This window comes from Paenibacillus sp. 1781tsa1, assembly GCF_024159265.1.
GTDB lineage: Bacteria > Bacillota > Bacilli > Paenibacillales > Paenibacillaceae > Paenibacillus.
In genome coordinates this window covers 6,459,201-6,689,886 of sequence record NZ_JAMYWY010000001.1, presented here as the reverse complement: position 1 = coordinate 6,689,886, position 230,686 = coordinate 6,459,201, and the positions used below count along the sequence as shown (strand labels likewise).

Genomic DNA, 230,686 nt, shown 5'->3' with positions numbered 1-230,686 from the left:
TCGTAACGTGGATAAAAGCGTTACAGTGCTGAATATAAGCTTATTAAATGAGGGACATTGGATATCATCCAGTGTCCTTTTTGTTATGCCCAATTCGAGTCATGGGAAGAAATGCCTTGATTCATTTTTACCGAAATCGTTTTAGAAATAATAAAGACTTATATCATCCATTCAGATTGAAGTTAGTTTGGAAGGATTAACCAAATGGTTATTTCACCATTTGAATGGGTAAATTCTTACGTATATAAAGTGAAACTAAGATATACACGAACACGGAGAGTGCAGAACCAATCTGAAGAAGCGAAGCTAAAAGCTTTCTGAAAGAAAGCTGCTTCGAAAGCATACGCTAAAACCGGATTTTCCCTTTGAGGAAGGGAATCAAAAAAATCTGGGGATAACAACGATCGGAAGATGGTACTGCAATCGGAGTGACACCGTGTAAATCACATTAGTTCAATTTTTAAAGCTGAGGGAGGTACAACATGAGAACAACGCTTACCAAGGCTCTCGGGACAATGTTGCTATGCGGAATGATGGCTGTACTTCTATCTTCCTGTACCAGTGGGGATAGCGCGAATGGCAAAGTGCAGATTGAATTTTTCCAGAACAAGCCTGAAGCCAAAACAACCTTTGACGAATTGATCAAAACGTTTAATGCGGAGCATGACGATATTCAGGTGACACAGGTGAATCCGCCAGATGCGGAGACCGTATTGAAGACCCGTGTCGTCAAAAACGATATTCCGGACATTATGGCCATGGGGGCAACGGATACGTATTCAATCCTGGCCCAGAGTGATATTTTCACCGATCTGACGGACAGCTCCTTACTCCAGACGATTGATCCGAACTACATACAAATGCTTAATGATCTCACAGGTATGGACGAAGTGACGGGTATTCCTTACGCGACGAATGCAAACGGCATCATGTACAACAAAACGTTGTTTAAGGAAATGGGATTGGACGTGCCCAAGACGTGGGATGAACTTATCGCGACCGCCCAAAAGATTAAAGATGCAGGTGAGATTCCATTTTACTTCACATACAAGGATGACTGGCAGACAAGTCTGCCGTTCAATGCACTGGCTTCCAATCTGGTCGGTATTGATTTCTACCAAGAGCGGCGTGATAACAAGGTAACGTTCAAAGAGAAATACGGAGAGGTTGCTGAGAAACAGCTGGAGCTCATGAAGTACGGTCACGGCGATAACTTTGGTAAAGCTTATTCGGACGGTAACCGCGCTTTTGCTAACGGTGAAGCCTTCATGTACATCCAGGGAACCTGGGCCATCTCAGAGATTCGTAAAGCGAACCCAAATGTAGACATCGGTTTCTTCCCATTCCCAACGGGCAACGATGCAAGCGAGATTAAGCTGGTGAACGGGATCGACTCTCTGTTTACCATTGCGGCAGACACGCCTAATCGCGAGCAGGCAGAGACGTTTATTGCATTTTTGTTAAAGCCTGAAAATATCGGAAGATACATTGACGAACAGACGCTGTTCTCTGCGGTCGAAGATGTGAAGCAAGATGATCCTGCCGTGCAGGAACTGATGCCTTATATTGAGCAGGGCAAGGTTGTAGACTTTGCCGATCACTATATTCCGGCTGCGGTGCAGCTGAATTCCATCGTACAGTCCTTTTTGCAGAACCAAAACATCGACAACTATCTAGATACACTCGACAAAGAATGGGACAAGGTTGCCAATCGACGCTAAGCCTTGTCTGAAGGAGGATGGAGTATGAACAAGCGTATCGCACCTTATTACTGGATGACGGTTCCGGCGGTAGTATTGTTCTTTGTATTTATGACACTGCCGGCCCTCCAGGGCATCTATTATTCATTTACGAATTATAACGGATTCGGGAAAGAGTATGATTTTGTTGGCTTCAAAAACTATTTCAACTTGTTCCAGGACGACAATGTAGGTAACGCCTACTGGTTTACGTTCAAATTTGCGATCGTGGTAACGATCCTGACCAATATCCTGAGCCTGCTCATTGCACTTGGGCTGAATGCCAAGATCAAGTTCCGTAACTTTTTCCGCGGCATCTATTTCCTGCCTAATATCCTGAGTGTGCTGATCGTAGGTTACATATTTAACTACCTGTTCTCCAACGTATTCCCGATCTGGGGACAAAATTTGGGCATTAACGCGCTATCTACGAACATACTTGGTAGCGAAAGTCTGGCCTGGATCGGTATCGTCATTGTCGCCGTATGGCAATCCGTGGCTCTGAATACGATTCTATATTTGGCGGGTCTGCAAACGATACCAACGACACTGTACGAGGCATCCAACCTCGACGGTGCAGGCAAATGGCGTGAATTCTGGAGCATAACATTCCCGCTTATTGCCCCGTTCTTCACCATTAATATGGTGCTGGCAATGAAAAACTCACTTATGGTCTTCGACCAAATCGTAGCCTTGACCAACGGTGGTCCCGGACGGGCGACGCAGTCCATCTCCCATCTGATCTACACCGGAGGATTTGAAGGCGGCGAATATGCATATCAATCTGCGAACTCGGTTATTTACTTCATCGTTATTGCGGTGATTTCAATTCTGCAAATCCGGTTCCTGCAAAGAAGGGAGATGGATCTGTAATGAGAAGCCGTACACGAATCAATTGGCTCGTTATGCTGCTCGTTGTACTGGGTACCCTGTTTATCCTGTTCCCCTTGTATATGACCGTTACGATTGCTTTGAAAAATCCGGAGCAGATGGCCCAATCGGTCTTTGCCCTTCCGACAACGCTTCACTGGGAGAATTTCGCAAGAGCCATCGACATGACGAACTTCTTCCAATCGTTCCGTAACAGTGCAATCGTTACCGCCTCAACCGTGCTTTTGACGTTACTTAGTAACTCTATGGTGGCCTATGCGATTGCGAGAAATATGGAGAAGCGCAAGTTTTTCAAAGGACTCTATTATTACTTCGTCAGTGCGATGTTCATTCCGTTCCCGATCATCATGCTGCCGATTGTTAAGCTGACCGCATCGCTGGAGATGACAAACCTGGTAGGTCTGATCCTGCTGCACACGGTCTACGGTCTGGCATTCAACGTCTTTGTGTACGTGGGATATATCCGGTCCATTCCGGTAGCGCTAGAGGAAGCGGCTTTTGTGGATGGGGCAACAACCTGGGGCACGTTCTGGAAAATCATATTCCCGCTCATGGCTCCCATCAGTGCCACGGTTGGTATTCTGACCTGTCTGTCGACGTACAACGACTTCCTGCTGCCACTCATTATTATCAGTGATCCGGGGCAGTACACGTTGCCGCTTGTACAGTATGTATTCCAAGGGCAGTTTAATACCGAGTTTAACCTTGCATTTGCATCCTACCTGCTCGCGTTGCTGCCGATGATTATCATCTACCTGTTCGCACAGAAGTGGATTATCAATGGGGTTACACAAGGGTCTGTAAAATAACTGAAGTTGTGCTAAAGAAAAGAATAGGTGTGAATGGGATATGAACCAAGAGAGGTGGACTCTAAGAGTCCCCTCTCTTTTTTTGATCTTTGTCATTTAACGTTTGGGAACTGTCAGAAGGATTGATTAACCTGTAAAACTATGCTATTTTTTAGTCGTTAGTTTAATCGATAAACAAAGACTAGAAGAGAAGAAGATTGAGATTTATTATGCAAGCGCTTTAACGAGAAAAACTGAATACGTAGATAAATCCGGCATCGTTAGTACCCAGTCTTCAAGAGCACGGGCGTAAAGTGGTGGGTTCTTTTACATGCAGAAAAGAGAGGAGAATGGGGAAGTTGCATAGGAAAAAAGGACATTTCAACTCACTCCGCAATCAGATCTTCATTGGTTTCGTTATGGTGATGCTTGTTGTTCTGCTGCTCGCAGGCATATCGGCTTATGATCGGGTAGCTGCTTTGTTGAAAAGCAATGCGGAGAAACATATTCATCAAACGGCCGTCCAAGCCAGCGGCAGATTGGATGCACTCATTGCACAAGTGAATTCACTGACCGCCCAGGTGGCGGATGATTCCTATGTGCAGCGTCTGCTCAGCGATGAGAAGCAAGGCAACCCGGCCACCTTTAATCAGCGCCAAGCCCTCTTGCAGATTGCAGGCAGCTATCAGTCTTTCATCAATGGAGCGCAAAGTATGGAGATATACACTACGGGTTATAACCGCATCTTTCCGATGGATGACCGATCTCTCGATCTCAGAGTGGAGCGCAACTGGATCAACCTGGCGGATGAAGGCAAAGGCAGACTGGTATGGGCAGGCGCTGACCCTGAAGATCCGGGTGTGCTTCTGGCTATCCGGCGGATTAACCTGCTGGATCATTCTTTCGAACATGGGGGATATGTGGTGGTGCGGATGCAGCGCAGTTTTTTTCAACTCAATGATTCGAATGGGGCAGATGGTTCGCAGGACTCGATCATGCTCTTGGATGGGGCAGGCGAAGTGGTGACTTCCGATCTGGAGATTAATCTCGATCCAAAATCCATATTGGACAGCGGATCAGTCGTGCAGGACGGAGAGGAATCCTATATCGTCGTCCGGCAAAAGTCTGAATTAACGGGATGGACACTTGCTGTGCTGACTCCGCTGCGGGAGACAACGGAAGGGGTATCCATCTTGAGGACGGCGCTTCTCGTTTCGGGAATCATTGGTGTTGTTCTGTTCCTGATCATGTCCTTCTTTCTCTCCACGATGATTACACGTCCGCTCATACGCCTGATGCGGGCCATGCGTAGTGCACAACCGGGAGCCATGAGGCCCAATCTAATGGTCAGCGCTACGATGGAGATTAATGAACTTAACAACGTGTATAACCAGATGGTCTACAGACAGAATGAATTGACCCGTGTAGTTCATGAGAAGGAAGTCATGCAGTCACGGGCGGAGTTAAAGGCGTTGCAGTCTCAGATTAACCCCCATTTTCTATTTAACACGCTGGAGGCATTCTATTGGTCCCTTGAGGAAAAGGGAGACGAGGAGATGGCACGGATGGTTGTGGCGATGTCCCGATTATTCCGCTACACGATCTCCAGCTCTCAGCAGGATGAGTGGGTCACGATTGCTGACGAGCTGGAACACGCAGAGCGGTATCTTCGCATTATGCAGATGCGGTTGGGGGATCGAATGCAATGGGAGATTCAATTGAGCGATGGGGTTCGTAAGGTCCCCATTCCAAAACTGCTTATACAGCCCTTGGTGGAAAATGCGATCCTCCATGGCATTGAAAGTAAACTGGGACCGGGAAAGATAACCATCCATGTGGATGTTTCGACCGACAAGAATCTGATTCGCATTGAGGTTCGGGATGACGGCCCGGGTATGGATGAATCACGACTTCAATCTGTTATTCATGCTTTACATGGCGGGCCGGCTGTGTCCAAGAAGGGGACAGGTGTAGGTCTAATCAACGTACATCAGCGACTGAAGCTTTACTTTGGCAGCCAACTTGGTGAACGTTGCAAGCTCTCCATAACAAGTCAGGTTGGGGAAGGGGCCGTCATTTGCTTTGAGATTCCCAAGGGAACGGAGGGTGAATATGATTCATGACAAAACAATCCTTATCGTTGATGATGAGCCGCGTACAAGAGAGGGTATTCGCAAGACACTGGAAGGATGGTCGGCAGGACGAAATCACATCCTGACTGCGGAGAGTGGCACCCAGGCCGTGGAGTGTCTCCGAAAACAGCCAACAGATCTGTTAATCACGGACGTTCGCATGCCGGAATTCTCCGGCTTGTCCCTCATTGAAGCCATTCAGCATTTTACAAATAAACCTGTCGTCCTGATTATGTCAGGACATGCCGATTTTCAGTACGCCCAACAGGCCATTAAGCTGGGTGTCGTGGAGTATATGTTGAAACCAATTGATAAGGAACAATTGCTGCAGACCGTCGAAAAGGCCTTGAAGTTTAGCGAACAACAGCGACGTATTCAAACGATGCAAGAAATGGTTGACCCCAAGCTGCTGGATGTTAAGGAGCGCGGGGAACAGAGACTCAATAGCCAGATCAGTGAAGCATTGGCCTATGTGGATACTCATCTGGGTGAACATGTGACCATGCGTGAAATCGCTGATTTACTGCATCTCAACTCCAGTTACTTCAGCGTATTGTTTAAGGAACAGATTGGCATCAATTTTAGTGAATACCTTACTCGCAAACGCATTCAGCGGGCAAAGGAGTTGCTTGTGCAGACGACCCTGCCGATCTCGGAAATTGCCGAACAGGTGGGGTATCAGACGGATAAGTATTTTATTACGGTATTTAAAAGTCTTGAGGGGATTAGTCCAAGCAAATATCGGCATTCCCTATCTGAACGAGATAACAAATAACCTCAAAAAAGTGGAGTTTTTCCAAATTATTCTGGTCTTATAGGGGCGATAGGCCCGTGCTACAATTTGGTTAAAGCGGTTACATTAACCGAAAAAACCAAGGGGGTTGGGATTATGAGCAAAAAGACGATGGCCATACTTCTGTCATGGACGCTGGTTCTCGCCGTAATTTTATCCGGATGTAACAGTTCAAGTTCGGATCAAGAGGGTGAAACGGGCAGCAACGGCACAGATGGGAAAGTAACCCTCAAATTTATGCACCTCTGGCCAGCAGGCAGTTCTGCACAGCAAAATAAATTGGTCAACGATATCATCAAGCAGTATCAGACGGATCATCCGAATGTGACCATTAAGCAGGAAGTGCTGGAGAATGAACAATACAAGAACAAATTGAAAATCCTGTCCGCATCAAATGAACTTCCTGATGTGGGTGTAACTTGGGCTGCCGGATTTCTAGAGCCTTATGTAAAGGGCAATCTGTTCGCACCTCTCGATGATCTGCTCGGCGACTCGCTGGGTGAGAAATTTATCGCTGGAACAACCGAAGCTTATGCGATAGATGGCAAAACATATGCCCTGCCTATCGAGTTAAATATCTCCCCCATTTATTATAACAAAGCCATTTTTGCGAAATATAACTTGCAGCCGCCAGCAACGTACGATGAATTCCTGAGTGTGCTGAAGACACTGACAGAGAACGGTGAGGTGCCGATCGCACTCGGTAATAAAGACCGCTGGACTGGCTCACTCTGGTATATGTATCTGGCGAATCGGTTAGGTGGAGATGCACTGGAAAAAGCGATCAATGGCTCCGGCAAGTTTGACGATCCTGCGCTGACTCAAGCTGCTGCCGAGGTACAAAAGCTGGTGGATATGAATGCCTTCAACAAAGGCTTCAATGGGTTGTCCAACGATGAGGGTAAATCGGAATTCATGAACGAAAAAGCTGCCATGTACCTGATGGGCACCTGGGAACTGCCAAACTTCACGACCAACCCGGATATCCCGCAGGAATTCAAGGACAAGATCGGATTTTTCAAATTCCCAACGATGGAAGATGGCAAGAGCGATATTAACAGCTGGGTAGGTGGTCCAGGCGTAGGGCTGTTCGTGGCCCAGAATTCCAAAGTGAAGGAAGAAGCGCAGAAGTTCGTGCAATACTTTGTGGAAAAATGGGGTGAGAGCTCGGTGACGGAAGCAGGCGTCATCCCGGCAACCAAAGTGGATACGGCGGCAGTACAGCTGCCACAGCTCTACATCGACCTGCTGAACGAATTGAATCAGGCCAGCAGTCTCACACTCTTTGCAGACGTGCAGATGAAACCGGCAGCCGCTCAGGCACATCTGGACATGATTCAGGCATTGTTTGGCAAAGCGGTAACACCGGAGGACTTTGTGAAGAATCATCAGGCAGCGATTGATAAAGGCAATTGACGTACACGTGCTTGAACGCTTGAAGGGAGGATAATGTGATGGACAAAGTCATGTCCAACCGTCTCGTTGCTGCGATGTACGTGCTTCCTGCACTGCTTCTGCTGCTGGTCTTGGTTTACATCCCGATCGTGCTCACCGGGTATTATGGTTTGATGCAATGGGATGGGATCGGTGCAATGACCTTTATAGGATTGGATAATTACGCCAGACTGCTTCAGGACGGAACATTCTGGCAGAGTGCGAATCATACTTTTTTGCTTGCTTTGTTCTCCGCGCTGAGTCTGATCGGTTATCTGATGATTGCTTTGGTGCTGTCAGGCAAGATCAAGGGTGCCAATCTGTTCCGCAAAATATATTTGATCCCGATGCTGCTGTCTTCGGTCGCGATCGCCCAGTTATGGCTGAAGATCTATCATCCCAGCAATGGTGTGCTGAACACCTTTCTGGAAGCGATCGGTTTCAGTAATCCGCCAGCCTGGCTGGCGGAGCCATCCCTGGTACTATATGCACTGTTCGTACCGATTCTGTGGCAGTATGCAGGCTTCTATATTTTGATCTATTATGCGGCCCTCAAAAATATCCCGGAATCCCTAGTGGAAGCAGCCCGGATTGATGGGGCAAGCCCTTGGCAGATCGCTTTTCGAATCAAGCTGCCGCTTATTACTGAGGTTATCAAAGTGACCATTGTACTGGCTGTGGTAGGCTCACTCAAGTATTTCGATCTTATCTACGTGATGACCGATGGCGGACCGAATGGCTCCAGCGAAGTGATGGCCTCCTATATGTATCGTCAGGCGTTCCGTAGCTTCGACTTTGGTTACGGCAGTGCTGTAGGGTTCTTCCTGCTCTTGATCTGTCTGCTCGTTACCTGGCTGCTTCGTAAAGCGACAGCATCCAAAGATACGATCCAGTATTCCTGACGCTAGTTCGTGTCTGAAAACTCGCTGAAGTGCATCTTTTACCGCCTTTTCGCCCCCTGCTGCGTCACTTTCCCTTGACGTGCCCCCGGCACGCCTGCGGAAAATTTCCTTGCTTGGAACGAAAATTCGGCAAAATCTGCCACCTTCGGAGTTTCCAGACACGCCCTAGTGAAATGAAAGGAGGTCCATCCCGGTGAAGACGGATACGGCCGTTAGATTGCCAACTTACCCGGGGACAGACCGAGGTTCGGCATGGTTGAGAAGATTCGGCTATGTTCTACTATATTTCCTCTTGTCCCTGGTCGCTTTGCTGCAAATTTTGCCCTTGGTATGGCTGCTGTTGTTCTCGCTTAAGAATAATCAGGAAGTATTCGACATGGCGCCTTTTTCCCTTCCTGCTACTCCGCGTTGGGAAAACTATGTCAAGGTATGGACAGAGGGAAACATCAGCTTATACTTCTTCAATAGTGTATGGATTACGGTGGTTTCGGTGGTGTTCACAGTGCTGTTTGCCAGTCTGGTGACCTTTGCCATCACACGTATGCGCTGGAAGGGTCGTTCATTGGTATTGGGGCTATTCATGGTGGGTCTCATGATCCCTGTGCACTCCACGTTGATCCCACTGTTCAGCTTGTTCCTGAAGCTTCATCTCACAGATCATCCTTTGTCAGTCATCTTGTCTTACATTGCCTTTAATATGCCAATTACCATTATGATTCTACTGGGATTCTACTACGCGCTTCCCCGTGAAGTGGAAGAGGCCGCCGTGATGGATGGTTGCTCCGTGCATCGGATTTTCTTTCGGATTATCTTGCCGATGACAGCTTCGGTTATCTCCACAACGGCAATCATCAACATGATCTATAACTGGAATGAGTTCATCTTTGTTAACACGTTCATCAGTACGGATTCATACAAGACCCTGACCGTGGGGGTACAGAACTTTATCGGTCAATATACAACGGATTGGGGAGCCATTGGTGCGACGCTGATGATCAGCATTATGCCGATCCTGATTGCTTTTCTCATCCTGAGTAATCGAATCGTGGAGGGAATTGCTGCGGGTTCTGTTAAAGGTTAAAAAGTCGAGGACCCAAGGTCCTTCCATTACTTGCTTAAAAGCGAGTGGGGAGGGGCCTTTTTTGTCTTCTAAAACCTCTGGCAGTTGTATGGAAGCGAGGCTTAATGAAAACGTTGAAAATTCCTATTTATGGTATTACAAAAAACTTTCAACTATTTTCGCAAAACTACTGCATTTTCAAACTACCTGTGCTAACATACCCTAAGAATTAAAGCCCACATGGGAAAGGTGAGAAAATGACAGCAATATCCTCAACCAAAGAGTCCCTTCGTTCTGATGCCAAGGATCTGAATCTGATTCGACTGACATGGCCTATTTTCCTGGAACTCTTCTTATTTATGTTGATGGGGAGCGTGGATACGCTCATGCTCAGCTCGGTATCCGATAATGCGGTCTCCGGCGTTGGAGCAGCCAATCAGATTATTTCTATCGCTATCCTTGTATTGGAAGTCATTGGACATGGTGCTGCGATTGTAGTAGCACAATATATTGGATCGAAAAAGTTAAGTGAAGCAGCACAAGTGACAGGTAATGCGATTACGCTGAATCTTATCGTGGGGCTGGTCCTGAGCGGAATCTTTCTTCTGTTCGGAGGACATTTGCTATCACTCTTGAATATTCAAGGCGAAATTTATGATTTTGCCCGTTCGTATATAAATATTGTCGGTGGCGGGATCTTCCTCCAGGCACTCATTAACGCGCTGGCTGCGACGATTCGTACACATGGTTACACCAAAGAAACGATGTATGTCGCTGTATTCATGAATGTCATTCACGTTGTTGGTAACTATGCATTGATCTTTGGTCACTTCGGCCTGCCGAAGCTTGGGGTGGAAGGGGCAGCCATCTCCACGGTAGGAAGTCGGTTTATCTGCCTGCTGATTTTCTTCTGGTTGTTGTATCGTGTGAGCGAGGTGCGGGTGGATTTCGAATACTACATTAAATTGTCCAAACATTTCATTGGCAAAATTCTGCGGATTGGTATTCCGTCTGCGATGGAGTCCATGGTATATCATTCCTGCCAGCTCGTGTTCACGCTGTATGTGACCTATCTGGGCGCAGAAGCCATGGCAACCAAGCAGTATGCGGGCAATATCTCCAGCTATATCTACTTGTTCAGCATGGCGATTGGTATGGGGACATCGATCATTGTAGGCCGGCTTGTCGGTGCGCGGCGCAAAGACGATGCGTACAAACGTGTTTTTGACAGTGTAAAATGGGCGCTTCTGGCCACAGTCATCATTGATGTAATCATCATTTTTTTCCGTGTGCCGCTGATGAGCATATTTACGGATAATCCGGAAATTATCAAGCTGGGTGCTCAGGTGATTCTGCTTAGTCTGTTGCTCGAAACCGGACGTACCTGCAATATTGTAATCATTGGTTCCCTGCGTGCGGCAGGGGATGCGAAGTTCCCGGTATACATGGGTCTGATCTCCATGGTCTGCATGAGTCTGCCACTGGGGTACCTGCTCATATTCCAGCTTCATCTGGGGCTTGCTGGTGTATGGCTTGCCATTGCGGCGGATGAGTGGACCCGCGCGGTTATTATGTACTTCCGCTGGAAGAGCAGAGCTTGGGAGAAACATGAACTGGTGGAGCATGATGACGAAGAGGTTGGTGCACAGCCGGTACCGGCTGTCTGATTGTTGAGTTTTCGTATAGAGTCGGTCAAGGGCAATGTTGTCCCTGGATCGGCTCTTTTTTTGTTTTTGTGAGGCGTATATATACCCTTGTAACCAACGCTTAGTTACACCAACTCCGATGACAGAAGAAGCTCCGATTACGGTTATCTCGATATGTAGCAGAAATGATCAAAACGCCTTATGCTGAAGCACGTATAGTAAGGATATGGAAGGGGGATTTACCACAGTTGAGCCGATATCGTGCAATGATTCAGCAAAGTTTGTTCTATATTGAAACCCATCTGCATGAGGAGATCGGGCTGGAAGAAGTGGCATCCGAGGCGTTGTTGTCGCCCTATCATTATCATCGGGTTTTCCGTAATGAGGTGGGTATGACTGTGGTGGATTATATCCGTAATCGCCGGATGAGTCTGGCATCCACAGCCCTGCGATCCACAGATGCAGGCATTCTGGACATTTCCCTGGCATGTGGATTTGAAAGTCAGGAAGCCTTCACCCGCGCATTCCGCAAATTATATGGCATGCCACCAGGACGTTTTCGCAAATTGTTCGATCTGAAATTATTCGAAGGAAGAACCAGAGGAGGAGAAGTACCGATGAATCAGACGTCAAGGATTACAGGCTGGATGTTAACCGGAAGTCATCCGCAAAATTATGAGATGGGCATTGACCCTGCCGAAGTGCATCAGGGGAAAGCTTCAGGGTATTTGAAGGCAGTTACGCCGATGGAGCCTAACGAATTCGCAACAATGATGCAACAGTTCAGAGCGGACAAGTATATAGGCAAGCGGATGAAATTATCGGGATTCGTGAAGACCGAGCGTGTGGACGCGTTCTGCGGATTATGGATGCGTGTGGATAATCATGTCCATGATGTACTTCAATTTGATAACATGCATGATCGGCCAATTACGGGTACACAGCCATGGAATCAGTACAGTATTGTGCTTGATGTGCCGGAGGGCAGCGCGGTCATTTCGTTCGGGGTTATTTTGAACGGTAAAGGAAAAGTGTGGGTTGACAGCTTCCGCTTCGAGGAGGTTGATCTGAACACGCCGCTGACACATATGGAGACAGAGTACGAAATGTCGGACGAGCCGCTCAATCTGTCATTTGAGGAGTAAATGCAATATATGTGTAGATCCATTATCAAGCTGAGGTTATATGGGAATTATGATATAATGCTGGTGAGAATGGAGCTGATGCTGAGTGACGGAATTACTCGATCCACGAGTAGATTTTGTGTTCAAGCGCATTTTTGGAAGTGAGCAAAACAAAGATGTTTTGTTAGCTTTTCTGAACAGCACGTTTATAGAGACCGGCGAATCTCCTCTTACGGAGATCACTGTGGTTAACACGTATACAGATAAGGATAGTCCAGAGGATAAACAATCCATTCTGGATATTAAAGCAAAGACGGTAGAAGGCAAACTGATTAACATTGAAATGCAGCTGTTTAACCCGTATAACATGGAGAAAAGGACGTTGTTTTATTGGAGTGAGATGTACTTTCATCAGATAAAAAAGGGTGAAAACTACAGTCTACTAAAAAAATGCGTGACTATTAATATTCTCAATTACTCCTGTCTGGATAATGAGCGGTATCACAATGTTTTTCATTTACGAGAAGATCATACAGGTATTGGTTTGACGGATGATATCGAAATACATGTGATGGAACTAACCAAATTGGATCAGTATTCTGTTCCGATGGAAAAAGGCGGACTCGTGAACTGGTTATTATTCCTGAAAGGAATAGATACATCAAACTGGGAGGTGCTGGCCATGAATGAACCGATGTTGAAAAAGGCGATGGATACGCTGGAATTTCTGAGTCAGGATGCGTCCACCAGAATGGCCTACGATGCTCGAATGAAAGCATTGAGTGACGAAAAATCAATGATTGAAGGCGCACGAGCTGAAGGAGCGGCTGAAGGAAAGCGAGAAATGGCGCGTGAGTTACTTACACTGGGTGTAGACATGTCTGCTATAGTGAAAGCATCAGGGCTCTCCGAAGATGAAATCAACAAGTTGTTGCCTAATCAGTAACATGAATTGGGAATCTATAGATCAAGGGCTGATCCAATCACGGGTTGGCTCTTTTTGTTGCCTTTGGGGTATAAAGAAAGTAAAGCGAAGTCCAAGCTGAGAGGATGCAAGTCTCTCATACAAATTTCAATTCATCCGTAGCTAATTAACATAGACCTTGCTAACATAGACCCATAAACCAACTCATGACATAAATAAGAGGATGAATCCCATGAATAAAAAAGTGCTTGTGGTAGATGACGAATCAAGCATCGTCAGTGCCATTGCTTACGCGCTGCGGCGCGAAGGATATGAAGTTGAGACCGCAAGTGACGGCGAAGAGGCCTTGGTTAAGGTTGCATCGTTTCACCCGCAAGTCATGATTCTGGACGTCATGATGCCAAGGCTTGATGGATACGGTGTGTGCCGCAGGCTGGAGGACCGGGAGGATATCGGCATTATTTTGCTGACCGTCAAAAATGATATCGTAGACAAGATCGTCGGCCTGGAAATGGGTGCCGATGATTACATGACCAAACCATTTGAGATCCGTGAACTGCTCGCAAGGGTGAAAGCGCTCATGCGCCGTGTCGAGAAGAGCACTCCACCACCGGATGATGCGAAGAATCAGCCCATCGTGAATGGCACACTCCGTATTCATGTTGCTCACCGCACGGTGACCATGAATGAGGAGAAGCTGGATCTGACACCGAAAGAGTTCGATCTGCTGACCATTCTCATGTCCAATCCTGAACGTGTGTACACACGAGACGATCTGCTGGATCGGGTCTGGGGCATGGAATATGCGGGTGGGACACGTACCGTGGACATTCACATCCAGCGTTTGCGCAAAAAAATCGGAGATGCGGATCAGCAGAAATTGCAGACCGTATACGGGATTGGCTACAAAGCATCTGCACCTGAACCAGGCGGGGCCATATGAGAGTCAGCATCAAGCTGAAGTTCAGTGTTTTTCTGGCAGCCTTGCTAATCCTGACCGTGGTTGTGCTTAGTTCACTGGTTCTGCGCGGTATTGAACGGAATCAGCAGTCACAGATCGAGGGGATTTTATCGCAACAGATGCGTCTGGTCAATTTGAATGTGCGACAGTCCTACTACACAGAGTCCGTTCATCTGGAGCAGGACGTTTTTTTACAGCGAAATGGGCGCAGGCTGGCACAGGAACTGGCCAACTCTACCGGATTGCCAATTGCACTCTATAACATGACAGGCCAGCAGGTGGGAGCATCCTTCGCCTCTGGCGAGAGTGAACTCGTACAGGAAACGTTGGACTATGCGCTGCAAAATAAAATAGCTTATCATGAGCAGGGCGAGACCCTGCTCTATGCCGCACCACTGGATGGCCCGGATGGACAGATGGGCGCTGTATGGATACAATATCCTGTCCAGAGCTACCATGAGTTCTATACTCGCATCCTTCAACTGTTCATATGGGCAGGAATTACCGTGGTTGCGCTGAGCTTCATATTAGGTTATCTGTTCTACAATCGGTTTGCCGTTGCGATTACCCGGCTGAAGAGGTCCGCAGATTCCATTCGGGAAGGGAACTACATTACGGAGTCTCCTGTAAGGCGTAAGGATGAATTGGGAGAGCTGGGGCAAGGCATCTATTATATGAGTACATCCATTCAGCAAAATATCACAGCCATGCATGCGGAGCAGCAGAAGCTGCAACTGGCGATAGAGAAGCTTCAGGCGCTGGAACAGCAGCAGAAACAATATATCGGTAACATCAGTCATGAGTTCAAGACTCCGCTGACCTCGATCAAAGCTTATGTGGAGCTGCTCGACATGTATAAGGATGATCCGCAACTGCTTGATGATGCGACGAGTAACATTGGCAAAGAAACGGAGCGGCTATACGAGATGGTGGAGAAAGTACTGCATTTATCTGCTCTGGAGAAGTATGACTTCGAGAACCAGGCCGAAGATGTAGAGGTCAGTGCTCTGCTGGAGGATGCCTGTGGCCGGATGCGTGGGAAAGCGGAGAAGTTCGCGCTGAACATGGAACTGGATCTTGAACCGGCGGTGATCCGCAGTGATCGGGAGAGTCTTATGCATATCTTCATCAATATGCTGGATAACGCCATCAAATATAACATTCCGGATGGTGTGATCCGGGTGAAGAGCGAATTACAGATGCAGGAGCGTCAAGCGGTCATTCGCATCTATAACTCGGGTACGCCGATTCCGGCAGAGGCGCGGGAGAAGATTTTTGAACCCTTTTACACCGTGAACAAAGACAGGGCCAGAAAAACCGGCGGAACCGGGCTGGGATTATCTCTCGTAAAGCAATTTGTTGAAAAGCAAGGCGGTACAATCACCTTACTTCCAAGCAGTAAGAGCGATTCTCAGAATGGGGAAGGTGTGACTTTCCAGCTCATTTTCCCTTTGGCTGATTCAAGTTTACAAGTTCGAAACAAGTCTGAATAACTTTGGAAGTATGCCGTGTGTATGCTTGGTCTTATAGCAAGAGAAACCAGGGGGGACCATGATGAATTGGAAACAAGCAGCTTTGGGGACGTTTGGGGCCATTGCCCTGTTAACAACAGCAGCATGCGGGGGAACAACAGAGCCGGGGGGCAACGAACAAGGCGGGAAAACAGGCACTGATATTATAGTGAAAGATAATACCAACACGTCCGTGTATCAGAGCTTCAAGTTGGAGAAAATTGATAAATTGCCGAATATGCGCGGAATCGCATGGCTAAGTGACGACTGGATTGTATCCGACAAGGAGAACAAGTCCTTGAAACCCGTCACCGTTGAAGGCCAGGAAAGATATCCGCATAACTTATATATGTATGATCTAACCAAAGGTACAGACACACCGCTCAAGGAAAGTGAAGTCAGCCTGGGTGCACCGCTGGTATCACCAGATAGTCAGTACTTGTTCTACCGGGAGCCGGAGGAAAATACGGGTAAAGGTTACATTCTGAACCTGCATAACGGGGAGGTAATCCCCGCTGGTAAGGAGGATGGCTTCATCCAAGAGGGCGCATGGCTGGATAATGAACATGTCGTTTTTCCCAATATGAAGGGTGATCTGATCTCGGCAAGTGTGGATGGTACAACGAAAGTGCTGGTTGAGACAGGCAATTTCAATGTGCGGAGTATCAAGGTCTCAGGCAATATGCTCTATTATATTACGGGCGAAGACGGCCAGTTGAATGCATACGACGTGAAGACGGGTGACGTGAAACAGGTGCTGAAAAGTGTGGAATGGGTCATCCCTTCTAATGATGGAACAAGGCTTGCGATTGTGAAAAGAACGGCGGATACCAAACGGGCGCTCGTGCTCACCGATCTGGAAGGTAATGAGAAGGCCACACTCGCCAGAGGCACGCAGATCTTCGGCACCAGCTGGTCGGGTGATGATTCCAAGATTGCATATACGATCAACTCCGAGAATGACAATGAGAAAGGGCTGTTCGTCTCCAACACAGAGTCGGCTGAGCAGTTCCAGATCTCGGCGGATATGGACAACGCCTCTGACCCGCTTGCCTGGAGTCCGGAAGGCAATAAGATCCTGTTATCGCAGGCGGTATTGGAGAACGAGTCGTATCACTTTGTGACCTCGGTCATTACGATCTCGGAATAGGATGATTGTTGATGAAAGATATGTTCCATATCTTTCATCCCTTTCTATACATTTATATTGACTAAGCTATTCCGCTTCCGATAAACTAGAATGCAGGAATAAAAGTCGAATGTCAGACAGCAGTTCGAGACGAAGTTTCGGGCGGCTGTTTCTTTTCTTTTTACAAGTAAGGGTGCAACGTAGTCGTCTTGCCGGATGATCCGGCTCATAACAACATGGAATAGGAACAGGTGATATACATGTGTAACAGCGCGTATCGCGTGCTTTTATATTATAAGTTCGTGAAGATTGAAGACCCCGAAACGTTTACACAAGAGCATCTGCAATACTGCAAAGACCTCGGTGTGAAAGGACGTATCCTGATCGCATCCGAAGGCATTAACGGCACGGTATCCGGAACGCCAGAACAGACGGAACAGTATATGAAAGACATGCATGCGAACCCGCTGTTCAGTGATATGGTGTTCAAGATTGATGATGTGGAAGAGCATGCGTTCAAAAAAATCTTTGTTCGTCACAAAGCAGAGCTGGTTACGTTCCGCGTGGACGAAGATCTGGATCCAAATGTGATTAGTGGCAAACGCCTTTCTCCGAAAGAGTTCCATGAGCATCTGCAACGTGATGATGTCATCGTTATCGATGGTCGCAATGATTACGAATACGAAATTGGCCATTTCCGCGGCGCCATCCGTCCAGATGTTGAGTCGTTCCGTGAGTTTCCGGAGTGGATTCGGGAGAACCTGGGTGACATGAAGGACAAAACGATTATTACGTACTGCACTGGCGGCATTCGCTGCGAGAAGCTGACCGGGTTCATGATCAATGAAGGATTCCAGGACGTGGCTCAACTGGACGGCGGTATTGTCACGTACGGTAAAGACCCTGAAGTACAAGGCCATCTATTCGATGGTAAATGTTATGTATTTGACGAGCGAATCTCTGTACCGATTAACCGGACAGAGGAGGATATTGTCATTGCCAGCTGTTATCACTGTGGAACGACACATGACCGATATATTAATTGTCCAACCTGCAACCTGCAGCACGTAAGCTGCGAGGATTGCGAAGAGACGCATAACCGCTTTTGCTCGGATGCCTGCCGGGAGGCAGCACCGGTACACGCATAAGCAGGAGAGCAGGTGCTGATCGTGAAGCGCGAAGAGGAACGAACGACGCGTGAACGGATTTTGTTCATGCTGAAGCAGCAAGGTACATTGACCGCGAGGGAAATGACAGCTGATCTGGGTCTGACCGGCATGGCCATTCGTCGTCATCTGACGGCACTGGAGCAGGACGGCTGGATCGAGGTTCGGGAGGCCCGGGCAACGGCCGGACGTCCATCCTCGGTGTACCAATTGACGGTACGCGGGGACAGCTTTTTCCCAAAATCATATTCGTCCCTTACGCTGGAACTGCTTGAAGAATTGTCTGACTCAGCCGGGAGCGGTGTGGTGGATGCATTGTTCGAGAGTCGCCGGGACAAGCTGCTTCGCAGCGGATTGCCCCAGATGGAAGGCCAGGATCTGGCCGGACGGGTGGAGGAACTCGCGCGAATCCAGAATGCCAACGGATATATGGCGGATGCGTCCAGAGAAGACGATGGAACTTACGTCATTACGGAAATGAACTGCCCGATTGTGCAAGTTGCGAGTGTCTACAAGCAGGCTTGCCGCTGTGAACTGGAATTGTTCCGCTCGCTGCTTCAAGCTGAGGTAGAGCGTACCGAATGTTACGCCGATGGCGGTAAAAGGTGCAAGTATGAGATTCGCGAAGCGTCGGGAAACTGACTGGGGGGACGTTTGGGGACCAAAGCTGAAGTAAGATAACATAAAGTGAAAGGCAATCGACAGTACCAGCTGTCTGATGAGTCTGCCAGAGGAGCAAGGGATGGTTTCGACGTTTAGTCGAAGCTGTCCCTTTTTTTGTCGATTTTACCTTAACAGTTTGAAATGGTTGAGGACGAATTGCTCTAACGAAACCAGCAGATGCTATTTGGAGCTATATGGTCATTGCTGAAATGTAACGAATCGTAGAGGTGCTAATTCATCTGATTTAGCTCATTTTTGGGGTTAGAAGCTAATTTTAGTAGAGATAACGGCTCTCAGATTCGTTAGAGTTTTTATGTTGCAATTAATTGCATAATAAGGTGTTTCGGGTTCGTTAGCGCTTAATAGAATGGGGAGGCCCTCTCTTAATACAAAATTGCGCATAGTTCACAGTAACTATAAGTTTGAAATCGACATTTCAGGGTTACGTTTGTCAGAACAGTAAGTTATACTTCGACTTTCAGCGGAAATATATCAGTTAAGGTGGAATGTATAGGTTCTGATTCCAAGGCACCTGAGGATACTGTTCGGTTAACGTACTTTGTCCAACTACCTCGTCCGATTTTCAGTTCTTTTTTGATCTTATGTAATGTTTTCTATCACAACCAACCGATGAGAGTAAATTGGAAGCGGTTCAACCATTGACGTATATCGGGACGCCCCTTAATATTAGGGGAACAATATAACACCAACACGGTTCATGGACTTCAGTCGCATGACAAAAGTCTATATTTGTCTGCTTTTGTCGATCAAAGCAACAATGCGTTGAAGCGTTCGTTTTGTCCCACCCTATCGTGTCAATAGAAATCGATAAGGGTAACCACATTTTATAAGATGGAGAGGGGTTCTCACACATGAAAAAGAAATTTTGGATGTCACTGATGATGGTTGCTTCAATGATCGTTGCGGCAGGTTGCGGAAATAACAGCGGTACAAGCTCTGAATCCGAAGGATCGGGCAGTACAACAGGTGGAGGCAGCGAGGAAAAATCATATCAGATTGCCATCTCCCAGATTGTTGAACATCCATCCCTGGATGCTACACGCGAAGGTTTCATCGCAGCCCTGAAGGATGCGGGTATTGAAGAGAACAAGAACCTCAAAATCGATTACAATAACGCGCAAGGTGATTCGACGAACAACCTGTCCATTGCACAGAAAATCTCGGGTGATTCCAAAAATGATCTCGTTCTAGGAATCGCAACACCATCTGCGTTAGCTCTGGCTCAGCAAGTGAAGGACAAGCCATTGCTGTTCGCGGCGGTAACAGACCCACTGGGTGCCAAACTGGTAACCGATATGGACAAGCCGGGCGGAAATGTTACAGGTGCATCTGACACGAACCCGGAGGCCATCGTACAACTGGCTGACTTTATCGCCAAAAATCTGCCGGATGTAAAAACGGTAGGATTGGTCATTAACGAAGGTGAACCAAATGCGGTGGTTATGGCAGATAACGCAGAAAAAGCGCTCGCAACACATAATATCAAGCTGGTGAAAGCACCGGTTACGAATACATCTGAAGTAAAACAGGCAACGGATTCTCTTGTTGGCAAAGTAGACGCCTTCTACATCACACTCGATAATTCTGTCGTGAGTGCGGTTGATACGATCATTCAAACGGCGAACAGTAATAAAATTCCGTTCTTCTCCAGTGATCGGGATACCGTTGAAAAAGGAGCTTTCGCAACGGTAGGCTTCAAATATTATGACCATGGATATCAGGTGGGTGAGATAGCTGCGGACATTCTGAAGAATGGTACAAAACCTGGTGATATGAAAGTCACGGTTCCAGACAAACTGGATCTGATCCTGAACCTGAAAGCAGCGGAAGCCCAAGGCATCACGGTTACGGATGAGATGAAGGCGGAAGTAAAAGACCAGGAAAACAACATTATTCAATAGAATCAATTCATAAGTTATGAAATTGATTCAATAAACTGACCGGAGTGTAATCCGGCAGTATGGATGCGAGGCGAACGTGCAACGGGTTCGCCTCATTCTTTTCGATAGACAGGGAGGAAGTAGCGTGAGTATAAGCTGGAATTCAATTGAAGGAGCAATCGAGCTGGGGCTTTTATATGCACTGATGGCACTTGGTGTATATATTACGTTCCGCATACTCGATTTTCCTGACCTTACCGTAGACGGAAGTTTTACAACAGGGGGCGCAATCGCGGCGGTGATGATCTCCAATGACTTCTCTCCTTGGCTCGCCTGTCTGGCGGCAATGGCTGGCGGTATGGTAGCCGGGGCTTGTACGGGCCTGCTTCATACCAAAGGCAAGATTAATGGATTGTTATCCGGGATCTTGATGATGATCGCGCTCTACTCCATTAATATGCGTATTCTTGGCGCACCGAATAAATCCATTATGGGTATGGATAATCCATTCTCAGGTGAGCATGTCATGGTACTGATTATTATCGTGGTACTCGTGTTCAAAATAATGCTCGATCTGTTCATGAAAACAGATGTTGGACTGGCGCTCCGCGCCACAGGGGATAACAAACGCATGATTCGCAGTTTTGGTGCAAATACGGATGTGACTACGATTGTAGGTGTCAGCCTGTCCAATGGACTGGTAGCCCTGTCTGGCGCATTTATTGCCCAGCAATCCGGCTTTGCGGACATCACGATGGGGATCGGCATGATCGTCATTGGACTGGCTTCCGTCATCATTGGTGAAGCCATCCTTGGTGCAAGAACAGTGTTCTGGGCTACACTTGCAGCGATCGTTGGTTCGATCATATACCGAATCGTGGTGGCCTTGGCCCTTCAGGTGGAGTGGTTTGACACATCCGATCTGAAGTTGATTACAGCAGTGATTGTCATCATTGCCCTTGTATTCCCAACGATGCAGCGCTCCATGAAGCAGCGAAGTCTGGCTCGCAAACGAACAGAAGAGTTGATGCGATCCGGAGGTCATCAGGCGAAGGGAGGTATGTGATCATGCTGGAAATTACACAAGTGACCAAGCTGTTTAACCCAGGCACAACGGATGAGAAAACTGCGCTCGTTGGTGTGAATCTGACGATGAATCCGGGAGATTTTGTGACGGTGATTGGTAGTAACGGGGCCGGTAAATCCACGTTGATGAACATCATCTCGGGTGTGATGAAGCCGGATATGGGTGATGTGCTGATCAATGATCGTTCCATCAAAAACCTGCCGGAGCATAAGCGCAGCAGCTGGATTGGCCGGGTGTTTCAGGACCCGATGGCAGGAACAGCACCACATATGTCCATTGAAGAAAATATGGCGATGGCATACAAACGGGGCAAAGGACGTGGACTGGGCTTCGGCGTTACCCGTACCAGACGTGAGATTTTTAACACGCAACTGGAGAAGTTGGGAATCGGACTGGAGAAGCGGCCTAACGCGAAGGTGGGTCTCTTATCAGGCGGGGAGCGGCAGGCACTCAGCCTGTTGATGGCTACGTTTACCCAGCCGCAGATTTTGCTACTGGATGAACATACGGCCGCCCTTGACCCTTCACGTGCCGAACTGATCACGGAACTGACGGAGACCCTTGTGCGTGAGATGAGACTGACCACCCTGATGGTGACGCACAATATGGAGCAGGCCATTCGTCTGGGCAATCGTTTAATCATGATGGATAAAGGCCGCATTATTCTGGATGTCAGCGAAGAGCGCAAGCGTACGTTGACCGTGCCGGAGTTGCTCGGTGAATTCGAGCGCATTAGCGGCAAAAAAATGGCAGATGACCGGGTTGTACTCGGTTAAAACAAAGGAATAACTTTGTTCCAAGAATAAGCGTTTCGTACTATAACAAGCTCTTTATTACAGAAACCTTTTGCGTTCTCGCAAAGGTTTTTTGTGGTATGTTGAAAACACGATGAGAAGAATACATGGGAGGAACCAGGCATGTCTTTACAATTGGATGAAGGGACATACACCGTAACCCGGCGTACGGATTCCATTCGCCTGCTGGCAAAGGAATTTGCACTTTTTCATTTTTTATATGAGAACAAGGATAAAGTCTTCACGCGCAGCCAACTGTTGGACCGGGTATGGCCGCTGGAGTATCCCGTTGAACGCACGGTGGACGATCATATCTATCGGCTGCGCAAGAAATTAAAACGTTGGGATGAGATTAGTCTGGATACGGTACGGGGATACGGATATCGGCTTACGGTGCAAGAGAACAAGTCCGCTCTACCCGCCAGCCCTTCTGTTCAGGACCCAGAAATGCAGGAAGTCATTCACGGATTACTTCGTAAATATCACTTGTTTGGGCAGGGAAATGCCATACAGACCTTGGTTCAACAGCAAGAAGCGCTTGGCATTCAGATTGTCCCGTATTATCAGTTGTATATCCGTTTTATACAGGGGAATCTGGAGTGGCTGATTACAACGAAAGAAATTGCTTTTGAAGAACGCTTATACTGGTTATTAATTTTTGTCCACTCGCTAATTGAACCATCAGAAAGCTTACCCTTGTATGAGCAGGCATTGAGTTCATCTGCTTTATCTGCCGATCAGCTTCGGGAACTTCGCATTCTGAACATCGTTGAAGTCTATGTAGAGGCGGGCCAGTATCAACGTGCCAAAACGCAGCTTGAAGAAACGTATCGTGTAATAGAGACTGACGAGCTGAAGAACTTCAGACTTCCTGTAGCACTTGCAGCGTTGTATGTGGAACTTTGGGGTGGCAGTGGTGAAGCGATTGAAGCTCAGATGTCAGTCCTGCGGTCAGGATTGAAGGATGCCCCCTATCTGCGGGAGATCGGACGTTTTCAGGTGATGGAGGGGTTGTGGTTGCTTCGGCAAGGGCGAGTGCGTGAAGCGGAACTTAGAATGGATGACGGTCTGGACGTATTGAAAATGTCGCTGAATGCACCGCTATATCTGAATGCTGCATATCAGATTCTCCTGTTCATGGATCAACATCGAATTGAAGGCAGACTGCGCAGTAAATATCGTCAAGTGTATGCAGAGATCGGTAAAAATTATGGTGTTCCCACATATAAACAACGAATTGTAGATGAAATACGTAAATTTTTATCCCCTATCTCCCCGTCCTCTGATCTTCCTCTGATATAACCCTCTTATGATTACAGCCAAGGAACATACAGACCGCACACGGCTGTAATCAAGGGAGGAAGTACACGTATGACCGTCATTTCAAATGAACCCACATCCAATGAATCCACCGAACCCTCCGCTTCATCTGCGGAATCCTCCGGAAGTTTATGGACCAATCTCCGGTTTGTCCGCATGTTTATCGCATATTCGCTGGCTACGTTTGGAGACTGGTTCGATGCACTCGCCATCCAGGTAATGGTGGCCTACCGATGGGGTGCCGATCCGCTGATCATTGCCCTTATTCCTGTATGTATGGCTGTTCCAGGTATACTGTTGGGCTCCTTTGCAGGTGCCCTGGCAGATCGACTGCACAAAGTGAAAATCATGATCCTGTGTGATGTAATCACCGTGGGATTAACCGTTGCTATTTTATTCGCACCAAGTCCGGTATGGCTGCTTCCACTTCTCGCCCTGCGAGCGATGATGGGAGTGTTCCATGTCCCCGCCCAGCAGGCGCTAACCCGCCAGGTAGTGGCAGAAGAGCATCTGTTTCAGGCATCGTCTCTAAACGGTTTTGTGAGCCAGTGTTCTAAAGTGGCGGGACCACTTCTAGGTGCAGTCATTTTGGCCTTCTTTTCACCACAAATCTGTATTGTCATTAATGCCTGTACCCGCCTGTTATCAGGTGCGGTATTGTGGCCCTTGCGGCATTTGGTGGAGAAGTCGGAGTCTGCTGAATCAGACGGAAGTGCTTATAGTGAAAAGGATGGATCGGAATCTTTGTTCTCCCAGTGGAAGCAAGGCTGGCGTTTTATACAGAGCAGTCGTACCGTGCTGAGTACGATTCTGTTCGGCTGTTTTGGACTCATGGCTATCCTGATGATCGATTATCAATTTACGACCCTGTTTCGGGAGATCAAGCCGGGGAATGAATCGCTGCTAGGTTGGCTGGGTTCATCGGCAGGTGCCGGAGCCGTAGTCATCATTTTGTTGTTAAATCGTCTGCCGAGAATAGGGTATGGGTGGGGGCTTGGTGGAGGATATCTGTTCGTCGGGGCCGGAATTGCTGCATTAGGGTGGATTGGCCCAGAAACACCTGAAATATGGATCATTATCTGGGGGCTATGCATTGGAGTTGGCAATGGGCTCTTTATGGTGACGCTGAATTATTTGTTGCAAAAGGAAACCCCTCCTGCCTATGTAGGACGCGTCTTTGGCATTCAAAATTCACTATCCAGTGTTGTACTTGTCGTAGCTCCACTTGCAGGTGGAGCGCTCATTCGAGTTGCAGGGCCGAGCCCCACCTTCCAATATATCGGTCTCGCTACGCTGGTGATTGGTCTTGCCGGCATACTGCTACAGCGCATCCTATGGGAAGGGAAGCAGCCTCTCCTATCGGAAGCAAAAGAGACCATTCCGCAGGAATCGGTCTGACAGCCTCGTTCGGTCAACATTGTATATCCACGTTCCATCTGCAATAAAACGAACAGCCGCTTCCGTATTCATCCGAAGGCGGTTGTTTGCACGTTGTAATTGTTGTGCATCGCATAACAAATTAGACCTCCCACCAAGCGAAATAAGCAGTAGAGGCCAACAGTCCACCAACCGAAAGTGATCCGCTGACAGAGAGGTTAATGGCTTGACCTGGAGGAACCACATAACGGCCAAATTCATTGGATAGAAAAGGCCCCGCTTGAAGGGGCATTGCCATCAATGAGGTCGCTCCTGAAGGCGCAGCAGAAGAGAATCGTACGATGGCTGCACTGGTATTGCTGCTGGAAAGGTTGCTGTTGACCGCCGTGAGTGTACTGGGAGAGCTTAGCGTTCCATTTGCGGTCAGACTCATGGAACCGCTGAAGGATGACAACAGATTCAGTGCAACGGTGATTCCACCAGAGAGCCGTGATACGTATAGTGTTCTCCCACTCCCTGCGGGATTGGCCAATTGTACGGTGGCGATAACCGTTCCTCCCAGCAATCCCAGTGTTGTGGAGTTGGTGGAACCTGCATTGTACAGATTGCCTGTGCTGCCAGCATTATTCTCCGGAGGAGCAACAATGCCGGGAGAAATATATGTGTTCGTGTTGGACGTATAGACGGGCAGATTTAATGGATTAAATACATTGTGGTTCGGCACAGTGTGCACCTCCTTTTATCAGGATCATGTTCAGAATTCCCACCAGAAGAGATTAATGGCTGCAGTCTGACTGCCAGTTCCTAAACTAATGGATAGTGATTGTCCCGGTGGAACAAGAATGGAACCGTTTAAATCCAAAGAGTACATTCCCGCAGTGAGAGGTATGCTGAGCAAACTAGTGAAAGTACCCCCAAGCGTGCCCGTATTTTGCCTTGTGGTAACGATGCTGGTATTGGCGTTGCCGAGCAACGTATTGACGGGTGTAGGTGTGCTTCCTGCCGTCACCGTGCCTCCGGAATAAACGACCAGTGTAGCTGCAGAAGTTGTACCTCCCGAAAGGCTGGCAATACGTAATGTTCTGCCACTTCCACTCGCATTCAGGATTTGAAGAAGAAGGTTTTGGCTGGAAGGGATCGCTGTAGTATTGGTCGTCAGGGCAAAAAAACTGCCTGCCGCAGCCGCACCGGTATCTACTGAAGCTTCAATACCCGGGGCTGCATAAGTGTTGGTCAGTTGAGTGAACAGGGGCCCATTAGACTGGTTGAATACATTAGAGTTTGTCATCTTGTCCCCCCTCTGAATAGATGGAAATGGTCTCGCGATACTATTTGTTTCGCATGTCCTCATTACTTGCATTGTATGTAAGAACAAGAGAAAGCGTTTGGGAACGGACTGCAAATTCCAAAATAACGGCAGATGCCGTGCCCGTATATCCGATCCGGGCATACGATGCGTAAGCACATTTTTTAAGGGGAAATCGAGATGAGTCGAACAGCGAAGCGAAGCAAGAAGAGAACGAAGCAACCAACCAAATATGTAAGCCGTCGTCGCTCACGTCATTCCTGCCGCGCTAAATTGCTGAAACCCCCTTGTTCCCGGATTACTCGTCCCCGGTTCAAGCAGGGTACTTCCTCACGTACGAAACTCCCTGGTGCTATTCATTGTTTTACAGAGCATACGTATGTCGGGGCCGAAACCAGCAGCAGCATGAATTCCCTCCCGGCACAAGACACCTCATCACTCAGCATGTACACCTATGGCGTTGTGAATCGCGGGAAACATCCGGCTCTTGTACAGATCCAGATCAGTCCCAATGCCTCAGACTATGCCGTGGACAGCCAGGAGGTGGTCGCGGGAGGACAGACCAAAGCGCTGGTACCTTTGCGATTTTTGCATTATACCCGGCTTGCAATTCGATCCGTTGAACCGGATCAACCGACCCGGCTTGATGTTTACTTTCAGGCGCAGCGTATGCCGTAGGGAGTAGGAATATACAGATTTGACCAGGGAGGAGGACGAGGCACATGCCTAACTTTACGACGTTTAATACGAATCCGGATAATCTGAGAACGTTGATTTTCGGCCAGGATAGTACAGGGACAGCCCAGCCTATCAGAACCGATACAAGCGGGAATGTGGTTGGCATTATTTTGGACGGGACCATTAGTAATATCTCAGGTCTGACTACCGTTACAATTAACGCAGGAACCATTACCAACATTCTGAACGGAACCATTACGAGTGTACTTGGAGCGACCATCACGGCAGGTACGATTAATAGTGTGCTGGGAGCCACCGTAACCGCAGGTACATTAACGAATTTGCTAAATGGTACAATCACAAGTGTATTGGGAGCGACGATTACTGCCGGAACGATTACGAGTGTGCTGGGAGCCACTGTAACTGCCGGAACATTGACAAACCTTCTGAATGGTACGATCACGAGTGTGCTGGGAGCCACCGTAACAGCAGGAACATTGACGAATCTGTTGAATGGTACGATCACAAGTGTATTGGGAGCGACAATTACCGCCGGAACGATCACGAGTGTGCTTGGAGCCACCGTAACCGCAGGAACATTGACGAATCTGCTAAATGGTACGATCACAAGTGTATTGGGAGCAACGATTACTGCTGGAACAATCACGAGTGTGCTTGGAGCGACGATTACAGCGGGGACCATTACAGGTATACTCGGAGCAACCATCACCGCAGGAACACTAACGAACTTATTGAACGGAACGATCACGAGTGTACTCGGAGCAACGGTAACAGCGGGTACGTTGACGAACTTGCTGAATGGTACGATTACAAGCGTATTGGGAGCAACGATTACTGCCGGAACGATTACAAGTGTGCTTGGAGCCACCGTAACCGCAGGAACATTAACGAATCTGCTAAATGGTACGATCACAAGTGTATTGGGAGCGACGATTACTGCCGGAACGATCACGAGTGTGCTCGGAGCCACCGTAACTGCAGGAACATTGACGAACCTGTTGAATGGTACAATCACGAGTGTACTCGGAGCAACGATCACGGCTGGGACCTTGACGAATTTGTTAAACGGAACGATCACGAGTGTGCTTGGTGCTACAATTACAGCGGGAACACTTAGCAGCGTGACGTCCATTTCACAGAAGAGTTTTCAGGAATCACAGCTCATAAGCACCCCGACCGCAAACACCTTCACTGCGCTTCCAGCGGTTACGACCAGTGTGTTTGGCACGTATTCTTTCTTTGTATATAACCGGGGCCCAGGTATAAACCGGGTAGATGCTCAGGTTGAGATCAGTGCCAACGGAACGAACTGGTACACGGATGTGGCCACTGTGACTGGTATTTTGTCCGGATCAGTGGATGTACTCGTGCCGCAGCGTTTCCTCAAATATACACGTCTTTCCTACCGCTCCAGCCTAATTGGTGCACCAAGCACGATTGATGTGTTCTTCAATGGACAAGGCACATAACCCATTTATTTTTCATATAGGTACATGGAGTTCCTTTGATGGACTTCATGTATTTTTTTTGTATTGGAGGTGTTTGCATTTGAAGAACCGTTTACTTGGAATCCATATGATTGTTCAAAATGAAGAACATCACCTGCCCCGCTGTCTCGACAGCTTGAAGCCTATCGGCATGGAATGTTTTATCACGGATACGGGTTCCTCTGACCACACACCCGAGATCGCCAAAACGTACGGAGCAACGGTGTTGCATGCCCGTTGGCAAGATGATTTTGCCCATGCACGAAATATCAGTCTGCCTCTGGCAGGTACAGAATGGGTCCTGTGTCTGGACGCCGATGAGTACGTCGCGCAGGGATTGGAAGAACTGCTGAAATATTTACCTAAAGTCCATAAAAGCATTTCAAGGTTACGAATTACCATAGAGAATCGATACGGTGAAGGGTCTGAAGAGCGGGTGATATCCCAGCCTGTCAGACTATTCCGTGCTCATCAGGGATATCGATATGCGGGACGCGTCCATGAGCAGTTGGTTCGTAGTAGCCCATGCAAGCTTGCCCAGGGTGAGGTTGCTGATATGAATAACAGCGACACCGATATAGATGAAGAAGATTTATTGATCGAGACTGAACCGCTTGCGCCATTATGTCTGATTCATGATGGATATCTGGCCTCCACGATTGCGAAGGAACATAAACCAAGACGTAACCTGAAGCTGATTGAGCGGGAACTCGCAGATGAGCCTGCACAGCCTTTTCACCTGTACAATCTGGGAGTAACGTATTGCCAGCTTGGTCAGATCGAACAGGCAATTGAAGCGTTCCGGGAATCATTACGTCTCATAGAGCTGCTTGCGCCATATCGTCCAACACTGGTTAGAGATTATGCAAAGACCCTTGTAGGATCGGAACGCTATGACGAGGCGCATGCAATTCTGGCTGTGGAACGACAACGGTATCCATCCTATGCTGATCTGCACTTGTTGTACGGGGAGGCGCTGGAACAGCAGGGTTTGGAGGAGCGTGCATACCAATCCTATGCCCGAGCGGCCGATTGCCGGGAGGTATCAGATCGTGATGTGCAGAGTGATGGCGGCAGCACGTTAGGCGTGTCATATGTAACCGAAACAGGTTCTAACAGTTACAGAGCTTATACCGCGATGGCAAGAATTGCACAGAAACGGGGATTTCTAAAGGAGTCCGTACATCTGTATGAATTGGCATTGGACAGCATGTTCACATATGCTCCGGCATGGGCAGGGTTGGCAGATGTGCTGCAACAATCCGGTGAAACCGATAAGAACATAGCAGAAACATTACTCGCCAGATGCCAAGGAATCAAGGAATCGGGCCGCGGTGATTCGATTCGTGGTGAAATGCCACATTCATATGCAGTGAAGAATGAGGATCATCTGGTGTATGTGATCTATGTTCTAGCAGGCTGTGGAGCATATGAACAGGCATTGAAAATGCTGGATACAGATGCGTGTACTGCTCGTATCCATGTAGCGGATCGAATACATTGGATGTTATGTGCGAATAGGGTTTCCGAAGCACTACAACTGGCAGAAGAACACTGGAGCGTGGGTTGTGTAAATGAAGTTAATCTGCCGGCTGAGCACAGAATAGATTGGGCACTGGCTTGTTGGACCAACGGATTACGATTATCCGAGGCGTTCCTCGCAACTACGCTTCCACAAGAAAAGAACGTATGGAAGGTCATGGATCGACTGCTGAATCAGTTAACCAAAGAGCCGCGAAGCATAAAACCTGCTTCACAAGAACAAAAGCTTATGCAATGGGGTCCGCAGGCAGAGATGGTAGCAGAAAAGGTTGTGCAGCAAGCCGTAAAGACAGGACAGCTTACACTTGCTGAGCAACTGCATGAGCTGCGGGCCATGATGATGTGTGACCATTGGGGAACAACTGTAACTTTACGAAGGGAGTTTGCGAGCCTGTTATATCGTCAGGGGTATACCATAATAGCCGCGAACCTCCTGATACAGTGTATGACCGAGAGTGAACTCGATGCCGAAGGGTTATTTTGGCTAGGTGAAACGCTGTATGCCAAAGGATACGACGAACAGGCGTTGTCTCTGTTCGAACAGGCACTGGAGCAGGAACCTGCTCACCGACAGGCCCGGGCTGGAGCAGCTGTATGTTACATGCGATTGGCCTTGAAGGCAATTCAGCAGGAATGGGTTCGTTCCCCATCTGCCGAGTGGCTCATTGCACAGCATACTGCGTTGGAACAAAGATTACGTACGGCCGAGGGCATTCCCTGGCGTACGATTTTCCATGCGAGGGAAAGGAGGAATCAGCTTGCGAGCGGAACGAATTTCCCTATGCATGATCGTGAAGGATGAGGAAGAGTTACTGCCCCGTTGTCTTGCCAGTGTCCAGGGAGCGGTGGACGAAATGATTGTCGTGGACACCGGTTCGTCGGATCGTAGCGCAGAGATTGCTCGTCAGCATGGCGCGATGGTGGTGCCATTTGAGTGGTGCGATGATTTTGCCGCAGCACGGAATGCTGGCCTGGAGCAGGCTTCCGGCGACTGGATTCTTTTTCTTGATGCGGACGAGGCGCTCGATAGGGCTGCGCGGGAGCAGATCAGAAGCTGGACGGCGGTCAGCGGATGTGACGGATTGTTTTTAAACATTCATAACTATACAGGTACGGGTCAGCAGGGGGCTACGGTGAATCCGGTGTTACGTCTCTTCCGCAATGCTCCGGGTCATCGGTTTGAAGGTCGAATTCATGAGCAGATTGCAGCGGCGATCTGTCGGAATAACCCAGAAGCTGCATTTCATGTAACGGACATGATCATCCATCATTATGGGTATCAGACGGCAATTGTGGAGCGCAAAGATAAGGTGAACCGCAATGTTCGCCTGCTGGAACAGGCAGTGGAGGAAGAACCGGATCAGCCGTTCCATCACTATAATCTGGGGGTCGAGTATCTGCGTGTAGGGGAAGCGGAGCGGGCATTGGAGACGTTTGGTGTGGCTCGGTTGGGGATTGATCCTGCGGTGACCAGTTACGCGCATCTGCTGTTCAAATATGAAGTTCGTTGTCTCCAGCATCTGAATCGCTGGCAGGAGGCATTGGAGCGCATTGATGCTGCGCTTGAACTCTTTCCAGAGTACACGGATCTGATGCACCATCGCGGGGTATGTGCAGACGCATTGGGTGATGCAGATCGGGCCGAACTGTCGCTACGTGAAGCTGTTCGCATGGGGCCACCTCCGCCCATATACCATACGGAAGAAGGTATCGGAACCTATCAGACGTGGTATACGTTAGGGCGATTACTGGAAGGAAGGGCTGATCTGGAGGGTGCAGTGGATGCTTACGTGGAAGCGGTTCGCGCCAAATCCAGTCTGCTGCCGCCACTTTATCGGATATTCCGTATTATGCGAGTTTCTGGTCAGGAACATCAGATTCCAGAGCTGGTGAGGGAGCGTTTTGCACTCAGTTCGGAAGAGGCTACACACAAAGTATTGGGCATTCTGGAGCAATCCCGTTGTTATGATGCGGCTCTGCGATTGTTACCGGGTGTATCGTCACAACCCAACGGAGAGATGAGGGAGCGTTTATCCGTGGCGGAGGCGATGCTCCATATCCAGCAAGGCAGATGGAACAAGGCTCGCCTGAAACTGGAACCTGTACAACGCAAAAAAGGGTTGCTCGCAACCTCATCTGCCCGATGGCTCGAACGTTTGGAGTGGATCGAGGGGAAGGAAGTTAGCGGAGATGACCCATTGACGTTATGGTTGAAGCGTAGTTCGCAGGTGGGTGAAGCAGTAACTAAGAATGAAGAAATTGCTGCACAGACAGGGCGAACGTTGGGTCTGAGAGCGACAACAAAGAAGGACATGGACTCCAGCATGGACGGAACGGTTGCAGGAGCAGAGTATGATGGCTGGCAGGCCCTGGGTCTGATGATGGAAGGGTGTGTACAGTCAGGGAGATGGAAAGAGCTGCATAGCCTGATTCAGATGTGTCGACAGCAATTGTCTGGAGAAGGGTTATCGCCAGAAGAGAGCGCTTGTGTAGGAGAGAAAGAGGAAGGGAAGAGGAGCGAGAAGGATAAGGATATGGATAGGGAAAAAGGAGAAGATATAGGGTCATTCCCTGGATCTTTGGATACGCTGGTGGGAACCAGCTGGTTGGTAAAAGGATTGGTCAGTGCTGCGGATCATCATCTGGAGTTTTTCGCTCAGCATACAGATGGACAGCGGCATCGTTGTTGGCCTGTCGTTCAGCATATTCGTCTGGAGTTACCGGGAGCGGACGGGTTTGAGAGCTGAGAGGGATCAGGTAGGTGAGGGAGTTAAAGTGAACACAGTTCTGGGTACTGAATGGGGGCGAACTCCGTTGGTGAGGGATGGTGGTGAATGTGGAGCCAGAGATTAGCTTGTGCATGATCGTGAAGGATGAATCAGGGTCACTCCAGCGGTGCTTGAATGCAGTCAGAGATGTTGTGGATGAGATCATCGTTGTGGACACAGGTTCGGTAGACGATACACCTGAAATTGCGCGTCTTCATGGTGCCGTTGTCATCCGCGCGGAATGGAACGGAGATTTCAGTAAAGCCCGTAATCTGTCGCTGGCCGTTGCTACGAAACCGTGGATTCTGGTGCTTGATGCGGATGAAGTATGGGTACAGACCCCACCGATGAAGGCAGAACTCGTGCAGTTGTTAGCGGCAAGCAGAGACGATGTATGGGGATACTGGATACAGGTCACGAGTCTGCTGGGTGTGTCTGGTGAAGAGCGTGTGACGGATGCGGTATGTCGATTGTTCCGCAATGATCCCCGAATTGCCTTTCAGGGCAGAATTCATGAAGAGATTGCTTCTTCCATCATGGCACTGATTCCGCAAGGCGTGCTTCATTCTGAACTTGAGGTCATTCATTACGGATATCTGGAGCAGGTGATTACCGCCAAAAATAAAGGTGCACGCAACATGCAGTTGATCCGTTCCGCGTTGAATCCGGAGGGGAATCAACCGGAGCTGTTATATGCTCTGGCTGCCGAATGGTTTCAGCAAGCGAAGTATGATGAAGCACTCCGGTTGTTGCAGCCATTATTGGCGCAGCTTATGCCGGATTGTGGATATCACTCGGATCTGGTGCTGAAAACGGCTTATGCCTGGCGAGAGATTGGCAGCCCGGAACGGGCGCTTGCTGTGGTGGAAGCGTGGGCGCCGGTGTATGAGGATTTTCCGGATTTGTTGGAGCTTGGTGCTGTACTTGAACTGGATCAAGGGAGAGAGGACATGGCCTTGGACTGGTTAAAACTGGCTAAAACGGCTGCTTCCACAGCCAGCAGGTATACATCAGTCTCTGGCGCTGGAACCTACCGCAGCCTGACGCTGGAAGGCATGGCACATGAGCGGGCTGGTCGCTGGGCAGAGGCAGAAGCGGCATACACGGCGGCGCTGGGGGTGCAACCCGGCAGCTTGCCTGCATGGCAGCGGCTGTTGTTGCTGGCCGCAGCCACAGGGCGGCCGCATGCCATTGCCGGCGCAGCCACCCGCGTATGCTTGCCGCCTGTGGCATGGCAAGTGCTGATCCCGGCCGCGCTGGCTACGCATCGGCCGGAGTGGCTGCTGCGCCACGCCGCGGCGCTCGCTGCCCCGCTGCGGGCACAGCCGCTAGCCGCCGGGCTTGCGCTGGCCCAGCTGGGCGAGGACGCCGCGGCCCGGGCGGCTTTGCAGCCCTGGGCGGTGCATGCGCAGCACGGGCCAGAGGCGGCCCTGGCGCTGTGGGCGCTGGGCCACAAGCAGCCCGGCGGGCGCAACGCCCGAGCGGCGGCTCGCCGGCAGGCAGCGCTGCCCGCAGCGGCCCACGCCGCCGAGGCGCTGCTGCAGCGCGGGGCCAGGGCTCGCAGCAGCGGCAGGGCGCCTGGCCCGCTCGGCGGCGCAACGCCCGGCGTCTCTGCCGCGCCTGCGGCTGGCGACGTGCTCGCAGCTGCGCAAGCGCTCGCCGGCGTGGGCGCCTGGGCCGCTTGGCTGCGCCTGCTGCAAGCCCTGCCGCCCCGCGGCGCGCTGGCGTTGCTCGCAGCGCTTCCGCCTGCGGCACGCTGCGGGCTGCTGCGCGCACCCGCGAGCGTCCGCGAAGGGCTGCTTGCGCTATGCGGCACGCCTGCCGGCTCGCAGCAGCCCCACGCGGACGCGGTGCCCACCCCGGAGCGCGTCACTCACGCGCTCCTGGCGGGCATGCTCGCGCTGCTCGCTGGGCGGCAGAACCTGGCACGTGAATGGGCTGAATCGGCCCAACTCACTGCGCGGCAATCTGCCGCCACAGGTCGCCCGGCGACGACAATTCCGCCGGGCCTGCACATCCTGCTGCGCCTGACAGCACCCGGCGCAGCCTCTGCCAAAGAGTACACCAACCAGTGCAACATGTTACTGGTACACCTATAATTTATCTTATCTCTAATCTTATTCCTAATTCCCCAATCCCTGTAATCCCCAACTGTTTCTCAATTGATCTCCGATTGAAATTGCAAAAGAGCAACGGAGCTACCGGTAATCGGAGCATTGCCCGAACCGTGTATTGTTCCGTTGCTAATGGGTCGAGCCCTTAAGCCCTCAATTTTCCACTCTGCACTTAACTCAACGTAACCCAATTTGTCTCAACCTTTGCATATCACCGCTCGAAAACAGCGAATCGGCGTGCCGTACATGTCAGACCAGATGGCATCGTCCGGTTCTTCCACATTCAGCTTATCCTTAATGGTTAGTCCGGTAACCGCCATGATCGTTTCCAGCAGATCAGGGCGCATCTCGGGTACATCGAAGGTAGCGATCAACTGTCCATTCGGCTTCAGCACCCGGGCGAATTCACGGAAAGCTCGCAGCATTGTGCCCGTATCCAGATGTTCCAGTACAGAGATACAGAACACCCGATCAAACTTACCCGACTCGTACGGAAGCTGGGCCAGATTAGCCTTTGCACGGTGCAATCGGACAAAAGTGGATTCCGGCAGATCCTGAGCGGCAAGCTCGCCAAAATCAGAAGCAATATCCAGTCTTATCGCCTCTTCAGACAAAATGCGTTCATCCCAATCGCAGGCGTGAACCTCGCGGCAGTGTTCGGCAAGCCAGAATTTGAACGGATGGGAGATGCCGCAGGCTGCATCAAGGACCACATCGTCTGAACGTGCAAACCGCCGGGCCCATTCATATTCGTAGGGACGGCTCCACCATGCCGGATGCAGGGGGAAGACCAATGTGTCCGTTTTAGGGTCACTTTGCCTAATGTATCTTGATTCCATGAATTCCGGTGCCTTGGGCGTATCCATCATCCCCGAATTCCCTCCTTTAATCCTGTCTCTGCCAAAAAAGATTCCAACACCGTGCTCCACCGGCTCCGCCACCTGGCAAGATCATAGGACAGTGCAGTCTCGCGCGCATAGATTCCCAGTCGTTCTCGCTCGGACCGATCCTGTACGAGACGAACCAGAGCAGCGGTTAGTTCCTGCTCGCCGGGAGGTACCAAAAGCCCGTTAAAACCATCCTGAATCAGATCATTCAATCCGCCAACATTGGAGGCAATCACCGGAAGTCCACAGCTCATCGCTTCCAGACAGGCATAGGAGGTACCCTCCGAAAATATGGTTGGAATTACGGCGATATCTGCCTGATGGTAGGCCTCCCGAATATCCCGGAAATCATACGTGCGCTGGTTAATTCGCTCCGCATGTGGATGAGTACGATGCCAATAACGAAAGGCTCTCCCGATCGTACTTCCTTCAACCAGTTCCCCGGCAAATTCAATCTCCAGATCCGGAAAAGCCCCCAGCAGTTTATCTGCTGCCAGCATCATTGGAATAATGCCCCGTTCCATGCTGATTCGACGCGGATATATTATGCGAATTGGGCGGGGAGAGGTCAAGCGGACATCCATAGTTTTCTGTTCAACCTGTCCCTGAGACGAACCATTAACCTGATATTCAGCATCTGCTGCTATTACAATATCCGTAGCCCAATCCGTTGAATTCAGGTGGTTACGAGCAACCGTGTACGATTCGCCATGTACCTCGGCTTTTTCCAGTTTTGATAACTCCAAATGGAGATCTACCGCTCCCTTCTCCTCTCGTTTTTGATCGCTATCTGTATCCCCACCACCATCTCCGTTAGCCTTCCCATTGTACGCTCCATCACCACTCGGTCCACCCTTGCTTTCCACAGCTTTCATCCCTGATATAACTGCACCGGCATTCTCCTCATGACTCGCCAGATCGGTCTTCCATGCGGCAAGCCATTCGTCTTCCTGTTCCTGCTCGAAGGTTCGTGTTGGCGGGGCAGGTATGAAATAGGACGTATCCACTGCATTCGGAATCAGGACGACCTGTCTTGGATCGGTATAGGTGCACGCAGCCCGGCAAAAGGTCTGGAAATGGGAATCCACGGATACAATGCGCACGAGTCCATCCAGAGCCAATTGAATATGTTCCGCCACTTGTTGTTTGGTCTCCAGTGGCAGTCCGGGACGATCCCAGTTAATGCCGTGACAGATACCAAGACTGCCTGGTTTGTAGGTGATGGGTTGCCACAGACAGCTTGCATAGATCACTGGGCCGCGCGCCGCTGCTGCCATTCGATCAAAGGCTTCCGGTACATTATCCATGTCGTACGAATAACCGAATACGTCAATCTGCTCCGTCCGAGTCTGGAATGCTTCAAAATAGGACAGTTGATGAACCTCGGGAATATGTCCGAGTCCACGGATGACACTGCACAGATCCAGAATATATCGCTCCAGCCCACCACCAAATACTCGACCAAATTCCCGGTTATACCCGTCGGTGAAGCTATGCGTCAGAATACTCACCACGCCCATCTCACGGTCCCTCCTTCCAGGGAACCAGCCGAGGTTCCGGATCGAGAATCGACTCGTAATGTGCGAGATTGCCCCACTCACCGCTAGGATCAATGCGCTTGTAACGCAAATATTTACGAACCCGGTCCTCCAGACTGCCTGCCCAGCCGAGATGCTGAACCTTCAGTTCCGTGCTGACTCCAGGCAATACGGTGCAGGATAAGGGGAGACGGGGGACATGATGATTCTGTTGTGGATAGAAATAAGGATATCCAGGCATATAACGTACAAGTGAAGCGGTATGCCGCTTGTGCAGGCACCAGAGATCATCTTCCCGGTAATGGGTCCGGCCACCCCACATATCGTAGAAACGGAATGCAAACCAGTCTGCATACTCCTGATTAATCAGCGTACGTATGGCTTTCTTGGCCTCTGTGCTGTACAGCTCATCCGCATCAACCGAGAGCAACCAGTCGGGACTCGTTCCCGCCGCCGCTTGCCATAAGGTGTTGCGAAGTCGCCATTCTTCGGCGAACAACGGTTTCTCCAATACCTCCAGACGCACCACCTTCGGATAGGCTTTGCATAGATCCGGGGTTCCGTCTGTGCTGGCATCGTCCACAATCACGATCTCATCCACGAACTCACTCAGATCATGCAATACTTCTTCAAGGTATCGGCCGCGTTCATTGCGAACCTGGAGCATGGCGGTCAGCTTGTTGCCTTTGCTTTTGCGAACCCGACGAATGGAGAAGGGCTCTTTGAATACACTTGTTTCTTCTTGGGTTACAGTATCCTTTTCTCCGAGACCTTTAGAATCGCCCCAGTGATGCACTTGGCTTCGGATATCCTGCGTTTGTGGTGCATGATCCGGCGCGTGATCGCCATTTCCCAATGCGTCTGTATGTGTCCGATCGACTGTTTCCGTTGGCATGTAAGTGGTTTCGGTTCGAATATCCCTGTGCACCATTGGCCCATTCAACTGTTGTCTGCGCTTCTTCGGGTCCAGCATCATGGCACCTCCCCAAGCAATTGCTGTACAGCATGATCCAACAGCTCCAGCTCGACAATCCGGGCGAGGGCATCTTCATCCTCCAGTGCCGTTTCGAGAAAATGTCTGACTGCCCCGTGTCTGTCCCCTCGCAGAGCCAGGGCAATTCCGGATAATTGCTGATAATCTTGGCGACTGGCATCATCCTGAATATCGACTGCATGCACCAGAGCCAGTGCCTCTTCCACGCGTCCTGTCTCCTGATAAATGCGGAATTTCCAATGTCTCGCGGTTTCTCCGCCAAGTTCGTCCAGGATGCGCAGCGCGGTTCCGTAATCATCGTTCATACGCAATAATTCCGCTCGTACAAGTTGATCTTCTCCTGCCTCCAACCAGCGACATAACTGTTCATAATGATGTCGTTCCTGTTCGTCGGCTGCACTAATTCCGTACACCAGCAAGGCGTCCTCCAACTGCCCGGCCCGGGCATGGATGGCAGACAGGAAGCGATAGTGGGAGAGCACACAATCACTACGACCATTCATGACTGCATGGGTGAATGCTTCTTGTAACGAATGGATGGCCCGAGGATCTTCAAGCAAGTACTCATAAGCTGCCAGCAAAAAGGATATGGTCTCATGTGCACCTGCTTTGGCTCGAAGCTGGCGATAGAAGTCGGCACGTACACTGCATTGAAGCAGGGTGACGCTATCCGGAGTGCCTGACAGGATCTGCCGCAGCGCATGCAGGAAGAACAGTTCGTAGTCCCGGAGAGGGACTTCGAGATCATCCTTTTGCATCGTACCCGCGGGTGAATGATCTTCGCCTCCTAGCCAGATGGCGCGTACGCCTTGGAATAACAGCTTCATATATCGTGTTTCGGAGGATGTACCGACCAGATCGGCGATGCCCACCAGTTTGGAAATACTGCTCTCCCACAGGGGGGAAGATGCTTCGTCTCCGGCAGGCTCAGGGAGCAGGGCAATACATAGCTCTGGTTCCAGCGAAGCTGCAGCCATGAGCCAGTAGGGATGAGTAACCACTGCCACGGTGCGGGGTTCCAGCAATAGCTGCTCGGCTTCAGATAGGGAGATCACGGTGATAACCGCAGGTACATCCACTGTTTGCGTCAGGCTGCTGACATAGTAGACCTCGCCCTCGATCGACAGCAGTGCAGCAATATCGGGATAGGGAAAGGATGACCATCCTCCTTTGCGAGGGAAGAGAACATATCGTACAGGGGGCTGTGCTGCGCTGGCCTTATCCGGGCTGGCTTCGGATTCTTCACCTGGTAACGGCACAGGTTTTTCCATGAATCGCTCACCTCACCTTGACTGTAATATGGAGCGTCTTTCGCTATGCATGTGCTTCATGCTTCCACTTCATATGTAAAGCCATTACGGCACTTCGCATGATATGCCTGAGACTAACATATGGGCATTCCGTCCCAAACATGAGTATCTTCCATGAATAGATGAAGTAGGCAAGCTTTTATAGAGTTTTCCTGCGCTCCGCTACCCCATTTCCAACTGCATTCCACCTTCTCGGATCTCGGTACTAAAAACCTCATTTTTTGAATCTGCACTAAAGCAGCTAAAAGTATTATGAGATTGCTTCAAATAGGCTGAATTTTATCCTTTGTGTGACCGAGGTCACTTTTTTTTGCTCTGGAGACGAAGATTGTGATAATTCTCACATGTATAAAATAGGGAATCTGGCACAATACGTTCATCAACGTATTTGGCGGACAGACAGCGAAGGTGCAGCTTCAATGCCAAATACGCATACTGCGAAGTGAACAGAAAGAAGGGGTAACGGTATGGATCCGATTATGTTATCGCGTATCCAATATGCACTTACAACGATCTTCCATTTCTTCTTTGTCCCGCTATCCATCGGTCTTGTACTGTTGGTTGCGATCATGGAGACGTTGTACGTTGTTAAGGGGAAGGAAATCTACAAAACGATGGCCAAGTTCTGGGGCAAGCTGTTCCTGATTAACTTTGCCGTTGGGGTTGTCACAGGTATTCTGCAAGAATTCCAGTTCGGCATGAACTGGTCCGAGTACTCTCGGTTTGTGGGGGACGTGTTTGGTGCGCCACTGGCGGTTGAAGCGTTACTCGCGTTTTTTATGGAGTCTACATTTATTGGTTTGTGGATATTCGGATGGGATCGTTTGTCCAAAAAAGTGCATCTGGCCTGCATTTGGCTGGTGTTTGTCGGGACATTCCTGTCCGCACTGTGGATTCTGGCAGCCAATTCATTTATGCAGCATCCCGTCGGGTTTGAGATCAACAACGGCCGAGCCGAGATGAATGATTTCCTGGCACTGATCACGAATGGTCAGCTTCTCGTCGAATTCCCACATACAATCTTCGGGGCATTGATGACAGGGGCTTTCGTCGTAACCGGGATAAGTGCTTACAAATTGATGAAGAAACAGGATGTGGAGATTTTCCGTAAATCGTTTAATATTGCGATCATCATTGGACTTGTTTCTTCATTGGGTGTAGCTTTCTCCGGGCATTTCCAGGCGCAATATCTGGTGGAGACACAGCCGATGAAGATGGCAGCCAGTGAAGGCACATGGACGACGACAGAAGATCCGGCACCATGGACGGTGGTTGCTTTTATCGATCCGGATAAACAGGAGAATACCGGTGAGATCAAAATCCCTGGATTGCTCAGTTACCTGTCCTACAGCAAGTTCTCCGGCAGTGTCACAGGCATGAAGGAGCTTCAAGCCGAGTATGAGCAGACGTATGGACCGGGGAATTACATCCCACCGGTACGAACAACGTTCTGGAGTTTCCGCATTATGATCGCAGCAGGTGGCTTAATGATTTTGTTATCCCTGTATGGTACGTTACTGGCCATGCGCAAGAAGCTGGAGGTTGCAGGAAAGTGGTTCATGCGTCTGATGGTATTTGCTATTTCTCTGCCATTTATCGCTAATACATCTGGTTGGATCATGACCGAGGTTGGCAGGCAGCCGTGGACGGTGTTTGGCTATATGACGACCGAAGCCGGTGTCTCACCGAACGTATCCGCAGGAATGATTCTGTTCTCTACCATTGCTTTTACCGCCGCGTATACGGTGCTTGGAATCGTGATGGTATACCTGTTCGTACGTGAGATCAAGGCTGGGCCATTTGCGGTCGATAAGCCGGAAGATCACGATGAATCGGCCGATCCGTTCGGCGTGGATGGAGGTTATTCCGTTGTCACTAAGTGAGTTGTGGTTTTTGCTGATTGCCGTATTGTTTGTCGGTTTCTTCTTTTTGGAAGGTTTTGATTTTGGTGTAGGGATGTCTACAGGCATTATTGCCAAAACGGACCGTGAACGCCGGACCCTGATCAACTCGATTGGTCCCTTCTGGGATGGTAACGAAGTATGGCTGATTACAGCAGGGGGCGCGATGTTTGCCGCCTTCCCGCACTGGTATGCCACGATGTTCAGTGGCTTCTACCTGCCGCTTGTGGTCGTGTTACTCGCCTTGATTGGTCGCGGGGTTGCCTTCGAATTCCGCAGTAAAATGAAACAGCAGCGCTGGCGCAAAACATGGGATATCATCATTGTGGTATCCAGCGCGCTCCTTCCTTTCCTGTTCGGCGTAGTCTTTGCTACGTTCATGAAGGGTCTGCCTATTGATGGAGAGATGCAGTTGCGTGCAGGATTCTTCGATATTGTTAATCCGTACACCGTGATTGGCGGTTTGAGTGTAACCCTGCTGTGTCTGGTTCATGGATTACTGTTTGCCTCACTACGAACAGTCGGGGAACTCAGAGAGCGTGCCTTGAATACAGCGCAAAAATTGATGCTGCCGCTGGCTGCGCTGCTTGCCGTGTATGCGATATTGACGTATTTCATGACCGATGTGTTCGCCGTTCGCGGTTGGGCACTGTGGATCATGGTTGTACTTGGCGCAGTCGCGCTTGCACTTGCGGCATACTTCGTTCGTCAGAAGCATGAAGGCTGGGCTTTTGGTATGACAGGTGCTGTGATTGCAATTGCCTTTGCCTCTGTATTTATCGGTCTGTTCCCAAGAGTCATGGTGAGTTCGTTTGGTTCTGCATTTGACCTGACCGTATACAATGCGGCATCTGGTGCGTATTCATTAAAAGTCATGACGATTGTGGCTTGTACACTGCTGCCATTTGTTCTTGGTTATCAGATCTGGAGTTATTATATCTTCCGCAAACGCCTGAACGAGCAGCACCACCTGGAGTACTGATATGGAACGGGGGCTGCTGAAGCTGCCGGGCATCCGGCCAGTACTCGCGCTGGCATCAGCGCTGGTACTGCTACAGGCGATGACGATCATTATGCAAGCCAAATGGCTGGCACAGGCCATCACGGCATTGTTTGAAGGTTCATCCGTAACGGAGCAGTACCCGGTACTGCTGCTGTTCCTGGCTGCTTTTGCCGCCCGATACGCTCTATCCTTCTGGTTACAACTCGTGACATCACGATATGCGGAGAGGACAGGGACTGATCTGCGCAGACAGATGGTGGAGCAGTGGTTCAGACTTGGGCCGCGTTATGCCAAGACCGAGGGCACAGGCCATCTGGTTACACTGGCACGTGAGGGCACAGCTCAATTTAAGGCGTATCTCGAACTATTCATTCCTCGCATGCTGGGCATAGGATTCACACCCATCGTCATTTTGCTGTATGTGTTCAAGCTGGATATGATGTCCGGGGTTATTCTGATGCTGACACTACCGATCCTGATCGTGTTCATGATTCTGATTGGCCTCGCTGCCCAGCGTAAGATAGACGGACAATTCCGATCCTACAAAGCACTCGCTAACCATTTTGTCGATACCTTGCGTGGGCTGGAGACGCTAAAAACATTGGGACAGAGCAAAACGCACGAAGGTTCCATTCGGCGGGTCAGTCAGCGGTATCGGAAAGCGACGATGTCCACCCTGCGTATGGCCTTTCTTTCTTCATTTGCACTCGATTTCTTCACCATGCTGTCCGTTGCTTCCGTGGCGGTTGGTCTGGGATTACGTCTGACGGAAGGGCATATGCTGCTCGGCCCTGCACTGACGGTACTGATTCTGGCACCCGAATATTTCCTGCCTGTACGTATGCTCGGCGCTGATTATCATGCCACATTGGACGGCAAGGAAGCTGGAGCAGCCATTAATCAGGTGATCGAACGGGGTAGAGCCGCTGAACAGAAACAGCAGGAAGTCTATGCTAATGTTGTTGCACATGCGGTTACGGCAGAGGACGAAGCAGGATCTACACCATCATTATCTTCGGGTAAAAGGAAAGCAAACTCTTCGACCATACGCGTCGTGTTGAGCGATAACATGGCTGCGGTGCATCCTGATCTTGATCCCGATGCTATTCCTGAGTTGGATTCTTCCTTTTCCTCCATGTCCTCTTGGAATGAGAATAGTAGACTCGCACTAACGGATGTACAGGTACGGCATGAGGATGAAGGTCCATATTCGTTAAAGGATGTCACATTTCAGATCACAGGTCTCGGCAAAATCGGTATTATTGGCGCCAGCGGAGCAGGCAAGTCCACGTTAATTGATGTATTGGCTGGATTTCAGCTGCCTACTTCGGGTCAAGTACTGGCTAACGGACAGCCGGTTACACCGGATATGCTCGAATCCTGGCGAAGACAGACGGCAGCGATCCCGCAGCATCCGTATATCTTTAGTGGAAGTCTGGCCGATAACGTTCGTTTCTACATGCCGGAGGCTTCGGATGCGGAAGTGGCCAAGGCCGTTAGTGCAGCTGGATTAACCAAGTTACTGTCCTCATTATCCGGAGGGCTGAATGAGCCCATTGGTGCCGGCGGCAGACAGCTGAGTGGCGGGCAGGAGCAACGGGTGGCGCTGGCAAGGGCCTTGCTTAGTAAACGGAACATCCTGCTGCTTGATGAACCGACAGCACATCTGGATGTGGAAACAGAGTATGAACTGAAACAGACGATGCTACCACTGTTTGAAGGCAAGCTTGTATTTTTGGCTACCCATCGTCTGCACTGGATGCCGCATATGGATCGGATTATTGTCATGGATGGCGGCACAGTGGCAGAGACGGGAACACATCAGGAATTACTGGCACGACAAGGTGTATATTATCAGATGATTCAGGCCCAGATGGAGGCGATATAACATGAAGTCCGGATATGAACATATGGAGACCGTCCGTAACGGCAAAGAAAAAAATAGCTGGATTGCTCCGTATGTGGCACAGTACCGCTGGAGATTCATCGCAGTCATTGCGCTAGGCACTTGTGCTGCACTGTGTGCGGTACTGCTACTGTTTGCCTCCGGATTTCTGATCTCCAAGTCTGCGCTGCGTCCTGAAAACATTCTGATGGTGTATGTACCTATCGTTGGGGTACGTGCATTCGGAATATTTCGCGCCGTCTTTCGATATATCGAGCGCTTGGCAGGACATGATGCCGTACTGCGTGTGTTGGCTGATCAACGGGTGAAGTTATATCGCATTCTGGAGCCACAGGCCCTGTTCCTGCGCTCTCGCATGCAGACCGGAGATGTGCTTGGAGCACTCGCCGATGATGTGGAGCGGTTGCAGGATATTTATCTGCGTACAGTCTTCCCTTCGGTTACAGCGCTCGTGATGTACGGTGCGGCTGTGATTGCTTTTGGCAGTGTGGATCTGGGATTTGCGGTGTGGATGGGCTTGTATATGTTATTCCTTGTTGCCGCGCTACCTGCGATCTCCCTGAAAGTGACGTGGAAATGGCGTGTACGGCTGAAAAAGGAAAACAGCAGGTTGTATACCCGTCTGACTGACGGTGTGCTTGGACTGGGAGATTGGCTTGCAAGTGGACGAGCAACCGAGTTTGTTCAGCAGCAGGAAGAGGCGGAAGAACAGGTCGATGCGATTCGTCGCAAGTTGCGGCGATGGACACGCTGGCGCGATCTGATGGCTCAGTGTGTCATTGGTTTAATGGTCATATCCGTGACGTTATGGGCTGGAAACGCCGCTGCTATCGGACAATTGCCAGCTGTGATGATTGCTGCTTTTGTGCTGGTGTTATTTCCGCTCACGGAAACACTTCTGCCTGTAGGGGATGCGGTGGAGCATCTTCCACAGTACCGGGAATCACTGGATCGCTTGAAGCAGCTCGAAGGGAAAGATTATCTTCCGTTGCAGAATGGAGCCGGTGATGCGGATGGAACGGGCGAATCGACTTCTGTAGTAAAAAACGGCAACGTGATGGCTGGACAGCCATCCGAGTCCTTGCCAGCTGCGAGTGATATCCCGGACAGACGAATTCGTCTTCGCATTCCACCCAAACTCAGAGCAGACATCGAGATTAATCGCTTAAGTTACCGTTATACAGCGGATGATTCCTACGCCCTACAGGATGTATCTCTTCATCTGCCACAAGGTAAACGATTAGCTATCCTTGGACGAAGTGGCGGCGGCAAATCGACCTTGTTGAAGCTCATTCAGGGGGCCTTGCTTCCGTCTGCGGGGAACGTTCTGATCAATGATTTGCCTGTGCAGACGCTGGAAGAGAGTGTGCCTGATGTCATCGCAGTGCTGAATCAGAGCCCACATCTATTTGACACCACGGTAGCGAACAATCTGCGGATCGGACGTCCGCATGCAACGGATGAGGAGATTCGTCAGGTGGCCGCCCAAGTCGGTTTATCCGGTCTGATCGAATCCTTGCCGCAGGGATATGATACACCGATGCTGGAGACAGGGCTGCGTTTCTCTGGCGGGGAAAGGCAACGGATTGCACTGGCCCGAGTACTGCTCCGGGAAACACCTGTTATTATATTCGATGAACCAACGGTAGGGCTTGATCCAGTGACGGAGCGTGAACTGATGCGGACCATTCTGGACAGCTTGCAAGGCAAAACGATGATCTGGGTTACCCATCACCTGATTAGTGCAGAACAGATGGACGAACTTATTTTTATGGAAAATGGACAGATTGCCATGCAGGGTTCTCACGAACAACTGCTGGCCGGGGAAGAGCGATACCGCCGTCTTATTGAACTCGATCGGCCGGGATGGACCAGTCGGCAACAACGGGAACAACCGTTGCCGCCGGTAGCCTCGAAATAAGTGTGAGCCTGTGAGGGCCTGAGGCTCAAGACGTGTGGATGTTGCATACCAGCCCAGATGATTGAGCTGAACTGAACCTATATATGAATTATCAATTTAGCGAATAACACTGAATAAGTGCGGAATGAGCACTTAACCATATAAGCATAAAAAATAGACGAGCCAAGAAATCTTGGACTCGTCTATTTTTACATTCCGATATGACCGCTTTTTGTTGCGGATACTTACATCTCTACCAACATCAATATGATGGAGGAAAGGCACAGACAAGTGCTTACGAGATAGAGCACAGCAACAACCTGTTTATGATTCAATCCGGCACGCAGCAGTCGATAATGAGCTTGACTCGCGTCGGCCTGGTAGATCGCTTTACCTTGAATGAAACGTTTGATCACGACAAAGATGTTGTCGAAGATCGGTACACCGAGCGCCAGAATCGGAATGAAAATGGACAACATGGTTGCTTGTTTGAATGCACCGTCCAGAGCGATAACCGCCAAAATGAAGCCAAGGAACGTAGCACCTGCATCACCCATGAACACTTTGGCAGGAGCTTTGTTGTACTTCAGATAACCAATCGTCACACCGACCAGAATGATCGACATGAGTGCGGAATCCGTTTGACCTTTGGTAATGGCCACGATGAACAGGGTGATCGCCGAGATAGCTGATAAACCGCCAGCCAGTCCGTCCATGCCGTCCGAGAAGTTAATGACAGTTGTCACTCCGAAGATCCAGAGGATCGTGAGAATGAATTGCAGCCAGATCGGAAGCATGACATATTCCGCATTGAAGGGATTCACGAATCCGGTGAACGCAATGCCAGAAGCAAATACGAGTACTGCTGCTGAGACCTGTACGAGCATCTTGGGCAGGGCAGGAAAATCTTTGCCTTTTGTTTTGTACCAGTCATCGACGGTACCAATCGTTAGCAGAAGCATACCACCAGCGACCAGAGCCGCCGTTTCCCATGTAATTTCTTTGGTCAGAGCAATGTATGTCAGGAAAAATCCAGTAAATATCGCGTAACTCGCCGTGAGCGGGATCGGTTGCCTGTGCAGCTTACGCTCCACATCCTCCCGGGGCTTGTCCACAAAATCGAGCCGGTGAGCCAGTCGACCAAGCGGCGGAATAAGCAGAACCACGACAGCAAAAGACACTATAAAAGCCAGTATGTATACCATAAACTCGCTTGTTTCACTCCCATCTACCAATTTCTCCTTATTATACGAGTTAAACAGGAAATCTGTCGATGTCATTATTGTAACCAGACGTACGAAAAAAGGTGAGCCAAAGTTCAGATTTTATCGCATTTGAGGAAGATAGGAGCCGAAATAATGATTTACAGCTTCTGCATGATATCCATCATCACCTTGCCAGGTTGCTGCAAAGATGAAATCACCGGACCCCCCCTTGCCTTTTCTCGGGTTATCTCCAGGAACCAATATTCCGGCTGCCGCCCAGATTTCCAGCAGGGCATCCCGCTCCTGTTTGCTGGAAGGCAAGATGTCTTTCCACTTTTTCTCCAATGAACGTGCACTGTCCTTGGGGTCTTCCGTCTGAGCTGCTTCAAGCAGCTTTACCAGGATAGCTTGGTCTTCAGGAGTTACTTCATAGCTTGTATCGTTGTCCTTACGCAGTAATTCCAAATCCATGAGGCAATAGAGAAGCCAGCCATGACGCACGCCGCCCCACTTGATCCGTTCAAAGTTCAGGACGTTTAAGTCGACGTTGGAATATTCCTTGTCTGACTGCAAACGCAGGTAATTACAATCCCCGCAGGCACTGGTGTTAGGGTGAAGGGCAGGGCGTTCCGCATAGGTATGCAGAGGCATGTTCGATGTTAAAACCCAGCTGGATAATGCGCTGCGCAGGTAGACTTTTTTGGTGGACAGACTATGTAGAAAGGCCGATATTACCCGCTCCTTGAACGAGTCATCCTGATGGATGTCGTAAAGACGCTGGACAATCTCGTCATGCGTAATCGTGAGTGGGTCGAACATGACGCCTTTGCTTTTGGCATACTCAAATTCATCCCCGGAGAACGGGATAGAAGCTGTTTTCCAACCGCCACCTCCCCAGAAGGTACTCAGCAGTATCTTTGCCGCTTTTTTGTCCATATGGTTAGCCTCCTTTATAGATATACCATCATGATAAATGTGGTTCTTCATTCGATCCCTGACTTGCTTACTTTAATGTGCGTATTCCTCGCATGTATTCAGAATCATCTCGACAAGACCTGGAAAACGGACCTCTAATTCTTCCTTTCGTAGGGAATAAAAGTGCTGTTTACCTTCAATGCGTGGCTGGATCACGCCGGCTTCACGTAAAATTTTGATGTGATGGGACAATGTGGATTTGGAAATATGGTCTACTTCGAAGGCGGAACAATTTTTCTCGCCAGAGCTGGCCAAACAGTGTGCAATTTTCATACGGATCGGATCACCCAATGCATTGCAGACCGTGGTCAGTTTCAGTTCCGAAGCCATAGGTATCGTTGGAGTTCTCATATCTATGACGTTAGCATATTCGGCTTCCTCTTTCAATGTTTGAAAAATTTCGAACTATAGAAGTTGAACCGCAACTATTACACTTATTTACTTCGATTGCAGTACCATCTTTCGATCGCTCTTATCCCCAGATTTTCTGTATTCCCTTTGTCCAAGGGAAAAATCCGGTGATAAATGCGCACGCTTCGCTTCTTCAGATTGGTTCTGCACTCTCCGTTTTAGTGTAAAAGTCGGTCTCAACTTATATATTTCTTGCGGGTAGTATAGGAAGTATGATACATTTCTTTTCAGTTAGTTCGAAAATATTCGAACTATAAATTAGAAATCGGATTTTTATTCTAGGAGGAATATAAATGAGTACTACAAGTGCAGTTACCATGTTGAACAACTATTTCCGTTTATTTGATGCTTCACGCACAGACGAGCGCGCCATGCAGGATTTATTGTCCCTGTTTACACCGGACGCAGAAATTGTACTTAACGGTACCAGTCGAACAGGGTTCGATGGTTTTATGAAAGCTTTCTACGAGTACAATAAGGACGTAAAACATATGTGGGACGCGTGGGTGCAACAGCCTGACGGCAGCTACCAAACCAACTGGGCGGTATGCGGACAAGCGGCAGACGGAACAGTATATGCCAAAGCAGGCATTGATATCGCACGTGTAAACGAAGCGGGGCAGATTGTGTATCTGGAGAACGTACAGGCCGACCAGAATGCATTCAGCAAGTATAATCAGTAATAGCGCAATATAATTAAGTAATAATAAAATGCGTTGGAAACGAAGCTCAACAGTCTATCATACTGTGGGGCTTTTTTTGTTGGCCTATATAACTAATTGGAGAGACGCTGATGGGGAAGAGGGTTTCATTGCGCTATTAGCCACAATTTCTACAGGTAAATGGATACAAAAAACTTTACATGAAGATATGTACCTGAAAATTTGTAGATGAAAAAGACCCTCCCGCATGTCTAAACATGGCGGGACGGTCATTATGAACGTGCTTTAGATGTGGTCGCTAGAGCTGCAGGTTATTTTGAGCCAGATGCAGCTGGGGGGGATTCACTGCATGGTAGCGATAGTCTGTAAATTTAACGAATCTGAGACGCGCTATTGGCTGGATATCGGCATAAGTCGGATTCTAACGAATCGCAGAAGCGTTATTTTCCGGGAATTCTCACTTTGGGGCAACTTTACGCTACTAAACTCGGATATAAGATGTCTCAGATTCTTTAGAATCTGAAAACATGCTAAAAATTGCAAATAAGACGTCTACGATTCGTTAGCTGCTACATGTTCAACGTTTTGACTCTCCAACGTGTAACATTGAGGCTTTTAACCCCGCTCCATCCCTCAAACCCTCCAAGCCTCAAACCCTCCAAATCTTCAACTCCCACACCCCAAAACCTCGAAACTTAAACCGCCCAATTCTCCGGTCATCTTCACGCCTTCCCTATCCTTGCATCGTCTTGTTCTGAAAAGCAGCAATATCCGCATACTCTTCTTCAAATTTGCGGGAGATGCGGATGAAGATCGGCAACAGTTCCCGATAGACACGGACACTGTCCGGGTCCGGTTGGTGTCGGTGCGTTGATCCGATCATGCCGGAGACGGCACTCAGGGAATCGATTCGTCCGAGGGCGTACAAGCCCAGTACGGCTGCACCGAGACAGGAGCTTTCAATACTTTCGGGAATGATGACATCCTGATCGAAAATATCCGCCATCATTTGCCGCCACAGCTCGGAGCGGGCGAAGCCGCCTGTCGCCTGAATCTTTTTCGGCCGACCGATCTTTTCTTCAATCGCCAGCATGACTGTGTACAGGTTAAACAATACACCCTCAAGCGCAGCGCGAATCATATGTTCTTTCTTATGATGCAGCGTCAGGCCGAAGAACGAGCCACGTGCATTGGGATTCCAGAGCGGAGCCCGCTCACCCGTCATATACGGATGGAACAAGAGCCCTTCCGAACCCGGAGGTACATTTTCGGCGACACGAGTGAGCACTTCATATGGATCAATGCCAAGTCGTTTCGCGGTCTCTACCTCGGAAGCCGCTAACTCGTCCCGAATCCAGCGAAAAATAACACCGCCGTTGTTCACGGGTCCGCCAATTACCCACGCATCCTCTGTGAGTGCATAACAGAAGAAGCGTCCTTTCGGATCGGTCACCGGTTTGTCCACGACGGTACGAATCGCTCCACTGGTACCAATGGTCACGGCAACAACGCCTGGATCAATGGCGTTAACGCCCAGATTGGAGAGCACACCATCACTGGCCCCGATAACAAACGGTGTGGTGAACGCAATGCCCATCTCCTTGGCGTACTCCGGGTGCAATCCATGTTTCAGCACATGGGTGGTCGGTACCAATCGGGACAGGTGTTCCGGCGTGATGCCCGCCACATGGAGTGCTTCTGCATCCCAGTCGAGTTTCTCCAGATTCATGAGTCCGGTGGCGGAGGCCATGGAGTGGTCAATGACGTATTCAGAAAATAATTTATAGAACACATATTCTTTCATGGATATGAATTTGTGCGTCTGCTGGAACAGTTCAGGTTGATCCCGAGTGAGCCACATAATCTTGGTGAGTGGGGACATCGGATGAATCGGCGTCCCTGTTCTCAGATAGATTTCGTGACCATTCATCTCCGATTTGAGTACTTCAGTCCACTCGGCACTGCGATTATCTGCCCATGTCATGGCCCGCATCAGCGGTGTACCGTGTTTATCGACTGGCAGAATGCTGTGCATGGCTGAACTGAACGAGACAAATAGGATCTCGTCCGGCTTAACTCCTGCTTTGGAGGTAGCCTGTTTGACCGATTGGATGACTGCTTTGAAAATATCTTCCGCATCCTGCTCCGCAATCGCAGGTGTGGGGGTGTGCAGCGGATAATCGGCACTGCCTTGAGCCACAATGGTGCCGTTCTGCTCGAACAAGACGGCCTTGGTGGAGGTTGTGCCGATATCTACGCCGATCATATAGGGTGAAGAAGCCATTTTGTCATCCCTCTTTCTTGAATATATAAGGTGGCGCTGTTCATCCAACTTATATGGCATCTGTTATTTCATCTATAGATAAGAATATCAGACTTGAGGGATGGATCAAAATTGGAACAGATTATGTCGATCTCGATTACACCATCCTTAATCCTTCACCGCTCCTGCGGCAATATCCGAAATAAACTGGCGGCTGATGAACAGGAACATGATGATCAGCGGAATGACGGCAAGCAACGTACCTGCGATCACCATCGCGTAGTCTGTGTTATACAGCCCGTTTAATTGAGACAATGCAATCTGCAAGGTGTACTTACGCTCATCCGTCAGGACGATCAAAGGCCACAGATAATCATTCCATACGCCGATAAAGGTGAACGCGCCGAGGAAAGCAAAGGCAGGTCGCAGAATCGGCAGCGCTACGTTCCAATAGAGCCGGAAGAAATTACAGCCGTCGATGCGTCCTGCATCGAGCAGATCATTCGGAATAGACTCCGTAGCATATTGGCGAATCCAGAAGATCCCGAAGGCGTTCACCATGCCCGGAATAATAAGGGCTTTGAAGGAACCGACCCAGCCGAACGTGGCCATCAGCACGAAAGAGGGCACCAGCGACAGCTGGGAAGGTACCATCATGGTGGCAAGCAGCAGGACGAAGAGCCACTTTTTGCCGGGAAATTCAAACTTCGCAAACGCAAACCCTGCCAGTGAGTCAAAAAACAGTACCAGAATGGTCACGAGGCCCGACACAAACAGCGTATTCAGAAAGGCGCCCCAAAAATCAATCTGCTGCAACACTCGCGTAATATTATTCCACAATTCGCCCCCGAACCAGAGCTGCGGTGGAAACTTGTAGATATCGGACGTTGTCCGGGTGGACATTACAATCAGCCAATAGAACGGGAACATGGATATGAGCATGCCCCCGATAAGACCGGTATACAACACCAGCGATTTGAGGTGTTTGGTCGCCATGTGCGCTCCCCCTTATCACATCAGGATGATTTGCCTTGAACAAGCTTCCAGTTCACAATTGAGAACAGGGCGATAATGAGGAACATACCCCAGCCAACAGCAGCGCCGTATCCGAAGTAATTGTTAATGAAGGATTCACGGTAGAGGTACAGTACAATCGTCATGCCTGCTGCACCCGCGCCGCCATCATTGCCTACCAATACTTGCGGCTCGGTGAACAGCTGCATACCGCCGATGGTTGATGTAATGACCGTGAACAGGATGACAGGACGCAGCATCGGGATTGTGATGCGGAAAAAGGACTGTATCGCAGATGCCCCGTCAATCTTGGCTGCTTCGTATAACGTCTGCGGGATACTCTGTAGCCCGGCCAGATAGATAACGGCGTTATATCCGGTCCAGCGCCAGACCACCATGGAGGAGATCGCAACTTTGATGCCCCATGGTGCATTCATCCATTCCACAACAGGTAGCCCGACCGACTGCAGCAGATAATTGAGAAAGCCATAATTGTTGGCAAATAAGGCACCGAAGATAATGGCTACCGCCACAATGGACGTGACGTTAGGCAGGAAATAACCGACCCGAAATAATGTACGGAACTTCACAAATGGTGCATGTAGCAGAAAGGCAATAATCAATGCGAAGAAGAGCATTGGAATTGTCGAATAGATCCAGATCATGAAGGTGTTGCCCACGGCCTGCCAGAACTCGGCATCGGTCAGCATGTATTTGAAATTGTTAAACCCGTTGTACGTCATGATCCCGATGCCATCCCATTTATGAAAAGCTAGATAGAGCGAGAACCCGATAGGGAATAGGCCAAAAACGGCAAACAGAATATAAAACGGCGATATCGCAACATAGATTGCACGATGCTCCCACATCCTGGACCAGAGTGACTTCTGCCGATCCAGATCAGGTCTGGTATTGCCAGGATCGGGCGTAAGACGAGGTTCAGTTACAGCCATATGAATTCCTCCTTTGCGAATAACGAGACCACATGAAACCAGGACCAGTAATCAGGATAACGCTGTAATCTATACTCACCGCTGCAATTCCCGCTCAACGCGGTGTACCGTATCCGTCCAAACCTGCTGTGGATTGGCATTTTGCTTCGCGATATCATTCAGCCTTCGCGTAATAATGTTGTGTACAGAGGGGTATCTTTCACCAAAAAAAGCATCCGGCACTTGCTGTGCCGATTCGGCAAATACAGGACCGGTCGCCTGCCCGCCGAAGAAGGGTTCCTTCTCTTTCATGGCAGGGTCGTCAAATACACCTGGTGCGGAAGGGAACAGGTTCAATGTCTGATATTGCTCCAACTGATTCTCGGGACTTTGCAGCCAGCGAACCAGTTCAAAAGCTTCCTGAGGATGTTCACTCGACTTCAGGATAGACAGGAATGATCCCCCGTTGTTGCCATCCCCTCCCGGAGCCCGAGCCACCCGCCACTTCCCGGATGTATCCGGGGCAGCTTCCTGAAGGACTTGCTTCATCCAGACAGCACCCACGAACGAGGCGACTTCACCGTTATTCATCGCTGCGTTCCAGCCCGGAGTCCAGCCATCTGCATTGGCAAGCAGGCCTTTCTCTTTAAAGGCAACGGCCGTATCCCAGCTCTTGCGCACAGTAGGGGAATCCATACCGATAAAGGACCCATCCGGGCGGAAATAACGCTCCGCAGACTGCGATAAGACCTGATTGTAAACGGTTGCAATATTGTCGGTCAGAAACACCTTTCCACCGAATTTTTCCTTGATCTTTTCTCCGGCAGCAGCATAGGCATCCCAGCTGTTCATCTGACGTGTAACGTCTTCAGGATCAGATGGCAATCCGGCCTCCTTGAAAAGATCTTCTCGGTAGAAGAGGGCTGTCGGTCCCGTATCCATGGGGAATCCGATCATCTGTCCATTTGGCGTAACGCCTTGCTTCCATTTCCACGGCAGATATTGGTCTTCAATATCTCCTGCGCCGAGATCATACAGATTATAGAAACGGTCCTCACTGGGGAATAGCTCCATGATCCAGTCGTTCAGTGCCACAATGTCTGGCTCACCTGAGCGTGCAGCGAGTGTTGTTTTGAGTTTTGCTTTGAAATCACCGCCGATTTTCTGAGCTGTCAGTTCGATATTGGGGAACTTTTCTTTAGCCCTGGCAATCAACTTATCATCAATGGAACGGTTCCAGTACCATAATGTAAGCGTTACCTTTTTGTTGTTCGCTGAATCGTCCTGTCCGGGCCAGATGGAGCATCCGCTTATGAGCAGGACGCAGACCATCAGTATGGCTGTCCAGCATGTTCTTTTCCGGCGGATCATGTGTATTACCCCCTCATCGTTAAGTTCGAGGCATGAAGTGCTTTGGACTACAACTTTAGTGTATGAGCAGTTTATAAACTCATACCCAATATTCCTGAAATGAAACACATATTTGTGTCCATTGCGTAACATAAATTGGGTAGTTACTTTAAAAATAAAAGTTACTTGACACATTATAATTTTTATTCTAAACTAACTTACATAAAGTAACTAATGATGATGAGAATAATATAGATACGTACTATATAATATCCGAGTGATCCATTTTCGCTCTGGATGCGAATCAATCAACAGACAAGTTGGCCTAAACAGGAGGAACGACAATGATCAATTCACATATTATTCAACTGCTTGCCCCCAAAATTCAGACTTTTCCGAGTGGAAAAGAGTTTATATACCTGGTGGGACCGATCAAGCTTCCGGTTAACCTCGATGGGGAGACCAAGACATTTCAGTGGTATAGCTGGATGAAATCGGACAAAGCGATGGAGAGCGGCGAGTTAATTGAATCCCTAGCTGCTGCTGAACTGGCAGAGCGTCAACAATCCAGTGTTCTGGTCTATGGCGATTTTGCCGACGCACAAGAAGCATTAATTCGGATGCACAGCATCTGTCATACAGGCGACATCTTTGGCAGCAAACGCTGTGATTGCGGTTTCCAGTTGGAGCAATCCATGAAAATGATCGCTGCTCACGGAGCAGGTGCCCTGTTCTATCTTGCGAACCATGAGGGACGTGGCATCGGTCTGTTCAGCAAAGCGATGGCGTACATTTTGCAAGAAGAAGGTCTGGATACGGTAGATGCGAACTTGCAGCTTGGATTTACGGACGATGCTCGTAATTATGACGATGCAATTGCAGTGTTGCGTGCGCTTCGCTCCGCACCGGTAACATTGATTACCAATAATCCGCGGAAGCTGGCTGCCTTGCAGGAAGCGGGATTGAATGTGGGCGGACGTGTCCCGCTGTGGGGAGACCGCTCTGCGTTCAATGAAAAATATCTGCAGACCAAAGTGAACCGTTCCGGTCACTTGGCAGAAAATGATGGCTGGGCCGGGGCAGAGACGCTGCTTCCGCATGCACAGGCTTAATGATGATTCATTAAAGGGCACGATTAACTGGGTAGCCGTTGTTGTACTCTCCATTAAGGAGAAATACAGCAACGGCTTTTTGGTGTGATCTTGATACCCGGCAAGCAACCAGATTTTCCTGATTTACGGAATGGCTTGCCGTTCTCACTGGACGGATTATACAATATAGGCATCTGATGAATGCGGGAGGAACGAAGGTGCCATTTGAGGGACAACGTATATTGCCAGCTGCGAAGAGCATGAAGCAGTTTGAAGCGATGATTGAAGGCCCTTATACCTATGGGGTGATGCTGGAAACCCATATTGCACAGCTTCAGAGTGTGATGGACGAGGCGCGGCGATATGACAAAAAGATACTTTTGCATGCAGATCTGGTACAGGGATTGAAGAATGATGAGTATGCGGCAGAGTATCTGTGTCAGCACATTCGTCCGGCAGGACTAATCTCTACACGTGCAAGTGTCATTCAGAAAGCGAAGCAGAAGGGCATTATGGCTATTCAGCGTATTTTTCTGCTGGACACTCATGCTCTGGAGAAAAGTTATCTGTTGCTGGCCAAAACTCAACCTGATTATATTGAAGTACTACCTGGCGTCATTCCGCATATTATTGCGGAAGTGTCTGTGCGTACCGGTATCCCTATTATTGCAGGGGGATTGATTCGATCACCGGAAGAGGTTGAACTTGCGCTTGGCGTCGGGGCTACGGCAGTGACCACATCCAATGCAGATCTGATCCGACACTTTGAGAAATCGCTTACACCGTAAAAAGAACCCACAACAGGAGGTTATCTGTATGGAAAAGTATATATTGGCTCTGGATCAGGGAACGACAAGCTCCCGAGCTATTCTGTTTAACCGTGATGGAGAGATCGTGCACATTGCACAGCAGGAATTCCCCCAGTATTTCCCCAAGCCGGGCTGGGTAGAGCAGAATGCCAATGAAATCTGGAGTTCCATTCTTGCCGTGATGGCTTCATGTCTGGCAGAGAGCGGCATCAAACCGGTTCAGATTGCGGGAATTGGAATTACCAATCAGCGGGAGACTGTGGTGGTATGGGACTCAGAAACAGGCAGACCGATCTATAATGCAGTGGTATGGCAGTCCAGACAGACTGCAGATATCTGTGATGAATTGAAGATGCAAGGTCTCGGGGACCTTTTCCGCCGCAAAACAGGACTACTGATCGATCCGTACTTCTCGGGAACGAAGGTCAAATGGATTCTGGATCATGTCCCTGGTGCCCGGGAGCGGGCAGAGAAGGGTGAATTACTGTTTGGCACGATTGATAGCTGGCTGATCTGGAAACTAAGCGGGGGGACACATGTCACGGATATATCCAATGCCTCACGCACCCTGATGTATAACATCTATGATCTGCAATGGGATGACGAATTATTGGAGATACTCGACATTCCTAAGGCCATGCTGCCAGAAGTGCGAGGTTCATCCGAGGTGTATGCACACACGACAGACTATCATTTCTTCGGTCATCGGATTCCGATTGCGGGAGCGGCAGGAGATCAGCAGGCAGCGATGTTTGGTCAGGGCTGTTACACCAAGGGCAGTATGAAAAATACATATGGTACCGGATGTTTCATGCTCATGAATACAGGAGAGAACCCGGTGCAATCCGATCACGGACTGATTACGACCATTGCTTGGGGGATGAATGGCAAGGTTGAATATGCGCTTGAAGGCAGTATTTTTGTTGCAGGTTCAGCGGTTCAGTGGCTGCGTGACGGATTAAGGATGCTGCGATCATCCAAAGACAGTGAGGACTACGCCTCACGCGTGCCTTCAACGGACGGCGTATATATGGTACCTGCTTTTGTGGGACTGGGCAGTCCGTATTGGGATAGTGAGGTTAAGGGTGCGGTGTTTGGCCTGACCCGAGGTACGACGAAGGAACACTTTATCCGTGCTACGCTTGAGGCGTTGGCGTATCAGACCAAAGATGTACTGGAGGCCATGGAATCCGACTCGGGTATTCCCGTGCATGCTCTGCGCGTGGATGGAGGAGCGGCGGCCAATGATTTTCTTATGCAATTTCAGAGTGATATTCTGGGCATTCCTGTCGAACGCCCAACGGTGAATGAAACGACGGCATTGGGTGCGGCTTATCTGGCAGGATTGGCGGTTGGATATTGGACGAGTGCGGATGAATTGACCGATCATGAAAATACGGAGCGTGTCTTCCAGCCTGTTATGGCTGAGCAACAACGGACAGAACTGTATGCAGGCTGGAAACGCGCAGTGAACGCAGCGATGGCTTTTAAATAAAAGAAATGAAATGAATATTCCTTGGTGTGGGTATTTGTACTTTTTAACTAAACATATGTTATAAATGATATTTACTGGTGGAAAATGATGCATGATTTACAGGGTTATTCTTCCTGGAGTAGCCAAAACATATACCCACTATAAGGAAAAAAACAAGGTTAGTGGATTAATTTAAAATTCCATCCTTTGGCAGAACGAGTTTTTGAATATTTTTTGAATAATGTGTCATTTCAGGACTTCACGCCGTGAAAAATCTGTGATAGGATAAAGGCACAAGTTAAAAAATGATGTCTGGAGATCGGGAGGGACCACGTGCCGCTCAGCAATTGCTGAGCGAATGACGTGGTCCTTTTTTTTGTTTTTTTACGGAAACACTAAGGAATCAATGGGAGGTTCAAGAATGACAAATACGTTCTCGTCAGCATACCGGACCGAATATTTGCAAAGCATGATGAATGCACATTTTGACATATTGATTATTGGCGGGGGGATTACAGGCGCAGGGATTGCATTGGATGCCGTTTCACGCGGATTGAAGACAGCGCTTGTAGAAATGCAGGATTTTGCAGCAGGTACATCCAGTCGTTCGACCAAACTTGTCCATGGCGGATTACGTTATCTGAAGCAATATGAAGTGAAAATGGTTGCTGAGGTAGGACGGGAGCGGGCTGTCGTTTATGAGAATGGGCCACATGTGACAACACCGGAACCGATGTTGTTACCGATCTATACGGCAGGTACGTTCGGCCGATTCAGCACATCCATTGGACTGATGGTGTATGATCGGCTCGCCGGGGTGAAGCGCAGTGAACGACGCCAAATGTTGAATGCTGGAGCGGTGTCAGATAGTGAACCTTTATTACGCAAACAGGGATTGTTGGGTGGTGGACTCTATGTGGAGTATCGCACTGACGATGCCAGGCTCACCATTGAAGTGTTGAAAGAAGCTGTCAAACGTGGGGCACAGGCAGTGAACTACGTCAAGGCGATAGGTTTCCTGAAGGAGGATGGCCAAATTACAGGTATTCAGGCCATGGATCAGATCGATGGGCAGACCTATACGCTGAAAGCAAGCAAGGTGATCAACGCTTCCGGTCCATGGGTGGACGGTCTGCGGGAATTGGATGGCTCACGCCAGGGTAAAACGCTCCAGATGACCAAAGGCATTCATTTGGTCTTTGATGGTGAACGATTCCCATTGAGGCAGGCCGTCTATTTTGATACACCAGATGGTCGAATGGTGTTTGCAGTCCCACGTGATGGCAAAACCTATGTCGGAACAACCGACACCGTATATCAGGACGATCCTGCACACCCGCAAATTTCCGACTCGGATCGCGATTATGTGATTGATGCAATCAATGGCATGTTTCCAGATGTGCACATTGGTACCGAGGACGTGGAATCAGGATGGGCGGGTGTGCGTCCACTCATTCATGAGGAAGGCAAGAATCCTTCCGAAATTTCACGTAAAGATGAAGTCTGGGTCTCTGATTCCAATCTGATTACGATTGCCGGGGGCAAGTTAACCGGATACCGTAAAATGGCAGAGATGGTCGTTGATCTGGTCGCACGCCAGATGGAGCAGGAGAGTGGACATCCCATAGGCCCTTGTGTAACAAAAAAGATGCCCATCTCTGGCGGTGACGTAGGGGGTTCGGCTGGATTTGTATCGTACGCGGAGCGCAAGATCAAGGATGGTGTTGCCTTGGGACTTGCTCGACCTGCTGCGGAGCGACTGGTCCGCACGTATGGTTCCAATGTGGAGGCACTATATGAGCGAATGCCCGATCCACGCACCAAGTCCGAGCTTCATGGCATGCCACAGGAGCTATTGTTGATGTTAAGTTACGCGATTGATGAAGAGATGGCTGTAACTCCGTCTGATTTTTTGGTACGAAGAACAGGTGATTTATTCTTCCGTATTGATGAAGTTCGTCGCTATAAAACAGCGGTTATCTCGTATATGGCAGGTCGTTTGAACTGGTCTGAAGAGGAAGAGGTTAAACATACACAGGAACTGGATCAGCTGTTGCTGGAAGCATCCGGCAAAATCTGAGGCAGGATTTCAAGATCGAGAGTCGAATGGAACATGTAAGCGTGTAACATAGAGAGGGGATTACATCCATGACATTACAGATCGGAATCATTGGAACAGGCTGGTTCAGTAAGGTGCACGCGGATATTCTCGCACGGATGGAAGGTGTTCGTGTCGCGAGTGTCTGTGGAACAACGTTGGAAAAGGCAGAGGCTATGGCCTCTGTCTATGATGCTGTTGGTTACGGGGAACTTGAACATATGCTGGATGGTGAGAAGCTGGATGCGGTGTATATCTGTGTGCCTCCGATGTCTCACGGATCGATAGAGTCCGAATTAATCCGCCGCGGTATTCCATTCCTGGTGGAGAAACCTTTGAGCACCGGAATGGACGTGCCGCGTCAGGTGTTGGATCAGGTGCAAAAGAGCGGATTGTTAACCTCTGTCGGATACCATTTCCGTTATCAGGAGGCTGCTCAAGTACTGCAACAAGCGATGAAAGAACAGACGGTCGGCATGGCTCTTGGCCGCTGGATGGGCGGAATGCCAGGGGTTGCCTGGTGGCGGCGTCAGGACGGTTCTGGAGGACAATTCGTAGAGCAGACTACACATATTGTAGACTTGCTTCGGTATTGTGCAGGAGAAGTTACGGAGGTATATGCTGTAGCAGCTCAGCGAAGCATGCATGAGAAACATGAGCATGTCAGCGTTGCTGATGTGGCGAATGTGACACTCAAGCTGGAAAGTGGAGCGATTGCAAGCATCGCCAATACCTGTCTGTTGCCAGACGGGGAGGGCGGCGCAGGGCTTCAATTCTACACGGATGCAGGTGTGTGGGACTGGACACCAGAACGTTTGCTTCTGCCAAGTGCCGCAACACATGCGATGGCAGGCCTGGAGATTTCTGCAGGACCTAATCCATACGAGCGTGAGAATGAAGCGTTCATTCATGCCCTGCGTACCGGGGACCGTTCACGAATCCTGTCCGATTATGCGGATGCCTGCCGTACACAGGAGATTACGACAGCGGCGTTGGCATCGGCTGATTCCGGTCTGCCTGTCAAGCTTCAGCCCTCAAAGCATCTCTCTCATTAATCAAAGTTGAACGTAATATAAATACGCCTGAATCGGAAACTGATCGGCAGATCAGCCTGATTCAGGCGTATTTGTGTCGAGTGGAGATGAATGGAACGGCAATTCACATTACTCGGATTTCTGTTGTTTCAACCAGTCGGAAGACCAGCTGTAGATCTGATCAATGACAGGTTCAATCGCTCTACCTTTGGGTGTTAATTCATACTCTACACGAGGAGGAATCTCCGGAAACATATGCCGGGTTACGATACCTTCCGTCTCCATTTCCTTCAATCTCTCCGATAAAAGTCGTCCACTGATCGCCATCTCTGCTTCAAGCTCCGTGAACCGTTTGGGTCCGGACAACAGTTGGTACATGATTAACAGTACCCATTTCTTGCCTATGATGTCTATCGCCTGAGTGATCATACAGGGACTTGGTGCTTTTGCTTTTCTCAGTTTCAACGTATTCACCTCGATTCAAGATCATTTTCTACGCAGTTGTATATGAAAGGACATGGTTTCGGCCACTCTTGGAATGGTAGAACATTCAAGTAAATGAAATGAGGGTTACTACAAAATATACTGTAACATACCTTTTGTATGTATTATACATCATACGGTGAAAAATTACTTGAAGAAATTATATTATTATTATATACTAACTTCATAAAAGTAAGTTGGTGATAAATAATACGTATAATATGAACGCGTACTATTTTGAAAATTGAACTGGGCTGAACGGTTGAAAACAGAGTGACCCTGTGGGAACTTTTACATAGATTCTTTTTTTACAATGTACAGCAAAAATAATCATTACATAGTAGGAACATATAATTTGTCACAGGAGGATCTACATATGAACAAAATTTTGGGTTATATTTTTTTGGTTGTGCTTGCAGGTGTGTTTGTCATCACGGGGGTTAATAAAATTAGTGGAGCAGACATGATGATTCAGACATTCGAGAGTTTCTCTTATCCAACATGGACCATGTATCTGCTCGGCGCTGCCGAATTGCTTAGTGCAGTCGGGCTGCTGATTCCACGGACTCGTATCCTGGCTTCTGGCATACTGACATTCATTCTAATTGGAGCCGTGGGAAGTCATCTAATCTATGCACAATATGCTGCGGTTCCATTCCCGGCTGTGTTGTTGGTAGCTAACATTATTGTCCTGATTGTGGGCATGCGCAGATTGGAAGCGGAAGAAGAAGGCCAGATGGATGCGATTCAGGTATAAGTGAGAGATAAATAGAAGATTTGAAACGATATCATGAGATGGCCGCTGCAGATGAGCATAGGTCATCTTTTTTATGGTTGAATGGATTTTATATAAAAAAAGAAGAACCCACGAAAAACAACGGGTTCTCTTGCAGCGGGACTTCCTAAATTGGAAGGTCTTCTGACTATAAATGATCAAATGCCATTTTGATTATAGTAACTTTTTTAATTGAGAGACGCGTCCTTGGCTAATGCCAAGCTTTTCCGCAATTTGCTGTTGAGCCAAACCAGGATTCTGTTCAACAATTTCTTTCATCTGTTGCAGCATGCGTGCCGTCTTTGGCCGCAGGTCCGGGTATTCTTGGTTGTCAGCTGTGGTCCCTTCTTCCCTAGCGGGAGATGAGACAGGGGCGGATTTGGTAGCAGGACGCTCCACGGGTGCAGGAGCCTGTTTGTTCTGAGGTACGAACCAGTCGGGAGAGTCATCCGGGTGTTTTAATTGAATTGCACAAGTCCGGCAGATGAATTGTTCTTTGAAATACATTTCCGTGTCTACATCACCGCAAAAAATACATAATGTTGATTTGTACTTTCTTAAAATCAACTCTTTCCCTTCAATGAAAAACTCAAGCGGATCGCCGATATGGATTTCCATCGTATCCCGCATTTCTTTGGGAAGGACAATTCGTCCAAGACGGTCCAGAGATCTCTTCATTCCGGTTCTTTTCATCGCATCTCCCCCGCAATATTCACAATTAAAACCTGTCCTTATTGTAAGGAAGAAAGGGCTTTAATACAACAATAATATTTCAAAAAAGTGGGATAATTCCATCTATTATGGGAAAATAAGTTTGGAAAGGATAGGTGCAACGGCTAAAGTGAATAATGCAGCGAGCACCATGGAGATGCTAGAGATGGTACCTGTCAGGGAACTCAGTTCAAACGCCTTGGATGTCCCTGTGCCATGGGCACCGGTTCCAAACAGTGTGCCTCGTGCAATCTCCCCATCGATGCGCAGCATCTTGACGATAGAAGGTCCCATAATCACCCCGAGCAGGCCGGTCATAATAACAAAAACTGCGGTAATTGCCGGAATTCCCCCAATCGTTGCGGATACGTTCATCGCAATTGGAGTTGTAATGGAACGCGGGATCAAGCTATGGATCAGTCCTGAATCCAGTTGCAGCCATTTGGCAAGCAGGGCCGAAGACAGCACCGCAACCACCGAGCCTGTCATGACACTGAAGACAATCTCGGAAATATGTTTTTTGAGTACATGGAAAAAGGTGTAGAGCGGTACGGCAAAAGCCACGGTGGCCGGTTGAAGAAGCAGACTCAGCCATTTGCCACCACTACTATACGTGGTATAATCCGTTCCCGTTGCGAGCAATATGCCAACGACAAGAAGCGGCGTAATGAGCAACGGAGACAGATACACTTTCGGCAGATTACGATACATTCGTTTGGCTACCCCATAGATCCCAACGGTTAACAACAAGCAGAGAAATCCAATCATCCAGTGTGACGCTCCTTTCGTTTGGCAATTCGTGTAGCCACCAGGCCTGTGCAGGACATGACCAGGAAAGTACTAAGTAGTACGATGAATAAAATCTGCAGTCCGTCATGCTCCAGCATGGGCATATAGTTCATGATGCCAACGGCTGACGGGATGAAAAATAATAATAGCTCACCGAGCAGCCATGCAGCTCCAACTTCAATCCAGCGTAGCTTCACGACACGAGTCTGAAGCAGAATGAATAGCACAACCATACCGAGAATCGAACCCGGTACAGGAAGATGGATAGTACGGGCCAGCAGGTCCATAAGCAGTGAAAAAACCATTAAGAGCGCAACCTGTGAAATACCAAGGCCCCATTTTTTCACTTCAATCCCTCCTTATATAATCAACGTAATCATTTGAGTTATTATGAAAATGAATCATTTGATATCATAAATTTTACATGGCATTCTTTCATGAGTAAAATGCATATTAAGAATGTTTATTATTCCATTTGTCTATGAGAGGTGGGGATCAACCGATGGATATCCGCCATTTGCAATATTTTCTGGAAGTTGCCCGGCAGCAGAGCTTCACCAAAGCCGCCGAGGTTCTGTATATCACCCAGCCGACCATCAGCAAGACGGTCAAGAGTCTTGAAGAGGAATTGGGGATCACGCTACTGGACCGTTATGGCAAAAAGGTGGAACTAACTGATGCAGGCCATGTGTTTTTCCGGCAGGCGCTTGAGATCGAAAAATCATTCCGCAGTCTGTCATCCGAATTGGACGATCTGATGAACTTGAAGAAAGGGCATCTGCGGATTGGCTTGCCGCCGATGGTGGGGTCCAGCTTTTTCCCCATGATCATTGGTGAATTTCACAAAGCCTACCCGCAGGTGACCATTCAGCTATTTGAGGATGGTGCCAAAAAAGTGGAGGCGGATGTGATCAGTGGTGCTCTGGATATTGGCGTTGCAGTACTGCCAACCGTGGATGAGCTGTTGGATCATTTTGTGTTTGTCAAAGAGAAGCTAAACCTGCTCGTACATCCCTCACATCCACTTGCGGGGAAAGAAGCGGTTGCGCTGCATGAACTGGAAAACGACGCCTTTGTACTCTTTCGGGAGGATTTTGCGTTGCATGACCGGATTATTGTGGCTTGTCAGCATGCGGGATTCCAGCCCCGTGTGGTATATGAGAGCTCTCAGTGGGATCTGCTCAGCGCGATGGTTGCCGCCAATCTGGGTGTAGCCTTACTACCGGAAACGATCTGTCGTGAGGTGGATCACATGCGCGTGCGCATTATACCCGTGGTGGAACCGGTGATTCCATGGCAGCTCGGCATGATCTGGCGGAAGGACCGTTATCTGTCTTTTGCCACGAGAGAGTGGATTGGATTCACACAGTCGATGTTGGGTGAGTAAGGAAGCGATCGGGAGGTTGTTCTGTCATTGTATTGCCCAGTGTAAATACTCTTTTGTTGACCCCGGATCGTTGTTACAATGGAAGCATAATAATGGTGGAGGTGTACGAATATGAAACTACGGGTATCCGCTGTACAATACCAATTGCACACAATCAGCTCGTTTGAGCAGTTCGCCGCTCAGGCTGAGCATTACATACGGACAGCGAGTGAATACGGAACTGAATTTGTGCTGTTCCCGGAATTTTTCACAACGCAATTAATGTCCATTGGGGACAAACAAGGCAATGCATTGACCATTGAAGATCTGCCGAACTTTACGGAACAATATGAACAACTGTTCATGTCACTTGCTGCCAAGTACGGCATGCACGTCATCGGGGGAACCCACGTCATTCGCCGTGAAGGGAAGCTATATAATACAGCCCACATGTTCTACCCGGATGGTCGCATCGTGCGCCAAGACAAGATTCACATTACGCCAACCGAAGTACAGGAATGGAACATGGCTCCCGGAGATGGACTTGAGGTGTTCGACACCGATAAAGGCCGTATTGCCATGCTGACCTGTTACGACATTGAATTCCCGGAAATTGTGCGCATGGCCAAAGCCAAAGGTGCTGACGTGATCTTCTGTCCTTCCTGCACGGACGATCGTCACGGATTCTATCGTGTGCGTTATACGAGTCATGCCCGCGCGGTGGAGAATCAGGTATATGTGGTGTTAACCGGAACGGTGGGTAACTTGCCGACGGTTGACTTCATGCGTGCCAACTATGGACAAGCTGCAATCATTACGCCGAATGATATCCCATTCCCGCCACGTGGCATTCTGGCCGAGGGTGAGATTAACAACGATATGATTGTGACCGCCGATCTGGATCTGGACTTATTATATGAGGTGCGTGAACGTGGATCGGTAACGACCTGGCGTGACCGCCGAACTGATCTGTATACCGATTGGGAGTAGGCAACGCCATTTATAAACGAACAGGACATCGGAACATTTATCAGAATTCATTTGTCAGTGGAAAGGGGCGATCCGGCAACATGTATACGAAAGAAATGCTGATCACCGACCCGGAGCGGAATGGTAAAAGGGTAAAGGCAGTCGTCCGCAATTATATTGCAGCCGACTTTGAGGAACTCATTCGCATTCAGGCGGAGAGTTTCCCTCCTCCTTATCCGGAAGAGCTGCTCTGGAGTCACGAGCAGCTCAACAGTCATGTGCAGCATTACCCGGAAGGGGCCATCTGCATTGAATTGGATGGAGAATTGGCCGGATCGATGACTTCGCTGCGGATGCAGTGGGACCCTGCACATCCGGCGAGTCATACCTGGGCCGAAGTAACGGATGACGGCTATATTCGTAACCACCAGTCGGATGGCAACACGCTGTATATTGTTGATCTCTGTGTTCGTCCGAAGTACCGCAAGTGGGGACTGGCTCAGCTTATGATGCAGGCGATGTACCACCTGGTGATTGCACAGGGTATGGACCGGTTACTAGGTGCCGGTAGAATGCCGGGTTATCATCTGGTTGCAGACCAACTGTCTGCACAGGAATATCTGGACCAAGTATCCGCGGGAGAGAAGCGTGACCCGGTGATATCGTTCTTGCTTCGTTGTGGCCGCATGCCCGTAGGCGTAACCGCAGATTATCTGGACGATGAAGAGTCGTGTAATTATGCTGCCTTGATGGAGTGGCGGAATCCATTTCGATAAGATTTGCTTCCTTGAGCTTTCAAGCCGCAAAAATTATAGCGATCACCATTACAGATCAAACCCAATTTTGAACGAGTTATATACACGAATGATTAAAATATACATTCATATCAAGGAGGCATTTATCCATGGAATTCACGCGTATTACATCCATTAACGATCCATTGTTTGCCCAGATGCACAAGCTGATGCAGGAGATTTTCCCGAGGGAAGAAGTGCTGGACTTCCCGCTCTGGGCAGAACCATTGGAAGATCCGGGTATTCGGGTATTCGTGGCTGTGCATGAGGGACAAGTCGTTGGCGCGACAGAGTACCGTTATTACGAGGATTGGAATGTAGCCATGACGGACTTTACGATTATTGGGCGTGAAGGTCTGGGCATCGGCAGTTTCCTGGCGAATCACCGCAAGCGTGATCTGCAGAAGCTGGCTGCGGCAAACGGGAAAGAATTGTTCGGCATGTTTGCCGAAATCTATAACCCTTATCTGAGTCAGGATCACGAATTTGGCGGGATCAAGCCGATGGACCCGTATGTGCGTCGCGAAGTATTGTCCCATCTAGGGTACCAGCGTCTGGACTTCCCATATGTTCATCCATCTTGGCAAGGTGACGGTGAAGCAGTTGGCGGATTGGATCTGTGCTTCATGCCAGGTAATGAGTCGCTTGGTGAACTACCAGCAAGCCTGGTGGCTGATTTCCTGAATCGATATTATGCGGTGTTACCGAACAAACCGCAGGAATGGCTTGCCATGGTAGAGCAATTGACTGCTCGCAAGTCGGTTGCGTTACTGCCGTTGTAATCATATGAAAGACCCGAGCCTGGACTAACAGGGTTCGGGTCTTTTTGGTTTATTTTTCAGAACAAACGAGATACTCTTTTTATTTGCATGGGATATGTTACCATTAATATGGAAGATATATGTTTATTTTCATTTTTATTTAAGGAGGGGATTAGATGAGAAAAAGCAGAATCTTGTTCATATCGATGTTCGCTTTATTTTTAACAGCCTGCACTTCAAGTGACGATGCTTCACTACCAGATGTACAGCAGAGGGAACGCAAGGATGCCATAGATACCGAACAAGTTCAGAAGGAAAACGAACTGCTGAAGGAGCAGGTGCGGAACAACCAGAAGGAAAAAGATGAAAAAAACGCAAAAGAGCAGGAAGAAGTAGAAAGTTTAAGAGAAACGCTGAACATTACGTTTAAACTGATGGCGGCGATGCAATCTAAAGACTATGCATATCTTGAATCGGTGTCTTCTCCGAACATAGAAATATCGAAGCAGAACAATATCATTATTTCGAAACTGGATCAGGGGGGTTACGAAGTACCTTTTCTGCAAAACGTTAGCCTGAATAATCTGGAGTATCGGGGATTTAATCCGCTGGATTCAGATCGTGTCATTTTACATATGGCTACAGTATGGTCTGATGGAAACGGTGCATTGGATCTATATTTCATTCGTTCCGAGGAAGGCAACTGGCTCTTTGATGGTCTGCTTACGAATGGATAGGCCACTGTCTGCTTTTGCAAAAAAATAGCGACCGTTTTCTCTGTGATAAAGAGGAAGGTCGCCGCATGGATGAGTTCGAGTGAAAAGATTCAATTATTGTGTAGCCATTCGATCTGGTAGCTGGCTCAAATAACTATTGGACAAGTGTGCAAGGTCCAATGCTCGATCATACTGTTCCTTGGTTATAAACCGTGAAGAAGAAACTTCACTGTTATTGGATGTAACTATTGCTGGAGGTACATTGTCGGCCGAAATCTGAGGGTTCTCTTCTGAAGGAACATCCATCTGCTGTTGCCCGGCATCCTGTCTACCCGCATCAGCTAGGGAATAATGCGTTCCATCCCCGTATCCTTTCGCCGGAATGAAGAGAGAAGCATCGTTAAGCACGGACCCGGAAGGAAGGTAATATCGTTCGGGTAGAAGATTCCCACCTTCACGCAGCAAATCCTGTCCGAAGTGTAATTGGTCCTCCAATGATACGCCGGTGAGTCCTGCAATCGTTGGCAGAATGTCCACCTGACCTCCGATCTGTTCCAGTTGCACACTCGGGGTAACGCCCGGGGCCGAGATTATGAGCGGAATATTAATCATATCTGCTGATGTGTAGTCCCGACCATACAACTCTTTCATGACGACTTTGTCTTCCCGATCCAGTGAATAGATGGGGAGCCCCAGGTGATCCCCATACAGGACGAGCAGGCTATTTCCCCATAATCCCCGTTCCTTCAGTCCTGCAATCAACTGTCCAACCGCCTGATCTGCATAATGCTGCGCTATCAGATAATCACCGGGCAACGTATCTTTGTAACGCTCAGGCAGCGTCAGCTTCACCTTGTTTTCGGGCAAAGTGTACGGGTGGTGGGCTGACATGGAGATGATATGGGCATAGAAGGGATTGCCCGAAGACTGCATGGACTCCAGCTTATCCAGTGTTTTGGAATATAGTACTTCATCCGAGGCCGAGAAGGCGATAGAATCCTGTGTGCCGAAATAATCAATATCATAATACTGGTCGAATCCAAGTGCCTTGTATAACTGATCCCGATTCCAGAATCGAACATCATTTGTATGGAATGTGGCTGTCTGATATCCGTTCGCTGCCATTAACTTGGGTAGACTCGGCAGAGCTTTATCCGCATATACAGTCGTTGCTGCCCCGTTCGGTGGGGTGTAGAACGATGTATTCACAACAAATTCTGCATCTGATGTATTTCCTTGTCCGACTTGCTGATAAAAGTTTGGAAAATACAGGTTCTGTCTAGCCAATTCATTCAGGTTGGGCGTGATCTCCTGTCCATCCACCTCTAATCCAATCAGAAAGTTCTGAAAAGATTCCAACTGGAGCATGATCACGTTGCGTCCGCTGGCTGCACCCTGCTCCACAATCGCAGGAAGTTGAGTCGTTTGCTTCAGTTGGTGGATGGCAGCCTGATCAATGTGAGCAATGGGCACAAGTTCATCAGGTCGATCCAGGATGGTATATGCCTCGTAACCGAGGATGCCCATCTGTTCTGCTTGTGTAAGCTCACTCATGCTGGCCCGATTGGGATAAATGTTAAGCATGCACAGGATCATGGACAAGATCAGAATGACCGAAGCAACCCGTCTTCTGGCACGTCGTTCAAGCGGAATGCGATTCGGGCGTTCCGTACTCCCGAGTTTGATCCGACGACGAACGAGTATCCCCCCAGTGATCAGTACGTCTGCAAAAATAAACAAATAATAGGGATCAAGCAAAGAGAACATGCTGCTCTTGACCGAAGTCACCTGATTCACCTGTGCCAGCGCGTGATAGTTAACGATTACACCGTAATATTTGTAGTACATGATGGCTGCAAAGAAAATCCCTGAGAGCAGCAAATTCATGGCAAGGTATATCCACATTCGCCGCTTGGCAGCAAACCACTCAATTAGACAGAAGCCGATCCAGATGAGCGGCAATTCGGTCAGCAGAGGTTTCCAGATAGGGATGTCATCGAAGATAACGATCCAGGCCAGTGAGCTTTTGATCATCATGATGATGGTAAAGAATATAAAAGGTCCGCTTAGAAATCGGGTGAGTGAACTGCGTGACAAGGTACCGCCTTCCCTTCCGAAGTTTCATTTAACAAGTATTATCCTATCTCAGCATGGCTGTGTCAAAAATGAAAGCCTTCAACAATGGACGGCAAAAAACCTCTTCCACGCAGGAAGAGGTGTGTAAAGACATGGGTTACTGCGATAAAAGCCAGATGCGACCCATTCCGTTATTCTATCGTGTACGTTGTGACGTAAGAAGGTCTGGGGAACATGGTGGGCTTCTGTGCAGTCAGCCCTTCGCTTGTACTGCGGTTTCGGTGAGCGTGGCTATAGGCTTGGGATTCCTGCCATCCTTTGAAATGTTCTTCGGATTGCCAGAGTGTAAGTACAACATACGTATCATCCTTGAGAGGACGAAGCACACGAATACCGACAAAACCAGGCTCATCTTCTACCTTGCGGGCACGGTTCTTAAATCGTTCTTCAAAATCGTGACGACCATCCTCTGTAACAGGGATATTGTTCAGAACAGCGTAACCACCGCCAGTCCAGGAGCCTGCGGCATCGAAAGCTTCATATGCGGCTACTTTATCATCAGACTCGATATTCATCAGGCGTTCTGCGGATTCAATAGCCAGACGCACATGCTCTTCGCTTCGCAAAGTGAGATGCGGGTACGCAGCAAGTGCATCCGGAATCGGTGAAGGAACCAAATAGATATACATAGAAGCTGCCTCCTTATATAAATACATACAATCCATGTAAGTTAAACTATACGTTTACACGAGAACGCAGAGGACAGAAATAACCTGAAGAAGCGAAGCGTGCGCCTGAAGCTTTCTGTAAGAAAGCTACATCGGAAGCATAGGCTATCACTGGATTTTCCCATTAAACTTGGATCAAAAAAAATCTGGGGATAACAGTGCTCGGAAGGTTGTTCTGTCATCGGAGTGGCAAGTGTAACATCAACTAGTTCAACTTATATAACTCAAGATAGCATATGAAAATCAGCGAGTCCAATCAGCGGTTCAACTGGTTTGAGCACGTCTTTTCATGATAAAGTATAATCACTACAAACAGAACGGGTGATCGTATGACAACAACAATTCGGATATCGGTTAGACCTTTGGTGGAGTATGTGTACCGCAGTGGCAGCATACGTCCAGGGTTCCGGACCAATGCCTCGATGCAGGAGGGAACTCGAATTCATCAGAGGGTACAGAAGGAGTATACCGAAGAGGATTTAAAAGAGATTGTGCTCGAAACTGAGATCCAACATGGGGATCTGACCTATGTGGTGGAAGGGCGATGTGATGGCCTTATCCGGTTGGAGGGTCAATTGACGGTGGATGAGATCAAATCGACTGCGGGTAATCTGGATGATCTGGGAGAGGGTCTTCCAGTACACTGGGCGCAGGCCATGATGTATGCCTATATGTACGCCGTTCAGCATGATGAACCACGTATGCAAGTACAGCTGACGTATGTGCATTCGGTAAACCATGAAGAAAGGCGATTTCGCCGAATGGCAGAAAGGCAGGAACTGGAGCAGTTTGCGGCAGAAGTGATTGCCGGTTATGCGCCGTATGCAGAGATGATCGCTGCATATGAAGAAGAGCGTGATATCAGTGTGAAAGAGCTGCCGTTTCCTTTTCGCAAATACAGGGAGGGACAACGAAAGCTGGCAGGTGCCGTATACAAGACGATTCGTGAGGGTCAGGGATTGATGGCCAAAGCACCAACTGGCATCGGTAAAACCATGTCCGTGCTGTTCCCAACGGTCAAAGCAATTGGCGAAGGCGAAGCGAGCCGATTGTTCTATCTGACTGCGAGGACAACGACACGGGTGGCGGCAGAGGAAGCTTTTGCCCGGATGCAATCGGAAGGATTGAAGATGCATGTGATCAGTCTGACCGCGAAGGATAAGATTTGTTTTAAGGAAGAAGAAGCTTGTGATACGGGGCAATGCGGCATGTGTGAAGGATATTATGACCGTATTAACGGGGCCGTGCTGGACATGCTGGAACATGAGACGTTGATGACACGTCCGGTCATCGAGCAGTATGCTCGCAAACATCGGGTGTGTCCGTTTGAGTTTTCCCTGGATGCGGCATATGCAGCCGATGCGGTGATCTGCGATTATAACTATATTTTTGATCCGCGTATTTCTCTGAAAAGAATGTTGGAAGAACAGAAGCGCAAGACGGTGTTACTGGTGGATGAGGCTCATAATCTGGTCGATCGTGGCCGAACGATGTTTTCCGCGGAGCTGGAGAAGGCAGTGTTCCTGGATGTGAAAAGGGAGTTCGAGTCGCTGGGCAGCAGTGTGCCTGTTGCCAAAGCCATTGTTGACTACACCGGGGCCATTGATAAGTATCTGATTACCCTTCGGAAGAACGGTGGAGAAGAAGGAAAGATCATTCAACAGGAGGCACCGGAGGAACTGATTGAACGGTTGGAGCCTTTTGTCATGGTTGCGGAGCAATGTCTCGTTGAAGGTGGTTCGGGCAATGCCGAGACGGATCAGCTGCTGCTGGATGCTTACTTTACGGCACAGAATTTTCTGCGTATTGCCAAGCTGTATGATGAACGTTTCATCACGTATGCAGAGTGCGTTCGAAGTGAAGTGCGAGTGAAGTTATTCTGCCTCGATCCTTCGGTACTGCTTCGTCAGACAGCCAAAGGATTCCGCTCCCTCATTCATTTCTCGGCAACCTTGTCACCTCTTCGCTATTATCGGGATATGCTGGGTGCAGAGGAAGAAGATTATACATTGCAGATTCCCTCACCATTTCAGCGTGAACAGTTGGATGTGAGACTCATGCCCTTATCTGTGCGTTATAAAGACCGGGAGCAATCCCGGCGACCCATTGCGGAGATGCTGCAACAGCTGGTAAGCGAGTGGCCGAACAGCAATCTGATGGTGTTCTTCCCGTCTTACCCTTATATGCGCGAGATCTATGAAACCTATGCACAGCTTCCATGTGAAGCGGATACGGTCATACAGAAGCAGGGCATGAACGAGCTGGAACGGGAGCAGTTTCTGGATGGATTCCAACCCAACCCTGAACGAACACGATTGGTATTTGCCGTCATGGGTGGTGTATTCTCGGAGGGTGTCGATCTGCCGGGAGACCGCTTGAATGGCGTCGTGGTGGTAGGTGCGGGGCTGCCGCAGATTGGTCTGGAGAACAACGTATTACGTGATTATTATGATCGTACAGGACGCAACGGATTTAATTACGCTTATATTTTCCCAGGGATGAATAAGGTGCTGCAGGCGGGTGGACGGCTGATTCGAACGGAAGAAGACAAGGGCGTGTTGGTGCTGGTGGACGATCGTTTTATCCAAGAACCGTACCGTTCCCTGCTGCCCGAGGAGTGGCAGGACTATAAGCGAATCTGATATTGCATCTTCAGAGCAGTTCCAATGGAATCAGGCAAATGCGGAACCAAGGAGTTTAACATTTTTTTCAGATTTCTTTCCTTTACATGATTGAAGGGTAGGGTGAAAGGGTTATAACTTGGTTAGCAACGAACGAACAACGGCGATTACCCTATCCGTTCCGCGGTCCGCTTCGAAAGCAATCAAGGAGGTCGGTTATAATGAAGAGAAATCATACCATGATGCAGTTTTTTGAATGGCACCTGGCTGCAGACGGAGATCATTGGAAGCGACTGGCTGAAATGGCCCCGGAACTGAAAGCCAAAGGCATTGACTCGGTATGGGTACCACCCGTAACCAAGGCAGTGTCAGCAGAAGATACAGGTTATGGTGTATATGATCTGTACGATCTGGGCGAATTTGATCAAAAGGGTACCGTGCGGACCAAATATGGCACCAAGCAGGAACTGGTGGAGGCCATTGCCGAGTGTCAGAAGAACGGAATTGCCGTCTATGTGGATCTGGTCATGAATCACAAGGCCGGAGCAGATGAGACGGAAGTCTTTAAAGTGATCGAGGTTGACCCCAATGATCGGACGAAGGAAATTTCTGAGCCGTTCGAAATTGAGGGCTGGACCAAATTCACATTCCCGGGTCGCGGCGATCAATACTCCTCCTTTAAGTGGAGCTCTGAACATTTCAACGGTACAGACTTTGACGCCAAGGGAGAACGAACAGGTGTATTCCGCATCGCAGGTGAGAACAAGAACTGGAATCAGAATGTCGATGATGAGTTTGGTAACTACGATTATCTGATGTTCGCCAACATAGATTATAACCATCCGGATGTGCGGCGCGAGATGATCGATTGGGGGAAATGGTTGATCGACACCCTCCAGTGCGGCGGGTTCCGGCTGGATGCGATTAAGCATATCAACCACGAATTTATTAAGGAGTTCGCAGCAGAGATGATCCGCAAACGCGGTCAGGATTTCTACATCGTAGGTGAGTTCTGGAACTCGAACCTGGATGCATGTCGTGAATTCCTTGATACGGTAGACTATCAGATCGATCTGTTTGATGTGTCTCTTCACTACAAATTGCATGAGGCTTCTCTTGCAGGCAGAGACTTTGATCTCTCCAAAATTTTTGATGACACCTTGGTTCAGACCCATCCTACCCATGCGGTAACCTTCGTAGATAACCATGACTCCCAACCTCATGAGGCGTTGGAATCCTGGATTGGTGACTGGTTTAAGCCGAGCGCCTATGCATTGACGCTATTACGTCGCGATGGTTATCCGGTTGTATTTTACGGGGATTATTACGGTATTGGTGGACCTGAACCTGTGGATGGCAAAAAAGAAATTCTGGACATTCTGCTGTCTGCCCGCTGCAACAAGGCATATGGAGAACAGGAAGATTACTTCGATCACGCCAATACGATTGGTTGGGTTCGTCGTGGCGTAGAGGAAATCGAAGGTTCCGGATGTGCGGTGGTCATCTCCAATGGTGATGACGGCGAGAAGAGAATGTTCGTCGGAGAGCATCGTGCTGGTGAAGTCTGGGTGGATCTGACGAACAGTTGTGAGGATCAGATTACCATTGAGGAAGACGGCTGGGCCACCTTCCATGTGTGCGGTGGAGGTGTCTCGGTATGGGCCCTTCCAGAGCAGAATGAGGACTGCGCTGACGCTGAGTAACGGCATGTGGCAGACAGAATGGCATATATCAGGCAGAATAAGAAAGATGCACCGATGGATATAAAAATGGTGTATAAATAGATCGTTAACCACCTGAACAGGAGAGATAGACTCCTATGTTCAGGTGGTTTTTTTGCATTTTTCTATGTATGACTAAAACTCCAACTCAGCAGAACTCCTAACGAACTCAGCATGCCCTATTTACACCAAATTAGCCTTATTGAATTCCTAACGAATCTCAGTAACCTTATTACTCCCAAAAGTGATTTTAATAGCGCCAATTGGAGCAATATCAACAGATTAACGCGTCTGAGATTGGTTAGAATACTGAAACCTCGGATTTTGGACGCATTAAGGCTTCTCAGATTCGTTAGCTTAACTATGTTTTGAAGCCAAAAGCGGAGATCGATAGCAATATCATCCAGCGTTATGCAGATATGTATATCAAAATTTCTTATGGCCCAAATAATCAGCGAACGGAAGATTATTTTTATATCCATGCCGAGCCGTCTCCGAGAACGATTGAGTATATGAGGTATTGGGAGAGAGTAGATTAATAGAAAGGCAGCGCTAACTCGTTACGTATGAGGAAACTGAGTAGACGCTGCCGGTTTTAAAATAGTAAGGTTATTGCTTTTCAAAATATTGATTCATCGTATCCCACATTTGATTGAACTCACTTCGTTCCATTGAAAATGCTCCAGGCTTTTCAGGTTTATGATGAGAAGTTGGCTCAAAGTTTAAATATTCATGGTGTGTAGTGCACTCATAGTTTTTGCTGTTAACAAGGAATTCAACTTTATCCTTAAATGGTCTGTCCAGTAATTTAACCACCATGATGTCTCCATTACTGGTGCTTCTTGCAGGAGAATATATCAAAAAGTGATCTTGTTCAAATCGATATTCCATACCACTTACCTCCATTAGAATACAGAACGAATACAGCAAGATTACGGTACGAATCCATCAATTATCTAATTCTCTCCGTTTACCTACTCCAGTTCAAATGATTCCAGCGTACCAACCATCCGCAGATCATGATCCCGGTTGAATTGTTCCCGTTTGTTCGCATCCGCGTACTCGTCATGATAATGCATCAACACGGTTTTCTGTCTCACTTCAACTGGCAGTTGCTCCAGATCCTTCAATGAGGTATGAGATTTGATGACCAGATCATGCATATGACATTCATGGAAAATTAGCTGCACATCAGCGGCAACTTGCTCCACCCGTTCCTGGTCGAGTGTACTGTCTGCACTGTAATAGAAGTAAGGCTTGGCGAGCAGCCCATTGCTGACCATACCGGGAACATGCTGCGTCCGAAATGTCTCAAACGTCACACCGCCCAGTTCGAATGTGCCTCCATCTGGCAGGGGAACGACATCGTAGTAATCGCTTAAGGTACGTTCACCATCCGTTGTGTAGCTCATGCCGGGGGATAGAATGTTCCAGAGCGGATCTACCAATTGTTCATGGATGAACAGACGGGGTTTGCGGTCGCCCACAATCTGTGTGTAATAACCCAGCATCTGTACACCATTAATATGATCTTCGTGTAGATGCGTAATGAAAACATTGTGGATATCGGTCATGGCGAATCCATATTCCTTGAGTGCTTTGGCATTGGATTCCGGAAAATCAATGACCAGATGCGTGTCTTCAAATTCAGCCAACATACTATTGTGGTGCTGCTCCACGCTGAACATATCTCCTGTGCCGAGAAAAGTAATTTTCATTCAAATTCATCTCCTTGTGTGATCTTCAGATCAGCATCCCTGCGTTAAATCCAGTATACCTTGTTCGCGAATATATGCCTAAATCAACCTTTTTTGATAACGCTATCATTTTATATTGAACTTTGATGGCAAACAGTGTAGCGTAAAGATGGGAAGTGAACCCATATGAACGTAAACTCACCTAAAGGGAGCGTGCGAGGCGAATGAAATCTTTTCTGGATGAACAATTTTTGCTGCATAATGAAACGGCGGTCAAGTTATATGAGGATTATGCCAAAGACATGCCGATTATTGACTATCATTGCCACCTCAGTCCTCAGGAGATCTACGAGAACAAAACCTTTGGCAATCTTACGGAGGCCTGGTTATACGGTGATCACTATAAGTGGCGGCTCATGCGCGCAAACGGAATTGAAGAGCAATATGTGACTGGCGGCGAAGGTGTAACCGATTACGATCGTTTCCTGGCTTACGCCAAAACAGTACCCATGATGATTGGTAATCCGCTGTACGCCTGGTCTCACTTGGAATTACAGCGATATTTCGGCGTTTACGAAGTATTGAATGAGACTAGCGCACCAGCTATATGGGATAAAGTAAATGCCAAGCTGAACAGTGACGGATTCGGTGCACGTGATCTGATTACCAAATCCAATGTCACTGTTGTGTGCACAACCGATGATCCAACCGATTCGCTGGAGTATCATCTGAAGATTCAGGAGATCGAGGGCTTTGATACAGCGGTATTGCCTTCTTTCCGCCCGGATAAAGGACTGGAATTAAACCGGGATACATTCACTGAATGGGTGGGCAAGTTGTCACAAGCATCCGGCACTGCAATTTCAGATTATGAATCCTTCCTTGCTGCGCTGGAGTCCCGTGTGGAATTCTTCCATTCCGCAGGCGGCCGAGTCTCTGACCATGCACTGGATTATGTTCCTTACGGTGTGGCTACGCGAGAAGAAGCGGGTGAGATTTTTGCAAAGGCACTTGCAGGTCAGAAGGTAACTCGTGAGGAAGAGGACAAGTATAAGACGGTCACACTGACGTTTCTTGGCAAACTGTATGCAGAGCGGGGTTGGGTGATGCAGTTCCATATTAATGCAGCCCGTAATAATAACACGCGGATGTTTGCCAAACTTGGGCCGGATACCGGTTACGATGCCGTGAATGATACACCGCTATCATCAGCAATGATTGGATTGCTCGATGCGTTAGAGCAGCAGCAGGCGTTACCCAAAACGATTCTGTATTCCTTAAATCCAAGGGATAATGAAGTCCTTGCAGCGATCATTGGCAGCTTCCAAGGCGGGGGCATTCCTGGCAAAATCCAGCTTGGTGCAGCATGGTGGTTCAATGATACGAAGGACGGCATGCTCGCCCAGATGAAGGCGCTGGCGAATGTGGGTCTGCTCAGCCGATTTGTTGGTATGCTGACCGATTCACGCAGCTTCCTTTCCTACACCCGCCATGAGTATTTCCGTCGATTGGTCTGCAACCTTATCGGTGAATGGGCCGAACAAGGGGAGGCACCGCAGGATATGGAGCTGCTTGGTCAGATCGTACAGGGCATTGCCTACAACAATGCAAAAGAGTATTTCCCGTTTGCCTCCGTGCTTAAAACGGTCTCTGCTTCAAAGTCTTGATACGTAGCAAGCGCACTTAACCATGCAAGTTATGAAATCATAAGATTTTCTAGTTTCTTCTTTTCCATTACAATAAAAAATGCTCCCATTGCTTACTCCGGGTCATCATCCACTGGAGTATAGAAGGGAGCTTCTTTTGTATGCTATATTCGAGCCATTACATCCATTGACCCTATCACGATTGGGTTTCCGATAATAATTGTGCATATAGAGCAGCAAGATCCTGAGAAGGAGCAGCACCTATTTCCTGAAGTAAATGTGCTGTATATTGCTCATAATGTTTGATCAGGGCTTCCTTGTTCTTCTGCATGGAAAGTGCTCGGATGAGCAGAATCAGCGATTCTTCGTGTAATTCGTTGCGTTGCAGAAGTTTTTTGAGTAGGCGGATAGCATTACTGGTATCTTTGGCTTCCAGCAGGGCACTGCACAACCGCTGGTTTAGTGCACTATATATAAGTGACAGTCGTTCAATCTCGCTCAAGGACCACGTGTATCCATACTCTCCAAATAAATCACCCACATACATTTGCTCAATCAATAGGGCTTGCTCTATGTCGGCCTCGGATTGAATGACAGATAGCCGCCTACATCCTTCTTCGAAGCGGATAAAATCAACCGTAATATCGGATAAATTCAGAGCGTAATAATGATTGTACGTATGAAGTACTTCTTTCAGCCCGTACTCATTAAGCAACTTGCGTAGCTGATAGACCGTTGTGTTGAGGTAGACTTCGGCATTCTTCTGTGGCATGTTTCCAAAAATATCTTCAATGAGACGGGTACGGGATACAAGCCGTCCTTGCTGGACAAGCAGATATGCAAACAATTCAATACTTTTGCTGGATCTCCATTTGGTCTTGATTCCGTGGTCGCTGTGAATTTCGATTCTGCCCAGAGCATTGAACTCTACCGCTTGCGCTTCAATCGTCCACACAACTTCTTCCTCAGGTAACTTGCTGCGCGACGCTGCCAGCGCTCTATGTAACGTTTGGAGGAGCCGATCCTTTTTCACTGGTTTCACCATATAATCAAAGGCAAAGACATCAAATGCTGATAAGGCATATTCTATATGAGACGTTATAAATACAATTTGGGTCTGTTTGCCCTGCTTTCGCAGTGCTTCTGCAAATTCCAGTCCGCTTTCTCGGGGCATATTAATATCGACAAAAATGAGATCTACCTCGTGCTCGTCAAGATACGATGATGCGGCCTGAGTATCCAGAAATGCACCCATGACCTCCACTTCCTCGATCTTCGCCAGCATCTTTTTCATAATCAAATGCATGGCTTTCTCATCATCTATCAGAATGACCTTCATTTTCATGTATTGTCCTCCACCTGCACGGAATATCGAGAAGTCTCGGTTGCATTAGACTGGGGTGGAAGAGGTACAGAGAAGTAGAAGTTGCTGCCCTGCGAAGGTCTGCTGTCAAACCAGATTTCGCCCCCATTCAGGCGTACGAACTCCCGGCACAGATTCAAGCCAAATCCGATGCCGCGTTCTCCTGCCGTTCCCGTTGCCGATACTGGATACTCATCCTGAACCAGGGACCGGGCCTGCTCATCTGTAATGCCTTCTCCCGTATCGCTTACGGATACCACAATATGCTGATCCTTTCGTTCGGCATTCAACGTGATCTGTCCTCCCGGATTAGTGAATTTAATGCTGTTGGATAAAAGGTTTCGAAGAATCAGATCAAGCATTTCTTTATCCGCATAGACGGACACTCCTGGTGAAATACGCGATACCATTCGAATCTGCTTATTCTCGCTGCGAACACGTAACAAACGTATGCTGTTCTCCACAGAATAATGTAGATCCCGTTCCACCGGATGGAAGACTTGCCCTCCGCTTTGGCTGCGGAACCATTCCAGCAGTCCTTCTACCAGAGCGAACGTATTATGGATCTGGTGCTTCATCTCATGGACAATCTCTTCATGATCAGCATTGGATTCCTGTAGTTCTTCCTCAAGCAAGTCCATCAGATTAACCAGTACGGCTACAGGATCACGAATATCGTGAGCCACAACATTGAACATTCGGTCTTTGAACGTGTTGAGCTCACTTAACTGTTGGGCGTTGTCACGAAGTTTCTTCTCCGCCTGTACGGCTTCAGTCACATCATTAAGCAGTAGCATCTTGCCAATAGGTTTACCGTTTTGATGCTGAACAGGAGAAAGATGAACGTTATAGATTCTCCCACTTGGGTCGTTGGAGAGTTGAATTTTGCGGACATCGTTAAGCGGTTCCTGTTCAAGTAGCTTTGCTAGAAGCTGTGGGTATTGTGCGAGTATCTGACTTGCATGCTTGCCCAAGCTTTTGGGATGAAGAGGTTCAATGATATGTCGGGCAGAACGGTTGTAGCTGGTCAACACATGATCCAGATCGAAGACAATAACAGCATCCTGTATGGATTCGAATACCTTTTGGTACGCCAGCGGAGCCAGACGAAGCATGTTGAACTGGAAGACTCCCCATGTGTAGAAGATGCCCGATATCACAAATCCAAATGGAGAAAAATCAAGAGGCGAATGAAAGATATTACTTAGGTATATTAGTGAGAAAATGAATGGTCCACAGGAGCCAATAATCATAAATATGATTTGTTTTTTCATAGGGGGTGTGGCACGAAGCAACATCTGTACCAGGAAAAAAATAGAAATAAAGAACAGTGCATAGGAAAAGACGACATGAACAGAAAATAAAGGTCCTCTCTCAAGAGACACAAGCGGGAATCCCCAGGATGTATCGAGCGTCATATTGGTATAGAACAAGTGATGCCACTCGTTGGTATTATGTGTGATGAATGTAAAAGAAGGCACAAGGAGCAACAGAACTACACTGCGTGTACGCACCCATGATTCACGGCCTGTGTACTGAAGCACCATAAGAAAGTAGAACACTGGCCCAAGCAGAATGCCAATATATTCAATTCGAAGCCAGAATCGAATATGGTCCAGTTGTTGACTAATAATCTCGAAGCCATAGCCGAATGTATAAAAAGAGCTGACAAGCATCCCCAGTCCGTAACTGACGGCTATGGGTGAGTTTCTTCTTTTGTAAGAGAGGTAAGCGAGCATTAATGTGCAGCAGGTTGCAGCCATCAGCAATACAGATAAATACATATTAGGGTTCATGGATGGGCCGCCTCGATCTAAGTAATATTCATGCAAGATATGCCTCCTATGTTATCAGAATAAGGATTAAAAACATACGTGTTGGAGAGCGGATACTCACATTTATTTTTGAGATCAAAAAGGAAGCTTCCATCGATGGTTGAATCTGTTAAAAAAGCCCACCATAGACCTGGAAACAGGCTTGGCAGGCTTCAATTATTTCATCATATTATAGGGATTGCAGAAGTGCTTCAAATTCAGAATTGGTCTGGAGAACTCGCAAAATAATAGTCAGTGCTTCTGCACGGGAAGCGGAGTTCGCGGGATGGAATTCTCCATTGCGATCTCCTTGAATAATTCCGGCTGCTGCCGCTTGCTGGAGTTGATCTTTATTCCAAGTTTGCTCCAGATCGGAGAAAGCGGGTGCTTCTGCGGATGTTACTTTGCTTAAATCCATAATGCGCGAGATGATGGCGATGATCTCAGAACGTTTGATCTCTTGATTCGGTCTGAATGTGCCGTCCGGGTAACCGGACAACACACCCTTGCTTTGCAGAGATCGAATGGACGATTCTGCCCAGTGACCCGATACGTCGCTTATTGTTTTGCCTTGGTTGCTCGACAGATCAAATACTTTGGCGATCAGGGTTGCGAACTCAGCACGGGTAATACTGGCATTTGGATGGAACGAGCCATCGGTATAACCCGTTACGACACCCAGCTTCACGAATGTAGTTACAGTTGATCCCGCCCAGTGCGTGGTGGTATCCGTTAATTGAACAGTCGCAGGATTGGACTGTGCAGCTTTAACCTTCTGAGTGAAGCTGGATATGAAGCTATCCATATTAAGAATTTGACTGTTGAATGTAGGTCCAGGTACCACAGCTGTTCCGGGTGCTGGCTGAGGACTCGGATCGGATGGAGTCACGGGCGTTGGCGCAGGTGTAGGAACTGGTGTGGGAGCTGCTGGTGAGCCTGAACCACCACTTGAATTACCTCCAGAGTTACCACCTGTATTGCCTCCATTACTTCCGTTGTTAAACGTGGTAATTACAACGGTTTTGGTTCCGAATACGCCTGATAGATCTGCTGCCTCGGCTTTAACCAGAACGGTTCCTACTGTTGTTCCCGTTAGTTTTCCGTTTGCATCAATGGTCGCTTTACCTGTTCCGTCCTGCACTGACCAGACGACAGAAGGATTCTTGGCATCGGCTGGAAGGACATTTGCCGTGAGTGGAATGGACTGACCTTGTTGCACAGAATTGCTTCCGCTGATAGTAATGGAATTCACGAGAACAGAAGTTGGCTTAATGGTGACCTGCACACTGCCGACAACTCCACTACCATCTGTAGCAACCGCCTGAGCCAAAACGGTTCCCGGGTCTCCGGCGGTAAGTACGCCTGTAGTCGGATCGATCGTGGCCGTTCCGGTTTGAGGCGAGACAGACCAAGTCACGGCAGGATTGATCGCGTTAGAAGGTGAGATTGCAGCATTTAGAGCCAACGTTTCACCAGCAAGTACAGAAAAGACATCGTCCGGGGTGGTTATTTTCACATCGGTAACAATGGATAGTAAGTTATCATTAAGTAATTTTGAGCCAGAGTATACGCTGATAGGTTTTGTGATTGGTCCCGATTTGATCGGAAAGGTTACAAGTCCACCCTGTGTATAGTATGAATATCCATTGGCTACGGTTGGGTCACCATATCCATTCAGACTATGAAATTCTAAATTTGGATCGTCTCCATGCAGGAAGATTTCAGTTCGATTGTTAACAGGTTGCCCCTGCTCATCGTAGACAGCCAACGTATAATTTAGATAACCCGGATAGGCGGAAGGCTGAGATGCCGCAATTAACTGCACATGATGTGCGGCAGTTGCTGATTTGTTACTCTGAATATTGTGAATATTAATTAGATTGCCAGACATATCAGGGATATAGTTATCGGGAACCCAAGCTATTCCATCCGCTTCAGCGTATCCCCCGACGATCTTTTTATTAATATCCATGATAGCTTCTACACTGCTGTTACCTCCGATATCTGGAACTTGTACAACTTCTCCACTGGAATACCTGAAAAATATTTGAGTCCCTTCGCTCGGTTTATCATTGGGATATAGTATTATAATGGAACTTTTGTTGGTTACACATCCGCTTAATAAAACTGCAAACAAAGCCAATAACAAGCCTGTTTTTCCTATTTTGAATCTGTTCATCTTCAATCTTCATCTCCTTCAATTCGGGTTACCACACTTTAAATTAATTATATCTGGCTCCAATGACGGCAAAATGATAAACCCCATAATCAAGCGCGTGTAGGCTCTTGGTTATGGGCTAATATTGGTTATTTTTTGATGTTTGACATTGGCTTCTTGCGATAATATACTTAGTACACCTAATTAATTGTGCATCTATTTAATTGTACTGCTATTTAATAGATGTCCTATGATGCTGGATATCTATGGAATGATAAAGAGAAAGAAGGAGGGACCCATTATGACTGATATAGATCCAGTCGCTCAGAAGCTTTTGTACTCCATCATGCAGTTTAATAAAGGCAAATGGAGGCAACATAAACCTCATGGGCGCAATCACAATGAAATTATGGTGCTGGCTTGTTTGCTTCATGGTACGCATCCGGGAGAACGTCTGGATTGGCGGGATAATCCGCCAGATTTTGAGAGAGAGCTAAATGAGAGTCGCCCAGGATTAAAAGTATCGGAAATCAGTGCGTTACTGCGGGTGAAATCACCAACGATAACCCCGGTTATTCGTGGCCTTGAGGACGAAGGGCTGGTGGAACGAACGATGGACCCGAAGGATCGCCGTGCTGTGCGTATCACGATTACTGAAGCAGGTCGTGAAGTTATTCGGGCTGCTCACCAAGAACGAATGGAAATATTCAACAAGTTAGTCGAGCATCTGGGTGAGCAAGACAGTACTCAGCTGGCTGAGTTGTTGACAAAGGTTTACACCTTTTTTGATACATTAACTTCCTTGCAAAAGGATGATTCGACGACAAGAGGAGATGATACGCCATGATGAAACTGTTTCGCATGCTGAAGCCTTACCGAATACCGATTATCTTCATTCTGGTTTTGGTACTGTTTCAGTCGCTTGCTGAATTGTATCTGCCTACACTAATGGCAGATATCGTGAATTTCGGCATCATTAAAGGAGATGTCCCGTATATTTGGCAGATTGGTGGATGGATGTTGGTCATCGCGATTGGCGGAACAGCGTGTTCGGTGATCGCCAGTTACCTCTCCTCTCGAACGGCGGGTGGATTTGCCAAACAATTGCGCAGCAGAGTTTTCCGCCATGTGGAGAACTTCTCGCTCCAAGAGTTCGATAAGATGGGTACTGCTTCCCTGATTACGCGTACGACGAATGATATCACGCAGGTACAGAATGTACTTACGATGATGCTGCGCATGATGATTATGGCTCCGCTCATGTGTATCGGGGGTATCTTCATGGCGGTATCACAGGACGCTAAACTATCTACAATCTTCCTGGTCGTGCTTCCTGTACTGGGCGGAGCCATTGCGCTGATTGGTTCCAAGGGTTTACCTTTGTTCAAAACCATTCAGAAAAAGCTGGACCGACTCAACCTCGTGCTGCGTGAGCAGTTAACAGGGATTCGCGTCGTTCGTTCATTCAACCGTGGGGAGCATGAGCGTGTGCGCTTTAACGGGGCCAACACGGAACTGAGAGATTCTTCGATTAAAGTTAATGTGCTCATGGCGACCATCATGCCTGTGATGATGCTGGTTATGAACTTTTCGATGATTGCCATCCTTTATTTTGGTGGGATGCGGATCGACAGCGGCAATATGAACATCGGTGCATTGATTGCCTTCATTCAATATGCCATGCAAATCATGTTCTCACTGATTATGGTTTCCATGATCTTTGTCATGATTCCAAGAGCTTCAGCATCGGCAGAACGGATCAACGAAGTGCTTGATATGCATCCGGATCTTAGCAATCCCGAGCAGCCTCGTGGTATGCAATCCATGCAGGGTATGATTGAGTTTGACAATGTAACTTTCCGTTATCCGGGCGCAGAGAATCCAGCGTTGTCCGATATATCCTTCACAGCTCGCTCAGGTGAGACAACCGCCATCATTGGTGGTACGGGTTCGGGGAAATCGACATTGCTCAGTCTTATTCCACGATTCTATGATGTGACCGAAGGCAGTGTTCGGGTAAATGGTACGGATGTGCGTGAGCTTCGGCAGGAAGATTTACGTGCCAAAATTGGCTTTGTACCACAAAAGGCAGTTCTCTTCACGGGTACGATTACGGAGAATATTCGTCACGGGAAAGACGATGCCACAATGGATGAAGTTGTGCATGCGGCCCGTACGGCTCAGGCAGAGAACTTCATTACCGAGATGAAAGATGGATATGACAGCCTTATCGCGCAAGGTGGTAACAACGTATCTGGTGGACAAAAGCAACGTCTGTCCATCGCCCGCGCACTTGTTCGCCGTCCGGAAGTCTATATCTTTGATGACAGTTTCTCTGCTCTCGATTTCAAAACGGATGCTAAACTTCGTGCTGCGCTCAAGTCCGAAACGACAGAAGCGGCTGTGCTGATTGTAGCCCAACGCGTAAGTACAGTAATGGATGCCGATCGCATTCTGGTTATGGATGAGGGCCGAATAGTAGGTTCAGGAACACATAAAGAGCTGTTGGAGCACAATGAAGTGTATCGCGAGATTGTATCCTCCCAGCTGACAGAGGAGGAGATCGCATGAGTGAACGTACAGAACGCAAGTCGCCTCGTCCCCACGGTGGACCGGGACCCGGTCCCGGTATGGGCATGCGACCTCCCGCTGAGAAAGCAAAAGATTTCAAAGGCACACTACGGCGTTTGATTCGTTATCTCCAGCCCCACAGTTCACGTCTACTCGGTGTGCTGGTTGCAGCCATTCTGAGTACCGTATTCAGTATCATCAGTCCTAAGATCATGGCCGAAGGTACGGATATTCTCAGCAAAGGCGCCATTGCCATCCTTCAGGGTGTGCAGGGGGCCGGGATTGATTTTCCTGCATTGATGAAAGTATTATACCTGCTTGGCGGGCTCTATCTGTTCAGTGCTGCATTCATGTATGTTCAGCAATACCTGATGGCTGGTGTAGCCCAGCGTGTTGTCTATGACATGCGTGAGCAGATCAGTGCGAAGGTTGGACGCCTTCCTTTGAAATATTTCGACTCCCGCACGACTGGGGAGACACTGAGCCGTGCCACGAATGACGTGGACAATATCAGTAATACCCTTCAGCAAAGTTTGGCACAGTTCATTACGTCCATCGTAACGATTGTCGGAGTAATCATCATGATGCTGACGATTAGTCCATGGATGACGCTGATCACGATTTTGACTCTGCCACTCAGTGTTGTTGTTGTCATGCTGGTCGCTTCCCGTTCTCAAAAACACTTTGCGGGTCAACAGAAATCCCTTGGGGAACTGAACGGTCATGTCGAAGAGATGTACACGGGACACAAGGTTGTCAAAGCATTTGGACGCGAAGAACAATCGGTACAGCAATTCGAGAAGGTCAATGAAGAGTTGTATGAATCCGGTTGGAAAGCCCAGTTTATCTCCGGTATTATTATGCCGCTCATGAGTTTTGTCGGTAACCTGGGTTATGTACTGATCTGTGTGGTTGGTGGGATTTTCGTTACACGTGGATCTATCTCCATCGGGGATATTCTGGCCTTCACGCAGTATTCCCGTCAATTCACACAACCAATTAACCAGATTGCTAATATCTCCAATATCATTCAATCGACGATTGCTTCGGCAGAACGGGTATTTGAGTTGCTGGATGAAGAGGAAGAAGTTCCGGAGTCCAATCAACCTGTGCAATTACAGCAGCCTAGAGGTGCGGTTGCGTTCCAAGGTGTTAATTTTGGATATAAAGAAAATGAACTGCTCATTCATAATATGAACATTAATGTAAAACCGGGACAGACGGTAGCCATTGTTGGACCAACGGGAGCCGGTAAAACGACTCTGATCAACCTGTTAATGCGTTTCTATGAAATTCAGGATGGTCAGATTACGATTGACGGTGCCGACATTAAGGATATGGAGCGTGGCAAGCTGCGCAGTCTGTTCGGCATGGTGCTTCAGGATACCTGGTTGTTCAACGGAACGATTCGGGACAACATCGCCTATGGTCGAGAAGGTTCTACGGAAGAGGATGTAATCAAGGCAGCCGTTGCGGCACATGCGGATCACTTTATTCGTACACTGCCTGATGGATATGATACGGTGCTGAATGAAGAGGCGTCGAACATCTCTCAAGGGCAGAAACAGTTGCTGACCATTGCAAGAGCAATTCTGGCGAACCCGGCCATCCTCATTCTGGATGAAGCGACGAGTAGCGTGGATACACGGACCGAAGTGTTTATCCAGAAAGCAATGAATGATCTGATGAAGGATCGCACGAGCTTTGTCATTGCACACCGTTTGTCCACCATTCGCGGCGCTGATCTGATCCTGGTGATGGATCATGGTAACGTGATTGAACAGGGCAATCATGATGAATTGATGGCAAGTCAGGGCTTCTACGCCGATCTGTACAATAGTCAATTTGCGGAGCAACAACCGCAGGCGATCTGATGAAAATGTAAATAACAAGAATAGCCGGGAGCCCCTATTAGGGGTTCCCGGCTATTTGTTGTGTATCCAGACGAGTGGATTCTAATGTGGGGCTGATTGGATTCGGGATATATAAGATATGAAAGAACGTTGGCATGGTAACTGGGTTGAGGTGCTCGTCAGCCTTTCAATTGTTTGCGTGAGATGCAGACAGGTGGATTCGTTATCCATCGTCCAGGCTAACGAATCGTTGACACCTTATATGGAGGATTATTAAGCACTTCCAATTCTAACGAACTTGAGACATGTTATTTCTCGGATAAGCAGCACAAAACGGTAAAATAAACTGCAGATTGAGGAAATAAAGTGTCTACGGTTCGTTACATTTCCGGAATGGCTGAAAATGACCAAATAGCGTGTGCTCGCTTCGTTAGATATCATGTCATCTGTTAAACCGACAGGTTTCTATTCATTGGCACACATCGGTATATATGTTTACACATTGGTACACATCATCTTGCTCCAGTAATTGGAGCTATGATGTTTAAAAAAGGGACAAAGCAGTGTATACACTGCTTTGTCCCTTTTCATCTTAATATATGGAAGCCGAACGTTGAATGTTGCCCTAATTTGAGTCGCGAGTCATCACCCGATATAGAAATCGGGGCCGAGCCAGTTCATTTAGCGATCGTCAGACAACTCTTTCGCAGGCTCATCTGCATCATCTGGACCGTTACGGGTAGACGATTTTACGTCCAGCTCCTTTTCATCATTCTTAGCTTCCTCCAGTGCAGACGGAGCGGGTTCGCCCGGGATCAATTCGCGCTGCTCAATCATACGTTTGACGACTTCATAACAGTCATCCACATGTTTGTTACCCACATAGCGCATGGCTGTGAAGCTAAGTGCAGCAGCCAATCCCTGTCCAGCAAATGGGACGAATTTGGCGACCGATTTGGTGGCTACGCGTACGCCGACTCTTTTCAAAACCTGTACAACCAGTTCTTTCGTCACCATACGTCCGATGACTTTGCTTCCGATGGACATGACGAATCCATAGATCATGGATTTGGTCTCGGGGTCCATGCCGTCCAGCTGTTTTTGTGATAATCCGAATTTATTGTTAATGGCAGGCAACAGCTGCATCAGCATCCCCACATCAGCCAGTACGTCTGTACCGGGCAGGGGAACGAGTGTTGTACCGGCAGATGCGGTAGCTCTTTTGCGAACCATGGTACGGCATTCCTTGCGAACTTGCTCCAATTGTTCCAACGTTGCTGGAATCATACGGAATCCCTCCATTCGTATATGGTATAGATATAACCGTTTTGAATTGTTTTGAATGGGTTCTCACCAGCAAAATTTGCAGCCTTATGACATAAGGTGTGGAGAAACCCTTTTTCTCATGCATACATCTGGTTAACCAAGGAAATGGTTTGTAAGATCAACGAGTTATATAGCTATTACGAATGAATGAGGATTAGGGTGCATATCTGGTTGGGGAACCTATTCGGAATGATGGTTGCTTAGCGCAGGGCTTGTTTACGGCTTCGACCTATATGGGTAAAGGTTAAGAAGCATTGGAATGGAGGAAGAGAAGGATGGAGTTTAACAAAGCATTGTTAATTCATCATCATCATTCAGGCAAGGCCAATCGTGAGAATACAGTGGGTCTTGTCGCTGGTGTGCTGGCTCCCGCTGTTCATGAACTCGTTATTGTGCGCACGGACGAACCAGGTGAGGGAGAGAAGCTGTGTCGTGAGCGTGGGGAACAATTCGATGTGGTTTTTATCCTGGGTGGGGATGGCACGGTGCATGAATGCGTGAATGGACTGGCTGATCTGCAACATCCTCCGTTGATTGGCATATTGCCTGGAGGCACCTGTAATGACTTTGCGCGTTCACTCGGCATTTCACCCGATGCAGAGACTGCTGCACAAGAAATGCTCGCAGGTCGGGTGGTATCTATTGATGTGGGACGAGCTAACGATCGGGTGTTCACGAACTTTTTTGGCATTGGCTTGATCAGTGATGCATCGCAGAATATTAACGAGAATCTGAAAGGCGCGCTGGGTAAGCTTAGTTATTTCATCAGCACGTTGCAGACGATTAGTCATACGGAGCCGTTTCGTTATCAATTGGAGGCGGATGGGAAAGAGATGGCAGGCGAAGCGGTGATGATCTACGCAGCCAACGGCCGTTTCCTGGGAACGAATGCCCTGCCTTTTGCACCGGATGCATTGCAGGATGGGGAGCTGGACGTACTCATTATTCATGAGACAGGCATCCCGCTGCTGCGAGAGATCCTGTCGCATAAGCCGGAGGGAGATTGGCAACCTCAGAGTGAGAGCATTTCATACTTCAAGGCATCTACGCTAAAAGTGAACACAGATACGCCGATGTCAGCTGACACGGATGGCGAATTGTATATGAAGACACCCGCCGAGCTATCGGTGCTGACGGGTCATCTGAAATTTCTAACCGGGGAGGTGTACTAAATCCCTGGTTTTTTGGTTTGATTTTGGCTGAAAGGAAACTTAATCATTACCTGCCTGATCTTTCATATGACGTTGCCTGAACTCATCCTCCAGCATGCTCATCTGAATGGCATCATGATATTGGTGATTGTAAAACAAGACATCCCGCTTCACACCCTCGCGCTGGAATCCGAGTTTCTCATACGTGCGAATAGCTCGCTCGTTGAAGGCGTACACTTCAAGCTCGATTCGATGCAGGTTACAGATACCGAAGCCGTAGTCCAGCATAAGCAGTAATGCCTCGCTACCGTAGCCTTTGCCTTGATGCTCCGCCTGATCGATGGCAACCCGGATATGTGCACTGCGATTCTTGGCATGCATGTCCATCAGGACGACATCTCCGATGATCTGGTCATTTTCCTGTAAAGCAATAAGTAGCATGAGTCTGGAGTCATCCTGTGCTGCATTTTCAACATAACGTTCAACCTGAGCACGTGTAAAACTGTTCTGTGTTCCCGTCAGCCTACGCATCTTGGCATCAAACAGTCCAGGGAAGTAAACATCCACATCTGTAATCTCAAAGGGACGCAGGTATATGCGCTTTGTTTCCAGCAGACGGGGGATGATTTTGGTGGTGACATGGTTTTTCCTCCTATGGGTTCAAGGCTAGGTTATTCATTTTATGTATCGTATTAATCAACGGGAAATAGATAATTAACAACACTTTACCATATTTTCTCATGCTTGTAGCTATAATGGTCGATATAAGTATTGTCGTGCTTGCTAAGTCGAAGAGAAACTCATTTTTGAAGATTCGTATTACTCTGCTCGAATTACATATTTTGATTTGCTGTACTGTATACAAAGCTGTGTTGTAGTAAACCAGACATTCATAGTTTAAAGAGGCATATCAGTTTAATCTTAGCAGGCCGATAGATTCTATAAAAATAGAAATGGGGATTTACAGAAATGCGAAAGTTAGAGAATTGTTTGAAGTGGTTTACTGTTTTTTTAATTTTGATTACACCGCTGTTTACTTCACCGGGACAGGTCTCAGCAGCGAAAAAAGAGATCTATATTACTCTTTCTGGTGAAAAACACAAATATGTGGGAGAAGTCAAAAATGGCGTACCTAATGGTAAAGGAATATCCTATTTTTCAAATGGGAAGAAGAGCTTTGAAGGTAAGTTTGTAGCGGGAAGGCCTCATGAAGGGAAAAGGTATAACGCAGATGGAAAGCTGTACTCGGATATTTCTAATGGACAGGGAAAGCTTTACTACCCAAATGGAAAGTTTAATTATGTTGGTAAGGTGGATATTGAAACATGGCTTCCTTCAGGTAAGGGCACCGAATATTATCCAGATGGAACAGTTAAATATAAGGGCGATTTTTTGAAGGGTTCGTTTCATGGTCAAGGTAAGTGGTATACAGAATCTGGTGAGATGTTCTATCAGGGCACATTTAAGAATGGATTGCCACAGGGACAAGGTAAAGCATATCAATATGGAGAAATTGCCTATGTTGGTGCATTTGATAAAGGAGTACCCACGTATTCTGGCAAAATTAAATTGTACGAAGATGGTGTAATCATCTATGATGGGCAGGCTAAAAATGGAGCTATTACCGCCAAAGGTAAAGGGTACTTGAACGGTAAGTTAGTCTATGTGGGCATGTTTAAGAACGGAAGACCAACGGGTGAAGGTAAATTCTATACGGAGAATAGTAGTGATGGCCCTAATATATCTATTTATATCACTGTTGACTAAGTAACAGGTAAGTAATTACAGAATCAATTCAACATTGTCGAGAGCAGAGTCCTATAATCATGTTTAGAGTTCAACCAATAAACCATCGGTAGGTGTGTTCATTACATCGCCCGATGGTTTTTTGGCATAACTGCTTAGAGATACAGCTATATATTCTCGCTCCGCTTAACCGCTCCATCCAGAAACAGGGCCACAAGTTCCCGTGCAAGTTCCTCAATACTGCCACCATTCATGTTGCGTACATCTTCGCGGTTCGCGAGCATGAGCAGTGACGTAAATGCATGGGCAAGCAGCATGGGACTGGCAACCCGCAAATAACCATTGTCCATCTCCTGCTGGAAGTGGGCCGCAAGCACTTCGAAGATCTGAACCTCAGCTTCTCGAATCTGGCTGAGTTGCTCCGTATTCAGATGCTTCTCGGCTTCTCGCATCATGCTCTCCGTCTCAATATGGGAGTGCTGCATCTTTGCTTGCGCTACCTTGATCAGCCGCTCTTGTAATGTGCCGGGTTCTTCCAGGCGGAGTGAAGTCTGCTGCATGCTCATCGACATTATGCGGGTAATGGCAACGGTGAACAGATCGGCTTTGCTGGTGAAGTGATAATAGATTGATGCTTTGGTTACATTGCATAATGAAGCAATCTGTTGGAGAGAGACGGGTTCATACCCATATTCCATAAACAGACGTGAAGCTGTCATCAATATGTTGGTTTGGACAGATGCCTGATCGGCACCCGTTTTGGGTCTGCCCGGTGACCGGGGGATGTTTGTTTTTTTGCTCATAATCACTGACCTCTTTACGTATTTAATCGCTGGCTAAGGATGTTCACAAATTAGGCATTGCAAAATTAACCTTCCGGTATATATAATTAACTCAATTATACTATGACCCGTGGTTCATTACTACACCATCACATAAATAGGGCTTCATAGAAACAGAATAGGGAGATGAAGAGACAATGCAGGAAGGTTCGGGTTATGGCCGTTGGGTTGCTGGCAAACGAAGCAAATGGATTACACTTTTGGTATGGATCATAATCGCCGTTGTGCTTGGCATGGTATGGCCTGCTGTAGGTGAACGTGAAACCAATAACGCACAGGATCTGAGTGAATCCAAACCATCGGTTCAGGCAGCTGCACTTGCCGAGAAGGAATTCCCTGGTGGTGAAGGATTGCCCGCGCTGATCGTATGGCGTCAAGCCGGCGGTTTGACGGATGAGCAGATTGAGAACATTCAGGCATTAACGGAGCGACTGGATCAAGATCCGGTAGAACAACAGCAGTCCGTTGCGCCACTCTATCAATTGCCGCCACAGGCGTTGAAAGGCCAGCTTTCGGAAGACGGAAGCACCCTGGTTATGCCGCTTTTCTTCAATGAAGGTGCCGATGCAGAACAATTAGAACAAGGCATTGAAGCACTTGAGCAAAAAACACAAGACATCTTCGGGGCAAACCCGTTCGATGTAGCTATAGATGATGCCAATACACTGATTGCTCGTGTAACAGGGCCAGTAGGGATATCCATTGATGCGAGCGGACTATTCTCTTCCGCCGATGTATCCTTGCTTATCGCTACGGTTGTACTGGTATTGGTGCTGCTGCTATTGATCTATCGTTCGCCAGTGCTAGCGATTATCCCAATTATTGCGGTTGGATTCGCGTATATGGTGACCAGTCCGATTCTCGGGTTCATGGCGGATCAAGGCTGGATTACGGTGGACGCACAGTCAATCTCAATCATGACTGTATTGTTATTTGGAGCAGGAACGGATTACTGCCTGTTCATGATCTCCAGATACCGCCAAATTCTCTACCATGAGCCGGACAAAAAGAAAGCCATCTTCCAGGCCATTACCGGATCTTCCGGCGCCATTGCCATGAGTGGATTCACGGTCGTTGCAGCACTACTGGTGCTGTTGCTGGCTGAATATGGTGCGTATCATCGTTTTGCCGTACCATTCAGTCTATCCATCTTTATTATGTTTATTGCAAGTCTGACGCTGGTTCCGGCACTGCTCGCGATCTTTGGCCGGGGTTCATTCTACCCGTTCGTACCGCGTACCCATGAGATGGAAGTCGAACGTGCCAAGAAAAAAGGCAAACCGGCTCCTGCCCCACGCAAAGTGAAGGAAAGCTGGATTGGCCGTACGGTGGTCACTAAACCTTGGGCCGTGCTTGCAATTACCCTGGTATTGCTGGGAGGACTGGCAGCATTCTCAACTCAGGTTAAATTCACATATGATCTGTTGTCTTCCTTCCCGGAGGATGTGCCTTCCCGCGAAGGTTTCACGGTCATTGGTGAACAGTTCTCCCAAGGCGAGCTGGCTCCAGTGAAAGTGATTGTAGATTCAGGTGGCAAAGAAACTGATCTGAAGCAGCGGCTTGAATCGCTGGATTACATTAGCAAAGTAGGCGATGCCCAACAGGGTGCCGAGAATGCTAACATTACGGCTTATGACGTGGAATTTAATCTGAATCCATATTCCATGGAGGCGATGCAGCATATTCCGGATCTGCGGGCTACTGCGGAACAGGCGCTTCAAGATGCTGGAGTAACCAATGTGGACAGTCAGGTCTGGATCGATGGTCAGACAGCAGAACAGTATGACATTGAAGTGGCTGGAGAACGGGATGCCAAGATCATTATTCCGGTGGTCATCGGCATGATTACACTATTGCTGCTATTATACTTGCGTTCTGTTGTAGCTACGGCGTATCTGATTGCAACGGTTGTTCTGTCGTATTTCTCTGCACTGGGTCTGGGTTGGATCATTATTCACTACGGACTTGGCGCCGATGCCATACAGGGCGCGATTCCGCTGTATTCCTTCGTATTCCTGGTGGCATTGGGTGAAGACTACAACATCTTCATGATCTCAAGCATCTGGCAGAAACGCAAAACGATGCCGCTTCGTCAAGCTATTAAGGAAGGCGTCGGTGAGACGAGCTCGGTTATTACCTCTGCCGGCCTGATTCTGGCAGGAACCTTTGCGGTACTTGCGACGCTGCCGATTCAAGTATTGGTGCAATTCGGAATTATAACGGCTGTTGGTGTGTTGCTGGATACATTCCTGGTACGTCCGTTCATGGTTCCGGCAATCACCACATTGCTGGGCAAGTGGGCCTTCTGGCCAGGCAAGTATATTCCGATTGCTGAGAAGAATGAGAAGAAACAGAAACAGAACCAGAAACAAAACCAGTCCATGTAATGCATGGATGGGGTGAGATGGACAGCGGGGTTTCGAGCCTGCTGTCCATTTCTTTTTGCACAACAATGGCACGGAATTGAGTTGGACGGGTCTGCTCCTGTGATGGAATGGTGGAACTGTAAAATATCCGCAGGATGAGGCGTAATCCTTGTTTTCTTTGCATAGGGAAGGTTTACGTAGCCAAGGGTTATGGGACATAATAGAGAGAGCGTCGGCCTTGAGCAGACGGATGATCAACATCAATGGGACAACCAGGGGAAGGATGAAAGCAAGCATGACGAACCAACTTAATGTGTATTTCAACCATGACGGCGGCGTAGATGACCTCGTATCGCTGTTCATGCTTCTGCAAATGGACAATGTACATGTAACCGGGGTATCGGTTATTCCGGCAGACGGATATCTGGAGCCAGCAACAGATGCCAGCCGTAAAATTATCGATCGTTTCGGTACATATTCCGTAGAGGTATCTAAATCCAACTCCAGAGGGAAAAATCCATTTCCTGCGGCGTGGAGACTGCATTCCTTCTATGTAGATGCACTTCCTGTACTGAACGAGTCCGGCAAAATGGAAGCACCACTCTCTGCCGTTCCGGCACACCAGCATCTGATCGAGAAAGTACGCAATACTGAAGGCAAAACGTTGCTCCTGTTCACAGGCCCACTGACTGACCTTGCGCGTGCACTGGACGAAGCACCAGACATTGAAGAGAAAATCGACAAGCTGGTATGGATGGGCGGTACGTTCGAGCGTGGTAACGTAGAAGAGCCTGAGCATGATGGCACAGCGGAATGGAACGTATTCTGGGACCCGGAAGCGGCTTATCGTGTGTGGCAGAGCGGCATCCAGATCGATCTGGTTGCACTGGAAAGCACAAACAAAGTACCTCTGACTCCAGCCGTTCGTAACCGCTGGGCAGCAGAGCGTCGCTTCGAAGGCGTTGATTTCCTGGGTAACTGTTACGCAGGTTGTCCGCCACTGGTGTACAGTGAGACAAATTCCACATACTATCTGTGGGATGTGCTGACAACGGCTTCCGTTGGACGCGAGGACATCGTGAAGAAGAAAACCGTGAACTGTATTGTCATCCCGGATGGTCCTAGCCAGGGTCGCACGGTGGAGCAAGCAGACGGACGTCCAGTACAACTGGTGTATGATACCGATCCGGAAGCGTTCTTTACGTATATGACGGATTTGGGTAAAAAAGCTGCTCCGCAGCGCTACTAATTCAGGCAGCCTTAGGGCTTGCCATCCTTAAAGGTACAACAAAAATAAAACCGCAGGCAGTGTCGGAAATGGGGTTGAACCCCATGATCCCGTCCCTGCCGTGCGGCTTTTTTGTTTTGGGCTGACTTATATAGATTGATAACAGCGATTGGAAGGTTTTTCTGTCATCGAAGTGGTGTGTGTGAATATTCTTTAGTTCAATCTATCTAACATTCTAAGCTGCCCGCTATATTTTAAATCGACTAATTAATCCGTTCAGCTCACTGGACAATACCCGCAGAGATTCAGCGGATGCACGCATCTCATCCATGGATTGCAGCTGGCTTCCGGTAGCGTGTGACACCTGTTGAATACTTGAAGAGGATTCGCGCGAGATATGCTCCATATCCTCCACGGAAGCCGACACTTCTTCTGCACTGGCAGACAGCTGCTCGGATGCTGCGGATACTTCGTGGAGACGTTCATTCATCGTTTCGATTCCGGTATGAATGGATGTGAATGAACGGCCTGCCTCCTGAACAACAGCGAGACCGGATTGGACTGCGGATGTGCTGGCAGACATATGTTCTGACAACAGGGCAGTCTGGCGTGTCATCTCGGCGATCAGTTCGGTTACATGCTGGGACGATTGCTCTGATTCCCCCGCAAGCTTGCGAACCTCGGAGGCAACTACCGCAAACCCGCTGCCATACTCTCCTGCACGAGCTGCTTCAATACTTGCATTAAGTGCGAGCAGATTGGTCTGTGAAGCGATAACTTTCATCAGGTGTGCCACCGACTCAATTTTACCTGAGTACTGCTCCAGCTGAGAGGTGGAGGCCACCATCTGCACATTTGCTTGATGAATTTTGTCCATGCTATCAATTGCCGTGTTGATGTTGGCTTGACCTTGCACCGCGTTGTTGGTCGTTTCCTGTGATACATCCGCGACCATAGAAGAAGAATTCGCAATGTGCTGCATGCTGCGCGTGATCTCTTCCATGGCTACCGTAACTTCGCCCGCACGAGCCACCTGTTCGGCAGCTCCACTGGCCGTATGATTCGTATGTTCGGCAATACGCTGGCTAGCTTCGGCAGTTGCCTGTGAATGTTTGGATACTCCTTCTGCAGCTTGTAGCAGAGAGTCGGAGCTTTGACGGATGCCTGTCATGACATCACGAGTACCTGTAACCAGATGTTTGAACTCGGAAGCGAGCTGTCCTACCTCGTCCTTGCGACTAAGTTCAACGTTGACGGTCAGGTCGCCTTTTCCAACCTGGGTGATTAACTTCTTCAACTTTACCAATGGACGGGTCAAGTAGTGGGCGAATCCATAAACCAACAAGACACTCAGCAGAACAATAGCCAAGGCTGTCCAGATCATGGTCATACGGTTGCGGGACATCAGTTCATAGACCGCAGTGGAATCCAGATCCGCACCGACCAATCCTAGTACTTTACCGTCAGCCCCATGGATCGGCACATACGCAGTAATGGTGGCGCCATATTCATCCTGTGTGAGTTCGCCCCGAATAGGCTCATTCTGTTCAAAAGCTTGCAGCATTCCTTCATAATGGGTCTCTTCTGCGGAACCGTAAGGGGAGAAGTCATCCTCTGCCACATCGGCAGCAGCCCCATCCACAACGTAGAAATATGTATTTGTTCCATTTTCTTCGCGTGTACCAAGGGTGTACAGATACTTGAGTCCATTGGCCTCACGTAGTTGACTAAGCTGCTCACGCAATGTGCCGTAATACGCTGTCTCGTCCTGTCCGGTACTGAGTGGTGCATACAGAGAGGTGTCAATTAATGCTACTGCCCGTTCAGCCACAGCCTGTGCCTGCATCCCCATGGATTGTTCGACCAGTTGAGCCGATGAACGGTACATGGTAATGCCAAGAACCGCACCCGCGGCCAGCATCAGACAGGAAAAAAATAAAAAGATCCTCATAAACAAACTGTTCATTGGTAAAAGTGTTCCCCCTTGATCTGTTGAATCAATCGTCTCTGTGTCTCTTTACTTGGTGATTGTCGTTCTTCTTTGGTTCGTATGTATTGTATATCAAATATACAGTTTTCTACTTGAAATATCGGCATCTGGTCGATAAAGAATTAGCCCCCGAGTCAATTTGATCCGGGAGCTAGTTTCGTTTCCATCCTATATTGACCATGACCATCATTGGAAGAAACCTCATTGTTACTCCTTAGAGGGACTTCCTATGACTGAGTGATTACGTCATTACATCGTTCCGCCGCCCTGGCGAACAGAGGCAGGAATCTTTTCAGGTCCCTGATTAATATATTTATTGATAAAAGTACCCACCTTGGCATCGTCGAATTGGTCGAGCTTCATCGTTTTGGTCCATGCGGTCACCACGACTTCACTGCCTTCGGGAATATCCTTATTTGGTACTGCTAGTATACCTGCCCCAGCTTCGCGGAATTTGGCAAGGTATTTCAGATGTTCCTTCAAGTCCTCGCTTGCGTTCTCACGATAATAGATGATGATATCCCCATGCTCCAGATTGTGTACCAGGTAATTATAGCCCGGGAAGTCGGTGTAAAATCCAAACTTGATATCATGCGGATTATGCGGTCCGGATGTTGGAATCGTCATCTCATACTGGATAGGGTCCTCCGTATGGTCAGCACCATAATATTTATCGTCCGTCACATCGATTGTTGCGTTGGATTCCAGATCAGCTACATTATATGTTTTACCTGCACCTTGCATGAAAAACAGGCCAAACGTAATAATCGACACAGCCATCATTACATGTGCAGCCAGCCGAAGGAATCGACTTTTTTTGTGGATGTCCGCCCGTTCCTTCTTTTTCATGTGGCCCAGGATTTTGCCCTGTGTGCGTGATGCCCAGATATAGGCGGCGATGGAGAACAGTAACACAATCACACCTACGATGAGCCACAGGTAGGATGTGCCTGCCTCATGCTCCATTTGCATATGATTCATATGAGTCATGTCCATAGAGAGTTCCTCTTCTTCCTTTGTAAAATGAGAATTAATACACTACATAACGTAGTGTTATTGGCAATGGTGAATCCACTCATTACGTAACGAGAGTTGCTGGGTTTGTGGTTGTTACGTAAATAAGAACATACCTGTTGCACTACACATTATAGTGTATTGTACATGCTCGGCGCAATGCTGCCTTGGAAAACCAAAAAAAGGCGTTCCCCGCGTGAGCAGGGAAAGCCTTATTACGATTGTACAGATAACGGCGATAATGTTTACAGACGACCAAACGGGGAAAGCATCAGCCCGATCAGTCCAATAATAACCTCACCCAACAATCGATACAGAATAAAGAATACGACCACATTGGCGATGAGTACACTGTACATACTGTCGATGGCTGCTTTGGTACGATTCAATGGATATTGGAATAGCACCGAGTTCAGAGCGACAAATATGATGATATACGAGACCACAAGCAAGGCGATCGCGATGGAATACGAGATGATAATAAACAGATTCGCCAGAACAAGGGATACGACAGCAGGAACAAGCAATGTACCGAACTGGGCAACCAGTGTTTTGGGACGGAAGGTTATTTTCTCAATTTTCAGAATAGCGTACATCAGTGCAATAGAGGCAATCAGGATAATGACGGTGAACAATAGCGGCCTTACAAATCCACCAATGAACAAGCCATCCATACCTATGCGACTGAAGGTAATTAAGAAGTATGTAGAAGATAGGACTGCAATCAGCGCCATCGTTAGCCATCCGTTTAGTGAATGCTGGTCGCCAACGGTTTTCATCGTTTGATAAGGACGGGCTAATACACTGAGGAAATAGGATAGATACTGTTTGCTTACTTCTTTGGCTTGCTGAACTTTCTCATTCTGCACGATATTATTCCACTGATTGGAGCTATTGTCACCTGCAGAAGCATGGTCATTGGTGCCTGTTGATTCTCTTGTCTGTTCCTTGTGAATAGATACGGATGGTGTGTTGTGTCGAACGGGTGCCTCGGAAGATGTGTTCTGCGTACTGGACCAGCGAGTATATTCGGGTTCTGAAGCAGCAGCAGATTCCGGGTTCTTTACAAGTGAGGGTGAAGAGGTAGTTTGCGTTAGATTAGTTCCGCACCTCTCGCAAAACTGGGCATCTCCATTTTCATGATTACATACTGGACATTGCATGGTATAAGCCTCCAATTTCTAGAAAATAAAAACATGTCAACATTGTGTCTCATTTTAACGGTTGTTGACGAAGTTTGTCTATGTTTCGCAGGAATTAATACCCTTATAGGGAAAGTTGAAACGAAGACTCGATTACGGTGTATTAAAACGAAGTTTAGAAGTAACAATAGTATAGGACTGACATGCAGGCATATTAATGTAAATTTACTGTGGTTTAAGACGAATCGTTTTTGGAGGCAAATGTCTTATCGTTCGCTTCTGTGTGTGATTTACATGTTAAGTATATCTTTTGGGTTGCTCATTTCAGAAGATTTATGTATAATCAATCGTGTTAACACGTCGAATGTACGGTAGTAAGAGATGTGGGTGAGTTCATGGAACTACTGGACAGCAATGAGAGTAAGAAGAAGATGTGCCAGTATTATAACGAAATCTCGAAGGAACTGTTCGGATTTGGCACCACTCTCCTGAGAGTGACCATTGACCAGAACATTGTGACCTTCTACGCGAAGCACCGACGTTCACCGCGCTCTGACGCCCTGGAAGGGGAGGCCCCCGGCTTAAAGCTGGAAGTGGACTTCCGCATGTCTGTCTTATATAAGAAGAAATTCCGGGAGAAGCTCGAGCAACACATGGGTTTGCCAATTGAAGCTATATTGCGGGATTATGATGCGTCCACCCAGTGGGCCATCACGAATGTGATTCTGGAACAGGCCTAAGGATGGATCGGCAGGATTGATTCTTGTTGATGTATACGGCGGTTATGGCCCGGATTCATGATCAGGTTCCGTACAATTTCATATGATGGCGTCTGTCTTCGGATTGATTCTGAAGCAGAAACCGATGATGTACCGGCAGCGGGTGTCGCTTTCCTTTGTTTACGAAGAAAAGTGTTCTTGTTTATACAAGAGCGCTTTTCTTTTTGTTTTTTTAAGTCGAACGATACACACTCAACTAACGTAATTTACACGGGCACTCGATGACAGAACAACCATCTGATCGCTGTTATCCCCAGATTTTTTGATCCTTTAATAAAGGTGAAATCCGGTGATAGCGTATGCTTCCGAAGCAGCTTTCTTTCAGAAAGCTTTTAGGCGAACGCTTCGCTTCTTCAGGTTATTTCTGTCCTCTCCGTTAGGTGTAAATGCTTAGCAGAGCATGTAAGCTAGTTCAACTTAATGGTTGGGTTGTTAAAACACATATATCAGGGGGAATCAGGATCATGATGAAAAAGTGGATTAGCGGTTTGGCAGCAGTGGCAATGACATCGGTATTACTTGCAGGTTGTGGCAGCAGCACAGAGGATGCAACAGGCGGATCAGGCAGTGGGGGAACAGCAGCTACCAAATTGGTTATCTCCACTTGGGGCTTCTCCGAAGATTTCTTCAATGAATCGGTATTTGGTCCCTTTGAAAAAGAACATAATGTAGACATCGTGCTCGAAGTCGGCAATAACGCTGAACGTCTGAACAAAATCCGTCAGGGTACATCCAATGTCGATGTTATCTACCTGTCTGACTACTATGCACAACAAGGCATTGATGAAGGTCTCTTTGAAAAAATCGATCGTTCCAAAATTCCAAATGTAAATGACATTTATGATATTGCCAAAGCCCCGCTTGGTGAAGATTATGGCCCGGCCTACACGGTTGGACAGCTCGGAATCGCCTATAACCCGGACCTCGTTTCCAAAGAAGTGACTTCATGGAGTGACCTGTGGGACCCGGCGTTTGAAGGTAACCTGACCATCCCGAATATTACGGCAACAGCAGGCCCGATGGTTGTGGATGCAGCTTCTCGTGTAGCTGGTAATGATACGTTTAATGAAGATGCAGCATTTGCAGAACTGAAAAAACTGAGCGGTAATGTGGTGAAATTCTATAGCCAAACGTCCGAGTTCGTGAACATGTTCTCCCAAGAAGAGATTGCAGGCGGACCGATCATGGAAATGTATTTCAAAGATCTGAAAGCAGCCGTGCCTAATGCGAAGTTTGTTACACCTAGCGAAGGTGCATATGCCGTGATGAACACAATCAATGTCGTGAAGGGCAGCAAAAACAAAGAGCTGGCTGAAGAGTTCATCAACTGGCAGCTCAGCCAGGATGTACAAGCGAAATCTGCCAAAGCTAAAGTCGATTCCCCGGTTAATACAAAGGTTGAACTAACTGCTGAAGAAGCAGAAGGCGTAACATACGGCGCTGAAGTTGTTGAGAAGCTGAACAAGCTGGATATGGAATTCGTGAATCAGCAGGTTAAAGGCTGGACAGATCGTTGGAACCGTGAGATTGCACAATAAAACACGTAACCGACTAAATAGTTATCTTTGATCTATATAGTTTAACTAAACTTTTTACACGAGAACGGAGAGGGCAGAAATAACGTGAAGAAGCGAAGCGTTCGCCTTTATCCCCGGATTTTCCCCTTGAAGAAGGGATTCAAAAAAATCTGGGGATAACAGCGATCGGAAGGTTATTCTGTCATCGGAGTGGTAAGTGTAAATATTCTTTAGTTCAACTTATCTTTTGCAGCAAGCAACCAATCACCGTATAGGAGTTGAGAACGGATGAATGAATCGCGGAATCGCATCATTATGGATGTGGACACGGGGATTGATGACGCACTGGCAATTTTGCTGGCGGTCAAAAGCCGGAAGCTGGACATTCTCGGTATCACCACAGTCTGTGGGAACGTATCACTCCAGCAGGCAACAGAGAATACGTGCAAAATCCTTGAACTTGCGAGTGCACCTGAAATTCCGGTGATTGCTGGAGCGGCAGCACCCCTTACTCGCAAGTCGCATTATGAACACCGAGTACATGGACAGGACGGATTGGGCGGTGCACTGCCTGATCCGGCGGTGTCCAAGCAAGCCGAGGAAGGCTATGCGCCGGACTTTATCGTAGAGCAAGCCAGGTTATATCCAGGCGAACTGACATTGATCATGACGGCTCCGTTAACCAATCTGGCACTCGCGCTGATGAAGTGTCCTGAATTGCCTTCTTTATTGAAGGAAGTCATCTTCATGGGTGGTGTGGTTCGCGGACATGGCAACATTACGCCGACAGCCGAGTACAACACATACGCTGATCCAGAGGCGGCATGCATCGTATTGCACGCAGGCATCGAGAAGCTTACGCAAGTGGGATTGGATGTAACGCGTCAAACGTTGCTAAATGAAGCAACGATTGAGCGTCTCACTGATCCTGCACTGCGCGCATACGTCGCTCAAAGTACGGAGATCTACATCAACCGGTATGAACAAATGAACGGCGTCCGCGCTTGCGCGTTGCATGATCCGCTGGCCGTTGGTGTAGCTCTTGCTCCCGAACTTGTTGGACGCAAATCATATTACGTCGATGTCGAAACCGCCAGCCGCCTGTGCGATGGCCAGATGGTATGTGACTTTCAAAACCGTTTGGGCGAGCAGCCCAACACTCTCGTCTGCGAAACCGTAGATGCAGAAAGCTTCCTTGAACTGTTTGTCAACGCGTTAAACGCGTAGTTATGATAGTTAAATTCATGTTTTACACAATAACGTAGTGACAGAAGAAAGCTGGAGAAGCGAAGCGTTCGCCTTTATCCCCGGATTTAACCTTTTCAATAAGGATCAAAAAATCTGGGGATAACAGCGATCGAAAGATTCTTCTGGCACGGAGTGAGCTAGTGTAAAGTTGTGCTTTTAACGTGTGAATAAAACCATTTTAAGAGTCAGGAGTATGGCGATGAAAAAATCAGTAATCTACTGGCTATTGCTGCCGGGGTTCGTGTTTTTGGCGGCATTTATGATCATTCCGATTGTCCTGACGATCGGATCGACGTTTTTCCAAGAAAACTCCTTCACGTTTGAAGGATACATGCATTTTTTCAGAGACCCATACTTTTTGAAAATACTGCTTACGACGCTGCAAGTCAGCGTGGTCACCACCATCGTCTGTGTGGTGCTCGGATTCCCGACAGCTTATTATATTTCGCAGAAAGCGCCGCGCCGCAAAGGCATTTTGCTGGCACTGGCGATCTTCCCACTGCTGACGAGCCCGGTCGTGCGTTCGTTTAGCTGGATGATCATTCTTGGACGCAAAGGACTGATCAATAACACCCTTGTTGGCCTGGGGATCGTGGACAAGCCGCTGGATATTCTGTACACACCTGCAGCGATGATGATCGGTCTGACGCATCTGTTCCTGCCATTGATGATTATCTCTCTGGTGGGCGTGCTGGAGAACATTGACGGTGACCTGCTCAAAGCAGCGCAAAGTCTCGGCGCATCGCGCATTACGGCATTCCGCCGGGTTGTGTTCCCACTCGCTGTGCCAGGACTTGTGATCGGAGCCGTGCTTGTCTTTGTCGGAAGCCTGACGGCGTATACCACACCTGCCCTCCTTGGAGGCAAGCAGCGCGTGATTGCTACGTTCCTGTATCAGAACGCCATGACTCTCAACGACTGGTATCTGGCCTCGGTTGTTGCCGCGATTATGATTGTGATTACATTTGTCGTGGTCGGTGTCATGAACAAAATGGCCAAAACTTTAAATCCGAAGGGGTAGACATATGCGGGAGAAACATATCGGGCTGGGCCTGTTCAGTCTGCTGGTCTTTATCTTTCTGCTGGGCCCGCTTCTGATCATATCGATCACTTCGTTTGAACCGGGAACGGTACTCAAATTTCCGCCGGAAGGGTTCTCCTTCCGCTGGTATGAGAATATTTTCAACACAGGCGGTTTCCTCCGCACGTTCCAGACGTCCATCATCATTTCCTTGCTGGGGAACCTGTTGGCACTGGTGCTTGGAGTTCCGGCTGCGTATGCACTCAGTCGTTACGATTTCAAAGGCAAGTCCGTGCTGAACGCACTGTTCCTGTCCCCGGTACTGATCCCGGGAATCGTGCTTGGTTTTACATTGATGAAATATCTGATCGTAATCTACCATCTGCCGATGTACCTTGGACTTTTGATTGGTCATACGATTATCATGCTTCCATTCATTATTCGGGTTATTGCGTCGAGTCTATCGAGCTTTGACTTCGCCGTGGAAGAAGCTGCGCTGAGTCTTGGTGCGGGACGGGTAAGAACGTTCTTCACGATCGTGCTTCCCAACATCCGCTCAGGAATTATAGCTGCGGTGCTGATTGCCTTCTTGGAGTCCTTTAACAACGTGGACATCTCAGTGTTCATGACTGGACCAGGGGTAAGCACATTACCGATCCAGATGCTGACGTATGTGGAGAATTACTTTGATCCAACGATTGCAGCAATTTCCATGCTATTGATGGTACTGACCGGACTTTTAATGTTCGTGATCGAACGGATCATGGGCGGATTTTCATACTTTACTAAACGTTAATTGGAGGCGCAGAACGCTATGGCATTGCTGACATTAGACCACGTATCCGTGGCATACGATAAGCAGACAATCCTGAAGGATTTTCAGTTGGAGCTGGAAAAAGGTAAACTGCTCTCCCTGCTCGGACCGAGCGGTTGCGGCAAAACAACTACGCTGCGCCTCATCGCCGGATTTCTGGAAGCATCACAGGGCAAGTTTATGTTCGGCGGCAAGGATTATACGAAGGTTCCGGCGAACAAGCGGAACTTCGGATTTGTATTTCAGAGTTATGCATTATTCCCACATCTGTCTGTCTATGACAACGTGGCCTTTGGCTTGCGGATGCGTAAAGTGAAAGACAAGGATATCTCTTCACGTGTAATGCGAATCCTGGAAGTTGTTAACCTGAATGGATTTGAGAAACGTTTTCCACAGGAACTGTCCGGTGGACAACGTCAGCGTGTAGCCATTGCTCGAGCATTGGTGATTGAGCCTGACTTGCTCTTGTTTGACGAACCGCTCAGTAATCTGGATGCCAACCTGCGTCTTAACATGCGGGTGGAGATTCGCCGGATTCAGCAAGAGCTGGGCATTACAACGTTGTATGTCTCTCATGACCAGGAAGAGTGTTTCTCGATCTCGGATCAGGTAGCAATCATGAATAAAGGTGTAGTCGAGCAGCTCGACCGCCCGGAAACGATTTTCAAATATCCGGCAACGGAGTTTGTCGCACGGTTTATCGGATTCCATAATTTCATTGAATTTGCGGATCGCAGCGATGCAGGTGAACTCATCACATTGCATGCGGGTGGCCGCATGTTTACGGCAACAGCGCATCCTGGAACAGCTCTTCCCGGTGCCCGCAAAGGTGCGATTCGCCCGGATGATCTGATCGTAAGTGGAGATACCTCTGCGGATGTGGTGAACGCTTTGCCGGGCATTATCAAAGTCAGCACGTATCTGGGACGCAGCTATCAGTATGTAGTTGAGACGGAACTGGGTGACTTTACAGCAAATCAGGAGATGGAAACACCGTACCTTAGCGGGCAGCGTGTTAGCCTGATTTTCCCACAGGACAAGCTTGTATTGGTAGAGTAACCGTGAAATGTAGGAATAGCTTGAAGAAATAAGAGCAGTAAAGAAGACATTTCATACGATGTTTCCGGACGAGGCAGTGGTACGCAATCAAGTGCATTGCATCAGATTAAAGTACAGGTTCATTGTCCAGTCCGGATCGTGTTGAAATGCTTGTGAAGAAGGAGATTATGCCCCATGCGTGCAGATCAACTGATTGTGAATGTACATGTGTATAACAGTTATTATAAACGGTTTGAAATGAACAACGTCGCTGCTGTGTTGGACGGCAGATTCCTATATGTTGGACCCGGTGGACCGGAGATGTTTCAGGCAGACGAAGTCATTGATGCACGAGGAAGATACATGATTCCTGGCTTGATCGATATCCATCTGCATATTGAAAGTACGATGGTGACACCGGAAACCTTTTCTCATGGTCTGATTGGCTGCGGGGTAACGTCCATTGTCGCAGAACCACATGAGATGGCGAATGTGTTTGGGCTCGAAGGGGTGCAGGAGATGATGGCTGCGAGTCGGGAGACGACGGTCGACATGTTCTATGCGATCCCAAGTTCCGTTCCGGCAACCCCGATGGAGACAACAGGTGGTTCGATTGAAATCGAAGATATGGACGTGCTGCTCGCCACTGGCGAGATTATCTGTCTCGGCGAGATCATGAACTATGTCGATGTCATCCGTGATCCGGAGTGCAAGACCAACCAGATTTTACAGCATATCCGCAAAAACTATCCTGATCTGGTGATTGAAGGTCATACACCGAAACTGCTTGGACTCGATCTGCATCGACTGATCTACGCAGGTATTGATTCCGATCATACCCATCAGAGCATTGAGGGATTACAGGCGCGGATTGCAGCAGGCATGTTTATTGAAATCCAGGAGAAATCGATGACGCCTGAGGTGATGGAGTATTTGATCCGACATGATGTGGCGCAGCATTTCTGCTTCGTAACGGACGATGTGATGCCGGATTCACTGGTGGAGCGTGGTCATCTGGATCATATCGTACGCAAGGCAATTCAGATGGGGATGCGTCCGGAAGATGCGATCTACGCAGCAACGTCTACCCCTGCTTCCCGTATGAAAATGACTGATCGCGGCAGCATTGCCCCAGGCAAAGTGGCCGATTATGTGTTGGTATCCAACTTGCATGATCTCTCCATTGATCAGGTGTACAAAAATGGCCGCAAAGCTTATGACGATTACGAACCGTATAAGCAGGAACGGATCATCGGGCAATTCCCGCCTCACTTCTATAAGAGTGTTCAGTTGGAGAAACTGGGAGTAGCAGATTTTGCAATTCAGTTGTCCGACTCGAAAGTCAGTGGACCAGGTGTTGATCTCGCGGGTAAAGGTGAGTACCAATGCCGTGTCATGATGGTGAAGGATGGTTCTACATTTGTGGAAGAACATATTGCACCGGTTCAGTCTTCGGATGGCGAACTGTTATGGGAAGAAAGCGGATATGCGCAGATCGCGACCTTTGAACGTTATGGTGTGAACGGCAATCGAGCACATGGTCTGATCGGTGGAGACACCATCAAGCGTGGCGCCATTGCAACGACATATTCACATGACAATCACAACCTGCTGGTTGTAGGACGTAATCGTGAAGATATGATATTGGCAGCTAACACCGTAATTTCGAGCCAGGGTGGCTTCTGTGTGGTGGAAGACGGCAAGGTGCTGTCCCATCTGGAACTTCCCGTAGGTGGCATTCTGACGGAAGAACCACTCGCAGTGGTGTCCCATCAAGTGAAGGAATTGCGTGCAGCCATGTTGTCTCTTGGGTACGTGCATTACAACCCGATCATGTCGATCAGTACTCACTCTCTTGCGGTAAGTCCGGCTCTGAAAATTACGGATCATGGTCTGATTGATGTGAATGCAGGTAAGGTTGTATCGTTGATTGTAGAATAAGTTTTATTAAAAAATAGAGTCACCCCATTTCATGACCATGAGTTGTGAAATGGGGTGTTTTTATATATAAGAATGACTGTTTAATGCTTCTTTGCCAGACAGAGGTTTTTAGCTATGGATTAACTTGGAGAGGGCTGCAAGAAATCCACTTTTGGACGGAACAAATGAATACATATATAGTAAGAAGAGAATGTTTGGACTCAAAGCAGGAGGATAGACAACGATTATGAATGAAATAAATAATGCTAAAACCATATTTTTCGACGTGGATGATACCTTATATGATCACTTACAGCCACTACGTGGCGCGTTGCAGGATGTTCTCGGCCTATCGGATGATTTCCCTTTTGCTGATGCCTATCACCGTTTTCGCTACTATAGTGACTGGTTGTCTGCACAAGAAGATCTGTCTGCTGTGCCGGAGCCGGGTGCGGTGGAGCGAATGCGCCGTCGGAGGTTTGAGCTGACGATGGAAGAGTTTGGACTCCCCCTACAACCGGGACAGGCTGAAGAACTGCAAGCTCAGTATCTGAGCAGACAGTTTGAGATTGTGCCTTTTGAAGGAGCATACGAGTTGATTAGAAGGCTTCAGGCAGAAGGCCATACCGTTGGTCTAATCACCAATGGAGAAGGAGAGCATCAGCGCCGCAAGCTTGAAGCACTGGATGTGCTCAGTCTCGTGGACGAGCATCTGATTTTCATCTCCGGTACGACTGGTTATGCGAAACCGGATCGCAGATTGTTTGAATATGTGAGTAAGCAGTCCGGGACAGATGCGCGTTCCAGCTATTACATCGGAGACTCGTGGCGTAATGATGTGGTAGGTGCAGTTGATGCAGGCTGGACAGTTATCTGGTTCAATCATCGGGAGGCGTTGCCGGAATCCGATCATCAGCCCCATTTTGCCGCATCGAGCTATGAAGAAATCAGTCGTATTCTGACTTTTGAGCTTGTCCGTGTTTAAGGAGATTTATGTTTTAAAGGAGCAGTCCTGTTACCGGTTTAGGTGCAGGCCTGCTTTTTGGTGTTAAAGAAGGACTTCATTTCTTACGTTATACCTTCTATAAAGGCATTAATAAAGAGACGTCCAACTCTTCGCTTTCAATTACAATGGCCATGAGTCCAGCTTCTGTTTTGGTTTCGTGCCATTCATGTTGATCCCAGAGTACGGCTTCGCCACAATGCACTTTAATATATTCATTTGCTTCGCCTCTAACCCAACCCTCTCCGCTTACGATCAAAAGGAGTTGCGGAACCACTGCTTGGTGATAACCGATTACTCCACCCTCAGGTAAGTGCATACATCCGATATGAGCTGTTTTGTCGGTCTGCGTAATACGTGACATGACGAAATTAGAATCAAATTGGGTAATCTTCTTCCCGGATTCTTGTTTAAATTGAAATATCCTCATATTTACCTCCGCAATCGTGACTAAGTTAACTTCCTGTAACGGTTACTGCCTTTAGTATGAGTATCATCCTTATCCTATCCATAAAATTGATGGAAACCCAATCAGGATGAGTCTATCATAGCTCCAATAGGTTGGGGGAGATTTCGCTTGAAATCATTTGTCTAATTGGCTGTGCCATCGTTTCTATGAAGCTGTACTTCATGGAATCTTCATTTATAAGACCGTGCAAAAGTCTTCCCAAACCGTTTATGCAGTGCTATAATTAAAACAAGATTTAGATTAAGTCTAAATTAAAATAATAAATCAAAGCAGCGCCATAACAATTATTTAAATTCTATTTTTATATTCGAGAGGGGATAAATTCCATGAGCACAATCCAAACTAGAAACAACACTTTTGCTAATAATGCCACAGCACTTCAAGATGTCCTGAACCGTCAGATCGCAGGTTGGTCCGTGTTGTACACGAAACTGCATAACTTCCACTGGTATGTCCAAGGACCTCATTTCTTCACACTCCATGCCAAATTCGAAGAGTTGTACAACATGTCTACGGCGAATATGGACGAAGTTGCAGAACGGTTGCTGGCTATTGGTGGACGTCCGGTGGCTACAATGGCTGAACAACTGCGTCTGTCTCCAATTGAAGAGGCACAAGGCCCGTTGTCTGCTGAGCGTATGGTAGAGTCGGTGGTTGCTGATCTGCGTACAATGGTAGAAGTGATTCATCAAGGCATTCACGAAGCGGGAGAAGCAGAAGATAACGCAACGGAAGATATGTTAATTGGATTCACCGCTGCGCTGGATAAAGAGGTCTGGATGTTAAACGCATTTCTGGGCAAATAAGCAAGGTTACCCTTCATCCTGACAACGATATGTAGAGTCCGTGAACAAAGTGTCCGTTCGCTTACAAATCCAGTGCGCTTGCCGTATAATGATGGCATCCAAGATGTACAGAATGGTGGAATGAATGATGCGGTCAGACCTGGAACAATTGCAGGAAGAAGCTGAACGGTTTATATATACATGTTATGAAGAGCTGGGCCATTCGCGTGAAGACGCGCAGGCCCGGCTTGTTGCCGTTATGGGCGAGATCGAAGTAACGGGTACCTATGTGCATACCACAGAAGAATTGGAGCAAGGTTGCAAAATGGCCTGGCGGAACAGCAACCGTTGCATCGGGCGGCTGTTCTGGGATAAATTGCGGATTGTGGATGCTCGTCATGCCGATACGGCAGGAACGGCAGCGGATGCTGTGTTGAATCATATTCATGTGGCATCCAACGGAGGCAAAGTCATTCCGATGATTACGATCCTTCCTCCGGATGGACCAAATGGAGCTCCGGTACGTGTCTGGAATCATCAGCTTATTCGTTATGCAGGATACGAGACAGAGCAAGGCATTATTGGAGATCCTGCTTCCGTGGAGTTGACCAAGGCGGCCATGTCCCTTGGCTGGCAAGGAGCAGGTGGCTCTTATGATGTGTTACCGCTCATAATTCAGGCACAAGGACAAGCGCCAGAGTGGTATGTTATACCCGAAGAAGAAATTGTGGAAGTGATGATCGAGCATCCGGAGCAGAAGGAGATTGCAGAGCTGGGTATGCGCTGGTATGGTGTGCCGATGATCGCCGATATGCGTCTGGAGATTGGCGGTATATCCTACCCGGCAGCGCCGTTCAATGGTTGGTATATGGGTACCGAGATCGGCGCCCGTAATCTGGCGGACACGTTCCGGTATAACACGCTGCCTGCGGTGGCGGCAGCATGTGGATTGAATACGTCAAGTGAAACGACATTATGGAAGGACCGGGCTTTGGTGGAGCTGAATGTAGCTGTGCTGCATTCGTTCAAGAAAGCAGGCGTGAGCATTGTGGATCACCACACGGCGGCAGCGCAATTTGCGATGTTTGAACAGCGGGAAGAGAAGGCTGGGCGTGAGCTGACTGGGGATTGGGTGTGGCTGATTCCGCCAGTGTCCCCGGCGACAACGCATATTTTCCACAGCTCGTATCGCAATGAGATTGTGAAGCCGAACTTTTTCCATCAGGATCAGGCGTATACGCTGAAAGATGGCGTGGCATCTGCCGCAGAACTGCGAAGCAGTGAGCAGCAGAATGCACAGGTAGAGCATCCCCAGCCACAGGCCGGAGATGTACCAATGAAATGCCCGTTTGCACATTAATTGTGCAGACGGGTTATTTTTTGTGATCCTTTTTTATCAAACGAAGGGCTTTAAAATAGGAAAAAAAGAAGAAGATTCTTTCTCTATATGGAAATATATAACATGCCTATAATGAGGTCATGACTTCACATAAGGGAGGGAACGATCCATGGGTTACATTGAAACGTTGCGAGGAATGGTTGGCAATGCTCCTGTTATTCTGGTGAGACCGAGTATATTGATCTTGAACAAGACAGGTGAGATTTTGTTAGTTCGACATCTGGATGACACTTGGGGAGTACCGGGTGGATTTATGGAGCTCGGCGAATCGGTGGAAGAGTCTGCAATACGAGAGGTCAGAGAAGAGATTGGGATAGAGATTAAGAAACTTCATCTGTATGGCGTCTTCTCAGGAAAAGAGTTATATACGAAATTAAGAAATGGGCATGAATACTACAATGTGGTCATTGGTTATATTTGCACCGAGTATGAGGGAGAATTGAAGCCAGATGGGGTGGAAGTTCTTGAAGCAAAGTTTTACAAACCAAACGGATTACCTGACAGGACAGACCCTTACTTAAAAAGAAAAATCCAAGAAAATGCAGTGCACATCGCAACATTATTGGGAAAAATATAATCGGGGAGGCTGCCATCGAAATGGTCTCTTCCACGAGTTGTAGAGCTAACGAACCGAGCGCCTCTTATTGGGCGGAGTAATTGTGGAATTGTATTTTAACGAAGTAGAAATTGAAGCGAATAACACTTGTGCGGTTCGTTAGAAAATAATTATGCCAATAAAGGGATGACCTCCGTCATATTCATGACATGTGGTACGTCTCCCTTTTGCGTTTACACCCGTCTTGTCTTGTACCTACTGCGCATCACGGCCTGAACTACAATGGCAGCAGCAATCAGCACCAGATTGAACACAAACACGGAGTACAGCGAGCCAACCTCCATCAGCAGTGCTGCAACTATTGGAGATACGATGGAGCCGATCTCAGCCGCAGAGACAATTTTGCCTATGACGGAGCTTCGGCTCTCGTCCGAGATATGATCACCAATATGAGCAAAGAAAGAATCCATGTAACATGCCCCGCCAACCCCGCCAATCAGCATGCCAACGTAGACCCATAGATGGGAGGACGTGCTTAGAAATACAACAACTTCGATTCCAATCAGGAACATGCCGAGCATACAAAGCAACAGACGATCGCCTAACCGATCAGAGAGATAACCGACAAAGGGAGCAGCGGCAAGTGTAGAAATCCCGGATACAGTGAAGGCGAGACTGGTTGCAAACGGGTCCCAATGCATGATGTGAGCTGCATACAGTGCAAAATAGGTGAGGAATACCGCATAGGCGCTCATCTCCAGAAAATGTACTGTACTGTAGCCAAGAAGCTGTTGACGCTGGGTAATCCCTGTAGTTGGGCTAATCGTTGTTGAGTCGGGAGCTTGATCGGATCGGGAGATATCCGTACCTTGCGTATGCAGTGCATCAGATGTTGTTGAAGGTAGAGGAGGGGCTGTCATCTTCATCCCCATCGCAGCGACCACAGCCATCAGACAACATAACGTAACAAGCAGAAAAGGAACCGACAGAGGCCAGTGCAGCGCGAGCCAGCCACTGATAACCGGACCGAGGACCATTCCGCCGCCCTCACTGCTGCTGATATATCCATTGTACAGGCCGCGGTTGTCTACATTGCCCCCATCTCCGATGATGGAACGCACGACCACGGTAAGTCCGGTGGAAGCCAGCCCTTGCAGCAGTCGAAGCAGGCCGAATAACACCGCAGCAGAAGACACCGCGAAGCCACCCATACAGACAGCTAGCAGTAACAGCATGAGGATGAGAGCGCGTTTACCCCCAAGTTTCTTATAAATTGCCGCAGCAGGAACGCCACCCATCACTTTCCCCACATAAAAGAGAGCAAAAATAACCCCCATCATCCAGCCGGACAGGCCGAATTCCTCAATAAACAAAGGGAACAGAGGCAGGATCATGAATCCACCCATCTGACTTAGGAAACAAATGGTCATCAGCAAAGGCAGGTTACGACGAATATCCAAGAGCCAAGACTCCTCTCACACATAAAATGGAATCCTAAAAATCCTTCATTTACTCCATATGGGTACGTATTATCGACATTACCCGTAATGTATGCAGAATTATAAAAAATAAGAAGAAATGACACGCGGCGTTTACATCAAAACCATTGCGGATATACCTGAATCATATATAATAGATGGGTTATCTATAAGGATGCATGAACGAAAAGTGTACAGAATGAAGAAGTACCTCAAGTATAAGGGGGCGATGTAAAGCATGTCAGAACAACAACCGATTATCCGCTTCGAAGCGGTGACTCAGCAATACGATCAGGATGAAGCCGTATTGAAAGCAGTCAGCTTTGAGATTGAGCGGGGTAAATTTTATACGCTTCTTGGCCCATCGGGCTGCGGGAAAACAACGATATTGCGACTGATTGCCGGTTTTGCGGAGCCGACTCAGGGCAGTATTTATTTTAATGGAGCGCTCATCAACCGGGTGCCTGCCCACCAGCGGCAGGTGAATACCGTATTTCAGGATTACGCGTTATTTCCACATCTGAATGTATTTGAGAACGTGGCTTTTGGTTTACGGATCAAAAAGATGAAAACGGCTGAAATTCGCAGCAAAGTGTTGGAAGCCCTCAAGTTCGTCAATCTGTCCGGTTACGAAAACCGTGAAATCGGCGAAATGTCCGGCGGACAGCGGCAGCGTGTTGCGATTGCACGTGCGATTGTGAACGAACCCGAGATTCTGCTGCTGGACGAGCCTTTATCCGCACTCGATCTGAAGCTGCGGACCGAGATGCAGTATGAATTGCGGGAGCTGCAACAGCGACTGGGTATCACGTTTATCTTTGTGACGCATGATCAGGAAGAGGCTTTGGCGATGTCGGATGAGATTTTTGTTCTCAACGGCGGCGTGATTCAACAGAGCGGTACACCGAATGATATCTATGATGAGCCGATTAACCGTTTTGTGGCGGACTTTATCGGAGAATCGAACATTGTATCGGGCAGAATGAAGCAAGACTTTGTGGTGGAATTTGCTGGCGCACAGCATGAGTGTGTCGATCAGGGTCTCCAGCCGGACGAGCCGGTAGAGATTGTCATTCGCCCAGAGGACCTGGAGATTACAACCGAAGAACAAGGCAAGCTGAAGGTCAATGTGGACTCCCAGTTATTCCGCGGGGTGCATTACGAGATATCCACGTACGACGATGCGGGCAATGAGTGGCTTGTTCATTCAACGAAGAAAGCCGTTGTCGGCGCGCGGATTGGACTCTATTTTGACCCGGAAGCTGTACACGTTATGCGCTTTAACGAGACCGAAGAAGAGTTCGACAAACGACTCGAAGCCTACCAAGAGGCCGCTCATGCAGACTAAAGCCAGCACACGCAATGCGTATCTGATTCCATATGTATTATGGATGGTGTTGTTTGTTGTGGCGCCGGTCCTGCTGGTCATCTATTATTCATTCTTCGATGTGGAGGGTAACTTCACGTTTGGCAACTACGCCCGATTCTTCACACCGGTGTACTTGCAGATGACGCTCAGTTCGTTCTGGTATGCATTTCTGATTACGGCGTTCTCGCTTCTCATCTCGTATCCAACGGCGTATATGCTGACCCGGACGAAGCACAAGCAACTGTGGTTGCTGCTGATCATTCTGCCAAGCTGGATCAATCTCTTGTTAAAAGCGTACGCCTTCATCGGCCTGTTTGGAACGTATGGCCTGACCAACTCTCTGCTTGAAGTCGTGGGTATTGGTACACAGCAGATTTTGTTCACCGACTTCAGTTTCATCTTTGTCTCGGTGTACATCTTCATTCCATTCATGATCCTGCCGATCTTCAATGCGCTGGAAGAGATGAATCCATCGTTAATTTACGCAGCAAGGGATCTGGGAGCCTCATCTTGGCTGACATTCCGCAGGGTTATCTTTCCGCTGACGATTAGCGGTGTGAAATCAGGCTGTCAGGCTGTATTTATTCCTGCGCTGTCCCTGTTCATGATTACCCGCCTTATTGCGGGAAACCGTGTAATTACGTTGGGAACAGCGATTGAACAGCATTTTCTCGTCACCCAGGACTGGGGGATGGGGTCAACGATTGCCGTCTTTTTGATTATTGCGATGGCGATTATTATGTTCCTGACCGGATCAGGCAAGAAGGAGGTGCGTAATGGGAAGAAACGGAAAGCTGTCTAACGTCTATCTGGCCGTTGTATTCGCCATCCTGTACGCACCGATTGCGTATCTGATCTTTTATTCCTTCAACAGCGGCGGTCACATGCGCAGCTTCGAAGGATTCACGCTTGAATGGTATAGAGAGGTGTTCGCCGATACACGGCTGCTCATCATTGTGCTGAATACATTTATCATTGCGCTCCTGTCATCGGCGATCTCGACGATCCTTGGTGTAGCAGGAGCACTGGCGATCTACCATGTGCGTCGCAAACGGACCAAGAACACGTTGCTGTCACTCAATAACGTGCTCATCGTTAGTCCGGATGTCATCATTGGTGCGTCATTCCTGATTCTGTTCACCATGATTGGTATCAAACTAGGCTTCACTTCGGTCCTGCTGTCTCATATCGCATTCAGCGTACCCATTGTTGTGATCATGGTCCTGCCAAAGCTGCAGGAGATGAGTCCGACACTGATGGATGCAGCGCGCGATCTGGGCGCTGGATCATGGCAGATTCTGACGCGTGTGGTGCTACCATACGTGAAACCAGGTATTTTTGCCGGATTCTTCATGGCGTTGACGTACTCGCTCGATGATTTTGCAGTAACATTCTTTGTCACAGGTAATGGATACTCCACGCTCTCGGTAGAGATATACTCCAGAGCAAGGCAGGGTGTTTCGTTGTCCATCAATGCTTTGTCTACCCTGTTATTCCTGCTCACGGTGCTGCTGGTGGTCGGATATTACTTCATTAACCGCCGTGCAACACGGATACCACCCGGAGGAAAGGGGCTGCGTCCATGAAGCAACTGGTACGGACATTTGCGCTTGTTTTTGTGGCCGCCTTTGCTCTTATGATCCTGGCTTCGTATCTGAACAAGAGTCAGGGGTATTCTGGCGGCAACACACTGACTATCTATAACTGGGGCGATTATATCGACCCTGATCTGCTCAAGGAGTTTGAGGATGAGACAGGTATTAAGGTCATCTATCAGACGTTTGACTCCAATGAAGCGATGCTGACTAAGATTGAGCAGGGCGGTACTACGTTTGATGTAGCGATTCCTTCCGAATATGCGATTAGCAAAATGAAAGAAGAAGACCTGCTCGTGCCACTCGATCATAGCAAATTAACCCATCTGGACAACATCGATCCGCGGTTCATGGACTTGTCCTTTGATGAAGGCAACAAGTACTCCATCCCTTATTTCTGGGGAACGGTGGGAATTGTATACAATCCCGAACTGGTGGATGGGTTGACATTTGATAGCTGGAACGACCTGTGGGACCCGCGTCTGAAAAATCAAATCCTGCTCCTTGATGGCGCACGCGAAGTCATTGGCATGGGATTGAACAGTCTCGGGTATTCCCTGAACGATACCAACGAAGACCATTTGCAAGAAGCGCTGAAGAAGCTGTCTACATTGACACCAAACGTCAGAGCAATTGTCGGAGACGAGATCAAGATGCTGCTTGCGAACGAGGAAGCGGCAGTTGGACTTGTATGGTCCGGGGATGCGTCGGAGATTATGGATGAGAACGATAAGTTGGATTATATGGTGCCGGAAGAAGGCTCGAACCTTTGGTTTGATAACATGGTTATTCCGAAGACGGCGAGTAATATTGAAGGGGCACACCAATTTATCAACTTCATGCTGGACCCGGAACATGCCGCTCGCAATGCGGAGTATGTCGGGTATTCCACACCAAACGCTGAGGCACTGAAGTTACTGCCAGAGGACATCTCCGAGGATGAGCGCTTCTATCCAGACGAGACACTGACAGGCAAGCTGGAGGTCTACGATAATCTGGGCAAAAAAATGCTCTCGCATTATAACGACCTGTTCCTGGAGTTTAAAATGCATAGCAAATAAGATGTTTTGGAGTAAGATGCATCGTGGTGTTGATTTCAGTAGATGAGCGTTATTATTTCATATAATGCGCTTTAAGCGGTAATATGCCGCTATCCACACAGAATAACGTCTCTCTGATTCGTTAAAAATCAAATACCTGTAAATAATCGCGAATAACGTGTGTGAAGTTCGTTAGATTCTGAAAAAAAGACAAAAAGGGTAGCTGCTCGTCATTTCATTTGAATGACGAACAGCTACCCTTTTTTTATTACCTACTTCAGAGCAAAAGCGTAGGTTATGTTTTTTCGTGCACACGTTAACGGAGGGGACAGAACAAACGAAGGAAGCGGAGCGTTCGCCTTTATCACCGGATTTTCCCATTGTAAAGGGGGAATCAAAAAAATCCGGGGATAACAGCGATCCGAAGTTGTTCTGTCACCGCAGTGATCAAGTGGAAACGAATAAAGGGCTACATGCGCTTTTTGCGACCCACCATGATCCATGCCCCACCCATAATCAGCACAATCGCCACGAAAGGCTGGATAAAGCTCAAACTGCTCAGCATCGTGCCAATCGACATCACAGCGAAGAACAGCAACGATATAACCGTCAGAATGTTGATGGGAATTAGCAACCATTTGTTCCGACCACCGAACCAATACAATTCAAACAAACCCACAGCTACAGCCAGAATGAAGCCCGGCCACATCGTACCCCAGTTGTTAAACAGCATAGCGATCTGACAGACAATACCAACAGTGAGCAACAATCCACCGGGAACCAGCAGTCCAACCCCTCTGCCAATCATGGAGAAGTACAGCCAGTGGAAGAACAGCCCGAGTGGAATCACGAATAACGTGGGCCAGAAGGTCGCAAAGATCGTACCCGGACCGAGTGAACCTCCCTGGTTCAGAATCAGGTACACGCCCAGCAAAATGAGAACAGGCGCAAGGATCGTACGTTTAGCCATAATATCTCTCCTTCTCAATACAAGATCAATTTCCGAACGGTCGTATGTAGAGCAATTACTTTCGTTACTCACAGCATACCATGAAGTGGAAAAGTTGATCCTCGGTCTTTGGAGTTAAAGTCAACCTAGACCAAAGTCTAGGTAGGCATTTCAGGGAAATTATCTTTTTATCTTTCTGAAGATGAGCCCATCGTTGAACATACTAAAAACCCACTCTGTTGAAGAGTGGGTTCTATCATTCTTTTTATCCTGAACGTAGCCTGTTATTTCACCACATCCGAATGTTTCTTGCCCCAGCTGTTCACACCGTCATCCTCAATGATGGAGATGGCTGCATCTGCGATGTCGGGGTTCGTCATCAGTTTCTCCTGAATCCGGAACTTGATGTCATCCGCATCCGCCAGGCTGAGTCCTTTGGTCAACTCAATCAGACCTTCCACATGATAATAACGGCCTTCCTGAATGATACGCATCATCTGAATATCGGCAACGTGTGTATCTGCCAGAATGGTCTGGGATACTTTATCCTCAATATCCTGCGGAGCCGCTACCCCGATTAATCCAATCATATTATCGTAACCGACACGGAAGGCTACAGCGATCATCAGACATCCAATAATCGTGGTTACGATACCATCAAGCAATGCAAAATTGGTCAAGGCAATAACCACGACAGAGATTAACGCGAGCGTGGCACCCAGTACAGCGACAACATCTTCGTAAAATACGAGACGGGTTGGCGGCGCGGCACGGCCTACATTTTTGATGGCAGCAGGGACCAAGGCAAATCCGGCGGCTTTGGGCGCCCGTGCTTCTTTTAAGATTTCCTTCATGGCTTTGATCAGAATGGCCCCATCAATCAGAATGTTTAAGACGAGCACACCGATATTAATCCAGAGTCCCCCGGAATGACCGGCAGGATGCTGGAGCAGGTGAATCCCCTCATGAATGGTCTCATAGGCCATAATCGTCACAACAATAACAGCGATCATACAGAAAATGTTAATGACCCGTCCGAATCCGGTTGGGAAGCGGCGTGTAGGTTTTTTCTCGGACAACACACTTCCGACAAAGACAAACCCTTGGTTAATGGCATCAGCGAGTGAATGCATCGCCGAAGCGAACATGGCACCACTGCCACTGAATAGGAAAGCTCCCCCTTTGCATACAGCAAGTACAGCATTACCTGCCATCGCAACGGCGGAGGAGGTGTTCCCCTTTTTGACGAGAGACATAAAGCTCTCAGACTTTGGTTGTTCAGCCACTTCGTATGTTCCTCCCAGATCAATGTAATGTGTAGAAAAGGTAGTCCTCATCTACATAGGTTGTGCATTTCCACTAAATGTTATTATAACCGCTTTGACATATCCCAGCATTATGCAAAAAAGGTCATATCATATGTGCGTCTTAGTACTCAATGGCCTCCAAGGCACGTAAATTCCGATTGGACTGTTCCAACAGTTCCGTAAATGTCCCAGCCACGTAATATACAAAATCCGGATCATGTATGTACATAATAATCTGCCCGTATGAACCTTCTTCTGTCGGATCAAAGTCGAACATCAGATACAGTGATCCACCTCCAAGCATGCCAAACGTAACCCATTTTTTCTGAAAAAGGTAGGGTTTGATCCGGGAATCAAGTTCTCCGATCTCTTCTTCGGTAAAATAATCATCCATGCGGTTCTCCACCAGCGTGGATTGCCCCTTTTGAATCCTTTCCAAGGACAATAGATAAAATGGCTCAGTTTCCCGTCCTTCCTCAAGGCTTGGATACAAGACGTGAAAGCCATAACCGCTCCCATCTTTACGTTTATAAAACGCACGAAAATCAGCAGGTAAACGAATGCCATGTTCCCGCTCGAATGCATCGAGCTGCTCATCTGTCACACCTTCAAACTGGCGATATGCCTCCAAGAGCTCCCGGTTTTCCTCATCTTGTACCTTCTCCTCCAGCAACATATCCAGTTCATCCATCAATTCATATATACGCTGTTCTGACATGCAATTCCCTCCTATGAACTATTCAGATAATATGATGAGTGTTATGCGAGCAAACTGTGCCTGATTTCACCTCATATTATAGTTATAATCCGAAAAAGCACACAAGAAACCGGAGTCCTTGCTTACATACTACAATGGTCTCATTATTCTAAGGTGGTTATTGCATACTCAGCACACCTGGCTCCATTCCAATCAATGATGTACAACCATCAACAACAAATAAGCATGGTTTACAGGGGCAATCTCTGTAAACCATGCTTACTTATTTTATCTACTATATAAGTGAAACTAACCTTTCACATCGTCCTCTTTAATCAAACTTCCAACAGGACAAGCTCAGGTTGCCATACTGATAGGCTTTGAACAGAAGCGAGGCCCGCTTATTTTGATCACCTGCGCCCATGGCGAGCAACAGCGGTACAAAATGCTCCGGGGTAGGCACGGCCGCTTGAGCTGAAGGTGCCAGTTTATCATAGGAGAAGAGAGACTCCGTATCCCAACTCACCAGCTTATCATGCAGCCAGTTGTCGAACTCTGATGCCCACGGGTCAACGCCGTTACTTTCCCAGTTCAATCGACGCAGATTATGAACGGTTCCGCCGCTACCAATGACGAGAATATCTTGCTCACGCAAGGAAGCGAGTGCCTGTCCGACCTGATATTGCTGCTCACCTGTAAGATAGCGATTCACAGACAAGGCAATTACGGGAATATCCGCATCCGGGTAGAGCAGGCGCAGAACGACCCATGCGCCATGATCCAGGCCACGAACATCATCCGTTTGTACCGGAATTCCGGCTTCTGCCAATAATCGCTCTACTTCGGCAGTGGTTTCTGCCTGTCCTTGAGCCGGATACTTGATCTGGTACAGCTCGGGCTGGAAACCTCCAAAATCATAGATGGTTTCGTAATTGGCTACCGAGGATACAAGCTGAGTTGTGGATTCCCAGTGAGCAGAGAACAATACGATTGCTTTGGGTTTCGGCAGTTCCTGTCCGAGTTTCTGCAAAAATTCGGTGTACGCATTCTCCTCCAGTGCCAGTGATGGGGCACCGTGAGCAATAAACAGGGATGGCATCATTATGAATTCAGTCCTTTCGGGTCTTCGGTAGTCAGATTCGCATCCGTCCGAAGCCATTGTTGGAATTGTTGATATAGATCGGGGGTCACTTGATGCCCACCGTTGTAAGGTACATATGTGACGTGATGGGTATGTTGACGGAAGAAATTGGCGTTATCTTCGCCCAGTTGCAGCGGGAATAGATGATCCTGATCTCCATGCGAGATAAACACGGACAGCTCCGAATCGGGTTGCAGCTTGTACTCGTCTTTCACAAATTGCGGGATGTACCCACTCATGGCTACAATGCCTTTAATGGCATCTCCCATGATTAGCGATAGAGTCATTGCCATAATGGCGCCCTGGCTGAATCCGGCAATATAACGCCGCGTGGGATCAATTGCATATTTGGCGGACAGATCAACAATTAACTGTTGCAGTCCCAGCACGGAGGCATCATACAATTCGCGGATGGGATTGCCAATGCTTTTAATTTGAAAATAAGCATAACCACTACCCTGAACGATAGGCCCACGGATGGCGACGATAATAAAATCAGACTGTAGGGGCTCCATCAAACGAAGCATATCTTGCTCATCTGATCCCATGCCATGTAAGGCGAAGATGACAGGATAACGCTGATCAGAATTGTAATGGTTCGGTAATCGGACTTCATGTATATAAGGAGAATTCAATGAAAACACCACCTGATGAGAAATGAGTTACATACTATATATTGTTCTGATAGTAAAGTTCACTAATATGAAATAAATATTCTTATTTATGAACAAAATTTATCATGGTTTGATTGTAGGGTCAATACTTTTTTTGTATGATGAATATATGTTGTTTATAAGAAACCTTGAATGGCTCTAAAAGAAGTGTCTCTGCGTATGGTTCATAATTTATTCCCGAGGACGTGATCAGGATGTTGAAGAGTATTGTGCCTATTCTAAGGATGTTTGATGAAAAAAAGGCCAAAGAATTCTACCTTGAATACCTGGGTTTCCAATTGGATTGGGAACATCGATTCGAACCGGATATGCCCTTGTACATGCAGGTTTCGCTCGATTCCATTGTGATTCATCTGTCCGAACATCATGGAGACTGTACACCTGGAGCTGCGTTACGTGTGGATACGGATAACTTGGATACATTACATGGTGCACTTCGTCAGAAAGAGTACAAACATGCGAGACCCGGTATCGAGGAGACCCCTTGGAATTCAAGGGAAATGACCGTGACAGATCCGTTTGGTAATCGGATTATATTTGTTGAGACACGTGCCGAATAGATAACCTGAAGAAGCGACGCGGACGACTGGTGTCTTAAATAGATCATTAGAAGGGGAGGGACGCATGATGGATATCGGCTTGGCTATTCGTACGATCCGCAAGCAGAAACAAATTACGATCATGCAGATGTGTGAGGGAACCGGTTTGTCCAAAGGTTTTATCAGCAACGTAGAAAATAACAAAACGTCCCCTTCCATTGCTACGCTTGAGAGTATTGCGGATTATCTGGAAGTGCCACTTCCTTATTTGCTGTTGACACCGGAGCAACGGATGAACGTGGTACGCAAAAACGAACGCAAGGAAACGACGGCCGGTAGTGGACAGATCAAAGTGCAGCACCTTACCGCCAAAGGTGCCATGCGTATGTCCATTGTAGAATTGCCCCCAGGCGCATCGACAGGGATTAGCAAACATGCGGGGGAAGAAAGCCACCTGGTGTTACAGGGCAAGATTCGCGCGGAGCAATGCGAAGATGTGGAAGTTCTTGAAGTGGGTGACTCATTTACCTGGAATGCGATTGTGCCCCATGAAGTGACCAATATCGGTGAGGAGCCTGCCGTGGTGCTCATTGCGGTGTCCAAGGAATTGGGTTTGGACCATTTGTAGAATAAAAAAAGGACGACTCCCTAGTCATGAACATGCGAACATGCATACATGTACAATGGGAGACGTCCTTTTTAATATTTCTAACGAACTGAGTGAGCCTTATTAGATGATTTTAAGCAGACATTGGGATGTAACGAATCTCAGACGTTTTATTTCACTGCTGTGTGTGTAATTTGGCTACATTCCACATACTTCTGGCGAAGTAACGTCGCTGAGATTCGTTACGTTTCTCATTTCCTGCAAAAGAGCACAATAAGGTGTGAGAGATTCGTTGGAAAGGTCAGAAGCACACTGTCTATTGTGGATTCGTCGTCCAGATGCCTGCTGCTTTAACGAAGACACGATCGGACAGCTTGAGCGTTGCGAGTGCAAGTTCAGCTACATCTTCCGCTTGCATCATGCGATCTTCGTCGCCAATTTTAAGTCCGGCATTGGTCGCAAGCTCCGTATTAACTGTGCTTGGTGTCAGTGCGGTCACACGAATGTTGGACTTGCGCACTTCCTGCATCAGAGATTCGGTCATGCCGAGTAGCGCAAACTTGGACGCACAGTATGCTGAGCCTGTAGCGAATCCGCGCTCACCTGCAGTGGAAGCAATATTGATGATACTGCCGCTACTTTCCTTGATCATGCTTGGAAGGACAGCGCGTGTGACGTAATATGTACCCATAACGTTAACATGCAGAATGCGTTCCCACTCTTCTGGCTCCATATCCAGCAGTGTGCCGAAGCTTGCGATACCTGCATTATTGATCAGAATATCCACCGCACCAAGTTCCATCTCAATGGCTGCTACAGCGGCTTCCGCCTGTGTGCGATCCGAGATATCTGCTACAGCACTGGTTACTTTCACACCGTATTCTTGACTAAGAGACTGTTGAAGAGCCTGTAGATCGGAAGCGGTACGTGCGATAAGGCCAAGGTGCACACCTTCTTTGGCAAGGGCTTCAGCGATGGCACGACCGATACCTTTTCCGGCACCTGTGATGACAGCTGTTTTATTTTTAAGTTCCATGTGGATAATTCCTCCTTAGAATTGGACTAGCATTTGATTATACTATATTACCCACAGTTCGGAAATTTGCTTCATCACTATCTATTTGGTAATCTCAATGCTGCCAGAAGAAGTACGGGCTTTGATCACTTCCCGGCTCACCATTGGGGATTCAGGTACATCGACACTTCCGGAAGTAGCTTTAGCGTCGTAAATTCCGTCGAAATCAGGTGCAGCTTGAATGAAAATATCTCCTGATGTTCCAGACGCATTAATCGGGGCGGAATGGGACTGTTCAATATGAATGCTACCCGAAGTGAATTGAACATCGGCCGCACCATTTAATTCAGTGATCTCAATATCTCCTGATTCAATATCACTGTTTACTTGACCAACGACCTGATCAGCAGTGAAGCTTCCGGATGTCTGTTTCACGGTCATGTCTCCATCAATCATGGAAGCAGTAATATCACCCGAAGTTAGAGCCAATTCAATCTTGGACGCCTTGATGTTTTCCAGACGTATGGAACCGGAGGTGTTATTCAGCTCAAGCTTATTGGCACTCAGATCAGTTAGATCCCAGTCACTTGAAGAGGAGTCCAGCTTAACCTCATTTAATTGGTGTTCTTCAGGCAGGGCAACGGTTATTGTGGAGTCTTGATCATTCCAGTACAGGGTGAAAAATTGCAATCGTTCACGCTCTGTCTGTGACAGTTGGAAGGTGCCATTCGATAAGGTGGCTTGTTCGAAGCTTTTGACTACGGCAGGGTCCCATTTACCATCCACTTCGATATAACCATTCGAGTCCGGGCTTACAACAAATTCAATATCTGCACTGAAATTAGCATTCATCATAATGTTCTGCAATTCATCCGCTTTGAAATCCCATCGTTTGGAATAATGCTCCCGTTCATCCCCGAACTGAACGCCATAGATGGATGTTCCGAGCAAACCTATTCCGATACATATCACGGCAAGCGCAAGCCATTTCTTGGTGCTCATGCGGAAACATCTCCTTTCATCGTATTTTTATTCCATTTAATGTATCGAATAGTGATGTTTTTGAAGGCTCTATACACGGATTTCGATGCAAGGGCAAACAAAATGCCGACACCGAATGCACCAATCCCCACGAAAATCTCAGCCTTATCGAGTTGACCCAAGAACACGAAGTCCACAACCGCTGCGACAGGTGCAAGAACCAGTAAGGACAAGCTCGCGAGCGTAAGCCATACTGACCATAGAGTAAGACCAAGTGGAATGCCAAGCATCAGATTCAGGAATAACAGGCCAACGGCTGTGAAGAAGTTGCGAGTGGCTCTGGTGTTGTTTCTGGGTGACCGCATTTCGCGATACGTCGGTGCATAGAACGCATCTGAACCCGGCGTATGCATGTCATAACGATCACCGAGTGCTTCCTTGGCGATTTCTTCCGGCTGTCCGAGTTCCCGAGCGATCTCTTCTTCCAGCCTGCCTTCTCGTAGTCCAAGCTCGAAATGTTGATCATAGTCGGCGAGCAACTCTGCCCGTTCCTGCGGTTCCATCGGCCGGAGATGAATTTCCATGGCCTGCATAAATTGTTGTCTATTCATTATGAGTTCCTTCCTCAATCAGATTTGCGACATTGCGCACAAATTCATTCCACTCTGTCGTCAGTGCCGTCATATAGTCGCGACCTGTATCGGACAGTCGGTAATACTTACGCGGCGGTCCTTCGCTTGATTCTTGCAGATAGGTGGTGCAGTACCCGTCATTTACAAGCCGGCGAAGCAAGGGATACAGTGCGCCCTCAGCAACTTCGATATGTTTGGAGACCGCCTGAGCCAGTTCGTAGCCATACCGATCCTGGCGGTTAATTAATACCAGGACGCACAGCTCCAATACTCCTTTTTTGAACTGGATGTTCACATTCACACAGGTTCCTCCTAAATAGCTTCATTTATCGCTAGTGTATATTGTTCAGTAGTGGTGAAGTTATCATAGCATTTCGGTACTGTTTAATGCAAGGTAGTGACTTTAAAATAGTTCCGTATCACGATTTATCGATAAGAAGTTTGTTTAATACTGACGCTTAGCTGAAGCTGTCTGTTCAGCTATAATTCAGCATACGAAAAAACCGGATCGGTTACTTCCGTCTGGAGGCGGATTCCGATCCGGTCTGTGAGATGAACTTTTGTTTCTTTGGTTTACAGGTTAATCGCTAAATGTCGGTTATTCTTGTGCATCCAGAACTTTAAGGTCTTCCACAGCAGGGCCCTCAATGACATGGCCTGCATAATCGAAGCGTGAACCATGGCATGGGCAATCCCACGAACGCTCGCCCTCGTTCCATTCGACTTCGCACCCCAGATGGGTGCAGGTGGTATCCACCAGAAACAGCTTGCCAGTGGTGTCCTTATAGGCGCCAGCACGTTTGCCGTTATGACGAACGACGGCCCCTTCGTCTTCGCCAATATCGCTAACATTTTTGTGCACAATGCCTACTTTACCGGAGATTAATTGCTTGGCTACATTCACATTTTCCACAATAAAATGTTTCATGCCAGGATCGGCCTTGAATCTTGCCGGATCAAATATGGCAGCATGTGGATTGTCACGACCGGTGATGCGATCTGCAAGAATGTGTCCTGCCATCGTGCCCGTTGTCATTCCCCATTTGGCAAACCCGGTCGCCACATAGACACGTTCATGTCTTCCAGTAATCGGCCCAATGTAAGGCACCTTGTCAATAGAGATCAGATCCTGAGCTGACCAGCGAAAAGGAATGTTGCGGATACCAAATGTCTCCGCTGCGAATTGCTCCAGGCGTTCATAATGACCGAAGGTGCAGATGCCTTGTCCGGTTTTGTGATTTTCTCCCCCGAAGAGAATGAGTTCTTTTCCCTCATGAAGGACAGTACGCAGAGATCGGTATGGTGTATCGTCCGAGATATACATGCCACCAGCATACGGTTTTTCCGGTTCGACTAATACGGCGTACGATCGCTCGGCATGTAATCGTGTGAAATAAAATCCGGGATCATAGACGGGAAAATGAGAAGCCACGACAATATGTTCCGCTGTTACGGATGGACCATCTCCATATGTTCTGACATGTAGTGAAGCATCTTCCTCTACATCGGTTACGGTGGTGTGCTCATAGATACGCACCCCTTGTTTCACAGCGGAATCGAGCAAGTAGTGCAGATAGGCCAGTGGATCAAAGCGTGCCTGACCCGGCATGCGAATGCCTGCTCTGGCGGGAACTGGAATAGGGAGGGGATCAACCCACTCACCAGGAATATTGAGTTTCCCATAAGCGGTCAGCTCGATCTCCAGTTTTTTGATGTTTTCCTCGGATTGAATGTAGACGTAGGCATCTTCCTCTGCCCACTGGCAATCAATCTGTTTTTCCTTCACCAGATTGCGCATCCACTTGGCGGCATCGGCATTACCTTCATAGTACATCCGAGCCTGCTCTTGTCCGAAGTGATGCATAATTTCATCAAATATGACGCCGTGTTGGGCAGATACCTTGGCGGTGGTATGACCGGTCGTGCCATCCAATACTTTTCCAGCCTCCAGCACGACCACACGCATACCCGTCTGTGCCAGCAGATAAGCGGTAGTAATGCCTGCAATACCGGCACCAATAATCGCTACATCAGCGGTGATATCTTCAGTCAGTTTAGGATAGGCGTCGAATTCATGCGTAGCACGCCAAAGTGATTCGGGGACGGGCGGCAGACCCGTCTTGGGCTGCTGATTGTCGTTCATTAGTCTTCCTCCTTATTTATCTTCATTCGGTTGATTCGCATATCGTTCAGTGCACATCGTTGTACTCTTATTCATGATTGCCAGACTATGCCAGGAAAAAACGGTGCTGTTCAGATTTTGCAGAGGGGATGTTCACAATTTCCTGCGCAGAACCTCTATTTTTTTTGTTAAACATGCTATATGATAAGATTACCGAAACCGTTTTAGGTTTTGAAAATGAAATAGAGGTATACACCTGTGAACGTTGATTATAAAAGGATTAATCTAACCATTGGAAGAACGAATTCATCCGAATAAACCACCATTTTTTCTTGAGATATGTATTCGCTATCATTTTAACTGTGAGTTTTGAGACACGTCCTAATTACCGATAACCAAAGGAGATTCCATATGACTACCAACCAAACGAAATATCCGTTTCAAGATACAGCACTAGAGTTAGATTCCCGCGTGAAAGATCTTGTATCCCGCTTGACTGAAGATGAAAAAATTGAATCCATGCTGCAATATCAGCCAGCAGTAGATCGCTTGGGTGTGCCTGCTTACAAACACGGAACGGAAGCGGCCCACGGCCTGGCCTGGCTTGGAGAAGCAACATCCTTCCCACAACCGGTAGGGTTGGCATGCACATGGGATGCGGATCTGATGAAGGAGATTGGCTCCGTTCTCGGAGACGAGGCACGTGTATTTTATAAGCGCAATCCGGCAGTGAACGGTCTTACGCTGTGGGCACCTACAGTGGATATGGAACGTGACCCGCGCTGGGGACGGAATGAAGAGGCGTATGGTGAAGATCCGGAACTGACAGCCGAGCTGACGACAGCATTGGTCAAAGGAATTCAGGGCGACCATCCGAAGTATTACAAAGCGGTAGCTACGTTGAAGCATTTTCTTGCGAATAATAACGAAGTTGATCGTGGAAGTGGTTCGTCCAGCATTGATCCGCGCAACATGCGTGAATATTATCTGAAAGCATTCGAGAAGCCATTCAAAGAAGGCGGCGCACAGTCCATGATGACTGCGTACAACTCCATTAATGGTACGCCAGCGTTGTTGCATCCTTTTGTAAACGAGATTGTTAAAGGCGAATGGGGCATGGATGGTTTCATTGTCAGTGATGCAGGCGACGTAATGGGCATCAAGAACGATCATAAATACTATGATTCCCACACACCGGGTACGGTAGAGTCCGTAAAGGCAGGAATTGATAGCATCACCGATGATGCTGAGCTGTCCAAACAGGCGCTGCGTGAAGGGTTGGAACAAGGTACACTCACGATGGATGACATCGACAAGGCGTTGTTTAATACGTTCCGTGTGCGTTTCCGTCTGGGAGAGTTCGATCCGGAAGAAGGCAACCCGTACGCTGCTATTGGTGAAGAGTCCATGATGACGGAGAAAGCAAAAGAACTGTCGCTCAGAGCCGCGAGAGAACAAGTGGTATTGCTCAAAAATGACAAAGGCACACTGCCGCTGGACAAAACGAAGGCAGGTAAAGTGGTTGTCATTGGTCAATTGGGCGGAACCGTCTATCGTGACTGGTATGCAGGTACCATGCCGTATAACGTATCCCCACTTGAGGCGATCCGTGGCAAAGTAGGCAGCGACAAAGTAGCGTTCAAGGATGGAAATGACCGCATTACGTTAACTTCCGTGGCGAATGGGAAGAAGATTGGACTGGCGGCAGGTGAGAAATCACCTGTTATTGCATCGGGAGAAGCGGAGACGTTCATGGTGTCCGACTGGGGCTTCGGAAGTTTTACTTTGCAGGCAGAAAGCAACGGCAAATATCTGACGACAGATGAAGAGACCGTAACGGCTTCCGCAGATGAAGTGTATGGCTGGTTCGTGAAGGAAGTATTCCACCTGTTACCACAAGAGGATGGCAGTGTAGGTCTCACCACATGGAATGGCAAAACGGTGACTGCACCTAATGGCGGGAACGATGCATTCACAGTGTCTGAAGATCTGAAAACCTTCGGTACCACAGAGACATTCAAGCAGGATGTGATTGTGAATGGACTCGAAGAAGCAGTAGCAGCTGCCAAGGCTGCGGATACGGCGCTTGTCTTTGTAGGTAATAATCCGCTTGTCAATGGGAAAGAAGAGATTGACCGTCCAAGTCTGGATCTGGCTGAATCCCAGCAACGTTTGGTTGAAGCGGTCTATGCCGCGAACCCGAACACGGTAGTTGTCATCGTAGGTAGTTATCCGTTCACATCCAACTGGGTTCAGGACAATATCCCGGCGGTATTGTATACTTCACACGCAGGACAGGAACTGGGTAACGCAGTAGCTGACGTATTGTATGGCGACTACGCGCCGGCAGGCCGTCTCAATATGACGTGGGTACAATCGGCAGATCAACTGACTGACATTAAGGATTACGATATTATTCAATCCGGTCGGACGTATCAATATTTTGAAGGCAATGTACTGTATCCGTTTGGACATGGTCTGACGTATGCAACATTTAAATACAGCAATTTGAAACTTAGCCCGGCTCAAGTGAGTACAGAGGGCAACGTTACGGTAACCGTAGATGTGACCAATACCGGTTCAATCGCCAGTGACGAGGTTGTACAGTTGTACGTTCGTGCAGGCAAATCCCGCGTGAAACGTCCACTCAAAACGTTAAAAGGATTCCGTCGTCTTCATATCGAAGCGGGAGCTACAGCTAAAGTTAGTTTTACCTTGCCTGTTCAGGAACTGGCCATCTGGGATGTAACTCGTGATCGCTATGTTGTGGAAAGTGGAACTTACTCCATTATGGTTGCCAAGTCTTCCTCCGATGTTCAGCTGGTTGCAGACCTGACGGTAGAAGGAGAGACGATCCCTGCTCGTAATTTGAGTGTCGCCACCCGTGCCGAGAATTATGATGCTTACCTGGGTGTTGACCTGGATGAGAGCAAAGAGGGCGGAAGTGCTGTCCGTGTCGTTGGAGAGCAAGGATGGATTGCCTTCAAAGATGCCGATCTGGGTAGTGGGGCAGCAGCAATGGAAGCACGTGTCTCCGCAGAACAAGCTGGCGCTGTGTTGGAAGTGCGACTCGGCTCACCAGATGGTACACTCGCAGGACGTGTGGAACTGGTACAAGGCGAAGCCCAGCAGTGGTCTACCGTGAAGGCAGAACTCACAGGTGCATCAGGCGCGCAGGATGTATACATTGTGCTGTCGGCAGGTGTACGTATCAGTCACTTCGAGATTCGTTAAGTTGAATATAGCTAATGAAAAAGCCTCCGAATGTTTTCGGAGGCTTTTGTTGGTCTATAGCTGGTTGGATCAGGATGCTTCTTCCTGTCCAACTCTTTTATCCTGAGCGGTAGCAATAGAATTATGCAAAATGCTTTGCCATCGCACGTATTTTATTTTCCGTCAAACGTAATCATTTTTTGCACAAATTGCTTCAATTGTTTGTTGGTTTCGTTCAGCTGCTCAATTGTGCTCATGAAATTGTTTACGAGTTCAGCCTGCTCTTGGGAGCTTGCAGTGATCTCACCTAGTTCATTCTCCATGCCTTGAATGGATTGCCGAACCGAGAGAAGAGAATCTTCAATACGGGCCGTTGCTTCTTTGGTATCCACGGACAGTTTGCGAATTTCTTTGGCAACAACGCCAAAACCTGCACCTGCTTCACCTACACGAGCCGCTTCAATGGCTGCATTCAAGCCGAGCAGATTGGTTTGTTCGGAGATTTCACGAATGAAGCTGGCGACTTGAGTTACATTTCCTGATTTCTGTACGGCTTGTTTGGAATTGTTCCGGATCTCTTCGGTGGTGGCACTGAGTTCCTCGGAGTGTGCTGCCACATGCTGTACACTGTCAATTAACTGGTTGGTCAGGTTTTCGGTAGCATCCATGAGTTGTTGCAGCTGGTCCTGGTCATCCATACTGTAGAGCAGGTTAAACAGGGCGATGACTTCACCTTGTTCATTTTTAATGGGGATAAAGGCCACGTCAAAAGGAACACCGAACAAATCTTTAGGATAGTGATCGAATCGTTTGACTGTACCGCCGTTGAGATCAGCAAAATTTCGATTTCCATCCAATAGAGGGTCACCGGGTTGATAATTCAGTTGCTTTAACGATTCTCCTGCTGAGAAATATAAGAATTTTTCATGATCAATAACGGAGAGGGTTACATCCTGACGAATCGTATCTCGAAAGAAAGGCATACATGTAATCAATGCTTGAACAATATCCATATAAAAGATGATTCCTCCCTGGTTACCTTATGTAAACGGTTAAATTTTAAATGCTAAATTAATAACTACCTATATAATATATCGTCATGCAATAGAGAAGAAAATAGAGAGAATGGATAAAACATAATTCTTTAGAGATGAATTGGCTGCACGTCAAAAAGACACGAGTCCGCGGGACCCGTGCCTTACAGCATACTGAGCTGCATCGTAACGATGGTTTGAGTGGTTAGTGTTGCAGGCACATCAATCAAGCGTTGATTCCGACTGCCACGGAAGGGCAGAGAGACGTCACGCTCAGCTTGAATATATCGACCGTCGATAATGACGTCGCATAGTCGGGCAAGCTCCGCTCTCGCAGGGTCAGTCATCAGCTCTTCATATTCGAATCCAGTATAAGCCCATACTGTCATATCAGGACGTGCCGTGCGGAGCTGCTGAACCCAGTTCGCACATTCTGCTGCCGAGAAAAAGGGATCACCGCCACACAACGTCACGCCATCGAGCAACGGATGGTTCGTCACTTCATGCAGAATCTGCTGCTGCCGCTCCTCTGTAAAAGGCTCACCCGCTCGAAAGCTCCATGAATCCGGACTGAAGCAGCCTGGACAGGCGTGACGGCATCCGCTGATGAACAACACCGCACGCAGGCCGGTTCCCTCATTCACTGATTCCGGAATGTATCCATATAGATTCACCGGTGTTTCACCCGATCCCGCACTTCAGCCTGCTTCGCAGCATTAAAGCGCACTTTGTAATCTCCGGTCAGATAGCCGGTCACACGGCGTAACCGCTGGAAGTGTACATGGTTCTCGTGGGCTTCACAGCCTGGGCATACCTCCCCGATAACACCTTCATAACCACATGCAGGGCAGCGATCAATGGGATGATTAATGGAAAAATACCCGATATCCTGCGCCAGTGCATACTGCACGATTCGCAGGAAAGCTGCGGTGTTGGCTCGAACGTTGCCGTCAAGCTCCACATAGGAGATTGCTCCCGCATTACATAAAGTATGGAACGGGGCCTCCAGTTCAATCTTGCGATAGGCTGGAAGAGTGTAATAGACCGGGATGTGGAATGAATTCGTATAATACTCCCGATCATTAACTTCAGGAATGAGCCCATATCGCGCTCTGTCGATCTTCGTGAATTTGCCGGATAACCCTTCAGCAGGTGTAGCAAACAGGGTGATATTCAAGTTATGCTGCTCGCTCATCTGATCACAGAACTCTCTCATGGTGCGTATAATGTTCAGCGCTTCACGATGCACATGAGGGTCCTGTCCATGATGGCGTCCATAGAGAGCTGTCATACATTCAGCTAGACCGATAAAACCCAGGGATAACGTTCCATGCTTTAATAGATCCCCAACGGGTTCATTCGGAGCAAGTTGCTCTCCGCCTTCCCATACCCCCTCCCGCATCATGAAGTCTGACGCCTTCGCAGGTTGCACGGTCTGGATACGATACCGATGCAGCAGACCATCCGCAGCATTTTGCATCACGGATTCCAGTGCAGTGTAGAATCCCGCCCGATCGGCAACCGCTCTGTTGCCTTGGCAGATGCCAAACCGAATGCCGAGCTTGACCAGGTTAATAGTATTAAAAGACAGATTCCCTTTACCACTTTGACGATTACGACCAAACCGGTCAGCCAGTGTACGTGTGCGGCATCCCATGGTTGCGATGATCGTATCCGGATCTTCCGGACGATAGAAAGGCAGATTGAACGAGGCATCCACATTGACAAAGTTAGGATACATCCGCCGGGATGAACACGTGACCGCGAGGCGGAACAAATCATAGTTTGGCTCGCCTTGAGCCTGGTTGATCCCTTGTTTACATTGGAAAATATGTTGTGGGAACACGGGAGTCTCCCCGTTGCCCAGGCCACGGATGGTTGCTTCCAGCAATGAGCGTGATACCAACCGTCCTTCCGCTGATGTGCATAAACCATAGTTCAGAGAAGTGAACGGAATCTGACCACCTGCCCGACTGCTCATCGTATTCAGGTTATGAATCAGCGATTCGGCAGCTTGTCCTGTCTCCAGTTCAGTCTCTTCGTAGGCGAAGGCATATGCCCGCGGACACTGATTCTTCGCTTCAATGCTGTCCAGATAAAGTTGTTCATCTTCAAGCAGAGCATGCTCACCAAAAAGCCGTTGTCCTTTGCGATAATGTTTGCGGAACGATCGCTGTACATAAGGGGCCAAATCCCAGTCAATCTTATTAGCCGATACGCCGCCATATTGACTGTTCTGCTGGGATTGGAAGATGATTGCAACCAGAGCCATTGCAGACATGATCGTCTGAGGTGTGCGAACCGAACCGTTACCTGTATTGAAACCCGCAGCCAGCAGACGGTCAAACGGGATAAAGATGCAGTTGGTTGTACCAAGTGCATACTGATCCAGATCGTGTACATACAGATCCCCACTCTCCACAGCTTGAGCAAGCTCTTCCGGCAACACATGACGCAGAGCATGCCACTTGGCGGTCTCCGAACCGAGCCTGCTCATCTTGCCGCTGAAGGAGTCCCCGTTCAGATTCGCATTTTCCCTCAGCGTATCGGCGTCTTCAGCGCCAATAATTCGTCTTCCCAGGTCGGATAATAGATCGGATGCCGGTGGAGTGGCATACTCAAGCAAGTTCATGTAAGGTTCCTCCTAAAATGATTTGATGATCCTTTTATTCACGTTAAATACTATATGTAGATTTGTATTATCCATTTATAAACTATATGTGGTTTTTTGGGTGTGATAATGGTCACACAACTTACTGGACAAAGTGGACTTTCCTTTAATTACTGCGGATAAAGGTTCCCAAAGTCTGAGTAGAAGCGTATAATTTCTAGTTATTCTGCATGTAAAATAACCGAAGTTGGACAAGATGAACTTTGAACATCTGAAAAGGCAATTTGCAATACATTTAGGTTTGTTAAATCATCCGTTCAAGACCTGCTTTTGTCCAAAAAGGGGCTATTGGCAGGGAGTATGATTCTCTTTTACTTCTACGGTGTTAATCATATAAGTATAGATTGTGACAGATATTCGGATTCTTGATGAACCCTTGTACGTGATTAAACATTCTGATATACAGATTTGAAAGTGCAGCTAAGACAAGAGGGGTGAATCATGGGGACGGCAGAAGGCATTACGAGAGGCTTCTATGAAGACATAAAGGAAGCTGCGGCCCATATCGTGGACGTATTAAGCGGGATATTGAAGGTCAATACCATCTTCGTTGCCACGAATGATGGGGTGACGAATGTCATTTTGGAGGCCTTTAATCGTACGGAAGAGTTGATTGTTAAAGGCAGTGAGCTTTCATTTAACGAATCATATTGCAGTTTGGTATTAAAAGATAAGGGTAGCGTTCTTACCATCCAGAATACATGTGAGAACCCAATGACACGCTCCATGGACGTCACGAGTGGGCTTGGGAGTCGTTTCTTCGTGGGGGTACCTATCATGCGAAGATCTGGCGAAGCATATGGAACGATATGTCTAATGGACAACGCTGGTTATGTAATCAGTGAAACGGACATGAAGACGCTGAACGCGATGGCTGTCTTTCTGGGATATGTTGTGGATCTGGAGAGCACCTTGCATGTTCAGGAACGAAAATTGAGTGATTCGGAGCAAATGAAAGAGCAGCTCCAGGCAGAGAAAGAACGCGCCGAATCCGAGGCCATGACCAAATCGCAGATGTTAAAGCTGATGAGTCATGAGATTCGCAATCCGTTGAACGGCATTCTGGGACTGACGGATCTGATGCGTACACCGGATATGCCTGAGGAGCAATCGGAGTATGTAAATATGATTGAGACGAGTGGCAATATACTACTCTCGTTGTTGAACAATATGATGAACTTCAATATTAATGAGGCAGGCAAAACAGTTATCCATGATGATCCGTTCGATCTGGTCGGCACCATTGAAAATACCGTTTATCTCTATGCCGGAATGGCAACGGGCAAGAATGTTGAACTGGGATTGAATCTTGATTTGAATGTGTCGCAAGTATTTGTGGGTGATGAGACCAAGATTGGACAGATGCTTGCACATGTCATTCAATATGCTCTTGATTCAACGCGTGAAGGCTCAGTTCTCATCACGGCAGTGGTGAACGGAGAAGACACAGAGGAGACGGGAACACTTCTGCTCAAGGTGAAGTACACCGGTCAGATGTTATCCGATAAGAGATTGCGTACCGTAAACGGCCAAGATGAAAATTTGGATATCCAAAAACTGATCGGAAGCAATCTGGGTTTGGCAGTAAGCCAAAATCTTGCCATTCTCATGCATGGCCGTATTCAGGTGAGTAGTGCGGGGGAGAACGAGACGGAATTCCATATTGCCCTTCCCTTAGGCAGATACTGGGAGTTACCTCAACTGGCAAGTATTCAGCAGCGGTTAAAAGGGAAAAAGGTGCTGCTTGCCAAGGACCCTGATATATTGCAAGGTGTTTCTTCCCTGATGCGCAGATGGGAGATGGATGTGCATATGACCTCAGGTTCGAGTGTAGCGCATGAGTGGATCAAGGAGGGCTTCAAGCCGGATGTGGCCGTTGTAGATATGGGACTACAGGAAGGCGGCGCAGTTGATTTTGTACATGAAATGAAACAACGGCTGGAGAACCTGCCCGTCATTGCTCTGATTCCATATGGTATGCACATTGACCCGCATGAAGCGGAAACCTTTGATGCTGTTCTGACGAAGCCGGTCAGACAAGCTGATCTGTTGAATGCATTGAGTATTACTCTGCCTTAAACGAGCAGCCGGATGGAGAGTTATCTCAGTTGGCGCACCTGCTACGGGTGCGCTTCTTTGTTCCCCTTTGGATTTTTCCATTTTCTGCGTCAAAGCCCTTTTAATCCGAGCTGATTACGTTACAATAGAATGTGAACTTCATCTTTATAACCATAGAGGAGGATATGCAATCAATGGATTATCGCAGATTGGGTGGAAGCGGACTGAAAGTAAGCGAGATCAGCCTTGGAAGCTGGCTGACGTACGGAGGGTATGTGGAACGTGAAAATGCGGTGAAATCAATTGAAACTGCATTCGATGAAGGCATCAACTTTTTTGATACAGCCAATGTGTACGAACGGGGTGCAGCAGAAGAACTGCTTGGACAGACGCTCAAAGCGTATTCTCGTGACTCCTACGTGCTTGCAACGAAAGTATTTGGCAAAATGGGGGATGGTCCGAATGACCAGGGGCTCTCTCGTAAACATATTAAGGAACAATGTGAAGCCAGCTTGAAGCGCTTAGGCGTTGAATATGTGGATATCTATTACTGCCATCGCTATCATACCGAGACACCAATTGAAGAAACACTCCGCGCGCTCGATGATCTGGTGCGTCAGGGCAAAGTGCTGTATGTTGGTGTCAGCCAGTGGACTGCGGCTCAGATGGAAGCTGCCTTGGGTACAGCAGATCGATTGCTCTTGGATCATATCGTGGTGAATCAGCCGGTGTACAATATGTTTGACCGCTATATCGAAAATGAAATTATTCCGCTGGGTGAGCGTAAGGGTATCGGACAAGTGGTATATTCCCCGCTTGCTCAAGGTCTATTGACGGGGAAATATACGTCCGTTTCAGATATCCCCGAGAATAGTCGTGCAGCTAAGCTAGGATGGGACGAAGGGAAGATCAATGCGGATCGCATCGGGAAAGTTCGTCAATTGATTGAAGTGGCGGACAAGCTGGATCTGAAGGTTGGGCAACTGGCCTTGGCCTGGATTCTGCGCCAGAACAATGTATCCAGTGCACTTGTAGGGGCGAGTCGTCCTGAGCAGGTAAAAGAAAATGCGGCTGCATCTGGCGTGAAGCTGGATGCTTCCATTATCGAGGAGATTGAGGGTATACTTGCCTGATTCCAGTCAGGTATTCGTCTGAGATGATGTGTATTGAGGTATAAATCAAGGGATGTCCTGTACGCCTGATTGGGCGTGCAGGACATCCCTTTTTGAAGTGGAGCATGCCAGCTTTAAAGTGTAAGAGGGAAGGACCGTAAAGGTAAGATACATACACGGTTACGTCCTGTATTCTTGGCTTCGTATAGTGCACGGTCAGCCTGTTCGAAGAAGTCGTTATCGTCATGATCCACACAATGATCCGGATACACGGCTACACCAATGGAGATGGTTAGACGTGTGGTGTGCCCGTCAGGCAGGGCAAAGTGATATTTCTCTACTGCCTGACGGATAGATTCGGCGATAGCCATGGCCTGCCGTTGTCCACAGTCAAGCAAGAGAATAGCGAATTCTTCACCACCGTTTCTTGATACGATATCGGCGGAACGTGCGTGTTCAACAAGAAGTTGTCCGAGTTGCTTCAGAACGGCATCGCCAGCCGAATGACCAAAGGTGTCGTTTACCTTTTTGAATCGGTCAATATCGATGGCAAGCAAGGACAGCTTTTGTTGGTAATCCCGCGCATGCTGAAGTTCCGATAGAAGTGATTTTTCGAACTGTCGCCGATTGCTAAGGTTGGTAAGATGATCGGTAGATGCTCTTCTCTCCAAAAGAAATAACATCTCATTGGATTTATTGATGAATTCTGCGATGAAATAGATAAATATTCCACCGACAAAGGAAATGGTCATTTGTAACGGATATACCTTCATTAATGAATTCATGCTGTCCGTATTCAACATAAGGATAATAAAGATTAACGTTATGCCGAGCAGATTCATCGTAATAATTTTGGTCAGTCTGGACCAGGAAGCATAGGCGAAGTATACACCGGACAGCCCGATCAGAGTCATGACAAATCCTGCATCTATGGCAGAGGATGATATACCGAACATCAGAATACGCAGGACCGAGATCACAAGCCCCGTAACGACCGAAGCCAATCCTCCCAGATATACCGCTGCGGTAACGATGGCCAGATGCCGTAGATCTACAATCGTAGTCTCGTTTAGAGGGAAAGAATAGTTCATGAGTACCGTGCCGTATATACCGAATAATAAGCCACCGATCAACTGAACACGTAATGAGGGAAAAGGCAATCGGATATTATAGAACTTCGCGATGATCGCGGACACATACATAAACGTAATCATGACACAGATATTAATGAAAAAAGTGCTAAACAACCGACATTCCCCCCTTTTTACGCACATCCCTATATTTTATCTGAAAAGTGGTGTCGTAGCGAACCATATTATCCCAAAATTATGAGGAGATTGCTGGGAAAGGTGTTTTATTTGCATATACAGGATGTTGGCGTGGATATTGACTTCAATATACAATAAGATTTATACTTAATCTAAATCAAAATGTATTCCTTCTTTTTAGGGAAGACCATCATAAGTAGAAGATCAGTGTCTGATTTCATATAAAATGGATCAATGATAAAGGAGAAATGGTTGTGAGAACTTTAAATCTGACGATACAACGGCAAGCGGTATATGATGTGGTGCGCCATTCGGAGGATCACCCGACAGCTGCTGATGTTATGAATCGACTTGTGGAACAAGGATATAATCTGGCCTATGGTACGGTGTATAATTCTCTTCGTTATCTGACGGACAAAGAATTGATACGGGAGCTTAAACTCGGAGAGACAGCAAGCCGGTACGATGCCCGTATGGATGATCATCAGCACATTATGTGTGAAGTGTGCGGCAAAGTGGACGAGGTGATGACAGAGGTTCCTCCACAATGGATGAAACAGGTAGCTGAAGAAACCGGATATGCAATCGATCATGCTCATGTGGTCTTTGGAGGTGTCTGCGGGGAATGCAGAAACAAACGGATCAAGTAAAAATAAAAGTTCCTGGCCGCCGCTTACCGCTTAGGGTTAAACCCGCTTTGTCTGATGCAGCACCCCTTGTGGACAATTGTCCTGTTACAAGGCGTGTTATTCTGATTAGCCCGATGCCAGGGCAGGTTCATGAACTGGTAAAGGCCTTAACGGATAGCTGCTTCGATGTACTGGTCTTTCATCGCTGGGAACCGGATCTGCATGAGCGTCTTGTCTTCGATCTGTTGATCTATGATCTGTCTGTTGCCGGAACGATCGATGCATTTGCCGGTATTAGCAGCCGATTGAATCGTGAGGCTGAGCATACAACCCCTTGTTTGTATCTGGTCGGTGAGAAGATGATCGGCAGCGCGAGTGGACCGATGCTTCAGGAGGAATTGCTGGTGTGGCCTGCACGCCCGCAGGAAGCACTTTACCGGGTGCAGCGTATGATTGGCAACAGTCCTGCTCTGCCCAAACGTGGATTTTTGCCTGAGGAAGGGCAGCGTGTCGGATTCAAAGATCTGTGGCTCGATCGTGAACGGATGAGTGTGCAGCGTGATAATAACCGAATTCATCTAACCAAGACCGAATATGATTTGTTACTCAAGCTGATTGATGCCAAAGGTGCAGTCATTTCCCGTGAGGAGATGCTCAGCGATATCTGGGAGACAGACTTTACGGGTGGAAGTAATGTGGTCGATGTTCATATCAAAAGCTTACGCAAAAAATTGGGCGATAACGCGTCTTCGCCTCAATATATCGTAACAGTAAGAGGAGTGGGCTACCGCCTGGCGGATTAGTCCGCTTTTTTTCTTGCCTAATTTTATCGTTCACCTCATGTATTTTCGGGTAAAGCCTAATAGATAGAGTACATCCGAACCATTTCCTTAAAGACATGTTCATAGTTCATTCATGAAGTGTTGAAGAATCTCATCTTAATCTCATGTGAACCTCATGCAAGAGCAGAGTGTGACATGTTAGAATCAATTTAACAGTTAGATCAAGTCTAAATGTATATTTATATCGAAGCCGAATATGATTTTAATAGTAGATATATAGCAGCCGTGAGACCCATTAGAGGAGGACGACAGGATGACAGAACGTATGACAACGAATCAGGGAGCACCTGTAGGTGACAACCAGAATTCCCGCACAGCAGGCAGAAGAGGGCCGACACTGCTTGAAGACTACCATCTCATTGAGAAAATTGCCCACTTTGACCGTGAACGTATTCCCGAAAGAGTCGTACATGCAAGAGGTGCCGGAGCTCATGGTGTATTCACGTTGGAGCAGAGTATGAAGGCTTATACAACAGCGGACTTCCTGCAAGATCCGGGTACGGAGACGGATGTGCTGGTTCGTTTTTCGACCGTTATTCATGGTACAGGATCACCGGAGACTGCACGAGATCCGCGTGGATTTGCTGTCAAATTCTATACTCGGGAAGGTAACTATGATATCGTCGGTAACCATCTGCCTGTGTTCTTCATTCGTGATGCGATGAAGTTTCCCGATATGGTTCACTCTCTGAAGCCGGCTCCGGATACAAACATTCAGGAACCCGCCCGATATTGGGACTTTATGACCCTCTCTCCAGAATCAACACATATGATGACCTGGTTGTTCTCAGATCTGGGCACACCGGCAAGTTATCGTGAGATGGATGGTTTCGGCGTACATGCTTTCAAATGGATTAATGCACAAGGGCAGGTCCACTATGTGAAATACAAATGGGAGTCTGCACAGGGCGTACGAGGCTTCTCTCGTCAGGAAGCTGCCGAAGTACAGGGGCAAGACTTTAATCATGCTACCCGGGACCTGCATGAACATATCAAGAACGGGCAATACCCACAGTGGAAGTTACAGGTACAGCTCTTGAAGCCAGAGCAAATGGATGATTTTGCTTTTGATCCACTCGACCCAACCAAAACATGGCCTGAAGATGTACTGCCGTTCCATACAGTAGGGACCATGACCCTGAATCGGAATCCGCAAAACTTCTTTGCTGAAGTGGAGCAGGCGGCCTTTTCTCCTAGTGCGCTTGTACCCGGAATTGAGCCTTCCGAAGACAAATTGCTGCAAGGACGCCTATTTTCCTATCCAGATACACAGCGGCACCGTCTTGGAACGAACTATTTGCAGATTCCGGTGAATTGCCCGTACGCACCTGTTCGTAATCACCAGCGTGATGGACTCATGAATGTGAATCAGGACCCATCTCCGGTGAACTATGAACCGAACAGTTCCGGAAACAGCCCGCAGGAAGATCCGGCATACCGGGACAGTCAGGTTCCATTGCAAGGGCATGTTACACGCGAGAAAATCGAAAAAACGGATGATTACACGCAAGCAGGAGAGCTTTTCCGTTCATTTACCCCTGTAGAGCAGCAGCATTTGCTGGATAATCTGATCAATGACCTCAAGGGAGTATCTGTTGATATTCAAATGCGTGCCCTGTGCCACTTCTTCCGGGCGGATGGACAGCTTGGCGGACGTTTGGCTCATGGACTTGGTGTGGATATTTCTGCACATATGCCGTCACAGGATGGAAAATAAAGCACAGTAAAACCATGTTCTCACAACATCATATGGACTGATATTCGGTGAAGACCGGGCAAACCGTGAACGTACGGAATTTCCCGGTTTTTCGCTTTTTTTTGCTGAAATGGAAAACAAATTTACAAATCATTTACATAAAATAGCTGACATAGAGGTTGACTTCTCATTTGATGGCACTACAATGGGTAGTGTGAGGGGTGTCAGAACATGAGAATACACAATTTCAAAGTGGGTGAGCGTGGGCTCAACCGATTTTTCGGTCCGCTGGAGGCCAAGATTATGGACATTTTATGGGCTCGTCCTGGCAGCAGCATCCGTGAAGTGCAGACCGCACTTGAACAAGACAAAGACGTCAATTTTAATACAGTCATGACCGTGATGAACCGGCTCGTGGATAAGGGACTTCTCGGAAAGTCACAAAAGGGCAGAACATCTTTGTACCAACCGGTACAGAGCAAGGAGGAGTTTATGAACGACCAATCCAAGGAACTGTCACATGAGTTGGTGGATGAATTCGGAGCTTTGGCATTGAATCATATGCTGGATGCGCTGGACGAAGCAGATGCAGGTCTGATTGAACGCCTGGAACAGAAGATCAAGCAGTGGAAAAAGGATAGCGATTAATATGTGGAAGACCCGCTCGAAACTTTTGTTTACCGTCGGGTTTGGCATTCCGTTACTCGTGTTCATGCAGATGTTCATGTACGCGATGTACAAAATCTTTGGCTGGGATATCCCGTTTAATCTGCTCTGGCTCTGCAATCATTGGATGAGTCGACTGGGTTGGTTATCCGTGGGACATTTCCTGCTGGCACTGGTATTGCTGACATTTGCGGGAACAGGCTGGTTGCTAACGGTACGTATGATGAAAACACGGGCAGCGATCCACAAGCTCCGCTCCATGGAGATTCGGGCGCTATCCCGTGAGTTGGAGTCCACATATCATGATCTAGGACAGCCAAGTTTCATTGTGGTGGACAAGCTTTCACCCGTCGCATTTACCATTGGTCTATGGAGGCCCTATATTGTACTTTCCACTGGGCTACTGGACATGCTTGATGCGGAAGAGGAAGTAGCGGTTGTCTATCATGAAGTACACCATCTGTGGCACCGTGACCCTCTGAAGACGACACTGCTATCGGTATTTGCAATTATGATGCCGTATATTCCTGTCTTAAAGCACACTTCAAAGCAATATCATATCGTTCGAGAAATTCTGGCAGACAATGAGGCCATTGAGCGTACAGGCAATGTGGCAGGCATTGGCAGTGCTTTGCTCAAGTTGCTCCGTGCTTGTCCTGAACCTTGGGGAGCAAAAGACCTGACCGTTCAATCCTCATTTGCAGATACGTCGGTGAATGTCCGAATTTCACGTCTATTGGACCCGGAAAAGGACGTGACGCTGAGATTGCCACGTTATGCTGTTCTGATGTCGGCTACTGTTTTTCTATTGCTGTCTATCTTGTTTGTTTGGTCCATCGGATAGATTAATCTGGGTAAATGTGAGGTCGAATATGTCGAATATAACGAGAAAGGAAGATGAACATGAATAATAAAAGTGTAGAGATTGGACTGCTTTTCTCCAGGATTATGATTGGTTTGATCTTTGTATTGCATGGTTGGAGTAAATTCGAAGGTGGAATTAGCGGTACGGTAGGATTTTTTGAAAGTATCGGTATTCCCGGATTTCTCGCATCCGTTGTAGCGATTATTGAGTTGGTAGGTGGTGCAGCGATGATTCTGGGTCTCGGAACACGTGTGTTTGCTGCTCTGTTTGTTATCGTTATGGGTGGTGTTCTGCTTACAGCCAAAGTGGGTCAGCCATTCATGAGTGGTACCGAGTTCGATTACCTGCTGTTGGCGGGTTCACTGACACTGCTTTTCACAGGAAGCCGTTTTCTGGCTGTGGATTATCTTTTCTCCAGACAGGGGAACGCTCGCCAGAATGTGAGTGCTTGAAGTGACTAACGATTGTTAAATTAATAATGAAGTTCAGGATTAGTCCTGTAACGAGGTTCTTTATTGGCCAGGCCGGTTCGGAAATTGTATTTGCGAACCGGCCTGATCGGTAGAGAACTTTTTTAGTTTGGACGACATGCCTGTGGTTTGTTACAATGAGAATAAGTATGCAACTAAGAAAAAATAAGGAGGATGCATTTTATGATTAACGTCATTCCATCCGATGCCCGCTCCAGCTTTGATCGAGGCTGGCTCCGTGGTAGTCACAGCTTTTCTTTCGGAGAATACCAAGACCCGGAGAATACGGCGTTTGGACCAATGCGGGTAGCGAACGACGATGTAATTGCGCCTGGTCGCGGTTTTGGAGCTCACCCGCATAGTGATATGGAGATTGTGTCCATCGTACTCAGAGGCAAGCTACGACATGAAGATAATCTGGGTAATGTCGCCGTTACAGGTTTTGGCGGTATTCAGCGAATGTCAGCAGGCAGTGGCATGATTCATACCGAGCATAATGCATCCGATACCGAAGAAGTACGTCTGCTTCAGCTCTGGTTCATGCCGCATACGAAAGGGCTGCAACCCTCGTATGAGACCACATCATTTGATCCAGCGGCACTGGCAGGAGCATTCGTGCCGATTGTATCCCCAGATGGAGGACCAAGAGTTGCGAGCATTCATCAGGATATGACGATCTACCTTGGCCGATTAGCCAAAGACGAAACGTTTACCTTTAATCAGGATGCAGGCCGTCGGATGTACATTTTCTCCATCGAAGGCAAGCTGGGATTGGATGGAGAGTACCTGTTGAGCGAAGGTGACACGGCTCGTGTGGAACAGCGAGATTCAATCGAACTGCAAGCAAACGAAGATACGTTCTATATGATTATTGATTTGCCGTAGATGGCTGATGAAATGAACTCCAAGATGAAGGAGGATATACACGTATGGCGCAACAGGAATGGTTTATGGTCAAACATGCGGTGACCGGGCGAGGACTGGCTAATAGCAAAACAGATTCCCTGTCCTATCGTTTCCAACAGGAAGGTACAGGCTTCATATTTACCGTGACGGGTCTGGACGAGCAGATTGTGGAACAGATTGTGGAGCTTAGACAGGAACTGAACGTATTTCGCTTCGTCCAACGCAAAGATCAGCCCCTTTTGAAACACTGGTACTACGTAGATGGTGAACGGGTCGTGTACGACAAGGAGAGTCACACGCTAAGCATCTATGCGAAGTCGGAGATTCGCTATGTGCCTGAAGATTATTTTGCAGATTAACTACACGCCATAATAAATATTAAGCCTTCCACATGGAAGGCTTTTTTCCTTATATATTATTAATCCTATATTATATGTATTTCAGGTTGTTTCATGAAATTTAAGAAAAAAGAAGCAAGCGGAGGTTGACATGATGAATTTAGTGTCGATATAATTTATGTAATTGATAATGAGTATCAATATCAAATGATGCGAGGTAGAGCAACTACGAATGTTTTACGGCGATCGGTAAGGGGATTAGTAGAGAGATGAAGTTAGGTTATATGTTGATCGTATTGGCTGTCTTATCTATCGTATACATATTTATTGGCAATTCAGACATTTCGCCATTGGATATATTTCATTTGTCCTCTGTCCAGCTACAGGTATTACAAGTTAGCCGGTTTCCCCGCCTGATCAGCATTCTTGTCGCCGGGATCAGCATGAGTGTAATCGGACTGATTATGCAGCAACTGACACGCAACCGATTTGTATCCCCAACAACAGCAGGAACGATGGACTCAGCGAGATTGGGTATTCTTGTGACGTTAATGTGGTTTCCCGGAGCATCCCCTCTGCAAAAAATGCTGGTCGCTTTTGCCTTTGCTCTGGCAGGAACGCTGATTTTTATGCGAATTCTGGAGAAAGTCAAGTTTAAGGATACGATATATATTGCTCTGCTAGGTCTTATGTTTGGCAACATTGTAAGCTCCGTCACGACATTTTTTGCTTACAAAAACGATCTGATCCAGAACATCTCGTCTTGGTTGCAGGGTGACTTCTCCACCATCATGAAGGGCCGTTATGAACTGATCTATATCAGTATCCCGTTGCTCATTATCGTATACCTGTTTGCTAATCGTTTTACACTTGCAGGAATGGGCGAAGATTTCTCAATCAACCTTGGGTTGGCGTATCGTCGAGTAGTGAATATCGGCCTGATTCTGGTGGCGATGGTCTCAGCGGTTGTGATTATTACGGTAGGCACAATTCCGTTTCTGGGCCTTGTCGTGCCGAATATCGTAACACTCTACAAAGGGGATAACTTGCGTGATACGTTACCTCATACGGCAGTACTTGGTGCGATTTTCGTTCTGGTCTGCGACATTTTGGGTCAATTGATTATTTATCCTTATCAACTTTCAATCAGTCTGACGGTGGGAGTTGTGGGTAGTGTATTATTCCTGTATTTACTGCTTCGAAGAAAGGCTTATGGATCATGAGAATGAAATATACGGCGAACACATGGAAGTTGATCTTGTTCATTGCAGCGGCGGTGCTGCTGATTGGCGTATTTCTGGTCATTCAATCCGGAGGGAACTGGGACTACATATTGCCTCGAAGAGGGAAAAAGATTCTCGCCATTGTATTGACAGGTGCCTGCATCGCGTACTCTACAGCTATTTTCCAAACGATAACCAACAATCGCATTCTGACACCTGGCATCATGGGCCTCGATTCCTTATATATGCTGTTTCAGACGTTTGCCGTGTTTGTGTTTGGAAGCACACATATCAGTTTTGTGAACAAAAACCTTAATTTTGCAATATCTGTCCTGCTCATGACGTTGTTTGCTCTACTATTACATCAGTTCATGTTCCGCAGGGAACAGGGGCGTAATATTTATCTGTTGCTGCTGGTGGGTCTTATTCTGGGTACGCTGTTCCAGAGCATGTCTTCCTTCATGGAGGTACTGATCGACCCGAATGAGTTCCTTGTGTTGCAGGGCAAGATGTTTGCGAGCTTTAACAATGTGAATACGGATCTGCTGATCATCTCAATCGCTGCGATTATTGTGATCCTGCTGTACGCGCAGAAGTTTACCAAATATCTCGACGTATTGTCCCTCGGCAAAGATCACGCAGTGAATCTCGGGGTCGATTACGATTACATTGTGAAGAGGCTGCTGCTGGTGGTGATGGTTCTGGTTTCGATCTCCACAGCGCTGGTGGGTCCAATTATGTTTTTGGGATTGCTAGTCGTGAATCTCGCGCATCAGGTGTTCCGGACACATCGGCATAAAGTACTGATCTGGGGTTCGGTCCTGATCGCAGTAGTTGCATTGGTTGGTGGACAACTCATTGTAGAACGGGTGTTTACATTTGCGACTACAGTAAGTGTCATTATTAACTTTATAGGCGGCGTGTACTTCATCTATTTACTGCTAAAGGAGAATAAGTCGTGGTAGAAGTCAGAAATGTTACAAAACAATACGGCGGCGTCCGAGTAGTGGATGACGTATCACTGAATATTGCCAAAGGAAAGATTACATCATTTATTGGACCAAATGGAGCTGGGAAAAGCACCTTGTTGTCCATGATTACCAGGCTAATCAGCAAGGATACAGGACAAGTCCTGATTGAAGGGCGCGAGATTGGAGACTGGAAGAACAAGGACTTGTCGCGCAAAATATCAGTCCTCAAACAATCCAATCACATCAACATTCGGTTGACTGTGGAGGATCTTGTGGCTTTTGGAAGGTTCCCGTATTCACAAGGAAGGCTCACACCTGAGGATCAACAGTGGATTCAGGAGGCCATCGACTATATGGAACTGGCCCCATTCCGCAAGAAGTATCTGGATGAATTGAGTGGAGGACAGCGGCAGCGGGCATATATCGCCATGGTGATTGCCCAGAACACCGAGTATATTTTGCTCGATGAGCCTTTGAATAACCTGGATATGAAACATTCTGTTCAGATTATGAAGGTGCTGCGAAGAATGGTGGATGAACTCGGCAAAACGATTGTCATTGTCATTCACGACATCAATTTTGCCTCCTGTTACTCCGACTATATTGTTGCACTCAAGGATGGACGCGTAGTGAAAGAAGGCAAGACGGAAGACATCATCGATACGGGTGTATTGCAGAGCGTCTATGACATGCACATCCCTGTGCAATGGATTGATGGACGTAAGATTTGTGTGTATTTTGCGTAAGTGAAAAGGTAGTCAAATATAGAGAGTGAGAGGTGTCTATTCATGAAAAAGAGTTGGGTGTTTACGTTATTAGTGGTGTTGTCGGTTCTCCTGGCAGCTTGTGGTGGGAATAAGGCGGCAGATCATACAGGAGCAAGCAGTGGCACAGGATCAGAAGCTGCTGCACCAGCAGATCAAGCAAGTGAAGAAGTGGTTATCAAACATAAACTGGGTGAAACAAAAGTAAAGAAAAATCCAGAGAAGGTCGTTGTCTTTGACTACGGTGTATTGGATTCATTGGATCAGCTGGGCGTAGAAGTTGCAGGTGTTCCGCAGGAAGGCGTACCTCCTTATCTGGACAAGTATAATGATGCAAAGTACACCAATGTTGGTGGTCTGAAAGAGGCTGATTTTGAGAAAGTCAACGCGATGAAACCAGATCTAATCATTATCTCGGGACGACTCCAGGATTCGTATGAAGAACTGAGTGAGATTGCACCAACGATATATATGGCGGTAGATACGGCAGATTATATGAATTCCCTGACCAGTAACGTAAAGACCCTCGGGGACATCTTTGGTAGAGAAAAAGAAGCAGAAGAAGCCATTGCCTCGATCGAAACATCTGTTAAGGCACTACATGACAAAGTAACGACAGCAGGTAAAAATGCGCTAATCGTCCTGACGAACGAAGGCAAACTGAGCGCTTATGGTGCGGGTTCCCGTTTTGGTGTTATTCATGACGTATTTGGTTTTACTCCGTCAGATCCGAATATTGAAGTATCCACACATGGGCAGAGCGTTTCGTTTGAATATGTCATGGAGCAGAATCCGGATTACCTCTTTGTAGTGGATCGCAGTGCAGTGGTTGCAGGTAACGGTGAGGCATCTCCCGCGAAACAAGTGATCGAGAACGATTTGGTGAAAAATACAACAGCATATAAAGAAGGACATATTGTTTATCTCGATCCGAATTACTGGTACTTGTCTGGTGGTGGGTTGGAATCCATTCAAGAAATGATTAAAGAAGTGGACGCAAGCATCAACTAAAGTGAAGTAAACAATTCATGCGTTGGGTGTCAGGAAGGTCTCTGTTCAATACAGAGGCCTTTTTGCTGTCTGAACTCAGCGAATTTAATCGTAATTTTGCAAAAAAGACCACATAATTCCCAGCTGTCTGGCACAAGCTACCTTGTATAAAAAACAAGAACGGAGGGGCGGCATATGGCGGACAAAACATCTGGGAAAGACAAGTCCCAACAACCGGGGCGAGCTTCAGAAGAGAAAAAACATATCCCTTTGGGACTGCCATCCCCGCCTTTTCTACGGCAGCCGATTAGTGCAGTACATGAAACTCAGGTTCAAGCGGTAAAGGAGATCTTCTCCGAATGCTCGGATGTGGTTTTTCGCAACGTCATGATTACCCCGGAAATGAAAGGGCTTCTGGTCTATATTGAAGGCATTGTTAACTCGGCTGACATCCAGGAGCATATGCTGCGCCCAATTATTCGAGGGCTGGTGCAGCAGCGTACAGATGAACCAGATGTTCCACTGGATGATACACGTGTTGAGCTGACACAGGTGAAGCGAGTGGATACTTGGGCTGCTGCGACAGAAGGGGTGCTGGCATCCTCTGCCCTTTTGGTTGTCGATGGAAGTCGCGAAGCCTGGATGTTCAATGTCAAAGGCGGCGTCAGACGTGGTGTGGAGGAACCGCAGACAGAATCCGTCATTCGGGGACCGCGTGAGGGATTTACCGAAACACTCCGTGTGAATACGGCTTTACTGCGGTTCAAGCTGAAAACTCCCTCTCTTAAGATGGTGAGTATGACACTAGGCACCGAGACCAAGACCGACATCGTTCTGACCTATCTGGACGATATTGCTGATCCGAAGTTGATACGGGACGTGAAGAAACGTCTGGAAAAAATAAAGATCGATGGCATTCTGGAGACGGGTTACATTGAGGAACTGATTGAAGACCACCCGTATTCTCCATTCCCGCAGATGCACTATTCGGAGCGCCCGGATACAGTAGCAGGCAACCTGTTGGAAGGGCGATTTGCCATTTTGGTAGACGGCACTCCCTTTGCGTTAATTGCGCCAGTCACGATGTGGCAGATGCTTCAGGCTAGTGAGGATTATTATGAACGATTCTTCATCAGTAATCTGGTACGCTGGATTCGCTTTTTATTCGTAGCCATTGCTCTATTTCTACCAGCATTGTATATCTCAATCACAACATTTCATCAGGATATGTTACCTACCACGCTAATTCTGAGTATTGCCGGTGCACGGGAAGCTATCCCTTTTCCGGCTCTGGTGGAAGCCCTCATCATGGAGCTGTCGTTCGAAGCCCTTCGGGAAGCCGGGGTCAGGTTACCCAAAACAGTGGGTCAAGCGGTCAGTATTCTCGGCGCACTTGTGATCGGGCAGGCCGCAGTTCAGGCAGGAATTGTGTCTGCACCGATGGTTATTATCGTATCCATGACAGGTATAGCTTCCTTTACAATTCCGCGGTTTAACTTTGCGATTACTGTGCGTCTATTGCGATTTCCGATCATGTTATTGGCGGGTATGCTCGGACTGTATGGCATTGTCATTGGCTTGGTCCTGATCTCGGTGCATCTGACACAGATGACTTCGTTTGGTGTACCTTATCTGTCAGGTCTTAGCCCTTATAGTAAGACAGACACCAAGGATATTCTTATTCGTGTGCCGTGGTGGAAAATGATCAATCGTCCTTCTACGGTTCAGGATAACCAGAAACGGATGAAAGGCAAGATCAATGGTTCGCCTGAAGCTGAGGAAGGATGGTGAACACATGTTTCATATTCGTAAATTCCGCGCTGTGTTGATGTTATTGCTGTGTACCCTTTTCATATCAGGATGCTGGGATCGTAAGGAAATTAATGATATTGCCTTTGTGATTGGCATAGCTGTTGATAAGGAAGGGGACAACTACAGATCCAGCCTCCAGATTGCACTTCCCGGTCAATCCGGTTCTACCGGAAGTTCGGGAGGTGGCGGGGGTACAAGCGGGGACAAATCGTGGTTCATGTTGTCCAACACCGCGAAGACACTGAGGGGGACAACACTTGAAGGCCAAAAAGCACTCTCACGAAAGATCTATTATGCGCACCGTCGTACCCTGCTTATTGGAGAGGAACTTGCCCGGGATGGCGTGGCTCCGATGCTCGATTTGTTTACACGGTACCCGCTCAACCGATTCTCTGCATTACCGATCGTTACGAAAGGTGCAGCGTATGAAGTCATGGATACAGATGCACCTATAGAGAAGTTTCCATCTGAGATGGTGAGAGAGTTGTGCTTTCTAAATATGCGTAATCCACGTTCCCTTAAAACGTTCACCGATTCCATCCTTAGTGATGGGGTAGATCCATTCCTGCCTGTTGCTTCAAAAGTGGAAAATGTTCCAAAAAATTGGAAGGACGCTAAAACAAACATCAAGCTGGATGGATTGGCCGTGTTCAAGAAAGACAAGCTGGTTGGCATGATTGACAAGGCTCCCGCCGATGCCTTGATTCTCGCTATGGGGGAAGCCAATGCGCCCGAAGTTATGGTCAAAGCTCCACGCGGAGAAGGAGATATATTCATCAAGCTGAATGAGAACAATTCTTCACTGCACCCCATTGTCAAGAATGACAAGGTTTCTGTGACCATTCAATTGTACGCCAAAGGCGTGGTGGTAGATAACGAATCGAATTACGGTGATCTGCGTGAAAAAGAGATTTTGAAATTAAATGACGCGATCCACAAAAAAATAAAAGAGGATATCGTTGAAGGAGTTCGGTTAATACAGCAAAAATATCATGCCGATATTCTCGGGATTGGCCGGTCGATCCATCAACAATTGCCTAAAGAGTGGGACAAAATGAAAGATCGATGGGATGATATCTATCCTGATGTTGAGGTAAACGTTATTCCCCACGTCATTATTGAAAATGTAGGGGTAATCAATAAACCGATCGGTGTCGTTGAGGAGGATATCGTACATGATTAAACCACTTTTGTTCACCTATCTGGGCATGGTCATCATTGTCATTGTGATGGATTTCCGACATCTGAAGCAGGCGGCAGTCATTAATCGCTGGTTATCCTACGGTCTGATTGCATTAGGAACAGGCCTTTGGCTCTATGTAACCCATTTAAGTAAAACTTTTTTTGTATCGGTATGGATCAGCCATGTCATCCAGCGATTCTTACCGCTTCCATAGATACGGACTAGCAAAGGGACGGAGTACCAATTAAATGATAGAAAGGAGGTATGGTATGAATCAAAGTGTGACTTCTCGACAGATTGCACTGCTCGTGATGCTGCTCAGTATGACGGGCACGTTGATTCAACCCCATGCACAGGCCATATATTATGCGGAGCAGCACGCTTATCTCTCTTATGTGCCAGTTGTTCTCGTGATGATTATATCCATGTGGATGGTAAGCCGAATCCAGCGGAGATTTCCGAATCAGGATCTATTTGAGGCCCTTGCCGATCGGTTCCCCTTTATGGGAAGGCTCGCAGGTGTAATGTACATTTTGTTTTTTTTCTTCATATTCTCAAGAGATATCCGATTAATTGGCGATTATGTAAGTATAACCTTGCTGGAGACAACGCCGATATCCATTGTGGTATTGTCCCTCATGATTATGGCGGTATTTATCGTCCGGGGTGGGCTTGGTTCGTTGATCGGAATGTCGGAACTCTATGTTACCCTGTTCCTGTTGAACTCTATCATTGTGCCTTTCATGCTTATCCAGCAGATCAATATGGACAATCTGATGCCTTATTTTCATGTCGATACGGCAGGTGTAGGCAAAGGGAGTTGGTACATATTTTCTTTTTATGGCGAGATGATTGCCTTGCCTTTTGTCGTCAAGGGCAGTGATTTTCGCTTCAAGCCTGTATTATGGGGCATCATTATCTCGGGATTGCTAATGATGTTGATTATTGTGGAAACCATCACGTCGATTGGTGTGCCCATTGCCTCCAGACTAGTATACCCTTCGTATGAACTTGCAAGGCAGCTGCAAATTAGTGATTTCCTGGATCGGTTTGACCTGGCGCTGGCAGCGGCAACCTTGCCTGCCATGATTACCAAAATTGCATTTGATCTGTACTTTGTCTGTTGGGGACTGAAGCGAATGATTCCGAACGTTTCCGGAAAGGTCATGACTGGTCCGGTGGCACTGTTAGGCTTTGTTTGTGCATTCTGGTTTTTCAGAAACGCTATTCAGCTTTATCGTTTTACCCGGGAATGGACTTGGATTGCCATTGTTTTTGAAGTGCTGTTCCCGATTGTGTTGTTTCTTTTCCTTCGTCCTCGCAAAAAGGATAAAAAAGAATCTACCCAACAGAGATCGGGAGACCAGTCCAAGAAAGAGAAGCATGAACAGGGGCAAGGCTCCTCTGATTCGGAGAAGAATGGAGATAAAAAAAGGCAGGATTCTCATGGTGGAGAACTCCAGCCTTCCTGATATATTCCATCAAAAATCGTTATAGATGAAATGGGCAAAAAGAGGGGAAGCACAGTTTCCCTTCACAGAAGTACCCTGTATACTGTAGTCAGACTGATGAACATTCGGCTGAACTAACGGGGGGAACATGAATGGCTCAACATTTGGCAGGTGTACGTGTAGCATTGACTGGACCGCGAAAATCGAAAGAAATGTCCATACTGGTTGAAAAAATGGGGGGAATCCCGCTTGTGCGACCTGCACAAGGTACGGTATTCCTGGATGATCGGAGTATCAGGGATGGGTTGGTATCCTGGATCTCAGACCCGCCAGACTGGGCGGTGTTAACGACGGGTATGGGATTGGATGCATTGTTTGAAATGGCTGAGGATATGGAAGTCGCAGGACAATTGTTGGATGTATTATCGGAATCCTCCATTGCAGCGAGGGGATACAAGACGGTGAATGCGCTCAAAAAGCGCAAGTTAACACCGCTGGTACGAGATGATGATGGTAGCACGGACGGGCTCATTCGAGAATTCGCCCCACATGATCTCGCAGGGAAAAAGGTCATATTGCAGCTTCATGGGGAGACAGCTCCCAAACTCGTTGCATGGTTGGAAGAACAAGGTGCAATCGTCAGACAAGTGCTCCCTTACCGCCATGTACCGCCGGAAGAGGCAGAGCTGGAACAGTTGTTGAATGAAATTCTAAAGTTCGAGGTAGATGCCGTTGCGTTCACAAGTGGACCCCAGGTCAGATTCCTGACGCAATACGCGGCCTCCCAGGACAAGCTTGAGCCGATGCTTGACGCCTTCAGACAAGGCGTAATTCCTGCATCTGTAGGTAGAGTTACAGCAAACTCGATGCGTGAAGAAGGCATTGAGGCGCTGGTCATTCCGGAGGAAGAGAAGATGGGCGCACTCATCGTTGAGCTCGGACGTTACTTTGCGGCGGGGCGTGCGGCCAAGAGTAGTGGCCTGCAATCCTAGTTATCAATGACTATGGATGTATTTAATCATTCGGTAGATGCATGGTTTAAAACGAATCTTATATGTATGTTACATCAGGTTCTGATCCGTTTTTTTGGATCAGGACTTTTTTTTGGTTTGTCTGAAAATAGAAGAACGGACAAGTATCATAAGCATGGACATTATTTCCTGCGCGGTGTTATTATGAAAACAATATTGAATGAAAACAAGCAAGGTGCTCTTGCGTGCAGCAAGAGGTAACAGGGAATCGGGTGAAAGTCCCGAGCGGTCCCGCCACTGTAATGGTGAAGCCCTTTTTGATCCAAGTCACTCGGAAAGCCGGGGAAGACAGAAAAGGAAGCTGATGATCCAAAGCCAGGAGACCTACCTTGCATGTGTCACCTAACCCTTCGCGGAAAGGAGTGGTGTACGAAGAATCAGGAAATGGGCGAACAAGCGGTTCGCCTGGCTGGCCCCCCTTGGGCCACATAGTCACAGGACTACTCTCAGGGAGTCTGGACTATGTTCTTGAGTGTACGTACATGCGTATCCCATCCGTTACAAGGATGGGATTTTTTTGTTTTTATAGATAAATGTACATCCTTGCGATACCTACCCGATGTAGGGAAATTGCAGGTAGAGGAATAGATTAGTTGGATCACAACAAGTGATGTAAGAGCCTTGTTTGATAGTCTGAGTAAACAGAGCTGACGAGTTGGACATGCAGTACAGTGGGGGAGAAGGTCGGCATAGCCGTCCTTCTTCACTGTTTAGATCAGTTCGACAAGTGTGATGGAGGAGGAAAAGCAATGCATGATCAAGGCAAGCTGCTGATTATCGGGTTCGGTCCGGGAGCAATGGAACATATCACGAAGCGGGCACTCGAAGCACTTCAGGAGAGCGAGGTTATTATCGGATACAACACCTATGTGGATCTGATTCGACCTCTGTTAAACGGGCAAGCAATTGTACGCACAGGTATGACGGAGGAAGTAAGCCGTGCACAAGAAGCGGTCAGACAGGCGGAGATGGGCAAAATTGTTGCCGTAATTTCCAGTGGTGACGCAGGCGTATATGGGATGGCGGGTCTGGTATACGAGGTGCTGATGGAGCAAGGCTGGAAGCCGGATACGGGTGTTGCCGTCGAAGTTATTCCGGGCGTGTCGGCCATTCAGTCTTGCGCATCACTGCTTGGTGCCCCCGTCATGCATGATGCATGTACGATCAGCCTTAGTGATCACCTCACGCCGTGGGAGACCATTATTCGCCGGGTCGAAGCCGCAGCGTCCGCTGATTTTGTCATTGCCCTGTACAATCCACGCAGTGGACGGCGCACACGCCAGATCGTGGAGACACAGGAAATGATCCTTCGTTATCGTGACCCACAGACCCCGGTAGGTCTAGTGAAAAGTGCATACCGTGAGCGTCAGGACGTTGTCATGACCACACTCGAGGATATGCTGAATCATGATATCGGCATGCTGACGACCGTGATTATCGGCAACTCTTCGACCATGATGTACGAAGGACTCATGGTCACCCCGCGCGGGTATCAGCGGAAATATACGCTGAACACCGCGGAACAGTCGCTCAGACCCCATGAGCGACTACGCACGGAAGCCGAGCCATGGTCGCTCGGCGCAATGGAAGCCCGCGCTGCCGCCTCCGGCGAGGCAGCGGGTGAGAGCGCGGCCAGCGTAGCATCAGCCGCGCAGCCACAGGCGGAGCCAGCCCTGCGCGGCGCAAGCGCCGGAGCGGGCACGGCTCCGCAAGGGCAGCCGCCCGCTGGCGCAGGGGCTGCTGCCGCTACGCCTGCGGCAAGCCCGGCGAGCAGCGCTGGCACCGCCGTGCTTGCTGGCGAGCGACCTGCGCCCGTTGCGGCAGTTGCCGCGCCGGGCCAAGTCGCAGAAGCGCCACGCGCCGGCGCAGCTGCGCTTGCCGCCGAGGCGCTGACACGGCTCGCGGCAGGTGGCGCGCTCGCGGGCGAATCGGCGAGCCGCTGGCTGGACGCAGCTGCGCCGAGCCGAGAGGCAAGTGCACCGCAGGCTGCGACCGCAACGGCGGTACGCAACGTGCCCGAGCCTGGGCGTAAGGCGCCGCTGTTTGAAGTCGGCGTGTCGCCCGGCGTGGGCAACAAAAAATTTACCGCAGCCCAGATGGCGCTGCTGGCCCAGTGTGCAAGTGAAGACGGCGAACTGGAGTACACGCCGGAGCACCAGATTATTCTGAGAGTGCCGACATTTGAACCGGACTCGCTGGTTGAAGAGCTGCGTGCAGCGAATTTTATCGTTGTACCGATTGGTGATGTCATCAAGGTGAAGGCTTGTGACTTCTGCAACATGGAGAAGGACGATGCTGTCCCGATGGCTAACCATTTACAGGCCGTGATTGGCGGACTGGGTGCACCCAAAGAAACAAGTGTGGCGCTGAATGGGTGCGGTATGGCATGTTACGGGGCAGTGCTGGAGGATATCGGCATCGTGTATCGCAAAGGTGCATATGACCTGTTCCTCGGCGGCAAGAAATTCGGCCGCAATGCGCATCCTGCTCAGCCTGTAGCGGAGGGAATTCCTGGTGACCAGATTGGTGGTATTGTGGAACGCATTGTAGCCGATTACAAGGAAAAAGGTCATCCGAATGAGCGATTCCATAAATTCTTCAAACGAGTTGGCGTAATTCAGGGCTTCCGCCATGTGGATGCACCGGTCACTGTGGAAGTAAACCCGATATGTGGTGACTAATTCCATACTCAATTCCTTGCTAAATACCTAACTAAGCCTTGAGTAAGTATTAATTAAGTCCTTGCCTGCATGGCTTCTTTCGTGGAGACGTGATGGTGTAGCCTGTCAGGACCTATCTAATATTTTGCAATATTCGCTGGATTTCAGCTGACATAGATGAATTGATTTTTACGATTAATGCAGTGAATGGATGGAATGACTGGTTGACGTAGTTTTAGCCGGATGAACTGGAATGCCGAATGAATATGAAAAGTCTGATCTGCGGTTCAGACGGGGGAGGATAACAAAAGATGGATGCAATATTGTTGGTGGGACACGGGAGTCGTGATCCCGAGGGGAACCGGGAACTGAAGGAGTTTGCACATGAGGTAGCAGCGAAGGCACCCGAGAATACGTTGGTGGAGACCTGTTTTCTGGAATTAACGAGACCAAGTATTGCTGATGGTGTTACCGCTTGTGTGGACCGAGGTGCAACACGTGTTGTGTTGGTGCCAATCATTCTGTTTGCTGCCGGTCATGCCAAGATTGATATTCCTAACGCCATTGACCGCGCCAAGGCACGTTATCCGCAGGTGGAATTCGTATATGGTCGCCCCATCGGTGTTCATGAGAAAGTTGTTCAAATCATGCAGACCCGTCTGCAAGAAGCACAACCTGTACTTGTCGCATCCCAAGGCGGTACAGCGGTAGCGGCTCCACCTGCTCCGGTGACGGATGAAGAGACCGCCGTACTGGTGCTTGGACGGGGAAGCAGTGACCCGGATGCTAACAGTGACTTTTTCAAAATGACCCGGATGTTATGGGAGAAACTGCCGTACAAGTGGACGGAAAGCAGCTTTATTGGCGTGACTCAGCCCTCTTTCCCGGATGGATTGGAGCGTTGTCTATTGCTGGGCGCGAAGAAAATCATCATCATGCCTTATTTCTTGTTCACAGGTGTACTGATCAAGCGTATTGATGAAATGACCGCAGAATTTGCAGCCGCACATCCAGACATTCAGGTCGAGGTTGGTGGATATTTTGGTTTCCACCCGAAGCTGGTTGAACTGGTACTAGAACGGGCCCATGAGGGGTTATACGGACGTGTAACAGCCAACTGTGATAACTGCCAATTCAGACTGGAAGCAGCCAAACACCATCACCACCATCATGATCACGACCATGGGCATGACCACGACCATGACCACGATCACGACCACGACCATCATCACGATCATGGACATGAGCACAGTCACGACCACCATCATGAACATCACCATGCCCACGACCATGATCATTCAGACCATGATCACTCGCATCAACATGACGAGCATGACCATCATCACGTACATGCACACGATGACCAGCATAAGCATGCCCACGATCATGATCACACGCATACTGCCGTCGATCGTCAAGTGCCACTCGATTATCATCATGATCACGATGAAGAGTTGCATCATACACATCACGAGCAAGAAGGTAATCGAAACAGCCCTCATGACGAGGCAGAAACGGCACAAGGAGATGTTTCTACCGATCAGTCACAGGTTGCAGCAACTTCGGAGCAGGTGAATTGTCCATGATCTTCATGTTGTGTGGTACAAGTGATGCCAGGGAACTGGCTCTACAGATCCAGCAGCAAGGTGCAGACGTGCTGACTTCTGTTGTAACCGACAGTGCTGCCCATAGCCTGACAGAGGCCGGATTACCTGTTCGGACAGGCCGTTTGACTGTGGAAGCGATGGTGGAACTTGTGCGTGAAAAAGGTAGCCGTGCCATCGTGGATGCAAGTCATCCGTTTGCCGAAGAAGCACATGCCAATGCGATGGAAGCAGCTAAACAGGCGGGCATTCCATACATTCGTTACGAGCGAACGGGTCTCGCGTACGATGATCATGCGTTGCTGCATGTCGTGTCTTCTTACGATGAAGCGGCACTTAAGGCCAAAGAACTGAAGGGCTCGGTCATGCTGACGACAGGTAGCAAAACATTACAGATTTTCACCAAGCACCTGCTCGGTGATCCGGACATTCGTCTCGTTGCCCGCATGCTTCCACGTCTCGATAATATGGAGAAATGCGGTGAACTTGGTGTGGAACAGCGCAATATTATTGCGATGCAGGGACCTTTTTCCCGTGAAATGAATGAAGCCTTGTACAAGCACTATGCGACGACGGTAATGGTTACCAAGGAGAGCGGCAAGACCGGAGCGGTGGATGAGAAAATCCAATCTGCACTGGAGCTGGGCATTCATGTTGTGTTGATTTCACGCCCCGAGGCTGAATTTGGAACGGTGTTTGACCATTTTGAAGGTGTGCTTGATGAGTTGAAGCGTGTATTGGTGCAGTAGAGCACCCCAATAGTCTTAATTTGAATAATGAATTTTTGAATGACACCACTAGTAGAAGGAGTGAAATACACATGGATTTCAAAACGGAATTTAAACCGTTGACTGTACAACCACAGGAGATTGAGGGGAAAAGCTTTGAGATGATCACGGAGGAACTGGGTGAGCACCCTTTCACGGATGAGCAATATCCAGTGGTACAGCGTGTCATTCACGCCTCGGCTGACTTCGAACTGGGTCGGAGCATGGTGTTCCACCCAGATGCCATTCAAGCAGGGATTGCAGCGCTTCGCGCCGGCCAATCCGTCATCGCTGACGTACAGATGATTCAGGCTGGCGTAAGCAAGGATCGCATTCGCGGTTTTGGCGGAGATGTGCATGTACATATTTCCGATCCCGATGTGATGGAAGAAGCCAAACGTTTGAACACCACTCGGGCCATCATCTCGACGCGTAAAGCGAACCAATTGTACGAAGGCGGAATCTATGCCATTGGTAATGCACCAACAGCACTACTGGAACTGATCCGTCTGGTCAAAGAAGGCGAAGCCAAACCGGGCCTGATCATTGGTATGCCGGTTGGATTCGTATCCGCAGCAGAATCCAAAGATGAGCTGCGCAAACTCGACATCCCGTTTATCACCAATATCGGCCGCAAAGGCGGAAGCACCATCGTCGTAGCCGCCCTGAATGCCATCTCCCTGATGGCTGTTAAGGCGTAGTTGTAATAAGTAAACGCCCGCAGGTTATTGGAAAGCGCTAATTAACTTTAACGAATCCCATAGGCCTTATATTGCGGATTATCATCCTTTTCATATTTTAACGAATCTGAGTAACGCTATTCCGTTGAAATACGCCAAAAAGTGGTGAAAACAACGTCTTTTTAATGAAATAACGTCACTACGATTCGTTACAATTTTCGTTTGTGGAATATGGCCCAAATAGCCTCCCCTCGATTCGTTAAAAATGTAGATGTCATCTAAATGCATCCACTCTAATCGCATGACTGAAAGGGATCGCACGGGTAAGCACGGTTCACCGTCATAAGGTAATCAATCCACAAGTATCACCTACTAGCAAAAACGAGTAGCGGACGTACAAGCACAAAACCGCGTAACTACATTCCATGCCAAGTCCTATTGGCATGGAATGATCAGTTACCCAAATAAACCTCAGGGCATTGTTTAGCCCAAGAGGTGGCATTATGCACTGTGCCAGGTGGATGCAGAAGCAGGTAGCAGCGAAGGGGACGGAATCGATTCTGAAGAAGCGGAGCGGTCGCCTTTGTCTCCGGATTTCTCCCTTTTGGAAAAGGGAATCAACGAAATCTGGAGACAACAGCGATCATAAGAACGATCCGTACCCGTAGCGGTCACCCAAGCGCCAAAGCCACCACCCCGCACGCAGCGTAATGCCATCTAGCTAATTAAAGGACGGGAGGTTCAAAACCCATGATAGGCGGCAATACACCAGACCCCGACAAACCAATGCGTTCCGGTTTCACCACAGGAGCCTGCGCCACAGCGGTAGCCAAGGGAGCAACGCAGCTCCTGTTAACAGGTGTTATTCCGGCACAGGCCGTGGTTTCGTTGCCTGCGGGCTTTGACCACTCGTTCGAACTGATCGAGCAGGAATTGACCGATGGCGTAGCGACCTGTGCCACCATCAAAGACGCCGGGGATGACCCGGACGCCACACATCGGGCGAAGATCATCGCACATGTGTCCTGGCGGGACGAGCCGGGCATGGAGCTGGATGGGGGCATCGGCGTAGGCCGAGTCACGAAGCCTGGACTGCCCGTGCCTGTAGGCGAAGCGGCAATCAATCCCGTTCCGCGCCGCATGATTACCGAAGCCGTCACTCAGGTGCTCGCCGAACACGGCACAGCCAGAGGCGTGCGGGTCGTGATCAGCGTGCCGGACGGCGAAGAGATGGCGAAGAAGACACTGAACTCCCGTCTCGGTATTCTGGGCGGCATCTCCATTTTAGGTACACGCGGCGTGGTCGTTCCGTTCTCTACCTCTGCTTACAGAGCCAGTGTGGTGCAGGCCATCTCAGTTGCGCAGGCATCCGGATGTGAACATATTGTGCTGACAACGGGTGGCAGCAGTGAGAAATACGCCATGAAGATGATGCCCGAACTGCCGGAGGAAGCTTTTATCCAGATGGGGGACTTTGTTGGCTTTGCGATCAAACACGGTAAACGGTTGGGCATGAAACACATCACTCTGGTTGGGATGCCGGGCAAATTTGCCAAAGTGGCCCAAGGCGTCATGATGGTGCATTCCAAGAGTGCGCCGGTGGATTTTGGATTTCTTGCGTCCGTGGCCCGCGAGACCGGAGCCGGGGATGAACTGGCGCAAGCGATCGAGGAAGCCAACACGGCGACTCAGGTGGCAGATATGATGACCGAAGCCGGGTACTTGCCCTATTTTGAAAAGTTATGTACATACGCCTGTCGGCACTGTTTGGAACATGCTGGAGGCGGCGTGACGGTAGAAGTGGTATTGGTAACGATGAAAGGAATGGAACTGGGGAGGGCGGAAATCAGTGAACTCGAAGACAGCAACTGGAGCAAAGAATCGTAAAATCCGCATTATCGGCGTAGGTGAAGAAGGCGCGCCAGGATTAACAACGGATAGCCTGAATCTCATTCAGGAAGCAGATCTACTCGTTGGCGGAGAGCGCCAGCTACAATATTTCCCGACATTTGCAGGTGAGAAGTTAGCGATTAAGAGCGGTTTAAGCGATCTCGTTGTGAAAATAAAAGCGTTACAGGCCACACACAACGTCGTTGTGCTTGCCTCGGGTGACCCGCTGTTCTACGGCATCGCCGGGTATTTAGCGCGCAAAATCGGCCCGGATCAACTGGAGATCCGGCCTAATCTCAGTTCGCTGCAGCTGGCATTTGCCCAGCTTGGCGAGAGCTGGCACGATGCCGTGCTCGAAAGTGTGCACGGACGCCCGCTCAAGGGCCTCGCACAGCGCATCGATGGCAAAGCCAAAGTTGCGCTGCTCACGGACGAGCACAACAGCCCCGCTGCGATCGGGGCTTATCTGCAACAGTTCGGCATGACCGAGTATGATGCCTACGTTGCAGAGAACCTGGGTGGGGCAGACGAACGCGCCCGCCATTATACCCTCAACGAGCTGGCGGCAGCAGAATGCAGCCCGCTGAACGTCGTGATTTTGCTGCGCCGCAAGGATGCACCTGCGCCGCGCAAAGGCTTCGGGTTTGCAGATGAGGAATTCCATCAGCGCAAACCCGAAAAAGGCCTCATCACCAAGCGTGAAGTCCGCGCGTTCAGCTTGTCTGAGCTGAAACTTGGCGAGGACAGCATCGTGTGGGATATCGGCGCAGGTTCAGGCTCGGTGGCGGTGGAGTGCACGCGGCTGGCGCCGCGGGGCCAGGTCTTCGCCATCGAAAAGAACGAAGGTGACCTCGTGAATATCGAGGCCAACCGGATCAAATTCCGGACAGACTTCACCGTCCTTCATGCCAAAGCACCAGCAGGGCTGGACGAACTGCCGAATCCGGATGCGGTGTTCATTGGCGGCAGCGGCGGCGAACTCGCCCAACTGATCGCTTTGTGTGCGTCCCGGCTACGCCCGGAGGGACGCATTGTGGTGAATGCAGCGACCATCGAGACGCTGCATGACAGCATGAAGGCCATGCGCGAATCGGGCCTGATCGCCTCTGTGACGTTACTTCAGACGGCGCGCAGCAAGCCGATCCTGAACATGACCCGTTTTGACGGATTGAATCCGATTTACGTGATCACAGGACAGCACACAGTAACCGAAGAAGCGGAATCCGCAGACGGAGCAGAGTGATTTTTCAATGAACGAACAAGGGGGAGAATAGCATCAGCACAACAACAGGAAGTACGACAGGGGAAATTACAGATACAGATGTGTCGTTGAGCGCTAAAACAGTAGGTACGCTGTATGGCGTGGGTGTCGGGCCGGGAGACCCGGAACTGATTACCGTGAAAGCGTACCGGATGATCCGGGAATGTCCCGTGGTCGCTTATCCGAAGAAACGTAAAGGTGGCAAATCATACGCCCATGAGATTGTGGAACTGTATGTGAACCCGGAAGAAAAAGAGATGCTTGGCCTGATCTTCCCGATGACCAAGGACCCGGTTGTTCTTGAACGCGAATGGGGCAAGACCGTTGAAGCGTGCTGGGGTGCACTCAAGGAAGGCAAAGATGTTGCCTTTGTAACCGAGGGAGACCCGAACCTGTACAGCACATTTATTCATTTGGCACGTTTAATGCGAGAGCTGCATCCTGAAGTGCCGATTAGTTCGATCCCGGGCATCTCATCCGTATTGGGTGCAGCGGCAGCGCTGGATATACATCTGGCAGATGGAGATGAGCAGGTAGGCATTATCCCGGCTACGGCAGATAAAGAAGCGATGCGACAGGCAATTGAACATCACGATACGATTGTATTTATCAAAGTGGCGAAGGTGCTTGACCCGATGCTTGAATTGCTGGACGAGATGGGACTCGGCGGCAAAGCTTCGGTTGTCACCAAGGTCACTTCTCCATATGAACTGGTCTGGCGCGATGCCCGTGAACTGAAAGGGCAGGAGCTGGAATATCTAAGCCTGATGGTGGTGAGCAAATGAAGACATTGGAAGCGAAAGTCTACATTGTAGGTGCGGGCCCGGGCGATCCGGAATTGATCACGGTGAAAGGTTCCAACATTTTGAGAAGTGCAGATCTGGTGCTGTATACGGATTCCCTCGTGAACGATGAACTGATTGCAACCGCGAAGCCCGAAGCAGAAGTGCTGCAAAGCTCTGGCATGGATCTGGAACGTCAGGTCGAGCTGATGTGTGAAGCGACTCGTGCGGGTAGAAGTGTGGCCCGTGTGCATACGGGTGATCCGGCGATGTACGGCGCGATTCTGGAACAAATGGTCCTGCTGAAACAGCAAGGCGTGGAATATGAGATCATTCCGGGTGTGAGTTCGGTCTTTGCTTCAGCAGCTGCATTGGGGGCTGAACTTACCGTACCAGAACTGACGCAGACCGTTATTCTGACACGTGCAGAAGGCCGTACCCCAGTGCCTGAACGGGAGAAACTGCGTGATCTGGCATCCCATCACTGTACGGTGGCGCTCTTCCTGAGTGCAACTTTGGTGAAAAAAGTCGTGGTTGAATTCCTCGCCGCAGGCTGGAGCGAAGATACACCTGTGGCAGTCGTGCAGCGGGCAACATGGCCTGATCAGAAAATTGTACGGACCACGCTTGCCAATCTGGCAGCGGATCTGCGTGCGGCAGGCATTACAATGCATGCGATGATTCTGGCGGGCTGGGCGCTCGATCCTGACCTTGTGAATCGGGATGCCCACCGTTCCAAGCTCTATGATAAAACCTTCACCCATGGCTATCGCAAGGGAGTGAAGTCCGGTGAGTAATCCGTTTGCAGCCGTTGCCATCACGAAGCATGGTGTGGAGATGGTGCGTAATCTGGCAGGACAGTTCCAGGGTACAGACGTGTATTATATGAGCAAGTTTGCTCGTGGAGATGAAGAGCAGTTGGGTTATGAGCTGTTTGAAGGCTCGGTGAAGCTGATTTTACCTGACTTGTTCAAGCGATATAATGGCATCATTCTGTTTATCTCACTGGGTGCAGTTGTGCGGATGATCGCTCCGATCCTGGTGGACAAAAAAGTCGATCCTGCCGTACTGGTCATTGATGACCGCGGCGAAAATGTCATCAGCGTGCTGTCGGGTCATCTCGGCGGTGCAAATGAGTTAACACGTCAGGTCGCGGAAGTACTGGGCGCACGTGCTGTCATCACGACAGCTTCAGACGTGCAAGGCACCATTCCGGTGGACATGTTTGGCCGGGAGTTGGGCTGGATCGTAGACAGCTTCGACAAGGCGACACCTGTCAGTGCGGCTGTTGTAAACGAAGAACCTGTCGCCCTCATTCAGGAGACGGGGGAGAGAAACTGGTGGAGATATAACAAACCCGTGCCGGATCATATCCGTGTCTTCAACAGCCTGGAGGAAACGGAATCCTTCCCGTTCAATGCTGCGCTGGTCGTCAGCGACCGCCTGCTTTCGGCAGAAGAAGAGGAACGTTTTCTCACCAATGGTGTATTGTATCGTCCGAAAAGCCTCGTGCTCGGCATGGGCTGTAATCGCGGCACATCTGTAGAGGAATTGGAGCAGGAAGTCCTCACCACTCTGGAGGAGTTATCTCTTTCCGTGAAGAGCGTGCGCAACATTGCCACAATTGATCTGAAAAAAGATGAAGAAGGCCTGTTGGCCCTCTGCGCCAAATACGGCTGGGAACTCGTGACCTACACCCCTGCGGAACTGAATACAGTGAAGCTTGCGAATCCTTCTGAGACAGTGTTCCAATATACGGGAGCATATGGCGTAAGTGAACCTGCGGCGTTGCTCTCCTCCGGAGCGGATCATTGGCTGCTGGAGAAGAAAAAGAGCGGCAATCTGACGATCTCTGTAGCACGTGTTTTATTTGAGTAGAGTATGCATGAAGTGAAGCTACTTTACACAATAGCACTGCGATGACAGAATACCCTTCCAATCGCTGTTATCCCCGGATTTTTTTGATTCCCTTTTCAAAGGGTAAAATCCGGTGATAAGCGTATGCTTCCGATGTAGCTTTCTTTCAGAAAGCTTTTAGGCGAGATGATGCTTACGAAGTAGCTTTCTTTCAGAAAGCTCCGCTTCTTCAGGTCTTTTCTGTCCTCTCCGTTATTTTGTAAACATTCATTTCATGAATAAAGAATGTGTATTAATCTTGACCGCATCGCTATATGATGCGGTTTTGTTTAGATTATAGAATTTATACGTTTTCAGCGGAGCTAAAGGATTCGATAATCGCAAGAAAAGCAACAACTAACACACGAATGGTTCATCCTTGATAGTTCTTCGATCAGAAGCTTTTGTTATATAGAAGAAAAGACGTAAAGGTGGAGATGACAATGAGCATTGCAAATCGTAACGCCAGACCCCGACTGATCATCGCAGGCACCGGAAGTGGTGCAGGGAAAACGACAGTAACTTTGGGGCTGATGAGAGCACTTGCCCAGCGTGGTTTGAGCGTACAAGGGTTCAAATGTGGCCCGGACTATATTGATCCGACATACCATACCGCCGTTACGGGCAGACCGTCACGTAATCTGGATGCATGGATGACATCGCCTGAGTATGTGAGAGATACGTTCGAGAAGGCATCAGCAGGACATGATATCTCCATTATAGAGGGCGTTATGGGCCTCTACGATGGCAAAGATCCGCTCAGCAATACAGGCTCAACTGCAGAGATTGCTCTGGTCACGCAGACCCCTGTGATCCTGGTTGTGGACGTACGCAGCATGGCTCGCAGTGCGGCCGCGATTGTACTGGGTTTTCAACAGTTGGAGCCTGAATTAAATATTGCCGGAGTGATCGTCAACCGGTGTGGAAGTGCGGGGCATTATACCATTGTGAAAAAAGCCATTGAGCAGATATGCGGCATTCCGGTGGTTGGCTGGCTGAAGCGGGACGAAGACATGTCCATCCCGGAGAGACATCTGGGACTGGTGCCTGCTATTGAGCGCGGTGAGTTGGAACCGTTATTCCAACGTGCTGCCGATGTGCTGATGGAAGGCACTGATCTGGATCTTCTGCTGGATCTGGCAGCAAGTGCCCCGCCGCTAAATGCAGAAGAAATGAGCTCTTCAACCACTGTCCACACGAACTCAGATCATGCTGAATCAGGCTCAAATTACGATTCACATTCCGATTCAGTGACCTATGTTAATAATCGACATGTATCATATGCGGTACAGCCTGTTATTGCCGTTGCGCGCGATGCGGCATTTAATTTCTATTATCCCGATAATCTGGAATTGCTCGAAGCAGCCGGGGCTCGATTACAATACTTCAGTCCACTCGCTGGTGAAGATATTCCAACGGATGTCGATGGCATCTATTTGGGTGGTGGATTTCCTGAGGAATTTGCAGCGGAGATTGCCGGTAACCAAGGGTTCTTGGAAGGACTTCGACAGGCTGCACAATGTAACATGCCCTTATTTGCCGAGTGTGGCGGTTACATGGTGCTCGGGGAAACGTTAACCGACCGTGAGGGTGTCACCTTCCACATGGCGGGGATTATTCCTGCACAGGTGCAGATGCAGAAGAAGCGGGCTGCGCTCGGATACCGTGAAGCCAGTAGCATTCAGGATTCCTTTTTGCTGAAAAAGGGTGAAGTACTTCGAGGTCATGAATTTCATTATTCCACGATGACCTATCGTGATGAAGAAACGATCCCTTATGCGTATGAGACCAAGGGGTTACGTGGCCTGAAGCAAGAGGGATATGCCTCAGGCAACATCGTGGCCGGGTATACGCACGTTCATCTGGGCTCTTACCCGGCAGCAGCTCGAAGATGGGTGGAACATTGCGCGGCCTTTCGGCAGGAGCGATATGGGTCAGGAATAATAACAGAGCAATAAACCGCTCAATTCAATAAGCAGAATGGCTCTAATCTTTCTTTTACCTCATGAGTCTTTGGTCGTGAAGTTGGCGATCCCATTCTGAATTAAAGGTTTTCAGATGAATATGTGGAATGAATAAAAGACAGAATCATTTTGCGAGGGAGGGACATCATGATGAGAACCGTATGTGTAACGGGAGCTGCTCGGGGATTGGGACTCGCTTTGACGGCACAGATGCTGAAGAGAGGGTATCTCGTGTATGCGGCCGGTCTGGACGTGGAAGATTCCGAGGGAATTCGCATGCTTGCAGAAGGATATCCTGACCATCTGCGTGCCATCGAATTGGATATAGCGGACGACCTGTCGGTGGCTCTGTTCACGGAGACATTGAAGCTGGATACGAATCATTTGGATATGCTGATCAATAATGCGGCTATACTAGGGAGTATTACGGATCATATCCGCGGGCCGTTAAATATGGCGGAGATGGCTGAAGTATTTAATGTGAATGCCTTAGGTACACTGCGTGTGACTCATTCCCTGTTCCCCCTCCTTCTTCAAGGACAGGTCAAGCTGATTGTTGATATCTCTTCTGAGGCTGGAAGTATAGAGCAATGCAGTCGGGATGGGTGGTATGCCTATTGTATGTCCAAAGCTGCTTTGAACATGCAGGCCCGTCTTGTGCACAATGGTCTGAAGGATGAAGGCGGACAAGTGATGCTTGTGCATCCCGGTTGGGTACAGAGTTATATGCGGGGCGAATTGGATGCTTCTGCCGATCTCACGCCCGAGCAATCTGCACAGCATATCGCAGTACTTATCGACCGCCATGAACAATTTAAAGGAGATCAGCCCGCATATGTGGACTACAAGGGAGAGAAGCTCCCCTGGTAGTTGGTTTTATACAGTGAGGTGAACAAGAAAGGAGATTGATTGAATGGATCAACGTAAAAAAGCATTGCTACTAGGCGATTATACACATCCGGACTGGCACCCGCTTCAGGGTGTGGATGCGGAGATCAGCCGGATTTTCCATGATACGATGACTGTACAATGCAGTGAGAATCGAAATATGTTGCTGCAAGAAAATATAACCGGATTTGATGTGTGTATCTCATACATGGACGATTGGAAGGGTAAAGTCTCTCCACAGCAGACAGCAGGTTTGTTGTCCTATGTGAGTAATGGGGGTGGACTGGTCATTATACATAATGGCATTTCGCTCCAAAATCGTTATGAACTCAAACAGATGATCGGTGCCAAGTTCCTGCATCATCCGGCTTATGCACCACTTGAATTCACTGTAACGGGAGAAAGCCATCCCGTGACGGAGGGCATTACGAATTTCACAATGGAAGAAGAGCCGTATCAGTTCGAGTTTGGTTCTTTTGCCGAAACGAAGATATTGCTGGAATATCAATCCGAAGATGGACCGAAGCCTGCGGTTTGGGCTCATCGATATGGGGTTGGACGTATTGTTTATCTTATGCCGGGGCACCATGTACCGTCTTTTGCACACGAAACGTACCGCAAGTTACTTCTGCAAGCAGGTAAATGGGCTGCACGTTACGTCTGATCGGACTGACATTTTTGCATGCGGAGTATAAGGGGTATAATATAAAGATCAACGAAGAGGAGGATGACAAAAATGAGCGATTTGTTCAAAAAGGCGATCTCGTTAGGGCTTGGACTTACTGTCGTAAGCAAAGAAAAAATTGAGAAAACCGTGGATGATTTGGTCAAGCGCGGGGAACTTGCGCCCGGTGAATCCAAAGCTTTGGTTGAACGCCTGATGGAACGGGGCGATGAAGAGCAAGGCCAGTTCAAGAGAGTGATTCAGGAACAAGTCAAGCGCGTGCTTCAGGAAGCGGGTGTGGCATCCGAAAGCGATGTAACCAGTCTGGAACAGCGCGTTGCCGTTCTGGAGAAAAAACTTGCCGAACTGGGCCACTCACCACAGCTTCAACCTGATGAATCCCCGGCTCCACTTGAAGTTCCTCCTCCTCTCAAAGGAAACGAGATCGAGTAGATGGCAGTGCGAATCAAACATGTCGGCAGATACCGTGAAATTGCCATGGCGCTTGTGCGTCATGGCTTCGGTTATATGGTCGAGGAGCTGGGGTTGTTCCAGTTGCTGGCTCTGCCCAGACGGTGGATGTCTCGTGAAGCACATACCACCAAAACGCTGAGTGAACGCATCAGGCTTGTGCTGCAGGAGCTGGGGCCAGCTTTCGTCAAGCTGGGGCAACTCGCAAGCACAAGGGCAGATCTATTGCCTGAGTCTGTCATTCGCGAGCTGGTGAAGTTGCAGGATCAGGTCCCGCCGTTCTCTTCCGAGACGGCACGGGGTATTTTGGAACAGGAATTGGATACACCGCTGGAGGAGATCTTTTCCCGGTTCGAGGATACCCCTGTAGCTGCGGCCAGCATTGGACAGGTGCATCTGGGCAAACTTCGAAGCGGTGAATCGGTAGCCATCAAGATTCAGCGGCCAGGTATATCGCGTATTGTGCAGCGTGACCTGGATATTTTGCGTGAGCTGACAGCCATGGCCGAGAAGCGCTGGGATTGGGTGAAGCAATATCAGATCCCGCAAATGGTAGAGGAATACGCTCAGGCATTGATGGCCGAGCTGGATTATACGGTCGAAGGACGGAATACGGAAAAGATTGCACAGCAATACCAACAGGACAACAAGGTGAAAATTCCGGCAATCTACTGGGATCAGACGTCGTCACGTGTGCTGACTATGGAGTATATCGAAGGTATCAAACTCAATGATCGTGAAGAACTGGTCAGACGCGGCCATGATCTGAACAATATTGCTGAGCGGCTGGTGGACTCATTATTGAATCAGATCTTTATTCAGGGTTTCTTTCACGCTGACCCACATCCGGGCAACCTGATGGTATTGAAGGATGGACGTCTTGCCTTTATAGACTTCGGCATGGTGGGCAGTCTGAGCGATGAGATGAAACAGCAGCTTGCTACGCTTATTATTGGGTTAATGCGCAAAGATACGGACAGTATGATCCGGGCCATAGAGAAGCTCGGCATGATGCCGGATGACATGGATCTGCGTGGGCTTCATGTGGATTTGGACAAGTTGCGTACCAAATATTACGATATTCCCTTTTCCAAGATTAGTGTGGGTCAGGCGTTAAACGACTTGTTCGGCGTAGCCCAGAGGCACCGGGTGGTCATGCCCGCCGATATTCTGTTACTTGGTAAATCGTTGCTGACGATGGAAGGTGTGATCGAACATCTCGATCCTTCCCTGAGCATTGTAGATATGGCCGAGCCCTTTGGGCGGAAGCTGATCAAGGAACGTTTTAGCGCAGGAAGAATCAAGAATCGGTTGTTCCGCAGTGCGGCTGATATGGCCGAAAGTGTCATCGGTCTGCCAGGGCAGTTAAGGCAGTTATCATCCATTATTAGCAAAGGCAAGCTGAGGTTGGAGATCAGTGTCCCTGAACTGGATGCACTCATGCGCAGAATGGACCAGATTAGTAATCGGCTGTCCTTCAGTATTGTGTTACTTGCCTTTTGTATCATCATGGTGGGTTTGATTATCGGTTCGTCAATTAGTCATCAGTCCACGATGCTGTGGGATATTCCGGTCATTGAGATTGGTTTCCTGGTGGCGATATTGATGGTGGCTTTCCTGCTCTATTCGATATTCAAATCAGGAAGATTCTAGCATAGTATCGCGAGAATACCCGTAAAGAGACTTTCTTCAAAGGATCTTTGCGGGTTATTTTTTGAGAAAACGAAATGATTGAAGAGAATCGGAGGGCTCACTGTGCGAAAAATGATCATCAACCTGGTTTTAACGTTTCTAACCGGTCTGTTGGCTTATTATGTTCTGACTCGGACAATAACATTGGATGCGGTATTCGTTAGTTTATCGGCAACAGTCTTTGTAGCGATAGTATATCTGGCGCTTTATTGGATTAAGAAAGCTCGTGCATCTAAAGATAGACATGTATAACGCTGTTGAGAAAATAGAAAACTATATTGCTGTATAGCTGTTAAAGTTTTATGAGTATAGCATGGGAGAGTAAATGATAGGAAAATTAAGATAATTAGAGATAAGTGAATGTTTTCCCAGTGAAATTGTATTAGTGATTATTACATACCCTGACTATAATAATAGGTCAGTACAATAACGGACCCGGTTTTTCTGAGAGAGGGAAACCCATGGGCATCTGGAGCAGACCAGGATGTCACACAAGGAAGATAACTGATCGTTGTAACGGAACAGAAGCAAAAAACACTGGAACGGAAAACAGACATGATGATTCATCCAACTATCCATACGATAGGGGTGGTGAATGAGCATGTAACTTAGATGCATAGGCAATTGTGCGGAGAAGATTCCGCTATTTTGTGCTGTCTCACACACTTTTATTAATTACTGAGTGTGTTGATCAGTGATGAATGCTTCCGTTACGCTTCAGGGTCATCTTCCAATTTGAGTAATGACATGTAGGAGGAACGGTAGAGAACATATGAATACTTTAAAACAACAATGGTTTGGCAACATTCGTGGAGATGTCTTAGCAGGGATTACGGTAGCGCTGGCGCTCATTCCGGAAGCCATTGCTTTTTCCATCATTGCAGGAGTCGATCCCATGGTCGGGCTGTACGCTTCGATTACCATTGCGATTGTGATCTCGATTGCAGGGGGAAGACCCGGCATGATCTCGGCGGCAACCGGTGCCATGGCGGTACTGATGGTTGGACTCGTCAAGGATTATGGGGTGGAATATCTTTTTGCCGCTACGATTTTGACGGGCATTATCCAGTTTCTGCTAGGCATATTTAAGGTTGGGCGATTTATTACGTTTGTGCCTCATTCGGTACTGACCGGATTCGTGAATGCACTGGCTATCCTGATCTTTATGGCGCAGTTAACTCACTTCACGGGAGCGAACTGGATTATGTATGCGATGGTGGCGGGCACGCTGGCGATCGTTTATATTTTGCCGCGGTTCTTCAAAGGCGTTCCGGCTCCGCTGATTGCAATCATCGTGATGACGATTATTACCCTGGTGTTTCATCTGGACGTAAGAACGGTCGGCGACATGGGGAATATAACGAGCACTCTGCCGATGTTCCACTTGCCGAATATTGCATGGACTTGGGATACGCTGATGATTCTGCTGCCTTACTCATTTACCATGGCATTGGTTGGGCTGCTGGAATCTCTGCTGACCGCAACCATCGTGGATGAGATGACTGAAACCAGGAGCAGCAAGAACCGTGAGGTGCGTGGTCAGGGTATTTCGAATTTTGTGAACGGCTTGTTTGGTGGTATGGGCGGCTGTGCGATGATCGGGCAGTCGGTCATTAATGTGAAGTCTGGTGGGCGTGGAAGATTGTCCACGTTCACTGCGGGTGCGTTTCTTGCGATCCTGTTGCTGCTGTTCAGCGGTGTGGTGAAGCAGGTACCGATGGGTGCGCTCGTCGGTGTGATGTTTATGGTGTGTATCGGAACGTTCGACTGGAGTTCCATCAAAAATATTGCCCGTGTTCCGCGGGCGGAAGCCTTTGTCATGATTGTGACGGTGGCGATTGTGGTCTATACCCACGATCTGTCGATTGGGGTCATCGTCGGCGTTGTGCTCAGTGTGCTGCATTTTGGCTGGAAACAGACCAAAATCCGCGTACAGGCGAGCCAGGAACAAGGGCAGAAGGTGTACCGGGTTCACGGACCGTTCTTCTTCGGTTCTTCGTCCCGCTTCGTGGATGAGTTTGATGCAGAGGCTGACCCGAAGGAGATCACGATTGATTTCGGAGGTTCACATATCTGGGATAACACTGCGGTTGTGGCTATTGGCAAAGTGAAGTTCAAATACGCTAAGCTTGGGAAAACGGTACACCTGCGAGGATTGAACGAAGAGAGCTCCCGTATTCTTGAACGGAGTGGATTTGCCACAGCGAGCGGGCACGGTTCGTAATTTGGTTGAACGAAGGTGCAATGTCGGAACGCTAGTTAAGCAGACAAGGTGAACAAGGTAAAAAAGGTAAAAAATGAACAGTTCAGTGAATCTGGAATAAAGGATCTGAACAAGCAAGGTTAAGAAGTTATGAAGGTTATTGTTCTAAAGTAGTGGTGAGCAGACGTGCGACAGCCATATGTAGTAAACGTGCGATAGCCCTATTGCGATAGCCCTATATAGTAGACAACATAAAAAGTTTTTTATCAGCGACGCACTTTTTCCCAATGTAATTCGGGGAGAAGGCGTCGCTGTTTTTATTTAGAGGATATGGTGTGTACTGCGAAGTAGTGGTAGTTCTTATAGCAGTATAGATAGTTATAGTAGTGATAGTTTTAGTAGAAGTATAGGTAGTGTTGGCTGTTTTTGGTTGATAATGTTGGTGTTGGTGTTGGTGTTGGTGTTGGTGTTGGTGTTGGTGTTGGTGTTGGTGTTGGTGTTGGTGTTGGTGTTGGTGTTCTAGCTTTTGCAGTTGATGTTCTGTTCTAGTAGAAGTTGTTATTGCTGTAGCTGATGTTATTGTTCTTAGGCTTGTGTCCTTTTACTGGTCTGTACGTTCTAACGAACCTGGCACGTCTTATATGGGGGTATTTCATGTTTTCGTTATTTTAACGAATCTCAGACATCTTATTATGCTGATTTCACCTATACTGATGCCGTTTCGCGGGTATATCCGAGTAATAAGGTGACTGGAGTTCGTTAGAAAATCCAAACGGCTTTAATTGGCGTAATAGGGTGTCCTAGATTCGTTAGAATTAGTGGTGCGTGGGAATTGCATCGTTAGAGCTATTTTTGAACTGCGAGAAATCTTGAATCTTGATCCCAATGTACAGAGTGATTCCAGGTACCTTTAATTCCTGAACTTTCGCAAAATCGCTTCCTTTTGATCTGTTTTAGGATGACCTTCACAACAATTTATAGAATCATAGCAGCAATCTCAACGCTATCTCTAAGCCTATCTATCCTAGGGTTATGAACATAACGATCCATTACATCCTTCTCATGGAGTACCATTATCAGGTAACTGCTATGCCCTCAGCCTGACCACGTGCATTCAAATTCCCAACCCCATCCACAGAGTCCGAGTCATATTTCGAGCTGGCAACTTAGGTTGCTCCATTCATCATCATTTTCAGAGAGCACCTGTAGTTCATCTCATAACCGACCTTAAACTCACTTGGTTGATACAAGTTACGCTGATCTTTGGGTTTTGTGCTACAAGTTGGGGGTGTAACGCTGTATCCCCTTTTGTTTTGCTTGACTAACGTGTAAACTACAGGGTATGGAGAAGAAGAGCAACGAGTGGATTGCTTTTTAAAAAATTCATTTCATAATCATGATTGAACTAAGGAAAACTAGTCTTAATGGCAGATACTGATACTTAAGTCATTATGAAATGGACTTATCTAAATGAATATACAGAGGTGTAACGATTGGCAAACTTTGAACAACTGGGCATTCGCCCGGAATGGTGCGAGATCCTGAAACATCAGGGCATCGCCGTGCCGACTCCGGTACAGGAACGTTCGATTCCGGTACTGCTGGGTGGACGCGATATTATCGCCGAGGCACAGACAGGCACAGGGAAAACGCTGGCTTTTTTGCTGCCGATTATTCAGAAAATTAATGTATCTGACCGTTCGCCGCAAGCGTTGATTATCGCGCCTACGCGTGAGCTTGCGCTGCAAATTACGGAAGAAGCGAAGAAGCTAACGGCAAACGACGATAAACTGCACGTACTTGCCGTATACGGCGGGCAGGATGTGGACAAGCAACTGCGTAAATTGCAGAACGGCACCCAGATCGTGATTGGTACACCGGGTCGTCTCCTGGATCACCTGCGCCGGGGCACGTTGAAGCTGAATAATGTCAAAAAACTGGTGCTGGATGAAGCCGACCAAATGCTGCACATGGGTTTCCTGGACGATGTGGAGACGATTCTTAGCGAGCTGCCACACAAACGCCAAACGATGCTGTTCTCAGCAACGATGCCGAAGGGTATTCGCCACTTGGCAAAGACCTACATGAAAGATCCGGAAGATGTAAAAGTATCCTCCCAATCGGTTATCCCGATCAAACAAATTCGCCAGCAGGTGCTGGAATGTACGGATCGCGGCAAGCTTGAAGCACTTCGCGGCATGATTGATACGTATCGCCCATACTTGGCGATAATTTTCTGCCGGACCAAGCGTCGTGCATCCAAGTTGAACCAAGATCTGCGTGAAGCAGGTTATGCAAGTGATGAACTTCATGGAGATCTGTCCCAATCCAAGCGTGAGAACGTCATGAAAGCGTTCCGCGATGCCAAACTGCAAGTGCTGGTTGCTACAGATGTAGCTGCACGTGGACTTGATGTTGAAGGCGTAACGCATGTATTTAACTACGATATGCCGCATGATGCGGAAAGTTATATCCACCGGATAGGTCGTACGGGCCGTGCAGGCGGTACAGGCCTTGCTGTAACCTTTGCAACAGAGCACGACAGACCGGAACTTGCACGTATTGAACAAGGTATTGACCAAAAGCTGTCCCGTATCCAGTGGACGAGCGAAGGTCCAATTGCTTCAACAGGAGCAGCTAGACGTTCCATCAACAGTCAGGGGGATGACGAACGAGGCGGACGCTCTTCCGGAACAGGCAGCGCCCGTCGTGGTGCAGGCCGTAACGATCGCAGAGATGGCGGACGTGGGGGGCGTGGTTCCCGCGGTGGCGAAGGTGGACGCAGTGGTGGTCGTAGCGGCGGCCGCAGTGGCGACGAGCGCAGCGCAGGCCGTGGTTCCGCGCGCAGCAGCGACAGCAGTCGTAGTGCAGCAGGCCAAGGTGGCCGCAGCAGTAGCCGCGGTGCGAGCCAAGGCGGACGCAGTGCGGGCCGCAGTGGCGATGAGCGCAGCAGCGGCTGGGCTGGCCGTAGTGCTGACAAGCGCACCTCCGGGCGCAGCAGCGAAGGCTCTCGCCGTCCGGAATCCGCAGGACGCGGACCGGCGAAGGGCGACCGTCGCGATTCTCGTCGCGGACGGTAAAGCATATTATTATATTCATCGCAAGATTTCGGTGCAAGTGGCGATACATGATAGTTGAATCAAGAGACGCTATACTAGTGATAGCGTCTTTTTTGTACCATTTTGGATATATTGAACTATACATAAAAAAGATATTTAGGTAGAAAGTTTCATGTAAAATAATAAAAAAAATGGTGTAATATTCCATTATACTGCTAAATGTAGTAAAAACAATTATTGGAGGTTTTTAAGTGTCTTTAATAAAATCTAAAGTATGTACATCATTTTTAGCAATATCGTTAATGGTTGCAGGTCTAAGTTCTGCTTATGCAGAAGATAGTGTTAATGAAGCTTCTTTAGGGCAAATTGGAGATGATGGTGTTAGTATTATGGCTGAAGCGGAGTACCCAGGAGCAGGTACATACTACAAACCCGTATCTACAGAGAGAATTGAGGATATCGCATTTGAAATGGACGTTGAAAATATAGGTGCAATATCAACTACAGTAGTAAGAAGCGTAGCGGTTCGGAAATTTGCTCAATTGTCGATAGGTGGAGAAACTGAATTGGGCATAATGGGACAGAAAGTCAAGGCTACCGCCAATGTTAGCGCCGGTGTGGATCAGACAGTAACAACAAGTGTTACTTGGAATGTACCACCTAAAAGTAAATATACGATCAGGGCTGGAAGCTATGTCATCAAAACCAACGGTTATTTAGAAACAGCAAATTCTGGAGGTGTAGTTGTTAGTCAAAAATACACTACAGGCAAATGGACTACCAAAGATCTGGTTGATGGTAAACCGGCTAAATGATATTTGGAGGGAAAAATAAAGGTTTATGAAATTTTTATATATTTTAATTATGAGCAGCTTGATACTTGCTGGCTGTAGCAGCACGAATCAAGCTGCTCCTTCTAAGGAACTTAATCAAGATGGCGATGTCTCTCAAAATCCTGAAATAACTAAGGAATATCCATTCTTGACAGGTGCTCATTTTGAAGGGGATGAAAAAGGGTTTGTCATAAAGGATTTTGCTATAACATATGACAAGGATAAAAATGAAATTGTTTTTAATAATATTTATACATTTGGCGATAAGTCCAGACAATATCTGCTAAGTGGAGATCATGATTACTACATCTATGTATCTATACCAGAGCGATTAACAACGTACTTTACTGAAACCGAGACTGACCCAGTAAAAGGCCCAAGTTTGGTTGAAGGTGAAAATGCTCAGTATCAGGTAGAACTAAGAGCTTCATTAAAAAATGGGGTTTCAAACCAAATTATTGAATCTATTTTGAAAGAACCATTGGGTTTTTCTATTACTGTATATGAAGATCCTGAGTATCCAGCAAAACGTATTATAGGTGTCTATGATTTTCATGAGTAGCACTAAATCTGTATATTATTGAATTTATATGAGAGGGCTCGGGTACAGATGTACCGAACCCTCAAGATCGAGGGTCGCGACGTAAACCACGTCGCTGCCCTTTTTCAACAGGACAGATGATCGTTTGCACTTATTGTTTTTTGTCAGCTGTGAGTGTCTGTTTGCGTGCCAGCTTGATTCCATGGAACATACCATTCAGGTATTCCCCATCTGGTTTTTATTTTTTTCGTGTACTGCATATACATTTGGGAGACTTCCATAAAATTCAAAACACCTCATCCTAGACCTAAGGATGGGGTGTTTTTGGATCATTTCTTATATCATTAGAAGCATAAGCTTTGATTCGTGGTGCTGACGCGCATGCAGGGGTGAGTGAAATTGTATTCGTCTATATACACGGAGTGAGTTTGCACTAAATTACGTTTTACATTCCCAGCATACCATGCCTAAAACTGAACATCTGCGTACTGATCCCGATATTTCTCGTTATACACCCGGCCCACCGACTCCGCCAGTCCTCCGCGTGCTTTGCTCGGATAGCGTTCAATCGTGTGATAAAGTCTCATGAATCGATCTTTGGGCATAAAGCGGGCGTAGCGGGTAATAAGACTAGGGAATAACTCAATATATTTGCTCTTGCGAACGGCAGCAGCAGCAACGGCTGTAAGAATCTGAATTCCATTGTGTAGCTGTAAAATGTTCACTTCATAGGTAGCGATATAACGAATCGCGTCTTCTCGGATCAAATCCGGTTTGAGCCGTGCAATCTCACCGATATATTCAGCGAGCAGCCGCTCGAAGCTGTGCAGCAGCAAGGGCTTGAGCTGCAGATCCATATCACTGCGCAGGACAAAGGATTGTAACAGCGCAACCTGTTGCAGTCGAATTCGGTCATTGTAGACGAGTGAGCCGATCTCGCGGAGCATCTCATAGGCCAGTGCTTCATCCTGCTTTCGGGCTTCGGCGACGAGGGCCCAGTTGCGGTTAATGCCCTGACGGATGAGTTCCTCATCCTGTTGCAACGTGCGCTTCAACTCGCGCTGCTGCTCTACCTCGAACGAACGTTTCTGCATGAAGATCAGTAATGCCAGAAGCAACAGGGAAACGCTGGCTGCCGCCATGGTCTGATCTATGGTCTCACCAAAATAGGTGGCCGCTGTACCGAACAATATCGTAATAAACAGGTCGCGTGCAATTCGGCGTTTCACACGGGAAGTCGCTTTCTCCTGAACGGAATACAGGGTACCCCTGCCACAGGCTGTGCACTCATCTTCCCACAGGCAGGTATACTGTCCACAACGTGTGCAGACTTGCAACTTTTCATAGGCATAGGTCGTTCGATGAAATGGTCTTATGGATACGACTAGTTTAGTACTCATGCTCAATCACGCTCACCATTCAGAATAGTGTAGAGGGTACGATCCGTGTCTTCGCGGGAGACCGCTTTCCGCCGATGAAGCTGGAGTGCAATTACCTTTATGATGACAAAAAGAAACAATATGGCGAGGCATCCGTATGTAACCATAATCCGTTCCCTTCTATGGCTTGGTGAACAAGCGCTGTTATATTGCAGTTTGCTGGCAATAACTATATCATATTTCCATAGTTGGTACTTTTGTGCCAGTTCAAGGCATGAAATCGTCGATTTTTGTCAGTCATTACAAAACTGTAACTCAAGATAGGGGTGCTTTTCAGAATTTATTAGTAGACTGTTAAGATTTCCTTAAGGCTTGACGCCTATAATAAACTATTCCCATTTTAATCTCAAACGTGAAGGAGTACACCCAATGCTGCGGACACGCAAAATACGCTGGCTCAGCGGAACGATGGTTCTGCTGGCTATTCTAACGCTACTGCTACCTCAGGCGTTGCTGCCACACGCTGCAGCGGCTCAGGCACAGACAAGCGGAATCGATGCGGTACTTGTAGCCGATGTAAGTAACTCGATGAATACAAGTGATCGTGACAAGATCAGTAATGAAGCCATGAAAATGTTTATTGATATGCTGCCCGTCCAGGGGGACAAGGTAGGGATTGTCGCTTATACCGATCAGGTGGAGCGGGAAAAGGCAATGCTTACGATTCAGTCCGATGCGGACAAGAGCAGCCTGAAGGACTTTATTGATCAGCTCGGCCGGGGGCCATATACCGATGTCTCCGTTGGTGTCGCCGAAGCCGTCAACATTCTGAATCATGGTGCAGACCCGTCTCACTCGCCAATGATCGTGCTGCTGGCGGATGGCAACAATGACTTTAACAAAACCAAAGGCCGTACACAGGCACAATCCGACGCTGATCTGGCGAAATCCGTGAAGGAAGCACAGGATCAGGGTATCCCGGTATATACGATTGGACTGAACGCCGATGGCAAGCTGAACAAGGATGCACTCGCAGACCTCGCGAAGCAGACCGGAGGCAAGTCATTCATTACCGATACGCCGGATGATCTGCCACAGATTCTGAGTGAGATCTTCGCCGATCATGCCAAACTCAATGTGGTGAAGCTGCCCTCTGTAACGGGAAACGGCAGTTATCAGGAAGTTACCGTGAACGTGCCAAACGACAGTGTACTGGAAGCGAACATCTCGATTATGTCTTCGAAGCCGGTGGAAGTGCAATTGACGGACCCTTCCGGACAAGCTGTGGATCTGAACTCGGATGCAGCCAAGCTCTCGACATCGAAGAGTTATTCGCTCGTGAAGCTGTTGAAACCCCAAGAAGGAGACTGGAAACTTCGGGTAAAAGGGGCTCCGAAAGACAGCATCGATATCAACCTGTTGTTCAACTATGATCTTCAGCTCGTTGTGGACCCAATTAAGACCAAGTCCTATACCAAAGGGGACAAGGTTGATCTTGCTGCCAAACTGGAGAATGGCGGTCAGCCACTTCAGGATAATGATCTGTATGCAGATATGAAGGCCACGCTGGTTGTGAAAGATGTGGATACAGGCAAAAGTGAACAACAACCGCTGGAAAACACAGGTTCTGGTTTTGCCGGAACGTTTGAAGTACCGGACAATCATAACTTTGAATTGGTCATCCGTGCGGAAGAAGACAGCTTCTACCGTGAAAGTGCGCCAATCACGATTAACGCAGGCGGAGCAACCGGAAGCGGTGCTCAACCGACCACGCCAGGCGGTGAACAGGACAAGCCGTTCCCATGGTTACCTGTCATTCTGGGTGTTGTAGCCCTGATTGTAGTCGGTGTTGGTGCCTGGTTCCTGATGGGTTGGCTGAAACGCAAAAACCGGGGCTTTGTCGGTCAGATGATCGTTGAGATTCGTGATGAGAACACGGGCGACAAGTCATATCCACAATATAAAAAGCTGGTATCCTTCCGGGGCCGGTTCCATCTGCATCAATTGTTGCAACTGGACCCTGAGCTGAAGGAAACCGAAAAATATGTATTTACGCCCAGCAATGGGGATCGAATTATAATCCGTAACACCGCAGGCGGTACGTTGGAGAAATCCGGTCGTGCAGTCGATGCAAGCTCAGGCGTTGAACTGAAGAACGGTGACCGACTGAGCATCCCGCTGCAACAGGCGGACAAGACCATTTTAATTGAGTATCTGGTGTAAGTTGATTGTTTGGTTTAAAAAGAATGCCAATAAAATTTGGGACCAACTGATTACACGAGAACGCAGAGGACAGAAATAACGTGAAGAAGCGGAAGCGTTCGCCTAAAAGCTTTCTGAAAGAAAGCTACATCGGAAGCATACGCTATCCCCGGATTTTCACTTTGTAAAAGTGAATTGAAAAAATCTGGGGATAACAGCGATCGGAAGGTTGTTCTGTCATCGGAGTGGCAAGTGTAAATTTCTTTAGATTGAATTGTATAGATTGAAGCATATGTGCGTTAATCAAAGGAGGACATGGAATGAAACCGATTGTTAGAGAACATATTCAGCAACTGGATGTATCACTTGGCGGAGGCATTGTCAGTGAGAAGATCAGAGTTGATACCATTGATAACCCCATTCTGATTATTGGTCTGGGAGGAACGGGAATTGATGCACTGCTGCGACTGAAATATCAGATCAACCGTCGTTTCAAGCTGCCTCAGGACCCGGTATCCAAGAAAAAAATGGACAAGCCGGACAATGTGGAATTTCTGGCTTTTGAGACAAACGAACAGGATCGCGCCAAAAAGTATAAAGGAATCGGACTTGATCCGATCAATGAATTCGTATTGCTCTCCAATGCCGAGATTGGCGGACTGCTACAGAACCGCAGCGTGCTGGAGCCGTACATCACGGACTGGCTGTCTCCCGAACTGAGCATCACGGACGGCATGAATGGCGCTGCAGGTGTGCGTCAGGCTGGACGTCTACTCTTGTTCACCAAGATTAATCAGGTTGTTCAGGCCATCGACAAAAAGATCAAAACCTTGTCCGTAGGCACCAACAAAAAACTGATGGTGTTCCTGCTGACAGGTCTGTCCGGCGGTACAGGCAGCGGCTGTTTCCTCGATATTTCCTATATCGTGCGCGGCATTATCGAACGGGATCACGGCTCTGCGGGGATTGACCGCGTGAATACGCTGGGCTACCTGTTCACGCCAGACGTGAACCTGTCCAACAAAAGCTTGAGCGAACACACACGCGAATACATTCGCAAGAACGGATATGCGGCACTCAAAGAGCTGGATTATTGGATGAACGTGGACAGCCGCGGTGAGCGGTTTACACAGAAGTACGGCAATATTTTAACGGTTAACTCACCACTGCCACCATTTAACCTGTGTCACCTGATCTCAGCGACGAATACCGAGGGGAAATTGCTGGAGAACGCCTACGATTACTGCATGAACGTCACTGCCGAGAACATTACCAACTTCATGGCAAGTGAGGAGAAGCAGTCGGGTGAGGAGTTCGCGATCCATGACTATATCAGCAACATCCGGACTAACATTGCACAGATGAACAAGGTGTACCCGGCTAACTATGATTACAACATCATCGGTGCGTCTTCGGCTGTACTGCCGATTGAAGAGATGACCACCTATCTGGCGTATCGCATGTTCGACAAAATGAACACCATGTTCTCCAAAGCACCGAATCAGGAGGATACCGAGAAGTTTGCCCGCAAGCTGGGCATTGATCTCGAAAGTGTGGTCAAGTCCTTTGAAGCCCGTGTGCCTGAGCCGCTGCCTGGTTATCAGAACAGTGAGCGTTTATCCTATGGCAACGTGGTGAAATCACAGGTTGTGAATATGGATACCGAACTGGAGCAGAACTTCCTGGCGCGTGCTCGTGAAGAATATATCAAGGCGAAGAAACAGCTGCCTGGTGAGATTGCGGGTCAGTTCACCGAACAGATCCGGCGTATGTTTTTGCATCCCGAACAAGGTCCGTTCTATGTCTCCCGTCTAATTTATACGGAAAAAGGTTTCTGTGTACTGAAGATGATTCAGTCGTACATCGAAACCCTGCGTGAGAATGCCTTCCGCATTCCGCGTGATATTGAAGCGGCTCAGGAGCAGTCCGAAGAGAAACTGGGCGATGCGAAGAGTGCTTTTGTCTCCAAAGAGAAGAAAAAGAATGCTTATATTGAAGCAAAAATTCATGAGTACTGGCTGCACGCCGACGTGGAACGCAACGATCAGATGATCGAGTTCTATGAAGATCTGTATGAGTTGCTGAATCAGGAAAACAGCCGCATTTATAACGTATTTACCGAGACGCTGAACGCCCTTAGCTCCATATTTGCCAAGAATGGTGATCTGCTGACACGCGGCGAAGAACAAGCCGATCACAAAGGCAACAAGACATATTACTGGAACGTCGTAAGTGTACCGGATATCGTCAGTGTGGTGGACGGGCTGTTGGATAAGCGTGATACAGATGATCTGATCCGCGACTTCTCCCGTGAATTGCTGGAAAATTCCAGCCAATGGGTGAAAGAAAACGAGATTGATATCGTCAGTTCCATCTCCGACTTCCTGAGTGAGAAATTCGGCGATCTGATTACTCGTTCCATGGAAGATTTCCTGGTAATCAAATACGGTCAGGATGAGTCGGTCGAGAAATTCGTGGAACGTTTTATTGCCGGCAAGCTGGATGATGAGGCCGTTCCAGTGTTCAATCTGAGCAACAGTACGGGCAGTCTGCATTTCCCTTCATGGGGATTTGTATCGGTACCGGCACAGGCGCCTGGCATTCTGAAAGGGATACGTAATTATCAGAACAATGCCGTGGGCAAATCTCATTTTACCGTTAAGGAAAGTGAAGTGCGTAACCGGATATTCTGGCTGAATACCCGCAACGGGGTACCTCTCTTTGTGTATACACCGCTCAAAGTATATGAGGAAAGTTATGAACGTACCATCCTGGACAAAGAAGGCATTGGTCGTCACTTGGTGCAAACGGAGAAAAACAACTGGACCTATCTGCCGTCTCCGATTCCGGAGAAATCATGGGGAGATGTGTACGAGAACGCCCGCGTGAAGCAGTATAACGCCCGTGTGCGTAACGAGTTCGAGCAGGCGCTCGGATACAACATCGTGACAGCCAAATCCATTGATGAGAATACAAGCAACCGGTATGCGATTGTGACAACAGAAGCATTTGACTTGTCCGCCAAACTGGGAGCCTACGACATGCGTCTGACGTCCACCACGCCGAACCTCGGCGAAGTGAAGCGGGCTGTGATTGAACTGAAACGTCTGCAATCCGAAGGGTTGCCGCGTGTAGGCGTTAAGGATATTTTCGGCAGTATTAATGAAGATATGGCCAAAGAAAACCTGGTACGCTCTCCGCAGCTGATCGCACGCGTACGTGAGGAACTGGCGAAGATGAATGCCATCTCGGCCAAGGTCGCCGAACTCGAAGGCATTCTTGCCCAGTACCAAGACGAAGAGCAGTGGTATGACCGCTTCATCGAAGCGTTATATACCGACACTATCGTCAAAAAAGGTGCGCTCTACGTCTATGACCGTGACCCGGAAGAAGACGCATGGGAGCCATTCGCGAACTTGATGAAGAGCCGCAATTTTGCCGAGTATGAAGTGTTTGGCAACTTCCGCGGTCTGGCGGAGAAGGATCGCAGTACACTGCTGCGTAAAGCCTCCCGTCGGGATAATGATCTGACGGCTTCAGAAGATATCACCCCACTGCTGACAAAGCTGGATGATCTGGCTGCGCTGTTCATGGAATCGCGTGATCGCCTCGAATATGAGCGGGTAGAATTGGCTAACGGAGAAGACATCTATCAGTTCTACAGAACAATGTCGTCCAAGCTGAACGACATTCGCAGAAGGCTGAAGTAAGGGTGGCGGCCGGGATGGAGTTCAATTCGAACAATACCCTGAAGCGTGATCTGGAGAAGTATGCAGCACAGTACGCAATAGAGCAGGAGCGTCAAGGCAGCCTGGGTGATGGACGCAGCAGTATCCATTACCCGGCTTTGTTCCTTTTCGTGGGTGATCTGGTTGCACCCGCCGTGTCTGCCGTGCAGGAGATCAATCGGCTGAAATGGGATAACGGAGACGGTGTGGTCTACATCCAGATTGGGACTGAAGATCAGGAAGCGGGTCCAGGTGAAACGAGGAATGGTGGCTCTTCCGATGATGGCCAGGTGACTCGTCACCGCTTGCCACTGTCCGCTGGGCAGACGGAGCGACCGTCGAAAACGCGGCGTAAGGATGTACATCACAGTTTCCACGAATCGGATCAGGCGCTCTTTGACCTGAATCGTACGCTTCGGCGGGTCAGTAACCGAATTGCCGAATATGGACGGCTGTACTCGTCATTTGATCGGATTTACGTTACGGTGGTAACCAGAGCGGATGATCCGTTGAATGTATTGTTGCCAGAGCTTACCAAGCTGACGGAGACCATTTTGTCTCAAGCCTTCAAGTCGGTGCAGACGGATCTGCATGTACTGGTCAGCGAGATGGAACAGGTGGATTCCTTCGGATATGCCAGCGCGGCAGGCCTAGCTTTTCTAAGGGAGCTGGATTATATGCAGTCGCTGGACTACACGTTCAGCGGTAATCTGCTGGTGACGGAGGATGGGATCTCCATTCCCGTTACACATCCCGCGTCCCCGTTGTATGATCTTGTATATCTGTTGTCCGACAAAAATGAGCGTGGAACCGGCGTTCCCGGTGGCTGGATCGAAAATGCCGAGATTATCTGCCGGATCTGCCTGTTGAAGAACAGGAAGCAGGATGCAACTCACTCGGGTACCGTTTCAAGCACGGGAGCGAACACGTATAACAATACATCCTTCAAAAACAATATTCGGACCACTTCTGATCAGCATGGTTATGCAAGTGCGGGTTTTGCCGAGATCAGGCGGCCAAACAAGCCGATAGCACTAGCGGTGTTATATCACATGTATCGGTATCTGCTCGCACGCATGCGGCAGGAGCCGGATTGGAGCATCAAGGACAAGCTCGCTTTCTTCGGATTGGATGCGGCCTCGGTGGAACGCAAAGTCGAAGGTCTGCTGCCCAATGAAGATCTGGTTAGTGGCATGAGCGGCATCATGACGCATAACGTTAGTTTCTCTGATCTGAAGCCTCTCTCCCTTCGTGAAGCGGAGAGAGCGTTGTTTGGACAAGGAGCTGAAGCGTACTTCCGCGATAACGTTGTCCGTCTTGTCGAAGAGCGTGTGCGTGAGCGCAGTTCTGGCGGCTCTCTGCGCCGTCAGGCCGAACAATCCCGCGCGGAGCATTCAGAGGTTGGTTACTTCCAGTGGGCGGCCTGGAGTGACAGTGAGCCTGGCAGTGTACGTGAAGCGCTGCTCGGACTGATTCGGGACAAATCGATGCAGCTTGAATCGGCACGTGCTCTGCTGGAGCAACGTCAGCAAGAGCGGGTGGAAGATCAGTCGTTCAAACGAGCGTTGTTCCGTGATAAACAGAATGTACGCAATCTGATTGACTGCATGCTGGAGCGAGTGTATGTACCGAAGGTAGAATTACTGCGACTGGAAAATGAATTACATCTGCTGCGCAACTACGATACGGAGATGGAAGAACTTCATCGTTTCAGTCGCCACGTCACAGCAGCACTTGAAGCGCTGGAACGCACACTGCGAGAGACAGCTGCCCAAAGTATCGCTGCTGCGGATGAATACATCGGTCAGAACGTGATGGAATACTACGGCAAAGTGACGGAAGAGCTAATCATCGACCTGGAAGCCAAGCGCGGACGGGATGTATGGTTTGAGGACCGTTACATGGGAGACATGAACCGGCTTGCCACAGAAGGCGATGAACGTCTGCTGAAACGTATGATGGAGGTATGTCACTCGTTGCTGCTTACGGCCGAGCCGTTGCAATTGCCATTTGAAGAAGAGCTGTTGCAGCGCGCCAATGTAACAATTGCCTACGGAGACAAAGACGTATTGACCCGGGATGACCTATTCCGCAGGTTGTACCACACGTTGGAGGATCAGGCGGTCGTTCGGGTACGGGTATTCGATTATACGCAGGAACATCGGTATGAAGAGAAGTATTTCTTTGGTGACCACCATAGTGCTTTCATGGACTACGCGGCGCACGCCGAAGAGACGTCACGCATCTATAAGCTGGGTGTTGTGTACGAAGAACGCAGCAGTGGTGTGGAGAAGCTGAATCTGATGGGCGGTTTCCATCTGGAGGATCTCATGGTGTATCGGAACGGCAAGGTATATTATGACTCGTACACGGAGAATGGTTATGAACTTCACCCCGCAGGTCTAGCGGAGAAGTTGTCACCCATCCGTTAAGAAGTCTGGCGGTATCCTACACCCAGCACCAATTTTGTATTAACTCAGCCTGCTTACGGCTGGTATGGAAAGGATGCATGTAGACATGCAGCGAAAAATCAATCTTCTCCTGGTCCTGTTCAGCCTGATTGGCGGGGCAGTGGGCTTTGCGGCAGGGGAAATCATGCTGCGTCAATGGCTTGGGGAGATGCCACGTCTGTTGCTAATGGGATTATACTTTGGCGTACTGGCGCTGAGTGTGGGGTTGTTCTGCTTGATCGCAGAGATGATCTCACCCAAGCTGAATGGCGCTTCATGGAAGCTCCGGTATCTGGGACTGTCGTGGAAACTGCTTGTTCCGGCAACACTCGCTCTGTTGTTTGTTGTTGGACTCGCCCTGCAATTGTTGTATCAGATCAATCCGGGCGGTGTGAAGCAAGTGAAAGACATCGTACTAATGATCGACAACTCGGGCAGCATGAGCGAGACAGATCCGGATAATGGACGCTTTGAAGCCGCCAAGACACTGATTAGCCAAATGGAGAGTGACAAACAGGTGGCTGTCATTACGTTTGATGACCAGCCGCAGTTGTTGCAACCGTTTATTGCGCTGGATAGTGAAGCGGCCAAGAATGAGGTTTATAGCAAAATCGATGGCATTGTCACAACTTCGGGCGGCACCAATTTTGATGCCGTGTTGCGGGAAGGCATGGAACAGATTCAGGGCAAACAGGACCCGAAACGCGGTACTGTCGTCATCTTGTTATCCGACGGCTTCAGTGAAGCGGATACGGCAGATATTTTGTCCCAATATACCAGTGAACAGATTTCCATTAATACAGTCGGTCTAAGCCTGGTGGACCCATCGGGTACGGATCTGCTGCGTAATATTGCTCAGCAAACGGGCGGCATGTACTATGATGTACCGGATTCCGGTGGTCTGAATCTGGCATTCCAGCAGATCTACGATACGATTGATGAGCGGACGCTGGTGACGGAACGTACAGGTATGATGGAACATAGCGTTTATCTGGCGATTTTCCGTGTGGCAGCCGTATTGCTGATTGGAGTAGCACTGGGTGTATCACTCGGACTCGTATTCGATAATCGTCATCTCGCGCTCAGCTTTGGTATTGGTGGAGCGGTGTCGGGTCTTCTGGCAGGGCTTCTGCTGGAATGGGGCCTCGACGGTTCGAACGTGGGTGATACCTTCGTACGACTTGGTGCAATGCTTATCTTGTCAGGCGTATTGACCCTGTTCTCCTGGATTGTTCCAATCAAGGAAAACACGCCACGGAAGAGCCGAGGTCGTCGTGAAGCTGGCGGCGGAACTTCTTCAGCTGAAGGATTCGGTCAGAGACCAAGAGATACACGCAGCAAAGGATTCTAACGTCGGGAGGTCAATGGAAATGCGGTTTACGGATGCAGACCCTTCGACACCCTTGATTCGAAAACTTACACTTGCGGTGGATGAAGGACGGTGTACACTTCGCTGGCTCTGGCCGGAACGGGTAGAAGCTGTCTATGTAGAACGGCTGGAGCTGGATATGATGAGCACTGATCGTATCGGGGAAGAGCCTGCACAGGGCAAGCTGAAGCTTTACACGAGAGAGGAATATAAGGCGAGCAATGGTTATACGGATCGGATCACAGGTTTCGGTGCCATCAAGTACACGGTGTATGTGTGTCAGATGCAGGAAGACGGGCCTGTGCTGATCCGTCAACGAGACGAGGACAACATGGTGATTGCAAGCGCAGGGAAGGCGGATATCCGCTTTTCCATTCGCTACAAGAGCGGTTTTTTTCAGAAGCGAAAAAGTGTATTGATCACCGTCACAGCGGAAGTACCTGTTCCAAAGGAAGCCCTCTGTTATGTTCGCAAGCAGGGAGGAGTTCCGCTGAATAAGGAAGATGGTACGGTGTATCCTTTTGTGAGTGATTTTGCTCCCGGAAGAAATGAGATGCCGCCCGTTGAAGTCGCCAAGGATGATTATGTGAGATTATTCTTCACGGACGGACCGAAATATGGAGCCGCCTATCGGCTTATATCAGACTAGATAGTTGGACTAGCGATTGGAAGGTTACTCTGTCATCGTAGTGCGAGTGTAAATCATCTTAGTCTGACTGATCAGGGAGGGGAGTGGCTATGAGCTTTTTTAGTCGGTTTTTGAAGAGACAACAGCCGGAGGAACGCCCGCTGTTTTACGATATTGTCTGTCCGTATTGTTTCAGCAAGTTTTCACCGGAAGAGGTGGTGTTCCGCGCCGCCCATCACCGCGATGATGATGAAGACTACGCTCTCGGGGAAGATGCGAAGTTGAATCGGTATCGCGAAAGATTCGGACTCGACACGGTATTTGATATGGAGGCGGTATTGGCTCCGCATGATGTACCGGAGGAACATCGGATTTATTCCGATAACATCGTGATGGGTCTTAACGATCGGTATGGTGTCGTTACACGTCGCCGATTGTGTCCGCAATGTCATAACGAGCTGCCTGTTACGGCAGGTAAAGCACCGAGCAACATCATTTCTATCATTGGTGCATCCCAGGTGGGAAAATCCGTCTACATGACTTCACTAATTCATACATTGCAGCATTACACGGCGGATCATTTTGACGCGGCTTGCATGCCACTAAATGCGGAGATCAGCCGCCGGTTCCGTGCGGATTATGAAGAACCGTTGTTCGAACGGGGCGATCTGCTGGATTCCACACAGAAGGAGAAGCTGCAGGAGCCGTTTATCTTCCAGTTTGTATTCAAGGACGAAGATAAAGCGCCGCTGACACTGGTTTTCTTTGACGTTGCGGGTGAAGGTATGGTGGAGCAGGATTATCTCGGACTTCACGGGCAGCACATCAAGAACTCGGCAGGTATCCTGTTCATGGTGGACCCGCTTCAGATTCGTTCGATTCGGGACAAAATCCGCATTAACCTCGGCAACGAGCCGGGAGAGTGGACACCACGATACGATGAGCCGCGCGACGTGGTGCTGACGATGTTTGGAGATTTTATCGCGTACCAGGACAAAGCCAAGACCAATATTCCAACAGCTGTTGTGCTTACCAAAAGCGACATGCTGCATTCCCTCAAGGATGAAGAGGGGGATTATATCAAATCCAACAGTAACGTGTTCCGTAACATGGTTCACCGCGATTGGTTTGACTTAACCGAGTTCGAGAATATCGACGGGGAGATCCGCCGTTTTATCGAGAAGGTGGATCGTCCGTTCAAGGGCACAATGGATGTGTACTTCAAGGATACAGCCTATTTCGCAGTATCTGCGCTGGGCAGCAATCCGGTAGATATGAAATTGCAGGGTGTGGTTAGCCCGATCCGCGTGGATGAACCCTTCCTGTGGCTGCTGTACAAGCTGAAGTACATTGAGGGGAGAGTGGGATGATGCGTTCTTCCGTAACCCCGCCCATTGAACAACAGTTGTATACCCGAGAGCGGCGCGGGGTGTTTCGCACAACAGAGGGGTTCGATACGGTTGCGGCATCGCCGGGACTGGACCCTTCTTTTATCAAAAAAGTGCTTCACCCCTACTGTGTCTATGACGCTCCAGCGGAGCTAACAGGCCGTAGCGAAAAGGACGAGACGAAGTTTCCGGCTTCCATTCACCTGCTTCATCTGGAGAGTGGAGAGACGATCCTTGGGCAAAATGTGTACCAGTCGGCGGATTTTACCGGGCTACGCAGTGCCTTTTTTGCTCATAATTACGTCTTGTCTCCCGAACGCTCGGAAGAGCAGATGAAGCAAGGCGGCTGGCTGGATGCCGTGTTCGCCACGTCCTATGACATCGAACAAGGTACAGTACTGCCTACGCTTGCTGAATTGCCTATATCACCAGGACGTGGTCCTGTTTCATCACCAAGCCAGATTTTGAGCGCCTTGAAGATGAACGAAGTGCTGTTCAAGCGCCTGCTTTACGCGGTAATGCAGTCTGTAGCGACACGCAGAAAAGTATACATTGCGCTGGACCTTCCCGCAGAAGAAGTAACCGCAGGGGCCAAAGGATTGCTACGTTTGCTATACACAGCGTTACCATACGCATTCCGGCGGCAGCTGGGATTCATGACGTTTGCCAAGGAGCCGCAGGCCAAGAAGGGCATCCATATCCAGTTTGTAGAGCGGGGGACGTTACGTCCGAAAGACCGGAATACGGAGAAGGACTTCACCTTTGATCTGGTATCCGGCAGAGTGACACATGCGGATGCATCAGTGGCGAAGTTACCTTATGCGGAATTCGCCTGGGCCTTATTGCAGGAACCGGGCGCTGCGGATGCGTTCTATACATTTGCCGACGAGATGTTGTCTGGCATGGAGCCTGGACGGGAGCTTTCCATCGAAGCCTATGGCGAACTCTCGGTGTTCTATGGACTTGAACAAGGCATGGAAGATCTGTACTTGGATAACAAAAGCCATGTCCTGAGTGGTTTATTGACCTATCTGAAGCCGGAAGGAGGAGCACGGCAGCGTTCGCGTCTGAACGAGCTGTTCCTGACCTTGCTCAGCCGGGAACTGGACAGCGTGAAGCGTGAGAACGTACCCGAAGAAGCGGTTGCTGCTCACATTGGAGAATATTTCAGTGTTGCCGCACCCGTGGTGCAATCCCGGATTGTAGACTATTTCATCTATGGTGTGAATAATGCCCGCGCCCAGAAGCGTATGCGTGCTGTGCAGGAATTGTATGCTGTCTTGGATCGGGATACGCAGCTGAATCGGGCTTTCTTTGATAAAGTGCTGGCTAATGAATCACTCACCAAGCTATTGTTCGAGCCTTATCTGGACAATCAGCTGAAACGCACCGAATCGGCAGCAAATGTCGTGGAAGTGATCCGAAGATGGGTTACGTCCCATCCATCTGCAATCCACTCCAGCTTCTTGCTGGAGCGGACAGCCGGTGAGCTGCGTGAACGGTTACGTTCTGCACCGAGTCCGGTGCAATCTGCGAATGAAGCACTCCAGCGCGTTAGCATACTGGATCGGGTACCAGCTGAAGGCATTTATAGTACAGGTATTACGGCACGAATTGGTCAGTCTGAATCTACAGCCCGCCCTAATCGAAAAGGGGGATCTCCGTCTGTCAGTCAAGATCCGGCATATCAGGAGGAGTTAACCCGCCTTGCAGACAAGCTTGCTTATGTCATTAACTTGTTTATGATTCAGGATCTGGATCTGGAACGGGTTAACCGTGAGCAGCTACTTAGCATCGATATATTGCAGCATGGCAATGAGGTACGGGATTGGGCAACACGTCAGGGCGCTGATGTATCTGCTCGAACCAACATGATGCTGGCTGCGAGAGCGTGGCTTAGTGGCGAGGGAAATGAAGAAGAGGCATTGGAGTCACTTTCCCTCCCAGAACGCAATGAACTTCAACGCTGGACACGTCGCTGGCTTGCCGGGGAGCTGCAGGCTCATCCGGGGATTGCGGCCTATGAAGCTTTGCCGATGGCTTTTTATCGGGGAGGAAGCGGTAGCAACCGATTGGACTACCCTGGTCTGATTGAATTCGTCCGCAGCCATGCAGACCGTGCTGAAGGGCTGTATCCATTCTTCGAATGGTCAGGGAATCAACGGATGTTTGTTCGAGGTTCCAATGCACATAAAGGATATGCGGATGCCCTTGTGGCGTATTTCAAGGCCCATGATCGTGAAGCTTTCAAGTCGAAGTCAGCTTTCAAACCGTATTATGGGAGAGCGAACAAGACAATGAAGCCCGTCTATGACCGTGCGAAGACGGAATTGTCCTCTCCCCTGGTGCGGATGTTGACGGGTAAAAGGAAGAATCTGTTCGGGTTACTCCTCTTGATCCTGGTTCTGGGTATTGCTGGCGGTACATATGCATGGATGAAAGATTCTGTAGAGCCGCCAGCGGCATCTACTCCATCTACCCAGGATCCTGCCATACCGGCTGAACCCGAGGTACAACTCGCGGAGCAGATTGCTTATATGATTCCTGCGAGTGAACAGGAGGGTACGCAATCAACTGCTCAACTGGTGATCCGTTTCAGAAACGATACGGGAAGCACTGAGTTTGAGCAAGGCAAACTTCAATTGACAATGAAAGATGGCAGTACTCAGGAGCTGGATACCACAGGCAAGTGGGAGAGCTTTAATCGGAATGAAGAGCCGGATACCCAAGAGCCTTCTGATGGTAGTTCAGGAAGTACTTCCGAAGGAAGCACGGATGGGTCGTCAACGGGAACCGTGGGGAACACAGAGCAGGCGGAGGATGGTGATCAACAGGCAGCCCCATCAACATCGGGTGAATCCACTTCAGATCCTGTTACCGATACAACAACGGATACAGGGACGAATGCATCATCTAATGCTGCGAGTGGAGACACGAATCAAGGTACTGATGCAGATCAAGCTACTGGTTCGATATCGCCTGACACATCTGTATCCAATGAACAGGATGCGAATACTCCTGCACAGATGTCTATTGGAGAGGTAGATCGTCTCTATCCGTATGGGTTGCAGATCGATCTTCCAGCAGATATTGATGCCGAGAGCATTGTCAGTGTGAAGAGTACGCAGGGCAATATGACAGTGATCCAATTGATGCCTCAGCCGAAGCTGTAAGTTATTTTATATGAGCATGTTGCATAAATTTATTAAGTACTTTTGATCCAATATTGAAAAATGCGGACTTCATACCTTATTAAACGAGCGTATCTGAGGTGACCTTGGACTTTAGATTTCAAGGTCATCTTTTTTTTGATTACATCCCGGATGCAGCAATCGTATGAAAAAATCATATATTCACAATTCGGACACAAAATTAACGATTCAAGAGTTCAAGAGATAAGCGGAACTGATGAAATGCGCGTAATGAATGAGAAAAGCTCTCATATTTATTTATTAAGATTAACTTAAAACTGCTTAGAAAGATCCGAATAGAGCTTAGAACAAGCAGAAGATTTGCATTTTCATGTTGACAAATGATAATGATTATCAGTATCTTTAGTGTAGAAGATATTTGCGTCGGAAATACACAGAATTATAATTTCGTTTTCGTTGTCATAGCCGGATTACATAATCGGGATAAATGAGAGAGGGATGATCGCATGTTTCGTCTGGAGACGACCAAGCTGGATATCGCTTATGAGGAAAGACTAATTGTAGAGGATCTGAATATTCAGATTCCCCAAGGAAAAATTACAGCACTTGTTGGAGCCAATGGATCAGGGAAGTCAACCATCCTGAAAACGATGGCACGTATTATGTCACCAAAAGCAGGTAATGTATTACTCGACGGGAAGTCCATCCATAAACAATCCACGCGTGAAGTTGCCAAGCAACTTGCGATTTTGCCACAGAATCCAACCGCTCCTGAAGGACTTACCGTTACTGAACTGGTATCGTATGGTCGCTTTCCTTATCAAAAAGGATTTGGCTCCATGCGGGCGGAAGACAAACGTATGATTGAATGGGCGATTGAAGTGACAGGCATGACAGAATTCCACGATCGTCCGATTGATCAACTGTCCGGTGGACAGCGTCAGCGTGCCTGGATTGCCATGGCACTTGCTCAAGAGACGGATATCCTCTTCCTGGACGAGCCTACAACGTTCCTGGATATGGCTCACCAGCTTGAAGTACTGCAACTGCTTGAGCAGCTGAATGCCACAGCTAACCGTACCATTGTTATGGTTGTACATGACTTGAATCATGCTTCCCGTTATGCACATCACATGATTGGTATCAAAAAAGGTAAAGCCATTGCTCATGGTTCACCTGTGGAAGTCATGAACTCGGATGTGCTTCGTGAAGTATTCAACATTGAAGCAGATATCGTGATTGATCCGCGTTCCGGTGTACCACTCTGCTTGCCCTACGCACTTGCAGGCGAACGCCAGCAACCGAAGCAGCCGGAGCAGATGGTCATGAACAGTGCAATGGTTCATGCTGGAGGACGGACAGAACAGCGCGTTCAAGCGACAGGAAGTTAACAAAATGGGTCATATGCTGGTCCTGCATTATAGAAAGAATGAAGCCGCTGTGCGCTAATGCACGCGGCTTCATCGCATTCATGGGAGTAAAGAAATATGGATAGACCCGGAATTTGGTAATCGCATCGGATCAGGTTTATAATAATAAGACAGGCTGTATGTCATTGGTTATACTAACGTGCTCGGAGCAGCCCAAACCAACACTTGTCATGGGAGGAATCAGTCATGTCCGTATATTCATATCAAGCGGTAACCACCGCGAATCAAGAAGTCTCACTGGATCTGTATCAAGGTAAGGTATTGGTCATTGCCAATACAGCTAGCAAGTGTGGACTGACCCCGCAATACGGTGAATTGCAAAAACTCTATGATCGTTATCGCGATCAGGGTCTCGTTGTACTGGGGTTCCCTTGTAACCAGTTTGGAGGGCAGGAGCCAGGTACAAGTGAGGAAGCTGAGTCATTTTGCCAGATTAACTATGGTGTGAATTTCCCGGTGTTTGCCAAGGTAGATGTGAATGGTGAGGATACACAACCCCTGTTCCAATACCTGAAGGAGCAACAACCTGGCGCAGGTGAAACAAGCGACATCCAATGGAACTTTACCAAGTTCCTTGTTAACCGTGAAGGTGAAGTGGTCGGTCGTGTTGAACCAAAAGAATCTCCTGAGACAATGATCGCAGATATTGAGAAATTGCTCGGTTAAACCATGAACGTTTGAGAAGCCTGTCCTTGCATGTGTAAGGACAGGCTTCTTTGATTTTTTTCTATACGTGGCGTGTCTTATTGGAGGATAGAACCTCCGTTGTAATCGTAACGGGTGGAGAATTGGCAGAAACAGCATAAGAGATAGTTATTCCAGCTGTCATCGTGGTGATATCAAGCGTGACAGGAACCATGCAGAGTACAGCAGGCATTGAACGACAGGGATCGCGGAAGCCATTGTATAGCATAAACCAACCCGAATCCGGGGACAATGAAATCAATACAATGAAGGGAAGAAAGGCTTAAATACAGCGAATAACCTCCTTCGACAATTTTTTTTTGCTCAACCTATTGCAATGTGAAAAATATCACATTATAATGAGTGTATAAAGTGAAATAAATCACATACACAGTTTCGAACAAGAAGTGAAATATTTCACAACCATAATAACGTTATATTCAAACTCATTTATATATTTCGAGGAGGAACTTTTAATGAAAATCGCAGTTATCGGATGTACACACGCAGGAACCGCAGCCATCGTAAACACCGCCAAATTATACCCGGATGCTACCATCACCGTGTATGAGCGCAATGACAATATCTCCTTCCTATCTTGTGGCATTGCGCTCTACGTAGGTGGAGTTGTGAAAGACCCTGACGGCTTGTTCTATTCTTCGCCTAATCAATTGGCAGAGCTTGGTGTGGAGACCAAGATGCTTCATGAAGTTACAGCAGTTGATGCCAAAGGTCATACCCTTCAGGCTAAAAACCTGCAAACCGGGGAAGAATTTGAAGATACGTTTGATAAACTGATCGTGACAACAGGTTCATGGCCTGTCGTTCCGAAGCTTGAAGGCATCGAGATGGATAACATTCTGCTATGCAAAAACTACAATCATTCCAACACAATTATTGAAAAAGCCAAAAATGCCAAACGTGTTACTGTTGTAGGAGCTGGATATATCGGCGTTGAATTGGTGGAAGCTTTCCAGATGAACGGCAAGGAAGTTACCCTGATCGACAGTGTGGACCGGATTTTGAACAAATACCTGGACCCTGAGTTCACAGATGCGATTGAAGATACGTTGACTGGGCGTGGCATCAAGCTCGCACTGGGTCAAACGGTACAGAAGTTTACTGGAGAGAATGGCAAAGTGACCAAGGTGATTACGTCCAAAGGGGAATTCGAAACCGATCTGGTTATTCTGTGCATTGGTTTCCGTCCAAATACCGAGCTGCTCAAAGGCCAAGTGGATATGTTGCCAAACGGGGCAATCATCGTGGATAAATATATGCAAACCAGTCAAAAAGACGTCTTCGCTGCGGGTGACAGCTGCGCCATTCATTACAACCCGACAGGTAAAGCATCTTACATTCCACTCGCGACTAACGCTGTGCGGATGGGTACACTCGTAGCCCGTAACCTGGTTCGTCCTACGACACCGTATATGGGTACACAAGGAACATCGGGTATCAAAATTTATGAGCAAAATATCGCGGGTACAGGAATGACTGAAATGTCTGCTGCTGACGAAGGTCTGATTGTGGAGGCGGTAGTACTGGAAGACAGCTATCGTCCGGAGTTCATGCCAACGGCGGAGAAACTGTTGCTCAAAGTGGTATATGAGCAGGCTACTCGTCGGATCGTTGGAGCACAGGTGATGTCTCAGGTTGATCTGACCCAATCGATTAATACAATCTCGGTCTGCATCCAAAACAACATGACCGTAGATGAGCTGGCCTTCATCGACTTCTTCTTCCAGCCACAGTACAACAAACCGTGGAACTTCCTGAACACGGCGGGTCTGCAAGCACTGCCACCGGTAGAAGTAAAAGCACCAGCAATGGTGTAAGGAAGCAGAATCGATGCTAAGCAGTGAGCATGATAGACAGACGACATACGAAGATAAGTCAGGGTTGTCCGAAAATGCGACGTGTACAATAACTGCCAAGCTTACGAAACAAGGCAGACGATCATAAAGGAAAAAGAAGACTGGCGAGTATATCGTCAGTCTTTTTTGTGATTTTTTAGCTATAAAAGGACTTACTTACTCTTGCTGTCATAACTACGCAAAGCCGATCTTAAAAGCCTCTTTTTTAAACCGTATTGTGATAATTTGCACAAAGTTTCGCGCTATACCCATATACAATTGAGATATGGCATTCAACGTATCAACAAAGAAATTCAGGCGGTTTTATTCCACGAAGAATAATGAAGGAGAGGATGAATGATATGGCAGCAAAAACACCTCTTGAGGTTGCACAATATACGGCGCAAACAGGCATGAAGAAGGCTCAAAATCCGGTGTCTTCTGTACTGGTGCTCAGTTTCCTAGCAGGGGCTTTTATTGCACTGGGTTTTCTACTGGATATTCGGGTGATTGCTTCTGCGCCCGCAGAGTGGGGGAGTCTGGTCAATCTGATTGGAGCAGCAGTGTTCCCGGTAGGATTAATCTTGGTACTCATAGGTGGCGGTGAATTGCTGACAGGGAATATGATGGCTGTTCCGCTCGCTACGATCGCACGCAAACTGTCAGTAGGCAGCATGGTGAAGAATCTTACATTAGTAACGCTAGGTAATTTTCTTGGAGCAATCTTTGTCGCATACGCCTTTGGACATGTACTTGGTCTGACCGGAGAGGGTGTATATCTGGCTAAAGTGGTCGATATGGCTGGTCACAAGTTGCATGACGGATTCCTGCAGGCTTTTATCTCCGGTATCGGCTGTAACTGGCTGGTCGCGTTGGCCGTGTGGCTATCTTATGCATCAGATACGATGAGTGGCAAGGTACTGGGTATTTGGTTTCCAACGATGGCGTTTGTAGCTATTGGATTCCAGCACGTTGTGGCCAACATGTTCCTCATCCCGGCGGCAATCTTCGAAGGACATTATTCGTGGGGCCAATATGTAATGAATTTCATTCCGGTATGGCTTGGGAATCTGACTGGAGGTGCTCTGTTTGTAGCTGCAGCCTATTGGGTGGTGTACCTGCGCCAAGCTGAGCCAAAAGTGAAACCGGAAGTAGCAACGTCGATCGAAGCTGTGGAGACTGAGGCCAGAGCGATGTGGAGTAAGCAGGCATAGCGGGCATGTTTACACGTACATGTATACACGCGTAATGGAACATTCATGTAGAAGTAATACGATTCTGTCTTGCTCGGTTCATGGCGAATATGCTGTGATGGAGCAGGTCGGGATCGTTTTTTTGTGTAATGTCTTTGTTGGATTTTAACGCAAAATAAATTCGCCATGAAAAGGTTCGGGGGAACGAAACCTGTTCATGGCGAATTTCGGGAGTGGTCCATGATATGGCATGAGGAGGAAGTGGGGAAACACTAGCCTAATGCCTTGTTTTTAATTTACCCCTGTATTCTGAAGTTGAATCAATTGGCATAACATTTTTTTTAAAATATTTTGAAGCCGCTATAGCGGTGAATATGAAGCAAAAAGATACTGTTCTCTTTACGTGATAACCTCGGAGAAGATATGATATAGGGATAGCTTTTACAGAGGGGGAGCCATACGATGATCGATCAGGAGAATGGGGTATTTGCAGCGGTATGCCCGCTCGATTGTCCAGACACTTGTGGTCTGTTACTACATAAAGAGAACGGCAAAATTGTGAAGGTGGCGGGCAATCCGGACCATCCGATAACCAAGGGTGCCATTTGTAATAAAGTTAGAAATATGACGGAGCGGGTGTATCACTCCGAGCGTCTACAATATCCGATGAGACGTGTTGGAGCCAAGGGTGAAGGCAAGTTCGAACGAATCAGTTGGGATGAAGCAATTGGGGAGATTACGACCAAATTCACTGCATTGTCCGAGACCTATGGACCTGAGAGCATCCTGCCCTACAGCTTCTACGGTAACATGGGCATTCTCGGCGTAGACGGCATGGATCGACGTTTCTTTAATGCACTAGGTGCAAGTGTCTTGGAGCAGACGATCTGTAATGCCGCCGGAAATACGGGCTGGAAATATACGATGGGTGCCAACCATGGAACGGTGCCGGAAGATACGGAGCATGCGGATCTCATTCTGGTGTGGGGCGGCAATATCGTCAGTACGAATATGCATCAGGTCGTTTTGGCGGAGAAAGCCCGCAAGAAAGGCGCCCAGATCGTCGTAATCGACGTTCATCGCAATCGTACCGCTCAATGGGGCGACTGGTTTATTCCTCTGTACCCAGGCACGGACAGCGCTCTGGCGCTGGGATTGATGCATGTGCTGTTCGAACGGGGACTGACGGATGAAGCGTTTATGCAAAAGTATACGGTAGGACATGAGGCACTACGTGATCATGTCCGCAGTTACACCCCTGAACGCGTTGCGCGCATTACTGGTGTGCCGGAGGAGAGCATTGTGGAGCTGGCTGAACGGTATGGCAACGCACAGGCAGCCCATATTCACATCGGCAATGGCCTCCAGCACCATGATAATGGGGGTATGAACGTGCGTAGCGTAGCTTGTCTGCCTGCCATTACAGGGCAATGGCTGAAACAAGGCGGCGGTGCCGTGCGTACCAACAGCTACGCGAGCACGAATAGCGATGCGCTGGAACGTCCTGAACTGCGGCAGAATCCGGAGCCGCGGGTGGTGAACATGAACCGGATTGGTGAAGCGTTGCTGGAAGCAGAGCAGCCGATCCGGGCCATGATGGTCTACTGCAGCAACCCACTGGTGGTGGCACCGGATACGGAACGAGTGGAGCGAGGTTTTGCAAGGGAAGATCTGTTCACGGTTGTGCATGATCTGTTCATGACGGATACCGCGAAATATGCAGATATCTTGTTGCCAGCTACGTCTTCATTTGAAGCGACGGACCTGTATGCCTCCTATTGGCATCAGTATGTTCATCTGCAAGAGCCGGTCATTGCGCCGATTGGAGAGAGTAAGAGTAATGTGGAACTGTTTTCTCTGCTTGGGCAGGCCATGGGGTACGATCCTGCAATCTTCGGAGAAACGCCGGAACAGATGATTAAGGACGCACTCCAGGATACAGGTAATCCTTATATGAATGGAGTTACGTTAGAAGGACTGAAGGAACACCGATTCGTGAAGCTGGATATGTCATCACATGCTGCATTTCTGGATCAGCTGCCCACGCCTTCAGGCAAAATTGAATTGTATTCGGAGACGATGGAACAGCGAGGGCTTCCGCCGCTCCCTACCTATAGCGCACTGGTTGAAGGATATGATGGGGAGAATCCGGCTGGACCTGCCGATACGTATCCGCTGATGTTCCTGTCACCGCCAAATCATAATTTCCTGAACTCGACCTTCGGTAACTCAGCCAAACATCAGCGTTTGGAAAAGATGCCTTTATTGCAAATGCATCCCGAGGACGCTGCCCGCAGAAACGTGCAGGATGGCGATGTAGTGGTCGTATGGAATGATCGTGGGCGTATCGAACTTACCGCCAAGGTGAGTGAAGCCATGTTGCCGGGGACCGTCATCAGTCAAGGGTTATGGTGGGATGGTGAAGGTAAGAAGCAACGGACGAATTCGCTTACGTCCAATCGGTTGTCGGACATGGGTAACGGGGCTACATTCTTCTCGGCCACTGTCGAAGTGAAGCGTCAATGAGTGTGCTTGCAGCGCGATTTTTTTGAGGTAAGATGAACAAAGGATAGGACTTGAGCAGGATCTAAAGAGCAATACATGTAACACTTCCAAAGGCCTTCGCTCTGGCTGGTTATGCCGTCAGGGCAAAGGTTTTTTTGGTATGGGACCACGTTTTGTAGCGTATTAAGGAGAATGCACTAGAGATGATGAGATGGCTGGATAACTATCCAAAAGAAGTGAGAATTTTTTTGCTGGCAAGTCTGGTTAACGCAACCGGTAGTGCCTTGATGTGGCCGCTGACCACCATGTATGTGTTTGATGAGCTAGGACGGACGATGGCTAACGCGGGTTTTGTAATCCTCATTCAGTCCCTGGGTGGTATCTTCGGACAATTGCTTGGAGGTTCATTGTACCATCGAGTGGGCGTGAAGAAGCTGATCATTGGTTCACTGGCGCTTAATGCGTTAGGTTTGTTTGCGCTGCCCTGGATTAGTGCGTATTGGGTCATATTTATATGTGCCATGGGTTGGATTGGTCTGTTCAGTTCATTGTCGCTGCCAGCGATTCAGGCCTTTATCGGCTTCCGGTTTGCGGAGCGACGCGGTGAATTATTCAATATTATCTATGTGGCGAACAATATCGGGGTGGCGATTGGTACGGCGCTGAGTGGTTTTCTGGCTGACTTTTCCTATCACCTCAGCTTTGTACTGAACGGAGTGACTTCAGCCGGATTTGCGATGTTCTTCTGGTATTATCTGTCGCGGGTTGAACCGGATCAGGGGGAAGTACATCTGACGAAACGCAAAACTGTTCCCGATGGGCCGGGCGTCTGGGCATTGCTGGGCAATACCCGATTATATCTGTTTATGAGCTTGGGCGTGTTGTTCCTGTTATTCGGCAATTCCATATGGAATACCGGCGTATCTCCGTATATCATTTCTGAGGGTATGGAAAAAAGAATGTACGGTCTGCTCTGGACCCTGAACGGGGTGCTGATCTTTGTGGGCCAACCTTTCACCAGCTGGGTTAAACGGACCATGGCCCGTACCTCTACGGCCCAGATGACCGTGAGTGCGGTATTCTACGGCATGGCCTACATTGTCATGATTACCATGTACAGCTATCCAGGCATGGTGCTTGCAATGGTACTTGCCACGTTTGGGGAGATGTTGATCTCCCCTGCAACGCCTGCATTTATCTCGGAGCATGCGGGCAGGGCTGCTCCTTTTTACATCGGGATATCGGGTGGAATCGGTGCGGTTGGACGGGTTATCGGGCCCTATGCGATGGGGGTCATGTATGATAAGCAAGGACTTATTCCTGTAGCGTGGCTGGCAACGGGCACAGCGGTGCTTGCGGTACTGGGTTTTGTACTGCACGCAGTGTTAAACCGTAATCGTGAAGTGAAGGAGTATGGGATGGATACGTAACGTTGTAACGTAAGTACGCCTTCTGCACCCTGGTTATTTTAAAAATGAAGCGAGGCTAACCTTCACCCTATAGCGGGGTGAGGGTTTTCTTGTCTTTGAAGGGACCAGCTCCAATAGCCGGCTAGTGGATGATTTTTCTCGATGAGATGAGACAGGATTGTTCAGAAATCAGACTTGTTATGCTTCATAACCATGTCAATCATCGTTCTCCCCTCTATTTGTGCATAATGCCCATATAATAGAATGGAACTGGTTAAAGGCAGGAGGATGCATACGATGTACAAGGTTTTGTTGGTCGATGATGAATTTATGATTTCGGACGGGATCTCCAGTGTGGTGAACTGGTCCCGATTAGGAACAGAACTGATTGGTATTGCTCAAAATGGATTGGAAGCGCTTGCTTCAATCGAGCAGCAACGCCCGGATATCATCATCTCGGACATCCGCATGCCGGGAATGGATGGATTACAGCTGGTTGAAGCTGTGGCAGAGAAGTATCAGCATATCTCATTCATCATGCTCACGGGTTTTACGGAGTTTGAATATGCGAAGACCGCCATGCAGTATGGGGTGAAGCACTACTTGCTCAAGCCCTGCAGTGAAGAGCATCTTGTACAGGCTATTAGTGAATTGGTCAGTGAGAAGCGAGAGTTGACCGATCAGGAGCGTTTTGTGCAGTCAATCCAATATAATCTGGAGCGTGTACTGCCACATGCCAAGGAATATTTTCTGAAAGAATTGGTGACCAACAGAACCTATGGGGTCAAGGAATGGAAGTATTTCGAGGAATTATTCGATGTACAGTTTCAGGATCAACGTGTGCGGTTGCTGCTGGTAGAGATCGAGGGGGATCATGAGTATTTGCACTTGTTTGCGGTGAAGAACATTGCCGAGGATATTTTTCACAATCCCATCTTAAGTGCCACGGTTGGAAGGCATGTGCTACTAATTATGGAGGACAAGTTGTCTGAAACGCAGTTGTTCCATAATATCGATGAGATTCGCGCCACATTTATCCGATATTATCATGACGATCTCACGATTGCCCTGAGCGAGCCAGGAGATCTTTCGCAGGCACGCCATTTGTACATGCAGACGCTAGTTTATCTCAATTACCGCTTTTACCTCGGTGAGGGCAGTCTCATTATGGAGCGGGATATTTACTCTCCCGGAGAGCGCATTCTTCCTGAGTTCGAATACGATCCGGAGCGGATGGTTACTGCAATCAAGGCGGGACACTGGCAGGAAGTCGGATCAGAGCTGAACCGGATGTTTCAGATGCTTGCCAGCTTGCGATACGATATATCCCAAACAAAGTCCTATCTTATTCAGATGTTTATGGAGATGATTCGACTCAGCGGCTCTGCCGAGATGAAAAGGTATATGGACCAGTTGCCAGGCATGATTGAATCCAGCACCCTGCATTCTTTTCAACAGTTTCTGCTTGCCGTTGCCAAGGAAATCACGCTGCGCCGCTACGAACAACATCGCTCGAGACAATCGCAGATGGTAGGTAGTGTGAAACAGCTGGTAGAGAAGCGCTACCAGGACGAGACATTGACACTCCAGTCCATCGCTGGGGAAATATACATGAATCCAGACTACATTGGCAAAATGTTCAAGAAAGAAACTGGTGAGAAATTTACGAACTATGTGTTAAGCTACCGCATTCGCAAAGCGTTGGAGCTTCTGGAGCAGGACGGGAACTGCACGGTATCCTCGCTTGCCGAGCAGACGGGGTTTGGTGCCAACTGGCCGTATTTCAGCAAAATGTTCAAGAAATATACGGGCTTCTCCCCTTCCGAGTATAAAAAAGTACCCTAGACAGCGCTGCTGTCGCTTCTACATAGCTTCCTTTATATCCGATCCACATCCGACTCACATCTGATTTATGATCAGGCCCTGTGTGCCATTCAACGGCAGCAGGGTCTTTTTTTGTCGGACGGAACTCGGTTTTGAACATGCTTTTAACGGAAATGAGCATGGGAAGAAAAGGCGCTCGATTCTATCATTAGAAGTGTCATGTGAATGAATGAACATCGAGAGTGGAGGTTGAGTGGATGGAGCTGAATCGAAGCCGGGGGATTGAACCTGGGCGTTTGAAGCCAGCTAGCAAATGGAGTTCGGTGAAAAAGGAACTTGTCCGCAACAGATACGTTTATCTGATGCTCGTTCCTGTGGTAGCCTACTATCTGATTTTCAGCTATGGGCCAATGTACGGGCTACTGATGGCATTTCAGGAATCCTACAACCCGATCAAAGGAATCTTGGCAGGCGAATGGGTCGGATTTGATAACTTCACCATGTTTTTTGAAAGTTATTATTTCTGGCGACTGATTAAGAACACACTGATTTTGAGTTTTTACAGTATTGTGTTTGGTTTCCCGGCTCCGATTCTACTAGCACTGTTGCTGAATGAAGTCCGGAAGAAGTGGTTCAGAGGTGCAGTACAGACCATCAGTTATATGCCGCATTTTATTTCGGTTGTCGTCGTGGTTGGAATGTTGAAAACGTTCTCATCTCTGGACGGTGGGTTATTTAACGTCATTCGTGACTTTTTTGATCTGCAGCCAATTATGTTTTTGGCGGAAAAAGATATGTTCCGTCCGATGTACATCCTGTCCAACATATGGCAGGGCGCAGGCTGGGCCTCGATTATCTTTTTGGCAGCACTAAGTGGTATTGATCCTCAGTTGTATGAAGCTTCCAAAATTGACGGCGCAGGCCGCTGGAGACAGCTGTTACATATTACACTGCCGGGCATCATGCCCACAATTGTGATCATGTTAATTCTGCGTATGGGGGCGGTCATGAACGCGGATTTTCAGAAAATATTACTGATGCAAACGGCACCGACCTATGAGACATCGGATGTCATATCCACCTTTGTTTATCGTTCCGGTATTTTGGAGGGGAACTATACGTATTCAACCGCCATCGGACTATTTAACGGCGTCATTAATTTCGCGCTGCTCATTATTGCGAATGCAATCAGCAGAAAGCTTAACTCAACCAGTCTCTGGTAATTGGAAGGTGAAGCGATGAAACAGTCTATAGGGGAACGAGTTTTTGATGTATTTAATACCCTGCTGCTCTTGGTCATCATGATTTTATGCTTTTACCCGATGCTGTACGTGTTCAATTCTTCCATCAGCGATCCGGATCAGATGCTGCGTTCCCGGTCACTGATGCTCATTCCTGAAGGGTTCCAGCTGGGAGCGTACAAGTCGGTATTTCAGGATACTCGCATCTATACGGGATATATGAACACCTTGTTCTATGTTGTGGTGGGTACAGCCATCAATCTGCTCATGACTTCGCTGGCAGCATATGGGTTATCACGCAGTGATCTGATGGGCAGAAAAACGTTGATGAAGTTGATTACGTTCACGATGTTTTTCGGCGGGGGCATGATCCCGACTTTTCTGCTGATTCAAAATCTCGGGATGGTGGATACCCGTTTTGCGCTTATTATTCCGGGTGCCATCAGCACATTTTATTTCCTCATTATGAAAACAAACTTTGAAGGCATTCCGATCAGTCTGATCGAATCGGCGAAGCTTGATGGCGCCAATGACTTTCTGATTTTGTTCCGAATCGTACTGCCTTTGTCAAAGCCAATCCTGGCGGTCATGATGCTGTATTATGCGGTTGACCATTGGAATGATTATGTCGGGCCAATGCTCTATCTACGCAGTCAAGAGTTATATCCGATTCAGATTATTATGCGTGATATTCTGATCAGCAGCAGTACGGAGGCCATGGGTGCTGGCGCCGATACCGGCTTTGCCATTGGGGAGAACATCAAATATGCGACCATTATTATCTCCACGCTGCCGATTATGCTGGTATATCCATTCATCCAACGTTATTTTGTTCAGGGCGCTCTAATCGGTGCTGTGAAACAATAAAAAATGTATCCTATGGAGGCGAATTACGTGAAAAAAAGAATGGGGTCCATCCTGTTGTCATCGCTACTTACCATGTCTTTGCTGGCGGGCTGTACGGGGGATAATGAACCAGGTAACGCAGAGCCGGCAGAAGGAACAGAACCTGCAGTTCAGGCGTTGACGGAGATACCGCTACCAATTACAAGTGAGCCATTTACCATTGACTACTGGCGCGCCAATGACGCCAAACTGACAGCTTCCTTGAACAATTTTGGCGATATGGCCGCTTACAAGGAGAAGGAGAAGTTGACGGGTATCCAAGTGAAGTTCACACATCCTCCGCTTGGACAACAGCGTGACCAATTCAATCTGTTGATCTCCACAAAGGAGCTGCCGGACGTTATTTATTATAACTGGGCCGATGCGGTTGGCGGACCGGAAAAAATGATCAAGGACGGCCGGATCATCCGATTAAATGAATTGATCGACAGTTATGCACCGAACTTGAAGCGGATCATTGAATCCGATCCGGATGTGAAGAAGCAGATTGCACTCGACGATGGAACGATCTATATGTTTCCGCTGCTGAAGCTGGATGCATTGAAACTGAATGCCACTTCCGGTTTGATTATGCGCCAGGATTGGCTCGATCAACTGAATCTCAAGGTACCTACCAACATCGATGAGTGGTATACGGTACTCAAGGCATTCAAGGAACAGGACCCTAACGGCAATGGCAAGCCAGATGAGCTGCCATTCACCGGCAACTGGGGACCGGGCAACCTAACCAAGCTCCATGATTTTGCGGCGGCCTTTGGTGTCATTGGTGGCTTCCAGTTGAATGGAGACAAGGTGGAGTTTGGACCAATTCAGCCGGGTTACCGTGATTTTCTGGAGACCATGGCCAAGTGGTACAAGGAAGGGCTGATTGATCCCGAGATCATGACCAATGACGGCAAAGCGTTCGACTATAAGGTCACCAGCAATCTGGCAGGCGCATATCAGGGCGGTGTATTCAGTGGTATGGGGAAATACTTCAATCTGATGAGAGATACCGATCCGAACTTTAACCTAACCGGTGTACCGTGGCCCGTATCTGCGGATGGAACTTCGTATGCTACCTTTAATCTGGAGAATAAGGTCCTAAGTTATGGTGAGGCTATTACGGCTTCTGCAGACGAAGATAAATTGAAATATATTGTGCAATGGATGGACTACAACTATAGCGAAGAGGGTAGTGATCTGTTCAACTTTGGTATCGAGAATGACAGTTATGTTCGGGACGGAGAAGGTGTGAAATTCACAGATACCATCATTGATAATGCAAACGGTCTGACGTATGATCAGGCATTGGCTTCCTATGCCTTGTCCATTATGGACGGTCCAATCAATCAGGATAGCCGTTACCTGGATGCCTTATTATTTGACGACGGACAGCGTGCAGCGAATGCGGAATGGATGAAAGCAAGCTCGGCCTTAACACTCCCTCCAATTCGCTTGTCTACAGAAGAGGTAACCACAAGTACGTCCATCATGAGCCAGGTGAATACGTATTTGAATGAGACGATGACAGCCATCATTAGCGGACAGAAACCAATCACTGAATTTGACAAGATGACCGACACCATCAAGAGCATGGACATTGAGCGGGCGATTGAGGTTCATCAGGCGGCTTATGACCGATATCAGTCCAAATAAACCGTGAGACATCGAGCGCTAAAACTTTGGGAAAACCTTCCTGTATGTGATATACCTAGTAGTATCACGTGGTTCAAAGGAGCGCTTTGGTCATGACAGCCTACCGCAAACTCAGCATCAAAATGAAAATGTTTCTGATGATCATGGTCATGATGGCGTTTATCATCATCCTGGCGTTTGGTTCCTTGTACTATACGTATTCGGTGTATGACAAACAGCTTTTTGATAAGTCGTCTCGTCTTCTGAACCTTTCCTCGTCTACAGTGGATGTTGAACTCCAAAAGTTGGAAGCGTTATCACTGAACGTGATCTCTGATACACAGATTCAGAGGGCCTTGAAGTCTTTGCTGGATGATGATAGCGCGTATTCAAGCTTTATTGAACGGAAGAAGATCACAGATCGGCTATGGGAGCATATTAGTGGGGCTGCACGATATGTGCAGTCCGTTCATCTGATTGATTCCAGGGGAAGAGTGAATAAATATGGCGAAACACTAACCGTATCCCCTGAAAAATATGATCGGATGATTGAGGCGGCGGAGCAGGCTAATGGTGCGGTACGCTGGCTGTACCCGGATGACGATGACCCGATGCTGGTTATGGTGCGTCAGGTGCGGGCCTACGAACCGATGACCCTGGAACCGGTAGGCATACTGTTTCTGCGTATTAATATTGAGCGGCTCGTTGAGGAGTATACGGGCATGGATAGCCGGGACAGTGACATTATTTTAAAAGCAGGCAGTGAGGTGGTCTATCCTTATCGTCAGCTTCCAGAAGCGGTGTCCGCGGGGCTCAATCCACTTCCAGGCAGTGGAGGATATGAGGTCAAAAATCTGGATGGGAGGGAGATATTCCTTTCCCAGAAAAAATCCGCCTATACCGGCTGGGTTTATTATAATATGGCCTCTTATGATGAGATTTTTGAACGTATCATATGGTTGAAAAATAGTCTGATTGTCGTATATCTTATCGCCATTCTGGTTGTCCTCGCGCTTGGTATGGTGTTCGCACGCAGTCTGACAAGGCCGATCAGGCAGCTCATCAGTCAGATGAAGGAGGTTCAGTATGGGGATCTGGAGAATATGGATGCCAATCTGTCCATTCCAACACACCAGCACATGGATGAACTGGGGTTATTACAGCGTACGTATCGAATGATGATTACACATATCAATACATTGATCAAAGAAAATTATGCAAGCCAGCTGGTCATTAAAGAAACGGAGTTTAAGGCGCTTCAGGCGCAGATCAATCCACACTTTCTGTATAATGCGCTGGATTCAATCCATTGGCTCGCCAAAAAGAACAGGCAGGAGCAAATCTCCAGTATGGTGCTGTCACTCGGGTATTTACTGCGCTCCTCCATCAGCTTCAGGCAAAATATCATTACCCTTGCCGAAGAGCTGGAGATCGTCAGCCATTACATCACCATTCAGACCTACCGTTTCCGGCAGCGGCTGGATTTTCGCTTGGATGTGCCCGCTCCTTATCTGGAATGTGCCATTCCCAAGTTAACCCTACAGCCATTACTGGAGAATGCCATTCAATACGGATTGGAACCACAGGTTGGATCATGTCTGATTCGAGTGTATGCCGAGATTTCAGGTGGCAAGCTGGCCCTGATCGTGGAGGATCACGGTCCCGGTATGGAACCCGAATATGTGGAACAAGTGCTGCATGGTGAAGTGAAGACCAGAGGAACAGGTATTGGTTTGCTGAATATCAGGGAGCGGGTACGTCTGGCTTTTGGCGAAGAATATGATGTTCTGCTGGAGAGCAGGCCGGGGCTTGGAACGAGAGTAACGGTGCTGCTGCCACCCCCATCACCAGGTAAGGAGGATAGGCCATGAGAAGATTATTGCGATCCATAGGCATGATCTGTCTTCTGCTGACTCTTCCTGGCTGCGTGAGCCAACTGGATCAAAGGCCAGGCATGATCGTTGACGAAGAGCCGATAACGCTGCGAATCGCTTGGTGGGGTGGGGAGTTTCGCAACAATGCAACAATCGCCGTTATCGATCTGTATGAGAAGTTGAACCCACATGTAAACATTGAATACGAATATAGCAGCTTCAACGAGTACTGGAGAAAACTTGCCCCACATGCAGCAGGCAATGCGTTGCCCGATATTATCCAGATGGACATCTCCTATCTGTCCCAGTACAGCTCGTTGCAACTGTTGGAGGATATGACGCCGTACATGCAGAACGGACTGATTGACACGACAGATATTGAGAAGGAACAGCTGGAGAGTGGTAGCCTGAATGGCAAAACCTATGGTCTCAGTTTGGGGGTTAACGCCATGCTCAGTATCTATGATCCGGAAGTGTTGAAGGCCAATGATATTGAATTGCCGACGGATACGTGGACATGGGCGGATTTTGACCGTATGGGCGAGCAATTGCTGGGGAAAGGCATTTATCTGGGAACTTATTTCACGCCGGAACAGTTTTTTGCGTATTACTTGAGACAGTATGGTTCCAAGCTATACGCCGTGGATGGCAAGAGGTTGGGTTATGAGGATGATGGATTGTTTATTGATTACTTTGGCAGGATGCAGCAGCTCGCGGAGAAGAAACTTATTTTTGCACCGGATATCTGGACATCCGACATTGGCCAACCCGACAACGACCCGTTTTATCTGGGAGAGGCTTTGTTTAGCTGGGGGTATTCCAACCAATTTATCAGCACCACTCAGCGTTATGGCAAACCCTTAACGATATCCCCGATGCCTGGGCCAAACAGCCAGGATGGGTTGTTTTTGAAGCCAGGCATGTTTTTCTCCATCGCGGGCAATTCCAGGAATAAGGAGGAAGCGGCCAAGTTCATCAGCTTCTTCGTAAATGATTTGGATGCCAATCTGTTGCTGAAAGGAGAGCGGGGTGTGCCTGTCTCATCCCGTGTCAAAGAGCGGATGAAGCTGGTGGTTGAACCGGAGCTGGCGCAGGTGTTTGATTATATTGATTGGGTTGCCGATCACAGCAGCCAGATGGACCCGCCTGATCCTGTAGGTGCACCCGAGGTCACTGCGGTGCTGCGGGAGTTGTATGATCTGCTGTTGTTTGGCAAAATTACACCTGAGAAGGCGGCGAAAATTTTCCGTGAGCGGGCAAACGCAATTCTGGGTGGAAATTGATAAGAATGGACTAGATCATATATGTATTTAATAGGCTTGGGGCTGTTGTCGTTCACAAGTTCAACCTTCATTCTACTTGGGTGAGGGTTTTTGTTATGGTATGGTGTATATTTCCTCTAGTATAATAAAAATGGGTAGTGTCCTATCTGTAGATTAGATAGATTCTATCCATATATTATTGGATGAGGAGTGTCAGGACATGTCCATACATCAGATAGGTCACAAGGTGTCTTTTGCAGATATACAAACGAAGTTGCCTCAGGAAAGTTGGATGTACACTCAGAATGAAGCGCACAACGGAGAATTTGAAACCGAGGAAGTATGGTTACATTCTGGCGACCTTCATATCAGTGAACTGTTGTTGGATGAAGGACCTTTTTTGATCTTAGTTGACGGAAATCTGACAGTGGATCGTTATATTGGCAATACAAGTTCCGACGCGGCCAGTTCAAATCTGGTTGTACTTGGGAATCTCATAACGCCCTATATGATCGTGGGTGGGCAGGAAATATATATTACAGGTAATCTCTATGTGGAGGATATGTTCTGGGGGGATTATAACCATGGAGAATTGACAGTGAGAGGGAATGTAGAAGGTGGATTGCTGGTAAGTACCGAGCAATATAAGATTCAGGTTCAAGGACAGCGTAATGTGAAGCGTCAGCTTGAAGAATGGGAGGATCTCGGACCATGGCGGGGCTCTGACATGTTGACGTTATTGGTTCCTGAATGTGTGATTGATGAAGATACAGAGCCGTTTCCTTGGCGAGAAGAAATGTTAAGGAGGCTGCAGCAGGGACAACCTGTAATCAATCGAAAGTACATTCATGCTGAACAATCAGAGCCAGATGTGCCGGATTGGTTCGAAGATCATCGGATTACCGCTGAGAACATAGAGCGTCTTACTCATCCATCTTTGTTGCCTGTAAGAGAGGAGGATGAGTTATTGAACAGCTATGAATTTTGGTTGGATAAGCAATTTTGCCGAGTATCGGTCTATGGAGATGAGCATACGGAGGGGTATTTTCGCAGTCTGTATTTTCAGAATGACCACAATTGTGCATTGTTGCTTAAGATGGAGCCAACAGATCAAGGTTCCAACTCTCCTGATAAACATATCGTACAACCGGGTAAACCTGTCTGGATGATCTCAGGATCATATCGTTATCTGCACAATGAGAATTCGGAATGGAACGTATTCTCGGAGAACTCACCTGCTGATATTCAGCAGTTAAGCGAGCAAGGATGGAGCAACTTGTTGCAGTCTGTATCGAATTATCAGTATGCCCGTTCCTTAATTTCGCACCAACTGATCCATGATTTATTAGCACTGCCTGTCGTGGAGCCATATGACGATTATTATGATGATGATCGGCACGGACTGTGGATTGGAGAGTTATATTTTGCATTTCGACAAGCAGGTCAGATGTTTAATGGTGTTCCCCAGCCAGCCATGCTACGTATTGGAAGAGAGTATGTGGATGCTCAAGGGGAGACCCAGGTGGAGAAATACTATTATACCCTGCACCAACATGCGGACGGCTCGGAAAGTGTGTTGATCGAATACTCGGCTCAGAATAACGAGGATGAGGAAGAAGAACCGTTGTTGCTTGAAATTCATTATATTGGCGGCTCTCAGTTACTGCATGCCGTTCAATTGCTGGAACGTGGACGCCAAGTGCTCATTCAAGCGAATGAAGATCTACTGAATGGAGAGCCACCGTACGCTGCTGAATCATTTGCGAAGCGGTTCTGGAAATCCAAAGGATATCTGAAATGAATAAAACAACCTTCACCTCGTTTGCAGAGGGAAGGTTGTTTTCATTCCGTATTTGGTTTTTTCGATGGTTGCTATTGTTAGGGCATGCTACTTAACCAAACTGGGCTTGATGCAGTCGGCTATACGAGCCTTTACGCGCGAGCAGTTCTTCATGGCTTCCTTGTTCAGCGACGCTACCGTTCTCCACCACCACGATTCGATCGGCGTGTCTGATCGTCGCCAGTCGATGGGCAATCACCAATGTCGTACGTCCCTGAGCCAGCTCGGACAAGGCCAGTTGAATGGCTGCTTCCGTCTCGGTATCAAGTGCGGAAGTGGCTTCATCCAAAATGAGAATAGGCGGGTTCTTCAGGATCATTCTTGCGATGGATAGACGTTGCTTCTGTCCGCCGGAGAGTTTTACGCCACGTTCACCAATCATGGTGTCCAGTCCATCTGGCTGGGATTGTACCAGTTCTTCCAGTTGTGCTCGGCGAATGGCTTGCCAGATTTCTTCATCGGAAGCAAATAGCTTGCCGTATGCAATATTTTCACGAATCGTTCCGTCAAACAGGAAAATATCCTGCTGCACAATCCCGATATGGGAGCGCAGTGATTCCAGCGTCATGTCCTTCACTGGAATGCCATCAATGGAGATATGTCCCGCATCCACATCGTAGAAACGTGGGATTAGACTGCATAGCGTCGTTTTGCCCCCTCCTGAAGGTCCAACCAGAGCGACTGTCTGGCCTGCCTGAACATTAAGGTTGACCTCAGACAGTGTGGGTTTATGTTCACCATAAGAAAAGGTAACGTTATGGAAGGCAATATCGCCTTTCACATCCGGAATTGGTTCTGCCTGTGGTGTGTCTTCTACATCCGGTACGGCCTCAAGCAGCTCCAGATAACGTCTGAAACCGGCGATGCCTTTGGGATACGTCTCAATGACGGAGTTAATCTTCTCGATTGGCCCGAGGAATACATTGGATAGCATTACAAAAGCGATGAACTCCCCGTAAGTCATACTTCCTTGAATGACAAACCAGGTTCCACATACCAGTACAAACAGCGATACAAATTTCATCAGAATAAAACTGAGTGAAGAGTTCCAGGCCATAATGCGGTAGGTGATTAGTTTGGTGAGTCGGAAACGTTCGTTGTTCTCAACGAAACGGCCTACTTCATGCTTTTCATTGGCAAAAGCCTGTACCACACGGATGCCGCTCACATTGTTCTCTACCCGTGCATTATAATCGGCGATATCTGCAAACATGCGCTTGAACGCCTTGGACATTTTGCGACTGAAGTACAGCGACAGGTAGATCATCAGCGGCACAATGATAAACGTCATCACAGCGAGCTGCCAGTTGATTCCCAGCATAATGCCGAAAGCTCCGGCGAGTGTCATGAAGGCAATGAATAAGTCCTCGGGTCCGTGATGCGCGATCTCACCAATATCCATCAGATCGTTGGTCATACGGGAGACCAGGTGCCCGGTCTTATTGTTATCGAAGAAACGGAAGGACTGCTTCTGTACACGCTGGAACAGTTCACGCCGCATATCGGATTCGATGTTAATACCGAGCTTGTGGCCCCAATAGGTGACTGCATAATGGAAAAAGGAACTGAGCAGGTAGATGCCGAGCAATCCCACACATGCCGCCAAGATCATGGACCAGTTGCCGGCCGGAAGCAGTTGATCCACCACTCGGTTCACAGCGAGTGGAAAGGCCAGCTCCAGCAGCGCGACGGCGATGGCACAGGAGAAATCCAATATAAAGAGCCTTTTATAAGGACGATAATAAGACATAAAACGGCGAAGCATATGTAAGTCCTCCTTGATATGACACAAATGCCCGAGCAGGCTGATCAGCCTATCCGGACACCTGTATTCATGCTTATGTTATTTACGATTTTGCTCGGCACGTTCTACGATCATATCGGCGAATTCTTCAGCCTGACCTTGAATCGCAATCGGGTCGAAGTACCAGTAACGGTCTTCCAGTAATTCGTACACCTGATTGTTTTTCACTGCCGGCAGGGATTGCCAGATGGAGTCACCTTGGTAATTTTTATTGTTCTCCCCAACGGTCAAGAAGATATGATCCCCTGCATAATCACCAACAACTTCACGCGAAATCTCTTTCCACTGGGTATCACCCATCAGTTCTTTTTTGGTGATCTCGAGTGGGGCAAGTTGCAGAGCACTGTAGACCGCTTGTCCTCCTCGACCAAAATTGTCTCCATATCCATAATAACTCTTGTCGGATACTTCAAGGATGGAGAAGGTTTCCTCCGGTTTGATGACGGTTTTCACCTTAGCACGAGCGGCTTCAATCCGTTCGTCGTACGTTTTCAGCCAAGCTTCGGCTGCTTCGGATTTGTTCATCAGCTGTCCGAATCCCCGAATTTCGTCATGTACATTGGTGAATGTACCATAAGGAATCACTACGGTAGGTGCGATCTTTTGATAACTCTCAATTTCACTGGCTTGGTCGGAGTAGGTAATGATCAGATCCGGGTTCATGGCAATGACCTTCTCCATCGATACCGCTGCCCGATCACCGATACTTTCAATGCCCTCCACCTGTTCTGCATAGAACGGGTTTTCCAAATAATATTGAACAGCACCAACAGGTTTCACACCCAGTGCAAGCAGATCACTTACGTACATATCCGTCACGATCCGTTTCGGTTCAGCCGGAATTTCAACATCCCCGCTTAATGACTTGTAGATTCGCGTAGCATTCGAATTGTCCGAACCGGACGACGTGTCTGTGTTCGTCTCGGAAGAGGCTGTTGTTGTTTCGGTTCCCGCTGCCGATGTCTGTTCGGTGGCAGTGGAGCCTGTTCCGCTGCTACAAGCAGCCAGAATCATAATGATGGCGAGCATAAGCAGCAAGCCGGAAAAGCGTTTTTTTGCAGCAAACATATCCTTGTTCCCCCTATGTATAATCAATAATGATTATTATTCTCATTAATAACATAGAGGAAGACGTGAGTTTTGTACATGGACAACTATGATCACTATCACATGGACAATTATGATGTCAGGTGATGCATTATACGCTGCAATTGCTCCATAACGGACAAGGGATCAAATCCGTAAAACGTGTCGGCATCGATCTCGTATACCCGTCCTTCACGAACGGCGGGGAGGGTACTCCAGGATTCCTGATTGAGCAGGTTATCCAGCCTTTCTCGCTCGGAGGGTTCCTCAGGGTAGGCAACAAACATGTGATCTGCTGCATACAAGTGAATCTCGGACAACGGAACATGAACGTACCCTGTTAGTAACTGCCCATCCTGCACCATCTGTGAGGGTGGGGTGAAACCAAGGGATTGATACAGCACATGGGAAGCTCTGCCCCAGCCATGACCATAGATATAAGCGCCGTCCTCTCCGATCATAAACATGCAAACGGCGGACCCGCGTGTTCCTTCCATCCATTGATCCAACACATGATTGGCCTCTTGTTCAAGTTGATGATATCGATTCAATAACGCCCGTGCATTGGACTCAAGCCCGGTAATTCGGCCCAGATGAAGAAGTTGCTCCTGCCAATCGAGTTCTTCAAAGGGCATCAGAATGGTTGGGGCAATCACACGTAGTTCATCAGAACCGGGATGTGGTGCATACCCGATAATGACATCAGGATGAGCATTTTCAATCAGCTCTGGATGTTTAACCAGCTCATACTCGGAATGCTGTTCAAAGTGATCACGCTTATGTTCTCCCCGTGTATCTTCCATCCAGCTTGCTACGGCGCCCATGTGGGGGATGTGGCCCAGTGCCAGAAGTGAAGCCGTATAGTTGTAAGTCAAGGATACAACCTTCTTGGGCATTTTCCGGTAGTGAGTTGGTGCAGAGCCAACCATCTGTTTGAATTTGCGGCTCAGATAGAAAGTGTCCCTGTAGCCTGTCAATTGTGCAATTTCCTGTAGCGTAGGATTCGCGATCAACAGATGCTCTTGGGCCATCCTGATTCTGAGACGAGTCACATATTCAACAAAAGTAAGACCAGTATGTTTCTTGAACTCCCGTGAGAAATGCTCGGGACTCACATTGGCATCTCGTGCCAATTGTTCGCGGGTCAGCGGATGTGTATACATCTGATGGATATGTCTGAGTACGTTATCGAGCCAGGAATGATCTTCATGAGCAGAATAGGCTACATGATCTTGCAAGATGTCCAGTAACTCATAGAACAGCATATGTGGCCTGAAAGGGCTGGAATCATGGCCTTTCGAACAGGCTTGAACCAGCTCCACTGCCTTGTCAGTGAGATTGCGGCTCACAATGGGGGCTGGTAACCCGAAAGGCCAGGATAGCTGTTCATTTTCAGTGGAATCAAAAGCAATCGCAATGCCCTGTATTGGCGACAGAGAGCCGCGCTTGTTCTCGTGCTGAAGCAGGTTTCCGGCTTGCCGAACGACTGCGGAGCCTGCATTTAATGTGAGTTTTCCCTCTGCACTAATTATCCTGGCCTGTCCAGCAGTAACGATGTATAGTACATGAAGTGTGTTCCACATTTCATCTATGCGAGAGAATACTTCGCGGTCGTGAAGCTGCACCAGATGGCACAGCTTGAACAGGGCAACGGGTACAGACTGAATCTTCTGCAAGGAAATGGGGCGGGACAGCGATTTTTGATGATACGTGGGCTTGAAAATATTCATTAGATAACTGTCTCCTTACATAAAGTCAGCAGGGGCATAATTCGTCTCATGCCCTTTGTATACTGGCGTAATTCTCGGATCTCGACTATTATGCAGTATATACTATAATGAAGTGACGTGGATGGACAGATTGGACAATTCATATTTTTCTGTGAAAAATGGATAAAGTGGTTGAAATCGCTATCAACACCGACTATAATGAAAATGTCGAAACGTTTCAATCTGGCGTTTACTGCCAGTTTCATTGCGTTAGGCACAAACTGGTCAGAGGGCGTCAGATTGAAAGACGTGTTAAGACCATCACGAATGGTACGGACTGGAACGGGGCACATTCAACCATGGTGCCGTAAGGATGGAGACAAGGATTTTTTTTGAGAACACCTCGAAACGTTTCGATTGACATCCATAGCTATGATATGTACAAAGATTAATAACACGATAATATAGGATTAAGTGGTTGTTCTGACCATGTATCGTATAAAATGTAGATAACCTTAGAATTTGTTCTAGTTTAGAAGGAGCGAACGTGGAATGGCAACGATTAAGGATGTGGCAAAGCTGGCAGGTGTAGCACTCTCGACTGCTTCCTATGCGCTGAGCGGGGATAGCAAGGTTAGTGCCAAGACCAAGGCTAAAGTGCTTGAGGCAGCACGAGAACTGAATTACCGCAAGAACGGCTTTGCCATGGACCTGAAGCGGAGCCGGACGAACACGATCGCTTTGATTCTGACCGATCTGTCGGGCCCGTATTACTCGGAGTTGATCCGTAGTGTACAGGATGTGGCCCTCGCGAACGGGTACGACCTGATTGCGTGCAGCTCCATGGGTGGACGGGATTCAACGGCAGTGAGATTTTTGCGTGAAAAAAGAGTAGACGGAGCCATCATCCTGGCGCATAACATCCATGATGATATTCTGGTGGAATCTGCCGGACAGCGCTTTCCGATCATTGTGATGGATCGTCAACTGTCGAGTGACCATTTGGTCAACGTGCTGGTGGATGGAGAGCAAGGCGGTTATCTTGCTACGCACCATCTGATCCAGGCTGGACATCAGAAGATTGCTTATATTAGTGGCCCATCCAACTCGTATGACAACGCGCTCCGTTACCAAGGGTATCTGCGAGCGATGCGGGAAGCGGGACTTGAAGAAAAGTCCAAATGGCGTCTGAACGGCAACTTTGTGCGTGAGGGTGGATACAGTGCTACCAAAATGATGATGATGCAGGGTGATCTTCCCTCAGCGGTATTTTACGGTAACGATGAGATGGCCATTGGCGGCCTGAAAGCATTGGAAGAGCGAGGTATATCGGTGCCGAATGACATTTCCGTAATCGGTTTTGATGATATTCAGTTGTCGGAATATGTTCGTCCACCGCTGACAACGATACGCCAGCCGAAGCATGAAGCCGGGTCGCTCGCCGGCCATCTGTTATTCCAGATGCTCAATGGCGAAGCGGTTGACCCTTCATATACGTTAACGATTAATCTGATCGAGCGCAGCTCTGTACGTTCCGTTTAGGCCGAGTCTGACAACCAAGGAAATGCCAGCATGCTGAAGTGAAAGTTCAATGATGGGGTTATCGTCCGGACGGGCTGTAAAAGGCCGGTTTGAAGAGGCCCCTATTCTTTTTCAGATTTATCGAAACGTTTCGATTTTATACTAATTCTAGGAGTGAACCTTATGACAACGATGATTAATGAACCGATCCTGTTGAATGCCGGGGAGTTATCCTTTACTTTTTTGAACAGTGGCGACCTATACCAGGCGACATCCGGTACAACCATGTTGAACCAGTTGCTCAGCAACCAGATTGATGGATCTCTGAACAACCTGTACCTGCGTGTACACGAAGGAGAGAACATCAGCTCGTTCCCATTGCTCGGTGTACGTTCGAATAGCAAGGTTAATACAAGCAAAGCACAGTCCAGCAACCAGTTGATCTGGGAGGGCACTGTCCAGCCGGAAGGTAGTGAACAGGGCATCGGCTATCAGGTCGTATTTACGGCAACACCACAAGGCGTCTGGTTCTGGGATGTGAAGCTCACAGGACAACAACAAAATGTAGACGTGGTATATGGACAGGATGTAGGTCTTGCTGATCCAGGTGCGGTACGCAGCAATGAAGCTTATCTGTCTCAATACATTGACCATACGGTGTTTGAAGATGAAGCGAAAGGTTATGTGGTGTGTTCCCGTCAAAACCAGCCTCAGGGCGGTGCATTTCCGTATATGCAACAAGGTTCCCTGACGAAAGCAATCGGTTATTCCACAGATGGATTCCAATTCTTTGGTCTGTCGTATAAGGAAACGAATCAACCAGAGAGCTTGAATCGCCCAACGTTGGCGAATGAGACGTATCAGTATGAATTTGCCTATACCGCATTGCAATCGGAACTGCTGAATCTGAACGGAGAGGCTCAGGTGGTCTTCTATGGACTGGCGAAGCCTAATCATGCAGAAGGAATCTCTGCACTTGAATTCGGAGATGAAGTTACAGCAGCTTGGAATGAAGTACAGGCTCTGACTGTGGAAAATGGCGACACGTTGGAACAGGTGAAACTGTCCTCCTTCCTGGGTGAACCTCTGGTTACGCTCGATCTGACGCAAGATGAGATTCATGCTCTGTTCCCTGATCGTCATCAGGAAGAGCACAGCGGCGAGGAACTGTTGTCCTTCTTCACAGGCAGCTACGAACATATCGTTCTGAAAGCAAAAGAATTGCTCGTAGAGCGTCCGCACGGTCACATTCTAATGAGTGGTGGCAACGTGCAACTTGGAGCACAGGTTATTACGACGACATCATATATGTACGGTATTTTCAACTCACAGCTCGTTATTGGTAACACCAATTTTAATAAAATGATCAGTAATGCCCGCAATGCCTTGAACGTGCCGAAGACGGCTGGACAACGCATCTATGTGGAAATGGACGGACAATATCGTCTGCTGACAATGCCATCCCTGTTCGAGATTGGCTTCAACTATGCACGCTGGATCTACAAAACCGAATCCGACACGATCATCGTGACCAATTACACAGGTGCACATACGACGGAAGTAAGCATGAACGTACGCTCCACAAGTGGTACGGCATACCGTTACCTGGTAACGAACCAAATTACGATGAATGTCAATGAATACGAGTATCCGCTGCATATGACGCAGGACGGCGATACATTGACCTTCAAGGCTGATCCACAAGCGATTAGCGCAGGAACGTATCCAGACCTTCAATATCGCATGTCGGTAGACGGTGCAGCTGTAAATGTAGGGGACGAAACGCTGCTGGCAAGTGGTATCCGCAGTGGTTCCGCATCGCTGGTTACGCTTAGTCTGGAAGCAACTGCTGAATGGACGCTGAAGGTACAAGGGGTATTGGAAGGTCAAGCAGATGGCGGAGCGGCAGCAGTTTCAAGTCTGACGTTTGAAGAGGAAGTGCAGGCATATCGCGAGTTCTTCGCAGGTGTGATGAACGGGTTCCGTTTGTCCCGTGGAGAAGGTCAGAGTGCAGAGGATCTGTTCAAAGTGAATGCGCTGGCTTGGTGGTACACCCACAACATGCTGGTTCACTACTCCGTACCTCACGGTTTGGAGCAGTACGGCGGCGCGGCATGGGGTACACGGGATGTATGCCAAGGTCCGGTGGAATACTTTATGGCAACGCAAAAATATGAGCAAGTTCGCGATATCATCAAAATGGTCTATACCCACCAATATGAAGATGATGGCAACTGGCCGCAATGGTTCATGTTTGATAAATACTTTGCCATTCAACAGGAAGAGAGCCATGGTGACATCATCGTATGGCCGCTGAAAGTTCTGGCGGATTACCTGACAGCGACTCGCGATTATGCAATCCTGGATGAGAAAGTACCTTATACTGTTAAACATAGCTTCGGCTTCACGGAAGAGACGGCAACGGTACTGGATCACGCGAAAAAAGAGATCGAATATATCCGTTCGCACTTCCTGCACGATACGTTCCTGTCTTCCTACGGAGATGGCGACTGGGATGATACGCTCCAACCAGCCAATGCACAGCTGAAGCAATACATGGTGAGCAGTTGGACGGTGGCATTGACGTATCAGTCCGTGAATGTGCTCTCGCAAGCGCTGAAATTCAAGGATGCAGACTTTGCGAAGGGGCTTGACGTACTCGCACAAGGCATTCGTGAGGACTTTAACCGTTACATGCTGGGAACAGATGTGATTCCAGGCTTTGTCTACATGGAAGAAGCCGACCAAGCGAAGCTGATGCTTCATCCAACGGACACAGAGACAGGCATTCAATATCGCCTGTTGCCAATGACGCGCAGCATGATCGGTGAATTGCTGAATGCGGAGCAAGCAGAATCACATTACGCATTGATCCGTGAACAGTTCCTGTGCCCGGATGGCGTACGTCTGATGAATCGTCCGGCTCAATATGCTGGCGGTGTAAGCACACACTTCAAACGTGCAGAGCAAGCATCCAACTTCGGACGTGAGATTGGTTTGCAATATGTACACGCCCATATCCGTTACGTAGAAGCGATGGCGAAGCTCGGCAAGACAGATCAGGTGTGGAATGGTCTTGCGATGATCAACCCGGTTGGCATCGGAGAGGTTGTGCCTAACGCGGAGATTCGTCAAGCGAACTCGTACTTCAGTAGTTCCGACGGCAAGTTCAATACGCGTTACGAGGCACAGGAGCATTTTGACCAGCTTCGTAAAGGGACTGTACAAGTGAAAGGCGGATGGAGAATCTACTCCAGCGGCCCTGGAATCTACATGAACCAGCTGATCTCCAATGCGCTTGGCATTCGTCAAGAGGGCGGCGATCTGGTCATTGACCCGGTATTGCCAGCTGAGCTGAACGGCATGCAATTCGAATTCGAGTATGCAGGTGAGCCAGTGACGTTTATCTATCACTTGAACGAAGGTGCTGTGAGCCGTGTAGCGGTGAACGGCAAAGACATTCGAACCGAGCGTACAGCAAACCGTTACCGTCAGGGTGGAGTCTGCATCTCGCTTGATGAGTTCAGACAAGCACGCAGTGCAACTGAGCGTACGATTGTTGATATTTATATGTAATTTCGTAGCATGATGTACACCAAGGTCATCCTCCTTTATTCAAGGCGGGATGGCCTTTTTGGCATATACTCATGATTGCTCATCGCAGCGGAACAGCCAGCAACGTGTGCAACAGATCATTATGCCGCACATGTTTTGTGACGTAACCCTGTTGTTCCAGCCAGCGGCATAGCTCATCCAGCAGAGGGAAGTGACGCTCACGCAAGGCACGCAGTTGTTCCTCGTGTCCTGATAATTCAGCTTCACGGACATATGCCTCGCGGTGAGCAGCATCGACAAACATCAGATCGGTTAGACCGATACGTCCGCGCGAGGTTAGAACTCGCTGCATCTCCTGTAAGGCCAGTAGTTGCTGGTCTGGACTCAGATGATGGAAGGCGAAGCTGGATACGACAAAGTCAAAGGATTGATCTGCAAAAGGCAAAGCCAGAAAGTTACCAAGCTTCACACGCATCTCGGGATATTTGGTACGACATCTGCGCAGCATCTCCCGGGACTGGTCAATTGCAGTCATGTCTGCGCCTTGCTGTAGCAGTTTCCCAGCCAGATTACCTGTGCCTGTACCAATATCGAGTCCTTTCTCACCAAGGGCGGGAGAGACCCAATGAGTTGTCTGTTCGAGCGCTTCCTCATAGTTGTGATACAGATAAAAGGAAGACTGTACTGTGTCATTGGAATCGCTCGGCGTGGAATGATCTGCAGGATGGTGTGGATGTGGAACTTCATGCTCATCACTTATAGACGAGGCGTTGTCCGAATGATGCCTGCCCTCTGAATGGGATTGTCCAGAACTCGCACTTCCCGCCGTCTGCACTCGCTGATCATGGATAGCTGCCTGTGTGTCATAATTCCAACGATCATGCCAGTTCTGCCGCGCTTCACGCAGGCGACGCGCACTGTCCGCGAGATCGTGCAGATGACTGACATCCAGCGGTCCGTCCTGACGATTCAGGTCAATCATGCGCTGGGTTGTATCCATCATACGTTTGAGCTCAATCCACTGGGCATACATGACGGCCTGTTGCAGCTCCAGATATTCTTCCAGCCGCTGCTGGTTCCCTTGATCGATCTCTCCGAGCGCGTGTGTAATATCCTGTAGCGACATGCCGATCTCACGCAGCGCAGCAATGGTCTGAAGCCGCCAGATATCATTCTCAGTGTATGTGCGATACCTGTTACTGGACTGTTTGGCGGGTAGAATTAATCCTTTTTCCTCATAAAAGCGAATCGCTCTCGCCGATATACCAAGTCTGCTTGCTGCTTCTTTGATGTTCATCTTGCATCCCTCCTTATCGAAACAGTATAGACCATGACGTTACGGCAAGGTTAAGTGTTTATTTCATTTTTTTGAATGGTAAAGATTTAATTTCGTTCATCATGGAGTGGAATTTTAGTCAAAGCTGAGGCTATGCTACAATATATAGAGCGAATATATGTAAACAGTAAAGCAAACGAACAACGTATTCCTACGTTTCTTACCTGTATTAACTTCCCGACGTTGTAACGTACAGCGTTGTCCACTATAGCACGAAAGGTTGAATCATTATGCTTACCAGCCATACATTTACGATTCGTCCATCCGAGATTAAAGATGCAGCCCAGCTAATGGAATTGGACACCCTGGTATGGGACAAATACACCTCTCCGGCACCGATGCATTGGCGTTCCAGGCAGCAATATCTGCAGCATTGCCCGCCAGGCAGCCAATTGATTGCGGTGCAGGGAGAGCGGGTATGTGGTTATGTGGGCTTTCAGCCAGCCACAGGAATGCCTGTTAATCGTCATGTCTACGAGATTCATATTGCAGTTCATCCTCATGATCGGCGTTGTGGCATTGCTACAGCTTTGATGGATGCCATCAAGCAGCATGCGGTTGAACAGGGCGTTCGCAAGCTCAGGCTGCGTGTGCTCTCCAGCAATCCGGGAGCGATTACGTTTTATACCCAGTGTGGATTTGTGACGGAAGGCAGGTTGGTGTCCGAGTTTTATATCGGAGGCAAGTATGTGGACGATATTCTTATGGGTTATTTTATCCAGACCAAATAGAAACTAGCTGAGGAGGAGGAACAACGATGGACATGGGACTTCAAGGTAAAAAAGCGCTGGTGTTGGCTTCCAGTCGAGGGCTGGGCAAAGCGGTAGCCGCTCAATTGGCAGCAGAAGGTGCTGACGTCATGCTCGCCAGCCGAAGCGAAGAAAAGCTCGCAGCAGTGAAGCAGGAGCTTCTGGCGCTTGGTGGTGGCGGACGTGTGGAATATTGTGCAACCGATGTGACTCGCAAGGAAGACATTGAGGCTCTGATTCACAAGACAGCGGAGCTGTTTGGGCACATTGATATTCTGGTGAACAATTCGGGTGGCCCGCCATCGGGTTCATTTGAGTCACTGACGGATGAGGATTGGGAACGTGCATTTGAATTAAATGTACTCAGTTATGTAAGGCTGATTCGCGGTGCTCTTCCTTATATGAAAGAAAGCGGAGGACACATTGTGAATATCGCTTCAACTTCAGTGAAGCAGCCCATTCCAGGTCTGGTTCTGTCCAACACGTTCCGTACCGGCGTTTTTGGATTGGCGAAGACGTTATCCCAAGAGCTGGCTCCATACGGAATTTTGATCAACACGGTGGCGCCAGGACGTATTGCCACAGACCGCATTCGTGAGCTGGATGCAGCACGGGCAGAGCAGAACGGAGTCAGTGAGGATGAAGTCTCGGAACAGTTCCGCAAGGAGATTCCACTCGGCCGTTATGGTCAACCAGAGGAGTTTGCCAAAGCGGTGGTGTTCCTGTTATCTGGGGCCAATACGTACATTACCGGAACCTCATTGATCGTCGATGGTGGCATGGTCCGAGCCCTCTAAAAGTTCATGGATACAA

186 protein-coding genes and 1 riboswitch (1 of these 187 running past the window's edge) are annotated in these 230,686 nt (G+C 48.3%); of the genes, 134 read left to right on the top strand and 52 right to left on the bottom strand.

Annotated elements, in window-relative coordinates; all coding sequences use genetic code 11:
* From lspA to NKT06_RS29780, 22 genes are all read left to right on the top strand, one after another.
* Window positions 1-6, top strand: partial view of a signal peptidase II gene (gene lspA, locus NKT06_RS29885; protein ID WP_076216808.1) — the 3' end only. Its footprint begins 486 nt before the window's first position; only the last 6 of its 492 coding nucleotides appear in the window; the start codon falls outside the window, past its left edge; the stop codon is at window positions 4-6.
* A 524-nt stretch (window positions 7-530) separates the two neighbouring features.
* A complete protein-coding gene (locus NKT06_RS29880; RefSeq protein WP_483311640.1) occupies window positions 531-1,721 on the top strand; it encodes an ABC transporter substrate-binding protein in 1,191 nt (396 codons plus the stop codon).
* Between the two features lie 24 nt (window positions 1,722-1,745).
* The gene (locus tag NKT06_RS29875) at window positions 1,746-2,612 is read left to right on the top strand and encodes a carbohydrate ABC transporter permease (RefSeq protein ID WP_036606633.1); all 867 of its coding nucleotides are present in this window, start codon (window positions 1,746-1,748) and stop codon (window positions 2,610-2,612) included.
* A complete protein-coding gene (locus NKT06_RS29870; RefSeq protein WP_105600348.1) occupies window positions 2,612-3,439 on the top strand; it encodes a carbohydrate ABC transporter permease in 828 nt (275 codons plus the stop codon). Before NKT06_RS29875 ends, NKT06_RS29870 begins: the two co-directional genes overlap by 1 nt.
* A 338-nt stretch (window positions 3,440-3,777) precedes the next feature.
* A complete protein-coding gene (locus NKT06_RS29865; protein WP_483311602.1) occupies window positions 3,778-5,541 on the top strand; it encodes a cache domain-containing sensor histidine kinase in 1,764 nt (587 codons plus the stop codon).
* On the top strand, window positions 5,531-6,325 hold the full coding sequence (locus tag NKT06_RS29860; RefSeq protein ID WP_253441712.1) for a response regulator transcription factor: 795 nt from the start codon (window positions 5,531-5,533) through the stop codon (window positions 6,323-6,325). The genes NKT06_RS29865 and NKT06_RS29860 overlap by 11 nt, the downstream gene beginning before the upstream one ends.
* A gap of 114 nt (window positions 6,326-6,439) precedes the next feature.
* Entirely contained in the window at window positions 6,440-7,759 is a 1,320-nt protein-coding gene (locus NKT06_RS29855) for an extracellular solute-binding protein (protein ID WP_253441710.1), read from the top strand.
* Between the two features lie 38 nt (window positions 7,760-7,797).
* Window positions 7,798-8,679, top strand: coding sequence for a carbohydrate ABC transporter permease (locus NKT06_RS29850; protein ID WP_253441708.1), 882 nt, complete (start codon window positions 7,798-7,800; stop codon window positions 8,677-8,679).
* Between the two features lie 217 nt (window positions 8,680-8,896).
* On the top strand, window positions 8,897-9,760 hold the full coding sequence (locus tag NKT06_RS29845) for a carbohydrate ABC transporter permease (protein WP_253442903.1): 864 nt from the start codon (window positions 8,897-8,899) through the stop codon (window positions 9,758-9,760).
* A gap of 236 nt (window positions 9,761-9,996) precedes the next feature.
* Window positions 9,997-11,406 carry an MATE family efflux transporter gene (locus NKT06_RS29840; protein ID WP_253441705.1) on the top strand — a complete coding sequence of 470 codons (1,410 nt, stop codon included), beginning with the start codon at window positions 9,997-9,999 and terminating at the stop codon, window positions 11,404-11,406.
* A gap of 245 nt (window positions 11,407-11,651) precedes the next feature.
* A complete protein-coding gene (locus NKT06_RS29835; protein WP_483311639.1) occupies window positions 11,652-12,530 on the top strand; it encodes a helix-turn-helix transcriptional regulator in 879 nt (292 codons plus the stop codon).
* Between the two features lie 85 nt (window positions 12,531-12,615).
* On the top strand, window positions 12,616-13,455 hold the full coding sequence (locus tag NKT06_RS29830) for an Rpn family recombination-promoting nuclease/putative transposase (RefSeq protein ID WP_253441701.1): 840 nt from the start codon (window positions 12,616-12,618) through the stop codon (window positions 13,453-13,455).
* Window positions 13,456-13,666: 211 nt separating this feature from the next.
* Complete coding sequence (locus NKT06_RS29825) at window positions 13,667-14,377, top strand: response regulator transcription factor (RefSeq protein WP_253441699.1); 711 nt, start codon at window positions 13,667-13,669, stop codon at window positions 14,375-14,377.
* Window positions 14,374-15,888, top strand: a complete 1,515-nt coding sequence (locus NKT06_RS29820; protein ID WP_253441697.1) for a sensor histidine kinase — start codon at window positions 14,374-14,376, stop codon at window positions 15,886-15,888. The genes NKT06_RS29825 and NKT06_RS29820 overlap by 4 nt, the downstream gene beginning before the upstream one ends.
* Before the next feature lie 58 nt (window positions 15,889-15,946).
* On the top strand, window positions 15,947-17,056 hold the full coding sequence (locus NKT06_RS29815; RefSeq protein WP_253441695.1) for a hypothetical protein: 1,110 nt from the start codon (window positions 15,947-15,949) through the stop codon (window positions 17,054-17,056).
* Window positions 17,057-17,295: 239 nt separating this feature from the next.
* On the top strand, window positions 17,296-18,183 hold the full coding sequence (gene trhO, locus NKT06_RS29810) for an oxygen-dependent tRNA uridine(34) hydroxylase TrhO (protein ID WP_124116691.1): 888 nt from the start codon (window positions 17,296-17,298) through the stop codon (window positions 18,181-18,183).
* Window positions 18,184-18,195: 12 nt separating this feature from the next.
* Window positions 18,196-18,843: a helix-turn-helix transcriptional regulator gene (locus NKT06_RS29805; protein ID WP_081745846.1), complete on the top strand. Its 648-nt coding sequence runs from the start codon at window positions 18,196-18,198 to the stop codon at window positions 18,841-18,843.
* An 893-nt stretch (window positions 18,844-19,736) separates the two neighbouring features.
* Window positions 19,737-20,786: an ABC transporter substrate-binding protein gene (locus NKT06_RS29800; RefSeq protein ID WP_253441693.1), complete on the top strand. Its 1,050-nt coding sequence runs from the start codon at window positions 19,737-19,739 to the stop codon at window positions 20,784-20,786.
* A 184-nt stretch (window positions 20,787-20,970) separates the two neighbouring features.
* Entirely contained in the window at window positions 20,971-21,831 is an 861-nt protein-coding gene (locus NKT06_RS29795) for an ABC transporter permease (protein ID WP_051154091.1), read from the top strand.
* A gap of 2 nt (window positions 21,832-21,833) precedes the next feature.
* A complete protein-coding gene (locus tag NKT06_RS29790; RefSeq protein ID WP_253441691.1) occupies window positions 21,834-22,628 on the top strand; it encodes an ABC transporter ATP-binding protein in 795 nt (264 codons plus the stop codon).
* Window positions 22,629-22,769: 141 nt separating this feature from the next.
* Complete coding sequence (locus tag NKT06_RS29785; protein ID WP_253441689.1) at window positions 22,770-23,948, top strand: winged helix-turn-helix domain-containing protein; 1,179 nt, start codon at window positions 22,770-22,772, stop codon at window positions 23,946-23,948.
* A gap of 69 nt (window positions 23,949-24,017) precedes the next feature.
* Entirely contained in the window at window positions 24,018-25,364 is a 1,347-nt protein-coding gene (locus NKT06_RS29780; RefSeq protein ID WP_253441687.1) for an MFS transporter, read from the top strand.
* Between the two features lie 121 nt (window positions 25,365-25,485).
* Here NKT06_RS29780 and NKT06_RS29775 read toward each other — a convergent pair whose 3' ends face one another.
* Together NKT06_RS29775 and NKT06_RS29770 are read right to left on the bottom strand one after the other, a co-directional pair.
* Window positions 25,486-26,067 carry a hypothetical protein gene (locus tag NKT06_RS29775; protein WP_253441686.1) on the bottom strand — a complete coding sequence of 194 codons (582 nt, stop codon included), beginning with the start codon at window positions 26,065-26,067 and terminating at the stop codon, window positions 25,486-25,488.
* Window positions 26,068-26,097: 30 nt separating this feature from the next.
* Window positions 26,098-26,631 carry a hypothetical protein gene (locus NKT06_RS29770; protein ID WP_253441684.1) on the bottom strand — a complete coding sequence of 178 codons (534 nt, stop codon included), beginning with the start codon at window positions 26,629-26,631 and terminating at the stop codon, window positions 26,098-26,100.
* 198 nt (window positions 26,632-26,829) lie between these two features.
* Here NKT06_RS29770 and NKT06_RS29765 point away from each other — a divergent pair, with 198 nt between their 5' ends.
* The 5 genes from NKT06_RS29765 to NKT06_RS29745 all read left to right on the top strand — a co-directional run bounded on the left by NKT06_RS29765 (window position 26,830) and on the right by NKT06_RS29745 (window position 35,244).
* Window positions 26,830-27,327: a DUF6385 domain-containing protein gene (locus NKT06_RS29765; RefSeq protein ID WP_253441682.1), complete on the top strand. Its 498-nt coding sequence runs from the start codon at window positions 26,830-26,832 to the stop codon at window positions 27,325-27,327.
* 44 nt (window positions 27,328-27,371) lie between these two features.
* Window positions 27,372-28,817, top strand: coding sequence for a DUF6385 domain-containing protein (locus tag NKT06_RS29760; protein WP_253441680.1), 1,446 nt, complete (start codon window positions 27,372-27,374; stop codon window positions 28,815-28,817).
* Between the two features lie 79 nt (window positions 28,818-28,896).
* Window positions 28,897-31,179 (top strand): glycosyltransferase, encoded by a 2,283-nt coding sequence (locus NKT06_RS29755; protein ID WP_253441678.1) that lies wholly within the window; start codon window positions 28,897-28,899, stop codon window positions 31,177-31,179.
* Complete coding sequence (locus tag NKT06_RS29750) at window positions 31,136-33,124, top strand: tetratricopeptide repeat-containing glycosyltransferase family 2 protein (RefSeq protein ID WP_253441676.1); 1,989 nt, start codon at window positions 31,136-31,138, stop codon at window positions 33,122-33,124. The genes NKT06_RS29755 and NKT06_RS29750 overlap by 44 nt, the downstream gene beginning before the upstream one ends.
* Before the next feature lie 113 nt (window positions 33,125-33,237).
* Complete coding sequence (locus NKT06_RS29745; protein ID WP_253441674.1) at window positions 33,238-35,244, top strand: glycosyltransferase; 2,007 nt, start codon at window positions 33,238-33,240, stop codon at window positions 35,242-35,244.
* Between the two features lie 212 nt (window positions 35,245-35,456).
* Here the strand turns inward: NKT06_RS29745 and NKT06_RS29740 are convergent, their stop codons facing one another.
* The 4 genes from NKT06_RS29740 to NKT06_RS29725 are packed head-to-tail and all read right to left on the bottom strand — an operon-like array spanning window position 35,457 to window position 39,949.
* Window positions 35,457-36,128 (bottom strand): class I SAM-dependent methyltransferase, encoded by a 672-nt coding sequence (locus NKT06_RS29740; protein WP_253441673.1) that lies wholly within the window; start codon window positions 36,126-36,128, stop codon window positions 35,457-35,459.
* Window positions 36,125-37,666 (bottom strand): glycosyltransferase family 4 protein, encoded by a 1,542-nt coding sequence (locus NKT06_RS29735; RefSeq protein WP_253441671.1) that lies wholly within the window; start codon window positions 37,664-37,666, stop codon window positions 36,125-36,127. The genes NKT06_RS29740 and NKT06_RS29735 overlap by 4 nt, the downstream gene beginning before the upstream one ends.
* A gap of 1 nt (window position 37,667) precedes the next feature.
* Window positions 37,668-38,660: a glycosyltransferase gene (locus NKT06_RS29730; protein WP_253441669.1), complete on the bottom strand. Its 993-nt coding sequence runs from the start codon at window positions 38,658-38,660 to the stop codon at window positions 37,668-37,670.
* Complete coding sequence (locus tag NKT06_RS29725) at window positions 38,657-39,949, bottom strand: tetratricopeptide repeat protein (RefSeq protein ID WP_253441667.1); 1,293 nt, start codon at window positions 39,947-39,949, stop codon at window positions 38,657-38,659. The genes NKT06_RS29730 and NKT06_RS29725 overlap by 4 nt, the downstream gene beginning before the upstream one ends.
* Before the next feature lie 506 nt (window positions 39,950-40,455).
* Here NKT06_RS29725 and NKT06_RS29720 point away from each other — a divergent pair.
* From NKT06_RS29720 to cydC, 4 genes are read left to right on the top strand one after another with little or no spacing between them, the layout of a single operon-like run.
* Window positions 40,456-41,871 (top strand): cytochrome ubiquinol oxidase subunit I, encoded by a 1,416-nt coding sequence (locus tag NKT06_RS29720; protein ID WP_253441665.1) that lies wholly within the window; start codon window positions 40,456-40,458, stop codon window positions 41,869-41,871.
* Entirely contained in the window at window positions 41,816-42,871 is a 1,056-nt protein-coding gene (cydB, locus tag NKT06_RS29715) for a cytochrome d ubiquinol oxidase subunit II (protein ID WP_253441663.1), read from the top strand. The genes NKT06_RS29720 and cydB overlap by 56 nt, the downstream gene beginning before the upstream one ends.
* 1 nt (window position 42,872) lies before the next feature.
* On the top strand, window positions 42,873-44,780 hold the full coding sequence (gene cydD, locus NKT06_RS29710) for a thiol reductant ABC exporter subunit CydD (protein WP_253441661.1): 1,908 nt from the start codon (window positions 42,873-42,875) through the stop codon (window positions 44,778-44,780).
* 1 nt (window position 44,781) lies between these two features.
* Window positions 44,782-46,719, top strand: coding sequence for a thiol reductant ABC exporter subunit CydC (cydC, locus tag NKT06_RS29705; protein WP_253441659.1), 1,938 nt, complete (start codon window positions 44,782-44,784; stop codon window positions 46,717-46,719).
* A 224-nt stretch (window positions 46,720-46,943) separates the two neighbouring features.
* On the opposite strand, the gene NKT06_RS29700 is transcribed toward cydC, so the two are convergent.
* The 3 genes from NKT06_RS29700 to NKT06_RS29690 form a co-directional block, all read right to left on the bottom strand.
* The gene (locus NKT06_RS29700) at window positions 46,944-47,903 is read right to left on the bottom strand and encodes an MraY family glycosyltransferase (RefSeq protein ID WP_253442900.1); all 960 of its coding nucleotides are present in this window, start codon (window positions 47,901-47,903) and stop codon (window positions 46,944-46,946) included.
* A gap of 120 nt (window positions 47,904-48,023) precedes the next feature.
* On the bottom strand, window positions 48,024-48,839 hold the full coding sequence (locus tag NKT06_RS29695) for a hypothetical protein (protein WP_253441657.1): 816 nt from the start codon (window positions 48,837-48,839) through the stop codon (window positions 48,024-48,026).
* A gap of 72 nt (window positions 48,840-48,911) precedes the next feature.
* Window positions 48,912-49,229, bottom strand: coding sequence for an ArsR/SmtB family transcription factor (locus tag NKT06_RS29690; RefSeq protein ID WP_253441655.1), 318 nt, complete (start codon window positions 49,227-49,229; stop codon window positions 48,912-48,914).
* 353 nt (window positions 49,230-49,582) lie between these two features.
* Between NKT06_RS29690 and NKT06_RS29685 the strand changes: the two genes are divergently transcribed.
* Window positions 49,583-49,972 carry a nuclear transport factor 2 family protein gene (locus NKT06_RS29685; protein WP_253441653.1) on the top strand — a complete coding sequence of 130 codons (390 nt, stop codon included), beginning with the start codon at window positions 49,583-49,585 and terminating at the stop codon, window positions 49,970-49,972.
* Window positions 49,973-50,684: 712 nt separating this feature from the next.
* Here the strand turns inward: NKT06_RS29685 and gntK are convergent.
* The 4 genes from gntK to NKT06_RS29665 form a co-directional block, all read right to left on the bottom strand.
* Window positions 50,685-52,235 (bottom strand): gluconokinase, encoded by a 1,551-nt coding sequence (gene gntK, locus NKT06_RS29680; RefSeq protein WP_253441651.1) that lies wholly within the window; start codon window positions 52,233-52,235, stop codon window positions 50,685-50,687.
* A gap of 147 nt (window positions 52,236-52,382) precedes the next feature.
* Complete coding sequence (locus NKT06_RS29675; protein WP_253441649.1) at window positions 52,383-53,210, bottom strand: carbohydrate ABC transporter permease; 828 nt, start codon at window positions 53,208-53,210, stop codon at window positions 52,383-52,385.
* 20 nt (window positions 53,211-53,230) lie between these two features.
* A complete protein-coding gene (locus tag NKT06_RS29670; protein WP_253442897.1) occupies window positions 53,231-54,097 on the bottom strand; it encodes a carbohydrate ABC transporter permease in 867 nt (288 codons plus the stop codon).
* A gap of 159 nt (window positions 54,098-54,256) precedes the next feature.
* Complete coding sequence (locus NKT06_RS29665) at window positions 54,257-55,531, bottom strand: ABC transporter substrate-binding protein (RefSeq protein ID WP_253441647.1); 1,275 nt, start codon at window positions 55,529-55,531, stop codon at window positions 54,257-54,259.
* A gap of 323 nt (window positions 55,532-55,854) precedes the next feature.
* Here NKT06_RS29665 and NKT06_RS29660 point away from each other — a divergent pair, with 323 nt between their 5' ends.
* The 5 genes from NKT06_RS29660 (at window position 55,855) to NKT06_RS29640 (ending at window position 62,037) form a co-directional block, all read left to right on the top strand.
* The gene (locus NKT06_RS29660; protein ID WP_253441646.1) at window positions 55,855-56,622 is read left to right on the top strand and encodes a GTP cyclohydrolase II; all 768 of its coding nucleotides are present in this window, start codon (window positions 55,855-55,857) and stop codon (window positions 56,620-56,622) included.
* A 197-nt stretch (window positions 56,623-56,819) separates the two neighbouring features.
* Entirely contained in the window at window positions 56,820-57,389 is a 570-nt protein-coding gene (locus NKT06_RS29655) for a glycerol-3-phosphate responsive antiterminator (protein ID WP_253441645.1), read from the top strand.
* Between the two features lie 28 nt (window positions 57,390-57,417).
* The gene (gene glpK, locus NKT06_RS29650; protein ID WP_253441644.1) at window positions 57,418-58,905 is read left to right on the top strand and encodes a glycerol kinase GlpK; all 1,488 of its coding nucleotides are present in this window, start codon (window positions 57,418-57,420) and stop codon (window positions 58,903-58,905) included.
* A gap of 400 nt (window positions 58,906-59,305) precedes the next feature.
* Window positions 59,306-60,964, top strand: a complete 1,659-nt coding sequence (locus tag NKT06_RS29645; RefSeq protein ID WP_301290216.1) for a glycerol-3-phosphate dehydrogenase/oxidase — start codon at window positions 59,306-59,308, stop codon at window positions 60,962-60,964.
* Between the two features lie 68 nt (window positions 60,965-61,032).
* Entirely contained in the window at window positions 61,033-62,037 is a 1,005-nt protein-coding gene (locus NKT06_RS29640) for a Gfo/Idh/MocA family protein (RefSeq protein ID WP_253441643.1), read from the top strand.
* Window positions 62,038-62,145: 108 nt separating this feature from the next.
* Here the strand turns inward: NKT06_RS29640 and NKT06_RS29635 are convergent, their stop codons facing one another.
* Complete coding sequence (locus tag NKT06_RS29635) at window positions 62,146-62,445, bottom strand: winged helix-turn-helix transcriptional regulator (RefSeq protein ID WP_026081419.1); 300 nt, start codon at window positions 62,443-62,445, stop codon at window positions 62,146-62,148.
* Between the two features lie 430 nt (window positions 62,446-62,875).
* On the opposite strand from NKT06_RS29635, the gene NKT06_RS29630 reads away from it, so the two are divergent.
* Window positions 62,876-63,256, top strand: a complete 381-nt coding sequence (locus NKT06_RS29630; protein ID WP_253441642.1) for a DoxX family protein — start codon at window positions 62,876-62,878, stop codon at window positions 63,254-63,256.
* A 192-nt stretch (window positions 63,257-63,448) separates the two neighbouring features.
* On the opposite strand, the gene NKT06_RS29625 is transcribed toward NKT06_RS29630, so the two are convergent.
* From NKT06_RS29625 to NKT06_RS29615, 3 genes are all read right to left on the bottom strand, one after another.
* Window positions 63,449-63,967 carry an AbrB/MazE/SpoVT family DNA-binding domain-containing protein gene (locus tag NKT06_RS29625; RefSeq protein WP_253441641.1) on the bottom strand — a complete coding sequence of 173 codons (519 nt, stop codon included), beginning with the start codon at window positions 63,965-63,967 and terminating at the stop codon, window positions 63,449-63,451.
* Between the two features lie 105 nt (window positions 63,968-64,072).
* A complete protein-coding gene (locus NKT06_RS29620; protein WP_253441640.1) occupies window positions 64,073-64,753 on the bottom strand; it encodes an LrgB family protein in 681 nt (226 codons plus the stop codon).
* The gene (locus NKT06_RS29615) at window positions 64,750-65,121 is read right to left on the bottom strand and encodes a CidA/LrgA family protein (protein ID WP_253441637.1); all 372 of its coding nucleotides are present in this window, start codon (window positions 65,119-65,121) and stop codon (window positions 64,750-64,752) included. Before NKT06_RS29615 ends, NKT06_RS29620 begins: the two co-directional genes overlap by 4 nt.
* 155 nt (window positions 65,122-65,276) lie before the next feature.
* Between NKT06_RS29615 and cidR the strand changes: the two genes are divergently transcribed.
* The 5 genes from cidR to NKT06_RS29590 all read left to right on the top strand — a co-directional run bounded on the left by cidR (window position 65,277) and on the right by NKT06_RS29590 (window position 69,401).
* Window positions 65,277-66,161, top strand: coding sequence for a cidABC operon transcriptional activator CidR (gene cidR, locus NKT06_RS29610; protein ID WP_074092657.1), 885 nt, complete (start codon window positions 65,277-65,279; stop codon window positions 66,159-66,161).
* Window positions 66,162-66,272: 111 nt separating this feature from the next.
* Window positions 66,273-67,130, top strand: coding sequence for a carbon-nitrogen hydrolase family protein (locus tag NKT06_RS29605; RefSeq protein WP_253441635.1), 858 nt, complete (start codon window positions 66,273-66,275; stop codon window positions 67,128-67,130).
* Between the two features lie 80 nt (window positions 67,131-67,210).
* On the top strand, window positions 67,211-67,885 hold the full coding sequence (locus NKT06_RS29600; RefSeq protein ID WP_253441633.1) for a GNAT family N-acetyltransferase: 675 nt from the start codon (window positions 67,211-67,213) through the stop codon (window positions 67,883-67,885).
* A gap of 128 nt (window positions 67,886-68,013) precedes the next feature.
* A complete protein-coding gene (locus NKT06_RS29595; protein ID WP_253441631.1) occupies window positions 68,014-68,685 on the top strand; it encodes a GNAT family N-acetyltransferase in 672 nt (223 codons plus the stop codon).
* Window positions 68,686-68,840: 155 nt separating this feature from the next.
* Window positions 68,841-69,401 (top strand): hypothetical protein, encoded by a 561-nt coding sequence (locus NKT06_RS29590; RefSeq protein ID WP_253441629.1) that lies wholly within the window; start codon window positions 68,841-68,843, stop codon window positions 69,399-69,401.
* A 93-nt stretch (window positions 69,402-69,494) separates the two neighbouring features.
* Here the strand turns inward: NKT06_RS29590 and NKT06_RS29585 are convergent, their stop codons facing one another.
* Together NKT06_RS29585 and NKT06_RS31805 are read right to left on the bottom strand one after the other, a co-directional pair.
* Window positions 69,495-71,477: an LTA synthase family protein gene (locus NKT06_RS29585; protein ID WP_253441627.1), complete on the bottom strand. Its 1,983-nt coding sequence runs from the start codon at window positions 71,475-71,477 to the stop codon at window positions 69,495-69,497.
* Between the two features lie 170 nt (window positions 71,478-71,647).
* Entirely contained in the window at window positions 71,648-72,145 is a 498-nt protein-coding gene (locus tag NKT06_RS31805; RefSeq protein WP_301290215.1) for an antibiotic biosynthesis monooxygenase family protein, read from the bottom strand.
* Between the two features lie 368 nt (window positions 72,146-72,513).
* Between NKT06_RS31805 and NKT06_RS29575 the strand changes: the two genes are divergently transcribed.
* Window positions 72,514-74,826, top strand: a complete 2,313-nt coding sequence (locus NKT06_RS29575) for a helicase C-terminal domain-containing protein (RefSeq protein WP_253441625.1) — start codon at window positions 72,514-72,516, stop codon at window positions 74,824-74,826.
* Between the two features lie 200 nt (window positions 74,827-75,026).
* Complete coding sequence (locus NKT06_RS29570; protein ID WP_253441623.1) at window positions 75,027-76,508, top strand: alpha-amylase; 1,482 nt, start codon at window positions 75,027-75,029, stop codon at window positions 76,506-76,508.
* A gap of 627 nt (window positions 76,509-77,135) precedes the next feature.
* On the opposite strand, the gene NKT06_RS29565 is transcribed toward NKT06_RS29570, so the two are convergent.
* Together NKT06_RS29565 and NKT06_RS29560 are read right to left on the bottom strand one after the other, a co-directional pair.
* Window positions 77,136-77,417 (bottom strand): hypothetical protein, encoded by a 282-nt coding sequence (locus tag NKT06_RS29565; RefSeq protein ID WP_253441621.1) that lies wholly within the window; start codon window positions 77,415-77,417, stop codon window positions 77,136-77,138.
* Window positions 77,418-77,500: 83 nt separating this feature from the next.
* Window positions 77,501-78,244: an MBL fold metallo-hydrolase gene (locus NKT06_RS29560; protein WP_253441619.1), complete on the bottom strand. Its 744-nt coding sequence runs from the start codon at window positions 78,242-78,244 to the stop codon at window positions 77,501-77,503.
* Window positions 78,245-78,447: 203 nt separating this feature from the next.
* Here NKT06_RS29560 and uxaC point away from each other — a divergent pair, with 203 nt between their 5' ends.
* Entirely contained in the window at window positions 78,448-79,890 is a 1,443-nt protein-coding gene (gene uxaC, locus NKT06_RS29555; protein ID WP_253441617.1) for a glucuronate isomerase, read from the top strand.
* Between the two features lie 175 nt (window positions 79,891-80,065).
* Here the strand turns inward: uxaC and NKT06_RS29550 are convergent, their stop codons facing one another.
* The 3 genes from NKT06_RS29550 to NKT06_RS29540 form a co-directional block, all read right to left on the bottom strand.
* Window positions 80,066-81,214: a response regulator gene (locus tag NKT06_RS29550; RefSeq protein ID WP_253441615.1), complete on the bottom strand. Its 1,149-nt coding sequence runs from the start codon at window positions 81,212-81,214 to the stop codon at window positions 80,066-80,068.
* Window positions 81,211-83,028, bottom strand: coding sequence for a sensor histidine kinase (locus tag NKT06_RS29545; RefSeq protein ID WP_253441613.1), 1,818 nt, complete (start codon window positions 83,026-83,028; stop codon window positions 81,211-81,213). Before NKT06_RS29545 ends, NKT06_RS29550 begins: the two co-directional genes overlap by 4 nt.
* Window positions 83,029-83,236: 208 nt before the next feature.
* Entirely contained in the window at window positions 83,237-85,225 is a 1,989-nt protein-coding gene (locus NKT06_RS29540) for an S-layer homology domain-containing protein (protein WP_253441611.1), read from the bottom strand.
* A 280-nt stretch (window positions 85,226-85,505) separates the two neighbouring features.
* Here NKT06_RS29540 and NKT06_RS29535 point away from each other — a divergent pair, with 280 nt between their 5' ends.
* The 4 genes from NKT06_RS29535 to NKT06_RS29520 all read left to right on the top strand — a co-directional run bounded on the left by NKT06_RS29535 (window position 85,506) and on the right by NKT06_RS29520 (window position 89,905).
* The gene (locus NKT06_RS29535) at window positions 85,506-86,051 is read left to right on the top strand and encodes a MarR family winged helix-turn-helix transcriptional regulator (protein WP_253441609.1); all 546 of its coding nucleotides are present in this window, start codon (window positions 85,506-85,508) and stop codon (window positions 86,049-86,051) included.
* Entirely contained in the window at window positions 86,048-87,775 is a 1,728-nt protein-coding gene (locus tag NKT06_RS29530; RefSeq protein ID WP_253441607.1) for an ABC transporter ATP-binding protein, read from the top strand. Before NKT06_RS29535 ends, NKT06_RS29530 begins: the two co-directional genes overlap by 4 nt.
* Window positions 87,772-89,649: an ABC transporter ATP-binding protein gene (locus NKT06_RS29525; RefSeq protein ID WP_253441605.1), complete on the top strand. Its 1,878-nt coding sequence runs from the start codon at window positions 87,772-87,774 to the stop codon at window positions 89,647-89,649. Before NKT06_RS29530 ends, NKT06_RS29525 begins: the two co-directional genes overlap by 4 nt.
* Window positions 89,650-89,767: 118 nt before the next feature.
* On the top strand, window positions 89,768-89,905 hold the full coding sequence (locus tag NKT06_RS29520) for a hypothetical protein (RefSeq protein WP_253441603.1): 138 nt from the start codon (window positions 89,768-89,770) through the stop codon (window positions 89,903-89,905).
* 404 nt (window positions 89,906-90,309) lie between these two features.
* Here the strand turns inward: NKT06_RS29520 and NKT06_RS29515 are convergent, their stop codons facing one another.
* Complete coding sequence (locus NKT06_RS29515) at window positions 90,310-90,915, bottom strand: YcjF family protein (RefSeq protein WP_253441601.1); 606 nt, start codon at window positions 90,913-90,915, stop codon at window positions 90,310-90,312.
* A gap of 314 nt (window positions 90,916-91,229) precedes the next feature.
* Here NKT06_RS29515 and NKT06_RS29510 point away from each other — a divergent pair, with 314 nt between their 5' ends.
* Window positions 91,230-92,126, top strand: a complete 897-nt coding sequence (locus NKT06_RS29510; RefSeq protein WP_253441599.1) for a diacylglycerol/lipid kinase family protein — start codon at window positions 91,230-91,232, stop codon at window positions 92,124-92,126.
* Between the two features lie 39 nt (window positions 92,127-92,165).
* On the opposite strand, the gene NKT06_RS29505 is transcribed toward NKT06_RS29510, so the two are convergent.
* Window positions 92,166-92,732 carry a GNAT family N-acetyltransferase gene (locus tag NKT06_RS29505; RefSeq protein WP_483311638.1) on the bottom strand — a complete coding sequence of 189 codons (567 nt, stop codon included), beginning with the start codon at window positions 92,730-92,732 and terminating at the stop codon, window positions 92,166-92,168.
* A gap of 342 nt (window positions 92,733-93,074) precedes the next feature.
* Here NKT06_RS29505 and NKT06_RS29500 point away from each other — a divergent pair, with 342 nt between their 5' ends.
* Window positions 93,075-93,872 carry an MORN repeat-containing protein gene (locus NKT06_RS29500; protein WP_253441597.1) on the top strand — a complete coding sequence of 266 codons (798 nt, stop codon included), beginning with the start codon at window positions 93,075-93,077 and terminating at the stop codon, window positions 93,870-93,872.
* A 146-nt stretch (window positions 93,873-94,018) separates the two neighbouring features.
* On the opposite strand, the gene NKT06_RS29495 is transcribed toward NKT06_RS29500, so the two are convergent.
* A complete protein-coding gene (locus NKT06_RS29495; protein WP_253441595.1) occupies window positions 94,019-94,654 on the bottom strand; it encodes a TetR/AcrR family transcriptional regulator in 636 nt (211 codons plus the stop codon).
* Between the two features lie 176 nt (window positions 94,655-94,830).
* Between NKT06_RS29495 and NKT06_RS29490 the strand changes: the two genes are divergently transcribed.
* Together NKT06_RS29490 and NKT06_RS29485 are read left to right on the top strand one after the other, a co-directional pair.
* Window positions 94,831-97,080, top strand: coding sequence for an MMPL family transporter (locus tag NKT06_RS29490; protein WP_253441593.1), 2,250 nt, complete (start codon window positions 94,831-94,833; stop codon window positions 97,078-97,080).
* A 274-nt stretch (window positions 97,081-97,354) separates the two neighbouring features.
* Window positions 97,355-98,308, top strand: coding sequence for a nucleoside hydrolase (locus NKT06_RS29485; RefSeq protein WP_017691781.1), 954 nt, complete (start codon window positions 97,355-97,357; stop codon window positions 98,306-98,308).
* Window positions 98,309-98,534: 226 nt separating this feature from the next.
* On the opposite strand, the gene NKT06_RS29480 is transcribed toward NKT06_RS29485, so the two are convergent.
* From NKT06_RS29480 to NKT06_RS29470, 3 genes are all read right to left on the bottom strand, one after another.
* On the bottom strand, window positions 98,535-100,253 hold the full coding sequence (locus NKT06_RS29480; RefSeq protein ID WP_253441591.1) for a methyl-accepting chemotaxis protein: 1,719 nt from the start codon (window positions 100,251-100,253) through the stop codon (window positions 98,535-98,537).
* A 273-nt stretch (window positions 100,254-100,526) separates the two neighbouring features.
* Window positions 100,527-101,273 (bottom strand): DUF3105 domain-containing protein, encoded by a 747-nt coding sequence (locus NKT06_RS29475; protein WP_253441590.1) that lies wholly within the window; start codon window positions 101,271-101,273, stop codon window positions 100,527-100,529.
* A gap of 263 nt (window positions 101,274-101,536) precedes the next feature.
* Window positions 101,537-102,454 carry a zinc ribbon domain-containing protein gene (locus NKT06_RS29470; protein ID WP_253441588.1) on the bottom strand — a complete coding sequence of 306 codons (918 nt, stop codon included), beginning with the start codon at window positions 102,452-102,454 and terminating at the stop codon, window positions 101,537-101,539.
* Window positions 102,455-102,828: 374 nt separating this feature from the next.
* On the opposite strand from NKT06_RS29470, the gene NKT06_RS29465 reads away from it, so the two are divergent.
* The 8 genes from NKT06_RS29465 (at window position 102,829) to NKT06_RS29430 (ending at window position 111,755) form a co-directional block, all read left to right on the top strand.
* Window positions 102,829-103,173: a Na-translocating system protein MpsC family protein gene (locus NKT06_RS29465; RefSeq protein ID WP_017691786.1), complete on the top strand. Its 345-nt coding sequence runs from the start codon at window positions 102,829-102,831 to the stop codon at window positions 103,171-103,173.
* Between the two features lie 506 nt (window positions 103,174-103,679).
* A complete protein-coding gene (locus NKT06_RS29460; RefSeq protein ID WP_253442887.1) occupies window positions 103,680-104,750 on the top strand; it encodes an ABC transporter substrate-binding protein in 1,071 nt (356 codons plus the stop codon).
* A 267-nt stretch (window positions 104,751-105,017) separates the two neighbouring features.
* Complete coding sequence (locus tag NKT06_RS29455; protein WP_253441586.1) at window positions 105,018-105,956, top strand: nucleoside hydrolase; 939 nt, start codon at window positions 105,018-105,020, stop codon at window positions 105,954-105,956.
* A gap of 220 nt (window positions 105,957-106,176) precedes the next feature.
* Window positions 106,177-106,998: an ABC transporter permease gene (locus tag NKT06_RS29450; RefSeq protein ID WP_036612869.1), complete on the top strand. Its 822-nt coding sequence runs from the start codon at window positions 106,177-106,179 to the stop codon at window positions 106,996-106,998.
* Window positions 106,999-107,002: 4 nt separating this feature from the next.
* Window positions 107,003-107,794, top strand: a complete 792-nt coding sequence (locus tag NKT06_RS29445) for an ABC transporter permease (protein WP_124116640.1) — start codon at window positions 107,003-107,005, stop codon at window positions 107,792-107,794.
* Window positions 107,795-107,812: 18 nt separating this feature from the next.
* Window positions 107,813-108,871, top strand: coding sequence for an ABC transporter ATP-binding protein (locus NKT06_RS29440; protein ID WP_253441584.1), 1,059 nt, complete (start codon window positions 107,813-107,815; stop codon window positions 108,869-108,871).
* A gap of 174 nt (window positions 108,872-109,045) precedes the next feature.
* The gene (locus NKT06_RS29435) at window positions 109,046-110,791 is read left to right on the top strand and encodes an adenine deaminase C-terminal domain-containing protein (RefSeq protein WP_253441582.1); all 1,746 of its coding nucleotides are present in this window, start codon (window positions 109,046-109,048) and stop codon (window positions 110,789-110,791) included.
* 226 nt (window positions 110,792-111,017) lie between these two features.
* Window positions 111,018-111,755, top strand: coding sequence for an HAD family hydrolase (locus tag NKT06_RS29430; RefSeq protein ID WP_253441580.1), 738 nt, complete (start codon window positions 111,018-111,020; stop codon window positions 111,753-111,755).
* A 97-nt stretch (window positions 111,756-111,852) separates the two neighbouring features.
* Here the strand turns inward: NKT06_RS29430 and NKT06_RS29425 are convergent, their stop codons facing one another.
* A complete protein-coding gene (locus NKT06_RS29425) occupies window positions 111,853-112,203 on the bottom strand; it encodes a cupin (protein WP_253441578.1) in 351 nt (116 codons plus the stop codon).
* 365 nt (window positions 112,204-112,568) lie between these two features.
* Between NKT06_RS29425 and NKT06_RS29420 the strand changes: the two genes are divergently transcribed.
* The 3 genes from NKT06_RS29420 (at window position 112,569) to NKT06_RS29410 (ending at window position 115,003) form a co-directional block, all read left to right on the top strand.
* Entirely contained in the window at window positions 112,569-113,048 is a 480-nt protein-coding gene (locus NKT06_RS29420) for a Dps family protein (RefSeq protein WP_253441576.1), read from the top strand.
* 127 nt (window positions 113,049-113,175) lie between these two features.
* Window positions 113,176-114,387: a nitric oxide synthase oxygenase gene (locus NKT06_RS29415; protein ID WP_253442884.1), complete on the top strand. Its 1,212-nt coding sequence runs from the start codon at window positions 113,176-113,178 to the stop codon at window positions 114,385-114,387.
* Window positions 114,388-114,535: 148 nt separating this feature from the next.
* Entirely contained in the window at window positions 114,536-115,003 is a 468-nt protein-coding gene (locus tag NKT06_RS29410) for an NUDIX hydrolase (RefSeq protein WP_253441574.1), read from the top strand.
* A gap of 212 nt (window positions 115,004-115,215) precedes the next feature.
* Here NKT06_RS29410 and NKT06_RS29405 read toward each other — a convergent pair whose 3' ends face one another.
* Window positions 115,216-116,442 carry an MFS transporter gene (locus NKT06_RS29405; protein WP_253441572.1) on the bottom strand — a complete coding sequence of 409 codons (1,227 nt, stop codon included), beginning with the start codon at window positions 116,440-116,442 and terminating at the stop codon, window positions 115,216-115,218.
* 256 nt (window positions 116,443-116,698) lie between these two features.
* Between NKT06_RS29405 and NKT06_RS29400 the strand changes: the two genes are divergently transcribed.
* Genes NKT06_RS29400 through NKT06_RS29385 form a run of 4 tightly spaced genes read left to right on the top strand, consistent with a single transcriptional unit; the run spans window position 116,699 to window position 120,485 of the window.
* Window positions 116,699-117,808 (top strand): ABC transporter ATP-binding protein, encoded by a 1,110-nt coding sequence (locus NKT06_RS29400; RefSeq protein WP_124116634.1) that lies wholly within the window; start codon window positions 116,699-116,701, stop codon window positions 117,806-117,808.
* Window positions 117,798-118,631 (top strand): ABC transporter permease, encoded by an 834-nt coding sequence (locus NKT06_RS29395; RefSeq protein ID WP_017691799.1) that lies wholly within the window; start codon window positions 117,798-117,800, stop codon window positions 118,629-118,631. Before NKT06_RS29400 ends, NKT06_RS29395 begins: the two co-directional genes overlap by 11 nt.
* Window positions 118,606-119,415: an ABC transporter permease gene (locus NKT06_RS29390; protein WP_062836831.1), complete on the top strand. Its 810-nt coding sequence runs from the start codon at window positions 118,606-118,608 to the stop codon at window positions 119,413-119,415. The genes NKT06_RS29395 and NKT06_RS29390 overlap by 26 nt, the downstream gene beginning before the upstream one ends.
* A complete protein-coding gene (locus tag NKT06_RS29385) occupies window positions 119,412-120,485 on the top strand; it encodes an ABC transporter substrate-binding protein (RefSeq protein WP_253441570.1) in 1,074 nt (357 codons plus the stop codon). The genes NKT06_RS29390 and NKT06_RS29385 overlap by 4 nt, the downstream gene beginning before the upstream one ends.
* 448 nt (window positions 120,486-120,933) lie before the next feature.
* Here the strand turns inward: NKT06_RS29385 and NKT06_RS29380 are convergent, their stop codons facing one another.
* From NKT06_RS29380 to NKT06_RS29360, 5 genes are all read right to left on the bottom strand, one after another.
* Window positions 120,934-121,434 carry a hypothetical protein gene (locus NKT06_RS29380; RefSeq protein WP_017691802.1) on the bottom strand — a complete coding sequence of 167 codons (501 nt, stop codon included), beginning with the start codon at window positions 121,432-121,434 and terminating at the stop codon, window positions 120,934-120,936.
* Between the two features lie 263 nt (window positions 121,435-121,697).
* Entirely contained in the window at window positions 121,698-122,699 is a 1,002-nt protein-coding gene (locus NKT06_RS29375; protein WP_253441568.1) for a cation diffusion facilitator family transporter, read from the bottom strand.
* A gap of 142 nt (window positions 122,700-122,841) precedes the next feature.
* A complete protein-coding gene (locus tag NKT06_RS29370) occupies window positions 122,842-123,438 on the bottom strand; it encodes an SMI1/KNR4 family protein (RefSeq protein WP_253441566.1) in 597 nt (198 codons plus the stop codon).
* A 310-nt stretch (window positions 123,439-123,748) separates the two neighbouring features.
* Complete coding sequence (locus NKT06_RS29365) at window positions 123,749-124,519, bottom strand: DODA-type extradiol aromatic ring-opening family dioxygenase (protein ID WP_253441564.1); 771 nt, start codon at window positions 124,517-124,519, stop codon at window positions 123,749-123,751.
* On the bottom strand, window positions 124,519-125,202 hold the full coding sequence (locus NKT06_RS29360; RefSeq protein WP_253441562.1) for an alpha/beta hydrolase: 684 nt from the start codon (window positions 125,200-125,202) through the stop codon (window positions 124,519-124,521). Before NKT06_RS29360 ends, NKT06_RS29365 begins: the two co-directional genes overlap by 1 nt.
* Window positions 125,203-125,426: 224 nt before the next feature.
* Between NKT06_RS29360 and NKT06_RS29355 the strand changes: the two genes are divergently transcribed.
* Entirely contained in the window at window positions 125,427-125,792 is a 366-nt protein-coding gene (locus tag NKT06_RS29355; RefSeq protein ID WP_253441549.1) for a glyoxalase superfamily protein, read from the top strand.
* A 67-nt stretch (window positions 125,793-125,859) separates the two neighbouring features.
* The gene (locus tag NKT06_RS29350) at window positions 125,860-126,399 is read left to right on the top strand and encodes a helix-turn-helix domain-containing protein (protein WP_253442881.1); all 540 of its coding nucleotides are present in this window, start codon (window positions 125,860-125,862) and stop codon (window positions 126,397-126,399) included.
* Window positions 126,400-126,694: 295 nt separating this feature from the next.
* On the opposite strand, the gene NKT06_RS29345 is transcribed toward NKT06_RS29350, so the two are convergent.
* From NKT06_RS29345 to NKT06_RS29325, 5 genes are all read right to left on the bottom strand, one after another.
* Window positions 126,695-127,414, bottom strand: a complete 720-nt coding sequence (locus tag NKT06_RS29345) for a 3-ketoacyl-ACP reductase (protein ID WP_253441545.1) — start codon at window positions 127,412-127,414, stop codon at window positions 126,695-126,697.
* 81 nt (window positions 127,415-127,495) lie between these two features.
* Complete coding sequence (locus tag NKT06_RS29340) at window positions 127,496-128,395, bottom strand: DUF4097 family beta strand repeat-containing protein (RefSeq protein WP_253441543.1); 900 nt, start codon at window positions 128,393-128,395, stop codon at window positions 127,496-127,498.
* Window positions 128,392-128,985 (bottom strand): DUF1700 domain-containing protein, encoded by a 594-nt coding sequence (locus NKT06_RS29335; RefSeq protein ID WP_253441541.1) that lies wholly within the window; start codon window positions 128,983-128,985, stop codon window positions 128,392-128,394. The genes NKT06_RS29340 and NKT06_RS29335 overlap by 4 nt, the downstream gene beginning before the upstream one ends.
* Window positions 128,978-129,307: a PadR family transcriptional regulator gene (locus NKT06_RS29330; protein ID WP_253441539.1), complete on the bottom strand. Its 330-nt coding sequence runs from the start codon at window positions 129,305-129,307 to the stop codon at window positions 128,978-128,980. Before NKT06_RS29330 ends, NKT06_RS29335 begins: the two co-directional genes overlap by 8 nt.
* A gap of 297 nt (window positions 129,308-129,604) precedes the next feature.
* On the bottom strand, window positions 129,605-131,149 hold the full coding sequence (locus tag NKT06_RS29325; RefSeq protein ID WP_253441537.1) for an FAD-dependent oxidoreductase: 1,545 nt from the start codon (window positions 131,147-131,149) through the stop codon (window positions 129,605-129,607).
* A gap of 390 nt (window positions 131,150-131,539) precedes the next feature.
* Here NKT06_RS29325 and NKT06_RS29320 point away from each other — a divergent pair, with 390 nt between their 5' ends.
* A complete protein-coding gene (locus NKT06_RS29320) occupies window positions 131,540-134,362 on the top strand; it encodes a glycoside hydrolase family 3 C-terminal domain-containing protein (RefSeq protein ID WP_253441535.1) in 2,823 nt (940 codons plus the stop codon).
* Window positions 134,363-134,514: 152 nt separating this feature from the next.
* Here NKT06_RS29320 and NKT06_RS29315 read toward each other — a convergent pair whose 3' ends face one another.
* From NKT06_RS29315 to NKT06_RS29305, 3 genes are all read right to left on the bottom strand, one after another.
* Window positions 134,515-135,354 carry a methyl-accepting chemotaxis protein gene (locus NKT06_RS29315; protein ID WP_074092610.1) on the bottom strand — a complete coding sequence of 280 codons (840 nt, stop codon included), beginning with the start codon at window positions 135,352-135,354 and terminating at the stop codon, window positions 134,515-134,517.
* Window positions 135,355-135,539: 185 nt separating this feature from the next.
* Entirely contained in the window at window positions 135,540-136,049 is a 510-nt protein-coding gene (gene nrdG / locus NKT06_RS29310; RefSeq protein ID WP_253441533.1) for an anaerobic ribonucleoside-triphosphate reductase activating protein, read from the bottom strand.
* A complete protein-coding gene (locus NKT06_RS29305) occupies window positions 136,046-138,007 on the bottom strand; it encodes an anaerobic ribonucleoside triphosphate reductase (RefSeq protein WP_253441524.1) in 1,962 nt (653 codons plus the stop codon). The genes nrdG and NKT06_RS29305 overlap by 4 nt, the downstream gene beginning before the upstream one ends.
* Before the next feature lie 480 nt (window positions 138,008-138,487).
* Between NKT06_RS29305 and NKT06_RS29300 the strand changes: the two genes are divergently transcribed.
* On the top strand, window positions 138,488-140,125 hold the full coding sequence (locus NKT06_RS29300; protein WP_253441522.1) for an ATP-binding response regulator: 1,638 nt from the start codon (window positions 138,488-138,490) through the stop codon (window positions 140,123-140,125).
* A gap of 173 nt (window positions 140,126-140,298) precedes the next feature.
* Window positions 140,299-141,237, top strand: a complete 939-nt coding sequence (locus tag NKT06_RS29295) for an aldo/keto reductase family protein (protein WP_062836849.1) — start codon at window positions 140,299-140,301, stop codon at window positions 141,235-141,237.
* Between the two features lie 113 nt (window positions 141,238-141,350).
* Here the strand turns inward: NKT06_RS29295 and NKT06_RS29290 are convergent, their stop codons facing one another.
* Window positions 141,351-142,463 (bottom strand): GGDEF domain-containing protein, encoded by a 1,113-nt coding sequence (locus tag NKT06_RS29290; RefSeq protein WP_253441520.1) that lies wholly within the window; start codon window positions 142,461-142,463, stop codon window positions 141,351-141,353.
* Window positions 142,464-142,738: 275 nt separating this feature from the next.
* Here NKT06_RS29290 and NKT06_RS29285 point away from each other — a divergent pair, with 275 nt between their 5' ends.
* The 36 genes from NKT06_RS29285 (at window position 142,739) to NKT06_RS29115 (ending at window position 182,197) form a co-directional block, all read left to right on the top strand.
* Complete coding sequence (locus tag NKT06_RS29285; protein ID WP_036612807.1) at window positions 142,739-143,134, top strand: Fur family transcriptional regulator; 396 nt, start codon at window positions 142,739-142,741, stop codon at window positions 143,132-143,134.
* Complete coding sequence (locus NKT06_RS29280) at window positions 143,110-143,916, top strand: winged helix-turn-helix transcriptional regulator (RefSeq protein ID WP_253441518.1); 807 nt, start codon at window positions 143,110-143,112, stop codon at window positions 143,914-143,916. The genes NKT06_RS29285 and NKT06_RS29280 overlap by 25 nt, the downstream gene beginning before the upstream one ends.
* A 292-nt stretch (window positions 143,917-144,208) precedes the next feature.
* Window positions 144,209-145,672, top strand: coding sequence for a catalase (locus NKT06_RS29275; protein WP_253441516.1), 1,464 nt, complete (start codon window positions 144,209-144,211; stop codon window positions 145,670-145,672).
* Window positions 145,673-145,882: 210 nt separating this feature from the next.
* Window positions 145,883-146,299, top strand: a complete 417-nt coding sequence (locus NKT06_RS29270; protein ID WP_017691824.1) for a BlaI/MecI/CopY family transcriptional regulator — start codon at window positions 145,883-145,885, stop codon at window positions 146,297-146,299.
* 1 nt (window position 146,300) lies between these two features.
* Window positions 146,301-147,161, top strand: a complete 861-nt coding sequence (locus tag NKT06_RS29265; RefSeq protein ID WP_253441514.1) for a M56 family metallopeptidase — start codon at window positions 146,301-146,303, stop codon at window positions 147,159-147,161.
* A gap of 59 nt (window positions 147,162-147,220) precedes the next feature.
* Window positions 147,221-147,634 (top strand): DoxX family protein, encoded by a 414-nt coding sequence (locus NKT06_RS29260; protein ID WP_253441511.1) that lies wholly within the window; start codon window positions 147,221-147,223, stop codon window positions 147,632-147,634.
* A 201-nt stretch (window positions 147,635-147,835) separates the two neighbouring features.
* Window positions 147,836-148,537 (top strand): pirin family protein, encoded by a 702-nt coding sequence (locus NKT06_RS29255; RefSeq protein WP_253441509.1) that lies wholly within the window; start codon window positions 147,836-147,838, stop codon window positions 148,535-148,537.
* 44 nt (window positions 148,538-148,581) lie between these two features.
* Window positions 148,582-148,917 (top strand): hypothetical protein, encoded by a 336-nt coding sequence (locus NKT06_RS29250; RefSeq protein ID WP_253441507.1) that lies wholly within the window; start codon window positions 148,582-148,584, stop codon window positions 148,915-148,917.
* 248 nt (window positions 148,918-149,165) lie between these two features.
* Window positions 149,166-150,119 carry an ABC transporter permease gene (locus NKT06_RS29245; RefSeq protein WP_253441506.1) on the top strand — a complete coding sequence of 318 codons (954 nt, stop codon included), beginning with the start codon at window positions 149,166-149,168 and terminating at the stop codon, window positions 150,117-150,119.
* 2 nt (window positions 150,120-150,121) lie between these two features.
* A complete protein-coding gene (locus NKT06_RS29240; protein WP_253442878.1) occupies window positions 150,122-151,084 on the top strand; it encodes an iron chelate uptake ABC transporter family permease subunit in 963 nt (320 codons plus the stop codon).
* Window positions 151,078-151,836, top strand: a complete 759-nt coding sequence (locus NKT06_RS29235; RefSeq protein WP_253441504.1) for an iron ABC transporter ATP-binding protein — start codon at window positions 151,078-151,080, stop codon at window positions 151,834-151,836. The genes NKT06_RS29240 and NKT06_RS29235 overlap by 7 nt, the downstream gene beginning before the upstream one ends.
* A gap of 42 nt (window positions 151,837-151,878) precedes the next feature.
* Window positions 151,879-152,865 carry a siderophore ABC transporter substrate-binding protein gene (locus tag NKT06_RS29230; protein ID WP_253441502.1) on the top strand — a complete coding sequence of 329 codons (987 nt, stop codon included), beginning with the start codon at window positions 151,879-151,881 and terminating at the stop codon, window positions 152,863-152,865.
* A gap of 174 nt (window positions 152,866-153,039) precedes the next feature.
* Window positions 153,040-154,635 carry a spore germination protein gene (locus NKT06_RS29225; protein WP_253441500.1) on the top strand — a complete coding sequence of 532 codons (1,596 nt, stop codon included), beginning with the start codon at window positions 153,040-153,042 and terminating at the stop codon, window positions 154,633-154,635.
* Window positions 154,636-154,639: 4 nt separating this feature from the next.
* Entirely contained in the window at window positions 154,640-155,839 is a 1,200-nt protein-coding gene (locus NKT06_RS29220; RefSeq protein WP_253441498.1) for a Ger(x)C family spore germination protein, read from the top strand.
* Window positions 155,832-156,053 (top strand): hypothetical protein, encoded by a 222-nt coding sequence (locus NKT06_RS29215; RefSeq protein WP_253441496.1) that lies wholly within the window; start codon window positions 155,832-155,834, stop codon window positions 156,051-156,053. Before NKT06_RS29220 ends, NKT06_RS29215 begins: the two co-directional genes overlap by 8 nt.
* Window positions 156,054-156,108: 55 nt before the next feature.
* Window positions 156,109-157,311: a GerAB/ArcD/ProY family transporter gene (locus NKT06_RS29210; protein WP_253441494.1), complete on the top strand. Its 1,203-nt coding sequence runs from the start codon at window positions 156,109-156,111 to the stop codon at window positions 157,309-157,311.
* A gap of 131 nt (window positions 157,312-157,442) precedes the next feature.
* Window positions 157,443-158,282: a uroporphyrinogen-III synthase gene (locus NKT06_RS29205; RefSeq protein ID WP_253441493.1), complete on the top strand. Its 840-nt coding sequence runs from the start codon at window positions 157,443-157,445 to the stop codon at window positions 158,280-158,282.
* A gap of 195 nt (window positions 158,283-158,477) precedes the next feature.
* A riboswitch (cobalamin riboswitch) is annotated at window positions 158,478-158,667 on the top strand.
* 403 nt (window positions 158,668-159,070) lie between these two features.
* The gene (gene cobJ / locus NKT06_RS29200; protein WP_253441491.1) at window positions 159,071-161,002 is read left to right on the top strand and encodes a precorrin-3B C(17)-methyltransferase; all 1,932 of its coding nucleotides are present in this window, start codon (window positions 159,071-159,073) and stop codon (window positions 161,000-161,002) included.
* A 290-nt stretch (window positions 161,003-161,292) separates the two neighbouring features.
* Window positions 161,293-162,567, top strand: a complete 1,275-nt coding sequence (locus NKT06_RS29195; RefSeq protein WP_253441489.1) for a sirohydrochlorin chelatase — start codon at window positions 161,293-161,295, stop codon at window positions 162,565-162,567.
* Entirely contained in the window at window positions 162,564-163,334 is a 771-nt protein-coding gene (gene cobK / locus NKT06_RS29190) for a precorrin-6A reductase (protein WP_253441487.1), read from the top strand. The genes NKT06_RS29195 and cobK overlap by 4 nt, the downstream gene beginning before the upstream one ends.
* 71 nt (window positions 163,335-163,405) lie before the next feature.
* On the top strand, window positions 163,406-164,053 hold the full coding sequence (locus tag NKT06_RS29185; protein WP_062836865.1) for a precorrin-8X methylmutase: 648 nt from the start codon (window positions 163,406-163,408) through the stop codon (window positions 164,051-164,053).
* A gap of 729 nt (window positions 164,054-164,782) precedes the next feature.
* Window positions 164,783-165,919, top strand: a complete 1,137-nt coding sequence (locus NKT06_RS29180; RefSeq protein ID WP_253441485.1) for a cobalt-precorrin-5B (C(1))-methyltransferase — start codon at window positions 164,783-164,785, stop codon at window positions 165,917-165,919.
* Complete coding sequence (gene cbiE, locus NKT06_RS29175; RefSeq protein ID WP_253441483.1) at window positions 165,882-167,165, top strand: precorrin-6y C5,15-methyltransferase (decarboxylating) subunit CbiE; 1,284 nt, start codon at window positions 165,882-165,884, stop codon at window positions 167,163-167,165. The genes NKT06_RS29180 and cbiE overlap by 38 nt, the downstream gene beginning before the upstream one ends.
* 86 nt (window positions 167,166-167,251) lie before the next feature.
* Window positions 167,252-167,968 (top strand): precorrin-2 C(20)-methyltransferase, encoded by a 717-nt coding sequence (cobI, locus tag NKT06_RS29170; RefSeq protein WP_253441481.1) that lies wholly within the window; start codon window positions 167,252-167,254, stop codon window positions 167,966-167,968.
* On the top strand, window positions 167,965-168,762 hold the full coding sequence (gene cobM, locus NKT06_RS29165) for a precorrin-4 C(11)-methyltransferase (protein WP_253441480.1): 798 nt from the start codon (window positions 167,965-167,967) through the stop codon (window positions 168,760-168,762). The genes cobI and cobM overlap by 4 nt, the downstream gene beginning before the upstream one ends.
* On the top strand, window positions 168,755-169,843 hold the full coding sequence (locus tag NKT06_RS29160) for a cobalt-precorrin 5A hydrolase (protein ID WP_253441478.1): 1,089 nt from the start codon (window positions 168,755-168,757) through the stop codon (window positions 169,841-169,843). The genes cobM and NKT06_RS29160 overlap by 8 nt, the downstream gene beginning before the upstream one ends.
* A 461-nt stretch (window positions 169,844-170,304) precedes the next feature.
* Entirely contained in the window at window positions 170,305-171,819 is a 1,515-nt protein-coding gene (locus NKT06_RS29155; RefSeq protein ID WP_253441476.1) for a cobyrinic acid a,c-diamide synthase CobB, read from the top strand.
* Between the two features lie 153 nt (window positions 171,820-171,972).
* Window positions 171,973-172,695, top strand: a complete 723-nt coding sequence (locus tag NKT06_RS29150; RefSeq protein ID WP_253441474.1) for an SDR family oxidoreductase — start codon at window positions 171,973-171,975, stop codon at window positions 172,693-172,695.
* A 43-nt stretch (window positions 172,696-172,738) separates the two neighbouring features.
* Window positions 172,739-173,377 carry a ThuA domain-containing protein gene (locus NKT06_RS29145; protein WP_253441472.1) on the top strand — a complete coding sequence of 213 codons (639 nt, stop codon included), beginning with the start codon at window positions 172,739-172,741 and terminating at the stop codon, window positions 173,375-173,377.
* Between the two features lie 72 nt (window positions 173,378-173,449).
* Window positions 173,450-173,830, top strand: coding sequence for a phasin family protein (locus NKT06_RS29140; protein ID WP_253441470.1), 381 nt, complete (start codon window positions 173,450-173,452; stop codon window positions 173,828-173,830).
* The gene (locus NKT06_RS29135; protein ID WP_253441468.1) at window positions 173,831-175,501 is read left to right on the top strand and encodes an ABC1 kinase family protein; all 1,671 of its coding nucleotides are present in this window, start codon (window positions 173,831-173,833) and stop codon (window positions 175,499-175,501) included. It begins immediately after the preceding gene.
* A gap of 811 nt (window positions 175,502-176,312) precedes the next feature.
* A complete protein-coding gene (locus NKT06_RS29130; RefSeq protein WP_253441467.1) occupies window positions 176,313-177,764 on the top strand; it encodes a SulP family inorganic anion transporter in 1,452 nt (483 codons plus the stop codon).
* A gap of 405 nt (window positions 177,765-178,169) precedes the next feature.
* On the top strand, window positions 178,170-178,292 hold the full coding sequence (locus NKT06_RS31800) for a hypothetical protein (RefSeq protein ID WP_301290208.1): 123 nt from the start codon (window positions 178,170-178,172) through the stop codon (window positions 178,290-178,292).
* A 944-nt stretch (window positions 178,293-179,236) separates the two neighbouring features.
* Entirely contained in the window at window positions 179,237-180,823 is a 1,587-nt protein-coding gene (locus tag NKT06_RS29125) for a DEAD/DEAH box helicase (RefSeq protein WP_253441465.1), read from the top strand.
* A gap of 230 nt (window positions 180,824-181,053) precedes the next feature.
* Window positions 181,054-181,617 (top strand): hypothetical protein, encoded by a 564-nt coding sequence (locus NKT06_RS29120; RefSeq protein ID WP_253441463.1) that lies wholly within the window; start codon window positions 181,054-181,056, stop codon window positions 181,615-181,617.
* A gap of 25 nt (window positions 181,618-181,642) precedes the next feature.
* Window positions 181,643-182,197 carry a hypothetical protein gene (locus tag NKT06_RS29115; protein ID WP_253441455.1) on the top strand — a complete coding sequence of 185 codons (555 nt, stop codon included), beginning with the start codon at window positions 181,643-181,645 and terminating at the stop codon, window positions 182,195-182,197.
* A 446-nt stretch (window positions 182,198-182,643) separates the two neighbouring features.
* Here the strand turns inward: NKT06_RS29115 and NKT06_RS29110 are convergent, their stop codons facing one another.
* Both NKT06_RS29110 and NKT06_RS29105 read right to left on the bottom strand, forming a co-directional pair.
* Entirely contained in the window at window positions 182,644-183,576 is a 933-nt protein-coding gene (locus NKT06_RS29110; protein WP_253441453.1) for a hypothetical protein, read from the bottom strand.
* 2 nt (window positions 183,577-183,578) lie between these two features.
* Window positions 183,579-183,722, bottom strand: coding sequence for a hypothetical protein (locus NKT06_RS29105; RefSeq protein WP_253441451.1), 144 nt, complete (start codon window positions 183,720-183,722; stop codon window positions 183,579-183,581).
* 262 nt (window positions 183,723-183,984) lie between these two features.
* On the opposite strand from NKT06_RS29105, the gene NKT06_RS29100 reads away from it, so the two are divergent.
* The 20 genes from NKT06_RS29100 to NKT06_RS29005 all read left to right on the top strand — a co-directional run bounded on the left by NKT06_RS29100 (window position 183,985) and on the right by NKT06_RS29005 (window position 218,074).
* A complete protein-coding gene (locus tag NKT06_RS29100) occupies window positions 183,985-185,778 on the top strand; it encodes a vWA domain-containing protein (RefSeq protein WP_253441449.1) in 1,794 nt (597 codons plus the stop codon).
* A 299-nt stretch (window positions 185,779-186,077) separates the two neighbouring features.
* A complete protein-coding gene (locus NKT06_RS29095; RefSeq protein WP_091036105.1) occupies window positions 186,078-189,467 on the top strand; it encodes a tubulin-like doman-containing protein in 3,390 nt (1,129 codons plus the stop codon).
* 14 nt (window positions 189,468-189,481) lie between these two features.
* The gene (locus tag NKT06_RS29090; RefSeq protein ID WP_253441447.1) at window positions 189,482-191,917 is read left to right on the top strand and encodes a transcription initiation factor TFIID; all 2,436 of its coding nucleotides are present in this window, start codon (window positions 189,482-189,484) and stop codon (window positions 191,915-191,917) included.
* An 85-nt stretch (window positions 191,918-192,002) separates the two neighbouring features.
* Window positions 192,003-193,286, top strand: coding sequence for a vWA domain-containing protein (locus NKT06_RS29085; RefSeq protein WP_253441445.1), 1,284 nt, complete (start codon window positions 192,003-192,005; stop codon window positions 193,284-193,286).
* Window positions 193,287-193,305: 19 nt separating this feature from the next.
* Window positions 193,306-193,953: a beta-mannanase gene (locus NKT06_RS29080; RefSeq protein WP_253441443.1), complete on the top strand. Its 648-nt coding sequence runs from the start codon at window positions 193,306-193,308 to the stop codon at window positions 193,951-193,953.
* Between the two features lie 89 nt (window positions 193,954-194,042).
* Window positions 194,043-195,302: a TRAFAC clade GTPase domain-containing protein gene (locus NKT06_RS29075; protein WP_024632789.1), complete on the top strand. Its 1,260-nt coding sequence runs from the start codon at window positions 194,043-194,045 to the stop codon at window positions 195,300-195,302.
* Window positions 195,299-198,493, top strand: a complete 3,195-nt coding sequence (locus NKT06_RS29070; RefSeq protein ID WP_253441440.1) for a GAP1-N2 domain-containing protein — start codon at window positions 195,299-195,301, stop codon at window positions 198,491-198,493. Before NKT06_RS29075 ends, NKT06_RS29070 begins: the two co-directional genes overlap by 4 nt.
* Before the next feature lie 485 nt (window positions 198,494-198,978).
* Complete coding sequence (locus tag NKT06_RS29065; RefSeq protein ID WP_253441438.1) at window positions 198,979-199,863, top strand: ABC transporter ATP-binding protein; 885 nt, start codon at window positions 198,979-198,981, stop codon at window positions 199,861-199,863.
* A gap of 225 nt (window positions 199,864-200,088) precedes the next feature.
* On the top strand, window positions 200,089-200,568 hold the full coding sequence (locus NKT06_RS29060; RefSeq protein WP_253441436.1) for a glutathione peroxidase: 480 nt from the start codon (window positions 200,089-200,091) through the stop codon (window positions 200,566-200,568).
* A 494-nt stretch (window positions 200,569-201,062) separates the two neighbouring features.
* Entirely contained in the window at window positions 201,063-202,424 is a 1,362-nt protein-coding gene (locus NKT06_RS29055) for an FAD-dependent oxidoreductase (protein WP_253441434.1), read from the top strand.
* Between the two features lie 380 nt (window positions 202,425-202,804).
* Window positions 202,805-203,656, top strand: coding sequence for a formate/nitrite transporter family protein (locus NKT06_RS29050; RefSeq protein WP_253441432.1), 852 nt, complete (start codon window positions 202,805-202,807; stop codon window positions 203,654-203,656).
* Window positions 203,657-204,097: 441 nt separating this feature from the next.
* On the top strand, window positions 204,098-206,161 hold the full coding sequence (locus tag NKT06_RS29045) for a molybdopterin-containing oxidoreductase family protein (RefSeq protein WP_253441431.1): 2,064 nt from the start codon (window positions 204,098-204,100) through the stop codon (window positions 206,159-206,161).
* A gap of 185 nt (window positions 206,162-206,346) precedes the next feature.
* Window positions 206,347-207,570, top strand: a complete 1,224-nt coding sequence (locus NKT06_RS29040) for an MFS transporter (RefSeq protein WP_253442875.1) — start codon at window positions 206,347-206,349, stop codon at window positions 207,568-207,570.
* Window positions 207,571-207,846: 276 nt separating this feature from the next.
* Window positions 207,847-209,394 (top strand): response regulator, encoded by a 1,548-nt coding sequence (locus NKT06_RS29035; RefSeq protein WP_253441429.1) that lies wholly within the window; start codon window positions 207,847-207,849, stop codon window positions 209,392-209,394.
* 341 nt (window positions 209,395-209,735) lie between these two features.
* Complete coding sequence (locus NKT06_RS29030) at window positions 209,736-210,596, top strand: ABC transporter permease (protein WP_235193717.1); 861 nt, start codon at window positions 209,736-209,738, stop codon at window positions 210,594-210,596.
* Window positions 210,597-210,611: 15 nt separating this feature from the next.
* A complete protein-coding gene (locus tag NKT06_RS29025; RefSeq protein ID WP_105600198.1) occupies window positions 210,612-211,481 on the top strand; it encodes a carbohydrate ABC transporter permease in 870 nt (289 codons plus the stop codon).
* Window positions 211,482-211,508: 27 nt separating this feature from the next.
* Window positions 211,509-213,158 (top strand): type 2 periplasmic-binding domain-containing protein, encoded by a 1,650-nt coding sequence (locus tag NKT06_RS29020; protein ID WP_253441426.1) that lies wholly within the window; start codon window positions 211,509-211,511, stop codon window positions 213,156-213,158.
* Window positions 213,159-213,250: 92 nt separating this feature from the next.
* Complete coding sequence (locus tag NKT06_RS29015; protein ID WP_253441424.1) at window positions 213,251-215,008, top strand: sensor histidine kinase; 1,758 nt, start codon at window positions 213,251-213,253, stop codon at window positions 215,006-215,008.
* The gene (locus NKT06_RS29010) at window positions 215,005-216,294 is read left to right on the top strand and encodes an ABC transporter substrate-binding protein (protein WP_253441421.1); all 1,290 of its coding nucleotides are present in this window, start codon (window positions 215,005-215,007) and stop codon (window positions 216,292-216,294) included. The genes NKT06_RS29015 and NKT06_RS29010 overlap by 4 nt, the downstream gene beginning before the upstream one ends.
* Window positions 216,295-216,493: 199 nt before the next feature.
* Complete coding sequence (locus NKT06_RS29005; protein WP_253441419.1) at window positions 216,494-218,074, top strand: hypothetical protein; 1,581 nt, start codon at window positions 216,494-216,496, stop codon at window positions 218,072-218,074.
* A 91-nt stretch (window positions 218,075-218,165) separates the two neighbouring features.
* On the opposite strand, the gene NKT06_RS29000 is transcribed toward NKT06_RS29005, so the two are convergent.
* The 3 genes from NKT06_RS29000 to NKT06_RS28990 all read right to left on the bottom strand — a co-directional run bounded on the left by NKT06_RS29000 (window position 218,166) and on the right by NKT06_RS28990 (window position 222,733).
* On the bottom strand, window positions 218,166-219,878 hold the full coding sequence (locus NKT06_RS29000; RefSeq protein ID WP_253441417.1) for an ABC transporter ATP-binding protein: 1,713 nt from the start codon (window positions 219,876-219,878) through the stop codon (window positions 218,166-218,168).
* Between the two features lie 78 nt (window positions 219,879-219,956).
* Complete coding sequence (locus tag NKT06_RS28995; protein ID WP_253441416.1) at window positions 219,957-220,985, bottom strand: iron-hydroxamate ABC transporter substrate-binding protein; 1,029 nt, start codon at window positions 220,983-220,985, stop codon at window positions 219,957-219,959.
* A gap of 110 nt (window positions 220,986-221,095) precedes the next feature.
* Window positions 221,096-222,733, bottom strand: coding sequence for an ABC transporter substrate-binding protein (locus NKT06_RS28990; RefSeq protein ID WP_253441414.1), 1,638 nt, complete (start codon window positions 222,731-222,733; stop codon window positions 221,096-221,098).
* 531 nt (window positions 222,734-223,264) lie between these two features.
* Between NKT06_RS28990 and NKT06_RS28985 the strand changes: the two genes are divergently transcribed.
* Together NKT06_RS28985 and NKT06_RS28980 are read left to right on the top strand one after the other, a co-directional pair.
* Window positions 223,265-224,254: a LacI family DNA-binding transcriptional regulator gene (locus NKT06_RS28985; RefSeq protein ID WP_253441412.1), complete on the top strand. Its 990-nt coding sequence runs from the start codon at window positions 223,265-223,267 to the stop codon at window positions 224,252-224,254.
* A gap of 162 nt (window positions 224,255-224,416) precedes the next feature.
* Window positions 224,417-227,809, top strand: coding sequence for a GH36-type glycosyl hydrolase domain-containing protein (locus NKT06_RS28980; protein ID WP_253441410.1), 3,393 nt, complete (start codon window positions 224,417-224,419; stop codon window positions 227,807-227,809).
* A 79-nt stretch (window positions 227,810-227,888) separates the two neighbouring features.
* Here the strand turns inward: NKT06_RS28980 and NKT06_RS28975 are convergent, their stop codons facing one another.
* Window positions 227,889-229,085 carry a methyltransferase domain-containing protein gene (locus NKT06_RS28975; RefSeq protein ID WP_253441408.1) on the bottom strand — a complete coding sequence of 399 codons (1,197 nt, stop codon included), beginning with the start codon at window positions 229,083-229,085 and terminating at the stop codon, window positions 227,889-227,891.
* A 269-nt stretch (window positions 229,086-229,354) separates the two neighbouring features.
* Between NKT06_RS28975 and NKT06_RS28970 the strand changes: the two genes are divergently transcribed.
* Window positions 229,355-229,855: a GNAT family N-acetyltransferase gene (locus NKT06_RS28970; RefSeq protein WP_253441406.1), complete on the top strand. Its 501-nt coding sequence runs from the start codon at window positions 229,355-229,357 to the stop codon at window positions 229,853-229,855.
* A 26-nt stretch (window positions 229,856-229,881) separates the two neighbouring features.
* Window positions 229,882-230,670 (top strand): SDR family oxidoreductase, encoded by a 789-nt coding sequence (locus tag NKT06_RS28965; RefSeq protein ID WP_253441404.1) that lies wholly within the window; start codon window positions 229,882-229,884, stop codon window positions 230,668-230,670.
* Window positions 230,671-230,686 lie beyond the last annotated feature (16 nt).

What these genes read in the sequence shown, in the direction of transcription:
- NKT06_RS29445 (WP_124116640.1), top strand. Translation starts at nt 107,003, where the DNA reads ATGCGGGAGAAACATATCGGGCTGGGCCTGTTCAGTCTGCTGGTCTTT.
- cobJ (WP_253441491.1), top strand. Translation starts at nt 159,071, where the DNA reads ATGCATGATCAAGGCAAGCTGCTGATTATCGGGTTCGGTCCGGGAGCA.
- NKT06_RS29240 (WP_253442878.1), top strand. Translation starts at nt 150,122, where the DNA reads ATGAAATATACGGCGAACACATGGAAGTTGATCTTGTTCATTGCAGCG.
- NKT06_RS29010 (WP_253441421.1), top strand. Translation starts at nt 215,005, where the DNA reads ATGAGAAGATTATTGCGATCCATAGGCATGATCTGTCTTCTGCTGACT.
- NKT06_RS29770 (WP_253441684.1), bottom strand. Translation starts at nt 26,631, where the DNA reads ATGACAAACTCTAATGTATTCAACCAGTCTAATGGGCCCCTGTTCACT.
- NKT06_RS29130 (WP_253441467.1), top strand. Translation starts at nt 176,313, where the DNA reads ATGAATACTTTAAAACAACAATGGTTTGGCAACATTCGTGGAGATGTC.
- NKT06_RS29860 (WP_253441712.1), top strand. Translation starts at nt 5,531, where the DNA reads ATGATTCATGACAAAACAATCCTTATCGTTGATGATGAGCCGCGTACA.
- NKT06_RS29730 (WP_253441669.1), bottom strand. Translation starts at nt 38,660, where the DNA reads ATGATGCTGGACCCGAAGAAGCGCAGACAACAGTTGAATGGGCCAATG.
- NKT06_RS29265 (WP_253441514.1), top strand. Translation starts at nt 146,301, where the DNA reads ATGTGGAAGACCCGCTCGAAACTTTTGTTTACCGTCGGGTTTGGCATT.
- NKT06_RS29195 (WP_253441489.1), top strand. Translation starts at nt 161,293, where the DNA reads ATGGATGCAATATTGTTGGTGGGACACGGGAGTCGTGATCCCGAGGGG.
- NKT06_RS29450 (WP_036612869.1), top strand. Translation starts at nt 106,177, where the DNA reads ATGAAAAAATCAGTAATCTACTGGCTATTGCTGCCGGGGTTCGTGTTT.
- NKT06_RS29070 (WP_253441440.1), top strand. Translation starts at nt 195,299, where the DNA reads ATGATGCGTTCTTCCGTAACCCCGCCCATTGAACAACAGTTGTATACC.
- cydB (WP_253441663.1), top strand. Translation starts at nt 41,816, where the DNA reads ATGAATCGGCCGATCCGTTCGGCGTGGATGGAGGTTATTCCGTTGTCA.
- NKT06_RS29880 (WP_483311640.1), top strand. Translation starts at nt 531, where the DNA reads ATGATGGCTGTACTTCTATCTTCCTGTACCAGTGGGGATAGCGCGAAT.
- NKT06_RS29040 (WP_253442875.1), top strand. Translation starts at nt 206,347, where the DNA reads ATGAGATGGCTGGATAACTATCCAAAAGAAGTGAGAATTTTTTTGCTG.
- NKT06_RS29735 (WP_253441671.1), bottom strand. Translation starts at nt 37,666, where the DNA reads ATGGGCGTGGTGAGTATTCTGACGCATAGCTTCACCGACGGGTATAAC.
- NKT06_RS29220 (WP_253441498.1), top strand. Translation starts at nt 154,640, where the DNA reads ATGTTTCATATTCGTAAATTCCGCGCTGTGTTGATGTTATTGCTGTGT.
- NKT06_RS29485 (WP_017691781.1), top strand. Translation starts at nt 97,355, where the DNA reads ATGACGAACCAACTTAATGTGTATTTCAACCATGACGGCGGCGTAGAT.
- NKT06_RS29700 (WP_253442900.1), bottom strand. Translation starts at nt 47,903, where the DNA reads ATGGTATACATACTGGCTTTTATAGTGTCTTTTGCTGTCGTGGTTCTG.
- NKT06_RS29820 (WP_253441697.1), top strand. Translation starts at nt 14,374, where the DNA reads ATGAGAGTCAGCATCAAGCTGAAGTTCAGTGTTTTTCTGGCAGCCTTG.
- NKT06_RS29480 (WP_253441591.1), bottom strand. Translation starts at nt 100,253, where the DNA reads ATGAACAGTTTGTTTATGAGGATCTTTTTATTTTTTTCCTGTCTGATG.
- NKT06_RS29785 (WP_253441689.1), top strand. Translation starts at nt 22,770, where the DNA reads ATGTCTTTACAATTGGATGAAGGGACATACACCGTAACCCGGCGTACG.
- NKT06_RS29355 (WP_253441549.1), top strand. Translation starts at nt 125,427, where the DNA reads ATGTTGAAGAGTATTGTGCCTATTCTAAGGATGTTTGATGAAAAAAAG.
- NKT06_RS29370 (WP_253441566.1), bottom strand. Translation starts at nt 123,438, where the DNA reads ATGTCAGAACAGCGTATATATGAATTGATGGATGAACTGGATATGTTG.
- NKT06_RS29095 (WP_091036105.1), top strand. Translation starts at nt 186,078, where the DNA reads ATGAAACCGATTGTTAGAGAACATATTCAGCAACTGGATGTATCACTT.
- NKT06_RS29425 (WP_253441578.1), bottom strand. Translation starts at nt 112,203, where the DNA reads ATGAGGATATTTCAATTTAAACAAGAATCCGGGAAGAAGATTACCCAA.
- NKT06_RS29780 (WP_253441687.1), top strand. Translation starts at nt 24,018, where the DNA reads ATGACCGTCATTTCAAATGAACCCACATCCAATGAATCCACCGAACCC.
- NKT06_RS29695 (WP_253441657.1), bottom strand. Translation starts at nt 48,839, where the DNA reads ATGGACAAAAAAGCGGCAAAGATACTGCTGAGTACCTTCTGGGGAGGT.
- NKT06_RS29245 (WP_253441506.1), top strand. Translation starts at nt 149,166, where the DNA reads ATGAAGTTAGGTTATATGTTGATCGTATTGGCTGTCTTATCTATCGTA.
- NKT06_RS29315 (WP_074092610.1), bottom strand. Translation starts at nt 135,354, where the DNA reads ATGGATATTGTTCAAGCATTGATTACATGTATGCCTTTCTTTCGAGAT.
- NKT06_RS28990 (WP_253441414.1), bottom strand. Translation starts at nt 222,733, where the DNA reads ATGAATATTTTCAAGCCCACGTATCATCAAAAATCGCTGTCCCGCCCC.
- NKT06_RS29635 (WP_026081419.1), bottom strand. Translation starts at nt 62,445, where the DNA reads ATGATCACTCAGGCGATAGACATCATAGGCAAGAAATGGGTACTGTTA.
- NKT06_RS29455 (WP_253441586.1), top strand. Translation starts at nt 105,018, where the DNA reads ATGAATGAATCGCGGAATCGCATCATTATGGATGTGGACACGGGGATT.
- cobM (WP_253441480.1), top strand. Translation starts at nt 167,965, where the DNA reads ATGAAGACATTGGAAGCGAAAGTCTACATTGTAGGTGCGGGCCCGGGC.
- NKT06_RS29105 (WP_253441451.1), bottom strand. Translation starts at nt 183,722, where the DNA reads ATGGTTACATACGGATGCCTCGCCATATTGTTTCTTTTTGTCATCATA.
- NKT06_RS29100 (WP_253441449.1), top strand. Translation starts at nt 183,985, where the DNA reads ATGCTGCGGACACGCAAAATACGCTGGCTCAGCGGAACGATGGTTCTG.
- NKT06_RS28975 (WP_253441408.1), bottom strand. Translation starts at nt 229,085, where the DNA reads ATGAACATCAAAGAAGCAGCAAGCAGACTTGGTATATCGGCGAGAGCG.
- NKT06_RS29085 (WP_253441445.1), top strand. Translation starts at nt 192,003, where the DNA reads ATGCAGCGAAAAATCAATCTTCTCCTGGTCCTGTTCAGCCTGATTGGC.
- NKT06_RS29570 (WP_253441623.1), top strand. Translation starts at nt 75,027, where the DNA reads ATGAAGAGAAATCATACCATGATGCAGTTTTTTGAATGGCACCTGGCT.
- NKT06_RS29685 (WP_253441653.1), top strand. Translation starts at nt 49,583, where the DNA reads ATGAGTACTACAAGTGCAGTTACCATGTTGAACAACTATTTCCGTTTA.
- NKT06_RS29495 (WP_253441595.1), bottom strand. Translation starts at nt 94,654, where the DNA reads ATGAGCAAAAAAACAAACATCCCCCGGTCACCGGGCAGACCCAAAACG.
- NKT06_RS29295 (WP_062836849.1), top strand. Translation starts at nt 140,299, where the DNA reads ATGGATTATCGCAGATTGGGTGGAAGCGGACTGAAAGTAAGCGAGATC.
- NKT06_RS29000 (WP_253441417.1), bottom strand. Translation starts at nt 219,878, where the DNA reads ATGCTTCGCCGTTTTATGTCTTATTATCGTCCTTATAAAAGGCTCTTT.
- NKT06_RS29575 (WP_253441625.1), top strand. Translation starts at nt 72,514, where the DNA reads ATGACAACAACAATTCGGATATCGGTTAGACCTTTGGTGGAGTATGTG.
- NKT06_RS29440 (WP_253441584.1), top strand. Translation starts at nt 107,813, where the DNA reads ATGGCATTGCTGACATTAGACCACGTATCCGTGGCATACGATAAGCAG.
- cydC (WP_253441659.1), top strand. Translation starts at nt 44,782, where the DNA reads ATGAAGTCCGGATATGAACATATGGAGACCGTCCGTAACGGCAAAGAA.
- NKT06_RS29270 (WP_017691824.1), top strand. Translation starts at nt 145,883, where the DNA reads ATGAGAATACACAATTTCAAAGTGGGTGAGCGTGGGCTCAACCGATTT.
- NKT06_RS29720 (WP_253441665.1), top strand. Translation starts at nt 40,456, where the DNA reads ATGGATCCGATTATGTTATCGCGTATCCAATATGCACTTACAACGATC.
- NKT06_RS29740 (WP_253441673.1), bottom strand. Translation starts at nt 36,128, where the DNA reads ATGATGGATACGCCCAAGGCACCGGAATTCATGGAATCAAGATACATT.
- trhO (WP_124116691.1), top strand. Translation starts at nt 17,296, where the DNA reads ATGTGTAACAGCGCGTATCGCGTGCTTTTATATTATAAGTTCGTGAAG.
- NKT06_RS29320 (WP_253441535.1), top strand. Translation starts at nt 131,540, where the DNA reads ATGACTACCAACCAAACGAAATATCCGTTTCAAGATACAGCACTAGAG.
- NKT06_RS29410 (WP_253441574.1), top strand. Translation starts at nt 114,536, where the DNA reads ATGGGTTACATTGAAACGTTGCGAGGAATGGTTGGCAATGCTCCTGTT.
- NKT06_RS29540 (WP_253441611.1), bottom strand. Translation starts at nt 85,225, where the DNA reads ATGAACAGATTCAAAATAGGAAAAACAGGCTTGTTATTGGCTTTGTTT.
- NKT06_RS29745 (WP_253441674.1), top strand. Translation starts at nt 33,238, where the DNA reads ATGATCGTGAAGGATGAATCAGGGTCACTCCAGCGGTGCTTGAATGCA.
- NKT06_RS29665 (WP_253441647.1), bottom strand. Translation starts at nt 55,531, where the DNA reads ATGATCCGCCGGAAAAGAACATGCTGGACAGCCATACTGATGGTCTGC.
- NKT06_RS29470 (WP_253441588.1), bottom strand. Translation starts at nt 102,454, where the DNA reads ATGCAATGTCCAGTATGTAATCATGAAAATGGAGATGCCCAGTTTTGC.
- NKT06_RS29465 (WP_017691786.1), top strand. Translation starts at nt 102,829, where the DNA reads ATGGAACTACTGGACAGCAATGAGAGTAAGAAGAAGATGTGCCAGTAT.
- glpK (WP_253441644.1), top strand. Translation starts at nt 57,418, where the DNA reads ATGGAAAAGTATATATTGGCTCTGGATCAGGGAACGACAAGCTCCCGA.
- NKT06_RS29600 (WP_253441633.1), top strand. Translation starts at nt 67,211, where the DNA reads ATGTATACGAAAGAAATGCTGATCACCGACCCGGAGCGGAATGGTAAA.
- NKT06_RS29590 (WP_253441629.1), top strand. Translation starts at nt 68,841, where the DNA reads ATGAGAAAAAGCAGAATCTTGTTCATATCGATGTTCGCTTTATTTTTA.
- cidR (WP_074092657.1), top strand. Translation starts at nt 65,277, where the DNA reads ATGGATATCCGCCATTTGCAATATTTTCTGGAAGTTGCCCGGCAGCAG.
- NKT06_RS29840 (WP_253441705.1), top strand. Translation starts at nt 9,997, where the DNA reads ATGACAGCAATATCCTCAACCAAAGAGTCCCTTCGTTCTGATGCCAAG.
- NKT06_RS29645 (WP_301290216.1), top strand. Translation starts at nt 59,306, where the DNA reads ATGACAAATACGTTCTCGTCAGCATACCGGACCGAATATTTGCAAAGC.
- NKT06_RS29760 (WP_253441680.1), top strand. Translation starts at nt 27,372, where the DNA reads ATGCCTAACTTTACGACGTTTAATACGAATCCGGATAATCTGAGAACG.
- NKT06_RS29875 (WP_036606633.1), top strand. Translation starts at nt 1,746, where the DNA reads ATGAACAAGCGTATCGCACCTTATTACTGGATGACGGTTCCGGCGGTA.
- NKT06_RS29415 (WP_253442884.1), top strand. Translation starts at nt 113,176, where the DNA reads ATGCGGTCAGACCTGGAACAATTGCAGGAAGAAGCTGAACGGTTTATA.
- NKT06_RS28985 (WP_253441412.1), top strand. Translation starts at nt 223,265, where the DNA reads ATGGCAACGATTAAGGATGTGGCAAAGCTGGCAGGTGTAGCACTCTCG.
- NKT06_RS29670 (WP_253442897.1), bottom strand. Translation starts at nt 54,097, where the DNA reads ATGTGGGAGCATCGTGCAATCTATGTTGCGATATCGCCGTTTTATATT.
- NKT06_RS29110 (WP_253441453.1), bottom strand. Translation starts at nt 183,576, where the DNA reads ATGAGTACTAAACTAGTCGTATCCATAAGACCATTTCATCGAACGACC.
- NKT06_RS29035 (WP_253441429.1), top strand. Translation starts at nt 207,847, where the DNA reads ATGTACAAGGTTTTGTTGGTCGATGATGAATTTATGATTTCGGACGGG.
- NKT06_RS29260 (WP_253441511.1), top strand. Translation starts at nt 147,221, where the DNA reads ATGAATAATAAAAGTGTAGAGATTGGACTGCTTTTCTCCAGGATTATG.
- NKT06_RS29385 (WP_253441570.1), top strand. Translation starts at nt 119,412, where the DNA reads ATGAAGCAACTGGTACGGACATTTGCGCTTGTTTTTGTGGCCGCCTTT.
- NKT06_RS29055 (WP_253441434.1), top strand. Translation starts at nt 201,063, where the DNA reads ATGAAAATCGCAGTTATCGGATGTACACACGCAGGAACCGCAGCCATC.
- NKT06_RS29015 (WP_253441424.1), top strand. Translation starts at nt 213,251, where the DNA reads ATGACAGCCTACCGCAAACTCAGCATCAAAATGAAAATGTTTCTGATG.
- NKT06_RS29060 (WP_253441436.1), top strand. Translation starts at nt 200,089, where the DNA reads ATGTCCGTATATTCATATCAAGCGGTAACCACCGCGAATCAAGAAGTC.
- NKT06_RS29340 (WP_253441543.1), bottom strand. Translation starts at nt 128,395, where the DNA reads ATGAGCACCAAGAAATGGCTTGCGCTTGCCGTGATATGTATCGGAATA.
- NKT06_RS29145 (WP_253441472.1), top strand. Translation starts at nt 172,739, where the DNA reads ATGGATCAACGTAAAAAAGCATTGCTACTAGGCGATTATACACATCCG.
- NKT06_RS29420 (WP_253441576.1), top strand. Translation starts at nt 112,569, where the DNA reads ATGAGCACAATCCAAACTAGAAACAACACTTTTGCTAATAATGCCACA.
- NKT06_RS29800 (WP_253441693.1), top strand. Translation starts at nt 19,737, where the DNA reads ATGAAAAAGAAATTTTGGATGTCACTGATGATGGTTGCTTCAATGATC.
- NKT06_RS29275 (WP_253441516.1), top strand. Translation starts at nt 144,209, where the DNA reads ATGACAGAACGTATGACAACGAATCAGGGAGCACCTGTAGGTGACAAC.
- NKT06_RS29430 (WP_253441580.1), top strand. Translation starts at nt 111,018, where the DNA reads ATGAATGAAATAAATAATGCTAAAACCATATTTTTCGACGTGGATGAT.
- NKT06_RS29230 (WP_253441502.1), top strand. Translation starts at nt 151,879, where the DNA reads ATGAAAAAGAGTTGGGTGTTTACGTTATTAGTGGTGTTGTCGGTTCTC.
- uxaC (WP_253441617.1), top strand. Translation starts at nt 78,448, where the DNA reads ATGAAATCTTTTCTGGATGAACAATTTTTGCTGCATAATGAAACGGCG.
- NKT06_RS29625 (WP_253441641.1), bottom strand. Translation starts at nt 63,967, where the DNA reads ATGAAAAGAACCGGAATGAAGAGATCTCTGGACCGTCTTGGACGAATT.
- NKT06_RS29500 (WP_253441597.1), top strand. Translation starts at nt 93,075, where the DNA reads ATGCGAAAGTTAGAGAATTGTTTGAAGTGGTTTACTGTTTTTTTAATT.
- NKT06_RS29640 (WP_253441643.1), top strand. Translation starts at nt 61,033, where the DNA reads ATGACATTACAGATCGGAATCATTGGAACAGGCTGGTTCAGTAAGGTG.
- NKT06_RS29795 (WP_051154091.1), top strand. Translation starts at nt 20,971, where the DNA reads ATGGCACTTGGTGTATATATTACGTTCCGCATACTCGATTTTCCTGAC.
- NKT06_RS29560 (WP_253441619.1), bottom strand. Translation starts at nt 78,244, where the DNA reads ATGAAAATTACTTTTCTCGGCACAGGAGATATGTTCAGCGTGGAGCAG.
- NKT06_RS29620 (WP_253441640.1), bottom strand. Translation starts at nt 64,753, where the DNA reads ATGATTGGATTTCTCTGCTTGTTGTTAACCGTTGGGATCTATGGGGTA.
- NKT06_RS29675 (WP_253441649.1), bottom strand. Translation starts at nt 53,210, where the DNA reads ATGGCGACCAAACACCTCAAATCGCTGGTGTTGTATACCGGTCTTATC.
- NKT06_RS28995 (WP_253441416.1), bottom strand. Translation starts at nt 220,985, where the DNA reads ATGTTTGCTGCAAAAAAACGCTTTTCCGGCTTGCTGCTTATGCTCGCC.
- NKT06_RS29250 (WP_253441507.1), top strand. Translation starts at nt 148,582, where the DNA reads ATGGCGCAACAGGAATGGTTTATGGTCAAACATGCGGTGACCGGGCGA.
- NKT06_RS29855 (WP_253441710.1), top strand. Translation starts at nt 6,440, where the DNA reads ATGAGCAAAAAGACGATGGCCATACTTCTGTCATGGACGCTGGTTCTC.
- NKT06_RS29185 (WP_062836865.1), top strand. Translation starts at nt 163,406, where the DNA reads ATGGATTTCAAAACGGAATTTAAACCGTTGACTGTACAACCACAGGAG.
- NKT06_RS29390 (WP_062836831.1), top strand. Translation starts at nt 118,606, where the DNA reads ATGGGAAGAAACGGAAAGCTGTCTAACGTCTATCTGGCCGTTGTATTC.
- NKT06_RS29790 (WP_253441691.1), top strand. Translation starts at nt 21,834, where the DNA reads ATGCTGGAAATTACACAAGTGACCAAGCTGTTTAACCCAGGCACAACG.
- NKT06_RS29225 (WP_253441500.1), top strand. Translation starts at nt 153,040, where the DNA reads ATGGCGGACAAAACATCTGGGAAAGACAAGTCCCAACAACCGGGGCGA.
- cobK (WP_253441487.1), top strand. Translation starts at nt 162,564, where the DNA reads ATGATCTTCATGTTGTGTGGTACAAGTGATGCCAGGGAACTGGCTCTA.
- NKT06_RS29630 (WP_253441642.1), top strand. Translation starts at nt 62,876, where the DNA reads ATGAACAAAATTTTGGGTTATATTTTTTTGGTTGTGCTTGCAGGTGTG.
- NKT06_RS29835 (WP_483311639.1), top strand. Translation starts at nt 11,652, where the DNA reads ATGATTCAGCAAAGTTTGTTCTATATTGAAACCCATCTGCATGAGGAG.
- NKT06_RS29005 (WP_253441419.1), top strand. Translation starts at nt 216,494, where the DNA reads ATGTCCATACATCAGATAGGTCACAAGGTGTCTTTTGCAGATATACAA.
- NKT06_RS29870 (WP_105600348.1), top strand. Translation starts at nt 2,612, where the DNA reads ATGAGAAGCCGTACACGAATCAATTGGCTCGTTATGCTGCTCGTTGTA.
- NKT06_RS29180 (WP_253441485.1), top strand. Translation starts at nt 164,783, where the DNA reads ATGATAGGCGGCAATACACCAGACCCCGACAAACCAATGCGTTCCGGT.
- NKT06_RS29305 (WP_253441524.1), bottom strand. Translation starts at nt 138,007, where the DNA reads ATGAACTTGCTTGAGTATGCCACTCCACCGGCATCCGATCTATTATCC.
- NKT06_RS29460 (WP_253442887.1), top strand. Translation starts at nt 103,680, where the DNA reads ATGAAAAAGTGGATTAGCGGTTTGGCAGCAGTGGCAATGACATCGGTA.
- NKT06_RS28970 (WP_253441406.1), top strand. Translation starts at nt 229,355, where the DNA reads ATGCTTACCAGCCATACATTTACGATTCGTCCATCCGAGATTAAAGAT.
- NKT06_RS29280 (WP_253441518.1), top strand. Translation starts at nt 143,110, where the DNA reads ATGCAGAAACAAACGGATCAAGTAAAAATAAAAGTTCCTGGCCGCCGC.
- NKT06_RS29380 (WP_017691802.1), bottom strand. Translation starts at nt 121,434, where the DNA reads ATGGCTAAACGTACGATCCTTGCGCCTGTTCTCATTTTGCTGGGCGTG.
- NKT06_RS29475 (WP_253441590.1), bottom strand. Translation starts at nt 101,273, where the DNA reads ATGGACATGACTCATATGAATCATATGCAAATGGAGCATGAGGCAGGC.
- NKT06_RS29825 (WP_253441699.1), top strand. Translation starts at nt 13,667, where the DNA reads ATGAATAAAAAAGTGCTTGTGGTAGATGACGAATCAAGCATCGTCAGT.
- NKT06_RS29850 (WP_253441708.1), top strand. Translation starts at nt 7,798, where the DNA reads ATGGACAAAGTCATGTCCAACCGTCTCGTTGCTGCGATGTACGTGCTT.
- gntK (WP_253441651.1), bottom strand. Translation starts at nt 52,235, where the DNA reads ATGGCTTCTTCACCCTATATGATCGGCGTAGATATCGGCACAACCTCC.
- NKT06_RS29065 (WP_253441438.1), top strand. Translation starts at nt 198,979, where the DNA reads ATGTTTCGTCTGGAGACGACCAAGCTGGATATCGCTTATGAGGAAAGA.
- NKT06_RS29140 (WP_253441470.1), top strand. Translation starts at nt 173,450, where the DNA reads ATGAGCGATTTGTTCAAAAAGGCGATCTCGTTAGGGCTTGGACTTACT.
- cydD (WP_253441661.1), top strand. Translation starts at nt 42,873, where the DNA reads ATGGAACGGGGGCTGCTGAAGCTGCCGGGCATCCGGCCAGTACTCGCG.
- NKT06_RS29595 (WP_253441631.1), top strand. Translation starts at nt 68,014, where the DNA reads ATGGAATTCACGCGTATTACATCCATTAACGATCCATTGTTTGCCCAG.
- NKT06_RS31805 (WP_301290215.1), bottom strand. Translation starts at nt 72,145, where the DNA reads ATGTATATCTATTTGGTTCCTTCACCGATTCCGGATGCACTTGCTGCG.
- NKT06_RS29435 (WP_253441582.1), top strand. Translation starts at nt 109,046, where the DNA reads ATGCGTGCAGATCAACTGATTGTGAATGTACATGTGTATAACAGTTAT.
- NKT06_RS29210 (WP_253441494.1), top strand. Translation starts at nt 156,109, where the DNA reads ATGAATCAAAGTGTGACTTCTCGACAGATTGCACTGCTCGTGATGCTG.
- NKT06_RS29050 (WP_253441432.1), top strand. Translation starts at nt 202,805, where the DNA reads ATGGCAGCAAAAACACCTCTTGAGGTTGCACAATATACGGCGCAAACA.
- NKT06_RS29660 (WP_253441646.1), top strand. Translation starts at nt 55,855, where the DNA reads ATGATCAATTCACATATTATTCAACTGCTTGCCCCCAAAATTCAGACT.
- NKT06_RS29255 (WP_253441509.1), top strand. Translation starts at nt 147,836, where the DNA reads ATGATTAACGTCATTCCATCCGATGCCCGCTCCAGCTTTGATCGAGGC.
- NKT06_RS29075 (WP_024632789.1), top strand. Translation starts at nt 194,043, where the DNA reads ATGAGCTTTTTTAGTCGGTTTTTGAAGAGACAACAGCCGGAGGAACGC.
- NKT06_RS29545 (WP_253441613.1), bottom strand. Translation starts at nt 83,028, where the DNA reads ATGAACCCTAATATGTATTTATCTGTATTGCTGATGGCTGCAACCTGC.
- NKT06_RS28980 (WP_253441410.1), top strand. Translation starts at nt 224,417, where the DNA reads ATGACAACGATGATTAATGAACCGATCCTGTTGAATGCCGGGGAGTTA.
- NKT06_RS29725 (WP_253441667.1), bottom strand. Translation starts at nt 39,949, where the DNA reads ATGGAAAAACCTGTGCCGTTACCAGGTGAAGAATCCGAAGCCAGCCCG.
- NKT06_RS29350 (WP_253442881.1), top strand. Translation starts at nt 125,860, where the DNA reads ATGGATATCGGCTTGGCTATTCGTACGATCCGCAAGCAGAAACAAATT.
- NKT06_RS29690 (WP_253441655.1), bottom strand. Translation starts at nt 49,229, where the DNA reads ATGAGAACTCCAACGATACCTATGGCTTCGGAACTGAAACTGACCACG.
- NKT06_RS29045 (WP_253441431.1), top strand. Translation starts at nt 204,098, where the DNA reads ATGATCGATCAGGAGAATGGGGTATTTGCAGCGGTATGCCCGCTCGAT.
- NKT06_RS29510 (WP_253441599.1), top strand. Translation starts at nt 91,230, where the DNA reads ATGGAGTTTAACAAAGCATTGTTAATTCATCATCATCATTCAGGCAAG.
- NKT06_RS29080 (WP_253441443.1), top strand. Translation starts at nt 193,306, where the DNA reads ATGCGGTTTACGGATGCAGACCCTTCGACACCCTTGATTCGAAAACTT.
- NKT06_RS29520 (WP_253441603.1), top strand. Translation starts at nt 89,768, where the DNA reads ATGAAAGAACGTTGGCATGGTAACTGGGTTGAGGTGCTCGTCAGCCTT.
- NKT06_RS29135 (WP_253441468.1), top strand. Translation starts at nt 173,831, where the DNA reads ATGGCAGTGCGAATCAAACATGTCGGCAGATACCGTGAAATTGCCATG.
- NKT06_RS29345 (WP_253441545.1), bottom strand. Translation starts at nt 127,414, where the DNA reads ATGGAACTTAAAAATAAAACAGCTGTCATCACAGGTGCCGGAAAAGGT.
- NKT06_RS29300 (WP_253441522.1), top strand. Translation starts at nt 138,488, where the DNA reads ATGGGGACGGCAGAAGGCATTACGAGAGGCTTCTATGAAGACATAAAG.
- NKT06_RS29765 (WP_253441682.1), top strand. Translation starts at nt 26,830, where the DNA reads ATGAGTCGAACAGCGAAGCGAAGCAAGAAGAGAACGAAGCAACCAACC.
- NKT06_RS29530 (WP_253441607.1), top strand. Translation starts at nt 86,048, where the DNA reads ATGATGAAACTGTTTCGCATGCTGAAGCCTTACCGAATACCGATTATC.
- NKT06_RS29365 (WP_253441564.1), bottom strand. Translation starts at nt 124,519, where the DNA reads ATGATGCCATCCCTGTTTATTGCTCACGGTGCCCCATCACTGGCACTG.
- NKT06_RS29565 (WP_253441621.1), bottom strand. Translation starts at nt 77,417, where the DNA reads ATGGAATATCGATTTGAACAAGATCACTTTTTGATATATTCTCCTGCA.
- NKT06_RS29115 (WP_253441455.1), top strand. Translation starts at nt 181,643, where the DNA reads ATGAAATTTTTATATATTTTAATTATGAGCAGCTTGATACTTGCTGGC.
- NKT06_RS29815 (WP_253441695.1), top strand. Translation starts at nt 15,947, where the DNA reads ATGATGAATTGGAAACAAGCAGCTTTGGGGACGTTTGGGGCCATTGCC.
- NKT06_RS29325 (WP_253441537.1), bottom strand. Translation starts at nt 131,149, where the DNA reads ATGAACGACAATCAGCAGCCCAAGACGGGTCTGCCGCCCGTCCCCGAA.
- NKT06_RS29605 (WP_253441635.1), top strand. Translation starts at nt 66,273, where the DNA reads ATGAAACTACGGGTATCCGCTGTACAATACCAATTGCACACAATCAGC.
- NKT06_RS29205 (WP_253441493.1), top strand. Translation starts at nt 157,443, where the DNA reads ATGGCTCAACATTTGGCAGGTGTACGTGTAGCATTGACTGGACCGCGA.
- NKT06_RS29535 (WP_253441609.1), top strand. Translation starts at nt 85,506, where the DNA reads ATGACTGATATAGATCCAGTCGCTCAGAAGCTTTTGTACTCCATCATG.
- NKT06_RS29030 (WP_235193717.1), top strand. Translation starts at nt 209,736, where the DNA reads ATGCTCGTTCCTGTGGTAGCCTACTATCTGATTTTCAGCTATGGGCCA.
- NKT06_RS29150 (WP_253441474.1), top strand. Translation starts at nt 171,973, where the DNA reads ATGATGAGAACCGTATGTGTAACGGGAGCTGCTCGGGGATTGGGACTC.
- NKT06_RS29395 (WP_017691799.1), top strand. Translation starts at nt 117,798, where the DNA reads ATGCAGACTAAAGCCAGCACACGCAATGCGTATCTGATTCCATATGTA.
- NKT06_RS29550 (WP_253441615.1), bottom strand. Translation starts at nt 81,214, where the DNA reads ATGAAAATGAAGGTCATTCTGATAGATGATGAGAAAGCCATGCATTTG.
- NKT06_RS29515 (WP_253441601.1), bottom strand. Translation starts at nt 90,915, where the DNA reads ATGATTCCAGCAACGTTGGAACAATTGGAGCAAGTTCGCAAGGAATGC.
- NKT06_RS29335 (WP_253441541.1), bottom strand. Translation starts at nt 128,985, where the DNA reads ATGAATAGACAACAATTTATGCAGGCCATGGAAATTCATCTCCGGCCG.
- NKT06_RS29090 (WP_253441447.1), top strand. Translation starts at nt 189,482, where the DNA reads ATGGAGTTCAATTCGAACAATACCCTGAAGCGTGATCTGGAGAAGTAT.
- NKT06_RS28965 (WP_253441404.1), top strand. Translation starts at nt 229,882, where the DNA reads ATGGACATGGGACTTCAAGGTAAAAAAGCGCTGGTGTTGGCTTCCAGT.
- NKT06_RS29155 (WP_253441476.1), top strand. Translation starts at nt 170,305, where the DNA reads ATGAGCATTGCAAATCGTAACGCCAGACCCCGACTGATCATCGCAGGC.
- NKT06_RS29215 (WP_253441496.1), top strand. Translation starts at nt 155,832, where the DNA reads ATGATTAAACCACTTTTGTTCACCTATCTGGGCATGGTCATCATTGTC.
- NKT06_RS29025 (WP_105600198.1), top strand. Translation starts at nt 210,612, where the DNA reads ATGAAACAGTCTATAGGGGAACGAGTTTTTGATGTATTTAATACCCTG.
- NKT06_RS29525 (WP_253441605.1), top strand. Translation starts at nt 87,772, where the DNA reads ATGAGTGAACGTACAGAACGCAAGTCGCCTCGTCCCCACGGTGGACCG.
- NKT06_RS29490 (WP_253441593.1), top strand. Translation starts at nt 94,831, where the DNA reads ATGCAGGAAGGTTCGGGTTATGGCCGTTGGGTTGCTGGCAAACGAAGC.
- NKT06_RS29400 (WP_124116634.1), top strand. Translation starts at nt 116,699, where the DNA reads ATGTCAGAACAACAACCGATTATCCGCTTCGAAGCGGTGACTCAGCAA.